Consider the following 228,451-nt stretch of genomic DNA (forward strand, 5'->3'; position numbering starts at 1 on the left):
GTTGGGTTGTCCCGACACCGGCCCCGCCTGCCTGCCCGACGCCGCGGGTGCGGGGAATCGTTTGAATCGGCAACACAGAAGTCCGGAGAACATGGCGCTCGATCAAGAGACCAAGAACAAGATCATGGGTGAGTACGCGACCAAGGAAGGCGACACCGGTTCGCCCGAGGTTCAGGTCGCGATGCTCACCAAGCGGATCGCCGACCTCACCGAGCACCTCAAGGTGCACAAGCACGACCACCACAGCCGTCGTGGTCTGCTGCTGCTGGTGGGCCAGCGGCGCCGCCTGCTGAACTACGTTCAGAAGAAGGACATCGCGCGCTACCGGACGCTCATCGAGCGTCTCGGCCTGCGCCGATAGCACTGCCCAGAGGGAGCGGCTGAGGTCGCTCCCTCTGGATTTCCACCCCACGGACCCGCGCGGATCACACCGTCAGCACCGGTCCTCGGTAGTGGTTCCCAGGCACAAGACTCCTGGGTACTTCGATCGAAGACCGGCCTTCTGAACCGCGCTGTAGACCGCCGGGTCCTAGACGAAGGAGTACCGCACTTCATGACAGAGCAGAACGCTCTCGGTAAAGAGTCTCGCACCGCCGTCATCGACAACGGATCGTTCGGCACCCGCGAGATCACGTTCTACACCGGCCGCCTCGCGCAGCAGGCCGCCGGTTCGGTGATCGTCCAGCTGGGCGACACCACCGTCCTCTCCGCGACGACCGCCAGCAAGCAGCCGAAGGACCACTTCGACTTCTTCCCGCTGACCGTCGACGTCGAGGAGCGGATGTACGCCGCCGGCCGCATCCCCGGCTCGTTCTTCCGGCGTGAGGGCCGTCCCAGCGAGGACGCCATCCTCACCTGCCGCCTGATCGACCGGCCGCTGCGCCCGTCGTTCACCAAGGGCCTGCGCAACGAGGTCCAGGTCGTCGAGACCGTTCTGGCCCTCGACCCGGCCCACCCGTACGACGTGGTCGCCATGAACGCGGCCTCGATGTCCACCAAGCTCTCCGGCCTGCCGTTCAGCGGCCCGGTCGGCTCGACCCGCGTCGCGCACGTCGAGGGCCAGTGGGTCGCGTTCCCGACCCTCGAGGAGCTCGAGCGGGCGACCTTCGACATGGTCGTCGCGGGCCGCACGCTGCCGGACGGCGACGTCGCGATCATGATGGTCGAGGCCGAGGCCACCCCGCACGCGATCAAGCTGATCTCGGCCGGTGCCGTCGCCCCGACCGAGGAGATCGTCGCCAGCGGCCTGGAGGCGGCCAAGCCCGCGATCCGCGAGCTGTGCCGCGCGCAGAGCGAGCTGGCCGCGGTCGCCGCGAAGCCGGTCGCCGAGTTCCCGGTCTTCCTGGACTACCAGGACGACGTCTACGCCGCGGTGGCCGACGCCGTTCGCGGTGAGACCGCCGAGGCGCTGAAGATCGCCGGCAAGCAGGAGCGCGAGGAAGCCCTCGACCTGGTCAAGGCGAAGGCGCACGAGCTGCTCGACGAGCGGTTCGAGGGCCGGGAGAAGGAGATCAGCGCGGCCTTCCGCTCGATCACCAAGTCCGAGGTCCGCCAGCGGGTCCTCAGAGAGCAGATCCGCATCGACGGCCGCGGCCCGCGCGACATCCGCCCGCTGACCGCGCAGGTCGGTGTGCTGCCGCGGGTGCACGGCTCCGCGCTGTTCGAGCGTGGCGAGACCCAGATCCTGGGCGTCACCACGCTGAACATGCTGCGCCTGGAGCAGTCGCTGGACACTCTCGCCCCCGAGAAGACCAAGCGCTACATGCACAACTACAACTTCCCGCCGTACTCGACCGGTGAGACCGGCCGGGTGGGCTCGCCGAAGCGGCGTGAGATCGGCCACGGTGCGCTGGCCGAGCGCGCGCTGGTTCCGGTGCTGCCGTCGCGCGAGGAGTTCCCGTACGCGATCCGTCAGGTCTCCGAGGCCCTCGGCTCGAACGGCTCGACGAGCATGGGCTCGGTCTGCGCCTCCACCCTCGCGCTGCTGAGCGCCGGTGTGCCGCTGAAGGCTCCGGTCGCCGGTATCGCGATGGGCCTGATCTCGGACGAGGTCGACGGCAAGACGCAGTACGTGGCGCTCACCGACATCCTCGGCGCCGAGGACGCGTTCGGCGACATGGACTTCAAGGTCGCCGGCACCAGCGAGTTCGTCACCGCCCTGCAGCTGGACACCAAGCTCGACGGCATCCCGTCGGACGTGCTGGCCGGCGCGCTGCAGCAGGCGCACGAGGCCCGCGCCACCATCCTGGGCGTGATGACCGCCGCCATCGAGGCTCCGGCCGCGATGAGCGAGCACGCCCCGCGCGTCACCACCGTCAAGATCCCGGTCGACAAGATCGGTATGGTCATCGGCCCCAAGGGCCAGACGATCAACGCGATCCAGGACGAGACCGGCGCCGACATCTCCATCGAGGACGACGGCACGATCTACGTCGGCGCGACCAACGGCCCGGCCGCCGAGGCCGCGGTCGAGCGGATCAACGCGATCGCCAACCCGACGCTGCCGAAGGTCGGCGACAAGTTCCTCGGCACCGTGGTGAAGACCGCCGCGTTCGGCGCCTTCATCTCGCTGCTGCCCGGCCGCGACGGCCTGCTGCACATCTCCAAGGTGGGCGACGGCAAGCGGGTCGACAAGGTCGAGGACTTCCTCAACGTCGGCGACAAGGTCGAGGTCTCCATCGCGGACATCGACCAGCGCGGCAAGATCTACCTGGACAAGGTCCGCCCCGAGGGCGAGGAGGCCCCGGCGGCCCCCGCGGCCTCCGAGGGTGGCGGCCGTCCCCCGCGTGAGGACCGTGGTGACCGCGGCCCCCGCGAGGGTGGCGGCGAGCCGCGCCGTCGCCGGTCCCGCACGGGCGGCGACCGTGGTGAGCGTCGCGACTAAGTGACAGCCAACAGCAACCGCGGGCCGGCCGAGAGGCCGGCCCGCGTTGTCACCCGGACCCTTCAGGACGGCGTAAGGAAGACCGTCCTGCCGAGCGGCCTGCGCATCATCACCGAGGCCATCCCGACCACCCGCAGCGCCTCGCTCGGGATCTGGGTTGGCATCGGTTCCCGGGACGAGACACCCGCCCTGCACGGCGCCTCGCACTTCCTGGAGCATCTGCTCTTCAAGGGCACGCACAAGCGCACCGCCCTGGAGATCTCCGCGGCCATCGAGGCCGTCGGCGGGGAGACCAACGCCTTCACCACGAAGGAATACACCTGCTACTACGCGCGGGTGCTCGACGCGGACCTGCCGCTCGCCGTCGACGTGCTGGTCGACGCGGTGGCCGACTCGATCCTCGACCCGGCGGACGTGGAGATCGAGCGCGGCGTCATCCTCGAAGAGATCGCCATGCACGAGGACGAGCCCGGTGACGAGGTGCACGACGTCTTCGCCGAGGCGATCTACGGCAACCACCCGCTCGGCCGGCTGATCTCCGGTACTCCCGACTCGATCACGCCGATGACCCGCAATCAGATCCACGGCTTCTACCGGCGGCGTTACGTCCCGCCGGAGATCGTGATCTCGGCGGCCGGCAACCTGGACCACGCCACGGTGGTCCGGCTGGTGCGCAAGGCGCTGGCCGGGACGCCGCTGGACACCGGCACGGCCGTGCCGGCCGAGACCCGGACGAGCACCAAAAAGGTACGCGTACAGAAGCCCCGCAACGTCGTGCTGCACCGCGACACCGAGCAGGCGCACCTCGTGCTCGGCGGCCCCGGGATGGGCCGGCACGACGAGCGCCGCTTCGCGCTCGGTGTGCTCAACAACGTGCTCGGCGGCGGCATGTCGAGCCGGCTGTTCCAGGAGATCCGGGAGAAGCGCGGTCTGGCGTACTCGGTCTACTCCTACGCCGGCCAGTACGCGGACTCCGGCCTGGTCGGTGTCTACGCCGGGTGCGCGCCCTCCAAGGCGGCCGAGGTGCTCGACCTGATCCGTGGCGAGCTGGACCGGGTGGCCCGCAACGGCATCACCCGCGACGAGCTGGTGCGCGGCAAAGGCATGGTGAAGGGCTCGTACGTGCTCGGTCTCGAGGACACCGGCTCGCGGATGAGCCGGCTGGCCAAGTCCGAACTGCTGCACGGCGACCTGATGGGGGTCGACGAACTGCTGGCCCGGGTGGACGCGGTGACCGTCGAGGAGGTCGACGCGGTCGCCGCCGACCTGCTGTCCGGTGAACGCTCGCTGGCCGTGGTGGGACCGTTCGACGAAGCGGAGTTGCCCTCCTATTTACCCTTGGACCCCGTGACGACCGTGGAGACCCCGCCCGAGACCCCCGCAAGCCCGCCACCGGAGCTCCGGAAGCGGCGGATCGCCGGGATGCTGATCTGGGCGGTGGTCTTCGCCGTCGGGGTCTATTTCGTGGGTGTGCCGACGAGCGACCCGCTGATCGCGTTCGGCTGGCTGTGGCTGGCGACGATCGCCTGGCGCAACCACGAGCCGTGGCAGACGCACCTGCGGTTCCTGCGGGACTGGCTGCCGATCTGCCTGCTGCTGGTCGTCTACAACGTGTCCCGCGGATACGCCGACCGCCTGTTCGACCCGCACGTCACCGAGCTGATCGCGTTCGACAAGTGGATGTTCGGCTGGTTCACCGGCGACCTCACCCCGACCCAGTGGCTGCAGGAGCATCTCTGGCAGCCGGGCGTCGTGCAGTGGTGGGAGGTGGTCGTCTCGATCGTCTACTTCTCGCACTTCCTGACCCTGCCGACCATCGCCGTTGTGCTGTGGATGCGTTCTCGCCGGCAGTGGGCCCGGTTCATGCGCCGCTGGTTCACGCTCTGCGCGCTCGGCCTGGTCACCTACTTCGTCTACCCGGCCGCGCCGCCGTGGTGGGCGGCCCTGCCCGAGCACGGCTCGCTGATCGACGCGACCCGGATCTCCACCAACGGCTGGGCCGCGCTCGGCCTGCACGGCGCCGGCAACACCCTCAACGCGCTGCAGGTGGAGGCGTCCAACCCGGTGGCCGCGATGCCGTCGCTGCACACCGCGTTCGCGTTCATGGCCGTCGTGTTCTTCCTGCCGATGGTGCGCCGCCGGTGGTGGCCGCTGCTGTTCGCGTACCCGCTGTCGATGACCTTCACGCTGGTCTACACGGCCGAGCACTGGGTGATCGACGTGCTGGTCGGATGGGCGTACGTGGGGGTCGTGTTCGTGCTCACCGGGCTCGCCGAGCGGTGGTGGGAGGCGCGGCGGCGTACGTTAAGTTGACGGTGTGACTGACGTGCGAGAACCCATTCGTGTCGGTGTCCTGGGTGCCCGTGGCCGCATGGGCCTCGAGGTGTGCAAGGCGGTCGACGCCGCGGGCGACCTCGAGCTGGTCGCCATGATCGATCAGGGTGACTGGCTGTTCAGCGCCTCCGACGCCCGCGCACAGGTGCTCGTCGACTTCACCAGCCCCGACGTCGTCATGGACAACCTGCGCTGGGCCATCGAGAAGGACATCCACGTGGTGGTCGGCACGTCCGGCTTCACCGAGCAGCGGCTCGACCAGGTGCGCGAGTGGCTGGCCGCCAAGCCCGGCGTCGGCGTCCTGATCGCGCCGAACTTCGGCATCGGCGCCGTGCTGATGATGCAGTTCGCCGCCCGCGCGGCCCGCTACTTCGAGTCCGCCGAGATCATCGAGCAGCACCACCCGCGCAAGCTGGACGCGCCGAGCGGCACGTCGATGCACACCGCCAAGGTGATCGCCGAGGCCCGCGCCGCGGCGAACTGCGCGCCGATGCCGGACGCCACCAAGGAGGAGCAGCTCGGCGCCCGCGGCACCGACATCGACGGGGTCCGGGTGCACTCGGTCCGCGCCGCCGGTCTCGTGGCGCACCAGGAGGTGCTGTTCGGCACCACCGGCGAGACGCTGACCATCCGGCACGACTCGCTGGACCGGTCGTCGTTCATGCCCGGCGTCCTGCTGGCGGTCCGCAACGTGATCGGCCGTCCGGGGCTGACCATCGGCCTGGACCCGTTGCTGGACTGACCCGGCTATCTTGTCGCGGATGAGTGAGCTGACCACACGCGGGCGCCGGGTCAGGGTCGTGGCCACGTTCGCCTGCCTCGCCCTGCTGGTCGCCGGGACCTTCTTCGGCGACGACGACCACTTCCCGTTCGGGCCCTTCCGGATGTATGCGTCGTCGCCCGACCCGGACGGCGACGCGAAGGACACCCGCGTGGAGGGCGTCGACGTCACCGGGAAGACGATCGTGATCACCGAGTCCAACAGCGGGATCCGGCGGGCCGAGATCGAGGGCCAGCAGGCGGCGTACGAGCGGGAGCCGGCCCGGATGGCGCGGATCGCCGAGGCGTACGCCGAGCACACTCCCGGTGCGCCCGCGCTGCGCGAGGTCCGCATCGTGGTCCGCTGGCACGGCATCCAGGACGCGCGGCCCACCGGCACCTGGACCGACGAGGTCGTCGCGGACTGGGTCCGCCCGTGATCACGCGCTGGCTCACCGAGCCCGTCCCCAGGAGCAGGGTCGCCTTCTTTCGTACGATCGTCTATGTCTTTGTCTTTCTTGATCTTGTGGTCTTCACCCCCTGGGTGCGAGCGCATGCCAACACACCCGGTGACCTCTACCAGCCGCTGATGATCGGCCGGTTGCTGCCGCTGCCGACGCCCACACCGCTGCTGGTCAACACGATCTTCTGGGCGCTGCTGGTGCTCTCGCTCGCCGCCGCCACCGGTCGTGCCCCGCGCCTGCTCGGCTGGGCGGTGTTCATCCTCTACTTCGAGTGGATGATCATCGCGATGAGCTACGGCAAGGTCGACCACGACCGGATCGGGTTCCTGGTGGCGCTCGCCGTGCTGCCGACCGTCGGCCGCACGCGCTTCCGGGACCAGTCGCTGACCGAGGCCGGTGGGTGGGCGTTACGGGTCACGCAGATCGCCGTCATCTGCACCTACTTCCTGGCCGCTCTCGCCAAGCTGCGCATCGGCGGCCTGGAGTGGGTCACCAGCGGCGTGCTCGCCCAGGCGATCATCCGCCGCGGCACCGAGCTGGCCGACATGATCGCGGTGGTGCCCGGCCTGCTGATCGTCTCCCAGTTCGGGATCATCGCGTTCGAGCTGCTGAGCCCGCTGATCTTCGTGGTGCCGCAACGCTGGCGGAACTGGGTGGTGGCGTTCTTCTACTCGTTCCACGTGGCCACGTTCGCGACGATCACGATCTCGTTCGCGCCGCACCTGATCGCGATGACCAGCTTCCTGCCGCTGGAGAGGATCGGGCGCCTCACGCGACGTCGGGCCGGGTCATCAGCGGCGACCGCAGATGTGACGCCAGACTAGGGCTGGTCAGCGGCACGATGTTCCAGGTCGCGGTGGCGGTTCCCGCGACGGCGTCGACCTCGAGCCGGATCCGGTGCGGCGTGGTGATGACGTAGAGATCGGCGACGAACGTGTCGCCCTGCCAGGCACCGGAGGCGACGACCGGGCGGCCGAGAGGTGAGCTCTCCCGCCAGTTGCCGTGGCCGGCTTCGACGGTGAACCCGAACCCCAGAAGCCATCCGCCGTCCACGGGATCGACTGTCACCGTCGTCCCGTCCTCCAGCGTGGCCACGGCGGAGCGTCCCGGAGCAGCCTCCCCGGAGACGGGTGCGAACGACAGGCGCCGCAGCCGGTCGGCGAGGATCTCGTCGTCCCGGGCGCTGTCCGGGTGGTCCACGCCGGGCAGCAGGCACTCCCAGATCGCGTCGAGTACCGCCTGCGCCCGGGTGTGGCCGCCGGTCACGGCGATGACGAGGTCGTGCGAGGGTACGACCACGCACTGCTGCCCGAACGAGCCGTCACCGTGGTAGCCGTGACGCGACACCCAGAACTGGTAGCCGTAACCGCGGAGGTAGTCGGCGTCGCCCGATCCGTCCTCCCACGGCAACGTGTCGATGTGCCGCCGGGTCGCCAGCTCCACCCACTCGCGCGGTACCAGCTGCCGGTCACCCCAGCGACCGTTCCGCAGCAGCAGCTCGCCGAAGGCGGCGACCGCCTCGGTGGTGAGGTGCAGTCCGTGGAACCCGAACGTGGCACCGCTCGCCACCCGGTCCCATTCGGCGTGGTCGACGCCCATCGGCCGGAAGAGCCGCTCGTCGAGCAGCTCCGGCAGGCCGCGGCCGGTGACCCGCTCCACCATGCGGGCCAGGACGAAGGTGGTCGGGTTGTCATAAGCGTGCCGGGTGCCCTCGGGCTCCGGAAAAGGCACGCCGAGGAAGCCCTTCACCAGGTCGCCCGGTTCGCGTTGCCAGGCCTCGGTGAGGCTGTCGGTGTCGTGCCCGGTGGTCATGGACAGCAGGTGGTGAACGGTGAGCCGGCGGCCCTGCTCCGGGATGCCGTCCGGAACATGGTCCGGCAGCACGTCCACGACCCGGTCGTCGAGCGCGAGCAGCCCGTCGGCGATCGCCAGCCCCACCGCGACGGCGGTGAACGACTTGGTCAGCGAGTAGAGGAGGTGCGGGCGCTGTGCCGAGTACGGCTCCCACCAGCCTTCGGCGACGACGTGACCGCGGTGCACGACCATCAGCGAGTGGCACTCGACCGACTGCGCCTCGAGCCGGTCCAGCAGCGCGGTGATCGCGCGCGACGACATGCCGCGGGCGGCGGGTGTCGCGCGCGGCAGTGAGGGCGTACTCAGGACGCGTGGTCCGGTGCGGCCGGACGGCGGTTCTGCGGCACCGCGCAGGCTGCCGTGCCGCCGGGCATGAGGTGGCGGTGGTCGGCGACCCACTGGTACGCCGGCCAGGCGAGCGCACGGGCCGGTCGCAGCGCGAGCGCGCCGCCCGCGAGTGACCAGAACCGGCCGGCGTCGCGCAGCAGCAGGGCGATGGCGTCCGGCCCGGCCGCGGTGCTCCCGTTCGGCGCGACCCACTGCACGGCGGCCTCGCACTGCTCGACGGTGAGGCCGAGTGCCTTCAGGTCGGCGAACTGCCAGGGGATCACGGTGGCACGGGTGGGGATGCGCCGCTCGATGAACTGGGCGCAGCTGGTGCAGAAGGAGCAGTCGCCGTCGTAGACGAACGTCGGCTGGTTATTCGTCACTGTCACATTCTCCGCTGCGGCCGGGTGGGCCCGTCCGGCAGGGTACGAGTGGCATCACGGGGATGGCCGATTCCATAATGAGTACCTGGTGCGAAATCACAATGGTGGTGGTTGATCTGCATCTGCAGGACCCGGTTCCGGACAGCTTCGCGACACACCTTTCCCCGAACACCTACCTGACTCTCGAATCAGCGGGCGTCCGGCGCCGGTATCTGGCCGGTACGCCGCTGTTCCACCAGGGTGACCTCACCCGGCACGTGTTCCTGATCGAGGACGGCTGGGTGAAGATCACCGCGACCTCGTCACGAGGGTGGTCCGCGCTGCTCGCACTGCGCGGGCCGGGCGACATCGTGGGGGAGATGTCCGCGCTGGACAGTCAGCCGCGCATGGCGACCGTCACCACTCTGACCCTGGTCAGCGGCGTGCTGGTACCCGGGGAGAGGCTCGACGTCTGCATCGCGAACGACCCGTCCGTGGCCCTGGCGATCTCGCGGCATCTGGCGAAGAGCCTGCGGGAGTCGGACAACCAGCGCATGCAGTTCGGCGCCAGCAACGGCGACGGCCGGCTGGTCAACGTGCTGATCGACCTCATGGACCGGGTCGGCAAACCGGGCGAGTACGGCGCGATCCGCATCGACCTCCCGCTGTCGCAACAGGACCTGGCGTCGTCGGTGGGCGTCTCCCGGGAGGTGGTGGCTCGGACCCTGCGGGTGCTGCGGTCCCGCAAGACGATCGAAACCGGTCGCCGCAGCATCGTGGTGCTCAAGCCGGACGTCCTGCGGGCGCTCGGCCGCTCTGTGTCGATGTCGACAGAACCTTCGTAACGCTTGACCGGATGCGCCGGGCGGCGAGACGGGACCCTCAAAGGCATGAATCAGCGAACTGTGGATGTGACGCCGCCCGAGGTGCAACTCACTCAGCGGCTGATCGCGGAGACCCGGGAGGAGAACCGGCGGGCGGACGCGAAGGCGGCTCAGTGGCTCTCGATGCTGGGCGGCGGCGTGATCGGCGTACTGGCTCTGTGGGGTGCGCCGCTGGAGTCGTCCTGGCCCGCGGGCGCCTCCGCGGCGTGGACGGTGGGCCTGGGTTTCTTCTGTGCGGGCGTGGCGGCGGTTGCCTTCGCGCTCGCGCTCTATCCGCGTACCAGGGCCGGTTCGGACCTGCGGGACATCGCCTATTTCGGTCACGTCCACCGGGCCGGTGACCCGGCGCTGGTGCGTCGTTACCTGGAGGAGGCCGCCGGCGACACCATGCCCGGCCTGGTCGGCCAGCTGTGCCGGCTCAGCCGGATAGCGGTGGTGAAGTACCGCTGCGTCCGCGTCGGCACGGTGTTCGGCATGCTCGCCGCGGTTCTGCTTCTCGCCGTCTTGTTCTGACCCGTACGTGCGGAACCGCGGCCGTCCGGTCCGCGGGCGATGACGCCTACCCGGAAGGAGTGCCCGTTGAACGAGAGCGAGTCATGGCCGCCGGAATCCTTCGTCGGCCGCCTCCCGGCACGGGAACGCAGCGACCTGTTCCGCGCCGGGCGGCAGGAGGCCTGGCGCAACGGCGGATACCTGGTCCGGCAGGGCGTACCGGGGCAGGACGTCTTCGTGGTCCTCTCCGGGCGGGTTCGGATCATGGTGTCCGGGCTGCGCGGGGACGAGTACCAGGTCGGCTCGTGCGGTCGCGGTGAGCTGATCGGCGAGGTGTCCTATCTGGATCAGCGGCCGCGGTCGGCCTCGGCGTACGCGTACCGGGGAACCACGCTCCTGCACCTCGCGGGGGAGGCCTTCGGCCGGTTCCTGGACGGCCACCCGCTCGCCTACCGTGCGCTGGCGCGGTCGCTGACCGAGCGGCTGCGCGCCTCCGAGAAGCGCTTCGTGACCGCCTCGGCGGACGTGGAGGGCCGGGTCGCGGCTACTCTGTGCTACTACCTCAACACGATGGAGCCGGGTGCTCAAGGTACCGGACGAGTGTGGTGCACGCAGGGCAGCCTCGCCGAGCAGATCGGGGCGTCCACGGCATCGGTCCATCGGATCCTGCGCAAGTTCGCAGGTCTCGGCTATCTGGAGACCGAGCATCGATCGATCTTGGTGAAGGACCTGGCCGCTCTCGCGGAAATCGCGGGCTCAAAGTCGATCTACATCAAGTGATGGAGATCAGTTGGCGCCGGTCGCCGCTGACTACTCACTGTTGAACACCTTCAAACCTAGCCAATGGAGTTCCGCGATGTATGAGGAGTTGCTCCCCCAGCAGTACACGGTTCTGTCATCGGACATAGTCAACTCCAGTGCCGGCGGTTACCGCGGCAGGAAGAACTGATCAAGACGGCGAAGGGCGTGCTCGCCTCCGTCATCGACGAATCGGAACGGCCCGGCGACTGGATCCGTGCCGACCGCGGTGACGGCGAGCAGAGCCTGGCGCCCGACGGCGTGGCTCCCGCCCGGCTGCTCGCCGACTTCCTGCCCAGGGTCAAGGACCGGCTGATCATTTACAACCGCAACAAGGACAGGGCACACAAGCTCCGGCTGCGCTTCGGCGTGGACTGCGGCGACGTCAAGGTCGACCGGGACGGGCTGCTCAGCGGGGATCCCATCGTGGTGGCGACCCGGCTCCAGGCCCATCCCGCGAACCGTGAGGCGATGAGCGCGCTGTCGGGGGCGGTGCTGACGGCTCTCGTGTCGGACACGGTCTATCAGCGGGTCGTGCCGTACAACGCGCGCGGGCTGGAGGAGTCCCAGTTCCGGCGGGTGGTCGTGGAGATCCAGGGGCGGAAGCAGAACGCCTGGCTCTACGTTCCCGGGCATCAGCCGCCGGTGGTGGAGGGCGTCCCGGCGGAGGAGCCGCCGGAGCGGGGCTCGGCGGGCGGGGAGACCTACCACGTCCGCATGGACAACGCGATCGGTACGCAGATCGGCCGGAACAACACACAGCACTTCCACGGCGGCCCGCGATGAGTGAGGAGCCACCGGAGAGCGCCGCGCCACAGCCGGAACCTCCGGAACCGGAAGCTCCGGAGGAGGACACGGCGGAGCGGAGCTCGGACCAGCCGAGCACCGAGGAACCCGCCAGGCCCGCTGGGCGCCAGTCTCCCAAGACCGCGGAGGGCGGCGGGCCGGAGGAGAAGAAGGACGAGAGCTGGACCAACAGGGCGGGTGACGCGGAGGGTGCCGGGCCGCAGGACACCTTCACCACCTCGATCCACTCCGGGAACGGGGTGATCGTCGGCGACAACGCCAACATGATCGTGATCAAGATGCCCGACGGGCGTCAGGTCGCGGTCCTGCGGTACCAACGCACCGCCGCCTGGCTCGCCGAGGCAGAACGAACGTTCGTGCAGGCGGAGGAGTTCGACGACTTTGTCGTGCGCCTCCGGCGGGAGCGGGTGATCTACCTGTGCGGCAGGCCGGGCACGGGACGCCGCTTTCTCGCCGAGCGGCTGGTCGCCAAGGCGGTGACCGCCGGGCGCGGTGTGCACGGGGTGCACGTGCCGGACAAGGGCGTGCCCCTCGCCGACCTGGCTCGCAAGGACGACCTGATCGTCCCGGACGCCGGCGTGGTGCTCGAGGTGGCCGAGAACGGACCGGTCACGCTGGGGGTGCTCGACGCCCTCGCCGCCATGGCCACCAGCGCGAGGTCCTATCTGGTCATCCTCGGTGAGGCCAGGGGTCCCGGCGGCGCCGCACTCGGCCACTACGAGATCCAGTCCGAGCCGCCGGACCCGGAGGCTGTCCTGGACCGGCATCTCACCTATCACCTGCGCCGGGGCTGTGTCGGCTCGTGTGCCGACTGCACCGGTTCCTGCCGCCGCGAGTTCGTCGAGCGCTGCCTGGCCCTGGAGGAGGTCAGGAACCAGCTCACGTCCGACGGGCGCCCCGCCACGGTGGCGGATCTCGCACGCGTGCTGGCGGCGTGGGACGGCGTCGACGGCACCCTGAAGATCAAGCTCAACTCGATGCGCGAACGAGTCCGTGCCGTCGCGTTCGAGCTGGTCAACGGCGGGGACAAGGCCGAACCTGACCCGGTGGCGGCGCCTCGGCGGCAGGCGGTGCAGATCGCCTACGCCGCCTTCGCGGGCTATCCGCTGGCCGATGTCTTCGAGGTCGCGGAGCTGCTGTTCCAGGTGCTGTGGGCCGCTCAGTACGGCGAGAAGGCACAGGACCGGACGATTTTCGACGGCGGGGTGGAGCAGATTCTGCGCGTACCCCATGGAATGGATCTCCTTCACGTCGATCCGGCCGAACATCCCCGCCGGGTCTGGTTCACCGACGCCCGTCTGCCGTTCGACGTCCTGGACGTGGCCTGGCACGACTTCGACCAGGTCCGAGGTCCGGTGCAGGACTGGCTCGACCACCTGGTCAAGAACGCGCGGCCGGGCATCCGCGGGCGGGCCGCGTCGGTCGCGGGATGGCTGGCGACCTACGACTTCGACGAGGTGTGGCGACGGCTGATCAGGCCGTGGGCAACCGCCGGATCCGGCACGCTCCGGGAGGCCGCGGCGCAGGCGCTGGACACCGCGGTCGAGGAGCCCGCGCTGGACGGGCTCACCCGCGACCCCCGGCTCGTCGGGCTCATCCGCAGCCGGGTCCGCGACTGGGCACGCAGCGCCAGCGCGCACATGCACGACACGGCGGCACGGGCGTACGGCACACGGCTCGGAACACTCGCCCTCCGCGAGGCACTCGACGACCTGTACCTGCTGGCCGGCCGGGACGACCTCAACGGCAGCGCCTCGATCGCCCGCAGCCTGCAGAGCCTCTACCTGGACAGCCCGGCGGAGATCCGCGCCGAGCTGCTGCGCTGGATGCGTGACGACAAGTACCGGATCCAGGTGCACGCGGCCCGCTCGCTCGTCCTGATCGCCGGGCTCGCCTCGCCGCCTCCCCGGCACAACTGGCCGCTGCTGCTCTCCGACCTGGAGCGGGCCGGCGAGGACCCGCAGCTGCTCAGCGAGCCCTGGCGTGCGGCTCTCGCCGGGCCGAGCACGAGCCTGCGCGCCTGGGCGACGTTGCACGTCTGGCTGCTCAGGGCGGACGCCGACCCCGAGGTCCAGGACCGGGTGCTCGCCCTCGGCCGGGAGATCGTCGCGGCGCCGCTGGACGGGCGCGCCCGGTTCGCCCTGCGCCAGTGGGCCCGCGAGTGCGACTCGGCCCGGCTGCTCCTCAAATCCCTCTGACTCTCTTCGACCCCTCGGAGCTTTGACATGGCCAAGAAATCACTGTGGCGGCGGTTCATCGAATGGTTCAAAGGCACCGAACCGGTGCCGGCTCCGCCACCCCCGCCCCTGCCCGTCATTCCCACACCGCCGCTGCCGGAGGTGAAGTTCCGTCCCGCCGAGCCCCGCGACACGATCGCCGTGCTCTCCCGGGGCGACGTCTACGAGCTGCGGATCCACGCCGACCTGGAGTGGTCCACGTCGGCGATGACATACGCCGAGCTGATGCGCCAGGCCGGCGAGTACACCGGCGCGGCGCACGACGAGCTGCGCCGGCGGGTCTGGCGGATCGGCCGCAACTACGGCCCGCACCAGGCCGCCCAGGCCGAGGCGGAGATGCGCCGGCAGGCCGGTGACTGGTGCTACGACACCGACAAGGGCCTGATCCGGTGCGTCGCCGACATCCGGGTGGTGCCCGACGAGCGGGTTCGCGAGCACCTCGTCCCGTACGCGCTGCGCGAGATCGACCTGGACGCCGAGGCCGTGCTCGGCCACCAGCGGGCCGATCTGCTGGAGAAGCTGGTCGCGCGGTGGCGCACGCTGCTCACCGCGTCGGGTGCGAGCCCGATCACCGTGGCGGCGGCCCAGCTCTCCGACCCGGCCTTCGCGGCGGTCCTGAACCTGCTCGCGGAGAAACGCCGGGCGCAGGGCCGGGAGCTGGTGGACGTGCTGGGTCAGGCCACCCGGGACCACGAGCAGCTGGGCCTGTTCGAGTTCGCGGAGATGTACGCGTCCGCGGCGGCGGCCTTCCTCAGCCAGCTCAACGAGGAGGACCAGAAGTTCGTCCGGGACATGGTCAACGCCGATCTGGGCGGGAGCCGGTCATGAGACGGCTGCTGATCCCGGTGCTGCTGATCCCGGCGCTGCTGGCGGCGGCTGCCGGGTGCGGGGGCCGGGACGAGGACCGGGCCTGCGAACGCATGGACGACCACGACCGCGAGCGGCCGGGCGGCGTCACGGTGCTGCTCGCCGACGTGAGCGCCTCGGTCCGCGGCGGTGCCGGCGGGCCGGACTACTCGGCGGCGCTGGTTCCTCAGGTCGAGGCCGCGGTGGAACGCGGTGACACGGTGTACGTCGGCTCGTTCGACGGCAGCTCGTCGACGGTGTCGTGGACCGCGGAGCGGAAGCTCACGCACTCGGACGCCAAGCGCGAGAAGCCGCAGCGGTACGACCGGGACGCCTTCAAACGGTGCCTCGGCGAGTCGGTCCGGGCGGCGGTCACCGCGAGCCCCGGCACCGGCGGCACCGATCTGCTCGGCGCCCTCGACACCGCGGCGCAGGCGGCCCGGCGCACCGGTGCCGAGCCGCGCACGGTCGTGCTGGCCACCGACGGCCTGAGCACCGCCGGTTGCTTCAACCTGACCGGCGGGGACGCGGGGAAGGACTCCTGGATCACCACGCTGGTGTCCGCGTGCTCGAAGCGCACCGGCTGGCCGCGTGATCTGGCCGGTGCCCGCATGCTCATGGTCGGCGTCGGTCAGGCCAGTGCCTCGCAGGCAACGCTGAGCAGCGGCAACGTCAGGTTCCTCAGAAGTCTGTGGCAGCGTGCCTGCGAGACGGCGAAGGCCACGGCCTGCGACGTCTCGGCGCTTCCGGTGGCCCGGACGGACGATGACGGCGAGGCGAACCTTCCGGAGGACCCGGATGTGGCGTTCGCGCCGGACGCCGGACCGCCGCCGCCCGACGTCTATCCGGTTTCCACCAGCCTGCTCTTCGAGACCGACTCGTCCGTCGTCCTACCGGCCGGCCGCCGGGAACTGACCACGCTGGCGGAGAAGATCGTCGACGGCGGGGCCGCGTCGGTGAAGGTCGTCGGCTACGCGGACATCCGTGACACCGAGGCTCACAACCAGCGCCTGTCGGAGAGGCGCGCGGCGGCCGTCGCGGAGGTTCTGGAGCAGGCCGGCGTGGCCGGCGTCGTCTCCGAGGGCAGGGGCGAGAAGGACGCGGGCTGCCCGACCGAGAGCTGCATGCACCGTGATCGCCGAGTGGAGATCGTCGTGACGAGGACGGAGGGCTGAGACGTGACCGACACCGCACCCAACGGCCGGCGGTACTCGCCGGTGCAGTGCTCCGGCCGGGCCGCCGAGCCGCTGCCCCTGCTGCCCCCGACCCCGCCACCACCGGGTCCGTACAAGCGGGACGAGCTCTCCTACGCCGAGGCCGCGGTCCTCACCAGGGCGGTGCGTACCGCGGGGGAGAGCCTGGACCAGGCGTCCGCCGCGATCCGGACCGCGTCCGCCGCGCTGGTGTCGGCCTGGCACGAGACCGGGGCAGCACTGGAACGGCTGGAGCTGTTCCAGGCCGGGCAGCGGCTGGGCCACGCGGGCGCCGAGCGCCGCGCGGTCGTCGAGGCACACCGCCACGACGGACCGGAGGATCGGCGTGCCCAGCCGTGGTGGCACCGCGAGCCGGTGGTCTGGACCATGATCCTGCTGGCCGCCGTCTACGACACCTACTTCTTCGCGACCACGTTCCAGGACGCGCTGGACACCGATCCCAACGGTCCGTGGTACGAGCAGGCCATCGCCTACATCCCCGGTGTCAGCATCGCGATCGCGCTGGTGCTGGCCGGCTACCTGCTCTCCGAGTCGCTGTCCCGGCACCGGTCGAGGGCGGAGCGCCGGCCGGTACGCGGGCGCCTGAACTGGCGGATCGTGTTCCGCCGCACGTTCGTCGAGTGGCGCCCGGAGGAACAGCGCCGGTCGCCGAACGACCTGCCCTGGCCGAGCTGGCCGCTGGCGATCGGGTTCACCCTCCTCGTCGTCGGCGTGCTGGGGCTCTGGGCCTGGCTCCGCGGTGCCGACCCGGACGTGCGGGACGTGACCGTCCAGTGGCCGATGGTGGCGCTCCTCGTGCTGCTGACGATGTCCGCGATCATGCTGAAGGCGGTCTCGAACAACTCGTTCGCGCGGCGTGACGCCCGGTCCCGCACGGAGCTCACCGCCGCACGGGTGGAGCGTGACGCCCTGGAGGTCGCCGCGCGGCAGAGGATCGCCGAGCTCACCGACGCCTGGTACAGGCTGCAGGCGGTTCTCGACGACGCCCTGGCCGTGGCGCGCCGGCAGTTCACCGACGCCTGGGCGCAGATCGCCGAGGAGCGGGAACGGCACCAGCGCACCGGCGCGATCGCCCCGGCGTTCACCTCCGGCGAGGGCTCGATCGGCGGAGAGGTCTATCAGGGCCTCACCGTTCCGGCGCTGCCGTTGCAGAGCCTGGAGAACGGCCGTGAGGCCCTCGACCGGTACGCGCCGAAGACCGCGGAGGACCGCCTCGACCGGATCCTCAAGCTCCTGATGGAGCAGCTCAGGAAGGCGATGGGGAGTTACTAGGCCTCATTGAGGGCGACGTGCAGGCGCAGCTGGGGTACGAGCATGTCGTCGACGTCGAGGGCGCGTCCCGCCCCGTCCGGCTCCCAGCCGGTCGAGCCGAGGAACTTGCGCATCACCTCGTCGGACTCGTACACCCACGCGACCGCCGTGCTGAAGCCGTCGTCGCGCCAGTTGTCGACGGCGGCGGCGAGCAGGCGGCTGCCGTGGCCGCGACGGCCCCAGCGCGGCTCGATGAGCAGGTCGGTGACGGCGGCCACGCCGTCCGGCAGCGGGGGCTCCTCGGGGGCGAGGGCCTGCTCGTCGGCGGGGCCGGAGGCGGCGAAGCCGACCACGGTGGTGGTGCTCTCGCTCTGCTCGACGGCGATCAGCACCCGGTGCCGCGGCGACGGCGCCGCGGTGATCGCCTCGGTCCAGCCGCGCGCGAGGTAGTCCTCGTCCAGATTGGCCAGCACGTGCGCCGGGAACATCCGGCGGTAGGCGGTGCGCCAGGTGGAGAGCTGGATGCGAGCGATCTCCGATGCGTCCTCGGGACGCGCGGGACGGACGAAGCCGAGAGCCATGGCGGCAACTTTGTCATACCCCTCAACTAGCCTGCGTTCACGATGGCCGTTCCCGACTCGATCTCCGTGTCCCAGGCCCGCCGGATCACCCTGGCGGCCCAGGGCTTCACCGACCCCAAGCCCGGTGGCGCCACCGACGTGCGCCACCTCCGGCGGGTGCTGCGGCGCCTTCACCTGATCCAGATGGACTCGGTGAACGTGTTGCAGCGCGCTCACTTCATGCCGCTCTACAGCCGCCTCGGCCCCTATCCACCCGGTCTGCTGGAGCGGGCGGCCTATCGCCGGCCGCGCGAGCTGTTCGAGTTCTGGGGCCACGAGGCCTCGCTGATCCGCGCCGATCTGCAGCCGCTGTTCCGCTGGCGCATGGCGCGGGCGCACGACCTGGCCTGGGGCAACATGCGCCGGATCGCCGTCGAGCAGCCCGAGCTGGTGTCGTGGGTGCTCGACGAGGTGATCGGGCGCGGCCCGATCACCGCCGCCGAGATCGAGCACGACGCACCCCGGTCGAAAGAGCACTGGGGGTGGAACTGGTCGGTCGTCAAGCAGGCGCTGGAGTGGCTGTTCTACACCGGTCAGGTGACCGCCGCCGAGCGGACCACCTCGTTCGCCCGGCGTTACGACCTGCCCGAGCGAGTCCTGCCCCGCGAGGTGCTCGACGCGCCCGATCCGGAGCCCGGCGCGGCCTTCCGCGCGCTGGTGGAGCTCTCCGCCCAGGCGCTCGGCGTGGCCGCCGAGGCAGAGCTGCGCGACTACTTCCGGCTGCCGCTGCTCGAGTGCCGCACAGCGATCGCCGAGCTGGTCGAGGCCGGGGTGCTGCGCCCGGTGTCGGTGGCCGGCTGGAAACCGGTGGCCTACCTGCACGCCGGCGCCGTCCTGCCGCGGCGGGTGCGCGCCGCGACGCTGGTGAGCCCGTTCGACCCGCTGATCTGGGAGCGGGCGCGCACCGAGCGACTGTTCGACATGGCCTACCGGATCGAGATCTACGTTCCGCAGCCCAAGCGCCTCTACGGTTACTACGTTCTGCCGTTCCTGCTCGGCGAGCGGTTCGCCGCCCGGGTCGACCTGAAAGCCGATCGCAAGTCCGGCGTGCTCCAGGTGCCGGCCGCCTGGCTCGAGCCCTCCGCCGACCAGGAGGAGACCGCCGACGCGCTGGCCGTGGAGCTGTTCCGGCTGGCCGGCTGGCTGGGCCTGGACACCGTGGCGGTGCCCGAGCGGGGCGATTTCGCCGGCCCGCTGGCCGCTGCCCTCAAGGGTGTACCGTGACGGCCATGACCGCCGCCCGGACCTGGGGAGAGTTGCCGCCCTGGCTCGCCGATCAGCCGGTCCAGGGTCCGGCCGTGCCGCCGGAGTGGCTGGTCCCTCCGGAGCAGGACCGCCTGACCAGGTTCGTCACCCGGGTCGCCGCGCGCACACCGTTCTGGTTCGCGCCGGTCGCGGTGCTCGCCTGCATGGGCGCTGCGGCGGGATACACGCTGGTCAGCAACCCGGTCGAGGCGGAGGCCGGCGCCGAGCCGAGCTGCATCGTGAAATACACGACGGGCTTCGTCTGCCCCGGCTGCGGCGGCACCCGAGCCGCTTGGTATCTGTTGCACGCCAACGTCCCGGCCGCCGCGCGGCACCACCTGATGTTCGTCTTCGCCGTGCCCTTCCTGCTCTACCTCTATGTGGCGTGGGCCGGGCGGACGCTGTTCCGGTGGCGGCTGCCGCAACTCTCGATCAGTCCGGCCGTCATGATCACATTCATGGCGGTGTGGGGCGTCTGGAGCATCCTGCGTAACCTGCCGTGGGCCCCGTTCACCGCTTTCTACGTGTGACACTGGCGTCCGATAGGTTGTCAGGTATGACGCACGACCCGCGGCCCTTCGGACGGCTGCTGACCGCCATGGTGACCCCGTTCACCGCCGACGGTTCCCTGGATCTCGACGGCGCGGCGCGGCTGGCCGCCCATCTCGTCGACGAGCAGCGCAACGACGCTCTCGTGATCAGCGGCACCACCGGAGAGTCCCCGACCACGACCGACGCGGAGAAGGACGCTCTCCTGCGCGTCGTGGTGGAGGCGGTCGGTGACCGGGCCAGGATCGTGGCCGGCGTCGGCACGAACAACACCGCGCACACCATCGAGCTGGCCCACGCCGCGGAGAAGGCGGGTGCGCACGGCCTGCTGGTCGTCACGCCGTATTACAACAAGCCCCCGCAGGCCGGCGTCGAGCGTCACTTCACGTCGGTGGCCGACTCGACCGGGCTGCCGATCATGGCTTACGACATCCCGCACCGGGCCGGCACGGCGATCGCCACCGAGACCCTGTGCCGGATCGCCGAGCACGAGCGGATCGTCGCGGTGAAGGACGCCAAGGGCGACCTGATCGCCAGCTCCTGGGTGCTGGCCCGGACCGACCTGGCCTACTACTCCGGCGACGACGCCGCCACGCTGCCGCTGCTGTCGATCGGCGGCGTCGGGCTGGTGGGCACGTCGACGCACTTCACCGGGTCCCTCGCCAAGGACATGATCGAGGCGTTCGAGCGTGGCGACACCGCCGCCGCCCTGGCGCTGCACCGCCGGGCGATGCCGCTGTTCACCGGAATCTTCCGGTCGCCGGGGACGATGCTGGTGAAGGCCGGGCTGAACGCCCTGGGCCTGCCCGCCGGACCGGTCCGATCGCCGCTGGTCGACGCGGGTGACGAGGAATTGAACCAACTGCGCCAGGACGCCGCCGCGGCCGGCCTCGTGCTCTGACAGGAAGAGGCGAATGAGTCAAGCTCACGTGGAGCTGGGTCCGCCACCACCGCTGCCGGAGGGCGCCCTGCGCGTCGTTCCGCTCGGTGGGCTCGGCGCCATCGGCCGGAACATGACGTATTTCGAGTTCGACGGGAAGATCCTGATCGTCGACTGCGGGGTGCTCTTCCCCGACGTCGAGCAGCCGGGTGTCGACCTGATCCTGCCCGACTTCGCGCCCGTGCTGGACCGGCTGGACGACGTCCAGGCGATCGTGCTGACGCACGGGCACGAGGACCACATCGGCGCGGTGCCCTACCTGCTGGCCCACAAGCCGGACATCCCGCTGGTCGGGTCGGAGTTCACGCTCGCGCTCGTCGAGGCGAAACTGGCCGAGCGGCGGCTCGACCCGTACACGCTGACCGTCCGCGAGGGTCAGGTGGAGCGGCTCGGGCCGTTCGAGTGCGAGTTCTTCGCGGTGAACCACTCGATCCCGGACGCGCTGGCGGTGGCCGTGCGGACTCCGGCGGGCCTGGTGCTGCACACCGGTGACTTCAAGATGGACCAGGTGCCGCTGGACGGGCGGATCACCGACCTGGCCGGTTTCGCCCGGCTCGGCGCCGAGGGCGTCGACCTGCTGCTCTCCGACTCCACGAACGCCGAGGTGCCCGGGTTCGTCACGCCGGAGCGCGACATCGGCCCGGTGCTCAGCTCGATCTTCGGCAAGGCGCGCGGCCGGATCATCGTGGCCAGCTTCGCCTCGCACGTGCACCGGGTGCAGCAGGTCATGGACGCCGCCTGGGAGTACGACCGGAAGGTCGCACTGATCGGCCGGTCCATGGTCAGGAACATGGGCATCGCCCGTGACCTGGGACTGCTGCGCATCCCGGACGGTCTTCTGGTCGGTCTCGACGAGGCCACCCACCTGCCACCCGACGAGATCGTCTTCATGTCCACCGGTTCGCAGGGCGAGCCGATGAGCGCCCTGGGCCGGATGTCCACCGGCGACCACCGGCACATCACGATCGCCTCCGGCGACACCGTGGTGCTGGCCAGCTCGCTGGTGCCGGGCAACGAGACCTCGGTCTACCGGGTGATCAACCAGCTGTCCCGGGCCGGCGCCACGGTCATCCACAAGGAGACCGCCAAGGTGCACGTCTCCGGGCACGCCCCGGCCGGCGAGCTGCTCTACCTGCTCAACGTGACCCGGCCCAGCAACCTGATGCCGGTGCACGGCGAGTGGCGGCACCTGCGCGCGCACGCCCAGCTCGGCATCGAGTCCGGTGTGGCGGCGGACCGGGTGGTCCTCTGCGAGGACGGCGATGTGGTCGACCTGGTCGAGGGCCACGCCCGCGTCGTCGGCCGGGTGAAGAGCCGGTATGTCTATGTGGACGGTCTGGCGGTCGGCGACGTCAGCGAGTCGCTGCTGACCGAGCGGCGGATCCTGGGCGACGGCGGTTTCATCGCGGCCACCGTGGTGATCGACTCGGTCACCGGCAAGGTGGTCGGCGAACCGGTCATCTCGGCGAAGGGCTTCTCCGAGGACCCCGAGGCGTTCAATCCGGTCGTGCCGTTGCTCACCGCCGCGCTGCACCGGTCCGCAGAGGACGGCATCACCGACACGCACCAGTTGCAGCAGGTGGTACGCCGTACCGTCGGCCGCTGGGTGAACGACGCGTACCGCCGACGGCCCATGATCGTCCCGACCGTCGTGGAAGTTTGACGGCTTTTTCAACCATCTGAGGTCCTGCTGCGTACTCCCAGGCACCGGTGCCGCCCCCACGGCACCCGTGGCGGAGGGAGTTCTCCAGATGCAGCGCAGACCGATCGCCGTAGCGGCGGCGGTGATGGCGGCGACCGGAGCGGCGGTGGCCTTCACCCTGCCGTCGCTCGCCGGCACCGAGCCGGACGGAGCGTCACCCGCGGCCGCAGGCAAGAGCGGGGACGTCTCCCCGCAGTTGCTCGCGGCGATGAAGCGCGACCTGGGCCTCGACGGCGACCAGGCACGCACCCGGCTCGCGAGGTCGGAGTGGGCCGGCGGCGTCGCGGCGACCCTGGCGGCGCAGACCGGCACCGACTTCGGTGGTGCCTGGCTCGCCGAGGACGGCACCACGCTGAAGGTGGCGGTGACCGACTCCGACGCGGCGGCCGAGGTCAAGGCCGCCGGTGCCGTGCCGGTGCTGGTCAAACGCAGCGAGGCTCAGCTGGACGAGGCCAAGACGGCACTGGACGAGGCGAGGACCAGCCCCGGCGCCGTCACCGGCTGGTACGTCGACGTCGCCACCAACAAGCTCGTGGTGGTCGCGAAGCCCGGCGCCAAGTCGGACGCGCTGGAGTGGGCGGAGAACCAGGGAGTCTCCTCCGGCGCGGTGACCGTGAAGATCAGCAAGGCGCAGCCGAAGCCGCTCTTCGACGTACGTGGCGCCGACCCGTACTTCATCGCCGTCGACGGTGGCCAGGCGCGCTGCTCGATCGGCTTCTCGGTGGAGGGCGGCTTCGTGACCGCCGGGCACTGCGGTGCGGAGGGCGCCACCACCACGGGCTTCAACAACGAGGCCCAGGGCACTGTGGAGTTCTCGGTCTTCCCCGGTGAGGCCGACATGGGCTTCGTCGCGGTGAACGGCGACTGGACGCCGCGAGCGGTGGTCAACGACTTCGAGGGCAACGAACTGCCGGTGGCCGGCAACACCGAGGCCCCGGTCGGCGCGGCGGTCTGCCGTTCCGGCTCCACGACCGGCACGTTCTGCGGCACGATCCTCGCCAAGAACCAGACGGTGCGGTACCCGGAGGGCACGGTCACCGGGCTCACGCGGACCGATGTGTGCGCCGAGGGCGGCGACTCCGGCGGGCCGTGGCTCTCCGGCGACCAGGCCCAGGGCATGACGTCGGGTGGTTCCGGCGACTGCACGGTCGGCGGCGAGACGTTCTTCCAGCCGATCAACGAGGTCCTCGCGGCGCAGAACCTGACGCTGGTGACGAGCGGGGGAGGCGAGGAGACCGCCCCGCCGCCTGCGGAGGAGGAGACCACACCTCCCGCGGAGGAGGCCTCGGCCTGCGACAGCCTGCCGGTGCAGCGTGACGGTGAGATCTCGCGGGCCCGCTCGGCGCAGGCCCAGCCGGACGGCGGCGCCTACCGCGCCCGTGCCGGCACGCACACGGCCTGCCTGGACGCGCCGGAGGGCGCGGATTTCGACCTGGCGCTGCAGCGGCTCAACAGCCGCGGCCAGTTCCGCACGGTCGCGCAGGCCGCCGGTGACGGCGACAAGACGCTGACCTTCACCGGCCGGTCCGGCACCTACCGCTACGTGGTGGTGGCATCCTCCGGCACCGGCGCGTACTCGCTCGGTTTCAACGTGTCCTAACGGTCTGGGGCGTCCGGGTGTGGAAGCCACCCGGGCGCTCGCTGCCGGGCGCGGAGAGCCTCAAGCCCGGCCAGGCTGGCCGGGCCCGGCATGAGAGGGGCCCTCGTGAGAGATCACGAGGGCCCTTTCTCCGATTTCAGCTCACCGAGCGCCTCGCCGAGCCGGCATCCGGTGGCGATGCCGCAGAGCAGCACCTGGTCCAGCTGTTCCGGCGTGACACCGTGTTCCCAGTCACTGGTGACCTCGCCCACGACCATCGCCGCGCCCTCGTCGGTGACGTGCACGTACGCCTTCGGCCAGAGTTGGTCCCGGTTCCAGGTGTTGCAGAACTCGTACAGCTTGCCGATGTCGTCGAGCGAGAAGACGTGCTGCATCATGCCGCGGACCTGGAGGATCTCCTGCCGCTCGCCGAGGCGGAAGAAGTAGATGAGGTTGCCCTGGAAGTTCCCGGCGACGTCGCCGTCGGCATCGACGAAGTACGCGAAGCCCCGCGCGTCCAGTGCAGCTTTGATCATGTCGTTGCTGAGAGGTTGCACTTCGTGATCTTAATGCCCGGAAAGCGAGAAGCTGTCACGGTGCGCCTTCTCGGCGGAATGGGCTCGTCCGGCTACGGTGACATCCATGGCGGGCCGTACTCCTCCGGCGAGCCGGGGCCGCAGCGCGTCCACGTCGCGCGGCGCCGCGGCCAACCGTGCCCGTCAACCGGCACGGAAACCGGCCGCGCGCAAGACACCGGCGCGCCGCACTCCCGTACGTAAGCGCAGCACCGCCGGCGCGACGCTCGCCTCCGGGCTGGGCCGCGGCGTCGGTGCCCTCTGGATGGGCCTGGCGCACAGCGTCGGCTGGGTCGCCCGCGGCGCCGGACGGCAGGCCGCCACCGCCCGCAACATCGGCCCGGAGCACCGCCGCGACGGTGCGGGCCTGCTCATGCTGGGTTTCGCCATCCTGATCGCGGTGGCCCTCTGGGGTCGTGGCGCGGGACCGGTCGGGCTCTGGCTGGCCGACACGATCCGGCTGTTCCTGGGCAGCCTCGCGGTGCTGTTGCCGCTGTTGCTCTTCTACGGCGCGATCCGGCTGATGCGTGAGCCGGCCGATCCCGAGCACGGCGGGCGCGGCCTGGTCGGCTGGTCGGCGATCATCCTGTCCACGGCGGCGCTGCTGCACGTCTCCGGGCAGCCGGTGAACGAGATCGCCATGGACGAGGCAGGCGGGCTGCTCGGCTACGGGATCGGCGGGATGCTCGAGCGCGCGGTGACCGCCTGGGTGGCCGTACCCTTGCTGGTCCTGCTCTTCGTCTTCGGCCTGCTGGTGATCACCGCGACGCCGATCGCCAAGATCCCGGAGCGGGTGCTCCTGCTGCTCGACCTGGTCAGCGGCAAGACGCCGGTCCGTAACGCCTCGCCCGCGCTGCCGGAGGAGGACGACGAGGACGGCGAGGCCGGCGAGGAGCCGACACCGAAACCGCGCCGCCCGGCCCGTCGCAGGCAGGCCGCGCTGGCGGAGGAGACGCCGCAGGACGACTTCGACGAGGAACTCGTCCTGCACGACACCGTCGCGATCCCGAAGATGCCGGCGGCCCGCAAGAAGCCGCCGGAGCACTCGGCGCCGCCCACCCGGGCCGAGCAGCTGGAGATCTCCGCGGTGGCCGGTGACTACCGTCTGCCGCCGCCGAACCTGCTGGGCACCGGAGCGCCGGCGAAGGCGCGCAGCCGCGCCAACGACGAGATCATGGCCGCGCTCACCGGGGTCTTCGATCAGTTCAACGTGGACGCCGTGGTCACCGGCTTCACCCGGGGCCCGACGGTCACCCGCTACGAGGTCGAGGTCGGGCCGGGCGTCAAGGTCGAGCGGATCACGCAGCTGTCGCGCAACATCGCGTACGCGGTGAAGTCGCCGGACGTGCGGATCCTGAGCCCGATCCCGGGCAAGAGCGCGGTCGGCGTGGAGATCCCGAACACCGACCCGGAGAACGTGTCGCTCGGCGACGTGCTGCGCTCCCGCGCGGCCACCGCCGACCACCACCCGATGGTGGTCGCGCTCGGCAAGGACATCGAGGGCGGGTTCGTGGTGGCGAACCTGGCCAAGATGCCGCACATCCTGATCGCCGGTGCCACCGGCGCGGGCAAGAGCTCCTGCCTCAACTCGCTGCTGGTGTCGCTGCTGACCCGGGCCACACCGGACGAGGTGCGGCTGCTGCTGGTCGACCCCAAGCGGGTGGAGATGACGGCGTACGAGGGGATCCCGCACCTCGTCACACCGATCGTCACGAACCCGAAGAAGGCCGCGGACGCCCTGGAGTGGGTCGTCGGCGAGATGGACATGCGCTACGACGACCTGGCCGCCAACGGGGTGCGCCACATCGACGACTTCAACCGCAAGGTCCGCAGTGGCGAGATCAAGGCGCCGCCGGGCAGCGAGCGGGAGATGAAGCCGTACCCGTACCTGCTGGTGATCGTGGACGAGCTGGCCGACCTGATGATGGTCGCGCCGCGCGACGTCGAGGACTCGGTCGTCCGGATCACCCAGCTGGCCCGGGCCGCCGGCATCCACCTGGTGCTGGCCACCCAGCGCCCCTCGGTCGACGTGGTGACCGGCCTGATCAAGGCGAACGTGCCGTCCCGGCTCGCGTTCGCCACCTCGTCGCTCGCCGACTCGCGGGTCATCCTCGACCAGCCGGGCGCGGAGAAGCTGCTCGGCCGCGGTGACGGCCTCTTCCTCCCGATGGGCGCGTCGAAGCCCACCCGGATCCAGGGCGCCTGGGTCGACGAGAAAGAGATCGCCGCGGTCGTCAAGTTCTGCCGGGACCAGCGGGAGCCGGAGTTCCGCGAGGGCGTCACCGACGCGCCGCCGAGCAAGAAGAAGGTCATCGACGAGGAGATCGGCGACGACCTGCAGCTGCTGGTGCAGGCGATCGAACTCGTGGTGACCAGTCAGTTCGGCTCGACGTCGATGCTGCAGCGCAAGCTGCGGGTGGGCTTCGCCAAGGCGGGCCGCCTGATGGACCTCATGGAGACCCGCGGGATCGTCGGCCCGTCCGAGGGCTCCAAGGCCCGTGACGTGCTGGTCAAGCCGGACGAGCTGGAAGAGGCTCTGGCCGCGCTGCGGGTGGACTGAACGGCTGCCGGAACGTGAAGGCCTCCGGGCTCGGCCCCATGCCCGCGAGCCGGCCGAGACGGGAGATGCCCTGCCGGAGCGTGGGGACGCGGCCGGCCGGGATCCACCACATCACCAGCGACACCTCGTGCTCGTGCGGCCGGAACCACTCGCGGCGCCGGCGCAGGTAGTCGAGGTGTTCGCTCTGATACGCATACGCCCGTAGGTGTTCGACGGACTCCCAGGCCGACATCGTGTAGATGGTCGACGGGTCGGCCGGCGCGGCGATGGTGCCGTCGCCCGCGTCGCCGATGAGCCGCCAGACGAAGCCGGGTGAGCGGTCGGCCAGCTCGTTCATCCTGGTGAGGCCCTCGACGAACTCGGCCATGGACGGGTCTTCCAGCGGGGCGCGCAGGCGGGCGCGATTGATCTGGGCCAGGTGGAAGTCGGTCATGCCCTCAGCTCACCAGGCGGCTTCTCTAAAGTCAATCGGTTTTATTTTTACAGAGCGAGACGCAGCAGCGGCCCGCCGCCGGGTCCATCCGGGCGGTCCAGTCCAGGCCCCCGCCCTCCAGCAGGCCGCTGATCATCGCCAGGTTCATCCCGCAGATCAGCGGCGGGAACTGCTCGGCGAGACGATGGAACGGGCAGTTGGCCAGCGTGATCCGGTCCGGCTCGTCCGGGTCGGCGACCGGTGCGTAGCCGTGCTCGGTGAGCAGGCCGGCGGGGTCGCCGTGGCCGGACCCGGCCTGCCGGCCGTGCTGCCGGGCAACCTTGTTGAGCGTCTCGTCGGCGCCGGTGCGTTCGAGGGCCTCGGCGAGCAGTTCGGCGGCCGCGCGATAGGCACGTGGCGGCACGCTCACCGCGTGCTCGGCGGCGGCCAGGTGGTAGAGCTTCGCGGGCCGGCCGGCGCCGGGGCCGGTCCGGCCGGAGCGACGCGCGTACGAGACCTCGAGCAGCCCGGCGTCGACGAGTTTGTCCAGGTGGAACGCGGCCAGTGTGCGGCCGATGCCGAGCGTCTCGGCCACCTCGTCCCGCCCGACCGGCGTGCCCCGGGTCGCGGCCACCGCCTCGTACGCCGCCCGCCGCACCCGGTCGGTGAGCGCGGCCACCGCGGCGAGATCGTCCAGGTTCTCCGTCACACGGCAATCGTATTGTCAACCGGTGTTGGCGCTAGAGAGCGGTGCCGCAGCAGCGCGGACGTCGTGGCGACCAGGGCGCCCAGCGTCAGCAGCGCCAGCACGCGCAGGTCGACGACGCTGACACCGGACTTGAACAGGTAGTTCGCGTACGCCAGGAACGTCGCGAACTGCACCAGGACCGGCACGAACCACATCCGCCGCGGCACCCAGAACGCCGCGATCACGGTGAGCACCTCGGCAAGCATGAAGTAACGCTCGTGCATCCCCGGCAGCAGGAACGGCACCAGCAACGCCGACGTCGCGGCCAGCAGCACGACACCCAGATCGTCGAGCCGGACCCGGCGGATCAGCACGAGGTACGCGAGCGCCAGCACAGCACCGATCGCGAGCAGCGACCCGGCCGTCTTCAGCGTCCCCATCAGCGCGGGCGCCACCTTGAAGAACGCGTACACGCTCGGCGCGTTGAGGGTCAGGGCGCCGTACTGACCGCTCTGGTTCGCGTAGATGAGCATCAGGTCGGCGAACGGGCGACCGGCGAACCAGGCCGGCACCGTGAGGACCACGTAGACCGCCGGGATGACCGCCAGTTGGTACCAGAGCAGTCGTCCGGCCAGCACCAGCACCATCAGGACCGGGAAGAGGAACACGGTCTGCAGCTTGAACGAGAACGCCACCCCGACGAGGATCATGGCGAGCCACGGCCGGTCGCGCAGCAGGTGATAGACGCCGGCCACGGTGAACGCGGCGTAGATGGCGTCGCACTGTGCCCAGTACGCGCCGTTGAGCACCACGGTCGGCAGCAGCAGCACCACGACACCGGCGAGCGCGGCGAGCCGCAGGTCCGCGCGCAGGGCCACGATCCGGGCGGTGTAGTACGCCAGCATCACGTCGAACGCCACCGACACCAGCTTGACCAGGAACAGCAGGCCGACCGGCAGGTGCGTGTCCAGCCAGACCATCCCGGTGAGCAGGTACAGGTACGGCATGCTGTAGTTCGCGAAGTCCTCGCTGAGCGCCTCGAACCCGCCGTTCGCGGCGATGAACTCGGCCCACGGCCGGATGAACACCGCGTAGTCCGGGCTGACGGTGGAGAATCCGACGAACCGCACCGCTGCGGCGACGGCGACGAGCGCCACGATCAGGAAGACTTCCGGGCGCGCGACCCGGCTGCGAAACACCGACACGAAGCGAGGAACCTACTCGGCTCCGATGGCCGCCGGCTCCGCCTCGGATGAACGCCGGGCGCCCGGCAGGTTGCCGGGCGGCGCCACCGGGGCCGCCCTCAGCAGCCGCGCGCCGGTGGCCACCAGCGCGACCAGCGCCAGCACCGCGGGCACCCGCAGGTCGACCAGGCCGCCGGGCACGTCCAGGAGGTAGGTCAGGTACGTCGCCAGTGCGGCGGCCTGGAGCAGGACCGGCACGAACCACAGCGTGCGGGGCAGCCAGAAGGCGGCGGCCACGGCCAGCACCTCGGCGAGCATGAAATAGCGCTCGTGCATGCTGGGCAGCAGGAACGGCGCCATGATCGCCGAGGTGGCCGCCAGGAGCAGGATCCGCCCGGTGTCCAGCGTCAGCCGCCGCGCGATGATCAGAACCGCCAGCGCCACGAAGGCGGCGCCGGTGACGACGACTCCGGCGGTGCGGATCAGACCGGTCAGGCCGGTCGGCGCGGATGCCAGGAACGCGTGGACGGATGGGGCGTTCATGGTGAGCGCGTCGAAATCCTGCGTCTGGTTCGCGTAGATCAGCAGCAGGTCCGCGAACGGCCGCCCGGCGATCCAGGCCGGCAGCGCGAGCAGCAGATAGACGCCGGGGATCGCGATCAGGCACCGCCACGGCAGGCGGCGGCCCAGCAGCAGGACCAGCAGGACCGGGAAGATGAAGATCGCCTGGAGCTTGAGCGCGAACGCCACACCCAGCAGCGTGGTGCCGGCCCACGGGTGGTCCCGGAGAAGGTGGTAGAGGCCGGCCACGGCGAACGCGGCGTAGATCGTGTCGCACTGTCCCCAGTACGCCCCGTTCAGCACGACCGACGGCAGCATCAGCACGGCGAACCCGGCGAGCAGCGGCACAAACCGGTGGGGGCCGCGCAGCGCGACGATCCGCGCGACGTAGTACGCCAGCACGACGTCGAAGACGACCGAGAAACCCTTGATCAGGGCGATCAGGGAGATGGGTGTGTGTGCTTCCAGCCAGGTGATCGCGGTCAGCGCGTACAGATAGGTGACGTTGTAGTTGGCGAAGTCGAACCGCAGCGCCGAGAACATGCCGTGTTCGGCGATGAACGCGCTCCACGGTTCGAGGTAGAGCCGGTAGTCGTCGGTCACCATGCCGAGGCCGGGGAATCGGACAGCCAGCACGACACCGAACAACCCGGCGGCAAGCAGGGCCTCCGGGAGAAATGGTCTGAGGCGGTTCACCCGCACCATTGTGCGAGGCGTGGCAACCCGTCCGAGCGGACGAAGGTGACTCCTCGGCCGCCCGGTAACCTTGTCGAGTGTCTGTAACGCCACCCACCCGCCGTGTCGCCCTCCTCACCCTCGGCTGCGCCCGTAACGAGGTCGACTCGGAAGAGCTCGCCGCCCGCCTCGACGCCGGTGGCTGGGAGGTGGGTACGGACGCCGAGAACGCCGACGTGGTCCTGGTCAACACGTGCGGCTTCGTCGAGAAGGCCAAGCAGGACTCGATCGACACCCTGCTCGCCGCGTCCGACACCGGTGCCAAGGTGGTCGCCGCAGGTTGCATGGCCGAGCGGTATGGCAAAGAGCTCGCCGAGAACCTGCCCGAGGCCAACGCGGTGCTCGGCTTCGACGACTACACCGACATCGCCACCCGGCTCGACAGTGTGCTGGCCGGCGAGACGCTCGACGCGCACACCCCGAGGGACCGCCGCGAGCTGCTCCCGATCACCCCGGTGCAGCGGCATACCGCCAAGGTGGTCGTCCCCGGGCACGCGACCGTCGACGAGCACACCCCGGCGCACCTGCGCACCGTGCTGCGTCGCCGCCTGGACACCGGCCCGGTGGCCTCGCTGAAACTCGCCAGCGGCTGCGACCGGCGCTGCGCGTTCTGCGCGATCCCGGCGTTCCGCGGCGCGTTCGTCTCCCGCGACCCGCAGGAGCTGCTCGCCGAGGCGGAGTGGCTGGCCAAGACCGGTGTCCGCGAGCTCGTGCTGGTCAGTGAGAACAGCACGTCGTACGGGAAGGACCTTGGCGACCCGCGCCTGCTGGAGAAGCTGCTGCCGCAGCTCGCCGCGGTCGACGGCATCGTGCGGGTGCGCGCCAGCTACCTCCAGCCCGCCGAGACCCGCCCCGGCCTGGTCGAGGCGATCGCCACCACTCCCGGCGTCGCGGCGTATTTCGACCTGTCGTTCCAGCACTCCAGCGAGCCGGTGCTGCGCCGGATGCGCCGTTTCGGCTCCACCGAGCGCTTCCTCGAGCTGCTGGACTCCGCCCGGAAACTGGCACCCGCGGCCGGCGCGCGCAGCAACTTCATCGTCGGCTTCCCCGGCGAGACCAAGCAGGACGTGGACGAACTGGTGCGGTTCCTGACCGAGGCCCGGCTCGACGCGATCGGCGTCTTCGACTACAGCGACGAGGACGGCACCGAGGCGGCCGGCCTGACCGGCAAGATCCGCCAGGACACCGTCAAGAGGCGGTACGACCGGGTCGTCGCCCTCGCCGAGGAGCTCTGCGCCCAGCGCGCCGAGGACCGGCTCGGCGAAATGGTCGAGGTGCTGGTCGACACGGTCGACGGCGCCGAGGTCGAGGGCCGCGCCGAGCACCAGGCACCCGAGGTGGACGGCTCCACCACCCTCGTCGCGGGGGACCAGGGTGTCGACCTGGCCGCGCTGCGCCCCGGCGATCTGGTCCGGGCGCGGGTCACCGGCACGGAGGGCGTCGACCTCGTCGCCGTACCGGTCGAGATGATCTCCGCAGCACCGGTGTCGCGGTGACGAACGAGCCCGCTCCGGTTCCCGCGCCGCGCGTGGTGTCGCTCTACAACGCGGCGAACGCGCTGACCGTGATCCGGATCGTGCTCGTACCGGTCTTTCTCGCGTTCGTGGTCATCTCGGGCATGACCGACCCCGACTGGCGGATCGCGGCCTGCCTGGCGTTCTGCGTGGCGTCGGCGACCGACTTCGTGGACGGCTGGATCGCCCGCCGCTGGTCGCTGGTCACCTCGTTCGGCAAGGTGGCCGACCCGATCGCGGACAAGGCGCTGACCGGCACGGCGCTCGTGCTGCTCTCGGCGTACGACCATCTGCCCTGGTGGGTCACGATCACCATCCTGATCCGCGAGTGGGGTGTGACGGCCCTGCGGTTCTGGGTGATCCGATACGGGGTCATCCCGGCCTCCCGTGGTGGCAAACTCAAGACCGGCCTGCAGACCGCCGCCATCGCGTGGTACCTGTGGCCGGTCCCGGAGCCGTTCCACCTGGTCGGTGTGTGGCTGATGGGCGCCGCGCTGCTGGTGACGGTGGTCACCGGAGTCGACTACGTGCTGCAGGCGCTCCGGCTACGACGTCAGGGAAGCAAGTAGGTAATCATGGATATGGCGGTGGCCGCCGCGGCGGCCGTGCACGTCCTGGTCGACCGGCACGAGACGCTCGCGACCGCGGAGTCGCTGACCGGCGGGCTGGTGGCGGCGACGATCGTCGATATTCCGGGCGTGAGCGCCGTCTATCGGGGCGGGCTGGTCGTCTATGCGACCGAGTTGAAGGCGAGCCTGGCCGGCGTACCGATGAAGTTGCTCGAAGAACGAGGCCCGGTGGACCGTGACGTGGCCGCCGCGCTGGCGTCCGGTGCCCGCGAACGCTGCGGCGCCGACTGGGGCCTGTCCACGACGGGCGTCGCGGGCCCGGAACCGCAGGACGGCAAGCCGGTCGGCCTCGTCTACGTGGCCGTGGCCGGTCCCACCGGGGTCGAAGTTCGTGAGTTACGCCTCACCGGCGGCCGGGCGGCGATCCGCACCGAAAGTGTGACGGCCGTCCTGCAGCTGCTGGCCGATGCGCTCCGAGCTGCACCTGCGCGGGTTTGAACTGGGAATACTTCCGGCGCTGCGCCGGTTGTCCCGTTGCACCGCCGCCCGGCGGCTTCGGGAATTCGGCGGGGCGGGATGTCGGTCTCGCTCGCGCCAGGTACGGTTGCGGGAAGCCTCCGGCGTATGCCGGTGGCCTCGCCCGCAGGAGGAGGTGCCATGGTCCTGCTACGCCGTGTTATCGGCGACGCACTTCGTGCGCGCCGGCAGGGGCAGCACCGCACGCTGCGCGAGGTGTCCACCGCCGCGAACGTGAGCCTGGGCTATCTGTCCGAGATCGAGCGAGGGCAGAAAGAGGCGTCCAGCGAGCTGCTGGCGGCCATCTGCGACGCTCTCGGCGCCCGGCTCTCCGAGTTGCTGAGTGAGGTCAGCAACACTCTGGCGATCGCGGAGAACATGGCGGGCGTGCTCGTCGGAGTGGACGAGGACGCCGGGAAGGCGACCGGCGGGAACGTGTCCGTCTCGGTCCGCCAGGATTCACCGCTGAAGGCAACGTTGCGCACGACCCGCAAACAGCAGCGGGACATCGTCTACGCCGCCTGATCATGCTCATACGACCGCGAGGCCGCTCCGTTCGGAGCGGCCTCGCGTGCTTGTCGCCGACGGGCTCAGGGGAGCGTAGCCTCGATGCCAGGGGAGACCCTGAGATCCCCCGTAGGACCCGTGACGCCGCTGGCGTCGGGCTGACACGATGGGTTTCGCGTCATCGCCGGGTAACCGTAAGCGGTGACGCGTCCGACGGAGCGACTTGAGGGGATACCGCGAGATGGCGAACCCGTTCGTCAAGGGCTGGCATTACATGATGGCGCTCTTCGGCGCGAAGATCGACGAGTACGCCGACCCGAAGGTGCAGATTCAGCAGGCCATCGAGGACGCCCAGCGGCAGCATCAGGCGCTCGTTCAGCAGGCCGCAGCCGTGATCGGCAACCAGCGGCAGCTCGAGATGAAGCTGTCCCGGCAGATGTCCGAGGTCGAGAAGCTGCAGGGGATGGCCCGGCAGGCGCTCGTGCTGGCCGACCGGGCCCGGGCCGGCGGCGACGAGGCCGAGGCGCAGAAGTACGAGTCGACCGCGCAGACCCTGGCCACCCAGCTGGTGTCCGGCGAGCAGTCGATGGAGGATCTGAAGACCCTGCACGACCAGGCGCTCGCCGCCGCCGGGCAGGCCCGCAAGGCGGTCGAGAACAACGCGATGGTGCTGCAGCAGCGCATCGCCGAGCGGTCCCGCCTGCTCAGCCAGCTCGAGCAGGCCAAGATGCAGGAGACCGTGGCGAAATCGCTGGAGTCGATGTCGCAGCTCGCCGCGCCGGGCAACACCCCGTCGCTGGACCAGGTGCGCGACAAGATCGAGCAGCGGTACGCGAATGCCATGGGCCGCGCCGAGCTGGCCTCCAACTCGGTCGAGGGCCGGATGCTCGAGGTGCAGAAGTCCAGCCTGGACCTGGCCGGTGCGTCCCGCCTGGAGCAGATCCGATCGAGCATGGCCGGCGAGAAGCTGGGTGGCACACCCGCGCAGCCGGCCGTCGAGCAGCCCGCCACCCCGGCCGCCGACCCGGCCGGCGTGGCCCGGCTCGACGAGATCCGCGCCAGCCTGAACCAGAAGCGCGGCGACACCACCGCCGCGGGCTGACCGGCGCACGACAGCGAGGGGGAGCGACGGTGGACGAGCGGACCAGGTACTTTCGGCAGCTCAAGCGGCTGCGCGGTTCGGCGCGCCGGTGGAGCGTGCTCGGCGGCGGCCTGACCGCCGCGGCCGCCGTCCTCACGCCGTACGCGGGTATCGGCATCGCCGACGCCGCCTGGGCGGCAGCCGCGGGTGGCTCGGCCGTGCTGGCCTGGTGGCGCTGGAGCGACCACCGGGAGCTGGCCGCGACCCCGGCACCGCCGCCGTCGCTTCCCGAGCCCGGCATCACCAAGGCGCTCGGCCGGAGCGTGCTGCACGAGGTGCGCCGCCAGAAGAACCGCTATGCGCTGCGGCACTCGATGATCGCCGACTCCTGGGACCGGCTGGACCGGGCGTCGCAGACCATGTCCGGCCTCGCCGGCCGGCTGACCGGCGAGGGCGAGACCGCGGTGCTGGAGGCGGCCACCGCCGAGGGCTGGCTGCGTGACCTCGGCCAGCGGGCGGCGAGCGTCGAGCGCGCCATCCCGCTCGGCCGGGAGAACCAGCGCGACGCGCTGGTCCGGTCGCACACCGTGCTCGCCGAGCAGTTCACCGAGGGTGTCCTGGCATATGAGACGTTGGTGGCGGCCGCGGCGAGCTACGTCGCCGAGGACGGGCACCCGGTGGCGGAGAGCCGCCATCCGGCGTACTTCAGCCTGATCGAGGCGGCGGACCGGTTGCGCGGCATCGCCGAGGGCCTGGCCGAGCTGCGCGACACCACGGCGAGGTTCAATCCGGCTTCGGCTGGCAGCGCGGACACCAGTAAGTAATCCGTTCCCCCTGGTCGGCCTTCTGGATCGCGGAACCGCAGCGGCGGCACGGCTGGGCGCGGCGACCGTACACATAGCTCGTCTCGCCCCGGCGCAGCGATCCGGTGGTCGTCTGCGTCCAGCGGCCCCTGTTCGAGGCGACCAGTTTCTGCGCCAGCTCCACAGTGGCCGTCACGTCCGGCACGTCGGCGACCGGCGTCCACGGCCAGAGCCCGCGCAGGAACAGTGTCTCGGCCTTGTAGAGGTTGCCCACCCCGGCCAGGTTCCGCTGATCGAGCAGGGCCTCGGCGATACTGGTCGCCGGGTGTGCGGAGATCCGGCGGGCCGCCTCGGCCGGGTCCCAGTCGCTCCCGAGCAGGTCCGGGCCGAGGTGCCCGACAAGACTCTCCTCGTCCGCCGTCGGCACCAGCGTGACCTCATGCAGGTGGTACCCGACCGCTACTGATCGCGCGGTGCGCAGCACGACCCGGATCAGGTGGGCCGGGCGCCCGGTCCAGCGCTCGCCCGGCTGATAGGTGCGCCACGCCCCTTCCATCCGCAGGTGGGAGTGGAGGGTGAGCGGTTGCTGCCCGTCCCTGGTGAGCCGCAGCAGCAGGTGCTTGCCACGGCTCGCGGACTCGGCCACGGTCCAGCCGGTGAGGTCGGTGGTGGCCAGCCGGGGCACGCGGAAGTCCGATCCGGTCAGCACCTCACCGGTGAGCGCGCGCTCCACCACCCGCGCGGTGTTCCAGACGGTGTCGCCTTCGGGCATGGGCTCATCATTCCCCGCCGGGCGCGAGCAAATCGATCATCTCGGGCAGGGTGAGGCGGCTGCCCGCTGCGCGGTCCGCATCAGGCAGTGCCCGCTCCAGCGCGGCGGTCAGGATCGGGCTTGCCAGATCAGGATCAACACCATGGCGTACGGCGTAAGCACGCACACCCGCCAGCAACCTCGTCCCCGCCTCCCGCCGCCCGGACAGCGCCAACGCGTAGGCGCCGGTGTGCAGGCAGATCAGGACGTCACCGAGGTCGTTCTCGCCCTGGAACAGCTCGATGCCCCGGCGCAGTGCCGCGAGAGCGGCCACCGGGTCCGGGTCGCCGCCCAGCAACGCCCTGCCCAGCGCCAGCTCGCCCAGACCCGCCATCCACCGGCTGTTCTGCGCCAGCGACTCCGCGATGGCCTCGGCGAGGGTCCGCCGTCCCTCCGCGATCTCGCCCAGCCCGGCCAGCGCGAATCCGAGGCAGACCTTGCCGGACGCGACCATCCAGTCCTCGCCGTAGACGCGGGCCGCCGCCATCGACTCCCGCGCCCTCGCGGCGGCCGTGACGAAGTCGCCGGTCGCCTCGTGCAGCAGCGAGTCGTAGTAGAGCGTCTGCACCTGGACCAGCCGGGTGTCCCGGTCGGCCGGTGTGCCGGCGGCCGCGTACGTCTCCTTGACCGACTCTGCCGCACCGGTCAGGTCACCCGCGATGAACCGCAGGATCACGCACGAGGACCAGGCCCGGGCCCGGTCCGCGACCGGCGCGTCCGGTGCGCCGTTCAGCGCCTGGGTCAGCAGCCGCAGCCCCTCGGTGACGTGCCCGCCGCGGAACCAGAACCAGCCCAGCAGCCCGGCCGTCCGCAGCGCCGCGACCGGGTCGGCGGTCAGGTCGTGCTCGACGCCGGCGCGCAGGTTCGGCAGTTCCCGGTTGAGCATCCGGATCGCGTGCGCGGACCGCTCACCGGTCAGCTCGGGGATCCAGCGCAGGACGAACGCGCGCACCCAGGCGGCGTGCGCGGCCCGGCTGCCGTCGGGGTCGGGATCGTGAGCCCGGCAGTAGGCCCGGATGATCTCCAGGAGCCGGTAGCGGGCCGGGGTGACTCCGGTGTCCGCGACCACCACCGAGCGGGCCACCAGGCTCGACAGCGCGGTCAGATCCGACCGCCCCCGCCCGCCCGGCTTTCCTCCGCCCGGCTTTCCTTCGCCCGGCCTTCCTCCGGCCGGTGGCTCGGGTGGGCCGACCGCGGTCAGGCTGAAGCCGCCCTCGAACGGCCAGAGTCGCAGCAGCAGTGCCCGGTCGGCGGGGGAGAGCAGGTCCACGCTCCAGGCGACCGCGGCCTCCAGGGTCTGGTGCGGGGCGAGGGCGCCGCGCGGCACCGGTCCCAGCTCCGGGAAACGGTCGCCCAGCAGGTCGCTCAGTTCGGCGAGGCTCAGCACCCGGGCGCGGGCGGCGGCCAGTTCCAGCGCGAGCGGGATGCCGTCCAGGGCGGTCGCGATGCGCTCCAGGTGGACGCTCTCCGCCGGATTGGGACGCCAGCCCGGGCGGATCGCCGAGATCCGGTCGGTGAGGAGCGCGATCGCGTCGGATGCGGGGAGCGGTGCGACGGGCAGCAGCCGTTCGCCGTCGACGCCCAGCGGCTCCCGGCCGGTGGCCAGGATCCGCAGGCCGGGGCAGTGCGCGAGCAGGTGCAGTACCAGCGTGGCGACCGGCTCCACCAGGTGCTCGCAGTTGTCCAGCAGCAGCAGTCCGCCGCGGTTGGCGAGGGCCGCGGTGACCGCCTCCACGGTCGAACCGCGCAGCCCGAGAGCGGCCGCCACCGCCAGCACCGGGTCGGTGGCGTCAGCGAGCCGGACGAACCAGGCCCGGTCGGCGGTCTGCTCGACGGCCGGCCGGGTCTCGCCGGCGCTGTGCCCGACGGTCGGCCGGGTCTTGCCGGCGGCGTGTTCGACGGCGAGGCGGGTCTTGCCGGCGCCGCCCGGGCCGACGAGCGTGACCAGGCGGTTCGTGCTCGTCAGCTGATTCAGGACGGCGAGCTCGGCGGTGCGGCCCAGGAACGTCGTGAGCGGGCGGACCGCCGCAGCCGGGCGGGAGGAGGGAAGGAGCAGTCGTGGATCCTGGGCCAGCAGGCGGCTCTCCAGCTCCTGCAGTGCCGGTCCGGGGTCGATGCCCAGCTCGTCGGCGAGCAGGGCGCGAACCCGGCGCAGGGAGGCGAGCGCGTCCGCCTGGCGGCCACTGCGGTACTGGGCGAGGATCAGCAGTTCCCAGCGGCGCTCACGATAGGGCTCTACGCGTACCCCTTCTTTTAGATCACCCACCGCGCCCGGCGCGTCGCCGGAACCGATCCGCGCAGCCTGCCGCTCCTCCGCCGCGACCGCTCGCAACTCCGCGAGACGCGCCCGCGAGGGCGCCGCGAAATCCGGCAGCCCGGCGAAAGCCTCACCCCGCCACATCGCCAGCGCCTCGTCGAAGACCCGCAGCGCCTCACCCGGCCGCTCGGAGGCCAGCAACGTCCGCCCGCGCTCCACCAGGTCCGCGAAGTGGGCCGAATCGGTCCGGTCCACCCGCAGCCGATAGCCGTCACCGGCACGTTCCAGCGCGTCCCGCTCACCGCCCAGCGCCCGCCGCAGCCGCGACACATAAGCCTGCAACGACACCGTGGGACTGGCCGGCGGATCACCCGCCCACAACGCCTCGGCCAGCGCGTCCTCGCTCACCGGCCGCCCCTCGGCCGCGAGCAGCGCGGCGACCATGCGGCGCGGCAGCGGACCGCCCAGATCGACACGGACCCCGCCCGCCTCGACCTCGGTCGGTCCCAGCACCCTGCCGATCAGCACCGGCCGATCATAGGGATGCATCCGGTTTGCAGGCAGTCTGCAAGCCGACCGGTTCATGGTGTGGGCATGACGACGAAATCTGTGACCGGACCGGTCGACACCTGGGAGATGGTGCTGGTGCACCGGGTCTTCCGGCGCGAGTTCCGGCTGCTGCCCGGCCTGGTCCGGGCGGTGACACCGGGCGACGTGGCGCGGGCCGAGGTGATCGGCTCGCACCTGGAGAACCTGGCGTCGGCGCTGCACCACCATCACACCGCCGAGGACGAGCTGCTGTGGCCGTTGCTGCTGTCGCGGGCCCGGATGCAGGCCGATCTGATCCACCGGATGGAGGCGCAGCACGCTCGTCTGCACGAGCCGCTCGACCGCATCTCGGTCCTGTTGCCGCGCTGGCGTTCCGCTGCGCCGGCGGCCGACCGCGACGAACTCGCCGACGTCATCGCGCAGGCGTCCGTGGCGCTGGACGAGCACCTGGCGGACGAGGAGGCGCTGATCCTCCCGCTCGTCTCCGAGCACCTGACCCACGACGAGTGGGACGCGCTGGGCAAACGCGGTCAGGAGATCATTCCGAAGAACCGGATGGCGCTGGTCTTCCTCGGCTCGCTCTTCGAGGAGGCGACCCCGGCGGAGAAGGCGCGGTTCCTGGCCCAGCTGCCGGCGCCGATCCGGCTGGTGTGGCGGCTGTTCGGCGACGGGGTCTACACGAATGCGCGTGACCGGGTGCGCGCCGGCTGACATATTTCTGGCATGGACCTGGACATCGCCCCGCTGAACGGCCGTCTCGAACTCCTCGGGGAGCTCGGCGGCTTCTGGCCTGTGTTCATGACGAAGGACCCGACGGCGGCTTTCTACTACCGCCACTTCGACACGCTCTGGCCGGAGTTCACGCTGCTGGCGCTGGACCGGGAGTCGGGGCGGCCGGTGGCCTACGCCCATTCGGTCCCGCTGTCCTTCTCCGGCGACATCTCCGCCGGGCTACCGGAGGGCGGCTGGGACTGGGCGGTCCGATCCGCGGTCCACGACCGCCTGACCGGCACGCCCCCGACAATCGTCTCAGCCCTGGAGATCATGATCCGCCCGGACCTCCGAGGCGGCGGGCTGTCCGGCCGCATGCTCACGGCAATGCGCGAAAACGCGGCCAGGCACGGCTTCACCGACCTGGTCGCGCCGGTCCGGCCGAGCGGTCAATTCTCTGAAACCATCGATGGGTACGCGTGGGAAGCCCGCGAAGACGGCCTCCCCGTGGATCCGTGGCTGCGGGTACACGTGCGGGCGGGCGGCCGGATCGTGAACGTGGCCCACTGCAGCATGACGATCGCGGGCACGCTGTCGCAGTGGCGGGAGTGGACAGGCCTGCCGTTCTCGGCGTCGGGCCAGGTGGAGGTGCCGGGAGCGCTGGCCTCGGTCCGCTGCGACGTCGAACAGGACTACGCCGTATACGTAGAACCCAACGTCTGGGTCCACCACCAGCTCTGACCCTCCTCCCACCAGGCCCCGCCGTCCCACCCTGCTCGGCGCCGTCCCGCCCCGTTCGGCGGCGCTTCGTCCCGCGCTCGGCGCCGCTTCACCCCGCGCTCGACGCCGCTCCGTCTCGCCGCGCGCAGCTCCGTCCCACTCTCCGCCGCGCGGACCCGCTCGTCGCCCTCGCCGCCGCCCTCTATTCGCGATCTCGGGCGCCCGCGCCGCCAATCACCGGTTTCGGCGCCCATGGTCGCGGAGTCGTCCGGGATCTTGGGCGCCCGCGCCGCCCATCGCCCACCGCCCATCGCCGGCTTTGGCGCCCAACGTCGCGGAGTGCCCTGGGATCTTGGGCGGGAGGGGCGGCGTTGACGACGACTGTGGCGCTGGATCGATGTCAGCGGGCGGCGATGCGGACCACGTCGCCCGGACGGACGGAGAGGACCACGACTGCGCGGCCGTTGTTGACGGCGATCGCCACCCGGTCGGCGGAGTCGGGGAAGACCAGCAGCTCGCCGGCGCCGACGTCCGCGAACGTGGCGCCGCGCCGGGCCCGGACGCTGCCGTTGACCAGGAGTTCCGGGCCGAGGCCGGTGAGCATCGCGCCATCGGCCGCCAGTTGGACGTTGCCGAACCGGTCGACGGTCAGGACTTCGGCCTCGATCCATCCGTCTCCGAGGGTGATGATCGGGTCGGGTAGGCGTACCAAAGTTGCCCTGTCCACCTCCGGACCCGCCTCCGCGGCAGCCGCGCCCGCCGCCAGCCGGGCCGCGGACGGCGCGAACACGTCCCGTCCGTGGAAGGTGCGGGACACGTCACCGAGCATCCAGTCCTTGTTGCTCAGCTCATGTGCGGACTCGACGCCGCCGAGTGCTTCCGCCGCCCAGATCAGCAGACCGTTGTCGGGGCCGACGAGGAGAGCGTTCGGCGTGGTCAGCACCACACCCCGCCGGGCCGTGCCGACGCCCGGGTCGACGACCGCGAGGTGCACCGACGCCGGCAGGTAGGGCGCGGTCTGCGCGAGCACCGCCGCACCCCGGGCCACATCGGCCGGCGGCACGTGATGAGTGACATCAATCACGCGTACGTCGGGGGCGACGCGCGCGATCGAGCCATGGCAGGCCGCGACGAAACCGTCGAACGTGCCGTAATCGGTGGTGAAACTGATCCATCCATAACCGGCCATGGTGGTCAACGTTACTGCCTGTTGACATCGAACGCGGTAAGGGCACGCCGCACCGCCGTGGCAGTGTTGATCCATGCGTCTCGTGATCTTCACCGAACCCCAGCAGGGCGCCGGACACGACGATCTCCTCCGGGTGGCCAAGGCTGCCGAGGACGGCGGATTCGACGGGTTCTTCCGGTCCGACCACTACGTCAAGATGGGCGATGTGTCCGGCCTGCCCGGCCCGTCCGACGCCTGGATCACCCTGGCCGCGCTGGCCGTGCAGACGTCCCGGATCCGGCTCGGCACGCTGGTCAGTTCGGCCACGTTCCGGCTGCCCGGCCCGCTGGCCATCGCGGTCGCCCAGGTCGACGCGATGAGCGGTGGACGCGTCGAGTTCGGTCTCGGCGGCGGCTGGTTCGAGACCGAGCACCAGGCGTACGGCATCCCGTTCGCACCGCTCGGCGAGCGCTTCGACCGCCTCGAGGAGCAGCTGGCCGTCATCACCGGCCTGTGGAACACCCCGGTCGGCGCCACCTTCGACTACGACGGCAAGTTTTACCAGCTCAGCGACTCCCCGGCGCTGCCCAAGCCGGCACAGACCCCGCCGCCGGTCATCATCGGCGGCCACGGCAAGAAGCGAACCCCAGCCCTCGCCGCCCGTTACGCCACCGAGTTCAACGTCCCCTTCTCCAAGATCGAGGACATCCCCGCCCAGTACGACCGCGTCCGCGCCGCGAGCACCGCCATCGGCCGCGCCGAGCCTCCCGCCTTCTCCGCCGCAGCCATCCTCTGCGTAGGCCGCAACGACACCGAACTCCACCGCCGCGCCGCCGCCATCGGCCGCGACGTGGACGAGATGCGCGAGAACGGCGGCATCGTCGGCACCCCCGCCGAGGCCCTCGAAACCATCAACCGCTACGCCGAGGCCGGTGCCTCCCGCCTCTTCCTGCAGGTCCTCGACCTCGCCGACACCGACCACATCGACCTGGTCGCCGCCGAGGTAGCCCCACACCTCTGACCAGCCCAACCCCCTCCCGCGACGCCGGCCGCCCACCCCGGCCGGCGCCGCCCTGCCCCGCGAACCCGCCCGCGACTCACGCCCGCAACCGCAACCCCCGCGGCGTAGCCCGGAACCCCGCAGCCGTGAGCGCCTCCCGCAAAACCGAAGCATGAACCGACTCCCCATCAGCCCGCTCCACCGACATGGGCCCGAGCGCCCCCGACCGCACCGCCCCCGCAAGCCCAGCGGCCGCCCTCGTCAACTCCTCCCCGTCGTCCGTGAACGACAGCAGCGTCCGCCCGCCACGCTCCACATAGAGCACCACCTCCCCCTCGACCAGCACGACCAGCGCACCCGCCTTCCGCCCGGCCCGGTGTCCCGCCTTGGCCACCGGCTCGCCGTCGCCGCTGTCCACGATCCGTTCCGGCCACGGAAGCGCCGCCCCGTAGGGATTCGCCGGGTCGGTGGCGGCCAGCACCACGGCGTTGCCCGCGCGTTTGTTGAGCTCGGCCGGTTCCGAGAGGGCCCGCAGGCGGTCCACCGCACCCGGAACAGCGAACTGCGCCGCCCCGAGGCCCTCCACGAAGTAGCCACGCCGGGCCGCGCCGCGTTCCTCCAGCGCCGCCAGCACCGGATAGACCGCGGCGAACCCGCCGGTCACCCCTTCAGCGATGGCCGCGCCGCGGGTCACCACGCCGTGCCGTTCGAGCAGGAGGTCGGCGACCGCCGCCGCTCGCCGGGTGGGGTCCAGGTCTCGTTCCGGGAGTTGCGACCAGCGGCCCGCCATGTTGAGCGGCCCGGTCCGCGACGGCATGTGCGGCCGTCCCGGACGCCGATAGCGGGCGCGTGCCGGCGCCGCTTTCGCCCGGTGCGCGCCGCTGCCGCCGAGCAGTGCACGGAGTGGCGCGAACGTGTCGTTGGTCAGGTGGCCGGCCCAGACCAGGTCCCAGACCGCGGCCGCGAGGTCGTTGTCGTCGGTTGAGCCGACCCGGTCGGAGAGCGACCGGAAGAACAGCGCCTGCCCGTCGGCGAGCGCGTCCAGGACCGCCTGGTGCAGGGGCGTGGACGCGAACTCCTCGTCCGGTGGCGGCAGCAGCAGGGGTGCGCTGTCCGCATAGGCGAGCGTCACCCACCCGTCGCCACCGGCGATCGACCCGGAGCCCGCCCACAGCACCTCGCCGGAACCGCAGAGTTCGTCGAGCAGGGGAGGGGCGTAGTCGGCCACCCGCGCGGTCAGGACCAGCCGCTCCCACGCCGACGCCGGAACCGCGACACCCTGGATCTGCTCGATCGCGGCGGCGACCGCGTCCACCCCGCGGCCGTTGCCGCCGACCTGCTGCCAGCGCGGCAGGAACGCGGCCAGCACCGCGGGCGGCACCGGCTCGATCTCCCGGCGTAGCGCCGCCAGCGACCGCCGCCGGAGCATGCGCAGCACCTCGGCGTCACACCACTCGGTGCCGGCGCCGCCCGGCGAGAACTCGCCGGAGCTGACCCGGCCGGTCGCGCTCAGCCGTTTCAGCGCCTGCTCGACCACGAACACGCCCAGCCCGAACCGGGCCGCGCAGGTCGCCGCCGCGAACGGCCCGTGCGTACGCGCGAACCGAGCCACCAGATCACCGAGCGGATCCGTGACAGTCTCCAGATACGCCTCCGGGATCCCGACCGGCAGCGCCACCCCGAGGGCGTCCCGGTAGCGCCCGGTGTCCTCGACCCCGATCCAGCGCTCCTCCCCGGCCACCCGGATCTGGACCGCCCGCCGCGCCGCCGCGAGGCTGAGCACCCACTCCTCGGGCACACCCCGCTCGGCCAGCTCGCCCGTCGAGAGGTCACCGAGCAGCCGGAGCAGTTCCGCGGTGTCCTCGGCGTCCCGCGGCCGGCGCTGCTCGGTCCGCCACTGCAGTTGCGCCTCGGTCTCCGTGACCACCTGCGGATCGAGCAGCTCCCGCAGGTCGACCCGTCCGAGCAGCTCACCCAGCAGTGTCGAGTCGAGCGCCAGCGCCGCCGCCCGCCGCTCGGCCAGCGGAGCGTCACCCTCGTAGAGGAACGCACCCACGTACCCGAAGAGCAGCGATCGCGCGAACGGCGACGGCCGCGCGGTCTCCGTCTCGACCAGCCGGATCTTGCGGCCGGCGACCTCGCGCATCAGGCCGACCAGGCCGGGCACGTCGAAGACGTCCTGCAGGCACTCCCGGGCGGCTTCGAGGGTCACCGGGAAGTCGGCGAACTCACGCGCCACGTCGAGCAGCTGCGCTGACCTCTGCCGTTGCTGCCACAACGGCTGGCGGCGCCGCGGGTCGCGCCGGGGCAGCAGCAACGACCGGGCCGCGCACTCCCGGAAGCGGGACGCGAACAGTGCCGACGTGCCGACCGACTCCTCGACCAGCTGAGCGATCTCCTCTGGGTCGAAGGAGACCAGATCGGCGCCTGGCGGCTCGTCGGCGGTGTCCGGCAGCCGGATCACGATGCCGTCGTCGGACGGCATGACCTGGCCGTCCACCCCGTACCGCTCGGAGAGCCGCCGCCCGATCGCCAGCGCCCAGGGCGCGTTGACCTTGGCGCCGAGCACGCAGTGCACGGTCATCCGCCAGTCGCCCAGCTCGTCACGGAACCGCTCCACCACGACGGTCCGGTCGTCCGGCAGGTGACGGGTCGCCTCCCGCTGCTCGCGCAGGTAGGCGATCAGGTTGCCGGCCGCCCACTCGTCGAGGCCGGCGTCGTGCAGGGCGGTGGTCGCCTTCTCGTCGCCGGCCCGGGTCAGAGCGCGTAGCCGGGCGCCGATGGCCCGGCCCAGCTCGATCGGGCGGCCGGGCGAGTCGCCCTTCCAGAACGGCATGCGCGCCGGTGCACCGGGTGCGGGGGAGACCAGCACCCGATCCGGGGTGATGTCCTCGATGCGCCAGGACGTCGACCCGAGGAGGAAGACATCGCCGACGCGAGACTCGTACACCATCTCCTCGTCCAGCTCGCCCACCCGCGAAGCCCGTTCCGAACCGGCCAGAAAGACCCCGAAGGTTCCTCGGTCCGGAATCGTGCCGCCGCTGGTCACGGCGAGGCGCTGCGCTCCGGGCCGCCCGGTCAGCTGGTCGGTGCCGCGGTCCCAGACCAGCCGGGGCCGCAGCTCGGCGAAGGCGGTCGACGGGTAGCGCCCGGACAGCATGTCCAGAACGGCGTGCAGCGCGGAGTCGGGCAATTCGGCGAAGGGCGCGGCCCGGCGGATCAGCGCGGACAACTCGTCGACCTGCCAGGCGTCCAGGGAGACCATCGCGACGATCTGCTGGGCCAGCACGTCGAGCGGGTTGCGCGGATAGCGCAGCTCCTCGATCGCGCCCTCACCCATCCGCTCCGCGACGACGGCGCAGGAGAGCAGGTCGCCGCGGTGTTTCGGGAAGACCACCCCGCGCGACACGGCACCCACCTGGTGACCGGCCCGGCCGATGCGCTGCAGGCCGGCGGCGACCGAGGGTGGCGCCTCGATCTGCACCACGAGGTCGACGGCGCCCATGTCGATGCCGAGCTCCAGGCTCGAGGTGGCGACCACCGCCGGGAGCAGGCCGGACTTGAGCGCCTCCTCGATCTGCTTGCGCTCCTCGCGGGAGACGCTGCCGTGATGTGCGCGGGCGACCACCGGCGGTGCGCCGCGAGTGCCGCCGGCCTGCGCCATGATCTCCGCGGGCAACCGGGTCGACGGCGGTGGCGGCTCCTGACCGGACCGTTCGGCGGCCAGCTCGTTGAGCCGCGCGCAGAGCCGCTCGGACCCGCGCCGCGAATTCGTGAAGACGATGGTCGACCGGTGCGCCTCGATCAGGTCGAGCACCCGCTCCTCGACGGCCGGCCAGATCGACGGCGTGTGCCGGCCGCCGTCCAGGTCGTCGGCGTCCTCCGGCACCTCGTCCAGGCGTGTCATGTCCTCCACCGGGACCTCGACCGAGACCTCGATCGTCTTCGCGCTCCTCGGCTGCACGATCTCGACCGCGTGCGCCCCGCCGAGAAAGCGCGCGGTCTCGTCGATCGGCCGCACCGTCGCGGACAGCCCGATCCGCTGCGCCGGGCGCTCCAGCAGCGCGTCCAGCCGCTCCAGCGAGAGTGCGAGATGTGCGCCGCGCTTGGTGGCCGCGACGGCGTGCACCTCGTCGACGATCACCGTCTCGACACCGCGCAGCGAGTCACGCGCCGCCGAGGTGAGCAGCAGGAACAGCGACTCGGGGGTGGTGATCAGGATGTCCGGCGGGGTGCGTGTGAAGAGCCTCCGCTCATCGGCGGGCGTATCACCCGTACGCATTCCGACCGTGATGTCCGGAGGCGGCACGCCCAGCCTGCCCGACGCCTGGCGGATGCCGGTCAGCGGCGCACGCAGATTGCGCTCGACGTCGACCGCCAGCGCCTTGAGCGGGCTCACGTAGAGCACCCGGCACCGCCGACGGGCCTCCTCCGGCACCGGTTCGTGAGCCAGGCGGTCGAGTGACCACAGGAATGCCGCCAGCGTCTTGCCGGAACCGGTAGGCGCCACCACCAGCGCGTTTCTCCCGGCGCCGACCGCCTGCCACGCACCCGCCTGTGCAGCGGTGGGCGCGGCGAAGGCGGCCGTGAACCACTCCCGTGTGGCCGGTCCGAACTTCTCGAGCACCTCTCGCATGGGAACCATCATTCACCGGGGGTCTGACAAAACTCGGCGGCTTGGTCGCGCCCCTGCCGGGTCGCCCTTCAAAGCTTTGGGCGTACGGGGGAAAAGCTCGCGCCAAGCGGTGAGAGGGTGATCGTCATTCCTTGGGCGGTCTGTGCTGATTATCCTGATACCCGACGTGATGGGTAGGTGCCGATGGCGGTCAGGCAGATGCTCGTCGCCGGCCGGTACCGTCTTCTGGAGCCGGTCGGCGCCGGTGGAATGGGGCGGGTGTGGCTCGCCCGCGACGAAATGCTCGACCGTGAGGTCGCGATCAAGGAGATCGTCCCTCCCGACTGGATGTCCGAGGCGGAGAAGGATCGCCTGCGCGACCGGACCCTGCGCGAGGCCCGCAGCGCGGCGAGACTGAACCATCCCCACGTGGTCCGGATCTACGACGTGGTACGCCACGACGGCCAGTCCTGGATCGTCATGGAGTACATCGCCTCCCGCTCACTCCACCAGGTCCTCCAGGAAGAAGGCCCCTACGACCCCGCGGGCGCCGCCCGAATCGGCCTGGCCGTGCTGGACGCACTCGACGCCGCACACCGCGCCGGCGTACTCCACCGCGACGTGAAGCCCCACAACGTCCTCATCGGCACCGACGGCCGGGTGGTCCTGACCGACTTCGGCCTGGCCACGTTCGTCGACGACGGCACCGTGACCGCTCCCGGCCTGATCGTGGGCTCCCCCCAGTACGTCTCCCCGGAACGCGCCCGCGACGGCGCCTCGACTGTGGAGTCCGACCTGTGGTCCCTGGGCGCCACCGTGTACGCCGCGGTGGAGGGCCGTTCCCCGTACGCCCGCGAAACCGCGATGGCCACCCTGGCCGCACTCGCCAGCGAACCACCGGACCCACCGTCCCGCGCCGGCCCCCTGATGTCTGTCCTCGAAGGACTCCTGCGGTTCGACCCCGGCGCGCGGTTGAGCGCGGCGGAGGTCGAACAACGACTGCGACTCATCGTCGCCGTCGACCACCGGGAGATCCCACTGGTCCCGGGTCAGCGGAGCCCGAGAACCCGCCCGGAGGAGACAAGAAAGCCTGCCGACGGCGCAGTCTTCGAGTTCAGCGCCGGCCTTGCCGAACCGGACACCGACGAAATCGTGGCGGAGCTCTACCCAAGCCCGGTCGCGGCAACGGCGTCCTATGCGGCCCGCGGAGAAGCCCCCATCCCAACAGCCTTCCGCGGCGAGGCGGCAGTCCCACCGGTGGTTGTTCCCCCACCTGCGCCCGTTGCCCCGCCTGCGCCCGTTGCCCCACCTGCGCCTCAGCCCGCGCCCACCTTCACGCCCGCGCCTACGTTCGTGACCGAGTCCCAGCCGGCGCCCAAACCCCCACCCACGCGCCGGCCCTCACCGCGGCCCACGCCAAAGCCCGCCTTCCCACCCATGGCGGCGCCCTCGTCCACCCAGCCGCAAGTCCCAGACGCGGCTCCCGTTCCTCCTTCTCCCACAGCCTTCCCACCAGCAGCACCGACAACCGATCCCGCCCCCACCTTCCCGTCAGCCGACCAAGACGCCGCGGAATCCCCAGTCATCCCCACCGACGACCGCGACCTCCCCGACCCGGCTGCTCCCGAGCCACCAGTCGACGTCGTAGCTCAATCAGAAAGCCACCCCAGCTCTGCACCCACCCCTCAAAACCCGATCGACCCCGACCCCGAGGCCGTGACAACACCCCTGCCCACCTCAAGCCACGCCCTGGTCCCCAAACCCCCAACCCCTCGAACCGTCCTGACCGGCCAAATCGTGGATCCCAGCCCGCCACCCGCCACACCGGCGCCCCGCCGATCCCGTACTCGCCGCAGCGTCATCACCGCGGCAGTCCTGGCCCTGCTGGCCGGCGGCATCTCCGCCGGATACCTGGCGCAGAACACCGCCCCTCACCCCGAAGTCGTACTCCCCCCAGCCTCCGTAACCGCCCAATCCCGCTCAGCGCCGAACACCGCACCCCCACCCAGCACCCCGTCCACCACGACCCCGGCTCCTACCGTCTCTGCCCAGCCCATACCCACGACGCCACTCGCCGGCCCCAACGGCTTCTCCCCGGTGGCCTGTGACTCCCCGGCCCCCGCAGGCGTCCGCCTCACCCCGAGAAAGGGAGCCGCCCGCGGCGTCAACGGTTGGACGCTGCTCGCCGGCTGGTCCTATTTCACCGACCGCACCGGCTTCCACATCGCGGTCCCCGACGGCTGGACATACCAGCGAATCGGCAGGACCTACTGCTTCCGCGACCCCCGAAGTTCGGTGGTCATGAGCCTCGACGTAGGCCGCGACCCGCAGACCGAACCCCTCAAGGCGTGCCAGGCCGAGGACCTCCGCCTCCAACGGGACGGCTCACCGGCCGGTTATCAACTGATCGGCATCACACCGGTCCCCCTCCTGCACAAGGCCGCCGACTGGGAGTTCCGCTACGACAGCCCGAACGGCAAGCGCCGCGTAGGCATCCGCTGGTTCACCGCGAACGGCAAGACATACGTCCTGAGCTGGGCCACCCCCGACAAGACCTGGTCCGACGACCTGACCAAAATCCAGATGGTCCGCAGCACCTTCTTCGCCGACCGCACCGCCCGCTCCCCATCCAGCGACGCCAACCGAGGCTGACCCGGCGCCCCCGGCGCCCCCGGCGCCCCCGGCGCCCCCGGCACCCGCCAACCCCGGCACCCCCGGCGCCCCGGCACCGCTCAACCGAGCTGCGCCCCGAAGTCCGCCTCCGCTGTTATCCCGCCGCCAGCCGATCGCGCAGTCGCCGCGCGGCAGCCGGCCACTCGTCCGCGGTCATCGCGAACAGAACCGTGTCGCGCCAAGACCCGTCAGGCCGCTGCCGCTGACGCCGGATGACCCCGTCCCGCGTCGCACCGAGACGCGCGATGGCCTGCTGGGACCGCTCGTTGCGAATGTCCGTGTACCAGAACACCCGCTCCGCCCCCAGCACGTCGAAAGCCCGCTCCAGCAGCATCAGCTTCGCCTCGGTGTTGACGCCGGTCCGCCACCACTTCCGCCCGACCATGGTGTGCCCGATGCCGAGCGACCGCTGGTCGGTGTCGATGTCGTGATAGGTCGTCATCCCGATCACCGCGCCGCTGACCGGGTCGATCTGAGCCCAGCCGGAACGCTTTCCGAGCCACTGCCCGCGCACCACCCCGGCGACGTCCTCGACGAGCTCCTCAGGCGTCCGCGGGCGCGGCGTAGGAATATGACGCCACACCTCCTCGTCGTCGAGCGCCTCGAACAGACCCGGGACGTGCGCCTGTGTCAGCGGCTCCAGCCGCACGTGCCGGCCCTCCAGCACCACCGGCGTCTGCCAGGCGGAGGGGTGCCCCGGCAGGTAACCCGGTGTGGGCACGGTCACGCCCTGATCGGCCTCCGGCGGCCCGGCCACGACTCGCAGCGGCAGCACGCCCGCCCAGTGCGGCAGGCTCAGATCCTCCGGCTCGTCCACCACCCCACCGGCGCGAACGCGAACCGACACCTCCACGAGCGGCAGCGCCAGGACAGTCGTCTGCGCCAGCTCCTGCCGGGTGGGCGGCCGGCTGTCCGCGGACCGGCCGTGACCGACCTTGTCCGCCAGAGCGTTCAGCACGCGTCTCTTCTCGCTGTCGTCGGTGACCGGGCGCGCGACGCCGTGGACGACCACGGAGCGATAGTTCGCGCTGTGGTGGAACTGTGATCGCCCATACACCAACCCGTCCACCAGGGTCACTGACACGCAGACCGGCACTCCGTCGCCTCGCGCCGAGAGGCCCAGCCGCCCACCGCTGGAGCCGTGCAGATAGAGGGTGTCGTCGACCCGCACATGCAGGTTCGGCAGGACTCGCGGCTGACCGTCGACGACGAAACCGACCGCGCAGTCCCACGCCTCGTCGAGAATGGCGTGTGCGGTGTCCCGCTCGTAGTGCATCCGGCTGCGAGTCCGGGTGGCCGTCGTGCGCTCGGTCGGGGAGTAGAGGACGGTCATCGAAACCTCCGAGGCCAATCAGGTTGCGGATGAGGCTGTACTAGTACAGAATCGCATCTGTGCCAGCACAGTATCAGGTCAGCGGAGAGACTGCCGCAGAGATTTCGGCGAGCATCGAATCCGGCGTCGTCCGGGGCGAGTGGGTCACCGGAGCCGCTCTGCCGTCGGTGCGGATCCTCGCCGGAGCTCTGCACGTCAGTCCGGCCACGGTCGCCAAGGCCTATCAGGACCTTCGACAGCGCGGCGTGATCGAGACCGAGGGGCGCCGGGGGACCAGGATTCGGGCGCGCCCGGCGGTCACTGTGCCCAGGTCAGCGTTGCTCTCGCCCGTCCCGGAGAGCCTCCGAGACCTCTCCACCGGCGAGCCGGAGATCAATCTGCTCCCTCCGCTGGGTGCGTCACTCGCGGCCATCGCCGCACAAACAGGACCACCACAGGGGTACGCGAGCGCGCTCGCCATGCCGGAACTCGTCGATGCGGCCCGCCCTCGCCTGCTCACCCAGGGCATTCCGGTCGCCGACTCGGCCATCACGGTGACCGCCGGTGCCCTCGACTCGATCGAGAGGGTGCTGAACGCACATCTGCGCCCGGGTGACGCGGTCGCCGTCGAGGACCCCTGCTGGGCCAACCTGATCGATCTGATCGCCGCCATGGGCCTGCGGTCCGTGCCGTTCGCCGTCGACGACCAGGGCCCCGATCCCGGCTCGCTCGACGAGGCCCTGCGTGCCGGCGCGCGAGCCGTCGTCGTCACCGTCCGCGCGCAGAACCCGACCGGAGCCGCGGTGAGCGAGGAGCGCGCCACACTCCTCCGTGACCTGCTGTCCGGCCGTCCCGAGACCGTCGTCATCGAGGACGACCACGCCGCCGAGTTGGCCGAGCAGCCACCGCACTGCATCGGCCCGGTCACCCGTTCCTGGGCCTTCGTCCGCTCCGCCTCCAAGCCCTTCGGCCCTGACCTGCGCATCGCGGTGCTGGCCGGCGACGAGACCACGATCGCCCGCGTCACCGGCCGGATGCGCATCGGGATGGGCTGGGTTTCCACCCTCCAGCAGCGACTCCTCCTTCACCTGTGGCGCGACCCCGACGTCACCGAGTGGGTGCGGACCGCCGCCGGCGTCTACTCAGCTCGCCGTCGTGGCCTCCTGGAAGCCCTTCGAGCTGCCGGCCTCCCCGCCTCCGGCGACAGCGGCATCAACGTCTGGATCCCGGTCCCCGACGAAACCCGCGCCGTCGCCGGCCTCCGTGACGCGGGCTACGCGGTGGCCCCCGGCGCCCTCTTCCGCCTCCGCTCCGCTCCCGGCATCCGGATAACCATCAGCTCCCTGACCGAACCCGAGATCCCAACCCTGGCCCGAGCAGTGGCAACCGCCACCGGCACCGCAGGCACAGGAGCGCCTATGAGGTGACACCAACCACTCCCACCACCCCGTGCCCACCCCCGATGCGGGCTCCCTGCCGGGCCGCCGACCCAGCATCAAGGATTTCTGCTCCGCCATCCTGCCGAGGCAGCGCCGTCGACCGGCTGCGCCTTGTGGGCGCCTACGCCGTCGTGGCTACACCGAGCCGGCACCTGCCGTAGCGGTGACGCTGCCGGGACCCGCCGCCGTGGCGACGTCGACCGGGATCTGCCGTGGCGGCGACGCTGCCGGGACCCGCCGTCGTGGCGGTGACGCGCTGCCGGGACTCGCCATGGCCACACCGGCCGGGACTTGCCGTGGCGGTGACGCTGCCGGGACCTGCCATAGCCACGCCGGCCGGGATTCGCCGTCGTGGCGACGTCGACCGGGATCTGCCGTGGCGGCGATGTCGGCCGACCATTCGACGCGGCGGTGTGGTGACGCCGGCTGGGGGACTGCTGTCCTCCGGGAGGGGCAGGGCGGTCGGCATGCCGGAGCCTCGTGCGGGTAGAACGGAGCAATGCCATCGACAGGGACGCCGGTCGGCGCGGAACGGTGGGTTCCGCCGCGGTCCGAGAGCATCGACGAGCTGAAGTCGGCTGCGGCCGGCTGTCAGGGCTGCGAGCTGTACCAGGACGCGACCCAGACCGTCTTCGGCCGGGGCGCTCCGCACGCGCGGATCGTCTTCGTCGGTGAGCAGCCGGGTGACGTCGAGGACCAGCGTGGCCTGCCGTTCGTCGGGCCGGCCGGCCGGCTGCTGCGTGAGGCTGTCGACGACGCCGGCATCGATCCGGCCGACCTCTACATCACGAACGCGGTGAAGCATTTCCGGTTCGAGCTGCGGGGCAGGCGGCGGATCCACCAGAACCCCGGTCCGGCGCACATCACCGCCTGCCGACCCTGGCTGGTGGCGGAGTTCTCGCTGCTCCAGCCGGAGTTGGTGGTCATTCTCGGCGCGACGGCGGGTAAGGCGCTGCTCGGCCCCTCGTTCCGGGTCACCAGGTCGCGCGGCCAGTTGATGCCGTGGCCCGCCTCGGCGCAGCACCCGGAGGACTTCCCGGTCGCCGAGATCAAGGCGCTGGCGACCATCCATCCTTCGGCGGTCCTGCGGGCGGACGATCGCGACTCGGCGTACCGAAGTCTGGTCGACGATTTGAGGGTGGCCGCCGCCGCGGTGGCCTGAAACAGCCGCCTGGGTAATCTCGAACGGTGCGGTTGACAGACTTTTGGGGACGTCTCGAGCAGACGTTCGGAGCGGCCTATGCCCGAAGTATCGCGGCGGATCACGCTTTCAGCGATCTCGGAGGGCGCACGATCGACCAGGCCATTGCTCAGGGTGTCGAGACCGCCACTATCTGGCGTGCTGTGGTGACGGCATATCCCGATCGAGTGCCGTCACGACTACGCTGAGCTGCTTTCGTACGTTTGTTCGGCGTGTCGTTCGATCGTCGTACAGGTGTTCGGCTATTGTCCACAGCGGCTCGGCTGTCCACAGGCCGACGGTGGGGTGGATGATTTTTGTCGTACCCACCGCATACCGTGTCGGCCGTGGTGAACAAGAGCTCTTCGACGAAGACCGCGAAGTCGAATACAGGGGTGGCGGCAATGGTGGCAGGACCGGATCGGGAAAAGGCGCTCGAGCTAGCGCTGGCACAGATCGACAAGCAGTTCGGCAAGGGCTCCGTGATGCGCCTCGGGGAGCGGCCGGTCGTGCAGACCGCCGTCATCCCGACCAGCTCCATCGCCCTCGACGTGGCGCTCGGCGTCGGTGGCCTGCCGCGGGGCCGCGTCATCGAGGTCTACGGGCCGGAGTCGAGCGGTAAGACGACGGTCGCGCTGCACGCCGTGGCCAACGCGCAGAAGGCCGGCGGCATCGCGGCGTTCATCGACGCCGAGCACGCGCTCGACCCGGAATATGCGAGGGCGCTGGGCGTCGACACCGACGCGCTGCTCGTCTCCCAGCCGGACACCGGTGAGCAGGCGCTCGAGATCGCGGACATGCTGATCCGCTCCGGCGCGCTCGACATCATCGTCATCGACTCGGTCGCCGCGCTCGTGCCCCGCGCCGAGATCGAGGGTGAGATGGGCGACAGTCACGTCGGCCTCCAGGCCCGGCTGATGAGCCAGGCACTCCGGAAGATCACCGGCATCCTGAACAACTCCGGCACGACCGCGATCTTCATCAACCAGCTCCGCGAGAAGATCGGCGTCATGTTCGGCTCGCCCGAGACGACGACCGGTGGCCGCGCGCTGAAGTTCTACGCCTCCGTGCGTCTCGACGTGCGCCGCATCGAGAGCCTGAAGGACGGCACCGACGTCGTCGGCAACCGCACCCGGGTCAAGGTCGTCAAGAACAAGGTGGCCGCGCCGTTCAAGCAGGCCGAGTTCGACATCATGTATGGCAAGGGCATCTCCCGCGAGGGTTCGCTCATCGATGTCGGTGTCGAGCAGAGCATCATCCGCAAGTCCGGCGCGTGGTACACGTATGACGGCGACCAACTCGGCCAGGGCAAGGAGAAGGCGCGGGAGTTTCTCAAGGAGAACCCCGACGTCGCCGCCGAGATCGAGAAGAAGATCCTGGAGAAGCTCGGCGTGGGACAGACCACCGGTGACGCCGCCGGCGGCCCCGAGCTGCCCCCGGTCGACTTCTGATCCGGTAAACGGCGATGGCCGGACGACGTGGTGCGAGGTCCGGGCGCGGATGGGATGCCATCCCGCCCCGGACCGAGTCCGACGACCCCGAGGGCGGCGGTGCGGGGGCCCAGCGCCGCACCACCCGACGAGGCCGCCGCCCGGCCGACACAACAGACCCGTGGGCCTCACCGGGCGACCGGGGTTGGGCGGACGCCCGGGGTTCGGCGGGCGGGCGGGATTCGGCGGCCGAGCGAGGCGAGTTGGGTTCGGTGGGCGGGCGGGATTCGGCGGGGGAGGCGGCGGGTCGTGAGCGCAGGCCGGCGAAACCGCAGCTGAGCGAGCCTGAGCTGGCGCGTGAGATCTGCCTTCGCCAGCTCGCCGTCCGGCCGCGCACTCGGGCCGAGCTGGCGAAGGTCCTGGCACGCAAGGAGATCTCCGAAGAGGTGATCGCTGAGGTGCTCGACCGCTATGACGAGGTCGGCATCATCGACGACGCCGCGTTCGCCCGTGCGTGGGTCACCAGCCGCCATCAGGGGCGCGGTCTGGCCCGCAGAGCTCTGGCCAACGAGTTGCGCCAGCGCGGTGTCGACGCCGAGACCGCAGGCGAGGCACTGGAGTCGCTCGACGACGAGTCGGAAGCGGCTACGGCGCGCGCCCTGGTCGACCGCAAACTACGCACCGCCCACGGCACGCCGGAGGCCGTCTTCCGCCGTCTGGTGGCCATGCTGGCTCGCAAGGGCTACGCCGCCGGCATCGCCATCCGAGCCGTCAAGGACGCCCTGGCCGCCCGCGACGCCGAAGCAGCCGAGTTCGCCGAGGGCATAGACGCCGACGCCCTCGCCGACCACGCCACCGACCCACCCACCTAACTTCCGCCCAGAACCACCCCACCCAAACCGCGCCGCGCCGGGCAGGCCGCGCCGGGCTCCGGGCTGGGCCGCGTCGGCCTGCGCCGCACCGCGCCGGGCCACGTCGTGCTGCGCCGCGCCGGGCCGCACCGCGCCGGCCACGCCGCGTCCGCCGCACCGCACCGCGCCGCGTCACGTCGTGCTGCGCCGGGCCGCACCGCGCCGGGCCACGCCGCGCCGGGCCACGCCGCGCCGCGCCGGGCCGCGCCGGGCCACGCCGCGCCGCGCCGCGCCGGGCTGGGTATTACCCGCCGGGCTTCGCCGAGCATCGGACTGGGCCGCGTCGACCTGCGCTGGGCCGCGCCGCGCCGCGCCGCACCGGGCCGTGTCACGTCGCGCCGGGCTGTGCCGCGCCGCACTGGGCTGTGTCACGTCGCGCTGGGCTGTGCCCGCGCGTGTGCGGGCCGGCCCGCAGAGTCGCCGGGGGGTGAGGTCGGCCTAGAGTGCGCAACCCTCCGCAGGCGGGAGGGGTGCCGGGACGCCGAGTGTGGGGAGGCCCAGGGAGACGCCCTTGAGCTTGGGGGTGCGGCCCGCCTCGGAAGCGTCGCCGGCCCGCGTGCGGCGGTGTGACAGCGGTTCGCCGTCGGCGTTGAGGTGGTGGGGGGCGGCGTATGTGACGACCGTCTCGATGATGTCGCCGGGGCGGGGGGCCAGATCGCCGGTGTTGAAGTGGACCAGGCGGCCGTCTCGGGCTCGGCCGCTCAGCCGGCCCGTGCGCTCGTCCTTGCGGCCCTCGCCGACCGCGACCAGGACCTCGACCTTCGACCCGACGAGTTTCTTGTTCTCGTCCCAGGTGATGTCCTCGAGAGTGGCGATCAGGCGGTTGTAGCGGTCCTGCACGACAGCCTTCGGGACCTGCTCCTCCATCGTCGCCGCGGGGGTGCCGGGACGCTTCGAGTACTGGAAGGTGAAGGCGCTGGAGAAGCGGGCGCGGCGGACGACCTCGAGGGTCTGCTCGAAGTCCTCCTCGGTCTCGCCCGGGAAGCCGACGATGATGTCCGTCGTGATGGCGGCGTCCGGCATGGCGGCGCGCACCTTCTCGATGATGCCGAGGTACTTCTCCTGGCGGTAGCTGCGGCGCATCGCCTTGAGCACACGGTCGGAGCCGGACTGCAGCGGCATGTGCAGCGAGTGGCAGACGTTGGGCGTCTCGGCCATCGCGGCGATCACGTCGTCGGTGAAGTCCTTCGGGTGGGGGCTGGTGAAGCGGACCCGCTCCAGGCCCTCGATCTCGCCGGTGGCGCGCAGGAGTTTGCCGAAGGCGAGCCGGTCGCCGAACTCGACGCCGTAGGAGTTCACGTTCTGGCCGAGCAGGGTGACCTCGAGGACGCCCTCGGCGACCAGCGCGCGCACCTCCGCGAGGATGTCGCCGGGACGGCGGTCCTTCTCCTTGCCGCGCAGGCTCGGGACGATGCAGAACGTGCAGGTGTTGTTGCAGCCGACCGAGATCGACACCCAGCCCGCGTACGTCGACTCGCGCTTGGTGGGCAGCGTCGACGGGAAGACCTCGAGCGACTCGAGGATCTCGACCTGCGCCTCCTCGTTGTGCCGGGCGCGTTCCAGCAGGGCCGGCAGGGAGCCGATGTTGTGTGTGCCGAAGACCACGTCGACCCAGGGCGCCTTCTTGACGATGTCGCCCTGATCCTTCTGCGCGAGGCAGCCGCCGACCGCGATCTGCATCCCGGGGTGCTTCAGCTTCGTCGGCCGCAGGTGGCCGAGGTTGCCGTAGAGGCGGTTGTCGGCGTTCTCCCGTACCGCGCAGGTGTTGAAGACGACGACGTCCGCCGCGTCCACGTCAGCGGCGCGGACGTAGCCGGCGTCCTCCATCAGGCCGGAGATCCGCTCGCTGTCGTGCACGTTCATCTGGCAGCCGTAGGTACGCACGTCGTACGTGCGAGGGGTGCCCTGCGTCTCGGTAGTCATGGCGTGACCAGGGTACTGCTTACGCCGCGGCGGGTCGCCCCGGCGTACACGCGGGCTCACATCCGTCACACGGGCGCAGCCCTCGGCGTTCCGTGCCGTCGTCGGTCTCCTCCTCGTCGACGTGCACCGGCCGCAGGGTGCCGTCCGGCTCGGCCAGGATGTACCGCGACGCGTCGAGCGAGTCGTCCGGAAGGAGGACCGCGGCGTGCAGCCGGACCGCGACCGCGCTGGCGATCGTCGCCTCCGTGACGTCGGACGGGGCGAGGAAGACGTCGACGACTGTCGGGAAGTCGCCACCGACGTGATAGACGTCGCAGAGCAGCTCGCCGGCGGGCACCATCTCGTGCACGGGACGCTCCAGCGCACCGGCCAGCGCGCCCCGGACCAGGTCGGGACCGACCCGCGCGGCCACACTCCAGTTCCACAGGCCGTCTGCCGCCATACCCATCATGGTGTCCACCCCAATTCCCACGCACCTGCTGTGTTACCGCTCCGTGACCATTCTCGACACGATCCGATACGGACCGCCCCATAGGGTGTGTCCATTCGAGTGAACCGACGACCGGAGCGGATGGAACGGGTGGCAGACGAGGCTCTCATCGTCCTTGAGAACGTCAACAAGTGGTTCGGGCCCTTGCACGTGCTGCAGGATGTGGACCTTTCTGTTGCGCGCGGTGAGGTCGTGGTCGTGATCGGACCGTCCGGGTCCGGCAAGTCCACGCTGTGCCGCGCCATCAACCGGCTGGAGCCGATCGACTCCGGCACGATCACGTTCGACGGACAGCCGCTGCCCGCCGAGGGGCGGGCGCTCGCCCGCCTGCGCAGCGAGGTCGGCATGGTCTTCCAGTCCTTCAACCTGTTCGCGCACAAGACCATCCTGCAGAACGTGATGATCGGCCCGGTCAAGGTCCGCAAGGAGAAGGCGGCCGTGGTTCGCGAGCGGGCCATGTCGCTGCTGGAGCGGGTCGGCATCGCCAACCAGGCGGACAAGTTCCCGGCGCAGCTCTCCGGCGGCCAGCAGCAGCGTGTGGCGATCGCCCGCGCGCTGGCCATGCAGCCCAAGGCCCTGCTCTTCGACGAGCCGACCAGCGCGCTCGACCCGGAGATGGTCGGCGAGGTGCTGGACGTGATGACGTCGCTGGCGGCCGAGGGCATGACGATGGTCGTCGTCACCCACGAGATGGGCTTCGCGCGGCACGCCGCCAACCGTGTCGTGTTTATGGCAGACGGACAACTAGTCGAACAGGCCTCGCCGGCCGAATTCTTCGCGAATCCGAAGACGGATCGGGCGAAGGATTTCCTTTCCAAGATCTTGACGCACTGACCGTTGCCCTTTCTGTCACTTACAAGAGGAGATTGAGCATGCGTATGAAGCGGGTAGCGATGGTCGCCACCGCGGCCTTCGCCTTCACCCTGGCCGCCTGTGGCGAGGAGGGCACGCCCACTCCCAGCGGCGCCGGCAGTGGCGCGGCTCCCGCCTCGGACACCTGCACGACGTCCGGCGCGACCTTCACCGCGGACTCGGCGGCGGCCGTCACCGGCAGCGCGACGTTCGACAAGATCAAGTCCGCGGGGGCGGTGAAGGTCGGCGTCAAGTTCGACCAGCCGAACCTGGGCTACAAGGACACCTCCGGCACGCGCTGCGGCTTCGACATCGAGGTCGCGCAGTACCTGGCGTCCAAGCTGGGCGTCGACCCGGCGAAGATCGAGTACAAGGAGATCCCGTCCGCCAACCGCGAGACGGCGATCAAGGGTGGCGAGATCGACTACTACGTCGGCACCTACTCGATCACCGACAAGCGCAAGGCCGACGTCTCGTTCGCCGGGCCGTACTTCATCGCCGGCCAGGACCTGCTGGTCCGCAAGGACGAGACCGCGATCACCAGCAAGGACACGCTCAAGGGCAAGAAGGTCTGCTCCGCGACCGGCTCCACGCCGATCCAGCGGGTCCGCGACGAGGCTCTGACCGAGCCGGAGAACATCGTCGAGTTCAAGACCTACTCCGAGTGCGTCTCGCAGCTGCTCGACAAGAAGGTCGACGCCGTCACCACCGACGACGCGATCCTCAAGGGCTACGCGGCGCAGAGCCCGGACGACCTGAAGGTCGTCGGCCAGCCGTTCAGCGAGGAGAAGTACGGCATCGGCCTGCCGCGTGACGACAAGGCGTTCCGCGACGCGGTCAACAACGCGCTGGAGGCCGCGTTCAAGGACGGCACCTGGCAGAAGATCTACGACGGCACGCTGGGCAAGTCCGGTTCGCCGGCCACCCCGCCGACCCTCGAGCGTTACTGATTCACGCCGCGCCGGCCGGCGTCGGGTGGTTCGCCACCCGGCGCCGGCCGGTGATTTGAAGGACGGGGTATGACTGAGTTCTTCCGGGTTCTGACCGACAACTGGGACCTGTATCTCGACGGCTTCACCAACACGGTCAAGCTGTTCCTGATCGCGGCGGTGGGCAGCCTGGTGCTGGGCACACTGCTCGGTGCTTTCCGGGTCTCGCCGATCCCGGCACTGCGCTGGTTCGGCGCCTCCTACGTCAACATCGTGCGCAACACGCCGCTGACGCTGGTCTTCGCGTTCCTGGTGTTCGCGGTACCGAAGCTGGACGTGAACCTGGAGTACGACACCGCCGCCTTCACAGCGCTGACGGTCTACACCGCGGCGTTCGTCTGTGAGGTCGTGCGGTCGGGCATCAACACGGTGAACCCGGGCCAGGCGGAGGCGGCACGCGCCATCGGCATGACGTTCGACCAGGTGCTCACGCAGATCGTGCTGCCGCAGGCGCTGCGGGCCATGGTGCCGCCGCTGATGAGCGTTCTGATCGCCATGCTGAAGAACACGACGATCGCCGCCGGGTTCTCCGTCCTGGAGGCGGGAGCGATCCCGTTCTACATGGCCGAGCGCGGTGAGCCGCAGTTCTACGTGCTGCTGTGGATCGTCATCGGCTTCCTCATTCTGATCGCACCGCTGATCCTGCTGCAGCGGACCCTGGAACGGCGGATGGCGGTGGCGCGATGAGCTCGGTGCTGTACGACCTGCCCGGCCCGCGCGGGCGGCGCCGCAACGCCGTCATCGGCGTGCTGGCCACGCTGGCCATCGCGGGGCTGATCGCCTTCGTGATCTACCGGTTCTGGAAGACCGGGCAGTTCGAGGCCCGCCGGTGGGAGCAGTTCAAGTTCAAGGCCGTTCAGATGGAGATCGTGAACGGCATCGTGGCCACCCTCCAGGCGGCCGGCATCGCGGCGGTGCTAGCCCTGCTCTTCGGCGCGGTCTTCGCGTCCGGGCGGCTCAGCGACCGCGCTCTGCTGCGCGCGCCGTCGACCTGGGTGGTCGAGCTGTTCCGGGCCATCCCGCTGCTCATCCTGATCTTCTTCGGCTACTACGTTCCGCTGCAGTACGGCTGGTCCATCGACAAGATGTGGGCGCTGGTCATCGGCCTGACGCTGTACAACGGGTCGGTGCTCGCGGAGATCTTCCGGGCCGGTATCAACGCGGTCGCCAAGGGCCAGTCGGAGGCGGCGTACGCCATCGGCATGCGCAAGAACCAGGTGATGCGGCTGATCCTGCTGCCGCAGGCGTTCCGGGCCATGCTCCCGGCCATCGTCAGCCAGCTGGTGGTGCTGCTCAAGGACACCGCGCTGGGCTTCATCATCACGTACCCGGAGTTGCTGACGGCAGGCAAGACGATCGGCGGGCGGCTGGCGTTCGGCCTGCCCTACGTCCCGGCGTACCTGGTGATCGGCGCGATCTACATCGCGATGTGCGGCGCCCTGTCGGCCTTCGCCTGGTGGCTGCAGCGGCGCCTGACCCGGGTGCCCAAGGCCACCGTGGCGGCCAAGCCGGTGCCCCTGCAGGACGTGACCCGGCAGGTCTGAGGCTTACCGGGCCAGCTCCGTCACACGGGACTCGCGGACGACCGTGACGCGGATCTGGCCCGGATAGGTCAGCTCCTCCTCGATCTGCTTGGCCACGTCGCGGGCCAGCACAGCGGCGCCGATGTCGTCGATGTCGTCCGGGCGGACCATCACCCGGATCTCGCGGCCCGCCTGCATGGCGAAGACCTTCTCGACGCCCGTTTTGCCGCCGGCGATCTCTTCGATTCGCTCAAGGCGTTTGACGTACGCTTCCAAGCTCTCCCGCCGGGCCCCCGGCCGGCCACCCGAGCAGGCGTCCGCGGCCTGGGTCAGCACAGCCTCGATGGTCTGTGGCTGCACCTCGTTGTGATGCGCTTCGATGGCGTGGACGACGTCCTCGTGCTCGCCGTACTTGCGGGCCAGGTCGGCACCGATCAGGGCGTGACTGCCCTCCACCTCGTGGGTCAGCGCCTTGCCGATGTCGTGCAGGAACGCGCTCCGCTTCATCGTCGGCACGTCCAGCCCCAGCTCGGCCGCCATGATGCCGGCGATGTGCGCGGTCTCCACGAGATGCTTCAGAACGTTCTGGCCGTAACTGGTCCGGTACCGCAGACGTCCCAGCAGCTTCACCAGCTCCGGGTGGATGTTCGTGATGCCGACGTCGACCAGCGCCTCCTCGGCGGCCCGGTCGCAGAGGCGCTCCACCTCGTTCTTGGCGCTGTCGAAGACCTCCTCGATCCGGTGCGGGTGGATCCGGCCGTCCAGCACCAGCTTCTCCAGGGTCAGGCGGCCAACTTCACGGCGTACGGGATCGAAGCACGACAGCAACACCGCCTCGGGAGTGTCGTCGATGATCAGGTTGACGCCGGTTGTCGACTCGAACGCCCGGATGTTGCGGCCCTCCCGGCCGATGATCCGGCCCTTCATCTCGTCGCTCGGCAGGTGCAGGACGCTGACCACACTCTCCGCGGTCTGCTCGCTGGCGATCCGCTGGATGGCGTCGACCACGATGTGCCGGGCCCGGGTGTCGGCGGTGCTCTTCGCCTCGGTCTCGATGTCGCGGATCAGGATCGCGGCCTCGCGCTTCGCCTGCCCCTCGATCACCTCGATCAGCTCGGCGCGGGCGGTGTCCGCGGTCAGGCCGGCGATCCGCTCCAGCTCACGGCGGCGCGTCTCCTCCGCCTTCGCCACCTCGGCCTCCCGCTTCGTCAGGATCGACTCGCGGGCGGACAGGTCGGACTCCAGGGCCGCCAGGCGGCGCTCGCGCTCCACCAGGCGCTCGACCTCCTCGCCGTGCAGCCGTTCCCGCTCGTCGATCCGGGCGGCGCGGCGCTCCACCTCCGCGGACTGCTCCTTCACGGTGGCGTTGAGCAGGGCGATCTCCCGCTCACCGGAGCGGCGGGCGGCGGCGCGGAGCTGCTCGGCATCCGCCTCGGCTTGCCGGTGAGCGTGTTCGAGGATCGTGTCGGCCTCGCCGTGCGCGGTCTCCAGGACACGTCGGGCCTCGGCGCGGGCGGCACCGGCCTCGGCTTTGGCGGCGGCGGTCTCGGCCCGTACCGAAGCTGCCTTTGCATTGGCGTCCTCGACCTTGGCCTGTGCGTCGCCGACCGCCTGCTCCTGCCGGACCGCGGCGTCCTGGCGGACCGCCTGCAGGTTACGCAGCGCGCGCATGCCGAAGACGATGGCCGTTGTCACGGACACGGCGAGCACTATGGTCGCAACCACGAGCACCCAGACCAGGGGGGTCATCTCGCCGCGTCTCCCTTCGCCACCGGCGCGGTGTTCACGCGCACGGCCCTGTGTGCGGGATGCCCGACCAAGGCAGATGACCACAATCGGCGGCTCACACGCTCCGCCGTCGGCTTCCCCCGAGCCTCCAGTCTCCGCCGTCCGGAGCCGGCGATTCCCCGGCTTCCGCGGCCCGGGGTGGTCCCCTCGGGTGCGGTCGTCGGCCGGCGCCCCGGGTGCCGGGCGCGTCCCGCTCCCTGGATCCAACTTTTCGGTTCTTAAGCCGATTTGTTGGGATCGCCGGAGACCGGGCTGGTCCGGTAAGTCGGGTACGCCGGGACTGTCTCCTGTCGCCCGGGGAACAGGAACCTGGCCCAGGGGCGACGGGAGACCGTCGGCTGTGGCCGCTGAATTCCCACCGGATCGGAAAGCGCTTCCCGCGACGAGACAGGACAGCCGTTTCGTGGCTGACCGGGCGCCGCCGGTCACGTCACCGATCGTGGATCAGCGGACCGCCGCCGACTGACGAGTCGGTCGATCGTTGCTCGGATCGGAGTGTGTGGAGTTGTGGGTTGACCGCCGATGTATGTCGCGCCACCTGCCGCGCGGTCGGCGGCCGGTGGAGGCCTTCGCGTGGGCGGCGAGCCGCCCAAGTGATGCCGTAATGTAATGCGATCTATGTTGTATCTGTTGCATGCGATGGTCGAGCAAACCTTGTGTAACGCGAGGCTAGGTCGCAAGCACCGGTTCGGTCAAGGACTCATGATTCGGCAGCGGATGGGACGTAGGGCACAGACGTGCTTACGCCCAGCTCACGACCCGTCGGGATATTTCCGACGTTCCGTACGATGACGCCAGGAGTCGTTGACGCTGTGCCAGCAGGCGGCGCCTCGCATCCATTATCTCCGGTCCCGCTGGCGGGGGATGTGGGGAACACGGAGCGTGAGGAAAGATCCTCACATCGGGACTATATCGGTGAGAGGGGCCCGGACCGTCACCAATGCCCCAGCCCGGAGATGGTCGAGCAGTGCGGCCGTGCCCGGCGGGTCGGGCGGTTCACCGAGCACCGCCACCGAGATCCGCCGCCCGGGGCCGGCCAGCGGCACCACCCGCACGCGTGGATCGCGGTGTGCGGCGAGCGCGAGGGCGGGCAGGGTCGTCGCGCCCATCCCGGCGGCGACCAGCGCCTGCACCGCCACGTAGTCGTCCGTCGTGAACCGGATGTCCGGTGTGAAGCCCTCCGCCGCGCACGCGCTCAGCAGCCGCGCCCGGCAGCGCTCGCACCCGCTGATCCACGGCCGGTCCCGATGGTCGGCGAGGCTGTCCCCGGCCCAGTCCGCCGGCACCACCAGGCTCGACGGCTCCTCGAACAGCGTCTCCAGCCGTGTCCCGGCGCTCTCCGGCACCGTTTCCGGGTGGTCGAACACGACCGCGGCCTCCACCTCGCCGTTGCGCAACAGCCGCAGGGCCTCGGGCGGTTCCGCCTGCACGAACCGCAGATCCACCGCCGGGTGGGCGGCCGCGAAACCGGCCGCCGCAACGGGTACGAAAGTGCCGAGCGCCGAGGGGAACGCCGCCAGCCGTACGCGTCCGCCGCGCAACCCGGTCAGCTCCGCGAGCTCCGCCTCGGCCGCTGTGAGCCGTCCCAGGATCTCCTCCGCCCGGTCCGCGAGCAGCCGCCCGGCCTCGGTGAGCCGCACGCCGCGCCCGACCCGCTGGAGCAGCCGGCTGCCGGTCTCCGCCTCAAGCCGGGCCAGGTGGTGGCTCACCGACGGCTGGGCGTAGTGCAGCGCCCGAGCAGCGGCGGTGACCGACCCGTGCCGGGCAACGGCTACCAGGACGGTGAGGCGGGTGACGTCGAGCATCCGGCCAACGTATCAATCGGATCTATGGATCACCGAGAACTTTGACATTGGACCTATGCTTCGTGGTGCTCGACGATCAAGGCATGGACCTGACCATCGATGCCGTCTACGCGGCTCGCGCGTTGCTCCGTGATCTCCTGCCGCCCACCCCGATGTGGTCTTATCCCCTGGTGGATCAAGTGGCAAGAACGTTCGTTCTTGTCAAACACGAGAACACGCAGCCCGTCGGTGCGTTCAAGGTGCGCGGGGGCCTGACCTTGCTCGCCGGGATGCCTCCGGAGGATCGCGCCCGGGGCATCGTCACCTGGTCCACGGGTAATCACGCGCAGTCGCTCGCCTACGCGGGACAGGTCTTCGGCGTGAAGTGCACCGTCGCCATGCCCGCCGGAACCCCGCAGTCCAAGGCCGACGCCGTCGAGGGCTGGGGTGCCCGTGCCGTGCGTACCGGCGACAGCCTTGAGGACGCCGAGCGATATGCCCGGCAGCACGCCGCTGAGACCGGCGCCCGGCTGATCAGTCCCGGTGACACGCCGGAACTGCTGGCCGGGGTCGGCACCCTCTATCTGGAGGTCCTGGAGGCCCGCCCGGACCTGGACGCGATCGTCGTGCCGGTCGGCAGCGGTACCGGCGCTGCCGCGGCCTGCCTGGTGGCATCTGCACTGGCTCCGCGCTGTTCGGTGATCGCGGTCCAGTCCGGCGCCTCACCCGCCGCCCATGACTCCTGGCGTGCCGGAACGCTCGTCGAGCGCCCCAACCGGACCACGGCCGCGGGTCTGGCCACCGGGCGCGGGTTCGCCCTGCCGCAGGCCGTCATGCGGGATCGTCTGGCGGACTTCCTGCTGGTCAGCGACGAGCAGATCACCGAGGCCCGGCGTCTGATGGCGGGCGCCGCGCACACGCTCGCCGAGGGCGCCGGGGCGGCTGCTCTGGCCGGCGTCCTCGCCAATCCCAGCCTCTTCTCCGGCCGCCGCGTCGCCGTCGTCTGCACCGGCGGCAACGCCGACCCCACGGAAACCGCGACCCTCAGCCAACCCTGAGCCGCGCCGACCCCGTGAAAAGGCGCTGAGCCGCGCCGACCGCGCGAAAACGCCCTGAGGTGCGCCGGGAGCCCGGCGTGGAGTCACGCCGGGCTTACCCCTGCCACCCACATGTCGCGTAAGGCGCGCTGCGGCCCTGAGCGGCAGGCAGGCCGCGAGTCACCCGCGGCAGAGCACGACTGCGCGTACCGTAAAAAAAGCCGAAAGATCAGCTCGCCTGCTCCGCCAGGGCGAGGAACTGCTTCTTCGAGTTGAGGGCCTGCTCGGCTTCCTTGATGCGGCGCTGGTCGCCGGCCGCCTGGGCCCGCGCGAGACGCTGCTCCGCCTCCGCCACCTGCTCGCGCATCTGGCGCAGCAGCGGGTTGTCCTGAGGGCTGGTCTTGCGCCACGCCGAGTCCATCGCGACGCGGATCCGCTCCTCCGCGGCACGCCAGCGGCGGTCCAGGGAGGCGGCCGACTCGCGCGGCACCCGGCCGGCGTCGTGCCATGCGGCCTGGGCGTCACGGAGCCTGTTCTGCGCGCCGCGCGGGTCCGAGTCGACGTCCAGGGACTCGATCTCGGTGAGGATGGCCTGCTTCTTCTCGAGGTTCCCCTGGTACTCCGCGTCGCGGGCGGAGAAGACCTCGCTGCGGCGGGTGAAGAAGGCGTCCTGCGCGGCCCGGAAGCGTTCCCAGAGACGCTGCTCGGCCTCCTTGGCGGCGCGCGGCGCCGCCTTCCACTCGGCCATCAGCTCCTTGAGCCGGTTGGCGGTGGTGGACCACTCGGTCGAGTCGGAAAGGCTCTCCGCCTCCTTGACCAGCTCCTCCTTCGCCGTCTGGGCCTGCTTGCGCTGCCCGTCCAGCGTGGCGAAGTGCGCGCCGCGGCGACGGGTGAAGCCGTCGCGGGCGGCGGCGAAACGCTTCCACAGCTCGCCGTCGGTCTTCTTGTCGACGCCGCGGATGGTCTTCCACTCGTCGAGGATCTCCTTGAGGCGGTCGCCGGCCGTCTTCCAGCCGGTGGCGTCGGCGGCGATCTTCTCCGCCTCCTCGACCAGCGCGGTCTTGCGGGCCAGGGCCTCGGTGCGGGCCACCTCGCGAGCGGCGCGGGCCTCACCGGCCTTCTCCTCGGCGAGACCGGCGAGGCGTTCCAGGCGGGCGGCGAGACCGTCGATGTCGCCGACCACGTGAGCCTCGTCGAGCTGGGTCCGCAGGCGCTTGACGCTGCTCAGCGAGTGAGCGGCGTCGGCCGCGCCGGACTTGAGGCGAGCCTCGACGAGGTCGACCTCGGTCACCAGGTCCTCGAAACGCCGGGCGAAGTGGGCGAGCCCCTCCTCCGGGGTGCCCGCCTGCCAGGAGCCGACCACCCGGTCGCCCTCGGCGGTCTTCACGTACACGGTGCCGTCGGCATCCACGCGCCCGAAGGCCGTCCAGTCGTTCATGAGCTCATCCTCGTTCTCCCGGCGTCGCCGGCTCGTCCGAGCCCGCGGCCACCGCCACAGCGCAGTCTGAATGCCAACCTTCTAACCGGCATTCTTTCTCGCGCATTGTCACAGGTCCAACCCGGTTAGGGGAAAGCTCCCACCGATGACCGTGACACAACGGTGTCCTACGGTTGGTCGGTGCGGTTCCGGACAAGTCCTCGCGTGCTCACCGTCGTCGGCCCGACGGCGGCCGGGAAGTCGGCCCTGAGCATCGCTCTCGCCCACGAACTCGGTGGTGAGGTGGTCAACGCCGACTCGATGCAGCTTTACCGGGGCATGGACATCGGCACCGCGAAGCTGACGGTGGCCGAGCGCGAGGGCGTGCCGCACCACCTGCTCGACATCTGGGACGTGCGTGTCGCCGCGGCGGTCGCGGAATATCAGCGGCTGGCCCGCGCCGCGATCGACGACATCCTGTCCCGGGGGCGGGTGCCGTTGCTGGTCGGCGGGTCGGGGTTGTACATCCGGGCCGTGCTGGAGGATTTCGACTTTCCCGGCACCGACGCGGCCATCCGGTCCCGCCTCGAATCCGAAATGTCGGAAACCGGCCTTGAATCGTTGTATTCCCGGTTGCAGGCGCTGGATCCGGCGGCTGCATCGAAGATCCTGCCTACCAACGGCCGCCGCGTCGTCCGGGCCCTCGAGGTGATCGAGCTGACCGGGCGGCCCTTCACGGCGTCGCTGCCCGACCCGAAGCCCGTCTACGACACGCTGCAGATCGGTGTCGACCGGGACACCGAGGCGCTCGACGAGCGGATCGGGCAGCGCGTCGACCTGATGTGGTCGGCCGGCCTGATCGACGAGGTGCGCGGCCTGGACGGCATCCGGGACGGGCTGACCGCGTCGCGCGCGCTCGGCTACCAGCAGGCGCTCGCGCAGATCGACGGGACGCTCAGCGAGGAGGAGGCAAAAGCCGATACCGTACGCGGCACCCGCCGTTTCGTCCGCCGCCAGCGGTCCTGGTTCCGCCGCGACCCCGCGGTCACCTGGCTGGACGGCGCCGCACCGACGCTCGTGGCGGATGCTCTGGCGCTTGCGGGATGATGGGCGGCGTGCGTTTTACCAAGGGCCACGGCACCGCCAACGACTTCGTCATCCTTCCCGACCCCGACGGCGAGCTGGATCTGACGCCCGCGCTCGTCGCGGCGCTCTGCGACCGGCGCCGCGGCATCGGCGGCGACGGCGTGCTCCGGGTGGTGCGCAGCGCCAAGCACCCCGAGGCGGCCGGTCTCGCGTCCGAGGCCGAGTGGTTCATGGACTATCACAACAGCGACGGCTCGATCGCCGAGATGTGCGGCAACGGCGTGCGCGTCTTCGTCCGCTATCTGGTCGAGCGCGGCCTGGCCACGCCAGACCCTTCCGGTCTGCCGGTGGCCACCCGGGCCGGGATCATGGTTGCGGTGGTCGGTCCGGAAACGGTCAGCGTCAGGATGAAAACCCCAAGGGTGTACGCGGGGAGCACCGCGACCGTCGGCGGCCTGACCATCCCCGGTGTTGCCGTCGACTGCGGCAACCCGCACCTGGTCTGCGGCCTGCACGACGGCGTGGCGCTGGACTCCCTCGACTTGACCCGCGAGCCCCTGCACGACGCCGGCGTCTTCCCCCAGGGTGTGAACGTCGAGTTCGTCGAGCGCGCCGCACCGGATCACGTGCGGATGCGCGTCTTCGAGCGGGGCTCCGGCGAAACCCTCTCCTGCGGCACCGGGGCCCTCGCGGTCGGCGCCGTCGCCCTCCGCGACGCGGGACTCGCCACCGGCTCGATCACGGTCGACGTGCCCGGCGGCCGACTGACCGTCACCCATGACCCCGACGGCGCCTGGTGGCTGGAGGGCCCGGCGGTCCTGGTCGCCGACGGCGAGGTCCTCTGATGCTGCACCGCGTCGCGCACCGGGGGTACTGCACGGTCGCGCCGGAGAACACGCTGCCCGCCTTCACCGCGGCGGTCGCGGCCGGCGCCACGTTCGTCGAGTTCGACGTCCGCACCACCCGTGACGGGGTACCCGTGGTCATCCACGACCGCACGGTGAACCGGACGACGTCGGGGTCCGGCCGGGTGTGGGACCTGACGTACGACGAGGTCGCCGCACTCGACGCGGGGTCCTGGTTCGGCGCGGGCTTCGCCGGTCTGCGGGTGCCCACACTCGCCGAAACCCTCGACCTGCTGGCGGCCACCTCTGCGGAGTTGCTCCTCGAGATCAAGCCGCCCGCCACGCTCGACGAGGTGAAGGCTGTCGTCGCTGAGCTCACCGAACGTGACCTGCTGGGTCGCACGGTGATTCAGAGCTTCGACACCGACGTCCTGCGCAAGGCCCGCGACGTCGCCCCCGAGGTCCGCCGCGGCCTGCTGCTGTTCCGCTACGACGCGGAGACGGTGGCGCTCTGCCGGGAACTCGGCGTCGTCTACTGCAACCCGGCGATCGAGGACGTCCTCGGCGGTGCGGAGACGACAGCCGCACTCGCCGCGGCCGGCGTCGGCGTGATGCCCTGGACGCCGAACGACATGGGTGAGTGGGGCCCGCTGGTGGACGCCGGGGCCGCCGGCCTGATCACCGACCATGTCGGGGAGTTGACGGGGTGGGCGGCCGCTCGCAGGCCCTGACCCCGACCGAGATCGTGGCGAACTGAGCCCGTATACGAGCCCCAACTCGCCACGATCTCTGACCGCCTCTAGAAGGTCCCCTCCGGCGCGCGGTCGAGCTCCGCGTCCGGCGCCGCCGCCGTGTTCGCCGGCGCCGGCACTCCCTTGACCACCGCGCGGATCGCCGCCGCCACAGCCGGCGTCACCCGCTGGTCGAACACACTCGGGATGATCACGGTCGGGTTGAGCTTGTCCTCGCCGACGACGTCCGCGATGGCCCGGGCCGCCGCGAGCGCCATCTCCTCTGTGAACTCCTGCGCGCTCACATCCAGCATCCCGCGGAACACGCCCGGGAACGCCAGCACGTTGTTGATCTGGTTCGGCTGGTCGGAGCGGCCGGTCGCGACCACCGCGGCGTGGCGGCGGGCCTCCCGCGGGTCGACCTCCGGGTCCGGGTTGGCGAGCGCGAACACGATCGACTTGTCCGCCATCCGGGCGATGTCGTCGCCGGTGAGCAGGTTGGGCGCGCTCACACCGATGAAGACGTCGGCGCCGGCGATCGCGCCGGGCAGGTCACCGGAGTAGTTGTCCCTGTTGGTGTGCTCAGCCAGCCACTGCCACGTTTCCGACATGTCAGACATGCCGCGATGGAGTGCGCCGCGTCGGTCGTACGCAATGATGTCGCCCACGCCCTGGCGCAGCAGCAGCTTCATGATCGCTGTGCCGGCCGCGCCGGCGCCGGAGACCACGACCCGTACGTCCTGCATCCGCTTGCCCACCACCCGCAGCGCGTTGGTGAGCGCCGCCAGCACGCAGATCGCGGTGCCGTGCTGGTCGTCGTGGAAGACCGGGATGTCCAGCATCTCCCGCAGCCGCGCCTCGATCTCGAAGCACCGTGGCGCCGCGATGTCCTCCAGGTTGATCCCGCCGTAGGCCGGAGCGATCGCCTTCACGATCGCGACGATCTCGTCGGTGTCCTGGGTGTCCAGCACGACCGGCCAGGCGTCGACGCCGCCGAACCGCTTGAACAGCGCCGCCTTGCCCTCCATGACCGGCATCGCCGCGGCCGGTCCGATGTTGCCCAGCCCGAGCACGGCCGAGCCGTCGCTGACCACGGCGACTGTGTTGCGCTTGATGGTGAGGCGGCGCGCGTCCGCCGGGTTCTCCGCGATCGCCATGCAGACCCGGGCAACACCGGGGGTGTACGCACGGGACAGCTCGTCGCGGTTGCGGAGCGCGACCTTCGACGACACCTCGATCTTGCCGCCCAGGTGCAGAAGGAACGTTCTGTCCGACACCTTGCGGACGTCAACGCCGTCCTGGTCCTCGAGCTGCTTGACGACCTGGTCGGCGTGCGCGGCGTCGGCGGTGTCACAGGTCAGGTCGACCAGGACGTGGGTGGGGTCGGAGTCCACCACGTCCAGCGCCGTCACGATCGCCCCGGCCTCACCGACGCAGGTGGTGAGGCGGCCGATGGACGAGGCGTCCGCGGTAACGGCGATACGAATCGTGATCGAGAATCCTGCGCTCGGCAGGCGGGTGGTCACCACGGTGGTCCCTCCGACGTTGGTGGGTGAGTCTCCGCATTGTCGCTCTTGCGGAATAGTCGATCCGACCGCGGTGGTTACCGGTGAGTCAGCCCGTTATGTAGATGCGCCGCCCGGCGGGACGTGCCACGCTTGGGCGGAGGAGGTCACTTTTGCGAAACACGTACCAGACACCCGTCCTTGACGAGCCGGATCTGACGACCGGCGAGCTCGAGCTCGAGGAGCGGCACTCGCTCAGGCGGGTGGCCGGTCTCTCCACCGAGCTGACCGACATCACCGAGGTCGAATACCGGCAGTTGCGACTCGAGAGGGTCGTGCTCGTCGGCGTCTGGACCGAGGGGAACGTCGACGACGCGGAGAACTCGCTGACCGAACTGGCCGCGCTCGCCGAGACCGCCGGCTCCCAGGTCCTGGAGGGCCTGATCCAGCGGCGTAAGCAGCCCGACGCGGCCACCTTCATCGGCCGGGGCAAGGTCGACGAGCTGCGCGACGTGGTTCTGTCGACCGGCGCGGACACCGTCATCTGCGACGGTGAGCTCTCCCCGTCCCAGCTGCGCAACCTGGAGCAGCAGACCAAGGTCAAGGTGGTCGACCGGACGGCTCTGATCCTCGACATCTTCGCCCAGCACGCGAAGAGCAAAGAGGGTAAGGCTCAGGTCGAGCTCGCCCAGTTGCAATACCTTCTGCCGCGACTGCGCGGCTGGGGTGAGACGCTGTCCCGCCAGAGCGGTGGTTCCGGTCGCGGAGGCGGTGCCGGCGGCGGCGTGGGCCTGCGTGGTCCCGGTGAGACGAAGCTGGAGACCGACCGCCGGCGGATCAACACCCGCATTGCGAAGCTGCGGCGTGAGATCAAAGCCATGAGAACGGTACGGGAGACCAAGCGCTCCCGTCGCATCGCCAACGGCGTCCCGGCCGTCGCCATCGCCGGCTACACCAACGCCGGCAAGTCCAGCCTGCTGAACCGTCTGACCCAGGCCGGTGTGCTGGTCGAGGACGCGCTGTTCGCCACGCTCGACCCGACCACCCGCCGGACCGCCGCGGAGGACGGGCGTGTCTTCACGCTCTCCGACACGGTCGGTTTCGTCCGTCACCTGCCGCACCAGATCGTGGAGGCGTTCCGCTCCACGCTCGAGGAGGTGGCACAGGCTGACCTGGTCGTGCACGTCCTCGACGGCGCCCACCCGGACCCGGAGGGTCAGGTCAGCGCGGTTCGTGAGGTGCTGGGCGAGGTCGGCGCCGACCGGATCCCCGAGCTCCTGGTGGTCAACAAGGTCGACGCCGCGGACGAGGAGACGATCCTGCGGCTCAAGCGGACCTGGCCGGACGCCGTGTTCGTCTCGGCGCGCTCCGGTACGGGCATCGCCGAGCTGCACAAGGCCATCGCCGACCGGCTGCCCCGCCCGGCGGTCGATCTGACCGTCCTGGTGCCGTACGACCGGGGTGACCTGGTGGCCCGGGTGCACCGGTCCGGTCAGGTGCTGCAGTCGCGCCATCTGGATGACGGGACAGAACTGCACGTACGGGTCAATGAGCAACTCGCCGCCGAACTGGCGGAATTCCGCCGGTGACGCGGAGTGCATTTCGGGAGCGCTCCACGCAGGGTTGATCCACACGTAATACCGGTACGGGACGCCGCATGCGACACTGTGCGGATGCGGCGTCTCGTGTTCCCGATCATCGTGGGTCTCGGCTTCGTGATGATCGGCTCCTCCAGCGCGTCCGCCGAGGATCCGACCCCCGCGCCCACGGTCAGCGCGAAGGCGACGCCCGGCAAGAAGCTCTGCAAGGTCACCGACCCGAAGCTCGACGAGATCTCCGGCCTGGTCGCGACGAAGAACGGATACGTCGTCATCGACGACGGCACCACCGACGAGTCGAAGAAGAAGATCTTCTTCCTGGACAGTCAGTGCGCCGTCGACAAGGTGCAGGAGTTCAGCGGCGACGGCCCGAAGGACCCGGAGGACCTCGTCCTCTCCGCCGACGGTGACACTCTGTGGATCGCCGACATCGGTGACGGCGGCATCCGCTCCGGTGACGAGCCCCGGCCGACGATCGCGCTGTGGAGCATGCCGGTCAGCGGGGCGAAGAAGCCGACGATCCACCGCCTCAGCTACCCGTCCGGCGACGCCCATGACGCCGAGGCGATGCTGCTCGACGGCGACGGCACCCCGCTCATCATCACCAAGGAGATCGGCGCGACGGCCGGCGTCTACAAGCCGACCGCGCCGCTCAAGGCGAAGAACGACACCGGCGTTCCGATGGAGCGCGTCGCCGACCTCCCGATCAACGCGACGGAGACGGCCGGCAACCCGGTCGCCCGGATCGGCAACAAGACCATCACCGGCGGCGCGGTCGCGCCCGGTGGCGGCAAGGTGGTTCTGCGCACGTACACCGACGCCCTGGAGTGGGACGTCGCGGGCGGTGACGTGGTGGCCGCGCTCAAGAAGGAGCCGCGCACCACGGGCCTGCCCAACGAGCCGTTCGGTGAGGCGATCACCTACAGCTCCGACGGCAGCACCTTCCTCACCGTCTCGGACATGAACGGTGACAAGGAGACCGCCAACAACATCCGGCAGTACACGCCGGCGACCACGGTGGCCAAGCTCTCCGAGAAGTCCGGCGATGACCAGGCCGGCGACCCGTGGTACCTGGATGTCGACAACCTCACCTACGCGGTGGCCGGTGTCGGCGGCTTCGGCCTGATCCTGGTGGCGATCGGCGTCTTCGGCATCGTCCGCTTCCGCAAGTCTCCCCAGGCCGTCTCCGCGAACGTGGACGACGCCCCCTCCGGCGGCCTGCGCCCCAACCCCGACAACGAACTCATCGGGGTCGGCGGCGCCCGCCCCGGCGGTCCGGTCTACGGCGGTGCCCGTTCCGGCAACGGCCCGGTCTACGGCGCCCAGTCCGGCCCGGCCGCGGGTTCAGCCCGTCCCGGCGGCGGCGGTCCGGTCTACGGAGGCGCACCTGGCGGCGCTCAGGGCGGTGCGCCCGGCGGCGGCCCGCAGTACGGCCGCCCCCAACAGCCGCGCGGTCCCCAGGGTCAGCCCGCCCGCGGTCCTCAGCAGGCACCGGCTCGCGGTCCTCAGGGTCAGCCCGCCCGCGGTCCTCAGCAGGCCCCCGGTCGTGGTCCCCAGGGCCAGCCTCCGCGCGGTCCGCAGGGCCAGCCGCCCCACGGCCCGCAGCAACAGCCCCCGCGCAATCCGCAGCAGCCGCCGCCCGGCCGTGGCGGCGTCTACGGCGGTGGCGGAGGCCAGCAGCAGCGCGGCCCGCAGCAGGGCCAGCGTCCTCCGGGCGTCTACGGCGGAGGCGGCCGCCCGCACCCCGAGGGCCACGACAACAACAACGGCTACCGCTGACCCAGTGACGCCGAAAGCCGGTCCGCTGACAACGGGCCGGCTTTTCGCGTACCCCCAAAGGCTCTGACCCTGAGCGAGACGGCCCGGACCGGCTCACGCACCGCAGCCGGCCCGTCGCAAACGGACGTCACACTCGGCGAAGAACCGCCACAACCCGACCCATGATCACCGCATCATCCCCAGGAATCGGGTCGAAAGCGGGGTTGGCCGGCATGAGCCAGACGTGACCGTCCCGCTGCCGGTAGCTCTTCACCGTCGCCTCTCCGTCGATCATCGCGGCCACGATGTCGCCCACCTCCGCGGTCGGCTGCTGGCGGACCACCACCCAGTCACCGTTGCAGATCGCGGCGTCGATCATCGAGTCGCCCTTGACCTCGAGCATGAAGACCTCGCCCTCGCCGACCAGCTCGCGCGGCAGCGGGAAGAAGTCCTCCACCGCCTGCTCGGCCAGGATGGGGCCGCCGGCGGCGATCCGGCCGACCAGCGGGACGTAGGCCGGCTGCGGGCGCGCCGCGCGCATGGCCTCGTCGTCGATCAGCTCGCCGGGCGCGCGCACGTCCACGGCACGCGGCCGATTCGGATCACGGCGCAGGTAGCCCTTGGTCTCCAGCGCCTTCAGCTGATAGGCCACGCTGGACGGTGAGACCAGCCCGACCGCCTCGCCGATCTCCCGGACGCTCGGCGGATAGCCGTAACGCTCCACCCAGTCGCGGATGAATTCGAGGATCCGGCGCTGCCGCGTGGTGAGGTCGGACGCGACGGCCTCGGGCAGGTGGCTGACCGGCGTGACCGATCGCAACTGCGGCGCGTCGGCACCGCGGGCGCGGCTCGGTGTACGGCGCCGCATGGCCGCTGAGGCATTCGCTGCCTCGGGCTTTCCGGCCTGGTGCTGCCGGCTGGTCCGGTCGTCGGTCGACACGTCTGCCCTCCCTGTCGGCCAGTGCCTGAGCGGCACGTGGTGCGTCGCGGAGCCGGGACGCGCGCCGTGGGGATGGCGTTTGTCCGGCTGACCCCTCTTGATGGGAAACCGTAATAGGGAGGTGCGACATATTCAAACATCTGTACGAGGTTTTCCCGGCGTGTCGCGCTCAAAGGCTCGACTTCCGTACCTGTGTTCTGATAGACCGTCGTACGGACGTTCTATCGAACGGGTGTCCGATAGTGAGGGGGCCGGAGATGGTGACCGATACACGACACGCCGAACCGCCGCTGCGGCTGACCCGGCGCGGCCGGGCGGTGCTGCTCGGGCTGTTCTTCGCGTTGTCCGTGCTCGCGAGCGTCGTCTTGTTCACCACGGCGTCACACGCCTGACCGAAAAACGCGCGTTGAGCCGCCACTCCCGGCCGCTCCGCGTGATCGTGACATCACCCCTGGTGGTGAGGTGCAAAATACGGCGCGTCGGCATGCCACTGAACTTGCGAACCCGTCCGCCGGGGCATAGCGTCTACCCCAACATCTAGTGGTTACAAAGATGTAAGTCATCCACAGGTTGGGTTTCCCTCTCCCCGGTTATCCACATGCAGTCCACAGCGACACCGCGGTTGTCACCTCGGCGAAGCTGCGCTTCCGCATGTCCGGATTCCATCGAGAGGGTGTCCGGAAGGGGTCGCGGTGCGTTGCCCGTACTGTCGTCACGCTGATTCGCGCGTGGTCGACTCGCGTGAGGCCGATGACGGTCAGCTGATCCGTCGCCGGCGGTCGTGCCCCGAGTGCGGTAAGCGTTTCACCACGGTCGAGGAGGCGGTCCTCGCCGTCGTCAAACGCAGTGGCGTCACCGAGCCCTTCAGCCGGACGAAGATCATGAGCGGTGTCCGGAAGGCCTGTCAGGGCCGTCCGGTCGACGAGGACTCGATCGCGCTGCTGGCGCAGCGTGTCGAGGAGGCCGTCCGGGCCCGCGGCGCCGCCGAGATCCCCAGCCACGAGGTGGGCCTGGCGATTCTCACGCCGCTGCGTGAGCTGGATCAGGTGGCATATCTCCGGTTCGCCAGTGTGTACAAGTCGTTCGACTCTCTCGACGAATTCGAGAAGGAGATCGCGGCACTGCGCGACGCGGCGGTGGTCAGGGAGCCCGGGACGCGACACGCCGTCGCGCCGCGGTCCGGCAACCGCGCACCAAAGCTCAACGGCTGACATTCCGCGGTACTACGAGGGGGAGCACGTTCATTATGGCCGGAGACGGCATCACAGCAGGTCGCCAGCGCAGCCGGAGCAACGGCGGCGGGAACGGCGCGGCGGCCGGGGGGCTGCGTGTGGAGCGGGTGTGGACGACCGAGGGCGTCCACCCGTACGACGAGGTGGAATGGGAACGCCGCGACGTCGTCATGACCAACTGGCGTGACGGCTCGATCAACTTCGAGCAGCGGGGCGTCGAGTTCCCGGCGTTCTGGAGTGTGAACGCGGCGAACATCGTCACCACCAAGTACTTCCGGGGTGCGGTCGGCACGCCCGAGCGGGAGTGGACGCTCAAGCAGCTCATCGACCGGGTCGTGCAGACGTACCGGAAGGCGGGCGAGGAGCACGGCTACTTCGCCACCGCCGCGGACGCCGAGCTGTTCGACCACGAGCTGACCTGGATGCTGCTGCACCAGGTGTTCAGCTTCAACTCGCCGGTCTGGTTCAACGTCGGCACCAAGTCGCCGCAGCAGGTCAGCGCGTGTTTCATCCTGTCGGTCGACGACTCGATGGACTCCATCCTCGACTGGTACAAAGAGGAGGGCCTGATCTTCAAGGGTGGCTCCGGCTCGGGTGTGAACCTGTCCCGGATCCGCTCGTCGAAGGAGCTGCTGTCGTCCGGGGGAACGGCGAGCGGCCCGGTCAGCTTCATGCGCGGCGCGGACGCGAGCGCCGGCACCATCAAGTCCGGCGGCGCCACCCGGCGTGCCGCGAAGATGGTCATCCTTGACGTCGACCACCCGGACATCGAGGAGTTCGTGCAGACCAAGGCGCGCGAGGAGGACAAGATCCGCGCGCTGCGGGACGCCGGCTTCGACATGGACCTGGGCGGCTCCGACATCGTGAGCGTGCAGTACCAGAACGCCAACAACTCGGTGCGGGTCAGCGACGAGTTCATGCACGCGTACGAGCAGGGCGGCCAGTTCGGTCTGCGCGGCCGGCTCAACGGCGAGGTCATCGAGACCATCGACGCCAAGAAGCTGTTCCGTGACATCGCCAAGGCGGCGTGGGAGTGCGCCGACCCGGGCCTGCAGTACGACGACACGATCAACGACTGGCACACCAACCCCGAGACCGGCCGGATCACCGCGTCCAACCCGTGCTCGGAGTACATGTCGCTGGACGACTCGTCCTGCAACCTGGCCTCGCTGAACCTGATGAAGTTCCTCAAGGCCGACGGTGGCTTCGAGGTGGAGAAGTTCGTCAAGAGCGTCGAGTTCATCATCACCGCGATGGACATCTCGATCTGCTTCGCCGACTTCCCGACCGAGAAGATCGGGATCACCACCCGGGCCTACCGGCAGCTGGGCATCGGGTACGCGAACATCGGCGCGCTGCTGATGGCGTCCGGCCTGCCGTACGACTCCGAGGGCGGCCGCAGCGTCGCCGCGGCGATCACCTCGCTGATGACCGGTACGGCGTACCGGCGTTCGGCCGAGCTCGCCGGTGTCGTCGGGGCGTACGAGGGTTACGCCCGCAACGCCGACGCGCACCAGCGGGTCATGCGCAAGCACGCCGCCGCGAACGACGCCATTCGCCCGCAGGGTGATGTCGCCACCGAGATCGTGCGTGAGGCCACCCGCCAGTGGCAGAACGGCAACAAGATCGGTGCCAAGAGCGGCTGGCGCAACGCGCAGGCGTCGGTGCTCGCCCCGACCGGCACCATCGGCCTGATGATGGACTGCGACACCACCGGCATCGAGCCCGACCTGGCGCTGGTCAAGTTCAAGAAGCTGGTCGGCGGCGGCTCCATGCAGATCGTCAACCAGACGGTTCCGCGCGCCCTGCGCAGCCTCGGCTACCTCGAGGAGCAGGTCGAGGCGATCGTCGAGCACATCTCCGACCACGGCAACGTGATCGACGCCCCCGGTCTCAAGCAGGAGCACTACGCGGTCTTCGACTGCGCGATGGGTGAGCGGGCCATCGCCCCGATCGGCCACGTGCGGATGATGGCGGCCGTCCAGCCGTTCATCTCCGGCGCCATCTCCAAGACGGTCAACATGCCGGAGACGGCGACCATCGAGGAGATCGAGGAGATCCACTACCAGGGCTGGAAGCTCGGCCTCAAGGCGCTCGCGATCTACCGCGACAACTGCAAAGTTGGTCAGCCCCTCTCGGCCGCGAAGAAGAAGGCCGAGCCCGCCGCCGAGGTGGAAAAGGTCGAGAAGGTCGTCGAGAAGGTCATCGAGTACCGCCCGGTCCGCAAGCGGCTGCCGAAGAAGCGCCCGTCGGAGACGGTGTCCTTCTCGGTCGGTGGCGCCGAGGGCTACCTCACCGCGTCGTCCTACCCCGACGACGGCCTCGGCGAGGTCTTCCTGAAGATGTCGAAGCAGGGCTCCACCCTGGCCGGCGTGATGGACGCCTTCTCGGTGGCCATCTCGATCGGCCTGCAGTACGGCGTCCCGCTGGAGACGTACGTCGCGAAGTTCACCAACATGCGCTTCGAGCCGGCCGGCATGACCGACGACCCGGACGTGCGCATGGCCTCCTCGGTGATGGACTACATCTTCCGTCGCCTGGCGCTGGACTTCCTGCCGTACGACACCCGCGCCGAACTCGGCATCTTCACCGCGAAGGAGCGCACCGCCCAGGCCCAGGCCGAAGCGGCCGCCGAAGCCGCAGCGGCTGCCGACCTGGCCGGCATGGCCGTCTCCGCGCCGATCTCCCCGGCGAGCGGCTCGATCGTCACGGTGGCCGAGGCGAAGGCGTCGACCACCCCGGAGAAGGAGACCCCGGTGACCGCCGGCTCCTCCACCGAACTCCTGGAGATCGTCACCGGCCACGCCGCCGACGCACCGCTCTGCTTCACCTGCGGCACCAAGATGCGCCGCGCGGGCAGCTGCTACGTCTGCGAGGGCTGCGGCTCCACCTCCGGCTGCAGCTGAGTGTCTCCGACGAGCCGCCCGGTCCTCTTCCAGAGGGCCGGGCGGCTCAGTTCTTCGGGGCGACGTCCCGCAGCCAGACGCCGAACTCCACCGCGGTCCGCACCCCGTGCTCCAGCACCGCCGTGTAGATCTCGAACCCGCTCACCTCGTCCGGGTACTCCGGCCGCTGGTGCCAGATGGTCTTGATCGCGAGAACGGCCTCGCGCTCCTCGTCGGTGATGCGCTTCGCCAGTTCCCGGTGCCACTCGGTGCCGTCCGCGTGATCGTGGTTCAGCCAGATCGACAGGTCGACGCGCCATTCCGCGAGGGTGAGCACCACGTGATATCGCTGGTCGCGCTCCGGTCCGCCCCGCTCGTCCGTGTACGAGAAACCCGTCACGCCGGGGATCTCGACCGCCTGCCCGAGCAGCTTGACGACATCGGCGGGTGAGAAGTCCGGCCCGCCGAGCAGCATCACGTCGAGGTCGCGCCAGACCATCAGACCGGAGACGAAGCTGCCGATGGGCAGCAGCGGTCCCAGGGGTTCCAGCAGCGCCAGCACCGTACGCGCCTCCGCCTGCAGTTCCTCCGGCCGGCCCATGTCGTTCTCCCTCCGGTTGCGATGCCCATTGTGGGATGTGCGGTCGTTCGGACTCCTGCGACCCCAAGGCTTTAACGTGTAAGTTCTGATGGTGGCCAGCCTCGACGTCGACCTCTCGCGCCTGAACTCCGCCAAGACCGCGGTCGGCGTCTCGTTCGCGATGAACGGTTTCGCCTACGCCGGCTGGCTCTCCCGCGCACCGGCCGCCCGCGAGGCCCTGGACATCTCCGCCGCCGGCTTCGGCCTCCTGCTGCTCTGCATGTCCGCGTCGGCCATCGCCGCCATTCCGCTGGCCGGCCCGGTCGTGCAGCGCTTCGGGCCGTCCCGGACCGTGATGATGAGCTGCCTGTCGCTGGTCTCCGGCCTGCTCATCCTGGCCACCGCCGTCTGGCTCGGCGAACCGCTGCTGGCCGGCGCGGGCCTGCTCTTCGCCGGCATGGCCACCAGTATGTGGGACGTCGCGATGAACGTCGAGGGCGCCGACGTGGAACGCCGCCTCGGCCGCACCCTCATGCCCCGCTTCCACGCGGGCTTCAGCCTCGGCACGGTCACTGGCGCGGCGTGCGGCGCCCTGGCTGCCGCCACCGGCCTGCCGCTCTCAGCGCAGATCTACCTTTCCGCGGTCGTCACGGCGGCCGTCATGGCCTTCGTGATCCGCCTTTACCTCCCGCACACCCCGCTCGAACCAGGCGAGCGCCCCGCCATGAGCGTCGGGCAGGCCTGGCGCGAACCCCGCACCCTCCTCATCGGCCTGATCATGCTCGGCTTCGGCTTCACCGAGGGCACCGCCAACGACTGGCTGGCCATCAGCCTCGTGGACGGATACGGCACGAGCGACACCATCGGCGCCATCGGATTCGGCGTCTTCGTCACCGCCATGACCCTGGCGCGCCTCTTCGGCGGCCACGCCATCGAACGCTGGGGCCGGGTACCCGTCCTCCGGGCCACCGCCCTGACCGCCGCCGCGGGCCTCCTGCTCGTCGTGGCGGGCGGCAGCGTCCCGGTCGCCCTCCTGGGCGCCCTCCTCTGGGGCATAGGCGCCTCCCTGGGCTTCCCCGTCGGCATGAGCGCCGCCGCTGACGATCCCGCCCGAGCCGCCATCCGCGTCTCCGTAGCCGGCTCCGTAGGCTACGGCGCCTTCCTCGCCGGCCCACCCCTGATCGGTTTCGCCGCCGAACACTTCGGCGTCCTCAAATCCATCCTCTGCGTCCTGGCAGCCCTCACCATCGGCCTGGCGGCCTCGCGGGCAGCCCGCCCGCTGCCGCTGCGCCCCGAGGCATCCGGGTAGTCGTCCTCCTGTCGCCGTGCCCTGGGGTATCCGGGTAGTCGTCCTCCTGCCGCCGCCCCTGAGGCGTCCGCGTAGTCGTCCTCAGCGATGCTCCGCCAGGAAATCGCCGATGATCGAGGCCAACAGCGCCGGCTGCTCGATGACCATGGCGTGTGAGGCGTCCGCCAAGGCGAGGTAGCGCAGGTGCGGCACAGCCCTCGCCTGCTCCACCAGGAACCGGCGGTGTGCCTCGTAGAGCTCCGCGAACGGCTCCTGCTCGGGCAGGCTCCGGGTGGGCAGCACGACCAGCTCGGGGCAGGTCGTCGCGGCGTAGACCGGGGTCAGGTCCAGTGAGTTCATCAAAGCGCGCAGCTGGGAGGTGGCGGCGGCCGACGGGCGGATGGAGGTCTCGCCGTTCTCGTGGCGCAGATTGCGGCGGAAGCCCTCGATCCACACCTTCTCGTTGGCGCCCATGTCGCGGGCTGCCATCTGTTGGCGCTCCACCAGGTCGGGAAGCTGCTCGGCGGGAATCACCTGCCCGGCGGCGGCCTCCATCGCGTCGAAGAGGGCGTGCAGGCGGGCGAGCTCGGCCTCGGCCTTCTCCGGGTCGAGGCCGGGCAGGTGGTCGGCCCGGGTGGGCGGCGGATTGCCGTCCAGGCTGACCACACCGGGCGCCTCCGGGTGGCGCTGGCCCCAGAGCGCGGCGAGCATGCCGCCCAGGGAGTGCCCGACCACTGCCGGGCGGTCCAGCTCCAGCTGCACGCAGACCGAGGCCAGATCACCCAGCGCGGCGTCCCAGGTCCACGGCCCGTCGCCGGAGCGACCGTGCCCGCGCAGGTCGATGGTGATGACCCGGTGCCGCGGCCGCAGCGCCCGAGCCAGCGTCGTCATGTGCGCGAGGTTGCTGCCGGCGCCGTGCAGGAGCAGCAGCGGTGGCTCATCCCCGCCGAAGTCACGAACCGCCAGCGGCAGGTCACCGGCGTCGACAAGTCGGTCGTTGATCATTCGGTTGCTCCTAGTTCGAGGGCCGGCCGAAAGCCGACCTCGGTGTTGTTCCCGCCGCCCGAGCTCATCGGATCGCCCACCTCGCCCACCTCGCCCACCTCGCCCACCCCGCCCACCCCGCCCACCTCGCCCAGCAGCCGCCGCCGCACCGCGGCGACCGGCACGCCGCCGTCCTCGTGGCGTGGCAGACGGCCGCGTTTGACCAGGTCGTGGACGCCCTGTCGGCTGATGCCCAGCATGGCCCCGGCCGTGGCGTAGGAGACCGAGTGCGCGAACGGATGGCCGACCAGACGGACCGTGGCCTGTCCGAGCGGCGCGCGCCACCAGTCGACCGACGGTGCGAAGGCGTGATCGTCCGGATAGAGCGTCGCGATGAGCCGTGCGAGCGCGCGGACGGCCGTGGAGTTGCTGCCGTGCTCGATCGTGTCGGCCCACTCGGCCGCACGCAGGCGGAGTTGCTCACGCAACCTCGTCACCTCCCTGTCGTCCTCCAGAAGAATCTCCAGGGGATCGAGGAGGCGGGAGTCGATCAGCCGAAGCAGTTGCTCCGCGAGTTCCATGCGGCCATCCTTCCGCTACTTGACACGCGGCGTCAAGTAGCGGAAGAGTGTGAGCATGAACCACCGCCCGCTGACCGAGCCGCACCCGGCCCGGCTCCCACCGGATCACCCCCGCCGTGCCGAGATCCTGTCGGCGCACGCCGCCGCGCTCGACGAGGGCAAAGCCGGCTACACCGATCCGGGCACCGGGCTCTTCGTCCTGACCGCAGGATTCCTCGCCGCCAGGGGAACATGCTGTGACAGGGGCTGCCGTCACTGCCCGTACATCAAGGAGGCATGATCGAGCTCTTCCGCTGAGCGCTCACTACCAGTACGGTGTGCCCGGTACCCGGGGAGGATCACGAGTGCGTACGCCTATCGTCGCGCTGGGCGCCGCCCTGCTGCTGACCGTCGCCGCATGCAGCAAGCCGGCCGCTTCCAGCACCACGACCCTGCCTCCGGTGAAGGTCGTCGTGCCACCGGCCGCATCGGCGGGTGGCGCCTGCATCCTGTGGGACTGGGGCTTCATCGAGCAGAAGATCGGCCTGCGCTTCTCCGTGGCCGCCTCGGATCAGGTCGACGACACCTCCACCTGCGTGGTGCAGAACGTGAACGAGCCGTGGCCCGACCTGTCACTGTCCGTGGTGGAGACTACGAAGGCGGACGCCGACCTGTTCCTCGATGAGCGGATGCCCGCCAAGGCGACGAAGCTCAAGGGTCTGGGCAAGGCCGCCTACCGGCTGAACGCCAAGGCCGCCGACGGGCACGGCCCGACCGTCGAGATCGGCTGGCTGAGCGAGGCGAAGCAGTTACAGACGCTACGGTTCCGGTTCGCTCAGGGCGCGAAGACCGACGACGTCAAGCAGATGAACACCAAGCTGCTGGACCTGGCAAAGGCGATGGACACCACCAACGGCTGAGCCAACCCGACCGGCGGCGGCCAGAACGCCGACCAGACCCGGCGGCGGCCGAAACGCCGGCCAAACCCCCGCGGCGGCCAAAACGCCGACCGCCGCCCGAACGGCGAACCCAACCCCTAGCGAGCCGCCACGAACACCCGGGAAGCCACCTCACGCGGCAGCCGGATCTTGTCTCCCGAGCGGTCTATCGTCACGCCGTCCCGCTCCTGGGCCACGGTCACCGTCGTGCCGGGGTCGATGCCGGCCGCGTGCAGCTGCCGCAGCACGTCCGCATTGGTCTGCACGCTCTCGCAGATCCGCCGCACCACGACATCACCCGACAAACCCGGGAACGCCAGATTGCGCTCGCCCGCGTTGAGGACCTCGGCGCTGTCATCCGGAGCCCCGAGTTGTTCCAGGCCCGGGATCGGGTTGCCGTAGGGGGAACGGGTCGGCTTGTTCAGCAGCTCGTAGACCCGCTTCTCCACCGAGTCGCTCATCACGTGCTCCCAGCGGCACGCCTCCTCGTGTGCCTCCTCATAGGGCATCCCGATGACGTTGACCAGGAGGAGTTCGGCGAGGCGGTGCTTGCGCATGACCGCGACCGCCGTGTTACGTCCCAGTTCGGTGAGCACGAGGTGGCGGTCGCCCTCGACGGTGAGGAGGCCGTCGCGCTCCATCCGCGCGACGGTCTGACTGACCGTGGGACCGCTCTGGTGCAGGCGCTCGGCGATCCGGGCGCGGAGGGCAGGAATGCCCTCTTCCTCGAGCTCGAGGATGGTCTTCAGATACATCTCGGTGGTATCGACGAGATCATTCACGATGCGGTCCTCCCAGCAGCGATAATACCGCGTGGCCGGGGGTTGACATCCGCCCCGAGCAAGTGCCAAGAGACCCTACCCGACGCCGCCACATCGTGGTGACGACACGGCGCGCCCGACCGGGCGACGCTTAGCATGTCGGCATGGCGGATGACACGACTGCGGTGGTCTGGGACAGCGCGCTGCTCGACTACGACATGGGTGACCATCCGCTGAACCCGGTCCGGGTCGAGCTGACCATGGCGCTCGCCCGTGAGCTCGGCATTCTCGACCGTCCGCACGTGCGGATGGTGACGCCGGAGCCGGCCAGTGATCTTGATCTCACGCGGGTGCACCGTCCCGACTATCTGGACGCCGTGCGGCTCGCGCCCATCGATCCCTTCTTCTCCGGTTGGGGCCTCAACACCGCCGACAACCCGGTCTTCGAGGGCATGCACGACTCCTCGGCCCGGATCTGCGGCGCCACTCTGGCGGCCGCGAAGGCGGTCTGGCACGGCACCGCCCGCCGGGCTGTCAACATCGCCGGCGGCCTGCACCACGCCATGCCCGCCCGCGCCGCCGGGTTCTGTGTCTACAACGACCCGGCCGTCGCCATCGCCTGGATGCTGGAGCAGGGCGCGCAGCGGGTCGCCTACATCGACATCGACGTGCACCACGGCGACGGGGTGCAGCACGCGTTCTACAACGACCCACGGGTGCTCACCGTCAGCCTGCACGAGACACCGCTCGCGCTGTTCCCCGGCACCGGGTTCGCCGACGAGATCGGCGGGCCCGACGCCGAGGGCACCGCGGTCAACATTCCCCTGCCACCGAGTACCGGGGACGCCGGCTGGCTGCGCGCCTTCAACGCCGTCGTGCCCTCGGTGGTGCGGGCGTTCGCACCGGAGATCATCGTCAGTCAGTGCGGCGCCGACGCCCACCAGCTTGATCCGCTCGCCGACCTGCAGTTGTCAGTGGACGGTCAGCGTGCGGCCTACATCGCGATCCGGGCGCTGGCCGACGAGCTCTGCGACGGCCGGTGGGTGGCCACCGGCGGGGGAGGGTACGCGCTCGTCGAGGTCGTCCCGAGGGCCTGGACCCACCTGCTGGCCGTGGTCACCGGTGAGCCCCTGGACCCGGCCACCCGGACACCGGCCGCCTGGCGCGCGCTCGCCGCGCAGCGCCGCCCGGGCACCAGCGTTCCGGCAACCATGACCGACGGCACCCCACCGGAGGTCCAGCAGTGGTCCCCGGGCAACACGGACGCGATCGACCGCGCTGTCATGGCGGCCCGGACAGCGGTGTTCCCGCTGCACGGCCTGGACCCGCACGACCCCAGGGACTAGCCGTGGAGCGCAGCGCAGACGTCCTGCTCGCCGACGGGTCCACCGCGCATCTTCGGCAGATCCGTCCCGAGGACGCGCCCGCCATCGTGGAGTTCCACTCGCGGATGAGCGACCGCACCCGCTACCTGAGGTACTTCTCGCCGTACCCGCGGATCCCCGAGCGCGACCTGCAGCGTTTCGTCAACGTGGACCACGTCGACCGGGAGGCCTTCGTCACCGTCACCGACGACAAGATCACGTCGGTGGGCCGGTACGAGCGGCTCGGCCCGGACTCCCCGGAGGCCGAGGTCGCCTTCGTGGTCGAGGACGCGCTGCAGGGCCGGGGTATCGGCTCGGTGCTGCTGGAGCATCTCGCCGACGCTGCCCGCGAGCACGGCATCACCCGGTTCGTCGCCGAGGTGCTGCCGCAGAACAGCGGCATGTTGCGCGTCTTCGCCGACACCGGCTATCAGGTGCAGCGGCAGTACGCCGACGGCGTCGTCCACCTCAGCTTCCCGATCGCGCCGACCGAGAAGTCCCGGGAGGTGCAGGAGTCCCGCGAACACCTCACCGAGGCGCGGTCGATCGCCCGGCTGCTCGCACCGCGAAGCATCGCCATCTACGGCGCCAGCGCGACCGGTCACGGCATCGGCGCGGCGATGCTGGGCAACCTGCGAGACGGCGGCTACACCGGCGCCATCGTGCCGGTCCACCCCACGGCGGAGCGGGTGGCCGGTCTCCAGGCATACCGGACCGCAACAGAAGCCCCAACCCCCATCGACCTCGCGCTGATCGCGGTGCCGGCGGAAACCGTGGCCGAGGCCGGCGCGGACGCGGCAAGGGCGGGCGCCGGCGGCCTGGTCGTCATATCAGCAAATTTCGATAAAAATAAGACAAAAGTGCTGGTCGAACGCACCCGCGCAGCCGGCCTGAGAGTCATCGGCCCCAGCAGCTTCGGCATCGCGAACACCGACGCCGAAGTACGCCTCAACGCCACGATGTCCCCCCGCCTCCCGACAGCGGGCCGCGTCGGCTTCTTCAGCCAGAGCGGAGCACTCGGCGTCGCCCTGCTGGCCGAGGCCGACCGCCGCGGCCTGGGCCTGTCCAGCTTCGTCTCGGCAGGCAGCCGCGCCGACGTCTCCGGCAACGACCTGCTGCAGTACTGGCAGGACGACCCCGGCACCGACGTCGTCCTGCTCTATCTGGAGACGTTCGGCAACCCGCGCAAGTTCGCCCGGCTGGCCCGCCGGATGAGCCGGATCAAGCCGGTGGTCGCGGTCGCCTCGGCCGCCCGCCAGCTCAGTGAAGAGGGTGAAGCCGGCGACCTGCCCGGCCCGGACGCGCACGCGGTGACCGCCCTGTTCGCCCGCTCCGGCGTGATCCGGGTGGACACCGTCCAGGAGCTCTTCGACGTCGGCATGCTGCTCGCGCACCAGCCGCTGCCGTCCGGTCGCCGGGTCGCCGTGGTGGGCAACTCGTCGGCGCTGGCCGAGCTGGCGGTGGTGGCCTGCCGCGCCAACGGCCTGACGCTGGCCGAGGGCTATCCGCACGACGCCGGCCCGGACGCGACCGCGCACACGCTGGCTGACGCGCTGGCCGACGCGGCCGTCGACGAACGGGTGGACGCGCTGGTCGCGGTCTGCGCGCCGCCGGTGCCGGGCCAGCTCTCCGACGAGGACGCCGACTTCGCCACGGCGCTGGCCAGTGTCGCTCTGGCGGGCGAGAAGCCGACGGTGGCGACGTTGGTCTTCGGCAAGGCGCCGCCGCGCGTACCGGTCTATCCGTCGGTCGAGGAGTCGGTGCGCGCGCTGGCCAAGGTGATCAATTACGCGGAGTGGCTGCGCCGGCCGCCGGGTGTGCTGCCCGAGCTGACCGGCGTCGACGTGGCAGCCGCGGAGGCGGCGGAGACTGCGGAGGATCTGCTCGCCGCTTATGGGATCTCGGTGGCGCCGTCCACGCTCGCGACCTCCGAGCAGGAGGCGGTGGCGGCGGCGAAAGACCTGGGATATCCGGTCGCGCTCAAGGCGGCAGGTGGTGGGTTGCGCCATCGGATCGACCTCGGCGCCGTGCGCCTCGCGCTTTCCGACAAGCATGGGGTACGCGACGCGTACCGCGATCTGAGCGCCTCGTTCGGCCCGGACGTCCTGGTGCAGACCATGGTCCCGCCCGGTGTGGCCTGCGTCGTCGAGCTGGTCGAGGACCCCGCGTTCGGCCCGGTCATCGGCTTCGGCCTGGGCGGCGTGGCCAGCGAACTGCTCGGCGACCTGGCCTGGCGCGCCGCGCCGCTGACCGACCGGGCCGCCGAGGCCCTGGTCGACGAGCCGCGTGCGGCGCCGCTGCTGCACGGTTACCGAGGGTCCACCCCGGTGGACCGGGCCGCGCTGATCGATCTGCTGCTGCGCGTCGGCCGCCTGGCGGACGAGCACCCGCGGGTCCGGTCGCTGACACTCAACCCGGTGCTGGCCCGCCCGGACGGCTTCTCGGTGCTGCACGCCGCCGTCGAGTTCGGCGATGCCGGTGTCCGCCCGGACACCGGCCCCCGAAGACTGCGCAGTGCCTAGACTGCGTTGTTCTTAGACGGCGTAGGCCTCGAGGCGGGAGGCCCGCTCCGGGTCACGCAGCTTCAGCATCGTGACCTTCTCGATCTGGCGGATGCGCTCGCGGCTGAGGCCGAACTCGCGGCCCACCTCGTCGAGAGTGCGCTGCCGGCCGTCGTCCAGGCCGAAGCGCAGCCGGATCACGGCCGACTCCCGCTCGGAGAGGGTGGCCAGCACGATCTCCACCTCGCTGCGCAGCTCGCCCTGCGCGACGCCCTCACCGGGCTGGTTCGGGTCGACAGCGGCGACGAAGTCACCGAGGGCGCTCTCGCCGTCCTCGCCGACCGCCTGGTCCAGGCTGACCGGCTCCCGATCGTACGAAATCAGCTCGATGACCTGGAACTCCGGAACGTCCATGGCCTTGGCGATCTCGGCGATGCTGGGCTCCCGGCCGAGTGACGCGGCCAGGTCGCGCCGGCAGCGGACCATGCGGTTGACCTGCTCGACCATGTGCACCGGGATGCGGATGGTGCGGGCCTGGTCGGCCATGGCGCGGGTGATGGCCTGGCGGATCCACCAGGTCGCGTACGTCGAGAACTTGTAGCCCTTGGTGTAGTCGAACTTCTCGACCGCGCGGATCAGGCCGAGGTTGCCCTCCTGGATCAGGTCCAGGAACGCCATGCCGCGGCCGGTGTAGCGCTTCGCGATGCTCACCACGAGACGAAGGTTCGCCTCCAACAGGTGATTCTTCGCGGACCTGCCCTCGGCGACGATGATGTGGAGCAGAGGCGCCAGCTCGGCGGGGGCGCCGGCGAGCTTCTCCTCGGCGTAAAGGCCGGCCTCGATCCGCTTGGAGAGGGTCACCTCCTCGACCGCCGTGAGCAGGCGAGTGCGGCCGATGCCGTTGAGGTAGGCGCGGACCAGGTCGGCGGAGACGCCCCGCTCGTCGGTCGCGTCCAGGTCGGTCAGCGTCTCGACTTCGTCGGTCATGATGTCCTCGACGACCTTGGACTCCGACGCCTTCATCTCCAGGACCACTTTGAGTCCCCTCCCCGCGATAACGTCTCGTGCGTACCAGCCCGCATTCGTGCCGGTGAGAAGTAGCTTGGTCCGCGGCGCGTTAAGCGGAGGTGAGGCCAGCGTCCAGGTGGCATGAATCGGGGAGAACCCTGACGTCGTCAAGCCGACAACCTTGGCGTTCACTCACCCTGAGTACTTGTGACGACTCGATAATGTGCATGCCCTAGGAAGGGGATGGCTGTGGTCTTCAAACGCATGATGCAGGCGCTCGGTGTGGGTGGTCCGTCGGTGGACACCGTCCTGGCGAACCCGAACACGTACCCCGGCGGGTTTCTGGAGGGCCAGGTGCACATCGTCGGCGGCGACCACGCCGTCGACGTGGAATACCTCGCCGTCGGCCTGCTGACCCGGGTCGAGGTCGAGAGCGGCGACAATGAGTACCAGACGAACCAGGAGTTCCACCGGCAGCGCCTGACCGGTTCGTTCCGGCTGGAAGCCGGTGTGCGCCACGACGTCCCGTTCCGGTTCGAGGTGCCCTGGCAGACGCCGATCACCGAGCTGTACGGGCAGCGCCTGCACGGCATGACGATGGGCCTGGCCACCGAGCTCGAGGTCGCCCGCGCCGTCGACAAGTCCGACCTGGACCCGGTGATGGTGCACCCGCTGCCGGCCCAGGAGCGGATCCTGGAGGCGTTGCTGCGCCTCGGATTCCGGTTCAGCAAGGCGGACGTGGAGAAGGGCCGTGTCTACGGTGTGGAGCAGCACCTCCCGTTCTACCAGGAGATCGAGTTCTACCCGCCGGGGGCGTACGCGAGCGGCATCAACCAGCTCGAGCTGACCTTCCTGCCGACGCCGCAGAAGCTGCAGGTCGTGCTGGAGCTGGACAAGCGCGGCGGCCTGTTCACCGAGGGCCACGACGCGTTCGGCAGCTTCGACGTCGACTACGCCACCGTCGACCAGGTGGACTGGACCGCTCGCCTGGACCAGTGGCTGCGCCAGTCCGCCCAGCGCCGCGGTCTCTTCTAAAGCTCCAGCAGGACCGTCTGCGGTCCGACGTTCACGCTTTCCACCAGCATGTGGGCCCGGAAGCGACCCGTCTCCACGGTCGCTCCCCGGGCCCGCAACGCGTTCACGAACTCATCGATCAGCGGTTCGGCGACCTCGGCCGGCGCGGCCGCGCTCCAGGTGGGACGGCGGCCCTTGCGCGCGTCGCCGTACAGGGTGAACTGGCTGACCACCAGCACCGGAGCGCCCACGTCCGAGGCCGACCGCTCGCCGTCCAGGATGCGCATCTCCCACGCCTTGCGGGCCAGTTCGGCGGCTTTCGCCGGGGTGTCGTCGTGCGTCACGCCGACCAGCACCAGCAGACCGTCCTCGATCTTGCCGACGATCTCGTCGCCGACGGTCACGCTCGCCCGCCCGACGGTCTGGACCAGTGCGCGCATCGTGCTCCCGTCACCGGCCGCGCGGGTCGCGGCCCCGATCAGCGACGGTATCCGAGCTCGATCAGACACTTCCCGGCAGGCCGGTGTTCGCTTTGCGGCTGATCGAACTGTCCCTATATCGGCTTTTCGCGGTGGATGCCGGTGCCAGGATTTGCCTGGTCGAAGGGGGCCGCCGGCCACTGAGCTCCGGCGCCGGCCAGCAGGTCGTGCTCCCGCTCGCGGCGACCTGAATCCGCACCCCACGTGCGCCGGATCAACCGGACTCAGATGGGAGACCACCCATGCCCCTCACCAGCACCAGCACTGTGCGTACGACCGAGACCAAGACCAGCCGTCCGGCCGCCGCGCCCGTCTCGGCGCGTCCCGCCGCCAAGGGAGGCGACTCGGACGCGACGAGACGCCAGGCGCGGTCGGTGGCCAAGCAGCAGCAGGCGGCCGAACGGATCGCCACGGCCACCGCGGAGATCTCCGCGCAGAACGCCCAGGCCGCCGAGGCCTCCCGCCAGCTCTCCGACTCGATGCAGCAGATCGCGGCGGGCGCGGAGCAGGCCTCCGGCGCCACGCAGACGAGCCTGGCCTCGATGAACGAGGTCGAGGAGCGCGTCGGCCGCCAGGGGCAGGCCACCCGTCAGGTGGCGGACCTCAGCCAGGCCCTGCAGGGCCTGCTCATCGAGACCCGGACCGGGATCAGCAACCTGCTTGCCAATGTCGACAGCGCCTCCACCCGCCAGACCGCCTCGGTCGCCACCATCACCGAGCTGGAGAAGCAGGCTGACGAGATCGGCGAGATCGTCAAGACGGTCGCGCACATCGCCGACCAGACCAACCTGCTGGCGCTGAACGCCGCGATCGAGGCGGCCCGGGCCCGGCAGCACGGCAAGGGCTTCGCCGTGGTCGCCGACGAGGTACGCACCCTCGCCGAGACCAGTGAGCGCAGCGCGCGGCAGATCCGCGACCTGATCGACGAGGTGCGCAGCAGCGTCACCGAGATCGCCGGCGCGGTGCAGAACTCGGCGGAGACGGCCCGGGGCGAGGTGGAGAAGGGCAAGTCGATCACCTCGCAGTTGGAGACGATCCGGGCCGACATGGGCACGATCATGGCGGGTGCCACCGAGATGGCCGCCGCCGCCGAGCAGGCCAAGAAGGCGGCGGCCAGCGCCAAGCAGCGGTCCGAGGAGATCGCGGCGGCGGCCGAGCAGCAGTCCGCGGCGTGCGAGGAGTCGCTGCAGACGGTCGGCCAGCAGACCCAGGCTCTGCGCCAGAGCGACCAGGCCGCGGAGTCGCTGGCCGAGGTGGCCGAGACGCTGCGCAGCAGCACCGACATCGCCAAGAGCGCCGAAGAGGTGGCCTCCGCGGCCGAGGAGCTCTCCGCCGCGGTGGAGGAGATCAACCGTGCGGCGAGCCAGATCAACGTGGCGATCAACGAGATCAACAGCGGTGCGCGGACCGCGGCCGAGAAGAGCCAGCAGACGGCCGAGGCGGTCAATCAGATCGAGAAGGGCGCCCAGCTGTCGGCGGAGCGCGGTGGCAGCGCGGTGGAGCGCGCCGACGTGATCCTGGAGCTGCTGGGCACGAACAAGCAGGCGGTCGACTCGATGATCGGGGCGATCGGCGCGGCGGCCCGGGAGGGCATCGACAACGTCCGCAAGGTCACCGAGCTGGAGCAGATCTCGCGGCGGATCGACAAGATCGTCGACGCCATCGCGAACGTCTCGATCCAGACCAACATGCTCGCGGTCAACGGCTCGGTCGAGTCGGCGCGGGCCGGCGAGTTCGGCAAGGGCTTCGCCGTGGTCTCCACCGACATCCGCAACCTGGCCCGGGACTCGGCCGACAACGCCGATCGGATCAAGGACCTGGTGAAGTCGGTGCAGGACCGGATCGTCGAGGTCCGTGCGGACCTGGAGGAGACCAGCCGGCTCTCGCTCGCCGAGGTCGAGTCCGCCAAGGCCACCACGCAGCGGCTCGAGGAGATCGAGCGCGACATGCAGCAGGTCCGCGGGGGCAATGAGGAGGTCCGCGAGTCCGCCCAGCAGATCGTGAGCGTGCTCGGTTCGGTCAAGACCGGCTTGGACCAGATCTCCTCGGCCGCCAATCAGGCCGAGCAACTGGCCGGTCAGGCCTCCACCGCGGCCAAAGAACAGTCGCAGGGCGCCGAGGAACTCGCCGCCGCGGTCGAGGAGATCGCCGCGCTCGCGGACGAGCTCCAGAACGCCGCCTGACGCCGGCTCGAGGGGAGGTGACACCCATGGACGTCGACCAGATGGCGGACACCGAGGAGTTCGACGAGGACACCGCCGACTACGTCACGTTCGACATGGCGGGGGAGCGGTACGCGTTCCCGATGCGCCAGGTTCAGGAGATCATCCGGATGCCGGCCGTGGTGAAGGTCCCGCTCGGCCCGCCCTCGCTGGAGGGCCTGGCGAACCTGCGCGGCCGGGTACTGCCGGTGGTCAGCCTGCGCCGGTGCTGTGCGATGGACCAGACCGGGCACGACGAGACCACCCGGGTGATCGTGGTCGACGGCGGTGTTCCGCTCGGCTTCGTGGTGGACCGGGTGTCGAGCGTGATCAGCATCGACCCGTCGAAGGTGGAGTCGGCCGACGCCGTGCAGTCGACGGTCCGCTCCGACGTCCTGGTCGGGGTGATCAAGTCGGACGGCGGCGGGATGACCACGGTGCTCGACGTGGACCGGCTGATCGGCAGCCAGTTCGCCCGCCTCTCCGAGCCACGGACCGGCCGGGACGGCGCCACCGCGACCCGGATGGCCTCCGGCGACGGCGACGGCGAGCTGGACGACACCCTGGAGCTGGTCAGCTTCGCGGTGGAGGGCCAGGAGTACGCGCTGCCGATCGACCAGGTGCAGGAGATCGTGCAGGCACCCGAGTCGGTGAGCCACGTGCCGAACGCCGGAAGCCGGGTGCTCGGCGTGATCGACCTGCGCGGCCGGCTCCTGCCGGTGGTGAGCATGCGCCGGGTCTTCGGGCTGCCGGTGACACCGCTGGAGCCGCAGAACCGGATCGTGGTCGTCTCCATCGACGGCGGCGTGGTGGGCGTGGTCATGGACACCGTCCGTGAGGTGCTCCGGGTGCCGCACCAGCTGGTCGCGCCGCTGCCGAGCGTGGTCGCCGGCGAGGGGCGCAAGACCGAGGTGGAGTCGGTCTGCCGGCTGGAGGACGGCAAACGCCTGGTCTCGGTGCTGAGCGTGAACCGGATGTTCGACTCCCCTGAGGTGCGCAACGAGATCGCCGAGTACCGGGAGGACGACCAGGAGATGGCCGAGGAGCAGGCGGGCACCGCCGACGACGGGCGCGGCGACGAGGAGCTCTTCGTCGTGTTCCGGCTCGACGAGGAGGAGTACGCCGTCGACGTCGACGCGGTGCAGGAGATCATCCGGGTTCCGGAGGCGCTGATCCGGGTGCCGAAGTCGTTCGACTTCGTGGAGGGCCTGGTCAACCTGCGCGGCACCGTGCTGCCGGTGGTGGACCTGCGCATCCGGCTGGGCCTGGGGCGTACCGAGCGGGACGAGCGGCAGCGGATCGTGGTGCTGATCATCGGCGGGGTGCGCACCGGCTTCATCGTGGACTCGGTGGCCGAGGTGGCCCGGGTCGGGCGCAACGTGCTGGAACCCGCGCCCGAGTTGTCGGCCGAGCAGGCCCGGGTGGTGTCGCGGGTCGCGAACCTGCCGGACCAGCAGCGGATGCTGCTGCTCGTGCAGGTCGACCAGCTGCTCGCCGCCGGCCAGGCAGCGGAGGCGGCGGAACTCTGCGAGACCGCCGTCGAAGAGGCCCTGGCCGCCGTCTGATCGGAGTCGCCGGTGCCCCCCACCTCTGTCCTGGTAGTCGACGACTCGGCGCTGATGCGCCGCGCGCTCAAGGGCATCCTCGCCGACGCGGGCGACTTCGAGGTGCACACCGCCCGCAACGGCGTGGACGCGCTGGAGCAGCTCGTCCGGCTGCACCCGGACGTGGTGACCCTCGACATCAACATGCCCGAGATGGACGGTCTCACCTGCCTCGCCAAGATCATGGAGGAGCAGCCGACGCCGGTGGTGATGGTCTCCTCGCTGACCGAGCACAACGCGCTGGTCACGCTGGAGGCGCTGGAGCTGGGTGCGGTGGACTACGTGCCCAAGCCCGGCGGCACGGTCTCGCTCAACATCGAGGAGGTCTCCGGCGACCTGGTGGCCAAGGTGCGCGCGGCGGCGTCGGTGCGGCTGCGGAAGGCCGGCGGGCTGACCGCGCGGCTCAAGGCACAGACCCGGCGGACCCGTGCGGCGGCACCGCCGCAGCGGGAGATCGGCGAGGTCGGCTCCGTCGACCTGGTCCTGATCGGATCCTCGACCGGCGGGCCGGCGCTGCTGTCCGAGATGCTGCCCGGCCTGCCGGCGAGCCTGGGCGCGCCGGTGGTGCTGGCCCAGCACATCCCGGCCTCGTTCACCGCGGCGCTGGCCCGGCGGCTCGACGAGGCGTGCGCGCTGCGGGTGCACGAGGTCGACCGGATCATGAACCTCCAGCGGGGCAACATCTACATCGGCCGGGGCAACGCGGACGTGGTCGTCGCGCGGCGTACCGACGGCCTGATCGTCAAGAGCGTGCCGGCCGCCGCCGAGTACCGCTGGCATCCCAGTGTGGACCGGCTGGTCAGCTCTACCCGGCGTTACGTCGACCCCGCGCGGCTGGTCTGCGTGCTGCTGACCGGGATGGGCGACGACGGCGCCACCGAGATGGCGGCGGTCAAGGAGGACGGCGGCCGCACCATCGCCGAGTCTGAGGAGACCGCCGTGGTCTGGGGCATGCCCGGCGAGCTGTCCCGGCGCGGCGGGGCCACGGTGGTGCTTCCGGCATACGAGATCGCGGCCCGGCTGGCTGACTGGGTTCGGTGACTAGTCGAGAAAGGGTGGTCCTGTAATGGGACTGGTGCGCAAGCAGGCCCCGCAGCAACCCGAGGAGGTGCTGCCGCCGGAGTCGCCCTCGACCGAGACGCTGCTGGGGCAGATCGGCGACGCGGATGCGAACGTGCGCCGGGAGGCGGCACTGGGTCTGTCCGGTGCGGCCGAGGCGGTGCCCGAGCTGCTCGCCCGCGTCGCGGTGGAGACCGAGACGAACGTACGCGACGCCGTGCTCACCACACTGGCGGCCCACGACACCGAGCCCGTGGCCGGCGCCCTCGCCGTGCACCTGGCCAGCGACGACGCGGCCCTGCGTACGGCCGTCGCCGAGGCACTGGCGAGCATGCCCGCGTCGATGCCGTCGCTGATACCGGACCTGCTGGCGGCGCCCGACCACGACGTACGCGTGATGACCGCGATGGTCCTCGCCGACCTGGCCCATCCCGAGGCGCAGGTCTGGCTGACCCGGATGATCGCCGAGGACCCGCATCCGAACGTGGTCACCGCGGCCATCGACGCCCTGCTGCCGGCCGCCGGCGCGGAGCACGCTCCGGTGCTGGAGGCGGCCGTGGCGCGCTTCCCGGACGACCCGTTCCTGCGGTTCACGGTCCAGGCGGCACTGCCGCGCCTGACCGGGAAGCAGTGATGGTGAGCACGACCGCCGCCGGGACAGGGCTCTCGGACGCGGATTTCACACGGTTCGTCGAGTACTTCTACAAGCGCACCGGTATCCACTTCAACGCGGGCAAGCGCTACTTCGTCGACAAGCGCATCGACACGTGCGTCCGCAACTCGCCGTACGACACGTTCACCAGCTGGTTCGCCGCGCTGCGGATGAGCGACAAGTCCGCCATGCTGCAGGACCTGATCAACCAGCTGACCGTCAACGAGACGTACTTCCTGCGCGAGGACTACCAGTTCGACGCGATGCTCAGCACGGTGCTGCCGAACGTGCTGCGCGACCGCGGCGGGATCGGCCGGATCACCGGGCCGGTGAAGATCCTCTCGCTGCCGTGCTCGACCGGCGAGGAGCCGTACTCGATCGCACTGCGCCTGCTGGAGGAATGGGACCAGATCGACAACGTCGACGTGGAGATCCACGGCGCCGACATCGACAGTGAGGTCCTGGACAAGGCGGCACACGCCAGTTACGGCGAGCGGTCGCTGCAGCGGGTGCCCAAGTCCTGGCTGAACAAGTACTTCACCTCGGTCGGCGCCGGCCGGTACCAGGTCGACGAGGGGATCCGCAGCGCCGTGACGCTGCACCGGGTGAACGTCTGCGACACCGCCGCGATGCGTGCCTTCCGCGACTACGACGTCATCTACTGCCGCAACGTGCTCATCTACTTCGACGAGCTGTCCAGCCGCCGGGCCGCCGAGAACCTGTTCGGCGCGCTGCGCCCCGGCGGGTACCTCTTCCTCGGTCACTCCGAGTCGATGAGCCGGATCTCGCCGATCTTCACGCCGACCCGCCTGCCGGAGGGCATCGTCTACCAGCGACCGACCGGAGCCAACTGATGACCTCGGATACCGCCAGCAAACCCCGGGTGCTCGTCGTCGACGACGCCGCCACCGTGCGGCTCTACCACACCAGCCTGCTGTCCGACGCCGGCTTCGAGGTGGCCGAGGCGGCGAACGGCCTGGAGGCCGTGGAGGCCGCCATGACCACCTCGTTCGACCTGTTCGTGGTGGACGTCAACATGCCGAAGATGAACGGCTACACGTGCGTGGAGACGTTGCGCTCGGAGACGGTCGGCACCGCGGCGCCGGTCCTGATGATCAGCACCGAGGACCGGCCGGGTGACGCCGACCGCGCCTACCAGGCTGGGGCCAACCTCTATCTCGTCAAGCCGGTGACCGGGGAGCGCCTGGTCCGGATCGCCACCATGCTGACCACGGGTGGGCAGGCATGAACCCACTGCTCGCCCAGTTCCTCGCCGAGGCCAACGACCTGCTCGCCCAGGTCGACGAGGGCCTGCTCCAGTTGGAGCGCGAACCCGGCGACCCCGAGCTGGTCAACGAGGTGTTCCGCGCGGCGCACACCTTCAAGGGCTCGTCCGGGCTCTTCGACTTCCCGGAGCTGACCCGGCTCACCCACGCGGCCGAGGACCTGCTGGACGCGGTCCGCGCCGGCCGGCTCGGCCTCGACTCGTCGATGACCGACGACCTGCTCGCCGCGTTCGACCTGATCCGGGGCTGGCTGGCGCACGTCACCACGCACGAGCGGCTCCCGGCGAGCGCCGGCAACGACGCGGCCGGGCTGATCACCAAGCTGCGCGCCCCGCTCGGCGGCGAGGCGGTCACCACCACACAGACCGCGTCCGGACCGGTGCAGACGGTCGACGTCGCACCCGAGTGGCTCGCCTGGTTCGACGCCGAGTGGCTGACCGAGACCGCCTCCTGGCTGTCAACCACGTCCTCGACCATGCGCTTCGTGCGCTACGTGCCGGACAGCGACTGCTTCTTCCGCGCCGAGGACCCGCTGCATCTGATCCGCCAGGTGCCGGGCCTGGACAAACTCGGTGTGGTGCAGCCCGAGCAGTGGCCGCCCGCCGAGGAGTACGACGAATACGTCTGCCTGCTCTCCTTCGTGCTCGCCACCCGGGCCGCGGTCGGCGAGCTGGAGTATCTCTTCCGATACGTCCCGGACCAGATCCAGATCGTCGAGCTGGACGCCGACGCGATCACCCGGCACCTCAGCGGCGAGCCTCCGTTGCGCACCGAGGAACCGATCACGGTCGCGGTGACCGAGGTGATCGACTCGGACCTGGCGGCCGACGCGCGGGCGATGCTCGCCGCCGCGCACCGGTCGCTGGACATCGCCGAGCGGGACGGGATCCAGCTGCGGGCGATCGCGCACACCGCGGTCTCGGCGGCGCACGCACTCGGCGTACCCCTGGATCTGACCGGCGCGGACCGCGCGACCGTGCAGGCGGCGGTGGAGCGCCTGCTCACCCGGGCCGCGCCGGAGCCGGCGGGCCCGATCGCCACGCCGGCCACCGCCGGTTTCACGGCGGCTCCCGCACCGGTGCCGGTGCCCGCGACCGCGCCGGCCGACATGGCGGGCCGCGCCGAGGACCCGGGCGGGCAGGTCGGCACCCGGGTGCTCAAGGTCGACCAGGAGAAGGTGGACCGGCTCATGGAGCTGGTCGGCGAGCTCAACGTGGCGAAGAACGGCCTCACGTTCCTGGCCGACGCCGCCGAGGAGGAGTTCGGCAGCCGGGTGCTCAGCCGCCGGATCAAGGATCAGTACGCCGGCCTGCACCGCATCGCCGAGGAACTGCAGGCCGCGGTGATGGACGTCCGGATGCTCCCGCTCTCGGTGGCGTTCGGGCGCTTCCCACGCCTGGTCCGCGACCTCAGCCGGCGGCTCGGCAAGAACATCGAGCTGGTCACCGAGGGCGAGGACACGATGGCCGACAAGGACGTCATCGAGGCGCTCGGCGACCCGCTGGTCCACCTCGTGCGCAACAGCCTGGACCACGGCGTCGAAACGGCCGGCGAGCGGGCCGCGGCCGGCAAGTCCGGCACGGCGAGGCTCACCCTGACGGCCGTGGCCGACGGCGACGCGGTGATCGTCGAGGTCGCCGACGACGGGCGCGGCGTGGACCCGGAGCGGGTCAAGCGCAAGGCGTACGAGAAGGGGCTGATCAACGAGGAGGAGCTGGAGTCGCTCTCCGACAGCGACGCCGTCGACCTGGTGTTCCGGCCCGGGTTCTCCACGGCCGACGAGGTTTCGGATCTGTCCGGGCGGGGAGTCGGCATGGACGCGGTCCGGGCCAGCGTGGAGAAGCTCGGTGGCACGGTCACCATGCGCTCCAAGCTCGGCCAGGGCACGTCGACCCGGCTACGGCTCCCGCTGTCGATGGCGGTCACCCAGGTGATGGTCGTCAGCGTCGCCGGTCAGCGGTTCGGCATTCCGGTCGACCTGGTGGTGGAGACCGTACGCGTACCCGCCGCCGAGATGGGCCACGTGCTGCACCAGGAGGTGGTCGTGATGCGCGGCGAGGTGGTCCCCGTGATCGACCTGGCTCGTGCGCTCGACATGCCGTGGGAGCCGGACCCGGTGGCCGACCGGGCGATCCTCGTGGTGAACGTGAACAACCAGCGGGTCGGCCTGCTGGTCTCGGCGTTCCACCGGGAGGTCGACGTGATCCTCAAGCCGATGGAGGGCCTGCTCGCGTACGCCGACGAGTTCTCCGGCACAGCGCTGCTCGGCGACGGCCTGGTGCTGCTGGTGCTCAACATGAAGGAGGTGCTCGGTCTTGCCGCTCGAGTTGCATGACGACAGCGCCACGCTGGTCGGCGTGGTGACCGTGGACGAGGTCGAGCAGCTGGCCGGCTGGCTGCGGGCCGCGCGCAAGCCGAAGGTGAGCCTGCGCCGATGCAACCATCTGCACACCGGTGCGCTCCAGGCCCTGCTGCTTTTCCGCCCGAAGATTTCCTCGGCACCGAATGACGCCTTCCTGGCGGCACAGGTGCTGCCGCTGCTCAACGGGAGCAGTGGCCTCGCCAGCCGACCGGGAAGCGATCCTCCATGACCACTGTGATGCTCGTCGACGACTCCGCGACCATGCTCATGAGCCTCAAGTCGATTCTCACCAAGGCCGGGTACGCGGTGGAGACCGCCGGCCACGGCAAGGAGGCGCTCGACAAGCTCGGCAAGGGAGTCAAGCCGAACCTGATCATCAGCGACGTCAACATGCCGCAGATGGACGGGATCACGTTCGCCCGCGAGGCGCGCAAGGCCCCCGGTATGCGGTTCACCCCGATCCTCATGCTGACCACCGAGTCGGAGCAGACCAAGCGCACCGAGGCGAAGAACGCGGGCGCCACCGGCTGGCTCGTCAAGCCGGTCGGACCGGACCAGCTGCTCGGCGTCATCAAGCAGGTTCTGCCCGGGGCCTGACCGGCTCGCTCCCGATATCGGAGGTATCGCATGCCAAGCCTTCTCCGCAAGCTGTCGCTGAACCCGGCCGAGCCGGACGAGCAGCGTACGCGCGGGGACGTCGTGGCCGAGGCGCTGGACCCGATCACCCCGTTCTGTGACCTGATCGACGCACACGTGCGTGACGTCATCGATCAGACCGGTGACGCCGCGCACGCGATCGTGCAGCAGCTCGTCAAGGTCGACTCACTTGCGGAGGTGATGGCCGGCGACGTGTCACAGCTCGCCGGCACCCTCAGCCGCACGGAGACCGAACTCAGCCAGGTCAGCTCCTCCAACGACCAGCTCGTCGGACGGCTGATCTCGTACTTCCTCCACCGCGACCACCAGATCCGCGCGCTCGTCGACCAGATGCGTGAGCTCGACCAGCACGTCAAGCAGATCGAGGAGGTCAGCCGGGCCACCAACATCCTCGCGCTCAACGCGATGATCGAGGCGGTCCGGGCGGGCGACGCGGGCGAGGGCTTCTCGGTGGTGGCCGACGAGGTACGCAAACTCGCGCACCGCTCGTCGGAGGCGGCGCACGGCATCGGCAGCAACATCGCCGACCTGACCGCCAAGCTCGACTCGGTGCTCTCCGACGACACCCAGTTCGACTCCAGCGCCGAGCTCCCGGAGACCTCCGAGGAGACCGCGATGACCCGGCGGCTGAGCGGCATCGCCGGCGCCCAGCGGGAGATGTCGGAGATGGTCGCCCACATCCTCAAGGACACCGTCAGCGCCGCCGAGCAGGTGCAGCGCAGCTCCGGAGCGCTCACCGTGGAGACCACCGGCGCCGTCGGGCACGTGCAGTTCCAGGACATCAGCCGGCAGATGCTGGAACATGTCCTCGACGCGGTATCCGACGTACGCGGCCAGGCCGAACAGATCGCGGTCTACGCCCGTGGCGGCATCGGTGAGGACGATCTCAGAGCGGGTTCCATCAAGGTCGAGGATCTGCGGTCGAAGCATGTCATGTCCCGGCAGCGGTCCACCCACGCCGAACAGACCGGCACCGAGGCCAAGGCAGACACCGAACCGCTCATCGAGCTGTTCTGACAGGGAAGAGGCACGATGGCGCGGAGCGACGAGTACGGCCACGACGTGCCGACCGAGCAGGACGCCGTGAAGGCCCTGGCGGACCTGATCGGACCACAACTGGCCGAGGGCCTGTGGACCCTCGCGGTACAGGCCCTCGGCATGCGCCGCCCGGTGACCACACCCGCCGACCTACGCCGGGTCGCCGAGCACATCATGGAGGTCGGCGAACTCAGCCGCGTCGCCGGCCGCTCACTGAAGGTCCGGATCATCACCTACGAAGCCCTGGCCCGCACCACGATCCAGGCGTGAGACCGGGCACCCCGTCGTGCGACGATGCACGTATGGGCTTCCAGATCGCCAATGAGCCGGCCGCAGACAAGGTGCTCGACGAGTACCCGTTCGCTGTTGTCATCGGCATGATGCTCGACCAGCAGTACGGGATGGAGCATGCCTTCCGCGGCGGCTGGAAGGTGCTCGGCCGGTTCGGCACGCTGGAGCCGGCTGCGATCGCCGCGGCTGACCCCGAGTCGTTCAAGCAGTTGTGCAGTGAGCCGCCGGCGATCCACCGGTTCCCCGGTTCGATGGCCGGGCGTCTGCAGGAGCTCGCCACGCTCGTCGAGACCCGTTACGACGGTGACGTCACCCGGCTGTGGTCCGAGCCGACCACCGGCAAGGAGCTGTTCAAGCGGGTCCAGGAGCTGCCCGGCTTCGGCAAGCAGAAGGCGCAGATCTTCGTGGCGCTGCTGGCCAAGCAGCTCGGGGTGCGGCCGGAGGGCTGGGAGGCGGTCGCCGGTGACTACGCGCTGGACGGCTACCGGTCGGTGGCCGACGTCGTGGACGCCGCCTCGCTGACCAAGGTCCGTGAGTTCAAGCAGCAGAAGAAGGCGGCGGCGAAAGCGGCCGGTTAGCCCCACCGGTTGGGCACCGCGGCCCTGGCGGTGGGAGGATGACGAGGTCGATCGGAGACCTCGCGTGAAGAAGCACCAGGAGCGCCCGGTGTTGATCACCGACGCTGCCACCAGCCAGGATGCTCAGCTTCGCAGCCGGCAGATCCGCTACGTCACGATGATGAGCGTCCGCGCGGGCTGCCTGATCCTGGGTGGTGTCCTGATCAGTGCCAAGGTCCCGCTGCTGCCCGTCTGGCTGGTCCTCTGCGCCCTCGGCATGGTCTTCCTGCCGTGGGCGGCCGTGCTGATCGCCAACGACCGCCCGCCGAAGAGCAAGGCCGAGCGGGCCGCCGACGCGGCCGCCCGCGAGGACGTGCGGCTGGCGCTGGAGCCGCACCGCGTCGAGGAGCCCGAGCACATCACCATCGACTCCGAGATCGTCGACGAGGCCCGGCGCCGGGGGCTCTAGGCCGGCCGGGCACCCACGCGGCCCACGGCGGCCGCGCCCATCGCGATGCCGGCGGCGAGGGCCGCCTCCGGGCCGTTTCCGGAACACCATGCGGAGAGCAGGCCCGCTGCGAAGGCGTCACCGGCACCGGTCGGATCCTTCATGGGTACGCGTTCCGCGCTCGCCGTCCACGAGCCGCCGTCCCTCGACGCCCACACCGCACCGTCCGGCCCGCGTTTGACCACGGCGTTACGCACGTGGGCCGTGAGCCGCGCCGCCTGCTCTGCCGCGCTGCCCGGACCGGCGAGCACGTCCGCCTCGTCCGCGTTGCACAGGAGCACGTCGGCGTCGCGTACCCAATCAAGGAAAGCGCTCGCACCCACGGCCCGCAACGGGGCCGCCGACGCCGCGTCGACGCTCACCGTGATCCTTCTCTCCGCCGCCGCCGAAAGGGCCGCCAGGCCCGCCGGACGGGAACCCGCGTGCAGCAGGGGATAGCCGGAGAGGTGCAGGTGGCCACCGGCCGGCGACGCCGTGATCACCGACCGGACGTGGCCCGCGTCGATAAGTACCGCGGCGCCCCGATCCGTGATCATCGTCCGCTCGGACGGGCCGGTCAGGACCACCACGCTGCCGGTGACCACGCCCGGGTGGACGCGCACCGCGCAGTGCACGCCCGCCCACTCCAGCTCGGCCACCCGCTCCCGCCCGGCCACGTCGTCGCCGACCGCCGCGATCAGCGTGACCGGCTGCCCGGTGTGCGCCAGCCAGGCCGCCGTGTTCGCGGCCTGGCCGCCGCCGCCCACCCGGATCGCCGCGTCCGTGTCCGACCCCGGCTGGATCGGCCCGGTCTGCTCGACCAGGACGTCGGTGACCAGGTCCCCGACGACGATCACGCGGGTACGGCGAATCCGACCGGGGACGCCGACCCGGTGCTCGTGGCGGCGGCGATGCGCGCGGCCAGCGCCGCGTTGCGCAGGATGATCCGGATGTTGACCTCGAGGCTCCGGCCGTCGGTGCTGGAGTGGAAGTGGCTCAGCAGGAACGGGGTGACCGCCTTGCCGGTGATGTTCTGCTCGGCGAGCAGGTTGAGCCCGGCCGCGAGGGTCCGGTCGTGCAGCGCCGGGTCGAGCTGCTCGTCGGTGGGCAGCGGGTTCGCCAGCACCAGCGCGCCCTCGCTGACGCCCTGGTCGGTGCGGGCCCGGATGAAGTCCGCCACCTGCTCCGGCGAGTCAAGCTCCCAGTCGACGTCGAAGCCGCCGTCGGTGATGAAGAAGCCGGGGAAGCGCCGCGTGCGGTAACCGGCCACCGAGACGCCCAGGGTCTCCAGGCGTTCCAGGGTGGCGCCCACGTCGAGGATCGATTTCACACCGGCGCAGACCACCACGATCGGCGTGCGGGCCAGGGCGGTCAGGTCGGCCGACTCGTCGTATGTGATGTTGGCCTCGCGATGCACCCCGCCCAGCCCGCCGGTTGCGAACACCCCGATGCCCGCGGCGGCGGCGATCGCGCTGGTGGCGGCGACGGTGGTGGCGCCGTCGGCGCGGCGGGCGGCGGCGATCGCGAGGTCGCGGACGGACAGCTTGGCCACGTCCCGTGCCAGCGCCAGGTGCTCGACCTGCCGGTCGTCGAGGCCGACTACGATCTCGCCGCCGATCATGCCGATGGTCGCCGGCACGGCACCGTTGTCCCGGACGGTCTGCTCGATCTCCCGGGCCACCCGCAGGTTGTCGGGGTGCGGCAGCCCGTGCGAGATGATCGTGCTCTCCAGGGCCACCACCGGACGGCCGTCGCGGCGGGCACGGGTCACGTGCTCGCCGTAGTGAATAGCGAAGTCAGTCACGTGCCAACCGTACGGCTCCCACGAGCTGCGTTGTCGTTGGACCGACCAGGCGTGAGGTGCAAGACTTGACGGCCGAAGCTTCGCTGATTTCTCGAAGGGCAGATAACCGTGAGCACCCAGATCCTGGAGCGTCCGGAACTCAAGGACGCCGACACCGGTCCGGAGACGTTCCACTACGTGCGCAAGGAGAAGATCGCCGAGAGCGCGGTCATGGGCACGTACGTCATCGCTCTCTGCGGCGAGACCTTCCCGGTGACCAAGGCGCCCAAGCCCGGCTCACCCGTCTGCCCGCAGTGCAAGGAGATCTACGAAGCCATGAAGGCCTGATCGGCGCGTGACGGGCGGATATGGACTGCTCGTCGCGGATCTGATCGGTGTGGCGGTGTTCGCCGCCTCGGGCGCCTCGGCCGGCGTCGTGAAGCGCCTCGACCTGTTCGGGGTCGCGTTCGTCGGCTTCGCTGCCGCGCTCGGTGGCGGCATTCTGCGTGACCTGGCCATTGGAGCCGTGCCACCGCTGGCGTTCGCCGACTGGCGTTACCCGGTGACCGCCGTGGTGGCCTCGGTCGCCGTGTTCTGGCTGCACCCGACGCTGAACCGGGTCCGGCGGACCGTGTTGCTCCTGGACGCGGCCGGGCTGGGCCTGTTCACCGCGACCGGCACGCTGAAGGCGCTCGATGCCGGTGTCCCGCCGGTCGGTGCCTGCCTGCTCGGCATGCTCACCGCGATCGGCGGCGGCCTGGCGCGCGACCTGCTGGTCGGTGAGATCCCGGTGGTGCTGCGGCGCGATCTCTACGCGGTGGTCGCCCTGGGCGGGGCGATTCTGATCACCATCCTGCACGGGCTCGGCCACACCGGTCTGGTCACGCTGGTCAGTGCGGCGGCCTTGATCTTCGGGGTACGGGTGATCGCGCTCCACCGCCACTGGTCGGCTCCGATCGCGGCGCCGTGACCCGCCCGAGCAGCCCTCCGCGGCTATGCTGGAGCCCGCCTCCGCGCCCCTGACCGCGGAGGTTTTTCCATGAAGAAGGGATCGTCGCAGCTTGAGTCCGCCCCTGCCGAAACTGGAGACCTTCCCGCCGCTGCGAGACTGGCAGCGCAAGGCGATGGTGACGTACCTGCGCCGCCGCTCCGAGGACTTCATGGCCGTGGCGACGCCCGGCGCAGGCAAGACCACGTTCGCGCTGCGGATCGCCGCCGAGATGCTCAACGACGGCACCTGCGACGCCGTCACCGTTGTCTGCCCGACCGAGCACCTGAAGACCCAGTGGGCGCTGGCCGCGGCCCGGGTCGGCATCGAACTCGACCCGAGGTTCCGCAACTCGGACGTCCACTCGTCCCGGGACTTCCACGGTGCCGTCCTGACGTACGCGCAGGTCGGCATGGCCCCCGCGGTGCACAAGCGGCGCACGCTGACGCGGCGGACGTTCGTGATCCTCGACGAGATCCACCACGCCGGTGACTCGCGGACCTGGGGTGACGGGGTCAAGGACGCCTTCCAGCCCGCCGTACGCCGCCTGCTGCTGACCGGCACGCCGTTCCGGTCCGACGAGAACCCGATCCCGTTCGTGACCTACGAGCGGGGCCAGGACGGCATCCAGCGGTCACACTCCGACTCGGTGTACGGCTACGCCGACGCGCTGCGCGACGGCGTCGTCCGGCCGGTGCTCTTCATGGCGTACTCGGGGGAGACCCGGTGGCGCACCAACGCCGGTGACGAGCTGGCGGCCCGCCTCGGCGAGCCGATGACCAAGGACCTGATCGCGCAGGCGTGGCGGACCGCCCTGGACCACCGGGGCGAGTGGATGCCGCAGGTCATGCGCGCCGCCGACGCCCGCCTCTCCAAGATCCGCGAGCACGGCATGCCGGACGCGGGCGGGCTGGTGATCGCGAGCGACCAGACGGCCGCACGGGCGTACGCGAAACTGCTCCGCGACATCACCGGCGAGCCGGCCACCGTGGTCCTCTCCGACGACGAGGGCGCCTCCGGCCGGATCGCCGAGTTCGCCGACTCCGACAAGCGCTGGATGGTCGCCGTCCGCATGGTGTCCGAGGGCGTCGACATCCCCCGCCTGGCCGTCGGCGTGTACGCGACCAGCGCCTCCACCCCGCTCTACTTCGCGCAGGCGATCGGCCGGTTCGTCCGGGCCCGCCGCGAGGGCGAGACGGCCACCGTCTTCCTGCCCAGCGTCCCGCACCTGCTCGGGCTGGCCAGCGAGATGGAGGCGCAGCGCAACCACGTGCTCGGCGCGCCCAAGGACAAGGACGGGCTCGACGACGACGTCCTGGAACGCGCGCAGAAGACCGAGGACGCCCTCGGCGAGCTGGACAAGATGTTCGAGGCGCTCTCCGCGACCGCCGAGCTGGACCAGGTCATCTACGACGGGACCTCGTTCGGCATGGCGGCCCGGACCGGCACGCCCGAGGAGGCCGACTACCTGGGCCTGCCCGGTCTGCTCACCCCGGACCAGGTGACCACCCTGCTGAACAAGCGGCAGGCCGATCAGATGGCGGCGCAGAAGCGCCAGCAGCAGGACGAGTCCCGCAACGCCGTGCCCGAGCAGCGGGAGCCGGTCGTGCGGCTCAGCGCCGGTGAGCGGCGGGCCACCCTGCGGCGCCAGCTGAACACCCTGGTGGCAGCGCACCACCACCGAACCAACCTGCCACACGGCAAGATCCACGCGGAGCTGCGGCGGATCTGCGGGGGCCCACCGAGCGCGCAGGCCACGATCGAGCAGCTGGAAGAGCGGATCGCCACGATTCAAACGTTCTGAACCCTCCGATCTTTTGCCCAGGAGCCGATTGGGCCCGCCGGGAGGAACCGAATGCGGGAGATGACGCGAGAGGCGGCGCGACTGCTGGAGCGGGCGCAGACCGGCGAGGCCGCGGCCGCGCTGGCACGGGCGGAGGAAGCGCTGCGCTCGGTCAACGGCGACCTCGCCGACGGCCCCGCCTGCATGCACTTCGTGCGGGTGGTCGTGCGCATCGCCCAGGCGGACCCGCACGGCGCCATCGCGGCCGCGGACGTGATGCTGCTGGCGGCCGAGCGGGAGGGCAGCAGCGGCTGGCAGGCCTGCGCGCTGGCCAGCCGGGCGTGGCAGCGGCTCCGGCTCGGCGAGGTCGACCCCGCGCAGTACGACGTCGGCAGCGTCCTGCGTGACCTCGTGGCCGCCGAGTCGCTCGCGTCGGACGAGGACGAACCGGTCGCCGCGGTCAACTCCCGGGTCGCGGTCGCCATCGGCTACTACGAGCTGCGCCTGTACGAGCTGGTGGAGCCGCAGTTCCGTACCGCGTACGAGATGGCGCTGGCCGACGACGAGCAGAACGGCAACCGGGCCATGTGGCTCATCAACCTGGCCGAGCTGCACCTGCGGTGGGCCCTGGAGCTCTACCAGATCTCCCAGGTCGACGACGCCGAGGCGCACACCGCCGAGGCGGAGCGGTACGCCGTACAGGCCGCCGAGGAGGTCTTCGGCGACGACGCGGCGGTCTGGCGGGACAACGCGCTGCTCTACGCCGCCTGCGCGCGGGCGGACCGGCACGACCCTGGTGGCGCCGCGGTCGACATCGAGAGCTGCACCAGACGGCTCGAGGCGCGCGGATTCACCCCGGCCGCCCTGGCCACCAGCAAACCGTTCTACGCGGTCGCGTTGAGGCGCTCAGGGCATCCCGAGGCGGCACTGGAGGTGATGGCCGCAGCCGCGCGTGACCTCCCGCCGGACGCCGACTGGCTGGTGGTGGCGAGCACCCACCGGACGCGGGCCGTGCTGATGGCCGCGCAGGGCTCGCGGGACGCCGAGGCGACGCTGGCGTACGGCGACTCGCTGGCCGCCGCGCTGTGGCGCCAGCGGCTCAGCACCCTGCACGCGGCCCGGAGCCTGCACGACCTGGAGACGCTGCGCCTGCAGCACGAGCAGATGGCCCGCGCCGCCGAACTCGATCCGCTGACCGGCATCCCGAACCGCCGGGCGTTCGACCGCGCCATGGAGCTGGCCGGTACCGCGCCGGACGCCGCCCACCGCCGGGTGGCCGTCCTGCTGATCGACACGGACAAGTTCAAGGCGATCAACGACACCCGGGGGCACGCCGCCGGTGACGCCGCGCTGCGGGCCATCGCGGACGCCCTGACCGCGCAGACCGGCCCCGGTGACCTGGTCGCCCGCCTGGGTGGCGACGAGTTCGCGGCGCTGCTCGAGGACCGCGACGAGGCCGCTGCCGCCGACGTGGCCCGCCGGATGGTCCGGGCCGTACGCGACATCCCCGACTGCCCGGCCACGGTCAGCATCGGCGTCGCCGTGGCGTCCGCCGAGGCGCTGCCGGCCGCCGTCGACCGCGCCGACGAGGCGATGTACCAGATCAAGCGCGGCGGCGGCGACGGCGTACGGGTGTACCCGCCGGAGAGCACCGCGCTCGCCGCCTGAAAAAGTCAAAGCGTCTTTACGTTAAGAGGACTTGACGTCAAGTCGCCTTAACATCAGAATAGAGCCATGACCACGACGTTCATGGATCGTTTCGTTCGCTGGAACCTCGACTTCGACGGCGACCTCTACGGCCGCGACGAGCGCGAGCGCCTGAGGTGGTATGAGGGTCTCACCACCTCCTCGCAGCTCCAGGCGATCGCCGTGCCGTGGGCCGCGGCAGTGCTGGTGTGGGCGCTCGGCAAGCCGGCCGTGGTGCCGCTGGCGGTCGTCCTGGCCGCGTTCCTGATCCCGCTGGGGTTCGCGGCGGTCTACGTGCAGTTCCGCCGGGTCGACACGATGCCGCGCGAGTGGAGCCGCAAACGGCTCCTGGTCGGCGCCCTGATGGGCCTGCCCTACGCGCTCTTCGTGATCGGCGCCAGTTACCACCTCGGTGGCCCCGAGTCCGGCTCGTGGAAGTCGACGACCGTCGGCGCGCTGATCGGCCTGGCCGGCGGCGCGGTGGTCCAGCACTTCCAGACCCGCAAGCGCCGCCGCCTGGACGCCGCTCTCGTCGGGGACGAGGACTGATGGCCCCGCCGTCCGGCCCGGTCCGCGCTCCGGAGGCCGACGGTGCGGTCGGTGCCCGGATCAAGGCGGCCCGCCGGGAGGCCGGGTTCACCCAGCAGACCCTGGCCGCCGAGGTCGAGGTGAGCCGGCAGACCATCATCGCGATGGAGACGGGAGATTACGCCCCGTCGGTCTACCTCGCGATCAAGGTGGCCCGGGCGCTCGCCACCTCGGTCGAGGCCCTCTGGGGCTGATGAGGGTACGCAGAAGGGCGCTCCGTCGAGGAGCGCCCTTCTTACGCGTCAGTCGGGGGGACCGCTGCTTTTCAGTTGGTGGAGTTCGACATCATGCCCGCACCGCGCCAGGTGAAGTCGGGGTCGGCGGAGAACTGCACCGCGATCTTCACCAGGTCCTCGGCGTAACGGTTGGCGTGGTGGCCACAGAAGACCAGCTCGCCACCGCCTGCCAGGGTCAAACGGAGCTTCCCGGCTGCATTGCAGCGGTCGCACCGTTCATCGGCTGCTAGACCGGCCAGGCTTCCCGCCGGCGGCGTGAGGGTCGGGGTCATCGCCTTCCTCCTCTGTTCGTCACCGATGAACATGTTCCTCGGCTACTGCTCACACATCGTGCAACACCCTGCACCGTTGCAGCCTTCCCAGAGTGCCCCGGGGGGACCGAGGTCACACGTTGGTTCTGGCTAGTGTGCCGTGATCCAAGGGTGCCACGTCAACGATCACTTCTGCACAACGGTCTGATCACCACCCGTTGATGTACGGGTGGTGACCAAATGGACACGTAATGTTGACTACTCGGCCCTAGTCCAGGTAGTCGCGCAAGACCTGCGACCGGGACGGGTGTCGCAACTTCGACATCGTCTTGGACTCGATCTGCCGGATCCGCTCGCGGGTCACGCCGTACACCTGGCCGATCTCGTCCAGCGTGCGCGGCTGGCCGTCGGTCAGGCCGAACCGGAGCCGGACCACGCCCGCCTCCCGCTCGGAGAGCGTCTGCAGCACCTGCTGGAGCTGGTCCTGCAGCAGCGAGAAGGAGACCGCGTCGACCGCGACGACCGCCTCGGAGTCCTCGATGAAGTCGCCGAGCTGGCTGTCGCCCTCGTCACCGATCGTCTGGTCCAGCGAGATGGGCTCACGCGCGTACTGCTGGATCTCCAGCACCTTCTCCGGCGTGATGTCCATCTCCTTGGCCAGCTCCTCCGGGGTGGGCTCGCGGCCCAGGTCCTGGAGCAGCTCGCGCTGGATGCGGCCGAGCTTGTTGATGACCTCGACCATGTGCACCGGGATGCGGATGGTGCGGGCCTGGTCGGCCATGGCGCGGGTGATGGCCTGGCGGATCCACCACGTCGCGTACGTCGAGAACTTGTAGCCCTTGGTGTAGTCGAACTTCTCGACGGCGCGGATGAGGCCGAGGTTGCCCTCCTGGATCAGGTCCAGGAACGCCATGCCGCGACCGGTGTAGCGCTTGGCCAGCGAGACCACGAGTCGAAGGTTCGCCTCGAGCAGGTGGTTCTTGGCCCGCTCGCCGTCCCGGTTGATCCACTTGAGGTCGCGCTCGAAGTTGCGCTCGAGCGACTCCTCGCCCTCGTCGGCGGCGCGCAGCCGCTCGGCGGCGTAGAGGCCGGCCTCGATCCGCTTGGCGAGCTCGACCTCCTGCTCCGCGTTGAGCAGCGGGACCTTGCCGATCTGCTTGAGGTAGGCGCGGACCGAGTCGGCGGAGGCGGTCAGCTCCGCGTCGCGGCGGGCCTGCTTGAGCGCCTCGGACTCCTCGTCGTCCCACTCGAAGTCGCCGTCGGTCGCCGAGCTGGCCGCGTCGGTGGCGGCCGCCTCGACCATGGCGGCCGGCTCCTCGACCACCACGTCCTCGATCTCGGCGGCGAGCTCCTCGGGATCGATCTCGCCCTCGGGGCCGCCCTCGCCGGGCTGTGCGGCCTTCGCCGGTGCGGCCTTGGTCGCCGCGGCGGTGGTGGCCTTGCGGGCCGGTGTGGCCTTGGCGGCGGCCGCGGTCCTGCGGACCGGAGCCGCCTTCTTCGCCGGTGCCGGCGCGTCGCCCTCGGGCGCCGGTGCGGCCTGCTTCGGCGCGGGCGCCGCCTTCTTGACCGGTGCGGTCTTGGCGGTGGTGGCCTTGGAGGCGGGCGTGGCGGCGCGGGCCGCGGCGACCTTGCGGCGGGTGCTCGCCGAGCCGTCGACGACGACCGTGATCCCGGCGTCCACCAGCGCGCGCAGGATCTTCTTGGCCTGCGCCGGGTTGACCGCGGCGGATTCGAGCGTGTGCGCGACCTGGGCCGAAGTGAGCTGCCCGCCCGCACCCTGGGCATGGGTGATCAAGGCCTCGGTGAGAGAGCGAACGTCGGCACCGTTCTGGTGGGCTTCTGTCACGAATGACCTTCCGGAGGCGATGTGGTTGGGCACGGCCAGGATCCAGCGCAGCACGCGGGGGCGAGGCTCGCCGGGATCGGTTTGGGAGCCCTCGGGACACGGACCGTCCCGCAGGTGAGTGTCCGTGAAGCGTGGGCAGGGGTGAATTGTAGCGCCGCCGACCGAGATCCTCCGCCTCCAGCACGCCGCCAGGGCCCGACGACCTCGTCAGAAGCGCTCGACGCGACAATGCTAACGGTGGAAAGGACCCATACGTGAACGAGATTTCGGCGATATCGACGCCAGACGAGTTGTTGGCGGTGGCGATTCGCGTGGCCCGTGAGGCCGCTGCGACCGCACGACAGATGCGGGCCGAGGCGATCGGCGACGTGCAGACCAAGAGCACCGACACCGACGTGGTCACCGCGGCCGACAAGGCGGTCGAGCGGCAGGTGGTCGACGCGCTCCTGACCGAGCGGCCCGGCGACGGCGTGCTCGGCGAGGAGTACGGCGACTCGGTCACCGTCGACCCGGGCGCCGTGCGGTGGATCCTGGACCCGATCGACGGCACCGTGAACTACCTCTACGGCCTGCCCCAGTACGCGGTCTCCCTCGCGGCCGAGCGCGACGGCGTGGTGGTGGCCGGCGTGGTCGTCAACGCGGCCACCGGCGACGAGTGGACCGCGACCCTGGGCGGTGGTGCGTGGCGTGCCGGGCGCCGCCTCACCGGCTCGTCACGCAGGACGCTGGACCAGACCCTGGTCGGCACCGGGTTCGGCTACGACGCCCGCCGCAGGGCCCATCAGGGCGCCGTGCTGGCCCGTCTGATCACCCGTGTGCGTGACATCCGCAGACTCGGCGCGGCGGCCCTCGACCTCTGCCTGGTCGCCGAGGGCACGCTGGACGCCTACTTCGAGAAGGGCCTGAACCTGTGGGACCACGCTGCCGGAGGCCTGATCGCGTCGGAGGCCGGCCTCACCGTGAGCGGTCTCGCCGGAGCGCCGGCGGGCCGGTCGATGCTCGTGGCGGCGCCCCCGGCGATCTTCCCGGCGCTGCACGACGTCCTGGTCGAACTGGACGCCGCCGGTGGCCCGTGAGGGCCGACTTCTCAGCCGACCTTGGCCTCGGCGACCGGCTTGACGCACGCGCCCGGCGGCAGATCGGGGTTGCCGATCTCGACCAGCGACTGGTTGACCTCGGTGGTCGTGGCCAGCTGCTGGAACTCCTTGCCGATCACGATCTCGACCGTCGCGCCCTTGCGCTTGGGGTTGTAGACCATCTCGGACTGGGCCAGGAAATACGCCCTGAGCAGCTGCGCCTTGCCGACCGCCTCCGGGCCGAAGCGGATCTCCGCGACGCCGTTGAACTTGGTCTTGCTCTTGCCGGCCTGCTCGACCGTGAACCGCCGGTTCTTGAACTCGTCGGTCACCTGTTCGGCCAGGCCGGCGCGGTTGGTGCCGTTGAGGACCTTGACCTTGACCTCGGCGGGGTCGTCCGGCAGGCGCACGTCAGCGAGCGGGGCGTCGGCCGGGCAGTCGCCGCCGTTCACCAGGTCGCGCTGGGTGTCGCGGACGAGCGCCACGACGACGAAGACCACCGCGGCGACGGCGAGCACGCCGACGACGACGAGGGCTCGGACGCGCGCAAAGCTCATGTGGCTGGCTCCCGGATTCCTGCGGCGGACCCGGGTGACGTCGCCGGGCTTGTCGAGAGGTTAACGTCTGTCCGCCAGGCGCGCGGAAACAGGGAATGCTTCCGGCGCGCCGACAATGATCCAGAGCTCCCTGCCCCTACTTTGATGTCGCCTCAATCACATCGGGAACAATGTGCCGCCGGAACGCGTACAAGCCTGCCGCAGCAGCGGTAAGGTTCCGCGCTCGCCGGAGCCGTTTCCGGGTGTCAGAAATCGTCCAGCGGAACCGGGAACCGAAACCTTGTCACCGGCGTTACAAACGCCAAGTGACACATCGATACAGGAGAGTGAAGACCGATGGCCACCGACTACGACGCCCCGCGTCGCGATGAGGTCGACCTCGGCGAGGACAGCCTTGAGGAGCTCAAGTCCCGTCGCGCCGACTCCCAGTCGGGCGCTGTGGACGTCGACGAGGTCGAGGTGGCGGAAAGCTTCGAGCTTCCCGGCGCCGACCTGGCCGACGAGGAGCTGACCGTCAAGGTGCTGCCGATGCAGACCGACGAGTTCCGTTGCGCCCGCTGTTTCCTGGTGCATCACCGCAGCCAGCTGGCGGCGGAGCGTAACGGGGAGCTGATCTGCCGCGAGTGCGCCTGAGCGCACTCGCGCGCAGCGCGCCCTCACCCGATCGCGGCTGACGCGGTCGGGCGCGGGGCGTTCGCCACGGGGGTTGCAAAGAAGTTTGACCCTGGGTTGAGACCGGGAACTGGGACCGGGACAGCCGATGGGGAGGACGAGCATGAGCCACGCGGAACGCGCGACCGAACCCGGTGCCGAGCCCGGTGCCGTGGAGCGGGTCGAGCCTGCCCAGGAGCCGGGCACCGACGTGGAACTGGGCCGCACCGTCGCGGCCCTCACCTCGGACGAGATCGAACCGGCCGGCCGGCGACGCCTGCTGGGACGACTCGTCGACGATGTCCGGGCCCGTGGGGTCGGCCGGCTGTTCCGCCCCCGTGGGGCGCTGCGCTGGATGGCCGACGCGGTCGCGGATGTGGCTCCGCACGTCCCGGTTCGGGACCTGGAGACGCTGCGCAGGCACTTCCCCGACATGGACGACGAGGAGCTGGCCGAGCGCCTGATCCGCAACGCCGCCCGGTCCACGGCCGGGGTGGGCGCCGCCGGTGGCGGGATCGCCTCGGTGGAGTGGGTCGCGACGCCGACCCTGCTCTCCGCGCCGGTGCTGCTGGCCGCGGAGACGGTCGCCGTGGTGGCGGTCGAGATCAAGCTGATCGGCGAGCTGCACCAGGTCTACGGCCAGCCGATCGAGGGCGGCGTGCCCGAGCGGGCGATGAAGCTGGTCGAGGCCTGGTCGGGCCAGCGCGGGGTGAACCCGCTGATCCCGGGCGTGGGCGTGGCCACGGTGCTGGGCACGGCGGGCCGCAAGGAGCTCCAGAAGACGCTGCTCAAGCGCTTCGGGCGCAACCTCACGACGTTCGGGCCGATGCTGACCGGCGCGGCGGTAGCGAGTTACCTCAACCGGCGGGCCACCCGGGCGCTCGGCGACAAGCTGCGTGAGGAGCTCCGCAAGCAGCGGCCCCGGAAGGTCATTTCGACGATTGACCGGCGCGAGCTCGGCGACTGACCTCGAGCAGGGCGGTGGCGAGCTCGACCGGCCGTCGCGTGCTGATCACCCAGTAGGGTGTCGGATCCGCGGGATCGTCGAGCAGGACCTGCACGGCGGGGCCGATCCAGGGGCGCTGGACGACGAACGCGTACGGGTGGGCGCCGACACCCAGCGCCTCACGTTTGCCGGCGGCGTCGAGTGCCACCACGTCGGAGATGACGGCGACCGGGAGGCGGGCGTCGTCGACCTGGAACTCGTCCCCGGTGACCGAGACACGCAGCCGGCCGGCCGGGATCAGCAACAGGACGCTCAGCGGGAGGACCACCGCGTACGGCAACCAGGCGGGCAGGTCGGGGAGTCCCAGGGTCAGCTCGGTGGCGATGATCGCACCGGCCGCGAGCGCGGACGGCCAGGCCCACCACGGGAGACTCAGCCGTTCTCGGTGGGCCGCTTCCGTGCGCGCCGGGGACTCGGGTGTCACCCTCGAAGGGTACGGCGCGCCTCCGTTGCGCGGCGCGGCAGGATGGCAGGGTAAGTGCCGCCCGCATGCCGTCCCAGTGAGGAAGCCTCCGTGACAGACGTTGTGATCCTCCTCCGGCGACTCGACCCGGATCTGCCCCTCCCGGCGTACGCCCACCCCGGTGACGCCGGCGCTGATCTGTTCGCCGCGGAGGAGGTCGAGATCGCGCCGGGCAAACGTGCCAAGGTGCGCACCGGGCTCGCGATCGCACTGCCCGAGGGGTATGTGGGGCTCGTGCATCCGCGTTCCGGTCTGGCCGCTCGCCTGGGCGTGACGGTCCTCAACGCGCCCGGTACGGTCGACGCTGGTTACCGAGGCGAGATTCTGGTGAACCTGATCAATCACGATCGGGAGAACACCGCCAAGATCTCGCGGGGCGACCGGATCGCCCAGCTCGTGGTCCAGCGGGTGGAGCGGGCGGTGTTCCACGTGGTGGACACCCTCGACGACACCGCGCGGGGAGCGGGCGGGCACGGTTCGACCGGTGGCCACGCAGAGTCCGACAGGAAAGGTTGGCAGTGATGTTCTCCCGTAAGCGCGAGCCGAAGCACGTCCGGGCGGCCGACGCGCCGCCCTCGAAGGCGCTCGCCGACAGCCTCGCCGCGGACGGCGAGGGGCCGGCGCCGGAGTTCGGCCCGTGGGACGCCAGGTACGCGCCGGACGGGGTGCAGCGGCTCGACCTGGGCAGCCTGCAGATCCCGGCGGTCGAGGGCGTCGAGGTGCGGGTGCAGGCCAACCCGGACGGCGGTGTCGAGCAGATCGTGCTGGTGGACGGCGAGAGCGCCCTGCAGCTGGGTGTCTTCGCCGCGCCGCGCACCGAGGGCATCTGGGACGAGGTGCGCGCCGAGATCGCCGAGGCGATGGCGAGCGACGGGGTGACCCCGCGCGAGATCACCGGCAGGTACGGCACCGAGCTGGCGGCCCGGGTCAACACCCCGGACGGTCCGGCCGACGTCCGGTTCGTCGGCGTGGACGGCCCGCGCTGGATGGTCCGCGCGCTCTTCCAGGGTGCCGCCGCCTCCGGCCCGGCCCGTGAGGGCGTGCTCGGCGAGGTGCTCGGCGGGCTGGTCGTGGTCCGCGACAACGAGCCCCGGCCGGTGCGTGAGCCGCTGCCGCTGCGGCTGCCGAAGGAGATGGCCGAGCAGGCGCAGGGCCAGGGGGCCTAGCTCCGGATCCAGTGATCCATGTCACCGATGCGCTTCGGGCGTACCGTGGGATCGAGGCACACGCGCACACTGTGCCGTCCGAGACCCGCCTGGCGTCGAGGAAGGTGACTGCGGAGTCATGACCATCGAGGAACGCACCGGCCTGCGTCGGTTTCTGAGCCGCTTGACGGCGACCGAGGCGGAGCTGGACGCGGAGGAGTTGCAACGGGACAGCGCCAAGTGCGGCGCCGTCCCGGCGGGGGAGTGCCGGCGGGGACAGGTCGTTTCGGTGTCCGGACGGCTGCGCACGGTGGCGTACACTCCTCGCACCAACCTGCCGACACTGGAGGCCGACCTCTACGACGGCAGCGACGTGGTCACGCTGGTCTTCCTCGGGCGCCGGTCGATACCCGGCATCGAGCCCGGGCGCCAGCTCACCGCGCGCGGCCGGATCGCGATCCGGGACGACCGTAAGGTGATCTACAACCCGTACTACGAGCTGGAGGCGCCCCGGTGACTGGAAGCGAGCCGCGCCACGCCGCGCACGAGTCGGTCGAGGAGCGGATCGCCGAGGAGATCGTCGAGGAGCTCGACCTCCACCCGATCGTGGACGAGAGCGTCGAGGGCAAGAAGGGCGCCGACGACGAGGAGGAGCCCTTCCCGTCGATGAGCGAGCAGATCGCCGAACAGTTGGGCGGCGTGCGCGGCCTCATCGAGTCGAGCCTGCCGGTCCTCGCGTTCGTGATGCTCAACGTGCTGCTCGGCGAATCGGTGCTCGGCCTGGAGAAGCGCCAGGCGCTGCTCTGGGCGATCATCGGTTCGGTCGGCTCGGCGCTGGTCATCGGCGCGGTGCGGCTGGCCGCCCGCAAACCGGTCCGGCACGCGGTCAACGGGCTGTTCGGCATCGCGATCGGCGCCTGGCTGGCCTGGCGCACCGGTGACGCCAAGAACTTCTACCTGCCCGGCATCCTGCTCACCTTCGGCCAGGCCGGGGTGCTGCTGATCTCGGTGGTCGTGCGCAAGCCGCTGATCGGGTACGCCTGGGGAATCATGGCCAACAAGGGGCACCAGGACTGGTTCGGCAACACCCAGTTGTTCCGCACGTTCCAGTGGCTGACGCTGGTCTGGGTCGGTTCCCTGAGCCTGCGGGCCGGGATCCAGTACTACCTGTACCTGGCCGACGAGGCGAACGCGATCGGCATCGTCCGGATCCTGGTGAGCTGGCCGATCTACGCCGCCACGTTCGCGTTCACCGCCTGGGCCATCCACCGGGTGACCTCGGCGCAGCGCCGCGAGGCCGAAGCGGCACCGGCTTAGGGTCTGAGCCTAGGCCGCGTCGCCGACCACCACGGCGCGGATCTGGTCCTCCACCTCGCTGGTGCAGACGAAGATCAGCTCGTCGCCGGCCTCGAGCGGGTCGTCCGGGGTCGGCACCAGGACCCGCTTGCCGCGCAGGATGGCCACCAGGGCGGCGTCGCGGGGCATCGGCACCGCGCGGACCGGCTGACCCTCGTACGGCGCGTTGTGCGGGAGGGTGATCTCGACCAGGTTGGCCTCGCCCTGCCGGAAGGTCATCAGCCGGACCAGGTCGCCGACTGTCACCGCCTCCTCGACCAGGGCGGCCATCAGGCGGGGCTTGCTGACCGCGACGTCGACGCCCCACTGCTCGGTGAAGAGCCACTCGTTCTCGGCGCGGTTGACCCGGGCCACCACCCGCGCCACCGCGAACTCGGTCTTGGCCAGCAGCGACACCACCAGGTTGGCCTTGTCGTCGCCGGTGGCGGCCACCACGACGTCGCAGGCCGCCAGGTCGGCCTCCTCCAGGCTGGTCAGCTCGCAGGCGTCGGCGAGGATCCACCGGGCCTGCGGCACCCGCTCCGGGCAGAGCTGGCGCGGCTGCCGCTCGATGAGCATCACGTCGTGGCCGTTGCCGATCAGCTCCTGGGCGATGGACCGGCCCACGTTCCCGGCTCCCGCGATGGCGATGCGCATGGTCAGTGACCTTCCTTGTCCGCGCCCTCGGCGATGCCCAGGACCTTGTCCACGGTCTCGTCGGTCACCAGCAGGTAGACCTGGTCACCGTCCTGCAGCACGGAGGAGGGCTGGGCGAGCAGGCCCATCCCGAAACGGGTCAGGTACGCGACGCGGGCACCACTGCGGTCCTCCAGGGACTTCACGGTCTGCCCGACCCAGTCCCGGTGCAGGGACGCCTCCACGATGCTGACCACGCTGGTCGGATCCCGGAAGACCTCGACCCGGCCCTCGGGCACCAGGAACCGGAACATCCGGTCGGCGGCCCACCGGATCGTCGCGATCGTCGGGATGCCCAGCCGCTCGTAGACCTGCGCCCGGCGCGAGTCGTAGATCCGGGCCACCACCCGGCTCACGCCGAAGGTCTCCCGGGCCAGCCGGGCCGAGATGATGTTCGAGTTGTCGCCGCTGGAGACCGCCGCGAAGGCGTCCGCCCGCTCGATGCCGGCGGCGCGCAGCACGTCCCGGTCGAAGCCGATCCCGTTGACCGTGACGCCGCCGAAGTTGTCGCCGAGACGCCGGAACGCCTCGGCGTCGCGGTCGATCACCGCCACTTGATGGCCTTGCGCGTCCAGCTTCTGGGCCAGCGTCGAACCGAGCCGGCCACACCCCATGATCACCACGTGCACGGTTCGTGCCCTCCCGAATCACTACGGATCAGTGTGAGCCTCCCATGCGGCTTCCACTGCCCGTGTCCGGGGCGCCCAGCGGGCCGTGCGACCCGCCCGTACTCTTGGCACTCGTGGCCAGTCCCACCTCTCTTGCCAAGCGGCTGCTCCTCGGCCGGCCGTTCCGTTCGGACAAGCTGCAGCACACGCTGCTGCCGAAGCGGATCGCGCTGCCGGTGTTCGCCAGCGACGCGCTCTCCAGCGTGGCGTACGCACCCGACGAGATCCTGCTGACCCTCTCCATCGCCGGTGCCGCCGCCTACGCCTATTCCCCCTGGGTGACGCTCGCGGTCGCGGTGGTGATGGTGACGGTGGTCGCCAGCTATCGGCAGAACGTGCACGCCTACCCGTCCGGCGGCGGCGACTACGAGGTGGCCACGGTCAACCTCGGCCCCAAAGCGGGCCTCGGTGTCGCCAGCGCGCTGCTGGTCGACTACATCCTCACGGTCGCCGTCTCGGTCTCCTCCGGCGTCAGCAACCTGGGCTCGGTCGTGCCCTGGGTGGAGGAGAACAAGGTCGGTGTCGCGATCGCCGCGGTGATCGTGCTCAGCGCCCTGAACCTGCGGGGTCTGCGCGAGTCCGGCACGGCGTTCGCGGTACCCACGTACCTGTTCATCATCGTCATCGTCGGCATGATCGTGACCGGGTTGATCCGGGTCTTCGTGCTCGGCCAGGATCTGCAGGCGCCCAGCGCCGACCTGGTGATCGCCGCCGAGGAGGATCATCTGTCGCAGATGGCCTTCGTCTTCCTGCTGTTGCGGACGTTCTCGTCCGGCTGCGCGGCGCTCACCGGTGTGGAGGCCATCTCCAACGGCGTGCCCGCGTTCAAGAAGCCGAAGAGCAAGAACGCGGCCACCACGCTCATGCTTCTCGGCGGCATCGCGATCGTGATGCTGTTCGGCATCATCACGCTGGCCCGCGCCACCCACCTGCAGTTCGTGGAGGATCCGACGATCCAGATCGTCTCCGGGCCGGTCAACTACGTGCAGAAGACGGTCACCACCCAGTTGGCCGAGACAGTCTTCGGCTCCGGATCGATCATGCTCTTCGTGGTCGGCGGCGTGACCGCGATGATCCTGTTCCTGGCCGCCAACACCGCCTTCAACGGCTTCCCGGTGCTCGGCTCGATCCTGGCCCAGGACCGGTACCTGCCACGCCAGCTGCACACCCGCGGCGACCGGCTGGCCTTCAGCAACGGCATCCTGTTCCTCGCGGTCGCCGCGATGGTGCTGATCGTCGCGTTCCACGCCGAGGTCACCAAGCTGATCCAGCTCTACATCGTGGGCGTGTTCGTCTCGTTCACGCTGTCGCAGGCGGGCATGATCCGGCACTGGAACCGGCTGCTGCAGACCCAGCGGGACCCGGAACGCCGCCGCCGGATGATCCGCTCCCGGGCGATCAACGCGTTCGGCATGTGCCTCACCGGCGCCGTCCTGATCGTCGTCCTGATCACCAAGTTCCTGCTCGGCGCGTGGATCGCGATCGCCGCCATGGTGGTCATCTACGCGCTCATGGTCGCCATCCACCGGCACTACACGCGGGTGGCCGAGGAGTTGAAGCCGACCGAGGAGCGGCCGGTGCTGCCCTCGCGCAACCACGCGGTCGTCCTGGTCAGCAAGGTGCACATGCCGACGCTGCGGGCGCTGGCGTACGCGCAGGCGACCCGGCCGGACACGCTGACCGCGGTCACCGTGAACGTCGACGACAAGGACACCCGCGCCATTCAGGCGGAGTGGGAGCGGCGGCAGCTCCCGGTGCCGCTGACCGTTGTCGACTCGCCATACCGCGAGATCACCCGGCCGATCATCGACTTCGTGAAGAACGTGCGCCGGTCCTCGCCCCGCGACGTGGTCACGGTCTTCGTGCCGGAGTACGTGGTCGGCCGCTGGTGGGAGAATCTGCTGCACAACCAGAGCGCGCTGCGGATCAAGGGGCGGCTGCTCTTCGAGCCCGGCGTGATGGTCGTCAGCGTGCCCTGGCAGCTGCGCTCCAGCCAGGAACGCGACCTGGACCGGCTGGACCGCGGCCTGAGCCTGGCGCCGGCCCGGGGGCCGCGTCAACGCGCCGACGAGACCCCGCCCGAGCCGGCCGAGGGGACCGAGACCAAGTGACCGTTCCGGCAGAGACCGCAGACCTGATCCAGGGGGACCGGGTCGAGCTGACGGTGGGTGCTCCGGCGCACGGCGGGCACTGTGTGGCCCGGATCGGTGGCCCGCACGGCCGGGTGGTCTTCGTCCGGCACGCGCTGCCGGGCGAGCGGGTCACCGCCGAGATCACCGAGCTGCACCGGGGCTACCTTCGTGCCGACGCGGTCGAGATCCACGAGGCCTCGCCGGACCGGGTCGAGCCGCCGTGTCCGCATGCCCGTCCGGGTGCGTGCGGCGGCTGCGACCTGCAGCACGTCGCGGGCGACGCGCAGCTGCGGTGGAAGGGCTCGGTGGTCCGGGAACAGCTGGAGCGGATGGCTGGGCTCTTTTTGGACGTACGGGTGGAAGCGTTACCGCCGGCGTCCGGAGACACGCTCCTCGGCTGGCGCAGCCGGATCCGCTATGCGGTGGACGCCGCGGGACGCCCCGGGCTGCTCCAGCACCGCTCGCACCAGGTGGTGCCGATCGACCGGTGCCGGATCGCGCACCCGGCCATTCAGGAGCTCGACCTGCTGACGCACGAGTGGCCGGACGCCGACGCGGTGCAGGCGGTCGCCACCACGGGCGGGGACGTGGCGGTGCTCGCGAGGCCGGCCGGCAGCCGGGCGCCGGAGTCCGGGGACGACCTGGGCGAGCCGATGTCCGGGGGACTGGTCCGGCTGTCAGGGCCGGGAGAGGTGGTCGAGAACGCGGGTGGGCGTGCTTTTCACGTACCCCCGGAAGGTTTTTGGCAGGTGCACCCAGCCGCAGCCGAAACGCTGACCGATGCCGTGCTGGAGATGTTGCGGCCCGCACCGGGTGAGGCGTCGTGGGATCTCTACGGTGGAGCCGGCCTGTTCGCGGCTGCCCTGGCGGAGCGGACCGGTGCGCGGACCACTGTGGTCGAGTCCTCGCCGCTCGGGGTGGCCGCCGCGCGCCGCAACCTGGCCGATCTGCCGCATGTGGAGGTGGTCGCGGCGAAGGTGGATGTGGCGCTGAGCCGGCGGCGGATCGCCGGGCCGGTGGATCTCGTCGTGCTGGACCCACCGCGTGCCGGTGCCGGTGCTCGGGTCGTCCGTGCGGTGGCGGCGGCACGGCCGCGCGCGATCGCCTACGTCGCGTGTGACCCGGCGGCGCTGGCCCGCGACATCAAGACGTTCGCGTCGGTGGGGTGGCGGGCTGATCGGATTCGGGCGTTCGACTGCTTCCCGATGACTCAGCACGTGGAGTGTGTGGCGCTGCTGCTCCCGGAGGACTGACCGGCCCTCGCGCGGCGGGCCAGTTCGATCAGGGCGTCCAGGGAGTCGCGGGTGCTGATCAGGTCGTTGATGTGGCTGGAGAGCCGGTCGCGCTCCTGGGACAGGCGCTCCAGGGCGGCGTCGGAGTGTTCCAGGCTCGGTGTGTCGACGCACGGCAGCAGCTCGGCGATGGTGCGGCTGGAGAGGCCGGCCGTGTAGAGCCGCTGGAGAAAACGGACACGCTCGACCTCGGCGGTGCCGTAGAGCCGCTGGCCGCTCGGGCTGCGAACGCTGGTCAGCAGGCCCTGCTCCTCGTAATAGCGGACCGACCGGACGCTGACGCCGGCCTGTGCCGCGAGATCGCCGATGCGCATGCCGGCCTCCGATGCACCTTGCCTCTGACGTCAGTGTCAGGTTACCCCGCCCCGCCCCCGCCGCGTGTTGAGTTCGGGTCGCTATGAGGGCCGAACTCCACACGCGGCGGGTGTGTGGAGTTCGGGTCGCTATGAGGGCCGAACTCCACACGCGGCGGGTGTGTGGGTGTGTGGGTGTGTGGGTGTGTGTGGAGTTCGGGTTGCTATGAGGGCCGAACTCCACACGGGGCGGGGGTTTCGTGTTACGGGGTGGCGCGTTCGGCTGCTGTTACGGCGTTGCGGAAGAGCATGGCGACTGTGGTGGGGCCGACGCCGCCGACTCGGGGGGTGATCGCGCCGGCGACCTCGGCGCATGACTCGTCGACGTCGGGGAGCAGGCGGCGGCCCTCGTAGCGGACGCCCGCGCCGACCACGACCGCGCCCGCGCGTACGTGTTCGGGCTGGATGATGCCGGGGACGCCGGCCGCGGCGATCAGGATGTCGGCCCGCTGGGTGTAGCGCTGCCAGTCCGGAACGCCGGTGTGCACGACGGTGACCGCGGCGTTGGCGGTGGGGCGCTTCTGGGCGAGCAGCATGGCGAGGGGGCGGCCCAGGGTGGCGCCGCGGCCCAGGATGACCACCTCGCGGCCGGAGACCGGGATCTCGTGGAAGGCGAGCAGCGCCTCGATGCCGGCCGGGGTGCAGGGCAGCGGGCCGGGCAGCCCGACGGCGAGCCGGCCCATGTTGAGCGGGTGCATGCCGTCGACGTCTTTGTCGGGGTCGAGGGTCTGCAGAGCCGCGTCGTAGTCCAGGTGGGCCGGGATCGGGTACTGGATGAGGACGCCGTGTACGTCCTTGTCGTCGTTGAACTCGGCGATCACCTTCAGCAGGTCGGCCTGGGTGACGTCGCCGGACAGGTGCCGGTGCGGCGAGGCGAAACCGAGCTCACCGGCCTGCTTCTGCTTGATCCGGATGTAGCCGGCGCTGGCGTCGTCGTCGCCGACCAGGATGGTGGCGAGGCTCGGCTGGACGCCGCGCTCGCGAAGGCGGGCGACGCGCTCCCGGACGTCGGCGAGAACGGACTCGGCGACGGGGGCGCCGGGGAGAAGGCGTGCTGTGGACATGCGACTCCTCAACCGGGGAGCCCAGGCGGTCGACTCCTCCTGACCAGCTCCCCGATGGTTCGACCATCCCCATGCCGCCAGTCGCTGTGTGACTCCAGGATGCCAGGTCAGGTTGGGGTGCCCGGTCGGGGGCTGACAAGGCACCCGGCGGTGGGTCGCCTGGCCGCCGCCCAAGTCTGTCCGGGGAGGCGGGATGTAAAGGTTGTGTGGAGGGAAGGTCACCAACCGTTCGCTCCAGTCGCGCTGGGGCGCGGCACGGATAGACTCGGGCCTCATGAGCGACTCCCCCTCGACCCCGGCCGGCCTGCTGACCAGCATCACCGCCCCCGGTGACCTGAAGCGACTGACCTCGGAGCAGTTGACCCTGCTCGCGGCCGAGATTCGTGACTTCCTGGTGGCCAAGGTTTCGCGCACCGGCGGGCACCTCGGTCCGAACCTGGGTGTGGTCGAGATGACCCTCGCGCTGCACCGGGTCTTCGATTCGCCCCGTGACAAGGTTCTCTTCGACACGGGCCACCAGGCGTACGTGCACAAGATCGTCACGGGCCGGCAGGACGGCTTCGACCTGCTCCGCCAGCGGGGTGGCCTCACCGGCTACCCGAGCCAGGCGGAGAGCGAGCACGACCTGATCGAGAACTCGCACGCCTCCACCGCCCTGTCGTATGCGGACGGGCTCGCCAAGGCGTTCGCGCTGCGCGGCGAGGACCGGCACGTGGTGGCCGTGGTGGGTGACGGTGCTCTCACCGGCGGCATGTGCTGGGAGGCGCTCAACAACATCGCCGCCACCCGCAACCGGCTCGTCATCGTGGTCAACGACAACGGCCGGTCGTACGCGCCCACCATCGGCGGCCTCGCCGACCACCTCTCCACGCTGCGCCTCAACCCGGGCTACGAGAAGGTTCTCGACCTGGTGAAGGACGCGCTCGGCTCGACGCCCGTGGTGGGCAAGCCGGTCTTCGAGGTGCTGCACGCGGTCAAGAAGGGCATCAAGGACGCGGTCAGCCCGCAGCCGATGTTCGAGGACCTCGGCCTGAAATACATCGGGCCGGTGGACGGGCACGACCAGCAGGCGATGGAGTCCGCGCTGCGCCGGGCCAAGGGCTTCAACGCCCCGGTCATCGTGCACGCGGTCACCCGCAAGGGCTACGGATACCGTCCGGCCGAGCAGGACGAGGCGGACTGCCTGCACGGCCCGAGCAGCGCGTTCGACGTGGAGACCGGCAAGCTGCTGGCCGCGCCGACCCTCAAGTGGACGAAGGTGTTCGCCGAGGAGCTGGTGGAGATCGCCGACGAGCGCCCGGACGTGGTCGGCATCACCGCCGCGATGGCCGAGCCGACCGGCATCGCCGCGCTGGCGAAGAAGTATCCGGAGCGCACCTACGACGTCGGCATCGCCGAGCAGCACGCGGCCACCAGTGCGGCCGGCCTGGCGATGGGTGGCCTGCACCCGGTCGTGGCCGTCTACGCGACGTTCCTGAACCGGGCGTTCGACCAGGTCCTGCTGGACGTGGCGATGCATCGGCTGCCGGTGACGTTCGTGCTGGACCGGGCCGGCATCACCGGTCCGGACGGGCCGAGCCACTACGGCATGTGGGACATGAGCGTCTTCGGTGTGGTGCCGGGCCTGCGGATCGCCGCTCCCCGGGACGCCGCCACGCTGCGCGAGGAGCTGCGCGAGGCGGTCGCGGTCGACGACGGCCCGACCATCGTGCGGTTCCCGACCGGCGCGGTCGCGCCGGACACCCCGGCGCTGCGCCGGGTCGGCCAGGTGGACGTGCTCCGCGAGGACGTGCGCAAGGATGTTCTGCTGGTCGCGGTGGGCTCGTTCGCGGGCCTGGGCCTGGACGCCGCGGAGCGGCTCGCCGAGCAGGGGTACGGGGTGACCGTCGTCGACCCGCGCTGGGTCCGCCCGGTGCCGATCGAGCTGACCGGTCTCGCCGCACAGTACCGCTACGTGATCACGGTCGAGGACGGTGTGCGCGCCGGCGGTGTCGGCGACGCGGTGGCGAGTGCCCTGCGCGACGCCGGTGTGACAGTGCCGCTGCGCGACTTCGGTGTGCCGGTCGGGTTCCACCCGCACGGCAGCCGGGCGGAGATCCTCGGCAGCCTCGGGCTGACCGCTCAGGACATCGCCCGGGATGTGACCGAGTGGGTTTCGGGGCTCGAGGAGAGCGACCGGGTCGACGCTATTTGATCTTCGTAGCCGTCTCGACGGGCGGATTCGTTACGCAACCGTTACCTTAGAGGGATGGGTGCGGACACCTTCAGCGACGAAGCCGTCATCGACCTCGGCCTGGAACGCGGAGAGCCGGAGACATACCACCGGCCGGGGCGGCGCACCGTGCCGCTCTGGTTCGGGCCGGCCCTGGTCGCCGTTCTGATGCTCCTTACCGTCGGGACGTCGGCGCCGGCACCCCCGCCGCCGATGTCCGAGGTGCTGCGGGTGCCGATCGGGCCCGGTGACCCGTACACCATCAACGACGGGCGGTTGCTCGTGCAGTCGGCGGGGGTGCTCAGCTCCTACCGGCTGAGCGACGGGTCGCGGGACTGGCGGGTGACGCAGCCGGAGCCGGTCTACCGGTTGCGTACCGCGCACGGGCTCCTGCTACTGCGGCCGTGGACGGTTCGCGGCGCCGAGCACGGCACGACCGGGATCTCCCTGGCCGACGGCGCCCGGCAGTGGCATCACGACCTCAACGTGGTCGCGTTCGCCGGATCGCCGCTGTTCTTCGGGGTCGAGGGCGTGCGCAGTTCGTCGAACAGCGGGCGCCGTGTGCAGAACACGGTCGAGGTGGTCGAGCCGGCGATCGGCCTGGCCCGCTGGCGGGTGGCCGTGCCGAACACCGCGGTGCTGCTCAGCGTGCCGGGCGAGGACGGGCCGGCGCGGGTGATGCTCGTGCGGGACGACCAGGTCGCCGATCTGTACGACGTGTCGACCGGCGCGCACCTGGCGAGCAGGAAGCTGCCGATGGCCGACTACGACCCGGAGAACCCGGTGGCGATCGGGGACACGATTCTGCTGCGGCATCCCGGGGCGGACGGGAACGAGGTCTCGGCGTACGACGCGGCGACGCTGCGGCCGCTGTGGACCGTTCCGGCGGCGGGCACCCAGCGGATCCGGTCCTGCGGTGAGCTGGCCTGCCTGGCCGGGCGCGACGGGATCCGGGCCGTCGAGACGGCTACCGGCGAGCAGCGGTGGCGGCAGCCGTGGTGGCGTTCGATCGAGAAGTACGGGACGAGTTTCATTGCGTACGCGGCCACCTCCACCGGGACGGACCAGCCGGTGGCTGTGGCGGACCCGTCGACCGGCCAGGTGATGGCGGACCTGACCGGGTGGCACCCGGTGCCGGGCTCGTCCGAGGACGGAGAACTGCTGGTCACCCGGGAGATCGATCCAGGCCCGCGTACCATGGTCGCGGTCGTCACGCCGGGCCTGGAACGGCCGCGCCTGTTCGCCGAGCTGCCGGAGGGCACGGGGGACTGCCAGGCCACCGCCGACCGTCTGGTCTGCCGGTCGATGTATGACGAGCTGATCGTCCGGGAGTACCGGGCTCGGAACGGCGCAGTTTGACGCGTACGAAATTGGGGTGAAAATGCTGATCGAGCTGGACCGCGACGCCCCGCTCGACCAGGCACCCGGCCGGCGCCCCCCGCCGCGGCTCTATCGCCCGGCCGGTCTGTTGCTGGCGGCGACCCTGCTCGTCACGCTCGCGGGCGCGGCGCCGTTCGCCTCGACGTTCTGGCGCGACCTCGGCACGATCGCGGCCGCGGGTGACGCCGAGACCCCGATCCAACTCGCCGGTGGCCGGATCTACACAGCCGGGACCGCCGGACGGGACCGCGAGGTGACCGCGTGGTCGCTGGACCGGCCGATGCGCCGGCTGTGGGCCACCCGCGTGCCGATCGGCATGAGCTACAACCCGGTGAGCGGGCTGTTCGGCTCGTTCACCATCCGGCAGGCCGGCGACGTCGTGCTGCTCTCCGAGGGCTTCGCCACCACCGCCCTGGACGGCCGCACCGGACAGGTCCGCTGGCGCTCCCCGGTCGCGGTCACCCTGCTCGGCACCGGCGGGATCGGCGTGGCGGTGGAACGCGTCTTCCGGCCGGGCACCGTCTACGACCAGGCGTCCGGTGATCCGGGGCCGCTCTACTTCTCGGCGAGCGGCGAGCCGCACACCGAGCCGCCGGTCCGCACCGAGGTCCGCGGCCTGGACATCGCGACCGGCCGGGTGGTGTGGACCTCGGCGCCGGGCGGCTCGGTCACCGTCGACCCGGTGCACGGCGACGGTCCGGCCGTCCTGATCACCTCGTCCGACCGGCTCACCCTGCACGCCGCCGGGACCGGTGAGGTGCTGGCCGAGGCCGCGCTGCCGAAGCTCAACGGATCGGGACCGGTCACCGCGACGGTGGCCGGTGACGTGGCGCTGGTCGGATACCGAGCTCCGGGACAGGAGGTGGCGTACGACGTGCGGACCCTGCGCCGGCTCTGGGCCTGGAAGCTGCCGGACTTCGAGGGCGACACACCGGACTGCCGTGACGTGATCTGCTCCGGGCCGCGCGACGACCTCTGGGTGCTCGACCCGGCGACCGGCCGGCGGGCCTGGCAGGCGAACGGCGACGTGGACCTGACCGTACGGGCCGGCATGGTGCTGGAGACCAAGGTGCGGACCGGGCGGCCGGATCGACTGGCCGACCCGCTCACCGGCCGGAACCGGGTGATCCTGACCGGCTGGGACGAGGTGCTGCCCGGCGAGCCGAACGGGACGGTGGTGGTCCGGCGCGACACCGACAGCGGGCAGACTTTCGGTGCGGTGCTGCCGGGCCGCGCCGAGCTGCGGGTGCTGGGCACGGTCGACGTGGACTCCGGCGAGTGCTCCGCCGACGAGCATCACCTGGTGTGCCGCGACGGTACGGGACTGCGCGTCTGGGCGTACCGGATCTGACGTTCCGGACGGCACAATGAGCTGACATCCCCAGCGCAGGGGAGGCCGTCGTGAGTGATGCTCTGATCGATCTCGGCGAGGTGCGGCTGAGGGACGAACAGGTCCCGGCGCCACCCGTGCCGTACCGTCTGCTGCTCACCGCCCTGTCGGTGCTGCTGGTCGTCGCGCTCGGCGGCGGTTCCGCCCAGGCCGAGCCGGCGCCGCCGGTGATCGTGCCGGCCGGGCTCGGCGACGCCATCCGGGTGGCCGGTGACCGGCTCTTCGTGATCAGCCAGCAGTATCGGAGCATCCGCGCTTACGCCCTGCCGGACGCCACGCTGGTCGCCGAGCACAGCGTTAACGTGCACGGCGACGTGCTCAACGTCGACGTGGCCGGTGACCTGCTGCTGGTCACCGTGCAGGACGAGGAGACCGTCACGTTCGGCACGATCACCCTGCTCCGGGGCCGTGAGGAGCCGCTCTGGCAGCGCCCGGCCCTCCTGCAGGGCGTCTCCGAGGCCGACGGGCTGGCCCTGGTCCGGGAGGAGACCGAGCTGTTCGGCGAAGCCGCCTGGCACGGAGTCGACCTGCACACCGGTGCCGTGCGCTGGACCCTGCACCAGGGCGAACGCGACGACGTGGCGGCCTCCAGCTACGGCGACGGCTATCCGAAGTGGCTGTACGTGCTGACCGCCGACGGGCGGCTGGAGGCGTGGGACACCCGGACCGGCGAGCTGGCGGCCTCGGTGCACGTACCCGAGGGACGGAACCGCACCGCCACCCTCTGGACCGCCGGTGACCTGGTGCTGGTCGGTGCGGGCGGGTCCGGCACGACGGGGTACGACATGGGCAACCGGCTGCAGCCGCGCTGGCACAGCGGGATGAACCTGAGCTGGTACCGGGGGCCGTCGACGTGCGGGCAGTTCATCTGCGCCTACCTGCCGCAGCGCGGGATCCTGGTGATCGACCCGGTCACGGGGCGGGAACGCTGGTCGTCGGACCGCTGGGACTACGCCGAGCGGGTCGGCAGCTACCTGATGACCGGGATGCCGGAGACCGCGTACCCGCGGCTCTACGTGCTCGACCCGGAGACCGGGGACGTACTCGGCGACGCCGGCCTCTGGCGCAGCGCCGGGCCCGGCCCGTCACCGGAGACGGCGTACGTGCAGCGAGCCGTCTCCGGCGCGGACCGCATGTGGTACGGCGTGCTCGACCTGACCCGGATCCGGGTCCGCGTGCTCGGCGTGGCCGAACGGGTCGCCGGCGACTGCCACTTCGCCGCAGGTGCCCTGGTGTGCCGCCGGATCGACGCGTCGGTCGGAGTGTGGCGGGTTCGGTAGCCTTGTCTCCGGGTTCACGTTTGCGGAGATCGAGGTTGCGGTGCGAGTGCTGGTGGTGGAGGACGAGCGGAACCTGGCTGACGCGATCGCACGCGGGCTGCGCCGCAAGGGCATGGCCGTCGATGTGGCGTACGACGGGCTCGAAGGGCACGAGATGGCGTACGTGACCCGGTACGACGTGGTGGTCCTCGACCGCGACCTGCCCGGCATGCACGGCGACGACATCTGCGCCGATCTCGTGGCCCGGGGCGCGCTGACCCGGGTGCTGATGCTGACCGCCAGCAGCACGGTCGCCGACCGGGTCGAAGGGCTCGAGCTGGGCGCCGACGACTACCTGGCGAAGCCGTTCGCGTTCGAGGAGCTGGTGGCCCGCGTGCAGGCCCTCGGACGGCGGGCCACCCCGGCCGCTCCGCCGGTGCTCACGGTGGGCAACATGGTGCTCGACCAGACCCGCAGGGTGGTGACCCGCGGCGGTGCGCCGATCGAGCTCACCAACAAGGAGTTCGGTGTGCTGGAGGAGCTGCTCAAGGCCAAGGGCGGCGTGGTGTCCACCGAGGAGCTGCTCGAACGGGTCTGGGACGCCAATACGGACCCGTTCACGACGACCGTGCGCGTCACGATAAACACTCTGCGTAAGAAGATCGGCGACCCGCCATTGATCGAGACCGTCGTCGGCGCGGGATACCGGGTTCCCGAACCGGTCGTGGCCTCGTGACCGTCTACCTCGGGCGGACCCGGCCGTTGCGGTTCCAGCCGCGGAACACCCTGCGCCTGAGGCTCACCCTGCTCAACGGCATCCTGCTGGTCGGCGCCGGGGTGGCCCTCGTGCTGCTCGCCTGGCTGCTGGTCAGCGAATCACTGCACCCGGTGGACGAGCTGCGCGCGGGCTCCACGGTGACGCTCGCCGACGGCAGCACGCGGGAGGCGCTGTCGTGGCAGACCGACATGGTCGAGCAGGCGTCCCAGGAGCTGCTGTTCAAGGGGCTCAGCGCGCTGGTGGCGATCGGCATCATCGGGATCGCCGGGGCCTATGTCGTGGCCGGGCGGGCGTTGCGGCCCCTGCACCGGGTCACCCAGACCGCGCAGAGGCTCGGCGAGGAAACCCTGGACCAGCGGATACGGTACGCGGGGGCGGACGACGAGGTGGCCGAACTCGCCCGCACGTTCGACGCCATGCTGGACCGGCTCGCGGCTGCGTTCGACTCGCAGAAACGGTTCGTGGCGAACGCGTCGCACGAGCTGCGGACCCCGCTCGCCGTGATGCGCACCGAGATCGACGTGACGCTCAGCGACGACGAGGCGGACGTGGCGGAGTATCGGCGGATGGCGAAAGTCGTCCGCAACGCCTCGGAGCGGGCGAACGGGCTGGTCGACGCCCTCCTCGTGCTGGCCCGCTCGGAAGCGCAGTCCGGCCGCCGGCTGGTCCGCAAGATGCCGGCCGACCTGGCGACGAGCGTTTCCAACGCGCTGTCCGCGGTGAAGGTCGAGGCCGAGCGGATGAAGCTCGACGTGACCACCGAACTGGAACCGGCGCCGGTGGTCGGCGACCCGAGTCTCCTGGACCGCCTGGCCGGCAACCTGATCGAGAACGCGATCCGCTACAACCATCTCCTCGGGCGCCTGTGGCTGCGCACCTCCTCGATCGACGGTCAGGCGGTGCTGGTGGTCGGCAACACCGGTTACGAGGTGGAACCGGCGGACGTCCCGGGCCTGTTCGAGCCGTTCCAGCGCGGCGGCTGGGAACGAACCGGCTCCCGAGGCTCGGGTCTGGGCCTGTCGATCGTGCGCGCGGTCTGCGACGCCCACGGCGGCACGGTGTCCGCGGTGGCCCAGGAGGGCGGCGGCCTCGAGGTCACCGTCTCCCTGCCCGCCGCCGACACGACACCGGTGGTCGCCGCGAGCGCCAGCGTCCCCCGAGCCCGCTTCTGACCCGCACGCCCTCTTTTCCCGTCCTGGCGGGCGCGGGGTTCCGCCATCCCGCCGGGCGGCCGCTGCCGCCCGACGTCGCGCGGCTCCGGGTCGCCGGGTTCGCGCCGGCTGTCGGCCGCCGGTCCTGCCGGCCGCCGACCCTGTCGGCCGCCGGGCCATCGCCGCGGGACGTGGGTGGGCGCCAGGCGTCGCTGCGGCTCCCGGTGTCGCCGGGCCTCGCGGCCGGTTTGCCCGGCCCTGTGCTGCGGGGTTTGTGGTGGTTTGGGGCTGGTTACTCGGTCTTCGTCTCGATTTCGGCGCGGAGTTTGGGGAAGTCGGCCTTCACGTCGGCGGCGGTTTTGAAGAACCACATGATCATGCCGACGCTGCCCTCGTCGGCCCAGCCGCAGATGGCCAGGTCGACGCCGGAGTTGGAGCTGGTGCCGCACTTGGCGACGCCGCCGAGGTCGCCGGTGGAGACGTCGGCCAGGTCGCGGACCTCGGAGGTCTTGCCGAACGTGTCGAAGGAGGCGTCCAGTTCCTTCTGCGGGTCGACGATCAGTGCCTTGGTGGCCAGGGCGGCGACCATGTTCTGCTTCTCGGGTGCGCCGTAGATCGCGCCGAACGAGCTCGAGGCGCCCGGGTAGGCGGCCAGGCTGCTCTCCATCTCGGCGGTCATCGCGGCGAACGACGGGTCGTCGATCTTGGGCAGGCCGCCGAGCGTGTCGGGTTCGGTGATGGCGACCTTGGAGGCCTCGTCGCCGGCGTCCTCGATGGCGTTCTTGCCGGCCAGGAGGACTGCGGCGGCGCCGCCGACGCAGAGCACCAGCACGATCGCCGCCGAGATCAGGGCGATGGGGAGCGCCTTCGACTTCTTCGGCGGCGGGCCGGCCGGGAAGCCGGGCGGGGCCGGCGGATATCCACCCGGGGGCGGCGGGTAACCGGCGTCGGGCGGCGGCGGGTAACCGGGCTGCCCACCCGGATAACCGGGCTGAGCCGAGTAACCGGGCTGGGCGCCCGGGTAACCGGGGTCGGCGGGCGGCGGATAGCCGGGCTGAGCTCCGGGGTAACCGGGGTCGGCGGGCGGCGGGTAACCGGGCTGAGCTCCGGGGTAGCCGGGGTCGGCGGGCGGCGGATAACCAGGCTGGGCGCCCGGGTAACCCGGGTCGGCGGGCGGCGGGTAGCCGGGCTGGGCGCCCGGGTAGCCCGGCTGGGCCGGCGGGTAGCCCGGCTGCGCGGGCGGGTAACCGGGGTTGGGCTCACCGGGATGGGGAGGGTAGGTCATCGACGCTCCAGAGCTCGTGCAGGTCGCTGGATAGTAGCGACGGGCACCGACAACAAATGCCCCCGCACTCCGAGCGCGGGGGCATTTGCAGGGATATATACCGATCAGGCGCGGACGTTCGCCAGGCCGTTCGGCAGGAACCGCTTGCCTGTCACCCGTTCGGCGGTGCCGCTGCGGTCCAGGTACGGCGTGACGCCACCGAGGTGGAAGGGGTATCCGGCGCCGAGGATCATGCACAGGTCGATGTCCTGTGCCTCGGCGACCACGCCCTCGTCGAGCATGATCCGGATCTCCTCGGCCAGGGCGTCCAGTGCTTTCTGGCGTACCTCATCGGCGGTCAACGGCGCCGAGCCGGTCTCCAGAAGCTTGACCACCTCGGGGTTGATCTCGTCGTCGACCATGACCGGGAGGCCGGCGTCGACGATCTTCTTGAGGTTCGGCGAGTCCTTGAACCGGTCCGGGAACGCCGCGTGCAGCGTCTCGCCCACGTGGTACGCCACCGCCGGGCCGACCAGCTGGAGCAGCGCGATCGGGCGCATCGGCAGGCCCAGCGGGTCCATCGCCACGTTGACCACGTCCAGCGGGGTGCCCGCGTCGATGGCCTGGAAGATCTCGCTGGTGACGCGGGTCAGCAGACGGTTGACCACGAACGCGGGGGCGTCCTTGACCAGCACCGACGACTTCCGCAGCTGCTTGCCGACCTCGAACGCCGTGGCCAGCGTGGGGTCGTCGGTCCGCTCGCCCTTGATGATCTCCAGAAGCGGGAGTACGGCGACCGGGTTGAAGAAGTGGAAGCCGACGACCCGTTCCGGGTGCTCCAGGTCGGCCGCCATGTCGGTGATCGACAGCGAGCTGGTGTTGGTCGCCAGGATCGCCTCGGCGGAGACGATCTTCTCCAGCTCGGCCCAGATCTGCTTCTTCAGGTCCAGGTTCTCGAAGACCGCCTCGATCACGAAGTCGGCGTCGGCGAAGACCGACTTGTCGACCGAGCCGCTGATCAGACCGCGCAGCTTGGCCGCGGTGCCCTCGTCCATCCGGCGCTTGGCGACCAGCTTGTCGATCTGGCCGGTGACGTAGCCGACGCCCTTGTCCACACGGGTCTGGTCGAGGTCGGTGAGCACGACCGGCACCTGGAGGCGGCGCAGGAAGAGCAGGGCCAGCTGCGAGGCCATCAGGCCGGCGCCGATGATGCCGACCTTGGTGACCTTGCGGGCGAGGGACTTGTCCGGCACACCCACCGGCCGCTTCGCCCGGCGCTGGACCAGGTCGAACGCGTACAGGCTGGCGCGGGACTCGTCGCCCAGGATCAGGTCGGCGAGGGCCTCGGTCTCGGCGGCGGTGCCGTCGGAGAACGACGCCTCCTTGGCGAGCGCGAGCAGCTCCAGGGCCTTGTTGGCGGACGGGACCGCGCCGTGCAGCTTCTCGTCGAGCTGGTTCTTGGCGAACCAGAGCACGCCGTCCCACATGTCCCTGTCGATCTCGGGACGCTCGACCGTGACCTCGCCCTTGACGACGCCGGCGGCCCAGGCGAGCGAGCTCTCCAGGAAGTCGGCCGCCTCGAAGAGCGCGTCGGCGACGCCGAGTTCCCTGGCGTCCTTCGGCTTGAGCACCTTCTGGGTCAGCGGGTTCTGCAGGATGACCTGGGCCGCGCCGGGTACGCCGATCAGGTTCGGCAGGAGCTGGCTGCCGCCCCAGCCGGGCACCAGGCCGATCGCGACCTCGGGCAGGCCGAGCGCCGCCGCGCCGGTGGAGACCGTGCGGTAGTGGCAGTGCAGAGCGACCTCGAGGCCGCCGCCGAGGGCCGCGCCGTTGACGAACGCGAAGGTCGGGATGTCGCTGTTCTTCAGCCGCGCGAAGACCCGGTGGCCCAGCTCGCCGAGCGCGACCGCCTGCTCGCGCGAGGTGATGAGCGGCATGCCGGTGATATCCGCACCTACGCAGAAGATGTAGGGCTTACCGGTGACAGCGATGAATGCCGGATCTGCGGCCGAAGCCGAAGTGATCGCGGCGTCGAGGGAGGCAAGCCCACCAGGACCGAAACTGTTCGGCTTCTTGTGGTCGAAGCCGTTGTCCAGGGTGATCAGCGCGGCCTTCTTGTCGAGACCCGGCACCTGAACAAGGCGGACGATCGCCTTGGTGACGACTTCGTTCGGGTTCTCGATCACTTCGAAGCGCCTTCCCAGTTCGCGTTCTCCCAGATGACCGTGCCGCCCATGCCGATGCCGATGCACATGGCGGTGAGGCCGTAACGGACCTCGGGGTGCTCGGCGAAGTGCCGGGCGAGCTGCGTCATCAGGCGCACACCGGAGGACGCGAGCGGGTGACCGATGGCGATCGCGCCGCCCCACGGGTTCACCCGGGGGTCGTCGTCGGCGATGCCGTAGTGGTCGAGGAAGGCGAGCACCTGGACCGCGAAGGCCTCGTTGAGCTCGAACAGGCCGATGTCGTCGATGGTGAGACCGGCCTTCTTGAGGGCCTTCTCGGTCGACGGGATCGGGCCGTACCCCATGATCTCGGGCTCGACGCCGACGAAGCCGAACGACACCAGCCGCATGGCGACCGGCAGGCCCAGCTCGCGGGCGGTCGCCTCGTCGGCGAGCAGGGCCGCGGTGGCGCCGTCGTTGAGGCCGGCCGCGTTGCCCGCGGTGACCCGGCCGTGCGGGCGGAACGGGGTCTTCAGCGTGGCGAGCTTCTCCATCGAGGTCTCGCGCGGCGCCTCGTCCACGGTGGCCAGGCCCCAGCCCAGCTCGGAGCTGCGTACGGCGACCGGCACCATGTCCGGCTGGAGCTTGCCGTTCGCATACGCCTTGGCGGTCTTCTCCTGCGAGCGCAGGCCGTAGGCGTCCACCCGCTTCTTGGTGATCTGCGGGAGCCGGTCGTGCAGGTTCTCCGCGGTGGAGCCCATCACCAGGGCGGACGGGTCGACCAGCTTCTCGGTCAGGATCCGCGGGTTCGGGTCGACGCCCTCACCCATCGGGTGCCGGCCCATGTGCTCGACGCCGCCGGCGATGGCCACGTCGTACGCCCCCATGGCGATGCCGCCGGCGACGTTGGTCACCGCGGTCATGGCGCCGGCGCACATCCGGTCGATCGCGTAGCCCGGGACGGTCTTGGGCAGGCCGGCCAGCAGGGCCGCGGTCCGGCCGATGGTCAGGCCCTGGTCGCCGGTCTGTGTGGTGGCCGCGATCGCGACCTCGTCCACGCGCTCCGGCGGGAGCTGGGGGTTCCGCTTCATCAGCTCTCGGATGCAGCGGATCACCAGGTCGTCGGCGCGGGTCTCGGCATACATGCCGCCCGCCTTGCCGAACGGGGTGCGGACGCCGTCGACGAAGACGACCTCGCGTACTTCACGGGGCACAGCAAGCCTCCTTGCGGGCGTGAACCCTGAATGTGTCGGCAATGCTACTCGCCGGTAACTAGAGGCTGCCAGGGCATCCGCGAATTGGTCACACCCCGGTCAGGAAGGCTCGGGAAGCACCTCCGCGAGCTGCTCGGCGAGGAGGCCGACCTGCCAGTTGCGGGCACCGAAGCCGAGCAGGGTGTCGCCCACCGTGCGATCGGTGACCTCGTCCGGCGGTGACCAGGCCAGGCGCCGTACGAAATCCGGGCTGATCAGGTTCTCCGGAGGCAGGTTGTGCTTCTCGGCGGTGCCGACCACGATCTGCCGGCACCGTGCCAGCCGGGCCGCGGCGATCGGGTCGCGCTCGGCCCAGCGGTGTGGCGGCGGGGGACCGTCCACCGGCTGGTTCACCGGCAGCGCGTCGTCGGGCAGCGACCGGGCCTGGTCCAGGGCGTCCAGCCAGATCCGGGCCAGGCGGCGCACCGAGCGGCCGCCGAAACCGGGGATGCCGAGCAGGGTCCGCTCGTCCTTCGGATCCGCCTCGGCCGCCGCCACGATGGCCGAGTCGGGCAGCACCCGGCCGGGCGCGGAGTCGCGCCGGGCGGCGACGGTGTCGCGCGCGAACCAGAGAGCGCGCACCCGGGACTGGGCGCGGGCGCCGCGGACGCGGTGGATGCCGGAGGTGCGGCGCCACGGGTCGGGGCGTACCCGGGGCGGCCGGTCGGCGCTGGCCACCAGCGCGGCGAACTCCTCGGCCGCCCAGGCGGTCTTGCCCTGCTGGTCCAGCTCCGCGGCGAGCACGTCACGCAGGTCGGTGAGCAGCTCCACGTCGAGCGCGGCATAGGTGAGCCAGGACTCCGGCAGCGGCCGCGTCGACCAGTCCGCTGCCGAGTGGTGTTTCTCCAGGGAGAAGCCGAGCAACTGCTCGGTGAGCGCGGCCAGGCCGACCCGCTCGAACCCGGCCAGGCGCGCGGCCAGCTCGGTGTCGAACAGCCGGCGCGGCCGGAATCCGAGCTCGGCCAGGCACGGCAGGTCCTGACTGGCGGCGTGCAGCACCCACTCGGTGTCGGCCAGCGCGGCGTCCAGGGTGCGCAGATCCTCGAGGGGCAGCGGGTCGAGCAGCACCGTGCCGGCTCCGGCGCGGCGGAGTTGCACCAGGTAGGCGCGCTGCGTGTAGCGGTATCCGGAGGCGCGCTCGGCATCGACGGCGACCGGTCCGGTGCCCGCCGACATCCGGGAGATCACGTCGGCCAGCTCGGCCTCGGTCTCCACCGGTCGCGGGGTGCCGTCGCGGGGTGCGGTGAGTGGTGTTGCCTCGGGACCGCCAGGACTCGGGTCGGGCGGCACTGCGTGCGGTCCGTCCCCTGCTGTGTCCGGCGAGTCCCGACGGCGCAGGGGTGCTTCGTCGGTCACTCCGTAACCGTACGGGGGTGTCACCCTTGCCGTGCGCAGCCGGGGTCCGGCGCGTCATTTCTCGATCTTTTCCCGGCGTTCATCCGGAGGGGGCCCGGATGCGTATCACCTGTCGCAGCGCCGATACCCCGGGAGGCCGCGCCGGATGTCCTACGAGCCATTCACCCCTGCGAACAGCTCCGTGCGGCGGAGGTCTTCCTGGGACGACGAGCCCGCCTGGAACCAGCAGCAGCAGTGGCCGCAGCAGGACCCGTGGCCGCAGCAGCAGTACCAGTATCAGGAGCCGCAGTACCAACAGCAGTATCAGCAGCAGTACCAGCAGTGGTCGGCCCCGGAGCCGCCGCGTACTACGAAAAATCAGGAAAAGTCCAAGAAAGGGCGGCCGCTGATCATCGGGCTGGTCGCCGCGCTCCTGCTCGTCTCCGGCTGGCAGGCGTTCCGCGTGGAAAGCATGATCAAGGCCAGCACGGACCTGGCCTCGGCGGTCACCGCGGAGCAGGGCAAGACCCAGGACCTGGAGAAGCAGCTGGCCACGGTCTTCGACCCGGAGGGCATCTCCTCGGCGGTCATTCCCAGCGTCTTCCGCGTCCGGGCCGGCGACTTCACCGGCACCGCCTTCGCGATCGGGCAGGCCGACGACGGCCGGACCCACCTGTTCACCAACTACCACGTGGTCGAGGGGATCTTCACCGACGGCGACAAGCAGGTCTCGCTGGAGCGCGGCAACACCCGCATCCAGGCCCGGATCATCAAGGTCAACGAGGAGAAGGACCTGGCGCTGCTGCGCGCCGAGAAGGAGATCAAGGCCCTGGCCCCGGCTCCCGGTGACGTGAAGCCCGGCCAGCAGGTGGTGGTCGTCGGCGCGCCGCTCGGCCTGGACGACACGGTGACCACGGGCGTGATCAGCGCGTACCGGCCGGACGACGCGGCCGGCCCGACGATTCAGTTCGACGCGCCGATCAACCCCGGCAACTCGGGCGGCCCGGTGGTCAACGCCAGCAGGCAGGTGGTCGGCATCGCGACGGCCAAGGCCCGTGACGCCGAGGGGATCGGCCTGGCCATCCCGATCGAGACGGCCTGCGACGAGCTCGACGTCTGCGGCAAGAACTAGATCTCTAGCCCGCCGGGGCGCGGTGGCGGTCCGAGAGAGAGGCGACCCCGGGCGGCGGCAGGCCCGCGGTGGAGGAGAGCATCGCGCACCAGCCGCGCAGGTGCGCGGCGAAGTCGCCGGAGGTCGGCGTCCAGGAGGCGCGGACCTCCAGGTCGGCGGTGGGCACCGGGCCGGCCAGCTCGCCGAACCGGGTCGAGGCCGTCTGCGTGACCGTGCCGCCGATCGCGGTGTACGCGGCAGCGTGCTGATCCAGCCCGTCGGTGAGCCAGGTCCAGGCGACCGCGGGCAGCAGCGGGTCGGTGGCCAGATCCGCCTCCAGCTCCGCGGTGACCAGCGTGACCAGGCGCAGGTCGCCGCGCCACGCCTCGTGACCGGCGGGCTCGTGCAGCAGGATCAGCCGGCCGCTCGCCACCTCGTCGCCGCCGCGCAGGACGGTGGCACTGAGCGCGAACGCATACGGCGCGAGCCGCTGGGGCGGGGTGATCTCCTCGAGGAGGATCTCCGGCCGCGGCGAGTCCGCGCGTAACCCGGCGACGGCGCGGGTGAACGCCTCGGGGGCAGCGGAGGGGGACGCCATGGTGGAAGCGTATGCCGATCTACCGACTGCGAAGGGTCGGCGCGCCGCCGGGGCCGTTCACTCACGTGTCACCATGGCTCGGTGACCGTTCTCGAGGAATCCCCCTTTGTCCGGGCGTGTCGTGGCCTGTCCGTGCCGCACACGCCGGTCTGGTTCATGCGGCAGGCAGGCCGTTCGCTGCCGGAGTACCGCAAGATCCGTGAGGGGATCGGCATGCTGGACTCGTGCCGGCGGCCCGATCTGGTCACCGAGATCACACTGCAGCCCGTGCGCCGGCACGGTGTGGACGCCGCGATCCTGTTCAGCGACATCGTGGTGCCGATCGCGGCGGCCGGCATCGATCTGGACATCGTTGCGGGCACCGGGCCGGTGGTGGCCGAGCCGGTGCGGGCGGAGAGCGACCTGGAGCGGCTGCGGCCGATCACTCCGGCCGATGTGGACTTCGTCGCCGAGGCGGTGAAGCTGCTGGTGGGCGAGCTCGGCGACACACCGCTGATCGGGTTCGCGGGCGCGCCGTTCACGCTGGCCAGCTATCTGATCGAGGGCGGTCCGTCCCGGACCTATCTCAAGACCAAGGCCATGATGTACGGGTCACCCGAGCTCTGGCACGCCCTGTTGTCCCGCCTCGCCGACATCACGCTGACGTTCTTGCGTACGCAGGTGGACGCCGGTGTGAGCGCGGTGCAGCTGTTCGACTCGTGGGCCGGCGCGCTGTCCGAGGCGGACTACCGGACCTATGTGATGCCGCACTCGGCCACGGTTCTGCGGGGGCTCAGCGGCGCCGGGGTGCCGCGGATCCACTTCGGTGTCGGGACGGCCGTCCTGCTGGAGGCCATGGGTGAGGCGGGCGCGGATGTGGTGGGCGTCGACTGGCGTACCCCGCTGGACATCGCCACCCGGCGGATCGGGCCGGACCGCGCGGTGCAGGGCAACCTGGACCCGGCCATCCTCTTCGCCGGCTGGGACGTGGTGGAGCGTGAGGCCCGCCGGGTCCTGGAGCAGGGCCGGAGCGCGCCGGGTCACGTCTTCAACCTCGGGCACGGCGTGATGCCCGAGACCGACCCGGACATCCTGACCCGCCTGGTAGCGCTGGTGCACGAGGTGAGCGCGCGCTGATCCGGCGCGGATCACAGTGCACGACCCCGGTGGATGAGGGCGGGGGAGACCTGGGAGTGTGAGGGGCGTGCGGAAGCGGATCGCGGTCATCGGCGGTGGCATCGCCGGGCTGGCGGCTGCCGTGCGGCTGCGGGACCGCGCCCCCGCGGACACCGACATCATCGTGTACGAGCAGGGCGGCGCTCTCGGCGGCAAGCTGCGCACCGGCGAGCTGGCCGGCCTGCCGGTCGAGCAGGGCGCCGAGTCGTTCCTGTTCGGTGCCCCGGACGGCGGCGAGTCCGCGGCGGTGACGCTGGCCCGGCGGCTCGGTCTCGGCGACACGCTGGTGCATCCGGCGGCCCGGCCGGCCGCGCTGGCGATCGGCGGCGAGCTTCGCAGGATCCCGGCCGGGACCCTGGTCGGCGTGCCCGGCGATCTGTCCTCGCTGGACGGCGTGGCGCTGCCGGAGTCCGGCGCGGACCGCGACGAGGGCCGCCCGCTGCTGGCACCGGGCGAGGACGTCGCGGTCGGCGAGCTGGTCCGCTCCCGGTACGGCGATCAGGTGGTGGACCGTCTGGTCGACCCGATGCTCGGCGGTGTCTACGCGGGCCGCGCCGACCAGCTGTCCCTGCGGGTCACGATGCCGCAACTGGCGCGCACGGCGGAGACCGAGCACACCCTGCGGGACGCGGTCCGTGCGGCTCAGGCCCGGTCGCGGCGCACTCCCGGGCAGCCCGTCTTCGCGGCGGTCGGCGGCGGGATGAGCCGTCTGGTGGCGGCCGCCGCGTCGGCGAGCGGCGCCCGGATCAGCCTGGGACTGCCGGTGCGTGAGCTTTCGCGTACCCCGCATGGTTGGCATTTGACCCTCGGCCCGGCGCCGATGCCGCAGACCGATGATGTGGACGCCGTGATCCTGGCGGTTCCGGCGAAGCCGGCCGCAAGGCTGTTGTCCGACGTGGCGCCGGAGGCGGCGCAGGCGGTGGCCGCGCTGGATTACGCGAGTGTGGCGCTGGCAGCGATGGCCCTGCCCCCGGGCACCGCGTTGCCCGACCTCTCCGGTTTCCTGGTCCCACCCGGCGAGGGCACCCTGGTCAAGGCCGCGACGTTCTTCACCGTCAAGTGGCCGCACCTGACCGGCCCGAACGACCCGGTGATCGTCCGCGCCTCGCTCGGCCGGGCCGGTGAGCAGGAGCGTCTGCAGCTCAGTGACCCGGCGCTGCTCGCCCGCGCGCACGCCGAGCTGAGCGATCTCGCTGGGGTGAAGCTGCCGGAGCCGGACGCGTTCTGGATCCAGCGGTGGGGTGGTGGCCTGCCGCAGTACGCGCCGGGTCACGCCGACCGGATGGTGACGGCACGGGCCGCTCTGCCGCCGGGGCTGGCGCTGGCCGGTGCGGCGGTCGACGGTGTCGGCATCCCGGTGTGCGTGGCCAGTGGGGAACGGGCGGCGGATGATGTCTGCGAGTACCTGGAGGAAGCATGAGCGAGCAGTCCAACGCGGCGCGGATCAACGAGCTGAACGCGACGATCCGGTACACGATGTGGTCGGTGTTCCGGCTCTCGACGCCGCTGCCGGCGCTGCGTGACGAGCTGGCCGGTGAGGTCGACGCGCTCTTCGAGCAGCTCGCCGGTAAGGACGTGACGATCCGTGGCACGTACGACGTGTCCGGGCTGCGCGCGGACGCCGACGTGATGATCTGGTGGCACTCGGCGTCGCCGGACGCGCTGCAGGACGCGTACGGTCTCTTCCGCCGCACCGGTCTGGGCCGGCACCTGGAGCCGGTCTGGTCGCAGATGGCGCTGCACCGGCCGGCCGAGTTCAACCGCAGCCACCTGCCGGCGTTCCTGGCCGGTGAGGACCCCCGGGCCTACATCTGCGTCTACCCGTTCGTCCGCTCCTACGAGTGGTACCTGCTGCCCGACGCCGAGCGCCGCCAGCTGCTGGCCGAGCACGGGCAGATGGCCCGGCCGTACCCGGACGTGCGGGCCAACACGGTCGCCTCGTTCGCGCTCGGCGATTACGAGTGGATGCTGGCCTTCGAGGCCGACGAGCTGCACCGCATCGTCGACCTGATGCGTGACCTGCGTGCCTCGGGCGCGCGGCGGCACGTACGCGAGGAGGTCCCCTTCTACACCGGCCGCCGCCGGTCGATCACCGAGATCGTGGCGAACCTTCCTTAGGGCCGGCTCATCGGCACGTGGGGGATGCCGTCCTCCAGGTACTCCGGCCCGGTCTGTTCGAAGCCGAAGCGCGCGTAGTAGTCCTTGAGGTGCGCCTGGGCGTGGAGCACGCTGGGCCGGTTGCCGATGACGGTCAGCGCCTCGGTGATCAGCTTCCCGGCCAGGCCGTTGCCGCGGGCGTCCTTCTCCGTGACGACGCGGCCGATCCGTTCGGTCCCGTTTTCGTTGATTACGCGGAGATATGCCCGGACTGATCCGTCTCGTTCGAACCAGATGTGCCGGGTTCCGGGCTCCAGGTCCCGTCCGTCCATGTCCGGGTAGACACAGTCCTGCTCGACCACGAAGACGTCGGAACGCAGCTTGAGGATGCCGTAGAGCGTTGTCGTGTCGAGGTCGCGGAACGAGGCGACTCGCAGCTCGTCGTGCGGTTCCGGGTGCATCGACACAAGATACGCGGCGTGTCCTCACCTCTGCGCCGGTCCTGCCGTTATAGGGATTGAGGGCCAGCATCCGTGGAGGACGCATGATCAAGCGAAGCAAGCTGTTCGGTAGCAAGACCCGGGTGACGTTCAGCCTGCCGGCCGACGTGCCGGCCGGCGCCGTGAGCGTGGTCGGCGACTTCAACGGCTGGGAGCCGGGGAAGCACGAGCTGCAGCCGCGCAAGAACGGCACGCGGACCGTGAGCGTCCCGCTGGAGCCGGGTCACTACGCCTTCCGGTACCTGGCGACCGACGGCGTCTGGTTCGACGACGACGAGGCCGACGCGGTCGGCCCGCGAGGCAGTGAACTCCGCCTATAAGCGTTTCATGAGCTTCTTTCAGGAGATTTGCTTGATCCACCAGCAGATCTCCGGGGAGGCATCGTGGCGGACGTCAAGCTCTCGATCATCTATTACTCGTCGACCGGGACCGTGCACGGCATGGCGGAACGGCTGCGGGAAGCGGGGGAGAAGGCCGGAGCAGAGGTACGCCTCCGTCAGGTCGCCGAGCTCGCTCCCGCCGAGGCGATCGCGTCGAACGCGGCGTGGAGCCAGCATTTCGACCGCACCAAGAACGAGCCCCGCGCGACCGCCGACGACGTGGTCTGGGCCGATGCCGTGCTGTTCGGCACGCCCACCCGGTACGGCAACGTGACGAGCCAGCTCAAGCAGTTCCTCGACACGCTCGGACCGCAGTGGGCGCAGGGCCAGCTGGCCAACAAGGCGTACGCCGGGTTCACCGCGTCGATGACCGAGCACGGCGGCCAGGAGTCGACGTTGCTCGCGCTCTACAACACGATCTACCACTTCGGTGGCGTCGTGGTGGCTCCCGGGTACACCGATCCGCTGAAGTTCGCCGACGGCAACCCGTACGGGGTGTCGCACGTCACCGGTGGCAGCAACGACGGTCCGCTGACCGAGGTGCAGTTCGCGGCGCTCGACCACCTGGCCCGCCGGATCGTCTCGATCGCCGGGCGGCTGCGCGCCTGAGCCCCGACTGGGCGCTAACGTTTCGGCCATGGCCGTCGACACCCAGTACGAAGACCTGCTCCGGCGGGTCCTTTCCAGCGGCACGCCGAAGAGCGACCGCACCGGGACCGGCACGCGGTCGCTCTTCGGGGAGCGCCTGCGCTACGACCTGTCCCAAGGGTTTCCGCTGATCACCACGAAGCGGGTGCACTTCAAGTCCCTTGCGGTCGAGCTGCTGTGGTTCCTGCGTGGCGACACGAATGTCTCCTGGCTCCGGGAGCAGGGTGTGACCATCTGGGACGAGTGGGCGTCGCCCACCGGTGAGCTGGGTCCGGTCTACGGCCACCAGTGGCGGTCGTGGCCCACGGATCGAGGTCCGGTCGACCAGATCTCCGAGGTGCTGGAGACGCTGCGGCGTGATCCCGACTCGCGCCGGATGATCGTGTCGGCCTGGAATGTCTCAGACATTCCGGACATGGCGCTGGCGCCGTGCCACGCGCTGTTCCAGTTCTACGTTGCCGACGGGCGGCTCTCCTGCCAGCTCTATCAGCGCAGCGCGGATCTGTTCCTCGGGGTGCCGTTCAACATCGCCAGCTACGCGCTGCTGACCCGGTTGGTGGCGGCGCAGGTCGGGCTCGCGCCGGGTGACTTCATCTGGGTGGGCGGGGACTGCCACATCTACAACAACCACGTCGAGCAGGTCACCGAGCAGATCGGGCGGGAGGCGTACGAGTTCTGTGAACTGGAGATCGCGCCCCGGCGGAGCCTGTTCGAATACGAGTACGGCGACTTCACCGTGGTGAACTACCGGCACCATCCGGCGCTGAAGGCGCCCGTCGCGGTATGAGTGTGCACATGATCTGGGCGCAGGCCCGGAACGGGGTGATCGGCGCGGGCAACACGATTCCCTGGCACGTTCCGGGTGAACAGCGCCTGTTCAAGGAACGCACCATGGGTGCCACGGTGGTGATGGGCCGGGCCACGTGGGACTCGTTGCCGGAGCGGTTCCGGCCGCTTCCCGGGCGGCGCAACGTGGTGCTCACCCGGGACCCGGAGTGGCGATCAGCCGGAGCGGTGGTTGCGCACTCCCCCGAAGAGGTCGACGAAGACGACTTCTGGGTGATGGGTGGTAGTGCCGTTTACCAGGCATTCTTGCCTCGTGCGGCACACCTGGTCCGGACGACCATAGACTTCGATGTGGAGGGTGATAGACATGCACCGGACCTCGGTCCGGAGTGGGTCGTGTCGGCCTCCACCGGGTGGCTCACCGTGGCGGACGGGCGGCGCTATGTGGTCGAGGATCTGGTGCGGCGTATTGCACAGGGAGGCGCAACCCAGTATTAGCGGGCGGTCTGTATCCTTCACGACCATTGGGCCGGCGAAGAACGTTCGCATTTACGTGGGGTGCCCAATTCAGGCCTTCTACTGGGGGACAGGAACATGCGGCGTGACTTCGCGCTGAGCGCTCTGACCTTGTCAGTTGTGACACCCATGTACAACGAGCGTGAAGCCGTGGACCACTTCGTGGCTCGTCTCCGCCCGGTCCTGGACGGGCTCGGCGTCAGTTACGAGGTCGTGGCGGTCGACGACGGCAGCAGGGACGAGACCGTCGCCCGCGTGCTCGAGCTGCGCAAGGACTGGCCGCAGCTGCGCCTCGTGAAGCTGCGCCGCAACGTCGGTCACCAGTCCGCGCTCGCCGCCGGCCTCCGCTCGGCCCGCGGCGACTACGTGGTCAGCATCGACGCCGACCTGCAGGACCCGCCCGAGGTCATCGGCGAGATGCTGGCCAAGGCCCGCGACGAGGACCTCGACGTGGTGTACGGCGTACGCAACGACCGCACCACCGACACCGCATTCAAGCGCAGCACCGCGGGCGCCTACTACTGGCTGATGCGTAAGCTGGTCGGCCCCTGGGTCAGCGGCCAGGCCGGGGACTTCCGCCTGATGAGCCGCCCCGTGGTGGACACGCTCAACGACCTGCCCGAGCAGCAGCCGGTCTACCGCCTCGTGGTGCCGTCGCTCGGCTTCCCCAGCGGCGAGGTCGGCTACGTGCGCGCCGAGCGGGTCGCCGGCGAGACCAAGTACCCGCTCACCAAGATGATCAAGCTGAGCGTGGACAGCGTCACCGGCTTCTCGGCGGCGCCCCTCAAGGTCGCCACCTGGCTCGGCCTGATCACCTTCATGGTCTGCCTCGGCCTGATCGTCAGCGGCATCGGCGCCTGGGCGTTCGGCGTGACCGTGCCCGGCTGGACCTCGCTTTACATCGCCGTGCTGCTGCTCGGCGCGGTGCAGCTGATCTGCCTGGGCCTGCTCGGTGAGTACGTGGGACGCATCTACGCGGCGACCCAGCGCCGGCCAAGGTTCCTGATCGCGTTCGACACCGACCAGGAGGAGCCAGTGATCAACCGGAACGGCTCCGAGACCGTGCCGACCGAATTGGTCACCCACGGCTGATGGTGACCGACCTGGCCGAGCACACTCAAGTCGAGAACGAGACCACCACCCCGAGCGGCCGGCGGCGCCCGCCGTCCGCCGGCTGGCTCGCACTGATCTTCACGCTCGCCGTCATCTACGTGGTGATGCGCTACTACGGCGTCTCCGACCGCGACCAGGCCATGTTCGCGGTGTACTCGCTCGGCTGCGTGACCCTGCCCGGCACCCTGATCTGGCGCGCCCTGCAGAGGCAGGCCGGCTACCTGCCGTTCGACGTGGCCTTCGGGACGACCGCCGGCTTCGTCATCGAGCTGCCGGTCTACCTGGTCGCGCGGGCGGCGGGTGTGCCGCTCGCGGTGCTGGCCTGGCCGATCGCCACGATCGTCGCCTTTACCGCGGTGCCGGCCCTGCGCCGGTTCTGGCGCGGCAGCGGCGAACGGCTGCCGCTCGGCACGTCATGGACGGCCGCGCTCGGCATCTCCTTCACGATGTGGACCGCCGGGTTCGCGATCTTCCGCTACAACTCGCTGGACGAGCCGAACTCGGCCACCATGCACATGGACTTCCCGTTCCAGTTCGCCCTGGTCGGAGTCTTCAAGCACGACGTGCCGGTGAACACGCCCTGGCTGTACGGAACGGAACTGCTCTACCACTGGTACGCGTACGCGCACGGCGCAGCGGCCAGCTGGATCACCGGCATCGAACCGCAGGTCATGATCATGCGGCTCATGCCGGTGCCGATCTTCGCCGCGTTCCTGGTGCTCGTCCTGGCGCTGGTGCACCGGATCACCGGACGCTGGTGGCCGGGCAACCTGGCGGTGCCGCTGATGCTGTTCGGCACCGTGACACTGCCGTTCGTGTGGACCGGCCGGCCGATGGACCCGCTGTACTTCCTGGACAACCTGTGGGTCAGCGCCTCACAGACGTTCGCCGCCCTGTTCTGCGTCGCGGTCGTCTATCTGCTGTGCGACTTGTTCCGCGCCTCCCCGGGCGAGTTGCGGCGTCCCGTACCCTGGCTGGTTCTGATCGCCCTGGTGGGCGCACTCGCCGGCGCCAAGGCCACCTTCCTGCCCATGCTCATCTGCGGCCTCGGCCTGGTGATGGCCGTCCGGGTGGTGCTGCGCCGCAAGCGTCCCGGCCGTGAGGTCTTCGCGCTGCTGATCTGCCTGGCCTGGATGGCCTTCGCGCAGGTCGTGCTCTTCGGGTCCGGCTCGCAGGGCACCGAGGTCAACCCGTTCCAGACGGTCAAGTACACGGTGCTCGGCAAGGCCGTGATGGGTCCGCAGACGGCAGCCAACCCGTGGAAGCCGATCCTGGTGCTGACCGGTGTCGCCGTGATCGCCGTGCTGCTCGGCTGGGCCGGCATGGTCGGCCTGCTGCGCCGGAGGTTCCGCAACGACCCGATCGTGCAGCTGATGTTCGGCTTCGCCCTGTCCGGGCTGGGCGCGCTCTACGCCCTGGCCCACCCGGGGCTGAGCCAGTCCTACTTCGGGCGCTCGGCGGCGCCGTACTTCGGCATTCTCGCCGCGGTCGGCATGTCCGCCCTGCTGCCGCCCGGCAAACGACCGCCGCGCAGGTTCTTCGTGCTCAGCGGCGCCGGGATCGTGGCGAGCGCGGTGCTGCTGGTCGTGGTGCGGCAGACACTGGGCAAGAAACCGCCGGCCGACCCGCTGGACAGCTGGACCCTGGCGCACGCGATCAAGCCGTACGTCGTGCTGTTCGCGGCGCTGGCCGCCCTCACGCTGGTGGTCGCGCTGGCGGGACGGTTCCTGCGGCTGGGCCGGCTGCAGATCCTCGCCGCCATGGCGCTCACCGTGGCGACCATCGCGGTCGCCAGCGGCGTGGCGAACTGCAGGCCGCTCTGGGACCGGCTCGTCTCCGGCGAGTCCCAGCGCGACATCGTGCTGCCGGGCAACGTGTTCGCGATGCCGCCCGGTGCGATCGCCGCCTCCCGGTGGCTGCGCGATCACTCGGATCCGCGCGACCTGGTGGCCACGAACAGCCACTGCCGTACCGGTTACGGATTCTGTGACAGCCGGGACTTCTGGCTCGCCGCGTTCTCGGAGCGGCAGGTGATCATCGAGGGCTGGAGTTACACCGAGCCGTCCCTCGCCGGCGGTGGCCTCTGGGACCGCACGCTTTACCGCAGCAAGTTCTGGGACCCGGCGCTGCTGACCGCCAACGATCAGGTCTTCACCGACCCGACGGCGGAGCGGGTCACCGCGTTCACCCGCGAGCACAACGTCCGGTGGCTCGTGGCGGTCAGCCCGACGCCCATTCCCGACCCGCTCCGCGGGGGTGCGACCTCGGCCAGCCCGGAGCTGGCCCGATATGCCACCGAGCGGTTCAAGGCCGGGAACGTGACGGTTTACGAGGTTCCCGCTACTTAGGGTCGAGCCTGATCGACAGGCTGTTCACACAGTGCCGCGTGTTCTTCGGGGTGAAACCCTCGCCCCGGAACACGTGGCCCAGGTGCGAGTCGCAGCGCGCGCACCTGATCTCGGTGCGGACCATCCCGTGGCCGCGGTCCTCGATCTCCTTGACCGCACCCGGGATCGCGTCGTCGAACGACGGCCAGCCGCAGTGCGAGTCGAACTTGGTGTCACTGGGGTAGAGCTGGGCGCCGCAGGCGCGGCAGTTGTACATGCCCTCGGTCTTGGTGTCCACGTACTCCCCGCTGAACGGGGCCTCGGTGCCCGCCTCCCGGAGCACCCGGAACTCGGCCGGGCTCAGGCGGATCCGCCACTCGTCCTCGGTGGTGGGGATAGGTCCAGTGGGCAGGGTCGACTCATCGGTTGCCATGCCTCAACGGTACGTCGCACGCCCGGTGCGCCGGAGCCGGTGGCCGGCCCGTTGGACCATCCATGGAAGGTGCATCCCCGGCGACGTTCCGGCCCACCTGGCAGCAGGTGCTCGGCCACGGTCTGTACCTCGGCGCGCTGAGCGCCGTGGCGAGTGTCACGGCGGGGGTGATCGTGGAGCTCGCCTGGCCGCGGGCGGGCGGCCCGCCGGAGTGGATGTGGCCGCTGCTGATGATGGCGCCGCTGCTGCTGGGCGCGGCGCTGGGCCTGGTGGCCGGGCGGCGGACCGGGATCGTGGTGGAGGCGGACGGCATCCGTACCCCTTCGGGTGTCACCGATTGGGACAGCGTTGTCGACCTGCGGGCGGAGCGCCGGGGTCGCCGGAACGTGGTCTCCGTCTACCTCGATTCGGGCGCCAGTGTGCAACTGCACGCTCCGTACAGCGGGGGACTCTTCGCAGCTGACCCGCAGTTCGAGCGCAAAGTGTTCGCTCTGTCTCATTTGTGGCGGAGTCACCGTTTTGGTGGTCTTCCGAGTTGAAGACCCGCCGGGGGATGTTTTCGGGTAAATCGGGCAATTACCGTTAAGCTCCCGTGCGACCATGGAACCGTACCTTCAGCAACAGAACGGATACTCCTCATGAGCTTCTCGCGTCGGTTGGCCGCTGGACTGCCCGCGGCCGGCGTCACTGTCTTCGCTGCTCTGGCCTTCGGATCACCCGCCACGGCAGCTTTCGCCGGCTCGCCCGCCACGGCAGCGTTCGCCGGCTCGCCCGTCACGGCAGCTGAGCCGGTCGTCGCGGCCGGGCACCCGGCGGTCATGACCAGCCCGGCACCGACCGGGGATGTTCGTGGCGACGCCGGTTACACCGGTGACGTGGCCGAGGTGCCGGCCACGACTCCCGCGGACACGACCCCGACTCGCGGCCGTCCCGGTTACGGCGAGACGACCCCGCCCACCACCAGCCCCACCACCACGCCTCCGGGCACCACGCCGGCGACCACCAGCCCGACGCCGTCCGGCCCGGTCGGTGTGGCATCCGCGTCGGTGACGCCGGGCGTCGCCACGACCACCCAGCCGGCCGGCGTGTCCGGCGGTGCACTGCCGCTCACCGGTGCGCCGCTCACCGGCACCCTGGTCGCCGGTGGCCTGATGATCGCCGCCGGCACCGCCGCGGTGGTCTACACCCGCCGCCGTCGCAACGCCTGATCGTTTTCGTCCGTGGGAAGGCCGTCCGGATCTCCGGGCGGCCTTCGGCCGTTCCGGGGCCTATGGTCGTTGTCATGCCGAAAGCCGCAGCGGAAGAATTCGAGATCGCCGGCCACACCGTGCGCCTGTCCAGCCCCGACAAGATCATGTTTCCGGCCAAGGGCTACACCAAGCGGGACGTCTTCGAGTACTACCGGTCGGTCGGCGACGGCATCCTCCGCGCGCTGCGCGACCGGCCCACCACGCTGCAGCGCTTCCCGGACGGGATCGAGGGCGAGGCCTTCTTCCAGAAACGCATTCCCACCCGCGGCGTGCCCGATTGGATCAAAACCGCAAAGATCAAATTCCCGAGCATGCGTACGGCGGACGAGCTGTGCCCCGCCGACCTGGCGCACGTCGCCTGGGCCGCGCAGATGGGCACCGTGGTCTTCCACCCCTGGCCGGTACGCGGAGACGCCCCCGACAACCCGGACGAGCTGCGCATCGACCTCGACCCGCAACCCGGCACGGACTTCGGCGACGTGGTGTCCACAGCCGGCGTGGTCAACGAGGTGCTCGCCGACCTGGGCTGGACCGGCTATCCCAAGACGTCCGGCGGGCGCGGCGTGCACGTCTACGTGCGGATCGCGCCGAACTGGTCGTTCATCGAGGTGCGCCGGGCCGCCATCGCGCTCGCCCGCGAGGTGGAACGCCGCAACCCGGACGGCATCACGACCTCCTGGTGGAAGGAGGAGCGCGGCGAGCGGGTGTTCCTCGACTACAACCAGATGGCCCGGGACCGGACGATCACGTGTGCGTACTCGTTGCGCGCCAACGCCCGCGCGACCGTCTCCACGCCGGTGACCTGGGACGAGCTGACCCGGGTGGAGCCGGACGACTTCGATCTGCGTACGGTCCCGTCGCGGTTCGCCTCGGTGGGCGACCCGCACGCCACCATCGACGACGTGGCGCACGACATCACCCCGCTGCTCGAGTGGGTGGAGCGTGACGAGAAAGCCGGACTGGGCGACCTGCCGTACCCGCCGGACCACCCCAAGATGCCCGGCGAGCCACCCCGCGTCCAGCCCAGCCGCAAAAACGCCGCGAACTGGGAAAACAGCGAATGAGCGGCGCTACGTCAAGTCACAGCGCTAGCTTCATGCCCTCGTGGGAGGCCTGGAAGCCGAGTGCGGCGTAAAAGCGCTGTGCCTCGGTGCGGCGCTTGTCGGTGGTCAGCTGGACCACCCGGCAGCCGCGCTCGCGGGCCCGCTCGATCGTCCACCGGATCAGGTCGCCACCGCGACCGCCGCCGCGCTTGTCGGAGCGGATCCGGACCGCCTCGATGAGCAGGCGCTCGGCGCCGCCGCGGCTCAGGCCCGGGATGAACGTGAGCTGGCAGGTCCCGATCACCTCGCCGTCCTCGACCGCGACGACCAGCTCGTTGCGGTCGTCGCTGTCGATCGCCTCGAACGCGCTCTCGATCGCCGCGGGCACCACGACGTGTCCGCGCAGGCGCGAAATGTCGTCGTCCTCCAGGAGAGTGAGGATCGCGGGTACGTCGGAACGGGTCGCGGTGCGGATCTGCATGATCGAAAGCTTGTCACGGCCTGTCGCGCGTTGGTCACCTCGGGCACCATGACCACATGGAAGCGCTGCTCCTGCCGTTCCGGCTCGTCTACCGGGCGGTGTTCTGGCTGGCGAACTCGCCCAAGACGTTGCTCATCGCGTACTCGTTGCTGATCGTGGTGTGCGGGACCCTCTACGACCGATTCGAGCCGGACACCACGTTCGGTGACTCGATCTGGTGGGCCGTCGTCACCGCCTCCACCGTCGGGTACGGCGACATCTCACCCGAGACCTGGCAGGCCCGGCTGATGGCCGGTCTCCTCATCTCGATCATGGTGCTGCTGGTGATTCCGCTGATCACCGCGCATTTCGCCAGCAAGCTGATCGTGGACACCGACGCGTTCCGGCACGAGGAGCAGGAGGAGCTCAAGCTCAATCTGCGCCACGTCCGGGCGCTGCTGGACGAGATGGCCGCCCGTCAGGGCATCAGCGCGCCGGACAGCGCAGGCCCTCCCGAGGCACCTTCAGATCGATGAGGTAGCCGTCCACCGCGTCCCGGATGCAGTCGGTCGTCGGGTACGCGGTGTGTCCCTCGCCCTCCCACGTCAGGACCCGGCCGACACCCAGCATCTTCGCCAGGTCGGCGGTGTTCTCGTACGGCGTGGCGGGGTCGCCGGTCGTGCCGACCACCAGGATGTCCGGCGCGCCGGTCGCCGGGCCGGCCGGGTACGGGTCGCGCTTGCCGGTCCAGTACGAGCAGGGCAGCATGCCGACCGCCAGCGCGGCGCCGAACAGCGGGTACTTCTTGCGCCACTCGCCCTGCAGCCGGCGGATCTCCTCGATGCTCGGCGCGCCCTCGGTGTCCGCGCAGTTCACCGCGAGGTTCGCGTCGAACAGGTTGGTGTAGTCGCCGTTCGGCTTGCGTTCCGTGTATTGATCGGCGAGGTCGAGGATGCCCTTCGCTTCGCCGTTCTGCAGGCCGTCGATCGCCTCGGCCAGGCTGGTCCAGCCGGACTCGGTGTAGAGGGAGGAGATCAGTCCGATGAAGATCCAGCCGGGCGTGGCCTCCCGGCCGTCGTCGCCGCGGACCGGGGAGTTCTCCGCCTTGGCGAGCGCGTCGGTGACGGCGCCGCGGGCGTCCGGCGCGATCGGGCACTTGCCGGGAGTCTCGCCGCACCACTCGGTGAAGTTGGTGAAGGCGCGCTCGAAGCCCTTGGCCTGCGCCTCGGAACCCTGGATGTAGCCCTCGGTGGGGTCAACCGCGCCGTCCAGGACGAGCGCCCGGATGTTCTGCGGGAAGAGCTGGGCGTATGTGGCGCCGAGCAGTGTCCCGTACGAATAACCGAGGTAGGTGAGCTTCGGGTCGCCGACGGCGGCGCGCAGGGCGTCCAGGTCGCGGGCCGCCTGCTCGGTGGAGAAGAACGGGAGCTGGTCGCCGTACTTCGCGGCGCACCCGTCGGCGATCCGCTTCTGCAGGGCGGCGAACTGGTCGAAGTCGGCCTGGCTCACCGGATCCGGGTCGGCGCCGAAGTTCGCGTCCTGGTCCTTGTCGCTGATGCACTTCACCGGGCTGGACCGGCTCACGCCTCGCGGGTCGAACCCGACGATGTCGAACCGGTCGGTGATCTCGGTGGGCAGGCCGCCGAGCGCCTGACCGAACGAGAGATACACCGCGACGTCGACACCGGACCCGCCCGGCCCGCCCGGGTTGAGCAGCAGCGACCCGATCCGGTTCTTCTGCCGCTCGGACCGGATCCGGATCATCTCGATCTCATAGGTCTTGCCGTTGTCCGGCGTGGCCCAGTCCTGCGGCACGGCCACTGTCGCGCACTCGTACGTCATACCGCCGGCGGCCTGTCCGACCAGCTCGCGGGGCACGTCGGGGCACGGTGTCCACTGCGCGGGCGTGCCCACGGCCGAGGCGCTGTCCGACTCGCCGCGCGGCCTGGCCGGCTCGGCGGCGCCGTTCGGCGCGAACGCCGGCAGCGTGCACCCGGCGAGGGTCAGCGTCATCACGGTGAGGAGTCCGGCGACCAGACGGGAGCGACGATCCACCAGAAGACCCTATCCGGTCATCCTGGAAACACCCGTCAGCGGCTGGTGAGCACCTCGGCCAGGTCGAACCGCACCGGACGTTCCAGCTGCTCGTACGTGCAGGTCCGCGGCTCGCGGTCGGGGCGCCAGCGCTCGAACTGGGCGGTGTGCCGGAACCGGATTCCCTCCATGTAGTCGTAACGGACCTCGACGACGCGCTCCGGCCGCAGCGGGGTGAACGACAGGTCCTTGCCGTTGTTCCAGCGGCTGACCTCGTTCTTGCGCGGGGTGCGCTCGCCCTGCATGTGTGCCGCCCAGTCCCACGGGTGACCCTCGAACTCGGTGACCAGCGGCTGCAGCTCCTCGAAGAGCTCCTCGCGCACCTTGATCGGGAAGGAGCCGATCACGCCGACCGAGACCAGCACGTCCCGCTCGTCGTAGAGGCCCAGCAGCAACGATCCGATCCGGTTCTCGGCGGACTTGTGCACGCGGTAGCCGGCCACCACACAGTCGGCGGTCCGCTTGTGCTTGATCTTCGACATCACCCGCTTGTCGGGCTGATACGTCAGGTCGGTGGACTTCGCGATGAGCCCGTCGAGGCCCGCGCCCTCGAACTCCTGGAACCACCGGCGGGCGGTCTCCAGATCGTCGGTCGCGGGTGTCACGTACACCGGAGGTTTTGCGTTCTTGAGAACGTCGACCAGGCGGTCCCGTCGCTCGCTGAAGGGCCGCTCGGTGAGGTCCTCGTCGCCGATGGCCAGCAGATCGAAGGCGACAAAACTCGCCGGGGTCTGCTCGGAGAGCAGCTTGACACGGCTGGCGGCGGGATGGATGCGCTGCTGGAGCGCCTCGAAGTCGAGGGTGTTGCGCTCGGTGTCGGCGACGATCACCTCGCCGTCGATCACCGCCCGCTCCGGGAAGTTCGCCAGGACGGCCTCGACGACCTCGGGAAAGTAGCGGGTCATCGGCTTCTCGTTGCGGCTCCCGATCTCCACCTCGTCCCCGTCGCGGAAGACGATCGACCGGAACCCGTCCCACTTGGGTTCGTAGACCTGGCCGGGCGGGATGTCCGCGATCGGCTTGGCGAGCATCGGCTTGACCGGAGGGTTGAGCGGCAGCTGCATCCGCTCAGTGTGCCCCGAAACTTGATTCACGGAAGCCCTTTACCCGGCCCTTGGGGGAGACTCCATCATCGATCCCATGACATCGCGGGGGATCGAGTCGATGACGATCGGGGAGTTCGGGCGCAGGTCCGGGCTCTCGATCAAGGCGTTGCGGCTCTATGACGTGTCCGGCCTGCTGCCACCGGCCGAGGTGGACGCGGCCAGCAACTACCGGCGCTACACCTCGGACCAACTGGAGCGGGCCGGGCGGATCAGCCTGCTCCGCCGGCTCGGCATGCCGCTCGCCGTCATCACCGAGGTGCTGGCACTGCCCGATGCCGAGGCGGTGCGCCGGCTGGACCGCTGGTGGGCCACCGAGGAGGCGGCGGCCTCGGCCCGGCGCGAGAGCTACACCTGGTTGCGGACCCGGCTGGCGCACGGCGACGAGCCACCCCGGGTCTACGAGGTGGGGATCATGCTGCGGCCGGCCCGAAAGGTGGCGTGCATCCAGGCCGAGGTCGACCAGCAGGCTCTCGTCCCGGTGATGAGCGCGGCCGAGTGGGAGATCCGCCGGCATCTCGAGGAGCAGGGCGCGTCCACCACGGCCGAGCACTGGGTGCTCTATCCGAGTCCGGTCACACCGGACAACGAGGGATCCATCGAGGTCTGCGTGCCCTACGAGGGCTCGGTGGAGCCGGTCGAGCGGCTGACGCTGCGGATGGAGCCGGAGTGCCTGGTTGCCTACACGACGGTGGTCCGCGACGACTGCTTCTATCCGCGCATCACACAGGCCTACCAGGCCGTGTGGGAGCACGTGAGCGCGGCCGGCCAGTTCGTCACCGGCCCGCCCCGTGAGATCTATCTGGACTGGTGGGACCGCCTGCGCGGGACCGACCCGTTCGTCCATGTCGCCATACCAGTCGAAGGGTGAGACCGATGGATTACACACGACAGACCGCCTTCTCCGACCCGCGCCACCACCTGGCCCGGCTCCGGGAGCTGCCGGACGACGTGGCCGGGATCGCGGCGGTCACGCGCAACCTGGTGAGTCACTACAGGGCGTCGGGCATCGACTTCCCGCCGGCCCGGCTCGCCGAGATCGACAGCCGCTGGGTGGACCGGATGCTGGACGCGGACGCCGCCCGCTTCACCGTGCCGCTCGACGCCCCTCGGGCGCCCGAGCAGCGGATCGTCGGCTGCTGCCGCGACTTCACGCTGCTCACCGTCGCCGCGCTGCGGGCGAAAGGTGTCCCGGCGCGCAGCCGGGTCGGATTCGCCGACTACTTCGCTGAGGACTTCCATGTCGATCACGTCGTCGTGGAGCACCACGACGGGAGCCGCTGGATCGCCATGGACTCCCAGCTGGACCCGGCCGGCGACCACGCGGTCGACGTCACCGACGTGACGCTCGGCCCCGGCGGCCTGCGCACCGCGGCGCAGTCCTGGGTCGCCGTCCGCCGCGGCGACGAGGACCCGGGAACGTTCGGCGTCGGGCCGGGCCACCCGATCGGCGGCTCCCGGATGATCGCTGAATACGTCGTGGTGGAGCTGGCCCACCGCATGGGCGACGAGCTGCTCCTCTGGGACCTCTGGGGAGTCTCCGCGGAAACGGTCGCCCACCTCGGCGGGCGCCAGGTCGACGAGGCCTGGGACGACCTGCCGCCGCTGCAGCCGGAGGAGCTGGCCCTCATCGACGAGATCGCCGATCTGCTCCTGTCGGCCGACGCGGGGGACCGGGCCGCCGAGACCAAACTTGCCGAGCGCTATGCCGAGGATCCGCGCCTGCACCCCGGCGACGTCGTCACCTGTCTCTCGCCGCGAGGCGTCGGTTTCCAGGTGGACCTGCGCCGGCGCACCTCGACGATGGGCTGAGTCGTGTCAGCGCACCAGCAGGCCGACCAGTCGGTCCAGCTCGGCGTCGGGGTCCGCGGCCAGGCCCATGTGGACCGGGCCGGCTCGCAGCACCGTGCTTCGCGGGGCCACCAGCCAGCGGAATCGTTCGCCCAGCTTCATGCCCTCGGAGGCGCCGCCGCCCGTGCAGGTCCGGTCCCAGGAGTCCAGGGCGGTCCGGATCGCCTCGACGTCGGCGGCCGGGTCCAGAGCCCGTAAGCGGTCCTCGTCGAGGTGCGTGCGGGCGGAGAGGAAGTCGTGCCGCTGGCAATACAGCAGCACGCCCACGTTGATCAGCTCGCCGCGCTCGATCCGGGGGACGGCCTGGATGATGGCGTACTCGTAAGGGACCATCACGGCAACCACGCTTCCGGCCGGGCCGCGCGCTGCGACAGGTGATCCAGGTATGCGTCCCGGTCACCCTCGTCGAGCCACTCGTCGGGGACGAGTGCGAGCACCTCAGCGAGCAGATCGGGGGTGATCCGCTCCGCAAGGGCGGGGCCTTCCGTGGAGAGCGCCGTGGCGTAGGGCTTCAACACGTGATCGTCCCAGCGGTATGCGCGATGCACGACGTTCGCGGCACGGGCCCAGTTGTGGTGGAAGTACAGGGTCGCGCCGTGATCGATCAGCCAGAGGCCGCCGTGCCACATGAGCAGGTTCGGGTTGCGCCAGCTGCGGTCGACGTTCTCGACGAACGCGTCGAACGCCACGACGCGGCTGGCCAGCTTCGCGTCGACCGGGTGGGCGTTCGGGTCGTACCCGAGCGCCCCCGGCAGAAAGTCCATGCCCAGGTTGCCGCCGGCGCTGGCCTTGATCAGCTCCTGAACCTCCTCGTCCGGCTCGGCCCGCGCCACCACCGGGTCGAGCTCCACACGCGTCAGTTCCGGCACCGGCAACGCAAGCCGCCTGGCCAGCTCCCCGGCGATCACCTCGGCGACGAGAGCGCGGGTCCCCTGCCCGGCGCCGCGAAACTTCACCACATAGGTGCCGAGGTCATCCGCCTCCACAACACCCGGCAGCGACCCACCTTCCCGAAGCGGCGTGACATACCGAATAGCCGTGACCTGACGAAGCACGCCGCCCACCCTACGACCGCCCAGCGCACCGGCCTCGCCCACCCCGCGCACCCGCCCCGCGCACCCGCCCCGCGCACCCGCCCCGCGCACCCGCCCCGCGCGCCTGCCCCGCGCGCCCGCCCCGCGCACCCACCCCGTGCGCCCACCCCGTGCGCCCACCCCGTGCACCCACCCCGTGCACCCACCCCGCGCACCCACCCGGCTTGCGCTCCCGGCTTGTGCCCTATGCCGCCCACCCCGCTGTGCCTTGCGCTCCTGCCCCGCGCATTGCCCTGTGCCGTCCCTCTGCGCCCGCTCAGCGCTCACCACTCCTCGCCTGTCCCGTTTCCGGCTCGCCAGGCACGACGGGTGCGGGCACGCCGCCGCCATGCCGCCACGCCGCCGTCTTCGCGCCGTGCCACTCACCCGCGCCGTGCCACTCGCTCGCGCCGTGCCACTCGCTCGCGCCGTGCCACTCGCTCGCGCCGTGCCGGCCACTCGCTCGCGCCGTGCCGGCCGCTCGCGCCGTGCCGTGCCGGCCACTCGCGCCGCGCCGTGCCGGACGCCCGCGCCGCGCCGTGCCGGCCGCCCGCGCCGTGTCGATTGCCTGCGCCGCGCCGTGCCGGTCGGCTGTGCCGCGCCCTGCCGGTCGGCTGTGCAGGCCGCCGTGGCCGCGCCGATTGCCTGCGCCGCGCTGTTCGCCCGCGACGTCCGCAGCGCATCGCGCTGCGTTGCCCGCACGCTGCGCTGTCCGGGGGAGTTCGCTTGTGGTGAACGGGTGTGGCGGGTGGGGCGCAACGGTGTAAGTATGTAAGCACGTAATTTGGCGGGAGGTTGGTATGCGGATTCGAGTTGGGGCGCCTGGGGGAAGGGCTGAGCCGCCTAGTGCTGAGGATGCTCAGGCCTGGGTTACGGGGGCTGTGCCTGATGGGTGGTTTGTTGAGCCGCCGGAGGTTGTGGTTGATCGGGACGAGATCATTGTTTGGGGGCGGTTGGCTCGGCCTGAGTTGGCGGCGGAGGCCAGTGAGGCGGACAACGCGGCTGGGCAGGCGGGGCGGATCGCGCAGTTTCGGGAGGACACTCGGGATGCTCGGATCCGGGTAGCGCGGTCGGTTGAGCATCGTTATCAGCGCAAGGTTGCGTGGGGGATTCGGTGTGGGGACACGTCGGAGCTGTTCACGCATCTGTCGGCGCCGGTGATGACTCGGTTGCGCCAGCCGGAGCGGCAGGTGCTCGACACGTTGGTGGACGCGGGAGTGGCGCGGTCGCGGTCTGAGGCGCTTGCCTGGTGCGTCAAGCTGGTCGGCAGCCACACCGAGGACTGGTTGGGCGAGCTGCGCAGTGCCATGACGCGGGTTGACGAGCTGCGCCGGCAAGGGCCCAACGCCTGACGGGCTGCGCAGTCAGGGTGGCGCTGCGGTGGTGGGAGCGCCTGACGGGCTGCACGGTCAGGGGTGGCTCCCGCAGTGGTGGTGGCGCGCCTGGCGGCTGCACGGTCAGGCGTGGCTCCCGCAGTGGTGGTGGCGCGCCTGACGGGCTGCGCGGTCAGGGGTGGCTCACGCGGTGGTGGGGGCGCCTGACGGGCTGCACGGTCAGGGGTGGCTCCCGCAGTGGTGGTGGCGCGCCTGACGGGCTGCGCGGTCAGGGGTGGCTCACGCGGTGCTGGGCGGGCTGCGGGGTTGCGGTTGGGGGAGTGCTTTTTTCGTACGCTAATAGGGGTTTCCTGTTCCTGGGAGGTGGCCTCGCAGCAGGCCGCCTAAGCGTCCCGGCATCGCGGAATTGTCGGACATGGGTGGGCTTGTGGTGTGTGCGCGGGCGGCCAGGCCTGCGACCAGCTCGCGTAGGGCGGAGACGGCGTCTGTTCGCGGGTGCCAGCCCAGTTCGGAGGCGGCTCGGTCGCAGCTCATCAGGGGGGCCTTCAGGGCCAGGCGGACCCAGCCGCGGTCTACCGGTTGGAGGCGTAGGAGCCAGGTCAGGGCGGCGGCGCCCTCCAGGGCGAATCCTGGGACCGGGAGTGGCAGGCCGCGGAAGGTGTGGGACAGGGTGTGGGGGTCGAGTACCGGGGTGGCGGCGAGGTTGAAGGCGCCTCGGACGTCGGCGCGGAGGGTGCGGAGGTAGGCGTCGGCTACGTCGTCGGCGTGGACCGCCTGCAGGCGCAGGCCGGGGTGGGACGGCAGCAGCGGGATCCAGCCGAAGCGGAGCAGGCGGGCGGGTAGCAGGGGGCCGGCGAAGTAGCGGCCGATCTCGGTGCCGGCGTCGCGCTGGAGGATCAGGCCGGGGCGGACGCGGACCACTCGCAGGGTGGGGTGGTCGGCCTCGATCTCGTCGAGCATGCGTTCGACCAGGGCTTTGTGGCGGCTGTAGGAGGACTCGGGTATGCCGGTGCGCAGCCATGTCTCCTTGACGAACGCCCACTTCGGGCCGGGGGCGTAGACGCCTACCGAGGAGGCGTGTACGAGGGTGGGCACCCCGGCGCGCAGGGCGGCGCGGAAGACGGCTCGGCTGCCGAGGACGTTGGTCCGGTAGAGCCGGCGGGTGTCGTGGCTGGGCTGGATCTGCCAGGCCAGGTTGACTACGGCGCCGGCGCCTGTGCAGATGCGGGTGAGCTGCTCGGCGGCGTCGTCGGCGCCGATGTCGAGCGAGTGCCACTCCATGTCGGCGTAGGGGTCGCTCGGGTCGGCGTGAGGGGCGCTCGGGTCGGGGTGGCGGCGGGAGATGCCGACGGGTTCGATGTCGGGTTCGGTGCGTAGCCGGCGCAGCAGAGCGGTGCCCGCGTTGCCGCCTGCTCCGACGATCACTAGGCGCATGGTTGTTCGCTACCCGGGGGCGGGCGGTTGAATCGTTTGGCGGGGTGGTTTCTGCGGGGCCCTTTCGGCTGGTGGCCGGGCGTTCGCATTCCGCACGAGTTGAAACGGTGCTTTCGGCTTTTGGAGGGGCGTGCCTTCGGGGCGTCGGGACGGCCGCGTCCCGTCTTTTCCTTCGCGGGGGTGGCTGGCAAATCCGGGTGCTGTGGATTTTCGGGTCGCTCGGCGTTTTCAGGGGCGCTGGTTGCCGGGTGTGCGGGGGTGGTCCGGCCGATCCCGCCGTTCCTTCTTCCTGGGCGCGAACTGGGCGTGGAGTGGGGCGCGAACCGGCGTGGAGTGGGGCGCGAACTGGGCTCGAACTCGGGCGCGGAGTGGGGCGGAGTGGGCCCGGAGTGGGGCGATGCGGACTGGGCGTGAACCGGTGCTCGAACTGGACGCGAAACGGCGCCGCCGGGTGATCCCGGCAGCGCCGTCACAGTGCGGTCGTCACAGCGTGCTCGGCACAGCGTGCTCGTCACGGTGTGCGCGTTCACCTATCGCTTGGCGTGGTACGCCTCCACGACGTGGCTCGGGATGCGGCCCCGCTCGGAGACGTTGTGCCCGTTCTTGTTGGCCCACTCGCGGATCGCCTGGTTCTGGTCGCGGCTCGACCGGCTCGTGGCGGCCGGAGCGGTGCGCCGGGCGGGAGTGGGCACGCTGCCGTTGCGGCCCAGCCGGGTGGCGGCGGAGAGGAACGGTTCCAGGGCCTTGCGCAGCTTGCCGGCGTTCTTCTCGGACAGATCGATGGTGTAGTTGACGCCGTCAAGCCCGAATTCGACGGTGCGGTCGGCTTCGCCGCCATCGAGGTCGTCGGTGAGAAGGGTAATTATCTGCTTGGCCATGTGTGTCGCTCCTACAGCGATGTCATTCGGGCGTCAGTTGCCCCGTGCGGATTCTCGGCCGCGAATGGTCGTAGTCACATTCATTCTGTCGCGCCCGTGGTATCCAGTGCAAATTGCCGCTTCTGGCATGTCGCAATTACTGAGCGCCATCGTGGCCCTCACCAGGAAGCCGGTGCAGACCTTTTCGGGCTCGTGAATGTGCGGTAACGTCGCGTTGGGGGAGCGCTCCCAATCCTCGGGGGAGGGTCGTTGAGACGCGCCATCAGCACTCTTGTCCTGGCCGCGCTGGTCGCATTCGCTGTCGCTACGGCGATCGTGGCCGCCCGGCCCACGTCGGCTGACTGGGGGACGGATCCGTCGTCCACCCGTCACACGTGAGTCAGACGGCCACCGGGTGGGCGCCGCGCATCCAGGCGAGAACCTCCGTGGGGCCCAGCGGACTGGAGAACAGGAACCCCTGACCCAGCGGGCACCCCATCTGGACGAGCAGCTCCCGGTGCGTCGTACTCTCGATGCCTTCCGCAACGACCGTCAAACCCAGCGACTGCGCCAGGCTCACGATCCCGCTGACCAGGGCCAACGGCTGCTGACTGGTCGTCATGTCGTCGATGAACGTCTTGTCGATCTTCACGACGTCGATCGGGCGCTGGCGTAGGTAGCCGAGCGACGAGTACCCCGTACCGAAGTCGTCGATCGCTATGCGGATGCCCATGTCGCGCAGGGTGGCCAGGTCGGCCCAGATGCGTTCGTCGTCCTTGACCAGCATGGTTTCGGTGATCTCCAGCATCAGGGACCGAGGTGGGACGCCGGCGTGCTGGAGGGCGGCGCGTACCTGGTCGACGAAGCCGGCCTCGCGGACCTGGCGTACGGAGACGTTGACGCTCATGTAGGGCGCCTGGGACGGCGTGAGGATGCGGCGCCACTCGGCGACCGTGCGCAGGGCCTCCTCGAGGACCCACCGGCCCATCGGGACGATCAGGCCGCTCTCCTCGGCTACCTCGATGAACTGGTCCGGCGTGATGATGCCCTGGCGCGGGTGGTGCCAGCGGACCAGCGCCTCGAAGCCGACCGCCGCGCCGGCCGCCATGTCCATGATCGGCTGGTAGTGGAGCAGGAAGTGGCCCTCGTTGACGGCGTGGTCGAGGGCGGAGCGCAGTTCCAGGCGGGCGACCATCGAGTCGTGCAGGTGCTTCTGGTAGCGGCGCCACTGGTTCTTGCCGGCGCCCTTGGCGACGTACAGGGCCAGGTCGGCCTGGCGGAGCAGCTCGTCGGCGTCGTTGGCCTCGGGGGTCGTGGTGATGCCGATGCTAGCCGCGGCGTACAGGGGTTTGGCGTCGGTGTGGATGGGTGCGGCGAGGGCGGCGAAGATGCGGTTGGCGGTCTCCTCGACGGCGCCGGGGTCGTTGACGTTCTCCACCAGGGCGGCGAACTCGTCGCCGCCGAGACGGGCGGCGGTGTCGTCGGCCCGTAGCGCGCCGGCGATCCGCTCAGCGACCGCGATCAGCAGCTGGTCGCCGATGGCGTGGCCGAGGGTGTCGTTGACGATCTTGAAGTCGTCGAGGTCGATGAAGAGCACGCCGACCACAGAGCCGTCGCGGGCACTGCGAGCGAGGGCGTGCCGGAGGCGGTCGTTGAACAGGACGCGGTTGGCCAGGCCGGTCATCGAGTCGTGGAACGCCTGGTGGATCAGCTCGCGTTCGAGGCGGCGCGGTTCGGTCACGTCGCGCATGGTGATGACCAGGCCGGCCACTGTCGGTTCGTGGCGCAGGTCGCTGCAGTGGAGTTCGAGGAGCACCTCGTTGCGCCCGTTGCCCTGTGCCCGGAAGTCGAGCTGCTGCTGCAACTGTTCGCCGCCGCGTACGGCGATGAGCACCTCGGCCAGCCGGGTCCGCTCGTCGGGGTGGATCACCTCGGGCAGCAGGGCGCCGGTCGGGTCGCCGCCGAGGACGCCGAGTGCGGACGGGCTCGCGTACCGGATCCGGTCGGCGTCGTCGATGATCAGGATGACGTCGGCGGTGTTCTGGATGAGCGTGCGGAAGTAGGTCTCGCTGTTGCGCCGGGCCACCTCGTGACCGAGGGCGATCCGTTCCAGGGCCAGCGCGACCTGGCCGGCCAGTACCTCCACCGAGCGCTGCAGCTCCAGCAGGGCCCAGGTGGGTGCGCCGACGTGCAGGACGCCGACCAGGGGGTCGCCGGCCGGGCGGTCCTTGAGGACCATCGGGCAGCGCAGTGTCCTGGTGAACTGGGTGAGGCGTACGGCGACAGCCCAGTCCACATCCCGGGTGGTGACCAGCCGAGCGGCGGTGCCGGTCGCCCGGTCGACGGCGGCCTGCGCGGCGGCCTCGGGCGACTGCGGCTCGACCTGTGCGATGGCGATCGCCAGCACCACCCCGTGCGGCACGTCGCCGGGGAGAAGTTGGGCCACCGCGGTACGGACAGCGAGCCCAACACCCTCGGTGTCGACGGCCGAGACCAGTGCGGCCGAGGCCTCCCGGAGCGCCTTCTCCCGCGCCATCGCCTGCCGGTGACTCGTCATGATCCCGGCCATCCGGGCCAGGACCAGCAGCAGCATGAGGATGCTCAGCGCGGCCACCGTGGTCAGGCCGGCGACCTGGCCGTCCCGGAACATCTTCGCCACGAGTACGGTCGGCGCGACCAGGGCGGCCACGCCGAGCAGCGCGAGCCGTCCACGGCTGGTGTCGGCGGGCGGCACCTCGGACGGGCGGGTCAGCTCGGCCATCGAGGGGATCAGGGCGGCGAGTCCGGCGGCGGTGTAGAACGCCAGGTGACCAAGAACAGCGACATCGGGCCCGGTCACGTCGGCGACCAGCATCGCGAAGACACCGGCGCCCAGCCAGTGTCCGGGTGCGACGAGCCGGCCGGGCATCGTGGCGAGCCGGATCAGCAGGCCGAGGCAGAGCAGGTCGGCGAGCGGCATGGCGAGGCCCGTCCAGCCGTCGCCCGCCGAGCCGTCCATCCGCGGCCCGATCACGAACGTCCAGATCAGCAGCGCGACACCGGTGGTGACGACCAGCGCGTCGAAGAGGCCGGCCCAGTCGCGTACCGAGTTGGTGCGGCGGCGCACGAAACCGGCCAGCGCGACGGCCAGGACCGGGTAGGCGAGCAGCAGCAGCGCGGTGCCGGTCGGCTCCACCCAGGTCAGCCAGTTCGTGATCCAGGAGGGTGCGTCCGCGCCGGCGCCACCGATCGCGGACAGGGCGACGGCGGCGGTGAGCAGCCACCAGGGGCGTACGTCGTCGGGCCGGCTGCGCCGGATGCCGACGGCCATGACGACCACGGTCGAGGCGCCGGCCAGCAGCCGTAGCGGGATCTCGAGGTCGGGCTCCCAGGCCACGACCACGGCGAGCACCGCGATCCAGGCGCCGAAGAGGGCGGCGGGCCACCGAGTCGGCATCCTGCTCCTGCTCCCTCCCGAGGTACCCCGATGTCGGCCTGATCGGCCCGGGAGCCGTTGATCTGAGCGAAAGCGGCACAATCGGGTGGTGCCAATAGACTTCGTCCGCGCCCACACCACCCTCGCGCCGGTGCCGTTCGTCCCGGAGATCCTGCTGAGCCAGGCCGAGGAGCCGATCGCGCTGTGGGAGGCGACGGAGGCGCTCGGAGTACCGGGTTTTGGGAAGACACAGCCGCCGCCTTTCTGGGCGTTCGCGTGGGCCGGCGGGCAGGCTCTGGCCCGTCATCTTCTCGACGATCCCGACCTGGTGTCCGGGCGCAGCGTGCTCGATCTGGCCACCGGCTCCGGTCTGGTGGCGATCGCTGCGGCAAAGGCGGGTGCGGCACCGGTCATCGCCAACGACATCGACCCTTACTCGCTTGCCGCGGCCCAGGCCAATGCAAAAGCAAATAGGGTACGCGTGGACGCGCTCGAGGCTGACCTTCTCGAGTCCGACGACAAATACGGAGTCGTCCTCGCCGGCGACGTCTTCTACAGCCGTGAGATGGCGGCACGCGTCCTGCCGTTCCTGCGGCGCGCGGCCGGCCGGGGCTCACTGGTGCTGGTCGGCGACCCGGGGCGGGCCTACGCGCCGGAGGGCCTGATCGAGCGGGCCGTCTACGAGGTGCCGGTCAACGAGGAGCTGGAGGGCGTCCCGGTCCGGCGCACCACGGTCTGGCAGGTCACGGCCGGCCGCTGAGCAGATCGCGCAGAGCGTGACCGTCTCGTACGGTGAAGTCGGGCTCCGGCCAGTCGGCCGCATCCTCCGTCTTGTCGCGGCCGGACGGCATCAGGATCGCGGTGCCGATGTCCGCCCGGCGGGCGCAGAGGATGTCGCGGCGGCGGCTGTCACCGACGAACCAGCAGTTCGCGGGGGACACGCCGAGAGCGTCCGTGGCCGACCAGATCATCTGCGGGTTGGGTTTGCGCACGCCGGCCTCGTCGCTGTAGATCTGCGCGGCGAAGAGGCGACCGATGCCGGCCTTGGACAGGAAGTCACGATGGGCGGCGCCGCAGAGGGTGTTGCTGACGATCGCGAGGCGGATGCCGGCCCCGGTGAACGCGGTCAGGGCGTCGGCGATGCCGGGAGTCAGCGCCCAGCCGTCCCGCCACGCCCAGTCGTAGCTGAGGCGGGGGATCGCCCCGCGCACCCGGACCTGGGCCAGCGCGGGCCAGTCGGCGATCACGAAGCGCTCCCAGACGTCGGCCTGGGGCAGCTCGTCCGGCCAGTCCTCGTCCCGCCAGCGGGCGTAGGCGGCGGCACCCTCGATCAGTGAACGCTGGATCCGGCCGGGGGTGAGCGCGCCCTGGACCAGGTTGTAGAGGCGCAGGACAAGCTCGGGAGGATCGGCCCGGAACGGCGCGTCGGCGAGCACGCCGCCGAAATCCAGGAGGACGGCGTCGGGCTCCGACTTCTGTTCAGCGCTCTTCTGTTCGGTGTTCAACGCTGCCCCAGGGTCCACGCGCGCACGCCGCCGACGATGCCCGCGGTGTTCGGTACGACGACGACGTCGTCGCCCATCCGGGCCAGCTGTGCCGGAGTGATCAGCCGGGAGTTGCCGCCGCCCAGGTAGACGCGGTCCCAGAGGAAGACCGGGCGCAACCCCTCGATGACGTTGCGGACCCGGCGCGACCAGAGAGCGTCGCCGAGGCGGCGGCGTTCGTGCTCGCCGATGTACGTGTCGTAGGACATGCCCCAGCGGACCGGCGCCTGCGACATCTCCAGGTGCGGTGCGAGTTCACCGCCGTCGAAGAGCGCGCAGCCCAGACCGGTGCCGAGGGTCAGGACCAGTTCGCAGCCGGTGCCGGCGACGACTCCCGCGCCGTGCACCTCGGCGTCGTTGAGGACCAGAGTGGGCAGGCCGAACGCCTCGGCCAGCGCGGTCCGGGCGTCGAAGCCGTGCCATGCCTCGACCAGCTCGGGGTCGATCTTGGTGCGGGGGCCGCTGCGAGTGACGTAGTGCGGGGTGGCCACGACGACGCCGTGGCGGATCATCCCGGGCATGCCGACGGTGACGCGATCGGCGTTCGGCAACTGTTCACCGAGGTTCACCAGAGTCTTGACGAACAGGTCGGGTGGAAGCGGATACGGTGTCGGCACCCGGATCGGGTGCGCTCGCATGGTGCCGGCCTCATCGAGCACGGAGCCCTTGATGCCTCCGCCGCCGCAGTCGATCGTCAGGGTGAAAGCCACGCCGCCAGTCTGCATGTGGACCACCTCCCGGCACAGTAATTGTGCCGGGTGTCCCGTCATCGCGCGTTGGCGAGTCAGCCGGCTTCTTCCGCCCACACCCGCCAGTTGTCGAGAACTCCGTGCAGCGCGGGTGTCAGCCAACCGGGGGCGGAGCGGCGGAAAACGCCCGGATCCATCGAGCCGGCACCGGCGGGCAGGGCGCCGACCAGGTGCGGGACGAGCTCGCTGAGGTTGGCCCAGTGGACCAGCTCGGGCTCGGCGGGCCAGGCACCGAGGATGACCCGGGCCGGCACGCCACGCCGGTGCAGCGCCTCCAGGGTCAGCGCGGTGTGGTTGAGCGTGCCGAGGCCCGCGCGCGCGACCACGATCATGTTGGCGCCGAGGGTGGTGGCCAGGTCGGCGAAGGTCCACGCCTCGCCGGAGGGCCGTACGCCCATCGGGACGAGCAGACCGCCGGCACCCTCGACCAGGACCAGATCGTGCTTCTCGGCCTCCGCGCGGATGGCGTCGACGACCTCGAACAGGTCGAGCGGGGGCAGGTCGGCGACCTTGGCGGCGGCCAGGGGCGCGAGCGGCTCGGGGTACTCCGCGAGGGTTCGCACGGTCGCCGGGCCGGCCAGCCGGGTGATCACCTCGGCGTCGGTGGGCGCGCCGGTGGAGGTGCCGGTCTGGCCGGGTTTGATCACGGCGACGCGCAGACCGGCGGCCTGGGCGGAGGCGGCCATCGCGGCGGTGGCGATGGTCTTGCCGACCTCGGTGTCGGTGCCGGTCACCAGGACGATGCCGTGCCACTCGTGCGGGTCGGGCCGGGAGGGCGCCGGCTGCGTCGCGGCCTGCGCGGCGAGCTCGGTGTCGATCTCAGCAGCGAGGGCGTCCCCGTCGATGTCCGCGGGGGCGATCGGCGCCGCGGTGGGCTCGACCGGCTTCTCCAGCGGAGGCTCGGCGCCGGGCTCGGTGGGAGGCGCCGTGGCCTCAGCCCCGGCGCCGGCCACGGGCTCGGCGGCGGCTTGCGTCCCGGCAGGGGCCTGCGGCCCGGTGGCGGGCTGGCCCTCGGCGGCGCCGGGGGCGCTGGAGGGCTCGGCGGCGGTCTCCGGATCGCTGGAGGGCTCGGCGGCGGTCTCCGGATCGCTGGTGGGCGATGCGGTGGCGTCCGGATCGCTGGTGGGCGACGCGGTGGTCTCCGGATCGCTGGTGGGCGACGCGGTGGGAGCGCTGCCGCTTCCGCGGCCGAGCAGCGGGTCGGTGCCCGCGGCGGGGCGTGGGGGTGGGCCCAGGGGCAATCCGTGTCCTCGGCCACCGCCCTTCCTCGGGGGCGGAACCATCGAGATCCCGGCGTAGTAGGACACCTCAGGGGGGTCGGCGGTCATGGTGCGCACTCCACAATCACGTTCAAAGCTCTGGCGAAGTCCTCTTCCGGCACGCCCGCGTTCAGCGTCAGCCTCAGGCGCGAGCTGCCGTCCGGTGTCGACGGCGGGCGGAAGCAGCCGACCGCGACGCCGTGGTCGCGGCAGTCGGCGGCCCACGCCACGGCGGCCTCGGGGCCGGGCGCCGGGACGGAGAGCACGCCGGCGGCCGGGCGGCGGACCGGGAAGCCGGCCTCGCCGAGCCGGTCGGTCAGCGTGGTGCCTCGGCGGAACAGCAGGTCGCGCCGGTCGTCGGCGGCGCGGGCCACGTCGACGGCTGCGAGCACGCCGGCGACCACGGCGGGTGGCGGGGCGGTGTCGTAGATGAAGGTGCGGCCGGTGTCGACCAGGTGCGCCAGGAACGGCGCCGGGCCGGCGACCACGCCGCCCGCGCCGCCGAGCGACTTGGAGAGCGTGGCGGTGACGATCACATCGGGTCGGCCGCTCAGCCCGGCCGCGGCCACGCCGCCGGCGCCGGACGGCCCGAGCAGGCCGAGCGCGTGGGCGTCGTCGACGATCAGGAGCGCACCGTGTGCCGAGGTGACCCGGTGGAGAGCGGCGAGCGGGGCGAGGTCCCCGTCGACGGAGAAGACCGACTCGGTCACCACGGCGGCGCGGCCGGGGTGGGCGGCGAGGAGCGCTTCGACGGCGGCGGGGTCGTTGTGCGGGGCGACGGTCACCGGCAGCCCGGACATCTTGCAGCCGTCGATCAGCGAGGCGTGGTTGTAGGCGTCCGAGACGACCAGGTCGCAGACGGCGGCGACGCCGCGGAGAACGGCCAGGTTCGCCAGGTAGCCCGAGGAGAAGACCAGCGTGCCGGCGGTGCCGAGCCAGGCGGCCAGGGCGTCCTCGAGAGCGGCGTGCGCACCCGTGGATCCGCGGACCAGGCGGGAACCGGTGGCGCCCAACCCGTACCCCTCAAGCGCCTGGCGCGCCGCGGCAACCACCCGGGGATGACCGGCGAGGCCGAGGTAGTCGTTGCCGGCGAGATCGATGACGGTGTCGCCGGCCGCTCGCGGCCGCAACTGACGGGTGAGCCCCGCCTTGGCCCGGTCGCGGGCCAGGCGATCGAGCGCCTCCAACCAGTCCGTCAAGACACCCCCATAGATCACGAGAAAGGGAAACTATCACCCACCACTGACAGTCCGGCGCTGCCAGCGAGACGTGCAATGAATACCAGCAACGAATACCAGCAAGGAAACTCTGTAGGGTACGGGGATGCCGAAGATCCTCGACCGTGCCCGCACCCGGGTTCTCGACGAGGGAGCCGGACTGGACGAGGCCGACATCCTCGAGGTCCTGCGCCTGCCCGACGACGCCCTGCCGGAATTGTTGCAGCTCGCCCACGATGTGCGGATGAAGTGGTGCGGACCGGAGGTCGAGGTCGAGGGCATCGTCTCCCTCAAGACCGGTGGATGTCCCGAGGACTGCCACTTCTGCTCCCAATCAGGGTTGTTCGCCTCACCGGTGCGTGCCGTCTGGCTGGACATTCCCTCTCTGGTGGAGGCGGCCAGGCAGACCGCGGCCACCGGCGCGACCGAGTTCTGCATCGTGGCGGCGGTGCGCGGGCCGGACGCGCGGCTCATGGACCAGATGCGCGAGGGCGTCAAGGCGATCAGGGAAGCGGTCGACATCCAGGTCGCCGCGAGCCTCGGCATGCTCACCCAGGGCCAGGTCGACGAGCTGGTCGAGATGGGTGTGCACCGCTACAACCACAACCTGGAGACCTGCCGGTCGTATTTTCCGAACGTGGTGACCACGCACTCCTGGGAGGAGCGCTGGACCACGCTGAGGATGGTGCGCGAGTCGGGCATGGAGGTCTGCTGCGGCGGCATTCTGGGCCTGGGCGAGACCGTGGAGCAGCGCGCCGAGTTCGCCGCTCAGCTCGCCGAGCTGGATCCGCACGAGGTTCCGCTGAACTTCCTGAACCCGCGGCCGGGCACCCCGCTGGGCGACCGCCCGGTGGTGGAGGGCCGGGACGCATTGCGGGCCATCGCCGCCTTCCGGCTGGCGATGCCGAGGACCATCCTGAGGTACGCGGGGGGCCGCGAGATCACGCTGGGCGACCTGGGTACGCGTGACGGCCTCCTCGGCGGCATCAACGCGGTGATCGTCGGGAACTACCTGACGACGCTGGGCCGCCCGGCGACCGCCGACCTGGAGCTGCTCGCCGACCTGAAGATGCCGGTCAAGTCGCTCTCACAAACCTTCTGAGGTTCTGCTGATGTTCTGCGATCGGTGCGGCGACGAGACCGTGGGGCCCCATGAGGCCTGCGCGCGAGCGCGGGAGCTGGAGCCGCCACGGTTCTGCCCGCACTGCCGCCGGCGGATGAAGGTGCAGGTGGTCCCCACCGGCTGGAAAGCCGTGTGTGTGGAGCATGGGGAGACCCTGGGATGACGGCGGTGGTCACTGCCCCGAAGTCGCGGGCGTCTCGGCTGCCGTAGCCAGGGTCACGCTGACCTGCGCGCCGTCCCGTTCGAAACGGTCCGCCCCGAGCCGGCGCAGGGTCCGCAGCATCGCCACGTTGTCGGCGGCGACGTGCACGGTGAGCGCGGCGAGCCCGGAGCCCTCGGCATGCGCGTGCAGCCGCCGCATGAGCGCGGTGCCGAGGCCGCGCCGCTGCCAGCCGTCCTCGACCAGCACGGTCGCCTCGCCGAGGTCGCCCTCGACGAGCAGCGTCGCCATCGCGACCACGCGGGAGCCGGGTGCCACCGCCAGCAGGGTCACGCCGTTGGACGGCTCCAGCAGCCGGCGCAGCCGGGCCTCATCGGCCACCGCGCCTTCTCGGCGGGTGACTCCCCGGAAGCGGTGGCGCAGCGTCGCCGGCGAGCAGTCCTCGATCATCTCGCGGACCGCCGGGACGTCGTCCTGCACGGCGGGGCGCAGCACCAGCTCGGTGCCGTCCGGCAGCAGCATGCCGATCTGTTCCCGGTGCTGGCGCCGCGCCCGGTCCTGTCGCTGCAGCGTGGCGGCGACCTCGACCAGTGCCTGCGCCCTCGCATACTCCGCGGGGGTGAAGGCGGGTAGCGCCCGGAGCACCTCGTAGGAGCCGCCGGCCGGATCGGCCAGGACCATCCGGCCGCCGTGGAAGCCGGGGAGGTCGGTGGTGGCCTCCGGGCGCCAGCGCACGTCGGTGGCGTCGAGTAGTGCCGCCAGGGTTTCGGGCAGCACGGTCTCGGCCAGTGCGTCCGGCTCGTGCACGAGACGGCCGGCCAGCGCGAGCGCCCGGGTCGGCTGATCCACGAGCCCCTCGGCCTCGGCCCGGGCCACGAACGCGTCGCGGCCCCGGCCCTTGACGACCGCGGCCATCAGGTCGGCCTCGGTCATCGTGTCCGGCGCGTCGACGAGGAAGTCGTCGACCGCGCCCTCCTCGGTGGTGTGCACCTGGACGGCGAGGATGTTCACCGAACGCAGAGCCAGGCTCGCGGTCAGCACGGAAAGGTAACCGGGCCGGTCGTCGACCGTTGCCCTGACCCGCCACAACGCCATCTCGGGCACTCCCTTCTGTCCACCTCAAGAGTGACCCGCTGTTGTTAACCGGGCGTTGCTTTACCTGGGGTTTGTCGGCGACGACACAAGGTCATCTAGATCACACGGGCAGATCACACGGGCTGGGTGACCACGTCCAGGCGGTCGCCCAGGATCACCGCGGCGGCGCGGACCAGCTGCGCGACCCGGTCGACCTCGGTGACGTGGAAGGCGGCCGCGGGCAGCTCGTCCTCGTCCGTGCGGGCGATCAGCAGCACGAGACCGGCCCGGCCGAACGGGGCGACCGCGTACCGCGCGCCTCCCGGCTCGGTGAGCGGGCGGGCCCGCAGCGGGGTCACCTCGGGCAGGTGCAGCGGGGAGGGCGCGCGCCAGCTCGCGTACACGATCTGGGGTTCACCGCCGGAACGGGAGGCCCAGTCGGAGGGCACCACCGCGGCGGCGGCCCAGTCCGCGGCCAGCAGGCCGGGCATCGCGTCGACGAGCGTGGCCAGCCCGTCCACCGGGTTCGCCGCGACCTGGGCGAGCAGCTCGGCGTCGTGGCCGCCGTTGACCGGGGCTCCTATCGCCTTCCACACGCCGTCCACCTGGACGCCGGGTATGGCGGCGAGCCCGGCCAGGAGCCGTTCCACGCGGGACGCGCCCGGCCAGACGACGGTGAAGTCGTCGACAGCCCGGCCGCCGAGCCGTTCCAGCACCACTACCTGGACGATGTCGGCGCCGGCCACCCCGAGGGTCCGCGCGACCTGCCCGAGGGCGCCCGGACGGTCCGGCAGGGTGACTCGTACCCGCAGCAACATGTGACTCCTCCCGTCGCGGAATGCTGGCAACACCATGCCTGAACGGGATTTCGGACCCGTTGCACGGTCGTGTCCCGGCCATCAAGCTGGTGCCATATGCCCGAAATCACAAACCGAGCGTAGACGCGGCGAATCACGGCCTCGTCGGACACGGTGTGCTCAAGAGAGTCGTGCTCGATAGGGTTTGGACATGATTTGTGAGGCGTGCCGGGATCGGCGGCACGACGACTGCCGTGGCGGCTCGTGGTGCGACTGCCAGCACCGGGAGAGCAAGCCCACCCCGCCGGTGACCGGGCCGCCGGGGCCGTGACCGTTCTCGACAACGCGGCGTCTGCCGGTGGGTGGCCCGCCTCGCTTACCGACCTTTATCCGCGCAATCCGGAGCCGACCCTTCGGGCGAACTTCATCGCGAGTGCGGACGGCGCGGTCACCGTGGACGGGCTCTCCGCCGGCCTTCAGGGACCCGGCGACAAGGAGATCTTCGACTCGCTGCGGATGGTGTGCGACGCGTTGATCGTCGGGGCCGGGACGGTGCGCGCGGAGCGCTATGACGCGCTTCGGCTGACCGAAACGGGCCGGGCGTGGCGTGTGGCGCACGGTCTTCCGGAGTTCCCGCTCATGGTGATCGTCTCGGGTTCGCTCGACCTCGATCCCGGGCAGCTGATCTTCTCGGACGCGCCGGTCCGCCCGATCGTGATCACACACGGGCCGCCCCGATCGAGGGATTTCGCTGAGATCGTCTCCTGCGGCCAGGATCGCGTTGACCTTGCCGAGGCGGTGCGGTTTCTGCACTCGCGCGGCGCGACTCAGCTGCTCTGCGAGGGCGGGCCGAGCCTGCTGGGCGCGCTGATCGCCGAGGACCTGATCGACGAGCTGTGTCTGACGGTCGCACCACTGCTGGTGGGCGGGCACGCTGGGCGAATCTCAAAAGGGCCGCCTTCTTTGCCGCGCGAGATGTCTCTGCGGCACGCGCTCATGCGCGAGGACATGCTTTTTCTTCGGTACGGGAGAAGCACGCCAGCTTCGAGCCCAGCCGGGCGCGCCTCCTCGATGTGATCAAGATCTTGTGCATAACTCTGTGGATGGACCCCACAGGTTGTGGACAGCCGTTCAGAGGAGCAATTTGTCGTACCTCTGAGGCAACATGATCGGCGTGTCTGACGAAACTTCCCCCGTCGGGCGGGTGCTCGGAACAGCGGACGCGACCCCGTTGCAGTTCTGGACGGCCGTGACCCCGGGCAGCTACCTGCAACTCGATGACGTCGTGGTGACCCAGCGGGAGCTGCCGGATCGCGAGCCGGTGACGATCGCCGGGGTGGTGACCCAGGTGCGCGCGAGGCACGAGGGCGCCCAGTTCGACTCCGACGTCTTCGCGATCGCCGAGGGCACCCTGCCCGCGATGGTCCAGGAGGCCGCCGAGATCACCACCACACGCGTCGACCCGGAGCTCTACGTTCCGCCCTCACCCGGCGCCGTCGTGCACCGGGCCTCCGGTGACGCCCGCGACGCGGCGCTGCACTTCGACCGGATGGAGCGGCGTGTCCCGATGGGCACCGGCCGCGACGGCGTCCCGGTCTTCCTGAACGCGGACTTTCTGGACGGCACCCGCGGCGCGCACGTCTCGATCTCCGGCATCTCCGGCGTGGCCACCAAGACCAGCTTCGCGACGTTCCTGCTCTACTCGGTGTTCCGGTCCGGTCAACTGGGTGCGGACGGCGCCAACGCCCGCGCGCTGATCTTCAACGTCAAGGGCGAGGACCTGCTCTTCCTCGACCACCCGAACACGAAACTGGACGACAACACCCGCGCGGCGTACGCATTGCTGGGTCTCCCCGCCGCACCGTTCCCGGACGTCCGGGTCTACGCGCCCCCGCGCCCCGGCGACTCCTCCGGCGCGCCCGACGTGAGCAGCCGCCTCACCGGGGTCGACTCGTTCTACTGGACGCTCGCCGAGTTCTGCGAGCTGAAACTGCTGCCCTACGTGTTCGCCGACGCCGACGACGAGCGCCAGCAGTACACGATGATCGTCCACTCGGTCACCGCCCATCTCAACCGGCACGCGGTGCCCGCCGAGGGCGGCATCAGCATCGACGGCCGCCGCATCGGGTCGTACCAGGATCTCGTCGACCACGTCGTCGACCAGCTCACCGACGACGAGACCCGGTCCACCTGGGCCGGCAGCGCGGTCAACATGGGCACGGTCAACGCGTTCGCCCGGCGGATGATCGCCAGCAAGCGCGACCTGTCCCGGCTGATCCGCGGTGACCTGGCCCAGCGCCGCCCGCACCAGATCAAGACCGCGAACAGCGCTCAGGTCACCGTCGTCGACCTGCACAACCTGCCGGACCGCGCGCAGCGGTTCGTGGTCGGCGTGACGCTCAAGAGCGAGTTCGAGGAGAAGGAGAAGTCCGGCACCGGCCGCCCGCTGCTCTTCGTCGTCCTCGACGAGCTCAACAAATACGCCCCACGTGAAGGCTCCTCGCCGATCAAGGAGGTGCTGCTCGACATCGCCGAGCGGGGCCGCTCACTCGGCGTGATCCTGATCGGTGCCCAGCAGACGGCCAGCGAGGTGGAGCGCCGGATCGTCACCAACTCGGCGATCCGGGTGGTCGGGCGTCTCGACCCGGCCGAGGCCTCCCGCCCGGAGTACGGATTCCTGCCACCGGCGATGCGGCAGCGCGCGCTGCTGGCCCGCCCCGGCACGATGTTCGTCAACCAGCCCGACATCCCGGTCCCGCTCTGCGTCGAGTTCCCGTTCCCGGCATGGGCCACCCGCAAATCGGAGTCCGGGCCGCCACCGGCGGAGACGCTGCGCTCGATAGTCCAGGGCGCCGACCCCTTCGCGGTGGTGGGCAGTGGCCGTGGCAGTGGTGGTGGCGGCGCCGATGACGACATCCCGTTCTAAGGTTCTGCGATGCGCATCCTGCACACGTCCGACTGGCACGTCGGCAAGGTTCTCAAGGGCCGCAACCGGCACGACGAGCACATCAAGGTGCTCGCCCAGGTGGTCGAGATCGCCCGCGCCGAGCGCCCGGACCTGGTCATCGTGGCCGGCGACCTCTACGACACGGCGGCGCCCACCGCCGAGGCGACCCGGCTAGTCACCCGTGCGCTCTCGGCGCTGCGGCAGACCGGCGCCCGGGTGGTGGCGATCGGCGGCAACCACGACAACGGGGCGGCCCTGGACGCGCTGCGGCCGTGGGCCGACGCGGCCGGCATCGAGCTGCGCGGCTCCTTCAAGGAGAACCTGAACGACCTGCTGGTCGAGGGCACCACCGAAGAGGGTGAACGCTGGCGACTGGTCTGTCTGCCGTTCCTCTCCCAGCGCTACGCGATCCGCGCCGCCGAGATGTACGACCTGACCGCCGCCGAGGCCAACCAGACCTACGCGGACCTGGTGGCCCGGCTCGTCGCCAAGCTGAGCGAGTCGTTCAGCGAGTCGTCCGGTGAGGGCGGTGTGATCAACCTCGTCACCGCCCACCTGACCATCGTCGGCGCCACCACCGGCGGCGGCGAGCGCGAGGCGCACACCATCATGGGGTACGCGGTGCCCGCCACCGTCTTCCCGCAGAACGCCCACTACGTGGCGCTCGGTCACCTGCACCGCTCCCAGCAGGTGATCTCGCCCTGCCCCACCCGGTACAGCGGCAGTCCTCTCGCCGTCGACTTCGGTGAGGAGGAGAACGTCAGCTCCGTCGCGATCGTCGACGTCGCCGCGGACCGGGCCGCCAAGGTCCGCGACGTGCCGGTGACCTCGGCGCTCACCCTGCGTACCGTCCGGGGATCTCTCGAACAGCTCGCCACGGTGAACCTTCCGGACGCCCTGTTGCGTGTCCTGGTCCGTGAGGCACCCCGGCCGGGCCTCCGCGAGGACGTGCAGGAGCTGCTGCCGAACGCCCTGGAGGTGCGCATCGACCCGGACATGCTGCCGGACAAGACGGGAGCGGGCAGTGCGCAGCGGGCCGGCCGTTCCCCGCGCGAGCTCTTCGGTGACTACCTGGACAGTCGCGGTAACGCCGAGGAGGGCGTCCGCGAGCTCTTCGACGAGCTGTACGACGAGGTGAGCAGCAACTAATGCGACCACTGAGGCTCGACATGGCCGGATTCACGGTGTTCCGCGAGCCGACCACCGTGGACTTCACCGACGCCGACTACTTCGCCCTGGTCGGCCCGACCGGATCCGGCAAGTCGACGGTGCTGGACGCCATCTGCTTCGCTCTCTACGGCACGGTTCCCCGCTGGGGTGGCGCGCGGGGCATCGGCAACGCGCTCGCCCCCTCGGCCGCCGAGGCGCGGGTGCGGCTCTGCTTCGAGTCGGCCGGCGACCGGTACGTCGCGACCCGGGTGGTCCGCCGCGACGGCCGGGGCAACGTCAAGACGGCCGGCGCCGGGCTGCAGCTCATGCCGGCCGGCTTCGACGTCTCGAAACTCGACACCGGCATGGATCTGGCCGACCTCGGCGAGGCCCTCGCGGGCACCCCGGCCGAGATGGACCGGGCCGTGCTGGACGCGGTCGGGCTGCCGTACGAGCAGTTCACCAGCTGCGTGGTGCTGCCGCAGGGCCAGTTCGCCGACTTCCTGCACGCCAAGCCGGCCACCCGGCAGCAGATCCTGGTCAACCTGCTCGGGCTGCACGTCTACGAGGAGGTGCAGTTCAAGGCGTCCGAGCGCGGCAAGACCGCGGAGGCCAAGCTGGGCGTCATCGAGCAGCAGCTCGGCACGCTGGACGACGCCACCGAGGAGGCGGTTGCCGAGGCCGAGGGACGGCTCGAGCGGATGCGCGAGCTCACCCGGGACGTCGAGCAGGCGATGCCGGGCCTGCGTACAGCGCGTGCCGCGGAGACGGCTGCCCTGGGCGCGCGCGACACGGTGGATGCCGAGTTGACTTTGCTGTCGTCCGTCCGTACCCCCGCTGGTCTGGACGAAGCGACCGGCGCGGTCGCCGCAGCTAGAACGACCGCCGACCAGGTGGCGGACGAGGTCCATGCGGCGGAGGAGGCAGAGGAGAAGGTACGCGGGGAGCTGGCCGCCGCCGGCGACGCCGGATCGCTGCGCGTGATGCTGGACCGGCACACCGAGCTGGCCCGCCTCGCCGAGCAGGAGGAGTGGTTCGCCGGCAAGGTCTCGGTCGCCGAGGTGGAGTTCCGGGACGCGCAGAACGCCGCCGAACTCGCCCAGGGTGAGCACACCGGCGCCCAGCAGCTGCTGGAGCAGGCTCGCCAGGACTACCGGGACGCCCAGCAGCGGGACCGTGCCACCGCCCTGCGCGGGCACCTGGTCGCCGGGCACGCCTGCCCGGTCTGCGAACAACCCGTCACGGTCGTCCCGGAGGTGCCGCGCGAGTCGGCGGTCCGGCTGGCCGAGGCGGCGGGCAACGCGGCCAAGGAGGCGGCGGAGAGGGCGACCGCCCGCTGGCGGGAGCGCGACGCGGTGGCCCGCAACCTGGAGAGCGACCTGGAGCGCAAGCGCGGGCAGTACGAACACCACCTGACCCGGATCACCGAGGTGCGCACCGCGGTGGGCACCCTGCCGCCGGTGGAGGCGGTGAAGGCCCGGCTCGCGGACCTCGGCGAGCTTCAGCGCGGGCTGGAGAGCGCGACCGCGGCCGTCCGCGCCGCCCGGGAGGCCCAGCGCCGCGCGCAGGCCGCGGTGCGCACGGCCGAGGAGCAGCAGCGGACGGCGTGGCGCAAGTTCGACGCGGTCCGTGACGGGCTGGCCCGCTTCGAGCCGCCGCCGGCTGACCGGGACGACCTCGCCGCCGCGTGGCAGACGCTGGTGGCGTGGGCGCACGGCCGGCACGCGGACCGGCTCGCCTCCCGCGCCGAGGCGGAAGCTGCGGTGCTGTCGACGCACGACGCGACGGTCCGCGCGCACACCGCGATCCTGGACCTGTTTGTCTCCGCCGATCTGGAACCGCCACGCCTTGCGGCGGCCGACGCCGAGTCCGGGCTGATTCGCGCCGCGGCCGTGGCGGCGGAACGGGCCGAGGCAGCCTGGCAGCGTCTGGTGGAGCGGCGCCAGCAGGCCCTCGAAGCGGCCGAGCAGCGCGACGTCCTGCTGCGCGAGAGCCGGGTGGCGAAGTCGCTCGCCGGGCACCTGCGCGCCAACAACTTCGAGCGCTGGCTGCTCGAGGAGGCGCTCGACCTGCTCGTCGACGGCGCGTCGCGGATCCTGCGGGAGCTCACCGGCGGGCAGTACGAGCTGATCCACACCAAGGGCGAGTTCTTCGTCGTGGACCACCACGACGCGGGGCTCCAGCGCGGTGTGCGGACGCTTTCCGGCGGCGAGACGTTCCAGGCGTCGCTCGCGCTGGCGCTGGCCCTCTCGGAGCAGTTGGCCGGCATGAGCACCACGGCGGCGAGCCTGGAGTCGATCGTGCTGGACGAGGGCTTCGGCACCCTGGACGCGGCGACGCTGGACGTGGTCGCGGCGACCCTGGAGAACCTGGCGGCCCGCGGTGACCGGATGGTCGGGCTGGTCACGCACGTCCAGGCGCTGGCCGAGCGGGTGCCGGTCCGGTTCGAGGTGCACAAGGACGCGCGTACGGCGTACGTCGAAAGGTCGGGCCTATGACTCGGATGTTCGTTGACGCCTGGGACCCGTCTTATGGCGCCTCCTTCGAGGGGGACTCCGGGGACGGGCCGGCGTCGTCCAGCAGCGCCCAGGTGGACGTCGACGTCGAGGTGCCGGCCGCCGAGTGGGCGCCGATCGACGTCTCCCGGACGGCTCGTGTGCCCGACGTGGTGTTCCTGGTCGACGGGGTGCGGCGTAACGACGCCGGGCTCTGGACCGCGGAGGAGGACGGCACGTCGTACGCCGGGCTGGCCGCCTCGTACGCCGCCGGTGTGGTCCGCTGTGACCTGGCCCGTGGTGTGGCCGAACTGGCCGGGGCGCGGGTGGCCCGCGGCCTGTTCACGGCCAGTCCGACGGCGACCGATGTCCAGGCGGGCTCGGTGCGGTACGAGGTGCACCGGATCAGCGGGAGCGGTGAGGCCAGCAAGCTGCCTGCGGCTGTGCAGGGTCCGCTGACCGCTCTGGAGATCGAGATCTCGGCGGTCGCCCGTGATCACGGGTCGGACGGCGCCGACCTGCTGATCGTGGACGGTCCGTTGCGCAACCGGCGGCAGTTGCCGCGCACGATCGGCTTCGTGAAGACCCAGCAGAAGCACTATCTGCCAGCCGCGCAGGAGGCGATAGTGCCCCGGTTGCGGCCGGGCCAGCGGACGCCGGTCTTCCACCTGGGAACGGTCTGGGGCGGCTGGTCCTGGTATTTGCGGCTGCCCGGCTCGTCGGGCGCGCCGTGGTCGGGGATCGTGCGGCTGGAATGCTCGCCGGAGCTCACCCCGGATCAGGCGATCGAACTGGCCGAGGTGTCCGGGGTGACGCTGCCGAGGTTCGCGTCGTCGGCCTACAAGGATCCGCGGGCGCCGCAGAACCTGGTGCCGATCGCCGGGCTGGAGCGCCGTCTGCGCGGGATGCTGGGGGACTCCCGGGTGCTGCACCGGGCGCTGGCACTGGCTACCGCGCGGTCACGCTGAGCATCGGTCCGCAGGTCTCACATGTTGGGTCGCCATCCCACGAGTTGATCTTCAGGCTCGGCTCGTGGGAAGTCTTTCGGATAGTGCGGATTACGCGTCCGAGTGGCCCCGAAAGCCGACCAGTCCGGTCCGTGCCTGGTTCACGCCGTGCTGGGGAGCCCGCTTACTGAAACGATCCTTAAGCCCGCTAGCTGGGTAATCGGGAATGGGAGCGCTCCCGGACGGGTGACGCCCGAAAGGGTCCGACTGGCATCGCGGCATCACCCGAACGGTTCACCGGACCCGCTATTCACCACTTAATACACAGCGTGGACAACGCTGCGGAATCATTCCTTCACGCTCCGAGATCACGCTCTCCCGCGTACGGGAGAATTATTCTCAGGGACATGTCTAGGGCCGGTTGTCACTGAGTATCATTCCGGCTTACCCGGCGTCCGAATCGGCGTAGATCAATACGGAGGGTGATCCGCCAGCGGCGCGCCTGCAGTCCCCGACACAGCCCCAACACAGCCCCCCATCACCATCACGATCGCAGCGGAGGACCGTTGAGACCGAGTGCCCCGGAAAATCTCGGGCCGGCTTTGATCCCGGCCGACCTTCCCAGCCGTACTACAGGCGACGGGGAAAGGTCCGGGCGGAGGTATCGATGCATGCGGTGGCCGAGTATCGGCTCGCGCCGGAGAGGGTGCGTGTGATGGCGCGGCAGCACTCCGGTGGCAGGTGGCAGGCTCTCGACGGTGGCAATCACCGGGACGAGGGTGCGGTGATCCCGCGGCAGGCGCCGCGGCATGAGGCCGCTCACAGCAGCCCGGGTCAGGGTCCCAGTCACGAGGACACGCTGGTCAAGCTGCTCTACGAAGAGCACGCGGGACCGCTGCTGATGTTCGTGCTGCGGCTGACCGGTGGAGACCGGCAGCGCGCCGAGGACATCGTGCAGGAGACCCTGCTGCGAGCCTGGCGCAACGCGCACCGGCTCGGCGCGCAGGGTCAGCAGTCGCTGCGCCCGTGGCTGGTCACCGTCGCCCGCCGGATCGCCATCGACGAGCACCGGAGCGCCAACGCGCGGCCCGCCGAGACGTACGATCGGGAGCTGGAGAGCTTCCCGACCACGTCCGACGAGACCGACAAGGTGCTCCAGTCGATGACGGTGTCGGACGCACTCCGCCAGTTGAGCCACTCGCACCGGGAGATCCTGATCGAGACGTACTTCCGAGGTCGCACCGTTCCCGAAGCGGCGGAGGCGCTGAACCTGCCGCTGGGCACGGCGAAGTCCCGGGTGTACTACGCCCTGCGTGCGCTGCGTACCGCGCTCCAGCAGCGGGGGGTGACCGAATGACACAGGAACAGCACTTCGACGTCGCGTCGTACGCACTCGGCGTGCTGGACGACCACGACGCGTCGAGGTTCGAGGACCACCTCATCGAGTGCCCGCAGTGCGCGTACGAGTTGGAGTCCTTCGTCCAGGTGGCGGACGTTCTCGCGACCGTGGACGCGGAGGCGCTGATCGCCGCCGAGCAGTCCGAGAACGACGGCGTCGTGCTGAACAAGATGCTCCGTGAGGTTCGCGTCGAGCGGCACCGCGCCAACAGCCGCCGGCTCTACTCATTGGCCGCCGCGGTGGTCGTCTTCGCGATGCTGGCCATCGGCGCGTTCTTCGCCGGCGGGCAGTGGCTCGGCTCCGGTGCGGGCCAGACCGAGACCGGTGCGCAGGGCAGCCAGCTCGACTCGCTGCCGAACAGCGACGGCCTCGGGCTCGGTGGCACCAAGTTGCCCGGCAAGACGTTCGACGGCACCGACTCGCGTACGGGTGTGGCCATGGCGGTCGGCCTGGAGGAGAAGGTCTGGGGCACCCAGGTCTCCTTCGGCGTCGGCAACATCACCGGGCCGAAGAAGTGCGCGCTCGTCGTGGTCCGCACCGACGGCACCTCGGAGCAGATCGCCAGCTGGGAGGTCGGCGAGAAGGGCTGGGGCACCGCGGAGAACGAGAGCCCGCTGCTGCTGCAGGCGGTCACCGGCACGCCGCGCGACCAGATCGCCCACGTGCAGGTTCAGGAGGTCACGGCGAACGGCGTCGGCGACACCCTGGTTCGCGTTCCGTAATCACGTTCTGCAGTAGCTTCCCGCAGTAGCTTTCTGTAGTCGGACGAACACTAAAAGGCCCGATCGCTTCGGCGACCGGGCCTTTTTGCATGCGCGGACCGTGTCTTACGTACGAGCCGACCGGATGGTTCAAAAGAAAATTCTCCAAACTGATCGACCCGAATGTTCAACCGTCTTCGAGCGGTCTCCGTACTACTGCCCGGAAATGGCTAAGCGCAAAGACAGCCGAGCCATAGACAGAGCTTCACAGACGGAAGCTTGATTCAGCTGGAGGGCCAGTGGTACCGGAGAAGCGCAAGTTGATGGCCGTCGGCGCCGCGCTGGCGGCGGTGGTCACACTGTCCGCCTGTGCCCCGGCCGGATACGAACCGGCCGACTACGGCAACGCCGCTGAGCCGGCATCCAACGATGTGGCCGCCAGCCCCGGCGCTGAGCCGGCCGAGGGCGCCACCGCCGAGCCGACGGCTCCGGCGGACCCCGCGGACGCCGAGGCCAACACGCCGGAGATCAGCGACGAGCTGGCCACCACCTCGCTGACCGCCTCCAAGGTCGCCCGGATGGGCAAGACCGTCGAGGACCAGGACGGCTTCGTGCTCTACCGGTTCGACGACGACAAGGACGACCCGTCGAAGTCCAACTGCAACGGCGAGTGCGCCGAGATCTGGCCGGCGGCGCTCACCAACGACAGTGAGCCGACGCTCAAGGGCATCGACGCGGACCTGGTCGGCACCGTGACCCGGGCGGACGGCACCAAGCAGCTCACCCTCAAGGGCTGGCCGCTCTACAAGTACATCGGCGACAAGAAGCCGGGTCAGTGGAAGGGCCAGAACGTCGGTGGCAAGTGGTTCGTCATCAACCCGGACGGCACCAAGAACCTGACCTGCCTCCCGGCCATCTCGAAGCCGGTTGCGCCCCCCTCAGACGCCGAGGCCGAGGGCGGAGAGGCCGGCGCCGACGACACCGGCGGCGACTACAGCTACTGATCTTTCTCGGTTTCCTACGGCTGTTCCCGATCTCCTACGGCTTTGGAGGACAAGATGATGGCCCGCCGCGTTCCCCGATGGCTGGTCGGCACCCTCGCCCTGACCTTCGCGTTTCTGGTGACCCCCGCCGGGGCGGCCTACGCGGAGGAGGTTCCGATCCCTCCGAACACGGGGCTGACGGACAGGGGCACCGGGACGCTGACCGCGGCGGACCGTGACTTCGTCATCAAGGTCCGGCTCGCCGGCCTCTGGGAGGTTCCGGCCGGCAACATCGTCGCCGAGAAGTCGGAGAACCCGGCGGTCGTCAAGATCGGTCAGGAGATCGCCAAGCAGCACGTCGAGCTCGACAGCCTGACCCGGAAGGCCGCCAAGAGGCTGAACATCAGCCTGCCGAACCAGCCGAACGGCGACCAGCAGTTCTGGCTGAGCGAGATGCGCAACGCGGCCACGCCGCAGCAACTCGACCAGATCTTCATCGACCGGCTGCGCTCCGCGCACGGCAAGATCTTCCCGGCGATCGGCACCATTCGCGCCGGCACCCGCAGCGACACGGTTCGTCTGCTCGCGCAGCAGGCCAACCAGTTCGTCATGACCCACATGACGCTGTTGGAGAGCAGCGGCATCGTCGACTACGCCGGGCTTCCCACGCTGGCGCCGCCAGCGGCCGCTCCGGGCCAGGGCCCGGTTCCGGTCGACAACCAGATGCTCGTCGCGGCCACCGAAGGCGGCAGCGTACCGGGCCTCAGCAACACGGTAATCCTCATCGTCCTCGCCGCCGCCCTGGTGGTCGGGGTCGCCACGACCATGCGCATCTTCCGCGCGCGGTAGGACTCACATCGCCCACGGCGACCAAGAAAGGTGTCACCCATGCGAAGGTCAAAGTACCGGCGCGCCAGTTCCCCGACGTGGTTCAGCGGTCGGCGCCGCATCATCGCCGTCGCGGCCACGGTGGTGGCGTTCGGCGGCATCGTGACCGTGACCCAGGTCTCGAACGCCAGCACCGACCGCACGACGAAAAGGGCCTTGGCCGCCTGTGACGACCTGGCCGCCCCGAACCAGACCAGGCTCTCCACGGAGACCCGGCGGGGCACCTGGACCACGAACAACGGCCGCGTAACACAGCACGCGGACGACGGTGCCGGCGATGTCGCCACCGCCGCCGAGGTGCGTGCCCGCTGCCGTCAGTGGGTGATGAACAACGTCGCCAACGAAGAGGCCACCGAGGCGACCACCAACCGTCGCCGCGGCAATGGTGGAAACAACGGCGGAAACAACGGCGGGAACAACGGCGGCAACAACGGTGGCGGCGCTGCTTCCCCGTCCGCGCCGGCTGACCCGGCTGCTGACCCGAGCGCTTCCGCCCCGGCCGAAGAGGGCCAGGGTGGCGAGCAGGGCGGGGACCAGGGTGGCGAGCAGGGCGGCGACCAGAACCAGGGCGGCGACAACCAGGGTGGTGGCGACCAGAACCAGGGTGGCGACAACCAGGGTGGCGACAACCAGGGCGGCGACCAGGGTGGTGACAACCAGGGCGGTGACCAGGGCGGTGACCAGGGCCAGGGTGGCGACCAGGGTGGCGACCAGGACCAGCCCGACCCGGGTCAGACCACTCCGCCTCCCGGTGCCGGCCTCGGCATCCTGACCAACAGCTGCGACACCTCGAACCTGGAGGCGCACGACGGCTTCCAGCGCGGTAACCGCTGCGTCTCCACCGAGTTCGGTGAGGTCGGCGCCGCCGCGAACAACCCGACGCTGCTGATCACCAACGCGCCGCGGAACGTGCGGGTCAACCAGCCGTTCACCATCCAGGTCAGCACCCGGAACCTGATCCGTGACCGCTTCCTCGCGGCCGGTCAGGGCGGTTACTACGTGGAGAGCAGCGTTCTGCAGAACGGCCTGGTCCGCGGTCACTTCCACAGTGCCTGCCGGATCCTGGACAGCCAGAACGCGGCGCCCGCCCCGGAGCCGGTCCCGGCGTTCTTCGTCGCGACCGAGGACAGCCGCGGTGGCGCTCAGCCGGACACCGTCGCCATCCAGGTGCCGGGTCTGCCGCAGGCCGGTAACTTCCAGTGCTCCTCGTGGGCCGGTGACGGTTCGCACCGTATCCCGATGATGGAGCGCGCCAACCAGACGCCGGCCTTCGACTCAGTCCGGGTCCGCGTCCGCTAACAGGTAAGAGCACCACAGAACCAGAGCACCACAGAACCAAAGCACCACAAGCGGAGCACTGCCGCTTCGTCGGTACCGGACCGGGCCGAGTGCGCGAGCGCTCGGCCCGGGACCCCCCTTCGGTACCGCCGGCCGTCCCTCCCCCTGCCGGACGGTTACGCGACAGGCAGCCCGGCCACCACCGGGCAACCGCTCCGTCCCGGGTGATCGGACCTTTCTCGGGTGTCCGCTCACCAACCGATGGCCCTGACCCCGGAGCACGGTCAGGGCCATCGGCCTGCCCGTCGCACCCTCCACCTCGCAGCTGTTCTCTCGCAGCTGTTCTCTCGCGGGGCGCCGGTGGCATAGTTGCCCGGTGACCTCCCCGGTGGTCCGGCGTCTGACACCGCCGGAGCGGTATCAGTTCGGCGCCTCGGTGCGGCCGCTCCTGGTGCCCAAGCACGACCCGTGCGGCGTGCTGCGGGACGGCGAGTTCTGGTTCGCGTCGCGTACCCCTGAAGGTCCTGCCGCATTGCACCTGGCCCGCGCCGGCGGGGATCTGACCGCAACCGGCCACGGACCTGGCGCGCGGTGGATCGCCGACCATGCGGACGCGGTCGCCGGCCTCCGCGACGATCTGGGTGACTTCCTCACCCTTTCCGGGCGGCATCCGCTGGTCGGGCGTCTGGCCAAAACCTTTTCCGGGGTACGGTTGCCCGCCACCGGCCGCCTCTTCCCGCGCCTTCTGCGAGCTGTCCTGGAGCAGAAGGTCACCGGAAAGGAGGCGCATCGGGCGTACCGTGCGATCTGCCGCCACTTCGGTGAGCCGGCGCCGGTCCCGCCCGGTGGACCCGCGCTGGTGCTCCCGCCCGACGCGGCCGCGGTGGCCGCCACCCCCTACTGGGTCTTCCACCCGTTCGGTGTCGAGCAGCGCCGCACGCAGGCCCTGCTGCGTGCCGCCCATGTGGCCGACCGGCTGGAGCGGTGCGCGGATTCGACCGAGGCGACCGCGCGGATGACCGCCCTGCCCGGCATCGGACCGTGGACCGCGGCCGAAACCGTTCGCTACACCTACGGCGACCCGGACGCGGTCAGCGTCGGCGACTTCCACATCCCGAACACGGTGGCCTGGGCGCTGGCGGGCGAGGCCCGTGGCACCGACGAGCGCATGCTGGAACTGCTGGCGCCGTTCGCGGGACATCGTGGCCGGGTGTGCGAGCTGTTGGCCCTCGGCGGTCTCGGCGCGCCGAGGTTCGGTCCCAGGATGCCGGTGCGCTCCTTCTCCCGCTTCTGACCGCTGTTCTTTACCGGTCCTGCTTCTTACCGGTCCTGTTCCATATCGGTGTTGCTTTTTATCGGTGCTGCTCCTTCCGGTGCTGCGGCGCGCGTGCTTCCTCCCTGATCGCTAACGTTGTCCGGCATGATCGATTCGTCCGGAGGGCGCGCGAATGGATGGCATCATCGGTCCGATCCTTCTCGTACTGGTGCTGACCCTGCTCAACGCGGTCTTCACCGGCAGCGAGATGGCGGTGATCTCGCTCCGGGACAGCCAGGTGCAGCGCCTGGAGCGTGAGTCCCGCAGCGGCCGGGTGCTGGCCGGGCTGACCCGCGACTCGAACCGCTTCCTCGCCACCATCCAGATCGGCATCACGCTGGCCGGGTTCCTGGCCTCCGCGGTCGTCGCCAAGTCGTTCTCCGAGCAGTTGGAGGAGCACCTGAGCGTGCTCGGCAAGGCCGCGCAGCCGGTCTCCACGGTGCTGCTCACGATGGTGCTGACGTTCGTCACCCTGGTCCTCGGCGAACTCGCCCCGAAGCGGATCGCCATGCAGCGCGCCGAGGCCTGGGCGCTGCTGATGGCCCGGCCGCTCGACCTGCTGGCGGCGTTCTCCCGGCCCGCGGTCTGGCTCCTCGGCAAGGTCACCGACGGCGTCGTACGGCTCGCCGGCGTCGACCCGACCGCCCAGCGCGAGGAGGTGACCGCCGAGGAGATCCGCGACATGGTGGCGGCGCAGCAGGAGTTCTCGGCCGAGCAACGCTCGATCATCTCCGGCGCCTTCGAGATCGCCGACCGGATCCTGCGGGAGATCCTGGTACCGCGCCGCGACGTGCTCAGCCTGGCCAGCGGCATGCCGGCGCCGGACGCGCTGCGCATGCTGATCGACGGCGGGCACTCCCGCGCACCCGTGGTCGGCCCGGCCGGGCTGGACGACGTGATCGGCGTGGTGCACCTGCGCGACCTGGTCGGCGCCGACGGGCCGGTCGACGATGTGGCCCGGCCCGGGTTGTTCCTGCCCGAAACGCTGCGTGTGTCCGACGCCCTCAAACAGCTGCGCACCGAACGCCAGCCGCTCGCCCTGATCGTCGACGAACGTGGCGCGATCGACGGCATCGTGACGGTGGAGGACCTGGTCGAGGAGATCGTGGGGGAGATCTACGACGAGACGGACCGGGACGTGGCGGCGACCGTACGCGAACCGGACGGCGCCTTACTGATGCCCGGCTCGTTCCCCATTCACGACCTGCCGGACGTCGGCTTCCACGGCCATCCGCCGGAGGAGGGCGACTACACGACGATCGCCGGGATGGTGCTGGCGGCGCTTGGGCACATCCCGACCGAACCGGGTGAGTCGGTGACTCTGCCCGAGTTCACCGCCGAGGTCGTGGAGGTGACCGGGCGGGCGATCACGCGGGTTCGGGTGCGTGCGCTGCCGGCCCCCGACTGACTGGCCCGTGACTGACAGCTTGTGCGATTCGTGCTCCTCGGACACTCGAGGGACACGGTTTCCCCTGATGGAACGGTTGCATGTGGACTGTTAGCCCATAGGCTCGCATCCATGACAGTGTCGTCGAACGCTTACGAATATCTGGACAACGTAGGACCGCAGGAGCAGGCACGGCTCGAGGCGGTGCGCCGATACCGGCTGGTCGATCAGCCGGTCGAGGACGCGTACGACCGGATCGCCTTCGTGGCCGGCGCCATCTTCGAGACTCCGATCGCGACGGTGTCGCTGGTCGAGCAGGATCGGGTCTGGTTGGCGGCGTGTCAGGGGCTGTCCGGCGTACGGGAGGTCGGCAAGGAACCCGGGCTGTGTGCGTCAGTGATCGCCCAGGACGACGTCTACGTGATCAACAACGCGGCCGTCGACCCCCGTACGCTCGAACATCCGCTCGTCCGCGGCGATCTGGGCCTGCGCTTCTACGCCGCCGCGCCGATCCGCACCCACGACGGGTACCGGCTCGGCACGGTCAACGTGATCGACAGCCGGCCCCGGGAGGCCAACCAGCGTCAGCTCAAGGCGCTGGAACACCTGGCCTCGATCGTGTCGGACGAGCTGGAGCTGCGGCTCATGGTGATCCGCAGTGCCGCGGCCGAACAGCGCATGAGAGACACGGTCAATTAGAACCGGTCATCTATGGGTACTTGAGTACTCATGATCTGGAACTTGGCACGCAAGATGATCCTGACGGCCGTTCTCGTCCCGCTCGGCGCTGCCGGTGCGCGCAAGCTCAGCGAGCGCATCGAACGCAAGCGCGGGGCGAACCGGCTCACCCGCATGCTGCGCCAGGGTGCGGACACGGCGCAGACGGTGTTCGGCCGCAAGAAGCGCAGCCGGTTCGGCTTCCGCTGATCCGATCACTGTTGTCTGATCACTGTTGTCTGATCAGTGCTGACGGTTGGAAACTTTCGCTACCGGGTAACGGCGGCCTCATGCGTACCCCTCGCACGATCGCCGTCGTTGCCCACCAGCGGAAGCACCTCGGTGGCGGCCTGGACGAACTGCGCCGCCGGATCACCGGCCAGGGCGTCGAGGACCTGCTCTGGTTCGAGGTCCCGAAGAGCCGCAAGGCGCCCAAGCAGGTCCGCAAGGCTGTGAAGGCCGGCGTTGACCTGCTCGTCGTCTGGGGCGGTGACGGCATGGTCCAGCGCACCCTGGACGTGCTCGCCCACGAGAAGGGCGGCCGGAAGATCCCGGTGGCGATCATGCCGGCCGGCGCCGGCAACCTGCTCGCCGGCAACCTGGGCATCCCCACCGACATGGAACGCGCCGTGGAGATCGCGTTCCACGGCGAGCGCCGCCACTACGACCTCGGGCGGCTCGCCGGAGAGCACTTCGCGGTGATGGCCGGCGTCGGCTTCGACGGCGCGATGATCAAAGACGCGGACGGCGCTCTGAAGGACAGGCTGGGCAAGCTGGCGTACGTCTGGACCGGTATTCGGCACGTCAACGGCGAAGCCCCGCGTGCCAAGATCAAGGTGGACGGCCAGCCGTGGTTCGACGACGAGGCCAGCTGCGTGCTGATCGGCAACGTCGGAAAGATCACCGGCGGGATCCGCGCCTTCGACGACGCCGCGCCGGACGACGGCTGGCTGGACGTGGGCGTCGCGACCGCCCAGGGAGCCCTGCAGTGGGCGCGTGCGCTCGGCACGATGGCGGTGGGGCGGTCGGACAGCTCACCCTTCGTCCGCACGACCCGGGCCCGGCGCGTGGACGTCAGGCTGGAGTCGAAGCTCGAGTACGAGCTCGACGGGGGCGCCCGCGCCCGGACCAGGAAGTTCTCCGCCGAGGTGGTGCCCGCCGCGGTCCAGATCTGCGTCCCGCGCGAGCCGATTAGTGCCTATTAGTGCAGATTAATGCCGATCAGTCCAACCATTCCGATGACTGAAAGGCCACATTCGCGTCCGTGAATCCTCCGGATCGGGGAGCGCGCCCACCCCGAAACTGGCTGTCACCATTCGAAGTTTCGACTCCAGGGGGTTCCTGTGACGCGACACCTGAACGGCTACGTCGGTGCGCTGCTGGCCACCGGCGGCGCACTCGTCGCCTACCGCGCGGGGCGAACTCACGCGGCCTGGCGTGAGGTCCGCTCCGCCCGCTACTCGGCCCGCCCGGGCCGAAAGCTGGCCTGGTCCCACTCGGCCCGATTAGCCGCCGGCGTGGCCGTCATCATCGCCGGCCTGCTGATGGCCGGCTTCGAGATGTCCCGCTGACCCGTCCGAGAATGGCGCTTCGCGGGGGTCTGCGCTTCGCGGGGCCACTGCCTCGCGGGAGCTCTCGCTTCGTGGGCCAAGCCCTTCGCGGGGGCTTTCGCTTCGCGGCGGCAAAGCCGTTCGCGGCGGGAGCCTTCGCTTCGTGGGGGCCATGCCCTTCGCAAGGGCTTTCGCCTCGTGGCGGCCAAGCCCTTCGCGCGGGCTTGTGCTTTGCGGGAGCCCAGCCCTTGCGTGGTCGCCCCCCGGAGGAGGCCCTGCGGGGCGGCCCTCGGTTGAGGATGGCTCTCGCATGGCGGCTTCCGCAGGGCTGCCCCCCGCGCGGCGGCCCCCGGTCAGGCTGCCTCCGGTCAGGCTGCCTCCGGTCAGGCTGCCTCCCCCGTGACGGCCCAGCTCGGTGCTGGCTGCTCCGGCTGGGCCGAACGGCCGATGCCGCGCTGCCGTCGACTGCGATTTTCTGACGCTCACGTGTGACGGGAGGGTTGATGCCGCGGTTCGTCATGACCGCCGGGGAGGTGGCCGATCTGCTCGGCGCGCTCGACGCTCCGCGTGTCGACGTCTGCGTCGGTGGTGGCTGGGCCGTGGACGCGCTGCTGGAGGAGCAGACCCGGGAGCACTCCGACCTGGATCTCTGGCTGCCCGCCGCGCACCTCGAGTGGCTCTTCCGCGCTCTCGCTGCCCGCGGCATCGACCGGGTCTTCCCGTGGCCGGGTGACCGGCCGTGGAACTTCGTACTCCACGACGGCGCCCGGACCCGGATCGACCTGCACCTTTACGAGCGGTTGCCGGACGGCCGGCTGCACTACGGCTCGGTGCTGGACGGCGAGACGTTCCCCGCCTCGGCGCTGGAGGGGCGCGGGGTCATCGCCGGCCGCCCGGTGCGCTGCGAGGCGGCGGAGTGGGCGGTGCGCTGGCACACCGGTTACCCACCCCGAGCCGCCGACCGCCACGACGTCCCGCTGCTCTGCCACAAGTTCAACCTCGAACTGCCCGAGGCCTTCGCATAGAGCCAACGCCTTCGCATGACCCGACGCCTTCGCATAGGGCCGAGGCCTTCGCATAGAGCCGACTGAGCTGGACGCTCCGCCGAGGCTCGACGATCTGGTGGGCTCGACGATTGCTGGGCTGGACGATTGCTGGGCTAGACGATTGCTGGGCTAGACGATTTGCTGCCACCAGCCGTCGACCGCCGGGGGGTTGTCCACGTCGACGCGTTCGCCGGGGCGGGGGATCGCCAGGCGTACGTCTCTGGCTTTTGCCTCTCGCCAGGTCCGGTCGGCCGGCTCTGCCCAGTCGTGCAGAGCCAGGTTGAACGTCGCCCAGTGGACGGGAATCATCAGGCCGCCCTGGACGTCGACGTGCACCGCGACACCGTCCTCCGGGAACATGTGGATGTCCGGCCAGGCCTCGCCGTATGCGCCCACCTGCACCAGCGTGACGTCGAACGGACCGTGCTTCGCGCCGATCTCGGCGAAGCCGGGGAAGTAGCCGGTGTCGCCCGAGTAGAACGCCTTGCGGGTCGGTCCGTTGATCACCCAGCTGGCCCAGAGGGTCTCGTCGCGGCTCAGACCGCGGCCGGAGAAGTGGCGCGCGGGAGTGGCGATGAACTCGACGCCGTTGACCTTGGCGGTCTCGTTCCAGTCCAGCTCGATGATGCGGGTCTCGGGTACGCCCCAGCGCTCCAGGTGCGCTCCCACACCCAGCGGCACCAGGAACGGCGCGGCCTGCAGGTCCACCAGGTTCTGGATGGTGACCATGTCAAGGTGGTCGTAGTGGTCGTGTGAGATCAGCACGGCGTCGATCGGCGGCAGCTCGCGCAGGGGCAGCGGCGGTTCGTGCAGACGGCGAGGGCCGGCGAGGCGGGACGGGGAGCAGCGGTCGCTCCACACCGGGTCGAGCAGGATGCGCCGTCCCTCGATCTCGACCAGGGCGGACGAGTGCCCGTACCAGGTCACGTGCAGGCCCTGCGCGTCCGCGCCGGGCGCGGGGGCGACCACGGGGACCGGCTGGTGCGGGCGGCGGGCATCGCGGCCGGTGGCCGCGGCGGCGGCCAGGCGCGGCACGGAGGCGGCGGTGACCTCGCTGGCCGGGACGGTGTTGCGGAATTTGCCGCCGGCGAACTGCGGCGAGGCCTCGATCCGGGCGCGACGGGCGCCGCGAGCCCGTGCGCCGAGCTGGGCGGGCACGTCGCGGGCGGCCCAGACCGCCGCAGCGGCGCCAAGTGCCAGAGCCAAGACTGTACGGGTACGTGCGCGCTTCGCCATGAACCAAGTCTGACCGGATGAGGGCCGTTGTTGCCAGCGCGCCCCTCAGCCTCCCCTCAGCAAGTGACGGGTATGACATTCGCGCTGTCGCTCCCGCCCTCCCGACCTGGCCTCCCGACCCGCCCTCCCGACCCGCCCTCCCGACCCGCCCTCCCGACCCGCCCTCCCGACCCGCCCTCCCGACCTGGCCTCCCGCGCTGACAGTCCCCGACTATCTCCGCGATAGCCTCCGGGGATGGACGATCCACGTGCCCAGCGCCTTTTCGGCGACAGTCTGGTGGCGCCCGGTGACCTCGCGGCCAGCCCGTTTCGGGTGGATCGGGACCGGATCGTCAGTTCGCCGTTTCTGGCTCGGCTGGCGGGCGTCACCCAGGTGATCAGCCCCGGCGGTGCGGGTCTGCTGGTGCACAACCGGCTCACGCACAGTCTGAAGGTTGCGCAGGTGGGGCGGGCTATCGCCGAGCGGCTCCAGCGGGATCAGCCGGACCTGGCGGAGAAGCTGGGCGGCTGTGACCCGGACGTGGTGGAGGCGGCGGCGCTCGCTCACGATCTGGGGCACCCGCCGTTCGGGCACCTCGGTGAGCGGGTGCTGGACCGGCTGGCGCGCAGCCGGCTCGGGCTGCGGGACGGGTTCGAGGGGAACGCGCAGTCGTACCGGATCGTCACCAGTACGGAGATTCGAGGTCAGGCGACGACGGGTCTGGCGCTGATCGGGCTCAACCTGACCAATGCCACGCGCGCGGCGATCCTGAAGTACCCGTGGACGCGGCGCAACCATCCGGACCCGCACCCGCGGTTCATGGATCCGCCACCCCGAGGTGCGGCGGCTGTACCCGACGATCCGGACGGTGGTTCGCTCAAGTTCGGCGCGTACTCCACGGAGGTGGGGGACATGCGTGCGGCCCGGGCACCGTTCGCCGGGCGGGTCGCGGACTGGCAGCAGACCGTCGAGGCTTCGGTGATGGATACGGCGGACGATATCGCGTACGCAATCCATGATCTTGAAGATGTGCACCGGGTCGGTGTGTTGCAGCAGGGTGCGGTGGCCGCGGAGTTGATGGCCTGGCAGCGCTGGCGCTCGGAGACGGACCTGAACCGGGCGGGTGGCGCCATCGAGTCACTGCGGAGGCAGCTACGCCGCAAGGACGGTTGGATCGCGGACGACGAGGCGTTTGCGGACGCTGTCGAACTGGTCCGGGCGGAACTGGTGGACGGGCTGCTGGCGCGTCCGTTCGACGGGTCGCTGGAGGCGGAGGCCCGGGTGGCGGCGTTCTCGGCGAACTGGACGCGGCGCCTGGTCGAGTCGATCGACATGGTGGGCCAGCCGGCCATCCGGAGCGGGCATGCACAGCTGTCCCGGGCGCAGTGGCACGAGGTGCAGATCCTCAAGTTCGTGCAGAACCGGTTCGTGCTGGAGCGCCCGGACCTGGCGCTCCACCAGCGTGGCCAGGCGCGGCTGCTGGCTTCGCTGGTGGAGGCGCTGCTGGCCTGGATAACGGACCCGGACGAGGCCCTGCGCCTGCCGCGCCGCCTGCGGGACCTGGTGGAGTTGGCGGAGGCGGAGCTGCCCACGGATACGCCGGACCGGATTACTCGCGCTCGCGGGCGGGCGGTGGTGGACTTCGTGGCAGGGTTGACGGACAGCCAGGCGGTGGGGCTCATGGAGGCGTTGTCCGGCCGGTCCCGGCAGTTGTGGACTGACGCGTTCGTCCTCTGAGCGGGGCTTCTCTGAGCGGGCTTCGGCGGGCGGGGCTTCGCTGGGCGGGGCTTCGCTGGGCAGGGCTTCTCTAAGCGTGGCTTCTCTGAGTGTTGGATCTCCGAGCATTGGTTGGCGGCTAGACGAGGAGGCCGCCGGTCGCGCGCAGGTTCTGGCCTGTGATCCAGCGGGAGTCCGGGCCGGCGAGGAAGGCGACCACGGCGGCGACGTCTTCCGGCTGCCCGAGTCGCTGGAGGGCGGTGAGGGCGGCTGACCGTTCGAGTGCCTCGGGCGGGTTGGCACCGCGCAGCATGTCGGTGTCGGTGGCGCCGGGGGAGACCGTGTTGACGGTGATGCCGCGGGCGCCCAGTTCGCGTGCGGCGACCTTCGTGAACTGTTCCAGGGCAGCCTTGCTCGCGCAGTAGAGGGCGAGACCCGGCGCGGGTACGACGGTGTTCAGGGTGGAGATGTTGATGATCCGGCCGCCGTCGCGGAGCAATGGGATCGCCTCGCGGATGGCGAGCAGCGGGAACTTGGCATTGATCGTCATCGTCCGGTCGAAGTCCTCGGCGGTCAGCTCGGCGATCGGCGACGAGGCGGCCACGGCGGCGTTGTTGACGAGGATGTCGAGGCCGTCGCGGACCGGTTCGAAGATCGCCGGGAGGGTGCTCGGGTCGGCCTGGTCGCATTGGACGGCTGTGACGTGGGGGAGTTCGCCCGCGAGTTGCTCGGCGGCGGCCTTGCTGTCGTGGTAGGTGAAGACCACTCTTGCACCGTCGGCGGCGAGTCGCCGGACGATGGAGCGGCCGATGCCACGGGAGCCGCCGGTGACGAGTGCGGTCTTGCCGGTAAGCGTCATGGGGACGACGCTAGGACCCCCGTCCCAGGGCGTCTTGAAGGTTTGCGCGGAGGGCGGACGGGGTGAGGCCGGACATCGTGTGCACATCCCTGGTGAAGTGCGGCTGGTCGGCGTACCCCGAATCAAACGCTGCCTGCGGAAGCGCCGCACCCAGCGCAATCATGCTGACGGCTCGCTGGAAGCGCGCGATGCGCGCGACCGTGCCCGGCGGGAGGCCGATCTGACGCTGGAAGCCGGTCTCCAGACGGCGTCGGCTGATGCCCAGTGATGCGGCGACCGAAGCGACGCGTGGGGCGTTCGGGCGCTGCAGCCGGAACCATGCCTCGGTGATCAGCGGATCCTCGGTGTCTGGACTCTTGGCGCATGGTTTCTGGACGCATCGTTTCTGGGCGCATGGTTTCTGGACGCATGGCCTGGAGCACGGCGGGAGTTGGTTCTCCAGCCACTCCTCGAGAAGGGCGAAGCGTGCGGGCCAGTCCGGGATCACGGCGAGGCGCTCGGCCAGTTCGGCGGTAAATGCAGGCATGGGTACGGTCTGACCGATGAGCTCACGCATCGGCATGCCTAGCAGCGCGGAGACTCCGGCAGGTGTGAGGCCGACTGTCATGCCGTGTCCCCAGAAGGCGTCTCGTTCGATCGTGGGGATCGCGGAGGCGCCGGTGGCGACTCGGGCTGCGCCGGTGATGTCGATGATCAGTACCGGGATGTTGCAGGGGAGGATCCGATGCGCGATCGGTGCGTTGGTGCGGAAGCCGCTGAGCGACAGGACGTGACCGCGTAGCCGGTGGTGTGGGCGCCGGGAGATCGTCTCGCACGGATCCCGGATCGGCGGCGCTTGGTTCGGCAGCGCTTGGTTCGGCAGCGCTTGGTTCGGCGGCGCTTGGTTCGGCGGCGCTTGGTTCGGTATCGCTTCCAAGTGTGAGATCAGGGGCGTTTTGGTAAGCGCCGCGGACCTGGGCGCCGCCGGCATTGAGTGGATCACAGGCGTAGTGCGGCAGGTGCGTGCGCCGGCACCGCCGGGGTGCGCGGCGCGATCGGAGCCACCCGCTGATAGGCGTTTCCGAGCGGTGGCCGCTGGTCCTCGTCGCCCTTGTTGGGCCAGAGTGACATCGCACGCTCGGCCATCGCCGTGATGGTCAGTGACGGGTTGACGCCGAGGTTCGCTGGGACCGCCGAGCCGTCCACGACGTGCAGGCCGGGGTAGCGGAAAACCCGGTGGTACGGGTCCACCACACCCTCGGAAGCGGTCGCGCCGATCGTGGCGCCGCCCAGGATGTGCGCGGTCATCGGGATGTCGAATACGTCGCCGACCGTGCCGCCCGCGTAACCGCCGATACGGTCGGCGATGCGGCGTACCGCCTCGTGCCCGACCGGGATCCAGGTCGGGTTCGGCTTGCCGTGCCCGAGCGAGGTCGTGAGCCGTCCCCGGCGGGTACGCCGAACCGTAAGCGAATTGTCCGCGGTCTGCATGACCAGCGCGATGATCGTCCGCTCGCTCCACCGTCGCACCGACAACGAGTGCGCCAGCACCACGGGGTGCCGCAGCGCCTGCCCGATGAAGCGCAGCGGCCGGGGGATCCGCCCGCCGCCGTCGACCAGCAGGGTCGTGAGCAGGCCCATCGAGTTGCTGCCGGGGCCGTACCGGACGGGCTCGATGTGCGTCTGCGGATCCGGGTGGAACGACGAGGTGATCGCGATGCCGTTCGAGAAGGGCTGCTCGGGTACGTCCTTGGTGGCGGCGCCGACGAGGGCTTCGGAGTTCGTCCGGGTCAGGCGGCCGAGCCGGTCGGAGAGCCGGGGGAGTACGCCGGTGTCCTTCATGGTGTGCAGCAGTCGCTGGGTGCCGAGGGCCCCGGCCGACAGGATCACCTGGTCGGCGGTGAAGACGCCGTTTGTGGTTTCTATCCGCCAGCCGCTCCCGGCCGGGGGACGCCCTGTGGTTGCGGGGTCGGCGTCGGTGTCGGCAGGGCTCAGAGCCGTCGGGTGCAGAGCCGTCGGGTGCAGATTTGTCGGGCTCAGAGCCGTCGGGTGCAGATCCGTCGGGCTCAGATCTGTCGGGTGCAGCGACGTCACCTCGGTGTTCGGGTGCACCACCGCGCCGGCCCGCTCCGCCAGGTACAGGTAGTTGACGTCGAGACGGTTCTTGGCGCCGACCCTGCAGCCGATCATGCAGTTGCCGCATTCGATGCAGCCGGTCCGGTCCGGGCCCGCGCCGCCGAAGTACGGGTCGGGCACCGTCTTGCCCGGCTCACCGAAGAACACCCCGACCGGGGTACGCCGGAACGTGTGCCCCACTCCCATGTCCTCGGCGACCTGCTTGAAGACGACGTCGGGCGGGGTCATCGACGGCTGTTCGGTGACGCCGAGCATCCGGGACGCCTGGTCGTAGGCGGCGGACAGTTCGGACGCCCAGTCGGTGATACCCGACCAGTGCGGGTCCTCGAAGAAGGGCGCGGGCGGGACGTAGAGCGTGTTCGCGTACACCAGTGAGCCGCCGCCGACGCCGGCCGCGGAAAGCACCATGATGTCCTTGAGCAGCGTGATCCGCTGGATGCCGCGTAGGCCCAGCTTCGGCGCCCAGAGGAAGTTGCGCAGATCCCAGGAGGTCTTGGGCAGGGTGTCGGGGGTGAAACGACGGCCGGCCTCGAGTACGCCGACCCGGTAGCCCTTCTCGGCCAGTCGAAGGGCGCTGACGCTGCCACCGAAGCCACTGCCCACGATCACGACGTCGTAGTGAGTCCCGTTGCGCTGAGCCTCGTTGAGCTGTGCCTCGTTGAGCTGGTTCCCGTTGCGCCGGCTCCCGTTGCGCTGGCTTCCGTTGCGCTGGCTTCCGTTGCGCCGGCTTCCGTTGCGCCTGCTCCCGTTGCGCCGGCCTTCGCTGCGATGACCTCTATCGTCATGCGTCATCGCATTACCTAAGCATTACTGGCGAGTAACCGGAAGAGGTTCACGCCGGTAGATGGAGATGGAGTATCCGACCTGATCGATGCGTACGCTCGTGTCCAGGAGCCGCCTGAGCCGCGGCCCGGCCAGCACGGCCCGGGAGTCCGAGACCACGAGCAGACCGCGGACTTCGTCGTCGCGAACGGCGTACGGATTCTCGGCCTTGATCCCGTAGTAGCCCGGCACGCCGGCGCCCTTGTAGACCAGCCAGATCCGCTCGCCGGGGTACCTGGTCTTCAGCACCTGGCCCAGCCGCGCCAGGTCCTGTCCCCAGTCGACGTTCGCGTCGTGCAGGTTCGTGTAGGTCTTCGAGGTCCCGCCGAACGCGATGTTCGAATAGGGCAGGTAATAGGGGAAAGTGAGCATTGACCCGGCCGCCACGGTGAGCACCAGCGCCCCCGCTGCGATCCGCGAGTAGACGATCTGCGAGTAGACGATCCGCGAGTAGACGATCCGCGAGTAGCGGAACCTGATCAGCGCGACCGTTCCGGCGGCTACCGCGAGGAAAAGCGGCAGGAAGATGACGTACCGGGTGCCGAAGTTGCGGCTGCCGGTCATCGCCATGAGCAGCAGCACCACCGAGATCGGCAGCAGATAAACCGCGGCCGCCCGCAGCCGAGGCAGCACCAGCATCGTGATCACGCCGGCCGCCCAGAGCGCGAGCATCCCCAGCGGCGTCTTGATCAGCAACGCGACGGGCAAGTAGTACCAGGGTGACCCACGGTAGGCCTCACCCAGCAGGAACCCGTTGTAGAGCTTCGCCTCGAACTTGAACTGGACCAGCATCCCGTCCCGATAGGCCTGCGGGAACGGCATCAGGTCCACCGCCAGCCCGCGCAGCCCGTCGACCTCCGGGAGCCCGGGCGGCGTGGTCCAGCGCAGCCACGGATCCACAGCCAGGTAGGAAATCCAGACCACAGCCACAGCGATCAGACCGACCCCGATCGCGGCTGCACCACTACGCAACAGCGCAGGCAGCGCCCCAACCGGCCTAGGCGATTCGGTCTCGCTGGGTGATTCGGTCCCGCTGGCTGATTCGGTCCCGCTGGGTGATTCGGTCCCGCTTTGCGGTTCGCCTTCGCTCACCGACGCGGCTGGTTGCGCTGGGCGGGCACGTTGCGCATGCCACATGGACCAGGCTGCAAGAAGAACCAGCAACGGTACGGCGGGAAGCACACTCATCCTCGTCGCCAGCGCGGCACCCAGAGCCAGCCCGGCGAGCGGCAGATACAGCAGCGGCCGTTTGCGGGCGCGCCACGTGAGCCAGGCAGCGGTCAGCAGCATCCCGGCGGCCGGGACGTCCAGGGTTGCCAGCGATCCGTGTGCGATGACGTCGGGTGAGAAGGCGTACAGGGCAAGCGCGATCAGCCCGCCCGCCGCGCCTGCCAGGTCCCGGGCGAAGGCGAGCACCACCAGCCCGAAGAGCAGCGTGAGCAGGATGATCGGCAACCGGGCCAGGAACATCAGCTGGAACGGGTTGTTGCCGCTCTCGTAGAGCAGGTGCCGGCCCAGGCGAGTCTGGTTGCCGGGATAGGCGGGATCCAGCTCGGCGCCGGCGAAGGCTGTGCCGGCGGCCATGATGAGCTTGCCGAGCGGCGGGTGCTCGGGGTTGTAGCGCAGGCTGTGCTGTTGCCGGTACACCTCGGCGGTGGCCACGTAGACCGGCTCGTCGATCGTCGGCGACTGCTGCATCGCGGTGGTCACCATCGCGAACGCCATCTGGCCCAACATCGCTACGACGGCGAGCAGGTACAGCAGACGGCGTCGTGGCATCGGCCAAATTTAGCCGGTGCTCCCGGCGATGATCTTCGGGGCTCGGGCGGGGGCGGAGGTAGGGCTCAGGCGCGGGCTGCTCAGGCGTTGGTTGCTCAGGTGTGGGTTGCTCAGGTGTGGGTTGCTCAGGCGCAGAGCTCAGACGGTGACCGTGCGTATTGCGACCATGCCGCGGCGGGCGTCCCCCGTCACCGAGGCGAACTCCAGGGCTCCGGGGCAGGCTGCAACGGCTGGGATTCGCCCGACTGTGGGTTGCCCGACTGTGGGTTGCCCAGCTGCGGGTCGTGCGGCTGTGGGTCGTCCGGTTGGGTGACGTCCGTGTGCCTTGGCGCAGGCGTCACCGGGAAGGACGAGCTGAGCGGCGTGAACGCGGACGGCGCCGCGGTGGACCTCGAAGTGCAGGTGTGGCCACTCGTGCGTACCAGCGGCGGGGAAGGTGCTCGCGAAGCACACCCAGCCGGCCGGGTCGGTGACCTCGTGGGCGGTGGGGCCGTCGCAGTGGAAGAGTGTTGTCGCGTACCCCGGAAGCGCCTGGCCGGAGGAGGCACTCAGCAGGCGCAGGCGGACGGTGAGTGGGGTGCCGTGCCCGGTGAGGCGCAAGCGTTCGGGGGAGCGCTCCAGGGTGAGTGTGCGGTCGGACATGGCGCCTCCTGACGATCTCCGTTGTCGTCTGTTCGGCAGGCTCACGCGTCCGCGGATCGAAATCGGGTTTCTAAACGGGAGCACCCCCGACGGATCCGCCGGGGGTGCTCAGTGACAACCCGTCCCGTCAGACAGCGTGGCTCAGGTCGGCAGCGCTCGCCTGGTCCGGGCCTGCCTGGTCTGGGCCTGCCTGGTCTGGGCCTGCCTGGTCTGGGCCTGCCTGGACTGGACCTGCCTGGGCAGCCTCGGCCTGGTAGGCGGCGAACTCCTTCTCCGCGGTGGCCAGCTTGGCCGGGAATGCCCGAGTCGCCTGGTACAGCTTGTAGATCAGGAACGCCTCGAAGAGCAGCAGCGCCGCGCCGGACACGATCGTGACCGGGAAGAGCAGGCCGGTCAGCGGGCCCACGATGAAGACGAACATCTCGTACTCGATGCCGCTGAACAGGTGGGTGCGGATCCGGCGCTCGCGCAGGAAGGTTCCGACACGGCGCTTCAGAGAAGCGTTCGCGCCCGACTGAGTGCCCGACTGAGCGCCCGGCTGGTCGTCCATCTCGTCCGAGGGCTCACCGGAGTCGGCGGCCGACTCCGGCTGCACCGGCGCGGGCGGGCGCAGCGCCAGCAGCTGGTCGCGCATGCCGCGCCGGACCTTCGTCATCTGGCTGCTGTTGAGGTAACGGAACAGGTCCAGGAAGACGGCGACCGCCATCAGCCAGAGATACGCGACCTCGCCGGTCTGCACGTACTGCCCGCCGAACAGCGCCAGGCCGATGAAGAAGACCCGAACCCGGTCCAGGACGAAGTCGAGCCACTGCCCGAAGATCGTGCCGGTTCCGTTCAGCCGGGCGATCTTGCCGTCCATGCAGTCCACGACGAAGCTCAGGTGGAACAGGATCGCGCCGGCGATCAGATACGCCCGATCGCCAAAGGCGAAGCAGACCGCCGCCCCCGTCCCGAATATCGTCGCGACAAGGGTCAGAACGTTAGGAGTGATCCACCGGTAGGGCGCAACCAGACGCACCAGCCGGGCCGCCAGCGGGTCGACCAGAAGCACGGTCCACCACGCGTCCACCGGCTTGTAAGTCCGCTCCCGGATCTCCTGCAAGGTCACCTTCACGCGCGGCACTCTAGACCTTAATCCTCGGAAAACGCCAAATACCTCGCCGGTTCACTTTTGCGACTACCTGCAGTGACTTTGCTCGTGCGCAGAGCTTTTGTAGCGCAGAGTTTCGGTCGCGTGGCAGCCAGGTGCCGGCTCTGTTGTCCGCGCGAATCGCCGTCGCCGTCGACCCGCCGGAAGGACGCAGCCCACCCCCGAACGGGGCGCCCGTGGCTTGCTGTTGAGTGGGGACTCTAACCCGCCGGGGCGCCGCCTGGTTCGCTGGAGTACCGGAATTAGCCAATTTGTTCCTTTGTTGCGGTGGCTGGCAGGCGCGGATCGCGTTGCCGGCGCGCTCCGGGGTGGGCGCCGAGCGCCGGGGCGCCAGGGTGCCGAGCGCGCCGGGGTGTCGGGGACGCGGGCGTCGGGGTGCCGGGACGCTGGGTGCCGCGAGGCTGGGTGCCGCGACGTCGGCACGCACAACGGCGTCGGTGCGCCGGGCGACCGGGAGGTTGGACGTCGGAAGGCTAGGGCGTCCAGGTCGCATGGGCGCAGGGCGTTGGGAGGCAAGGACGCAGGGAGCCAGGACGTTGGGCGCCAGGACGTTGGGAGGTCAGGACGTTGGGAGGTCAGGACGTTGCGAGGCCAGGACGTTGAGTGTCGGGACCCTTGGAGTGATTTGGGGTGTTTGGGCTACGTTCGTCGGTGGTAGGGGTTGGTGCGGGGGGCTCGCTGTGGGTCCAGCCAGGCTGGTGGGAGGAACTCGGGGCGTTGATCGGGGCCGAGGCGGACCGTCCAGCCTTTGCGGTTGTCGTGGATGAGGCGGTGGTGGTGCTCGCAGAGCAGGGCGAGGTTGCCCAGCGCGGTGGGGCCGCCCTTGGACCAGCTGATGATGTGATGTGCGTCGCACCAGCGGGCTGGTCGGTCGCAGCCTGGGAACGTGCAGCCGCGGTCGCGGACCACGAGTGCCCGCCGTAATGAGCCGGTGACCAGTCTGCGGGTGCGGCCGGCGTCGAGGATCTGGCTTTCGCCGTCGAGGATCAGTGGCAGGATGCGGGCGTCGCAGGCCATTCGGCGCACTGTTTCCGCTGAGACTGTCTCGCCCGTGTCGAGGGTTCCGCTGGCGAGTTCCTGGCGCAGCACGTCGTAGTCGACCGTGACGGCTATCTGGGGTCGGTCGCCGCCCTGCTCGGGTAGGCGCCCACCGGCTAGCGTGAGGCGGCAGATCTCGACCAGCGCGTCGACTCGGCGCTGCGCAGGCGTTCGGGTTTCGCCGGTCTCGGCGAGTTCGGCGGCGGTCCGGCTGTAGGTCTGGGGATAGGTGCTGTCGAGCCCTGATCCGATCGGCATTGGTTCGACGTGTGCTGACCCGTCTGGTGCTGGCGCGGGTCGGGCTGACGTTGATCCATCTGGTGCCGGAGCGGCGGGCATCGGACCGGTTGGCTCGGACGAGTGCAGGGTCGACTCGCCCTGCGCTGATCCGTCCTGCGCTGATCCGTCCTGTGCTGATCCGTCCTGTGCTGATCCGTCCTGTGCTGATCCGTCCTGTGCTGATCCGGTCGGGGGTAGGTCACTCTGCGTGGGCATGGGTGGCGCTGTGTTTGCTGGGTGGGGTTCGTTCGGGCGTGGGGTGTTGGGCGTTGCTGTGTAGCGGGTGGCTGTGTAGTGGGTGGCTGTGTGGCCGGGGCGGCACAGGGGGTCGAGGGCGGCGCTGATGGTGGCGGCGCTTTCGGCGTCGAGGATGCCTCGTAGGCGGACTCGGCCGTCGCCGAGTGGGCTCAGGGTGAAGAAGCGTTGCTCTCGTGCTCGTTGTTCGGCTCGGCGGAGGCGGGCTTCCTCGGTGGCCTCGGCCACCTCGGGGGCGATGTGGTCGAGGATTCGCTGGCCGGATATGCGTAAACCGTTCGGGTCGAGGCGTGGGGCCCAGTCGGTCAGGAGTGTTGTGGCCTGCTCGCGGGTTGTCGGGTCCAGGTCTTTCGGTAGGTCGCCCAGTGCGGCGGCGATCGCGGTCAGTTGCTCATTGTTGACGCGGCCTCGGCTGATCCCGCGGTCGAGGATCGGGTCGTTGTCGAGCAGGCGGGCCTGGGTGACCATGCGTGCGGCGGTGCCGGGGCTGATCCGGAGGCGGTTGCGCAGCCAGACGGTGGTCGAGGTCGCCGCGTGCTCCGTGGGGATGGCGCGTCCGTCGATCTCGCGGACCACGTGCAGGAGCGCCGCGTGCAGCATCTGCTGCGCGGCGTGGATGCCGTCCAATGCGTCGAGCAGGTCGGGCTCGGACAGGGGCCACACCGGCACCGCGGCGCACGACGCGGCGATGTCGGTGAGCTCCTGCACGGTCCCTTTCATGCCCGCCATTTTCGTACAGGCGTACGACACTTTTGGGTTTAGGCTGGTCAGGGGTGTCAGGTGGTGACGTTGAGCCAGCCGCCGTCCACGTAGTAGGTGGAGCCGACGGCGTAGGAGGCTCGGGCGGAGCAGAGGAAGACGAAGAAGTCGGCGATCTCCTCGGGAGAGGCGAAACGGCCGATCGGGGCGTTCTCCTCGGCGATGCCCCGGAGGTGGGCCTCCCAGTCGTCGCCGGCGAGGGAGCGGGCGGTCTTCACCCAGTCGCCGGTCATCACGAGGCCGGGGTTGACCGCGTTCACCCGGATGCCGTCGCCGATCAGCTCGTTCGCCAGGCACTTGGAGAACATGACGAGTGCGGCCTTGGTGACGTTGTAGATCGGTTCGTAGCCGAGCGGCTGGGTGGCGCAGATCGAGGCGTTGTGCAGGATGACGCCGCCGCCGCGGGATTTCATGCCGGGGGCAAAGGCACGGGCCAAGCGTACGGCGGACATCACGTGCAGGTCCCAGTAGTGCTGCCAGCGCGAGTCGGGCGCGGTGAGGATGGTCTCCTCGCTTCCGGTGCCGGCGTTGTTGATGAGGATGTCGGCGCCGCCGTGTTCGTCCGCCACGGCGGCGGCCAGGGCTGCGGGGGACTCCGGGTCGGTCAGATCGATGGCGAGCGCGTTTGCGCGTACGCTGAAATCGGTTTTGATCTTGTCAACCGCGATGCGGAGGCGCGTCTCGTCGCGTGCGCACAACGTGACGTGCGTGCCCTCGGCCGCAAGGCCGCGAGCGATCGCCAGGCCGATGCCGGCACTGCCTCCGGTGATCACCGCGACCTTGCCGCTGAGACCTAGATCCATGTTCTGCTCCGTTGGGTGAGTGCGTGGGTGGCTGCGAGCGTGAGCCCCCTTGCACACTCTCAGGAACTCACCTCAGGTCGGCGCCGACCTCGTGGAGATGGCGCAGCGCCTGCCGGTAGGAGTCCGCGAGGCTGGTCATCTCGTAGGGGACGCCGATCTCGGCGCAGTAGCGCTGCACCACCGGCTGGGCCTTGCGCAGGTTCGGGGTCGGCATGGCGGGGAACAGGTGGTGCTCGATCTGGTAGTTCAGGCCGCCCAGCGCGGCGTCGACGAACCGCCCACCGCGGACGTTGCGTGAGGTCAGCACCTGCTTGCGGAAGAAGTCCTCGGTGCCGTCGGGGTGGGGCATCCCCTTGTGGTTCGGCGCGAACGTCATGCCTAGGTAGAGGCCGAACAGCGCCTGGTGCACGACGAAGAACGCGAGTGCCTGCAACGGGGTCAGGACGATCAGCAGTGCGGCGGCGTACGCGATGAAGTGGGCGCCCAGCAGCGCTGCCTCGAGCCCGCGTCGCTTCACGGTGCCGGTCGAGGCGCTCGTCGCAGTGCCGGCGCGCAGCGCGCGGACGCTGTCCCGCTTCAGGGAGAGGCCCAGCAGGGTGAGGAGAGGGAAGAAGAGGTACGCCTGATACTTCGCCATCCAGGACGCGATTCCGCCCTTCCGCGCGGCGGCGCCGGCCGCTTCCGGGGACCAGACGAGTACGCCGGGGCCGACGTCCGGGTCGAGGTCGTCGTGGTTCGGGTTGGCGTGATGCTTGGTGTGCTTGTCCATCCAGTAGCCGTAGGACATGCCAATCGCCAGGTTGCCGGCGATCAGGCCGGCGCGCGAGCTGTGCTTGTTGGTGCGGAAGACCTGCCGGTGCGCGAGGTCGTGCGCCACGAGTGCGACCTGGGCGAAGACCACGGCGAGGAAGACGGCTACGGCGAGGGTCCACCAGGAGGCGCCGATCAGGAAGAAGGTGTACCAGCCGCCGAGCAGTGCGACGGTTACCAGGCTCAGGCGCAGTGCGTAGTAGGCGGGGCGTCGCCGCAGGAGGCCGGCGGTGTTGATGCGGCGGTTGAGTTCGGCGAAGTCGCTCCCGGCGGATCGTGTTCCTGTGGCGGCTTTCTGGCCGGCTGATGTCCGTCTGGCTGAGTTCTTGGCTGCGGTCTGTTCTGATGCTGTCTGTTCTGCTGCAGTCTGATCCGTCGCAGTCTGTTCTGCCGCAGTCTGTTCTGCCGCTGTCTGTTCTGCCGCTGTCTGTTCTGCCGCTGTCTGTTCTGCCGCAGCCTGTTCCGTCGTCATTTGTTCCGTCGTCATGTATTCAGGCAACAGGTTGTCGGGCGAGTAGTCAGGAGTGCTGGGTCCCCCACGGGGGAGTAGGGCTGGCACTACCGACAAGGTGGTGTGGGCCGGACAGGATGAGGGCATGGACTCGCGTGACTGGATCCGCGACGGCAGCCGAGCTGTGGCCCACGGGGCACTGGCCATCGCCCTCGCGTTGACGAACTTTCTGCTGTTCGTCTTCTTCGTGGTGTCGCTGGTGCTGACGCCCGTGCTGGGGATCGGTGTGGTGCTGCTGCCGCTGGTGACCGCGCTGATCCGCATGCGTGCGCAGCTGGCCCGACGACTCGGTGCGATGTACGGGGTCTCGGTCGCCCGGCCGTACCGGCCCCGGCCCGCGTCTCGGGGGCCGCTCACCACGTACCGCTGGATCGTCAGCGACCCGGCTACCTGGCGCGACTTCGCGTGGCTGGTCCCCGGCGCGCTCGCCGGGCTGGTGCTGGGTGTGCTGTCGCTGGCCGTGCCGCTCTACGGCATCCAGGGCATCGTTCTGCTGCCGCTCTGGATCTGGCTCGGCACCGGCAACTACGGGTACGGCATGATCTGGCCGATCGAGACCCTCGGCGAGGGCTTCCTGTCGCTGCCGCAGGGCGCGCTGATCCTCGCCATCGGTGTCGCGGCGGCGCCGTACCTGCGACGGGCGGACGCGTACTTCGGGCGGCTCTTCCTGGGTCCGACCCGCAACGCGGAGCTGCTCCTGCGAGTCAGCCAGCTGACGGTCACCCGGGCGGACACGATCGACACGCAGGCGGCGGAGCTGCGGCGGATCGAGCGGGACCTGCACGACGGCGCGCAGGCGCGGCTGGTCTCGCTGGGCATGACGATCGGGCTGGCCGAGGAGATGGTGGACGCCGACCCGGCGAAGGCTCGCAAACTGCTGGCGGAGGCGCGGGAGACGAGTTCGGCGGCGCTGGTCGAGCTGCGGAGTCTGGTTCGGGGGATCCATCCGCCGGTGCTGGCTGAGCGAGGGCTGGAGGGCGCGGTGCGTGCGCTGGCGATGGCTCTGCCGATTCCGACCACTGTGGAGGCTTCGATCGGACCCGGGAGTGAGGCAGGGGACGGGGCGGGCTCGGGGTCGGGCTCGGGGTCGGGCACAGGCCCGGGCTCAGTGTCGGGCGCGGGCTCAGTGTCGGGCGCGGGCTCAGTGTCGGGCGCGGGCTCAGTGTCTGGCGCGGGCTCGGGGGCGGGCTCGGTGCGGTTGGAGACTCCGGTCGAGTCGGCGGCGTACTTCGTGGTGGCTGAGGTGCTTGCCAACGCGACACGCCACAGCTTCGCGCGGTCGGCGCGGGTGGAGCTCTGGCACACCGGGGACTCGCTGGTCATGCGGGTCAGCGACGACGGTCTGGGTGGGGCGGATCCGTCCGCCGGTACCGGGCTGCGGGGCATTGAACGCCGTCTCGCCGCCTTCGATGGCACGATGAGCCTGTCCAGCCCGCCGGGTGGGCCGACTGTCGTGACCATGGAGTTGCCGTGCGCGTTGTCATCGCCGAAGACCTCGCCCTCCTCCGGGACGGCCTGACGCGGCTGTTGGAGGCGTACGACTTCAAGGTGGTGGCGGCGGTCGACAACGGTCCGGCGCTCCTGCCGGCGCTGGTGGAGCATCGGCCGGACGTCGCGGTGGTGGATGTTCGGCTGCCGCCGACGTTCACGGATGAGGGACTCCAGGCGGCGATCGCGGCCCGGGCTGCGGTGCCGGGGCTGCCGGTGCTCGTTCTGTCGCAGCACGTCGAGGCGCTCTATGCCAGGGAGTTGCTGACCGATCGCAAGGGTGGCGTCGGGTATCTGCTCAAGGACCGGGTGTCGCACGTGGCGCAATTCGTGGACGCGGTGCGGCGGGTGGCCGGTGGCGGCACGGCCATGGACCCGGAGGTGGTGTCGCAGCTGCTGGCCCGGCACCAGCCGCCACTGGCCGCGCTGACCGCCCGTGAACGGGACGTCATCGGGTTGATGGCGGAGGGCCGGTCCAACGGTGCGATCGCCGCGAAGCTGTTCATCGGGGAGAAGGCGGTCAGCAAGCACATCAACAACATCTTCACGAAGCTGGGTCTGCCGCCCTCGGACGATGACAACCGCCGGGTCCTGGCCGTGCTGGCCTACCTCAATGGTTGATCGAATCTCGGTGTTGTCGGGCCCCGTGTTTGCGGAGCTCTGTGTTTGCTGAGCTCGGTGTTTGCTGAGCTCGGTGTTTGTTGGGCCTCAGCGCTTTGTTGGGGATCAGCGCTTGTTAGGGATCAGCGCTTGCTGGGATCAGTGCTTGAAGCGGGCGATTCGACCCTTTTCGCCTGATGCCCAGCAGGAGCCGTCGTCCGCGCAGGCCACCGCGTCGAAGCTGCCGGTGTCGAAGCGCCTCCAGGTGGTTCCGCCGTCGTAGGAGATGTCGCTGCCGGTGGGGCCGACGGCCAGGGCGGTGTGGTGCCCGCGCCAGGTGACCCCGGAGCGGTATTCGCCGGGCACGGTTCGCGAGACGGTCCAGTGGCGGCCGCCGTCGCGGGTCACCGCTGAGCCGTCCGGTGCCGTCTCCGGGACCTCGTAGTCGCCGCCGACCGCGAGGCCGTGCCGGGAGTCGCGGAAGGCCAGCGAGTAGATGCCGGCGGTGGGTCCGCTGGGCAGTGGCGAGTCGGTCACCGACCACGTGCGGCCGCCGTCGCGGGAGTGGAAGACCCGCGCCGTGGCGTCTCCTCCCGTGGCGAACCAAGCGTTCCGGCCGTGCGAGACCAGGCAGGTCCCGCTTGCGGCGAAGGCGAACTCGCCGGGCAGGGCGTCGGGCATGCCGGCGGTGGGCCGGAGTTTCCAGGAGCGGCCGCCGTCGTCGGTCGCGAGGATCTGGAACTTGCCGCCGACCGGGTCGCCGAGGGCCAGGCCGTGCCGGCGGTCGGAGAACGTCAGACAGTCGTAGAAGGCGGCCGGGTCGTCGCCGCGGAAGGCTTCGATCCAGGAGCGCCCGCCGTCGGAGGTCGTGTAGATCCGGGAGTCGGCGCCGTACCCGATGGTGAGCGCGACCGCGTGCCGCGCGTCGGTGGCCTCGATGTCGCGGAACTGAAGCGCCGTGGCGCCCGGCGGTGCTGCCTCGGGCGGGCCGACGGATGCCCAGGTGCGGCCGCCGTCGACGGTGCGCAGCACGGTGCCGGCGGAGCCGCCGGCCCAGGCGACCTTCGCGTTGACCGGGGCGAGCCCGCGGAATCGTACGGTCGCGGTGGCTGGCCCGGAGGTTCCGGTGTCGGTGAGTTGCCAGGCCGGCGCGACGGAGCCGTGGCCCGGGGTGAATCCGGTGCCGGCGACCATGACGAGAGCGAGTGCTGAGATAGACAACTTTCGTTGCAGCGTCATGGTCAGGGAACTTACCGGGGATGGGCTGCGTCGGGGGAGAGCTGTGTGCTCCAGCACTGAGTCTTGGAGCTGAAACAAGCACTTACCACAATGTGAGACATGCACACCCTTTCGCAACTGCCTGTCACCGTGGCGATCACGCGGCGCGCCGATCCGGAGCGTGCCGCTGAGATGACCGCCTGGGTGCGGGCCGGTGCGTCACTCGCCGAGGACTTCCCCGGTTTCCTCGGGACCGGCTGGGTGCGCCCCGAGCCCGGCTCCGCGGAGTGGCACATGCTCTACCGCTTCGCCGACGCGGAGTCCCTGCGCGATTGGGAGGAGTCCCCGCAGCGGCAGTGGTGGCTCTCGTCGGCGGAGGGATTCGTCGAGCACACGCGGGAGGAGCGCCGTACCGGGATCGAGGGCTGGTTCGACCCGCCGCGGGCGGAGGGTCGGGACCGTATGGGCGATTCTCTGGAGCAGCCGGCTTCACCGGCGGTGGTTCCGGCCCCGCCGCGCTGGAAGCAGGCGGTGACGATCTGGCTGGGGTTCTTTCCGGTCAGTCTGGTCGCGGCGGTGCTGCTCATGCCATATCTCGACGGGATGAACGTGGTGGTGCGGACGCTGATCAGCACGCTCTGCCTCACGCCGGTGATGACGTACCTGGTGCTGCCGCGGATCACCCGCGCGCTGCAGCCCTGGCTGCGGAGGTAGGCACCCGGCACTGTTTACCGGCTCTGTTTGCCGGCTCTGTTGCTGGTTCTGTGGGTGGCGCTGGCTCTGTGGGTGGTGCCGTCACCCGGTCAGGTTCCACCGATTACCCGGCTATCAGGCTTTATCCGGCGATACAGGATTGAAGCCTGACTTCGGGGAGGAGTGGTCGATGGGTGACGGCGATCGGATCGGCCGCTATCAGTTGTGGGAGGAGATCGGCCGAGGCCCCAGCACCGTCGTACGCCGAGCAACCGCTCCCGGAGCTCCACCGATCGCCGCCAAGCTCCTACGTCCCGACCTGGCCCGCAGCCCTCGCGTCCGGGACCTGCTCACCCGAATCGGCGGCACCCTCCACCACCTCCCGCATCCCGGCATCGCCCGTATGCACGACCTCGTCGTGGAGTCGGACCGGCTGGCGCTGATCGTGGACTTCGTCGATGGGCCGAGTCTGCGCGACTACCTGGCCGGTGAGGGTGGAACGTTGCCCCTCGGCGACTCGGCTGTGGTCGTTGCGCAGGTCGCCGACGCGCTGGCGGCCGTACACGCCCGTGGCCTCATGCACCTCGACCTGAAGCCGGAGAACGTGTTGCTGGTCGGTGGTGCGTACCCGTTGCGGGTCAAGGTCTCCGACTTCGGCATGGCGGCATTGCCGGATGTTTTTTGTGCCGGTGTCTACGCGGCTCCGGAACTCAGCGCGGGTGGCCCGCCGACGGTTGCGGCGGATGTCTTCTCGCTCGGGGTTCTGCTCGCCGAGATGACCGCGGACTCTGAGTCGGGGCAGGTGCGTGATCTCGTCCGCGACTGCCTGGCGGTTCATCCCTGGGAGAGGCCGTCCGCGGCTGAGTTCGCCGATCGGGTCCGGGTGCTCGTGCCGGCGGAGGAAGCGCTGGCGGGCACCGGCTGGGTGCGATCGGGGTTCATGAGAAGCGGTTTGGTCAGGACTGGGTTGGCCAGGACTGGGTTGGTCGGGACCGGGTTGGCCAGGACTGGGTTGGTCGGGACTGGGTTGGCCGGGACTGGGTTGGTCAGAGCTGGGACGGCTCGTCGGCGGAGTGGCTGGGCGGCCGGGCTGGCCGGTGCGATGGCGGTGGCCGTCACCGTCGGGGTGCTTGCGCGGCTGGACTACGGCGGCCCACAGGATCAGCAGGCCGCCGAGCCGCCGTCGGTCACCGCGGGATTCGGCCCGAGGCCGTCACTGAACCCGGAGTCCGGCAGATCGGTGGAGAGATCGGTGGAGCGGGAGAACCTGGCCGGCGCCGCGCCGTCTCGCGGGACTTACGCCGCTCACCTCGCCGGCGGCAACGGAACCCTCTCGCTGGCCGTGCGCGACGGCCGCGCGGTCGGCTATCTCTGCGACGGCGCCCAGATGGAGGCCTGGCTGAAGGGTACGGTGACCGGCGCCCAGGTCTCGCTCTCCGGCCGGGACGGCGCGGCGATCACCGGCACTCTCGAACGGCGAACCGTCACCGGAACGGTCACCCACGGCACCCGGGCTGTCGAGTTCGCGCTGCCGCTGGTCAGCGCACCGTCCGGTCTCTACCGTGCCGCCGCGCGCCTGCGGGACGCGGAGGTCAAGGGCGGCTGGATCGTGCTGCCGGACGGCTCCCAGGTCGGCGTGCTCACCACCGACGGCGTCCCCGGGCCGGCGCCGAGCCTTGACACCGGCGCCCGCTCAGCCGTGCTCGGCGCCGACACGGTCCCCGCGGTCCCGGTGGACACCGCCACCGGGACCGGCTTCTGAGCCCTGCCTCTGAACCCTGCCTCTGAACCCAGCCTCTGACCCCCGGCTACTGAGAAGCACGCGGGATCAGGCGTCCAACAGAGCGCGCAACCGGGCGGTGTCACCCGCGGTCCACCCCGGCGGTGGAGCGATCGCCGCCCACCCGTCCACGGTCTCCGATTTGTAGACGTGCCCGTGCCCGGTCGGCACCTTGTTGGCGAAGACCAGGTCGCACATGGTCTGCCAGAACGTGATACCCGGGTACCAGTGCATGTCCGGTGTGACGTCCGGCCCACGCTCGCCGATCAGCCAGGACGGTTTCTTCCAGAGCAGATCCCAGCTCCACCACACGATCGGGTCGGTCGCGTTCTGCAGGTAGACCGCTTTCGGCCGGGGGCCGGTCAGGTCGCGCAGCGAGGCCGCGTTCTCGGCGAACTCCACGGGCAGACTGGGATAGACCGGATCCCAGACCGGGCTGCCCTCGGCGCGGGCTTCGGTGAGCTCGCGGTGGATCGGATTGGCGAAGGTGGGCCCGAGCATCAGGACACCATCGGTCTCGGACACCATCCGGTCGGCGGTGCCGAAGACCTTCTCCAATCCGTACGTGCCGAGGCTCTCGCCGAACAGCAGGAGCTTGGGACGTGACTGGACGGGCATCGCGGCCCAGCGTTCGCGTACCGCGGTGATCAGCGCGTCGGCCGCGTCGACCACCTCGGACCGGTCGCCGAGGAACGCCGCCCAACTGGGCAGGTACGAGTACTGCATGGAGATCAGGGCGGTGTCGCCGGCGTACATGTACTCCAGCGAGCGGGTCACCTTGGCGTCCACCCAGCCGGTGCCGGTCGGGGTGATCACGGCGATCACCGCGCGGTCGAACGCGCCCGTCCGGTCCATCTCGCGCACCACCAGGTTCGCCCGTTCCTTGAGCGTGTACGCGGAGGTGAGGCCGGCGTACAGGCGGATCGGCTCGGTGGCGGGGCGGCCGGCGAAGGCGCTCAGCTCGTCCAGGTTCGGTGCGCCGGCCACGAAGGAGCGACCCTGCCGGCCCAGCGAGTCCCAGGCGACCAGAGACTGCGGGCCCCCGGAGCGCAGTGCTGACGTGGGGACGGTCACACCGCTGCCGGTCCCGTTGTTGATCACTGCTGCGGACCGGTCGGCCATCGTGAAGACCTGCGTCACGAGGAGCCCGTCGAAGGCGCTGTAGCTGAGCAGGGCCACCACGACGGTCCCCGCGCAGTACGCCGCCCGGTCCGGGACGACTCTTCGGAACAGCCAGGCGCAGGCGTACGTGGCGAGCAGCAGCGTACGGGCGATCAGCAGCAGCAGCCCGAAGGTGAGCAGACTGGCGCCGACGGTGCGGGCGACGTCGTACTCCTGCGCGGGTTCCATGCTGAGACGTACGCGCAGTTCCCGTTGCCATCGGCTGCCCAGCCAGAGGAAGGCCAGCACGAGCAGGGGAACGACGCGCAGCAGCACCTGCCAGGCGATCCTCGTGGTCCGCGGCCGGAGCGGGTGCCACAGTCCGATCAGCGCACCGACCGCGGTGCCGAACGCGTAACCCATCGCGGCGGTGATGCCGGCGACGACGCCCTGCAGGAGCCAGACGCGTGGCAGCAGCGAAGGGGTGAACGAGAGGCAGTAGAGGACAGCCGCGAACGCCACCCCGGTGAGGCTCAACCCGGAACGGATGATTCGCGGGCGGCCGACGTCGCCGACACGAGTCGGCGAAGAAGCCGGCGAAGAAGCCGGCGAGGAAGCGGGATTCGGCGAGGAATCGGGATTTGAAGGGCCGAGGGGCGGAGGGGTCTCGGGGAGGGGAGTCTGCTCAGGAGATCGCCGGGGGATGGGTATCCGGCTGCGGAGCGGCGCGATCCATCCCGATGGCGGCGCCACCACCTGTCTGCGCATGCGGTGCTCCGTTCATCGACGTCGACCCGCTGGCCTTCTCCATCATCAGGTCTCGATGGCGTCGAGCGCCGCCCCCTTTTCCCCTGGTTTTACTCAGCCCAACCCTGAGCTCACCCCCGCTCGACCCCGCGCCCAACCCCGAACCGGCCCGGCGCTGTCCCCTAGGTGCTCTGATTTCACCCGTTTTGTAGAGGTGTTTCATTCAGCCCGCCATTCGCCTGCCGATGACTTGCGGTGAGGAGGATGCGATGCGGCTGCGCAACTGGATCGCCGTGGTGGTCAGCGTGCTGCTGCTTGCCGCGGTCGGTGTCATTGGTTTCCTGGTCAACCGGTCGGCACTGCGTGCCGCCGATGCGGTGCACCGAGCGGACAGCAGTGCGCTCGGGACCAACAACGGCACCCTGACGGGTCAGCTTCAGCTGAACTCGGCTGCCGAGCTCTCCGAGATCCTCGGTGAGCACGTGCTGCACCTCGCCGCCGGTTCCGCGGCGGACCAGGCGACGCTGCAGGCGGTCGCGAAGAAGAGCGCCACATTCCAGTACGGGATGCTGACCGCCGACCTCGAGGGCAACATCCTCACCGCGAGCCGTGCGGACGGTCTCCCGCGGCCCGACGACGTCGCCTGGAAGCCGCTGCGGACACTGCTTGCCGCGGGTAAACCCGGCTTCTCAGACGTGATGGTCGTGGACGGCGTGGCGCTGACCGCGGTCGCCGTACCGGTGATGGTGAGCGGGTCGCCGGCCGGTTTCCTGATCGGTCTCAACGAGGTCGCCACCACGTCGCTGCAGACGTATCTGGCCCGGCTCTCCTCGGAGGCGCACCGGACGACCGTCGTGGACAGTGTCGGCCGGGTCGGCGCGGCCAGCGACGGCGGTCTGATCAGCACCACCATCGACCCGGCGGTCCGGCCGTACCTGAACAAGGCGGGCGTGCAGTTCGTCGAGTACGAGGCCGGCGAGACGCCGATGATCGCCATCGTGGTCGGTGGACTGCCGAGCGGCTGGTCGTACGTGCGGACGCAGACCAAGTCGTCGTTCGACGGTGTGGTGCACAGCCGCAGCCAGACCCTGAACCTGACGCTGCTTGCGATGCTGCTGATCGGCGTGGCCGGCATCTCGGTGCTCGGCTACCGCACCCAGGTCACCCGGCGCCGTGCCGACGAGCGCTTCCAGGCGCTGTTCCAGCACGCCCCCGACCTGGTGTCGGTGCTCGACGGGCACGGGCGGATCATCTTCAGCAGCCCGAGCGCGCACAACATCCTCGGGTTCAAGACCGGCGCGCTCAGCGGGCACAGCGTCTTCGACGTGGTGCATCCGGACGACCAGGTGGAGATGAAGACCCGGCTCAGTGCCCTGCTCTCCGACCCGTCCGGGGTGATCCGGTTGCAGTGCCGTGTCCGCTCGGCGGAGGGCGAATACCGGTGGTTCGACTTCACCGCCTCCAACCAGATGCACAACCCGGCCCTGGCCGGCGTCGTGATCAACGCGCGGGACGTCTCGGAGAACCGGGCGTTCCAGGAGCGGCTGGCCCACGAGGCGCAGCACGACCCGTTGACCGGGCTGCCGAACCGGCGCCGGATGCAGGACGCGCTCGGCACGACGCTGGGCAACGCGCCGGTGGCGGTGCTCTTCGTCGACCTGGACGGGTTCAAGCCGGTCAACGACGCGTTCGGTCACGAGGTCGGTGACGAGTTGCTCCGGCAGGTGGCCGACCGGCTCAGCGCCTGCGTCCGCTCAGGTGACGTGCTGTCCCGGGTCGGCGGCGACGAGTTCGTGATGCTGATGCCCGGTGTCACGCCCGACGACGCGGACGCCATGAGCGCGCGCCTGCGGTACGTTCTGGAGTTGCCGTTCCGGATCGCCGGCCAGGAGATCCTGATCGGCGCGAGCATCGGCGTGCACGTGGCTCCGGCGGCCGAGGACCCGGACGCCGCCCTGCGGGCTGCCGACCACGCGATGTACGCCATCAAGCACGCCGGCGGCAGTCGTGGCAGTGGTGGCAGCGGCCAGGCGGCCTGGGTGGGACGGCACCGCGCGGAGGATTAGACTTCGTGCACACTGGGTGCAAGAAGTTGGGTCCTGACGAACGGTGGTGCTGCGATGTCAAAGACGCCGATGTCCAAGGTGCTGGTGTCCAAGGTGCTGTCTCGGCGTGATCTCGCGTTCCTGCTCTACGAATGGCTCGACGTCGAGGCGCTGACCGCGCGTGAGCGGTTCGCCGACCACTCCCGGGAGACGTTCGACGCGTTCCTGGACCTGTCTCAGCAGATCGCCGAACGCGACTTCGCCCCGCACAACCGCAAGAACGACCTGAACGAGCCGACCTTCGACGGCGAGCGCGTGGAGATCATCCCGGAGGTGTCCCGGGCGCTGCGGGTGTTCGCCGAGTCCGGGCTGCTCGCCGCCACTCTCGACGAGAAGTACGGCGGATCGCAGCTCCCTCTGGTCGTGGGCCGCGCCTGTTTCCTCTGGTTCCAGGCCGCCAACACGGCCACCTCGGCGTACGCGATGCTCACCTCCGGCAACGCGCACCTGCTGATGGCGCACGGCACCGACGAGCAGATCAAGACGTACGTCGAGCCGATGATCGAGGGCCGCTTCACCGGCACGATGTGCCTGTCCGAACCGCAGGCCGGTTCCGCCCTGAGTGACGTGCTCACCAAAGCCACTCCGCAAGGTGATGGCACGTACCGGGTGACCGGCGGCAAGATGTGGATCTCCGGTGGTGACCACGAGCTGAGCGAGAACATCATTCACCTGGTCCTGGCCCGGGTCGCGGGCGCGCCCGCCGGGGTCAAGGGCCTGTCGCTGTTCATCGTGCCGAAGCGCCACGTGAACCCGGACGGCACGGTCGGTGAGCGCAACGGCGTCACGCTCGCCGGGCTCAACCACAAGATGGGCTACCGCGGCACCACCAACACGGTGCTGGCCTTCGACGACGCGACCGGTTACCTGGTCGGCGAGGAGGGCCGCGGCCTGCAGTACATGTTCCACATGATGAACGAGGCGCGAATCGGTGTCGGCGCCGGCGCGGTCGCCCTCGGCTACACCGGTTACCTGCACGCTCTCGACTACGCCCGGGAGCGCGAGCAGGGCCGCCCGATCGGCGACAAGGACCCCGCGGCTCCGCCGGTCAAAATCGTCAAACATCCGGATGTACGCCGCATGCTGCTCGCGTCTAAGACGTACGTCGAGGGTGGTCTCGCCCTGGTCCTGTACACGGCGAAGCTCCTGGACGAGCCCTCGGAGGAGAATGCCCTCCTGCTGGACGTGCTCACCCCGATCGTGAAGGCGTGGCCGGCGCAGTGGTGCCGCCTCGCCGACGACCACGCCATCCAGATCCACGGCGGGTACGGCTACACCCGCGAGTACCCGGTCGAGCAGTTCTACCGCGACAACCGGCTGAACTCGATCCACGAGGGCACCGACGGCATCCAGGCCCTCGACCTGCTCGGCCGCAAGGTCACCATGCAGGGTGGGGCTGGTCTGGCCGTTCTCGCCAAGCGCATCCGCGCCACCGCCGCGCGGGCGTCGAAGGATCTGGGTGAAAAGGACCTGGGCGAACCGGTCGCCGACGCCTGCGAACGGCTGCTCCGGACGACCGCGAAGCTCTGGGCGTCCGGCGACCCGGAGTCCGCGCTGGTCAACGCGACGGCGTACCTCGACGCCGCGGGTCACCTGGTGATCGCCTGGCTCTGGCTTGAGCAGTTCCTGGCGACGAAGGAGCAAGCGGGCGACTTCTACGAGGGCAAACGCCTCGCCGCCCGCTACTTCGTGACCCACGAACTTCCCCGGATCGGCCCGATGCTGGACCTTCTCGACTCAGGCGACACGCTGCTTCGGGACATGGACGACGCGGTATTGGGCTAGCTTTACGACCATGGCCGGCAAAGCCACCAGTAAAGCGACCGTCATCGAGGTCGGTGACTACGACGTCCGGGTCTCCAACCCGGACCGGATCTACTTCCCGGAGCTCGGTGCCACCAAGCTCGACCTGGTCGAGTACTACCTGGCGGTGAGCGACGGGATCGTCCGGGCGCTGCGCGAGCGCCCCTGCATGCTGCACCGCTTCCCCGACGGGCTGGCCGGGGAGAAGGTGCACCAGAAGCGGGTGCCCAACGGCGCGCCGCCCTGGCTGGAGACGGTCCGGGTGAAGTTCCCGCGCTACAACCGGCACGCCGACGAGCTCTGCGTGACCAAGCCGGCCGACGTGATCTGGGCGGTCCAGATGTCCACCGTGGAGTTCCATCCGTGGAACTCGCGGCGGGCCGACACCGAGAAGCCGGACGAGTGGCGCATCGACCTGGACCCGATGCCGGACTGCGGGTTCGACACCGTGCGGAAGGTCGCCGCGGTCGCCCATGAGGTTCTCGACGAGCTCGGCATCGTCGGCTTTCCGAAGACCTCCGGTGGCAAGGGCTTGCACGTCTACGTGCGCATCGAGCCGAGGTGGGGCTTTTCAGATGTACGGCGAGCCGCGCTCGCTTTCGCCCGTGAGGTGGAACGGCGCGCGCCGGACGACGTCACCACCGCCTGGTGGCGCCGTGACCGCGACCCGCGCGCACTGTTCATCGACTACAACCAGAACGCCCGCGACCACACGATCGCCAGTGCGTACTCGGTGCGCGGCGTGCCCACGGCTACGGTCTCGACGCCGGTGAACTGGGACGAGATCCCGGACGTGGATCCGCGTGACTTCACGATCCGTACGGTGCCGGCCCGCTTCGCCGAGCTGGGTGACCTGCACGCGACGATCGACGATCGGGCGTTCTCGCTGGAGACCCTGCTGGGATGGGCGGAGCGCGACGAGAAGGCGGGTTTGGACCAAAATATGCCAGAAGAGTAAAGATGCCGGAAGTGAAGATGCCGGAAGAGTAAACCTGCCTTACCATCGGGGCTTATCGATCACCTGAATCGATTTAAACGTCCCCCGATGGCAGGAGGCCGCAGTGGCCTTGCTCTCCGCTCTCGATCGAGAACACACCATCGCGCCGCCCGGCTACAGCCGATGGCTCATCCCGCCCGCCGCGCTCGCCGTCCACCTGTGCATCGGCCAGGCGTACGCCACCAGCGTCTACAAGAACTCCCTGGTCCAGCACTTCGACACCAGTCAGACCGCGATCGGCGTCGTCTTCAGCATCGCGATCGTGATGCTCGGTCTCTCCGCCGCGGTCGGCGGCACCTGGGTCGAGTCGAACGGGCCGCGCAAGGCCATGTTCGTCTCCGCCTCGTTCTGGGCGTCCGGCTTCCTCGTCGGCGCTCTCGGCATCGCCACCAGTCAGCTCTGGCTGCTCTACCTCGGCTACGGCGTACTCGGCGGCATCGGCCTGGGTATCGGCTACATCTCGCCGGTGTCCACGCTGATCAAATGGTTCCCGGACCGGCCCGGCCTGGCCACCGGCCTGGCGATCATGGGGTTCGGTGGCGGTGCGCTGATCGCCGGCCCGCTGTCGCGGCAGCTGATGTCGTTCTACGACAGCGACTACGACCCGAACGTCGCGACCTCGGTGGCCGACGGCGACGCGCTGACCGCTCTGTTCGTGACGCTCGGCGTCGGCTACTTCATCATCATGATGTTCGGAGTGTTCAACATCCGCGTGCCGCGCGAGGGCTGGCGGCCGGAGGGCTGGGATCCGGCCTCGGTCAAGGAGAAGCCGCTCGTCACCACCGCGAACGTCGCCGCGTCCAACGCTGTCCGCACCCGATCGTTCTGGCTGCTCTGGATCGTGTTGTTCTGCAACGTCACCGCCGGCATCGGCATCCTCGAACAGGCCAGCCCGATGATCCAGGACTTCTTCCGCGACTCGAACGGCGTCTCCACCGTCGCCGTCTCAACTGTTTCCGTCAGTACAGCGGCCGGGTTCGTCGGCGTGCTCTCGCTGTTCAACATGGCCGGCCGGTTCGTCTGGTCGTCGACCTCCGACCTGATCGGCCGCAAACCGATCTACATGCTCTACCTCGGCGGCGGCATGATTCTGTACGCCTCGCTGGCACTCTTCGGCCACCTCGCCACCGCACTGTTCGTCCTGCTCGCAGGCGTGATCCTGTCGTTCTACGGCGGCGGGTTCGCGACCGTTCCGGCGTACCTGCGTGACCTCTTCGGCACCTATCAGGTCGGCGCGATCCACGGGCGGCTGCTCACCGCCTGGTCAGCCGCGGGTGTCGCCGGGCCACTGATCATCAACGGCTTCCTGGACGCGCAGGGCAAGCCGGGCACGCTCACCGCGGAGGCGTACCGCCCGGCGCTGTTCACGATGGTCGCCGTCCTCGCCGTCGGCTTCACCGCGAACCTGCTGATCAGAGCCGTCCCGTCCCGCTACCACGAGGCGGCCGAAAAGGCTGAGGAGGTGGCAGCATGAGATTGGTGCTGTCTTGGGCCCTGGTGACCGTTCTACTCGGTTACGGCATCATCCAGACGATCATCACAGCGGCGAAGTTGTTCCAATAAGGGAGTTGTTCCAATAAGGGCGTTGTTCCAATAAGGGCATGGAGAACTGGAACCCGCCGCCGTCGCGGCACTGGTGGTGGGTGGTTATGGCGGGACTGCTCGTCGCGGTCGGCGGTGTGTTCATCCGGATCACGCTGGACGACCGCGTCGAGCAGCGCATCGCCGACGGCACCCCGGTTGCCGCCGAGGTGACCCGGGTCGGCAAGCTGCCCTGGTCGACGACCCGCACGCGGTCCGGCCAGCGGATCACCGTGGCGTACTCCTGGGACGGCGTCGCCCGGACCGCCGACCTGACGCCCGCGGAGGCCAAGACGGGCTATACGACCGGCGACCGGATCACCGTCCTGGTCGATCCACGCGATCCCGGCCGGGTCGCCACGGCCGACGGGTTCGCCAGCGAGGATCTGATGATGCGGGCGCCGCTGCTCGTCGCCGGGTGGAGCTTCCTGCTGGCGCTGACCGGCGCGTTCCGGCACGTGCGCTGGTGGTGGCGAAACGAGCGGGGAGCTTCGTCACACGTACCCTCGCTTGCTCTGACCTGGACCAACGACGCTGATCACCGTGCTCTCCCCTGGCTGTGGCAACGTCAGCTGGAGGCTCTTTCGGCTGCGGTGCCGAAGGCAGCCGGCGAGACCGGAAGTCTCAGATTGCGGCTGTGGCTTCAGCTCGGCCGAGGGGGAGATCCGGAAATTTCCTGGTATTCCCGGCGGCGGCAGCAGCTCATGATTGTCGTGCCGGTCGAGGTTCCGCACGATGCGCTCGACCGGGATCCCCGGCCTGCCCTGCGCGCGGCGATCGCGAGAGCGCTGGACGCAGCGGCTACAAGAGGCGAAGACCTTTCCAGGGTACGGGCGATCGCGCGCGATCTTGACAATGTGTCAGCTGAGGAACTCCTGGATCATGATGAGCTCTGAGCTGCTCGGCCCGCTGTGCTCTCCCGGACGATCAGGCGGTGCGGGGCTCGCACCTCCAGGCCGGGCGGAGGGGTCGAGCTGCTGATCCGCAGCACCAGGCGCTCCACCGCGGTCGTCGCGATCATCTCCTTGTCCGGGGAGATCGTGGTGACCGTCGGGTTGGAGAAGCGGCCGTCCTCGATGTCGTCGTAACCGATCACCGCGACGTCCTCGGGCACCCGCAGGCCGCGCGAGACGATCGTGTGGATGGCGCCGAGCGCGACCAGGTCGCTGTAGCAGAACACCGCGTCGGGCGGTTCCTCGAGATCAAGCAGGTGTGCCATGGCCTGCGCGCCGTCGATGCGGTTGAAGCGTGGCGTACCGATGATGAGGTCGTCCCGGACCGCCCGGCCGTGCGCCTGATGTGCCTCGCGGAAGCCGCGGGTGCGCCGTTGCGCCGCCTCGCCGGTGGCGTAGGGCTGGTCGCCGATCGCGGCCACCCGTTGCCGGCCCAGGCCGAGCAGGTGCTCGGTGGCCTCGCGGGAGGCGGCCACGTCGTCGATGCCGATGTGGTCGAAGGTGCCGTCGCTGATCCGCTCGCCGAGGATGACCAGCGGCAGTGAGGTGTCGCGGTCGACGAGCGCCTGCTGGTCGAGGCCGAGCGGGCTGAAGATGACGCCGTCGAAGAGCAGCCGGCGGGAACCGTGTGCGATGAAGGCGCGCTCGTGCTCCGGGTCGCCGTCGGTCTGGTCGATCAGAACGTTGTATCCGCTGACGCGGGCCGCCCGGATGACGCTCTGCAACAGCTCCGAGAAGTACGGCGTGTCCAGGTACGGCACGACGAGCGCGATCTGACCGGACCGGCCCTGCGCCAGGTTCCGCGCCAGCACGTTGGGCCGGTAACCCAGTTCCTCGACCGCGCGCTGGACCCGGACCCGGGTTCGCTCGGTGACGTTGGCGTAGCCGTTGACGACGTTGGAGACGGTTCGGCTGGAGACCCCAGCAAGCTCCGCCACGTCACGCAGAGTGACTTCCCGACGCAAAGTTCCCCCTTTTGCGGCTTACCGTGCAGCCGCCCAGCGCGCCAAGTTTCCGGCAGGTTACCCCTTGCCGTCGATTGGACGTCCGTGCATGCTGTCTTTGCAGCGCTGCAAAATCGTAGCAACACTCGTCAGCGTGCGGCCATACACGCAGGTGGGCGAGATTTTTGAAGCGTGATGGTTTTTGGAGCGTGATGGCCGGCCCTTGGTGTGCCAGCACCGCAGGCCGGCTCTTACCGACGTGTCAACCGAGCACTCAGAAGCGCTAACCCCTGTGAGGACCCAGTGAACCTTCGGAACTTTAGTGTAAGGCGACGCCTGCGGCGATCAGTCGTGACGGCCGTCGCTGCTTTCACCGCCATAACCATGGTGGCCTGCAGCAGCGACTCCGGCGACGAGCCCGCCGAGAAGCCCACCGGCCCGGTCACCATCAAGGTCTGGGCCTGGTACCCCGAGTTCCAGGGTGTCGTCGACCTGTTCAACAAGACGCACACCGACATCAAGATCGAGTGGACCAACGCCGGCGCCGGCCAGGACCAGTACACGAAGCTGCAGACCGCGCTCAAGGCCGGGAAGGGCGCGCCCGACGTGGCGATGCTCGAGTTCCAGGAGATCCCCACCTTCCAGCTCACCAAGCACCTGGTCGACATCGGCAAGTACGGCGCCAACGACGTCAAGGGCGACTACGTCGACTGGGCGTGGAAGCAGGTCAGCTCCGGTGACTCGGTCTACGCCATCCCGGTCGACGCCGGGCCCATGGCGATGCTCTACCGCGAGGACATCTTCAAGCAGTACGGGCTCACCGTGCCGAAGACCTGGGACGAGTACAAGCAGCAGGCCGAGAAGCTGAAGACCGCGTCCGGTGGCAAGAACTTCATCACCGACTTCGGCGCCAACGACGGCGGGTTCATGACCGGCCTCATGTGGCAGGCGGGCGCGAAGCCGTACACGTACGACGTGGGTGACCCGGCCAACGTGAAGGTGAACGTCAACAGCCCTGAGGCCAAGCAGGTCATGACCTACTGGGAGGGCATGGTCAACTCGGGCCTCGCCGACACCAAGGCGTACGGGACGACCGACTTCTACAACGGTCTCGGCTCCGGCAAGTACGCGACCTACCTGGCCGCCGGCTGGGGTCCCGGCTACCTGCAGAGCATCGCGAAGACGACGGCTGGCAAGTGGAAGGCCGCGCCGCTGCCGCAGTGGACCGCGGGTGGCAACGCGCAGGGCGACTGGGGCGGCTCCACGTTCGCGGTGACCGACCAGGCCAAGTACCCGGACATCGCGGCCAAGGTCGCCATGGAGATCTTCGGCGCGAAGAACACCGACGCCTGGAAGATCGGCATCGACAAGGCGTACCTGTTCCCGACCGCGACACCGGTCCTCGAGTCGGACGCGTTCAAGAACAAGGAGTACGAGTTCTTCGGCGGCCAGAAGGTCAACGAGGTGTTCATCCCGGCCTACAACGGGATCACCGAGTTCGACTGGAGCCCGTTCAACAACTACAACTTCAACCAGCTGACCACGGTTCTCGGTCAGGCGGTGGAGAAGAAGACGTCCTGGACGGCGGCGCTGGACACGATGCAGCAGAACATCAGCACGTACGCCACGCAGCAGGGCTTCAAGGTTCAGTAATGACCGAGGTACAGAAATGACTGAGGTGCGTTCTGGGGCCGCGGCCGCCGCTGAGGCGGCCGCGGGTTCCCCGCCCAGCAAGAGCCCGGGCGGAGTGGTCTCCGGCGGCCGGCGGATGGCGCACGCCCGGCAGGCGGCGATCGGATGGCTGTTCGTCCTGCCGTTCGTGATCCTGCTGATCGCGTTCCTGCTGCTGCCGCTGGCGTACTCGCTCAAGCTCAGCCTCTACCGCTCCACCCTCATCGAGGGTGAGGTCTTCGCCTTCCTGGACAACTACAAGCAGGCGTTCAACGACCCGCTGTTCCGCGAGGGCGTGGTCCGGGTGCTGGTGTTCGGGCTGGTCCAGACGCCGGTGATGATCGGTATCGCGCTGCTGGCGGCGCTGCTGATCGACCACGCGACGTCCCGCTTCTCCCGCGTCTTCCGGCTCGCCGCCTTCGTCCCGTACGCCGTTCCGGTGGTCATCGGCACGCTGATGTGGGGCTTCCTCTACAGCCAGAACACCGGGCCGTTCCGCGGTCTGGGAGTCGACTTCCTCTCCAGCGACATGGTGCTGACCTCGCTCGGCAACATCGTCACCTGGCAGTGGGCCGGCTACAACATGATCGTGCTGTACGCGGCCCTGCAGGGTGTGCCGCGCGAGATCTACGAGTCCGCGAAGATGGACGGCGCCGGCGCGGTGCAGATCGCGCTCCGGATCAAGACTCCGATGATCGCCTCGGCTCTCGTGCTGGCGACGTTGTTCACCATCATGGGCACGCTGCAGTTCTTCACCGAGCCACTGATCCTGCAGCCGCTCAACCCGGGAGCGATCACCGCGCACTACACGCCGAACGTGTACGCGTACAACCAGGCGTTCGCGTTCCAGCAGTACAACTACTCGGCGGCGATCTCGTTCCTCCTGGGTGCGGTTGTCTTCGTGGGGTCGTACATCTTCCTGTTCGCCACCCGGAAACGGAGCGCGCTGCGATGAGTGAAAAGAAGGGTTCAGTCGCGGCGCACCTGCTGATGGGCGTCATGGCGATCTACTTCCTCTTGCCGTTCTGGTGGCTGCTGGTGGCGGCGACCAAGGACAACGACGGCCTGTTCGGCTCGTCCCCGCTCTGGTTCGCCGACTTCCACCTGATCGACAACCTGAAGCTGGTGTTCAGCCAGGAGGACGGCATCTACCTGACCTGGCTGCGCAACTCGGCGCTGTACGCGGTGGTCAGCGGTGTCGGCGCGACGCTCGTGTCGGCCCTCGCCGGTTATGCGTTCGCCAA

208 protein-coding genes, 1 pseudogene and 1 riboswitch (1 of these 210 cut by a window edge) are annotated in these 228,451 nt (G+C 70.3%); of the genes and pseudogenes, 139 read left to right on the plus strand and 70 right to left on the minus strand.

Annotated features, from left to right (window positions below):
- Nucleotides 1-91 precede the first annotated feature (91 nt).
- The 7 genes and pseudogenes from rpsO to AB0M02_RS04875 all read left to right on the plus strand — a co-directional run bounded on the left by rpsO (nt 92) and on the right by AB0M02_RS04875 (nt 7,265).
- The gene (rpsO, locus tag AB0M02_RS04845; protein ID WP_111651421.1) at nt 92-361 is read left to right on the plus strand and encodes a 30S ribosomal protein S15; all 270 of its coding nucleotides are present in this window, start codon (nt 92-94) and stop codon (nt 359-361) included.
- 192 nt (nt 362-553) lie between these two features.
- Complete coding sequence (locus tag AB0M02_RS04850; protein ID WP_364221472.1) at nt 554-2,884, plus strand: polyribonucleotide nucleotidyltransferase; 2,331 nt, start codon at nt 554-556, stop codon at nt 2,882-2,884.
- 87 nt (nt 2,885-2,971) lie between these two features.
- Nucleotides 2,972-4,213: pseudogene (locus tag AB0M02_RS04855) on the plus strand (pitrilysin family protein); the annotation flags it as partial.
- Between the two features lie 93 nt (nt 4,214-4,306).
- A complete protein-coding gene (locus AB0M02_RS04860; protein ID WP_364222569.1) occupies nt 4,307-5,197 on the plus strand; it encodes a phosphatase PAP2 family protein in 891 nt (296 codons plus the stop codon).
- A gap of 4 nt (nt 5,198-5,201) precedes the next feature.
- Entirely contained in the window at nt 5,202-5,960 is a 759-nt protein-coding gene (gene dapB, locus AB0M02_RS04865) for a 4-hydroxy-tetrahydrodipicolinate reductase (protein WP_364221475.1), read from the plus strand.
- A 19-nt stretch (nt 5,961-5,979) separates the two neighbouring features.
- Nucleotides 5,980-6,417: a hypothetical protein gene (locus AB0M02_RS04870; protein ID WP_364221478.1), complete on the plus strand. Its 438-nt coding sequence runs from the start codon at nt 5,980-5,982 to the stop codon at nt 6,415-6,417.
- Nucleotides 6,417-7,265 carry an MFS transporter permease gene (locus tag AB0M02_RS04875; protein ID WP_364222572.1) on the plus strand — a complete coding sequence of 283 codons (849 nt, stop codon included), beginning with the start codon at nt 6,417-6,419 and terminating at the stop codon, nt 7,263-7,265. The genes AB0M02_RS04870 and AB0M02_RS04875 overlap by 1 nt, the downstream gene beginning before the upstream one ends.
- On the opposite strand, the gene AB0M02_RS04880 is transcribed toward AB0M02_RS04875, so the two are convergent.
- On the minus strand, nt 7,210-8,556 hold the full coding sequence (locus AB0M02_RS04880; RefSeq protein ID WP_364221481.1) for a serine hydrolase domain-containing protein: 1,347 nt from the start codon (nt 8,554-8,556) through the stop codon (nt 7,210-7,212). The genes AB0M02_RS04875 and AB0M02_RS04880 overlap by 56 nt on opposite strands.
- 41 nt (nt 8,557-8,597) lie before the next feature.
- Nucleotides 8,598-9,005 (minus strand): DCC1-like thiol-disulfide oxidoreductase family protein, encoded by a 408-nt coding sequence (locus AB0M02_RS04885; protein WP_364221484.1) that lies wholly within the window; start codon nt 9,003-9,005, stop codon nt 8,598-8,600.
- A gap of 101 nt (nt 9,006-9,106) precedes the next feature.
- Here AB0M02_RS04885 and AB0M02_RS04890 point away from each other — a divergent pair, with 101 nt between their 5' ends.
- The 8 genes from AB0M02_RS04890 to AB0M02_RS04925 all read left to right on the plus strand — a co-directional run bounded on the left by AB0M02_RS04890 (nt 9,107) and on the right by AB0M02_RS04925 (nt 17,534).
- A complete protein-coding gene (locus AB0M02_RS04890) occupies nt 9,107-9,829 on the plus strand; it encodes a Crp/Fnr family transcriptional regulator (RefSeq protein WP_364221486.1) in 723 nt (240 codons plus the stop codon).
- Between the two features lie 45 nt (nt 9,830-9,874).
- Nucleotides 9,875-10,381: a Pycsar system effector family protein gene (locus AB0M02_RS04895; protein WP_364221489.1), complete on the plus strand. Its 507-nt coding sequence runs from the start codon at nt 9,875-9,877 to the stop codon at nt 10,379-10,381.
- Nucleotides 10,382-10,447: 66 nt separating this feature from the next.
- Nucleotides 10,448-11,140 (plus strand): Crp/Fnr family transcriptional regulator, encoded by a 693-nt coding sequence (locus AB0M02_RS04900; RefSeq protein ID WP_364221492.1) that lies wholly within the window; start codon nt 10,448-10,450, stop codon nt 11,138-11,140.
- A gap of 186 nt (nt 11,141-11,326) precedes the next feature.
- On the plus strand, nt 11,327-11,944 hold the full coding sequence (locus tag AB0M02_RS04905) for a hypothetical protein (RefSeq protein ID WP_364221495.1): 618 nt from the start codon (nt 11,327-11,329) through the stop codon (nt 11,942-11,944).
- Nucleotides 11,941-14,163, plus strand: coding sequence for a hypothetical protein (locus AB0M02_RS04910; RefSeq protein ID WP_364221498.1), 2,223 nt, complete (start codon nt 11,941-11,943; stop codon nt 14,161-14,163). The genes AB0M02_RS04905 and AB0M02_RS04910 overlap by 4 nt, the downstream gene beginning before the upstream one ends.
- Before the next feature lie 27 nt (nt 14,164-14,190).
- Nucleotides 14,191-15,030, plus strand: coding sequence for a hypothetical protein (locus tag AB0M02_RS04915; protein ID WP_364221501.1), 840 nt, complete (start codon nt 14,191-14,193; stop codon nt 15,028-15,030).
- Nucleotides 15,027-16,223, plus strand: a complete 1,197-nt coding sequence (locus AB0M02_RS04920) for an OmpA family protein (protein WP_364221504.1) — start codon at nt 15,027-15,029, stop codon at nt 16,221-16,223. Before AB0M02_RS04915 ends, AB0M02_RS04920 begins: the two co-directional genes overlap by 4 nt.
- 3 nt (nt 16,224-16,226) lie before the next feature.
- Nucleotides 16,227-17,534, plus strand: a complete 1,308-nt coding sequence (locus tag AB0M02_RS04925) for a hypothetical protein (protein ID WP_364221507.1) — start codon at nt 16,227-16,229, stop codon at nt 17,532-17,534.
- Here the strand turns inward: AB0M02_RS04925 and AB0M02_RS04930 are convergent.
- Nucleotides 17,531-18,094, minus strand: a complete 564-nt coding sequence (locus AB0M02_RS04930) for a GNAT family N-acetyltransferase (RefSeq protein ID WP_364221510.1) — start codon at nt 18,092-18,094, stop codon at nt 17,531-17,533. The two genes, AB0M02_RS04925 and AB0M02_RS04930, sit on opposite strands and share 4 nt — an antisense overlap.
- A 42-nt stretch (nt 18,095-18,136) precedes the next feature.
- Between AB0M02_RS04930 and AB0M02_RS04935 the strand changes: the two genes are divergently transcribed.
- From AB0M02_RS04935 to AB0M02_RS04955, 5 genes are all read left to right on the plus strand, one after another.
- Nucleotides 18,137-19,357 (plus strand): crosslink repair DNA glycosylase YcaQ family protein, encoded by a 1,221-nt coding sequence (locus AB0M02_RS04935; protein WP_364221513.1) that lies wholly within the window; start codon nt 18,137-18,139, stop codon nt 19,355-19,357.
- A gap of 5 nt (nt 19,358-19,362) precedes the next feature.
- Entirely contained in the window at nt 19,363-19,908 is a 546-nt protein-coding gene (locus tag AB0M02_RS04940) for a DUF2752 domain-containing protein (RefSeq protein WP_364221516.1), read from the plus strand.
- A 26-nt stretch (nt 19,909-19,934) separates the two neighbouring features.
- The gene (dapA, locus tag AB0M02_RS04945) at nt 19,935-20,828 is read left to right on the plus strand and encodes a 4-hydroxy-tetrahydrodipicolinate synthase (protein ID WP_364221519.1); all 894 of its coding nucleotides are present in this window, start codon (nt 19,935-19,937) and stop codon (nt 20,826-20,828) included.
- 13 nt (nt 20,829-20,841) lie between these two features.
- Entirely contained in the window at nt 20,842-22,530 is a 1,689-nt protein-coding gene (locus AB0M02_RS04950; protein ID WP_364221522.1) for a ribonuclease J, read from the plus strand.
- Nucleotides 22,531-22,618: 88 nt separating this feature from the next.
- Nucleotides 22,619-24,169 (plus strand): S1 family peptidase, encoded by a 1,551-nt coding sequence (locus AB0M02_RS04955; RefSeq protein ID WP_364221525.1) that lies wholly within the window; start codon nt 22,619-22,621, stop codon nt 24,167-24,169.
- A gap of 113 nt (nt 24,170-24,282) precedes the next feature.
- On the opposite strand, the gene AB0M02_RS04960 is transcribed toward AB0M02_RS04955, so the two are convergent.
- Nucleotides 24,283-24,705: a YbjN domain-containing protein gene (locus tag AB0M02_RS04960; protein WP_364221528.1), complete on the minus strand. Its 423-nt coding sequence runs from the start codon at nt 24,703-24,705 to the stop codon at nt 24,283-24,285.
- 85 nt (nt 24,706-24,790) lie between these two features.
- Between AB0M02_RS04960 and AB0M02_RS04965 the strand changes: the two genes are divergently transcribed.
- Complete coding sequence (locus AB0M02_RS04965; protein ID WP_364221530.1) at nt 24,791-27,283, plus strand: DNA translocase FtsK; 2,493 nt, start codon at nt 24,791-24,793, stop codon at nt 27,281-27,283.
- Here AB0M02_RS04965 and AB0M02_RS04970 read toward each other — a convergent pair.
- The 4 genes from AB0M02_RS04970 to AB0M02_RS04985 are packed head-to-tail and all read right to left on the minus strand — an operon-like array spanning nt 27,234 to nt 30,824.
- Nucleotides 27,234-27,716 (minus strand): DUF3291 domain-containing protein, encoded by a 483-nt coding sequence (locus tag AB0M02_RS04970; protein ID WP_364221533.1) that lies wholly within the window; start codon nt 27,714-27,716, stop codon nt 27,234-27,236. The two genes, AB0M02_RS04965 and AB0M02_RS04970, sit on opposite strands and share 50 nt — an antisense overlap.
- A 31-nt stretch (nt 27,717-27,747) precedes the next feature.
- Nucleotides 27,748-28,404, minus strand: a complete 657-nt coding sequence (locus tag AB0M02_RS04975; RefSeq protein WP_364221536.1) for a transcriptional regulator — start codon at nt 28,402-28,404, stop codon at nt 27,748-27,750.
- The gene (locus tag AB0M02_RS04980) at nt 28,401-29,588 is read right to left on the minus strand and encodes a hypothetical protein (RefSeq protein ID WP_364221539.1); all 1,188 of its coding nucleotides are present in this window, start codon (nt 29,586-29,588) and stop codon (nt 28,401-28,403) included. The genes AB0M02_RS04975 and AB0M02_RS04980 overlap by 4 nt, the downstream gene beginning before the upstream one ends.
- Nucleotides 29,589-29,600: 12 nt before the next feature.
- The gene (locus AB0M02_RS04985) at nt 29,601-30,824 is read right to left on the minus strand and encodes a glycosyltransferase 87 family protein (RefSeq protein ID WP_364221542.1); all 1,224 of its coding nucleotides are present in this window, start codon (nt 30,822-30,824) and stop codon (nt 29,601-29,603) included.
- A gap of 77 nt (nt 30,825-30,901) precedes the next feature.
- Here AB0M02_RS04985 and rimO point away from each other — a divergent pair, with 77 nt between their 5' ends.
- The 6 genes from rimO to AB0M02_RS05015 all read left to right on the plus strand — a co-directional run bounded on the left by rimO (nt 30,902) and on the right by AB0M02_RS05015 (nt 35,874).
- Nucleotides 30,902-32,359 (plus strand): 30S ribosomal protein S12 methylthiotransferase RimO, encoded by a 1,458-nt coding sequence (gene rimO, locus AB0M02_RS04990; protein WP_364221545.1) that lies wholly within the window; start codon nt 30,902-30,904, stop codon nt 32,357-32,359.
- Nucleotides 32,356-32,946 carry a CDP-diacylglycerol--glycerol-3-phosphate 3-phosphatidyltransferase gene (gene pgsA / locus AB0M02_RS04995; protein ID WP_364221548.1) on the plus strand — a complete coding sequence of 197 codons (591 nt, stop codon included), beginning with the start codon at nt 32,356-32,358 and terminating at the stop codon, nt 32,944-32,946. The genes rimO and pgsA overlap by 4 nt, the downstream gene beginning before the upstream one ends.
- Nucleotides 32,947-32,952: 6 nt before the next feature.
- Nucleotides 32,953-33,444 carry a CinA family protein gene (locus AB0M02_RS05000; protein ID WP_364221550.1) on the plus strand — a complete coding sequence of 164 codons (492 nt, stop codon included), beginning with the start codon at nt 32,953-32,955 and terminating at the stop codon, nt 33,442-33,444.
- Nucleotides 33,445-33,603: 159 nt separating this feature from the next.
- A complete protein-coding gene (locus tag AB0M02_RS05005; RefSeq protein ID WP_364221553.1) occupies nt 33,604-33,987 on the plus strand; it encodes a helix-turn-helix transcriptional regulator in 384 nt (127 codons plus the stop codon).
- Nucleotides 33,988-34,210: 223 nt separating this feature from the next.
- The gene (locus AB0M02_RS05010; RefSeq protein ID WP_364221556.1) at nt 34,211-35,071 is read left to right on the plus strand and encodes a PspA/IM30 family protein; all 861 of its coding nucleotides are present in this window, start codon (nt 34,211-34,213) and stop codon (nt 35,069-35,071) included.
- Between the two features lie 29 nt (nt 35,072-35,100).
- Complete coding sequence (locus tag AB0M02_RS05015) at nt 35,101-35,874, plus strand: hypothetical protein (RefSeq protein ID WP_364221559.1); 774 nt, start codon at nt 35,101-35,103, stop codon at nt 35,872-35,874.
- Here the strand turns inward: AB0M02_RS05015 and AB0M02_RS05020 are convergent.
- Together AB0M02_RS05020 and AB0M02_RS05025 are read right to left on the minus strand one after the other, a co-directional pair.
- Nucleotides 35,834-36,625, minus strand: coding sequence for a DNA-formamidopyrimidine glycosylase family protein (locus AB0M02_RS05020; RefSeq protein ID WP_364221560.1), 792 nt, complete (start codon nt 36,623-36,625; stop codon nt 35,834-35,836). The genes AB0M02_RS05015 and AB0M02_RS05020 overlap by 41 nt on opposite strands.
- Before the next feature lie 7 nt (nt 36,626-36,632).
- Nucleotides 36,633-39,449 (minus strand): BTAD domain-containing putative transcriptional regulator, encoded by a 2,817-nt coding sequence (locus AB0M02_RS05025; RefSeq protein WP_364221563.1) that lies wholly within the window; start codon nt 39,447-39,449, stop codon nt 36,633-36,635.
- Between the two features lie 66 nt (nt 39,450-39,515).
- On the opposite strand from AB0M02_RS05025, the gene AB0M02_RS05030 reads away from it, so the two are divergent.
- The gene (locus tag AB0M02_RS05030) at nt 39,516-40,181 is read left to right on the plus strand and encodes a hemerythrin domain-containing protein (protein WP_364221566.1); all 666 of its coding nucleotides are present in this window, start codon (nt 39,516-39,518) and stop codon (nt 40,179-40,181) included.
- Between the two features lie 12 nt (nt 40,182-40,193).
- On the plus strand, nt 40,194-40,922 hold the full coding sequence (locus AB0M02_RS05035; protein WP_364221569.1) for an N-acetyltransferase: 729 nt from the start codon (nt 40,194-40,196) through the stop codon (nt 40,920-40,922).
- 379 nt (nt 40,923-41,301) lie between these two features.
- Here AB0M02_RS05035 and AB0M02_RS05040 read toward each other — a convergent pair whose 3' ends face one another.
- A complete protein-coding gene (locus tag AB0M02_RS05040) occupies nt 41,302-42,090 on the minus strand; it encodes an SAM-dependent chlorinase/fluorinase (protein WP_364221572.1) in 789 nt (262 codons plus the stop codon).
- A gap of 73 nt (nt 42,091-42,163) precedes the next feature.
- On the opposite strand from AB0M02_RS05040, the gene AB0M02_RS05045 reads away from it, so the two are divergent.
- Entirely contained in the window at nt 42,164-43,090 is a 927-nt protein-coding gene (locus tag AB0M02_RS05045) for an LLM class F420-dependent oxidoreductase (protein ID WP_364221575.1), read from the plus strand.
- A gap of 76 nt (nt 43,091-43,166) precedes the next feature.
- On the opposite strand, the gene AB0M02_RS05050 is transcribed toward AB0M02_RS05045, so the two are convergent.
- On the minus strand, nt 43,167-47,705 hold the full coding sequence (locus AB0M02_RS05050; protein WP_364221578.1) for an ATP-dependent helicase: 4,539 nt from the start codon (nt 47,703-47,705) through the stop codon (nt 43,167-43,169).
- Between the two features lie 183 nt (nt 47,706-47,888).
- Here AB0M02_RS05050 and AB0M02_RS05055 point away from each other — a divergent pair, with 183 nt between their 5' ends.
- Nucleotides 47,889-50,336 carry a protein kinase gene (locus AB0M02_RS05055; RefSeq protein WP_364221581.1) on the plus strand — a complete coding sequence of 816 codons (2,448 nt, stop codon included), beginning with the start codon at nt 47,889-47,891 and terminating at the stop codon, nt 50,334-50,336.
- A 115-nt stretch (nt 50,337-50,451) separates the two neighbouring features.
- Here AB0M02_RS05055 and AB0M02_RS05060 read toward each other — a convergent pair whose 3' ends face one another.
- The gene (locus tag AB0M02_RS05060) at nt 50,452-51,690 is read right to left on the minus strand and encodes a bifunctional pyridoxamine 5'-phosphate oxidase family protein/GNAT family N-acetyltransferase (protein ID WP_364221584.1); all 1,239 of its coding nucleotides are present in this window, start codon (nt 51,688-51,690) and stop codon (nt 50,452-50,454) included.
- A 59-nt stretch (nt 51,691-51,749) separates the two neighbouring features.
- Between AB0M02_RS05060 and AB0M02_RS05065 the strand changes: the two genes are divergently transcribed.
- The 5 genes from AB0M02_RS05065 (at nt 51,750) to AB0M02_RS05085 (ending at nt 56,590) form a co-directional block, all read left to right on the plus strand.
- Nucleotides 51,750-53,096, plus strand: coding sequence for an aminotransferase class I/II-fold pyridoxal phosphate-dependent enzyme (locus AB0M02_RS05065; protein ID WP_364221587.1), 1,347 nt, complete (start codon nt 51,750-51,752; stop codon nt 53,094-53,096).
- Nucleotides 53,097-53,607: 511 nt separating this feature from the next.
- Nucleotides 53,608-54,270 (plus strand): UdgX family uracil-DNA binding protein, encoded by a 663-nt coding sequence (locus AB0M02_RS05070; protein WP_364221590.1) that lies wholly within the window; start codon nt 53,608-53,610, stop codon nt 54,268-54,270.
- A 26-nt stretch (nt 54,271-54,296) separates the two neighbouring features.
- Complete coding sequence (locus AB0M02_RS05075; protein WP_364221593.1) at nt 54,297-54,497, plus strand: DUF3046 domain-containing protein; 201 nt, start codon at nt 54,297-54,299, stop codon at nt 54,495-54,497.
- Between the two features lie 195 nt (nt 54,498-54,692).
- Nucleotides 54,693-55,739, plus strand: coding sequence for a recombinase RecA (recA, locus tag AB0M02_RS05080; protein ID WP_360195253.1), 1,047 nt, complete (start codon nt 54,693-54,695; stop codon nt 55,737-55,739).
- Between the two features lie 14 nt (nt 55,740-55,753).
- Complete coding sequence (locus AB0M02_RS05085) at nt 55,754-56,590, plus strand: regulatory protein RecX (protein WP_364221596.1); 837 nt, start codon at nt 55,754-55,756, stop codon at nt 56,588-56,590.
- Between the two features lie 477 nt (nt 56,591-57,067).
- Here AB0M02_RS05085 and miaB read toward each other — a convergent pair whose 3' ends face one another.
- Nucleotides 57,068-58,552, minus strand: a complete 1,485-nt coding sequence (gene miaB, locus AB0M02_RS05090) for a tRNA (N6-isopentenyl adenosine(37)-C2)-methylthiotransferase MiaB (RefSeq protein WP_364221599.1) — start codon at nt 58,550-58,552, stop codon at nt 57,068-57,070.
- Nucleotides 58,553-58,571: 19 nt separating this feature from the next.
- On the minus strand, nt 58,572-58,994 hold the full coding sequence (locus AB0M02_RS05095; protein ID WP_364221602.1) for a hypothetical protein: 423 nt from the start codon (nt 58,992-58,994) through the stop codon (nt 58,572-58,574).
- 129 nt (nt 58,995-59,123) lie between these two features.
- Here AB0M02_RS05095 and AB0M02_RS05100 point away from each other — a divergent pair, with 129 nt between their 5' ends.
- From AB0M02_RS05100 to AB0M02_RS05115, 4 genes are all read left to right on the plus strand, one after another.
- Nucleotides 59,124-59,876, plus strand: coding sequence for an amino acid ABC transporter ATP-binding protein (locus AB0M02_RS05100; RefSeq protein WP_364222575.1), 753 nt, complete (start codon nt 59,124-59,126; stop codon nt 59,874-59,876).
- 38 nt (nt 59,877-59,914) lie between these two features.
- Nucleotides 59,915-60,844 carry a glutamate ABC transporter substrate-binding protein gene (locus AB0M02_RS05105; protein ID WP_364221605.1) on the plus strand — a complete coding sequence of 310 codons (930 nt, stop codon included), beginning with the start codon at nt 59,915-59,917 and terminating at the stop codon, nt 60,842-60,844.
- Between the two features lie 69 nt (nt 60,845-60,913).
- Nucleotides 60,914-61,570, plus strand: coding sequence for an amino acid ABC transporter permease (locus tag AB0M02_RS05110; protein ID WP_364221608.1), 657 nt, complete (start codon nt 60,914-60,916; stop codon nt 61,568-61,570).
- Complete coding sequence (locus tag AB0M02_RS05115; RefSeq protein ID WP_364221611.1) at nt 61,567-62,427, plus strand: amino acid ABC transporter permease; 861 nt, start codon at nt 61,567-61,569, stop codon at nt 62,425-62,427. The genes AB0M02_RS05110 and AB0M02_RS05115 overlap by 4 nt, the downstream gene beginning before the upstream one ends.
- Nucleotides 62,428-62,430: 3 nt before the next feature.
- On the opposite strand, the gene rny is transcribed toward AB0M02_RS05115, so the two are convergent.
- Complete coding sequence (rny, locus tag AB0M02_RS05120) at nt 62,431-64,155, minus strand: ribonuclease Y (protein WP_364221614.1); 1,725 nt, start codon at nt 64,153-64,155, stop codon at nt 62,431-62,433.
- 935 nt (nt 64,156-65,090) lie between these two features.
- Nucleotides 65,091-65,999 (minus strand): LysR family transcriptional regulator, encoded by a 909-nt coding sequence (locus AB0M02_RS05125; RefSeq protein WP_364221617.1) that lies wholly within the window; start codon nt 65,997-65,999, stop codon nt 65,091-65,093.
- Between the two features lie 83 nt (nt 66,000-66,082).
- Here AB0M02_RS05125 and AB0M02_RS05130 point away from each other — a divergent pair, with 83 nt between their 5' ends.
- Nucleotides 66,083-67,036: a pyridoxal-phosphate dependent enzyme gene (locus tag AB0M02_RS05130; RefSeq protein ID WP_364221620.1), complete on the plus strand. Its 954-nt coding sequence runs from the start codon at nt 66,083-66,085 to the stop codon at nt 67,034-67,036.
- Nucleotides 67,037-67,244: 208 nt separating this feature from the next.
- On the opposite strand, the gene AB0M02_RS05135 is transcribed toward AB0M02_RS05130, so the two are convergent.
- Entirely contained in the window at nt 67,245-68,453 is a 1,209-nt protein-coding gene (locus tag AB0M02_RS05135; RefSeq protein ID WP_364221623.1) for a DUF349 domain-containing protein, read from the minus strand.
- A 180-nt stretch (nt 68,454-68,633) separates the two neighbouring features.
- On the opposite strand from AB0M02_RS05135, the gene miaA reads away from it, so the two are divergent.
- Genes miaA through AB0M02_RS05150 form a run of 3 tightly spaced genes read left to right on the plus strand, consistent with a single transcriptional unit; the run spans nt 68,634 to nt 71,094 of the window.
- A complete protein-coding gene (miaA, locus tag AB0M02_RS05140; RefSeq protein WP_364221626.1) occupies nt 68,634-69,539 on the plus strand; it encodes a tRNA (adenosine(37)-N6)-dimethylallyltransferase MiaA in 906 nt (301 codons plus the stop codon).
- An 8-nt stretch (nt 69,540-69,547) separates the two neighbouring features.
- Nucleotides 69,548-70,363 (plus strand): diaminopimelate epimerase, encoded by an 816-nt coding sequence (gene dapF / locus AB0M02_RS05145; protein ID WP_364221629.1) that lies wholly within the window; start codon nt 69,548-69,550, stop codon nt 70,361-70,363.
- Nucleotides 70,363-71,094, plus strand: a complete 732-nt coding sequence (locus tag AB0M02_RS05150; RefSeq protein WP_364221632.1) for a glycerophosphodiester phosphodiesterase family protein — start codon at nt 70,363-70,365, stop codon at nt 71,092-71,094. The genes dapF and AB0M02_RS05150 overlap by 1 nt, the downstream gene beginning before the upstream one ends.
- A gap of 68 nt (nt 71,095-71,162) precedes the next feature.
- On the opposite strand, the gene AB0M02_RS05155 is transcribed toward AB0M02_RS05150, so the two are convergent.
- On the minus strand, nt 71,163-72,623 hold the full coding sequence (locus tag AB0M02_RS05155; protein WP_364221635.1) for an NAD-dependent malic enzyme: 1,461 nt from the start codon (nt 72,621-72,623) through the stop codon (nt 71,163-71,165).
- Nucleotides 72,624-72,724: 101 nt separating this feature from the next.
- On the opposite strand from AB0M02_RS05155, the gene hflX reads away from it, so the two are divergent.
- On the plus strand, nt 72,725-74,188 hold the full coding sequence (gene hflX, locus AB0M02_RS05160) for a GTPase HflX (RefSeq protein WP_364221638.1): 1,464 nt from the start codon (nt 72,725-72,727) through the stop codon (nt 74,186-74,188).
- 84 nt (nt 74,189-74,272) lie between these two features.
- A complete protein-coding gene (locus AB0M02_RS05165; RefSeq protein WP_364221641.1) occupies nt 74,273-75,976 on the plus strand; it encodes a hypothetical protein in 1,704 nt (567 codons plus the stop codon).
- A 127-nt stretch (nt 75,977-76,103) separates the two neighbouring features.
- Here the strand turns inward: AB0M02_RS05165 and lexA are convergent, their stop codons facing one another.
- Complete coding sequence (gene lexA / locus AB0M02_RS05170) at nt 76,104-76,823, minus strand: transcriptional repressor LexA (protein WP_364222578.1); 720 nt, start codon at nt 76,821-76,823, stop codon at nt 76,104-76,106.
- A gap of 332 nt (nt 76,824-77,155) precedes the next feature.
- On the opposite strand from lexA, the gene AB0M02_RS05175 reads away from it, so the two are divergent.
- The 3 genes from AB0M02_RS05175 to AB0M02_RS05185 all read left to right on the plus strand — a co-directional run bounded on the left by AB0M02_RS05175 (nt 77,156) and on the right by AB0M02_RS05185 (nt 81,033).
- Entirely contained in the window at nt 77,156-77,287 is a 132-nt protein-coding gene (locus AB0M02_RS05175; RefSeq protein WP_364221643.1) for a hypothetical protein, read from the plus strand.
- Between the two features lie 300 nt (nt 77,288-77,587).
- Nucleotides 77,588-78,106 (plus strand): transcriptional regulator NrdR, encoded by a 519-nt coding sequence (nrdR, locus tag AB0M02_RS05180; protein WP_364221646.1) that lies wholly within the window; start codon nt 77,588-77,590, stop codon nt 78,104-78,106.
- 35 nt (nt 78,107-78,141) lie between these two features.
- A complete protein-coding gene (locus AB0M02_RS05185) occupies nt 78,142-81,033 on the plus strand; it encodes a vitamin B12-dependent ribonucleotide reductase (RefSeq protein WP_364221649.1) in 2,892 nt (963 codons plus the stop codon).
- Between the two features lie 46 nt (nt 81,034-81,079).
- Here the strand turns inward: AB0M02_RS05185 and AB0M02_RS05190 are convergent, their stop codons facing one another.
- Nucleotides 81,080-81,613, minus strand: a complete 534-nt coding sequence (locus AB0M02_RS05190; RefSeq protein WP_364221652.1) for a hypothetical protein — start codon at nt 81,611-81,613, stop codon at nt 81,080-81,082.
- Nucleotides 81,614-81,704: 91 nt separating this feature from the next.
- On the opposite strand from AB0M02_RS05190, the gene AB0M02_RS05195 reads away from it, so the two are divergent.
- Nucleotides 81,705-82,901: an MFS transporter gene (locus tag AB0M02_RS05195; RefSeq protein WP_364221655.1), complete on the plus strand. Its 1,197-nt coding sequence runs from the start codon at nt 81,705-81,707 to the stop codon at nt 82,899-82,901.
- Between the two features lie 81 nt (nt 82,902-82,982).
- Here AB0M02_RS05195 and AB0M02_RS05200 read toward each other — a convergent pair whose 3' ends face one another.
- Nucleotides 82,983-83,885, minus strand: coding sequence for an alpha/beta hydrolase (locus AB0M02_RS05200; protein WP_364221658.1), 903 nt, complete (start codon nt 83,883-83,885; stop codon nt 82,983-82,985).
- Complete coding sequence (locus tag AB0M02_RS05205; protein ID WP_364221661.1) at nt 83,882-84,445, minus strand: hypothetical protein; 564 nt, start codon at nt 84,443-84,445, stop codon at nt 83,882-83,884. The genes AB0M02_RS05200 and AB0M02_RS05205 overlap by 4 nt, the downstream gene beginning before the upstream one ends.
- Nucleotides 84,446-84,500: 55 nt before the next feature.
- Between AB0M02_RS05205 and AB0M02_RS05210 the strand changes: the two genes are divergently transcribed.
- Nucleotides 84,501-84,725 (plus strand): DUF5522 domain-containing protein, encoded by a 225-nt coding sequence (locus AB0M02_RS05210; RefSeq protein ID WP_364221664.1) that lies wholly within the window; start codon nt 84,501-84,503, stop codon nt 84,723-84,725.
- Nucleotides 84,726-84,789: 64 nt separating this feature from the next.
- Nucleotides 84,790-85,344 (plus strand): hypothetical protein, encoded by a 555-nt coding sequence (locus AB0M02_RS05215; protein ID WP_364221667.1) that lies wholly within the window; start codon nt 84,790-84,792, stop codon nt 85,342-85,344.
- A 116-nt stretch (nt 85,345-85,460) separates the two neighbouring features.
- Here the strand turns inward: AB0M02_RS05215 and AB0M02_RS05220 are convergent, their stop codons facing one another.
- The gene (locus AB0M02_RS05220) at nt 85,461-86,147 is read right to left on the minus strand and encodes a metal-dependent transcriptional regulator (protein ID WP_364222581.1); all 687 of its coding nucleotides are present in this window, start codon (nt 86,145-86,147) and stop codon (nt 85,461-85,463) included.
- A 140-nt stretch (nt 86,148-86,287) separates the two neighbouring features.
- On the opposite strand from AB0M02_RS05220, the gene AB0M02_RS05225 reads away from it, so the two are divergent.
- Nucleotides 86,288-87,469 (plus strand): acetoin utilization protein AcuC, encoded by a 1,182-nt coding sequence (locus tag AB0M02_RS05225; protein WP_364221670.1) that lies wholly within the window; start codon nt 86,288-86,290, stop codon nt 87,467-87,469.
- 2 nt (nt 87,470-87,471) lie between these two features.
- A complete protein-coding gene (locus AB0M02_RS05230) occupies nt 87,472-90,009 on the plus strand; it encodes a GNAT family N-acetyltransferase (RefSeq protein ID WP_364221673.1) in 2,538 nt (845 codons plus the stop codon).
- A 12-nt stretch (nt 90,010-90,021) separates the two neighbouring features.
- On the opposite strand, the gene sigB is transcribed toward AB0M02_RS05230, so the two are convergent.
- On the minus strand, nt 90,022-90,975 hold the full coding sequence (gene sigB, locus AB0M02_RS05235; protein WP_364222584.1) for an RNA polymerase sigma factor SigB: 954 nt from the start codon (nt 90,973-90,975) through the stop codon (nt 90,022-90,024).
- 270 nt (nt 90,976-91,245) lie between these two features.
- Here sigB and AB0M02_RS05240 point away from each other — a divergent pair, with 270 nt between their 5' ends.
- Nucleotides 91,246-92,031: a sporulation protein gene (locus AB0M02_RS05240; RefSeq protein ID WP_364221676.1), complete on the plus strand. Its 786-nt coding sequence runs from the start codon at nt 91,246-91,248 to the stop codon at nt 92,029-92,031.
- Here the strand turns inward: AB0M02_RS05240 and dtd are convergent.
- Nucleotides 92,028-92,450, minus strand: a complete 423-nt coding sequence (dtd, locus tag AB0M02_RS05245; RefSeq protein WP_364222587.1) for a D-aminoacyl-tRNA deacylase — start codon at nt 92,448-92,450, stop codon at nt 92,028-92,030. The genes AB0M02_RS05240 and dtd overlap by 4 nt on opposite strands.
- A gap of 281 nt (nt 92,451-92,731) precedes the next feature.
- Between dtd and AB0M02_RS05250 the strand changes: the two genes are divergently transcribed.
- The 13 genes from AB0M02_RS05250 to AB0M02_RS05310 all read left to right on the plus strand — a co-directional run bounded on the left by AB0M02_RS05250 (nt 92,732) and on the right by AB0M02_RS05310 (nt 104,665).
- Nucleotides 92,732-94,672: a methyl-accepting chemotaxis protein gene (locus AB0M02_RS05250; protein WP_364221679.1), complete on the plus strand. Its 1,941-nt coding sequence runs from the start codon at nt 92,732-92,734 to the stop codon at nt 94,670-94,672.
- 26 nt (nt 94,673-94,698) lie between these two features.
- The gene (locus tag AB0M02_RS05255) at nt 94,699-96,255 is read left to right on the plus strand and encodes a chemotaxis protein CheW (protein WP_364221682.1); all 1,557 of its coding nucleotides are present in this window, start codon (nt 94,699-94,701) and stop codon (nt 96,253-96,255) included.
- A gap of 12 nt (nt 96,256-96,267) precedes the next feature.
- Nucleotides 96,268-97,335, plus strand: a complete 1,068-nt coding sequence (gene cheB, locus AB0M02_RS05260) for a chemotaxis-specific protein-glutamate methyltransferase CheB (protein ID WP_364221684.1) — start codon at nt 96,268-96,270, stop codon at nt 97,333-97,335.
- 25 nt (nt 97,336-97,360) lie between these two features.
- Nucleotides 97,361-97,987 (plus strand): HEAT repeat domain-containing protein, encoded by a 627-nt coding sequence (locus tag AB0M02_RS05265; RefSeq protein ID WP_364221687.1) that lies wholly within the window; start codon nt 97,361-97,363, stop codon nt 97,985-97,987.
- Nucleotides 97,987-98,859 (plus strand): protein-glutamate O-methyltransferase CheR, encoded by an 873-nt coding sequence (locus AB0M02_RS05270; RefSeq protein WP_364221690.1) that lies wholly within the window; start codon nt 97,987-97,989, stop codon nt 98,857-98,859. Before AB0M02_RS05265 ends, AB0M02_RS05270 begins: the two co-directional genes overlap by 1 nt.
- Nucleotides 98,859-99,254: a response regulator gene (locus AB0M02_RS05275; protein ID WP_364221693.1), complete on the plus strand. Its 396-nt coding sequence runs from the start codon at nt 98,859-98,861 to the stop codon at nt 99,252-99,254. Before AB0M02_RS05270 ends, AB0M02_RS05275 begins: the two co-directional genes overlap by 1 nt.
- Nucleotides 99,251-101,626, plus strand: coding sequence for a chemotaxis protein CheA (locus AB0M02_RS05280; RefSeq protein ID WP_364221696.1), 2,376 nt, complete (start codon nt 99,251-99,253; stop codon nt 101,624-101,626). The genes AB0M02_RS05275 and AB0M02_RS05280 overlap by 4 nt, the downstream gene beginning before the upstream one ends.
- Nucleotides 101,607-101,882 carry a hypothetical protein gene (locus AB0M02_RS05285; protein ID WP_364221699.1) on the plus strand — a complete coding sequence of 92 codons (276 nt, stop codon included), beginning with the start codon at nt 101,607-101,609 and terminating at the stop codon, nt 101,880-101,882. The genes AB0M02_RS05280 and AB0M02_RS05285 overlap by 20 nt, the downstream gene beginning before the upstream one ends.
- Entirely contained in the window at nt 101,879-102,250 is a 372-nt protein-coding gene (locus AB0M02_RS05290; RefSeq protein WP_364221702.1) for a response regulator, read from the plus strand. Before AB0M02_RS05285 ends, AB0M02_RS05290 begins: the two co-directional genes overlap by 4 nt.
- 30 nt (nt 102,251-102,280) lie before the next feature.
- A complete protein-coding gene (locus AB0M02_RS05295; RefSeq protein WP_364221704.1) occupies nt 102,281-103,327 on the plus strand; it encodes a methyl-accepting chemotaxis protein in 1,047 nt (348 codons plus the stop codon).
- Between the two features lie 15 nt (nt 103,328-103,342).
- Entirely contained in the window at nt 103,343-103,618 is a 276-nt protein-coding gene (locus tag AB0M02_RS05300; RefSeq protein WP_364221707.1) for a hypothetical protein, read from the plus strand.
- A gap of 32 nt (nt 103,619-103,650) precedes the next feature.
- A complete protein-coding gene (locus AB0M02_RS05305) occupies nt 103,651-104,217 on the plus strand; it encodes an HhH-GPD-type base excision DNA repair protein (protein ID WP_364221710.1) in 567 nt (188 codons plus the stop codon).
- Nucleotides 104,218-104,281: 64 nt separating this feature from the next.
- On the plus strand, nt 104,282-104,665 hold the full coding sequence (locus AB0M02_RS05310; protein WP_364221713.1) for a DUF3099 domain-containing protein: 384 nt from the start codon (nt 104,282-104,284) through the stop codon (nt 104,663-104,665).
- Here the strand turns inward: AB0M02_RS05310 and AB0M02_RS05315 are convergent.
- Entirely contained in the window at nt 104,662-105,555 is an 894-nt protein-coding gene (locus tag AB0M02_RS05315) for a PfkB family carbohydrate kinase (RefSeq protein WP_364222590.1), read from the minus strand. The genes AB0M02_RS05310 and AB0M02_RS05315 overlap by 4 nt on opposite strands.
- Nucleotides 105,537-106,487 carry a pseudouridine-5'-phosphate glycosidase gene (locus AB0M02_RS05320; protein WP_364221716.1) on the minus strand — a complete coding sequence of 317 codons (951 nt, stop codon included), beginning with the start codon at nt 106,485-106,487 and terminating at the stop codon, nt 105,537-105,539. Before AB0M02_RS05320 ends, AB0M02_RS05315 begins: the two co-directional genes overlap by 19 nt.
- 102 nt (nt 106,488-106,589) lie before the next feature.
- Here AB0M02_RS05320 and AB0M02_RS05325 point away from each other — a divergent pair, with 102 nt between their 5' ends.
- The 6 genes from AB0M02_RS05325 to AB0M02_RS05350 all read left to right on the plus strand — a co-directional run bounded on the left by AB0M02_RS05325 (nt 106,590) and on the right by AB0M02_RS05350 (nt 111,705).
- Nucleotides 106,590-106,814 (plus strand): DUF3039 domain-containing protein, encoded by a 225-nt coding sequence (locus AB0M02_RS05325; protein ID WP_364222592.1) that lies wholly within the window; start codon nt 106,590-106,592, stop codon nt 106,812-106,814.
- A 7-nt stretch (nt 106,815-106,821) separates the two neighbouring features.
- Nucleotides 106,822-107,436: a TRIC cation channel family protein gene (locus AB0M02_RS05330; RefSeq protein WP_364221719.1), complete on the plus strand. Its 615-nt coding sequence runs from the start codon at nt 106,822-106,824 to the stop codon at nt 107,434-107,436.
- 91 nt (nt 107,437-107,527) lie between these two features.
- Entirely contained in the window at nt 107,528-109,258 is a 1,731-nt protein-coding gene (locus tag AB0M02_RS05335; protein ID WP_364221722.1) for a DEAD/DEAH box helicase, read from the plus strand.
- 51 nt (nt 109,259-109,309) lie between these two features.
- Nucleotides 109,310-110,905, plus strand: coding sequence for a GGDEF domain-containing protein (locus AB0M02_RS05340; RefSeq protein WP_364221725.1), 1,596 nt, complete (start codon nt 109,310-109,312; stop codon nt 110,903-110,905).
- 66 nt (nt 110,906-110,971) lie between these two features.
- On the plus strand, nt 110,972-111,472 hold the full coding sequence (locus tag AB0M02_RS05345; RefSeq protein WP_364221728.1) for a hypothetical protein: 501 nt from the start codon (nt 110,972-110,974) through the stop codon (nt 111,470-111,472).
- A complete protein-coding gene (locus tag AB0M02_RS05350) occupies nt 111,472-111,705 on the plus strand; it encodes a helix-turn-helix transcriptional regulator (RefSeq protein WP_364221731.1) in 234 nt (77 codons plus the stop codon). The genes AB0M02_RS05345 and AB0M02_RS05350 overlap by 1 nt, the downstream gene beginning before the upstream one ends.
- Nucleotides 111,706-111,776: 71 nt before the next feature.
- Here the strand turns inward: AB0M02_RS05350 and AB0M02_RS05355 are convergent, their stop codons facing one another.
- Together AB0M02_RS05355 and AB0M02_RS05360 are read right to left on the minus strand one after the other, a co-directional pair.
- Nucleotides 111,777-112,019: a hypothetical protein gene (locus AB0M02_RS05355; RefSeq protein ID WP_364221734.1), complete on the minus strand. Its 243-nt coding sequence runs from the start codon at nt 112,017-112,019 to the stop codon at nt 111,777-111,779.
- A gap of 247 nt (nt 112,020-112,266) precedes the next feature.
- Nucleotides 112,267-113,844, minus strand: a complete 1,578-nt coding sequence (locus AB0M02_RS05360; RefSeq protein ID WP_364221737.1) for an RNA polymerase sigma factor — start codon at nt 113,842-113,844, stop codon at nt 112,267-112,269.
- A 263-nt stretch (nt 113,845-114,107) separates the two neighbouring features.
- Between AB0M02_RS05360 and AB0M02_RS05365 the strand changes: the two genes are divergently transcribed.
- Nucleotides 114,108-114,920: an inositol monophosphatase family protein gene (locus tag AB0M02_RS05365; protein WP_364222595.1), complete on the plus strand. Its 813-nt coding sequence runs from the start codon at nt 114,108-114,110 to the stop codon at nt 114,918-114,920.
- Between the two features lie 11 nt (nt 114,921-114,931).
- On the opposite strand, the gene AB0M02_RS05370 is transcribed toward AB0M02_RS05365, so the two are convergent.
- The gene (locus AB0M02_RS05370; RefSeq protein WP_364221740.1) at nt 114,932-115,477 is read right to left on the minus strand and encodes a LytR C-terminal domain-containing protein; all 546 of its coding nucleotides are present in this window, start codon (nt 115,475-115,477) and stop codon (nt 114,932-114,934) included.
- 336 nt (nt 115,478-115,813) lie between these two features.
- Between AB0M02_RS05370 and AB0M02_RS05375 the strand changes: the two genes are divergently transcribed.
- Nucleotides 115,814-116,110, plus strand: a complete 297-nt coding sequence (locus AB0M02_RS05375) for a DUF4193 domain-containing protein (RefSeq protein ID WP_364221743.1) — start codon at nt 115,814-115,816, stop codon at nt 116,108-116,110.
- Between the two features lie 142 nt (nt 116,111-116,252).
- The gene (locus AB0M02_RS05380; RefSeq protein WP_364221746.1) at nt 116,253-117,095 is read left to right on the plus strand and encodes a hypothetical protein; all 843 of its coding nucleotides are present in this window, start codon (nt 116,253-116,255) and stop codon (nt 117,093-117,095) included.
- On the opposite strand, the gene AB0M02_RS05385 is transcribed toward AB0M02_RS05380, so the two are convergent.
- Nucleotides 117,058-117,558 (minus strand): DUF3093 domain-containing protein, encoded by a 501-nt coding sequence (locus tag AB0M02_RS05385; RefSeq protein ID WP_364221748.1) that lies wholly within the window; start codon nt 117,556-117,558, stop codon nt 117,058-117,060. The two genes, AB0M02_RS05380 and AB0M02_RS05385, sit on opposite strands and share 38 nt — an antisense overlap.
- Before the next feature lie 90 nt (nt 117,559-117,648).
- Between AB0M02_RS05385 and dut the strand changes: the two genes are divergently transcribed.
- From dut to AB0M02_RS05405, 4 genes are all read left to right on the plus strand, one after another.
- Nucleotides 117,649-118,119, plus strand: coding sequence for a dUTP diphosphatase (gene dut / locus AB0M02_RS05390; protein ID WP_364221751.1), 471 nt, complete (start codon nt 117,649-117,651; stop codon nt 118,117-118,119).
- Nucleotides 118,119-118,763 carry a DUF3710 domain-containing protein gene (locus AB0M02_RS05395; RefSeq protein ID WP_364221754.1) on the plus strand — a complete coding sequence of 215 codons (645 nt, stop codon included), beginning with the start codon at nt 118,119-118,121 and terminating at the stop codon, nt 118,761-118,763. Before dut ends, AB0M02_RS05395 begins: the two co-directional genes overlap by 1 nt.
- Nucleotides 118,764-118,881: 118 nt before the next feature.
- Complete coding sequence (locus tag AB0M02_RS05400; RefSeq protein ID WP_364221757.1) at nt 118,882-119,259, plus strand: OB-fold nucleic acid binding domain-containing protein; 378 nt, start codon at nt 118,882-118,884, stop codon at nt 119,257-119,259.
- Nucleotides 119,256-120,059 (plus strand): DUF3159 domain-containing protein, encoded by an 804-nt coding sequence (locus AB0M02_RS05405; protein ID WP_364221760.1) that lies wholly within the window; start codon nt 119,256-119,258, stop codon nt 120,057-120,059. The genes AB0M02_RS05400 and AB0M02_RS05405 overlap by 4 nt, the downstream gene beginning before the upstream one ends.
- 9 nt (nt 120,060-120,068) lie before the next feature.
- On the opposite strand, the gene AB0M02_RS05410 is transcribed toward AB0M02_RS05405, so the two are convergent.
- Together AB0M02_RS05410 and AB0M02_RS05415 are read right to left on the minus strand one after the other, a co-directional pair.
- The gene (locus tag AB0M02_RS05410) at nt 120,069-120,740 is read right to left on the minus strand and encodes a TrkA family potassium uptake protein (protein WP_364222598.1); all 672 of its coding nucleotides are present in this window, start codon (nt 120,738-120,740) and stop codon (nt 120,069-120,071) included.
- Nucleotides 120,737-121,402 (minus strand): TrkA family potassium uptake protein, encoded by a 666-nt coding sequence (locus AB0M02_RS05415; RefSeq protein WP_364221763.1) that lies wholly within the window; start codon nt 121,400-121,402, stop codon nt 120,737-120,739. The genes AB0M02_RS05410 and AB0M02_RS05415 overlap by 4 nt, the downstream gene beginning before the upstream one ends.
- 113 nt (nt 121,403-121,515) lie before the next feature.
- Here AB0M02_RS05415 and AB0M02_RS05420 point away from each other — a divergent pair, with 113 nt between their 5' ends.
- Both AB0M02_RS05420 and AB0M02_RS05425 read left to right on the plus strand, forming a co-directional pair.
- Nucleotides 121,516-123,552 carry an APC family permease gene (locus AB0M02_RS05420; RefSeq protein ID WP_364221765.1) on the plus strand — a complete coding sequence of 679 codons (2,037 nt, stop codon included), beginning with the start codon at nt 121,516-121,518 and terminating at the stop codon, nt 123,550-123,552.
- On the plus strand, nt 123,549-124,826 hold the full coding sequence (locus AB0M02_RS05425) for a TRAM domain-containing protein (RefSeq protein ID WP_364221768.1): 1,278 nt from the start codon (nt 123,549-123,551) through the stop codon (nt 124,824-124,826). Before AB0M02_RS05420 ends, AB0M02_RS05425 begins: the two co-directional genes overlap by 4 nt.
- Here AB0M02_RS05425 and AB0M02_RS05430 read toward each other — a convergent pair.
- Nucleotides 124,784-125,179 carry a MerR family transcriptional regulator gene (locus AB0M02_RS05430; RefSeq protein ID WP_364221771.1) on the minus strand — a complete coding sequence of 132 codons (396 nt, stop codon included), beginning with the start codon at nt 125,177-125,179 and terminating at the stop codon, nt 124,784-124,786. The genes AB0M02_RS05425 and AB0M02_RS05430 overlap by 43 nt on opposite strands.
- Nucleotides 125,180-125,421: 242 nt before the next feature.
- Nucleotides 125,422-126,282: a tetrahydrofolate dehydrogenase/cyclohydrolase catalytic domain-containing protein gene (locus AB0M02_RS05435; RefSeq protein WP_364221774.1), complete on the minus strand. Its 861-nt coding sequence runs from the start codon at nt 126,280-126,282 to the stop codon at nt 125,422-125,424.
- A 12-nt stretch (nt 126,283-126,294) separates the two neighbouring features.
- Nucleotides 126,295-126,377: riboswitch (ZMP/ZTP riboswitch) on the minus strand.
- Nucleotides 126,378-126,556: 179 nt separating this feature from the next.
- Between AB0M02_RS05435 and dxs the strand changes: the two genes are divergently transcribed.
- From dxs to AB0M02_RS05465, 6 genes are read left to right on the plus strand one after another with little or no spacing between them, the layout of a single operon-like run.
- Nucleotides 126,557-128,476, plus strand: a complete 1,920-nt coding sequence (gene dxs, locus AB0M02_RS05440) for a 1-deoxy-D-xylulose-5-phosphate synthase (RefSeq protein ID WP_364221777.1) — start codon at nt 126,557-126,559, stop codon at nt 128,474-128,476.
- 54 nt (nt 128,477-128,530) lie between these two features.
- Nucleotides 128,531-129,853, plus strand: a complete 1,323-nt coding sequence (locus AB0M02_RS05445; protein ID WP_364221780.1) for a hypothetical protein — start codon at nt 128,531-128,533, stop codon at nt 129,851-129,853.
- A gap of 22 nt (nt 129,854-129,875) precedes the next feature.
- On the plus strand, nt 129,876-131,225 hold the full coding sequence (locus AB0M02_RS05450) for a PQQ-binding-like beta-propeller repeat protein (RefSeq protein ID WP_364222601.1): 1,350 nt from the start codon (nt 129,876-129,878) through the stop codon (nt 131,223-131,225).
- A 50-nt stretch (nt 131,226-131,275) separates the two neighbouring features.
- Complete coding sequence (locus AB0M02_RS05455) at nt 131,276-132,544, plus strand: hypothetical protein (protein WP_364221782.1); 1,269 nt, start codon at nt 131,276-131,278, stop codon at nt 132,542-132,544.
- A gap of 40 nt (nt 132,545-132,584) precedes the next feature.
- A complete protein-coding gene (locus AB0M02_RS05460) occupies nt 132,585-133,259 on the plus strand; it encodes a response regulator transcription factor (protein WP_364221784.1) in 675 nt (224 codons plus the stop codon).
- Nucleotides 133,256-134,473 (plus strand): HAMP domain-containing sensor histidine kinase, encoded by a 1,218-nt coding sequence (locus AB0M02_RS05465; protein ID WP_364221787.1) that lies wholly within the window; start codon nt 133,256-133,258, stop codon nt 134,471-134,473. The genes AB0M02_RS05460 and AB0M02_RS05465 overlap by 4 nt, the downstream gene beginning before the upstream one ends.
- Before the next feature lie 271 nt (nt 134,474-134,744).
- Here the strand turns inward: AB0M02_RS05465 and AB0M02_RS05470 are convergent, their stop codons facing one another.
- The 4 genes from AB0M02_RS05470 to AB0M02_RS05485 form a co-directional block, all read right to left on the minus strand.
- Nucleotides 134,745-135,737: a hypothetical protein gene (locus tag AB0M02_RS05470; protein WP_364221790.1), complete on the minus strand. Its 993-nt coding sequence runs from the start codon at nt 135,735-135,737 to the stop codon at nt 134,745-134,747.
- Between the two features lie 104 nt (nt 135,738-135,841).
- Nucleotides 135,842-137,902, minus strand: a complete 2,061-nt coding sequence (locus AB0M02_RS05475) for a 3-hydroxyacyl-CoA dehydrogenase NAD-binding domain-containing protein (protein ID WP_364221793.1) — start codon at nt 137,900-137,902, stop codon at nt 135,842-135,844.
- Entirely contained in the window at nt 137,899-139,095 is a 1,197-nt protein-coding gene (locus AB0M02_RS05480) for a thiolase family protein (protein ID WP_364221796.1), read from the minus strand. The genes AB0M02_RS05475 and AB0M02_RS05480 overlap by 4 nt, the downstream gene beginning before the upstream one ends.
- A 99-nt stretch (nt 139,096-139,194) precedes the next feature.
- Nucleotides 139,195-140,490, minus strand: coding sequence for a ribonuclease D (locus tag AB0M02_RS05485; RefSeq protein ID WP_364221799.1), 1,296 nt, complete (start codon nt 140,488-140,490; stop codon nt 139,195-139,197).
- 145 nt (nt 140,491-140,635) lie between these two features.
- Here AB0M02_RS05485 and AB0M02_RS05490 point away from each other — a divergent pair, with 145 nt between their 5' ends.
- Entirely contained in the window at nt 140,636-141,601 is a 966-nt protein-coding gene (locus AB0M02_RS05490) for a trypsin-like peptidase domain-containing protein (RefSeq protein ID WP_364221802.1), read from the plus strand.
- Nucleotides 141,602-141,605: 4 nt separating this feature from the next.
- Here AB0M02_RS05490 and AB0M02_RS05495 read toward each other — a convergent pair whose 3' ends face one another.
- Entirely contained in the window at nt 141,606-142,178 is a 573-nt protein-coding gene (locus AB0M02_RS05495; protein WP_364221805.1) for a DUF3000 domain-containing protein, read from the minus strand.
- A gap of 81 nt (nt 142,179-142,259) precedes the next feature.
- Here AB0M02_RS05495 and hemE point away from each other — a divergent pair, with 81 nt between their 5' ends.
- From hemE to hemQ, 3 genes are all read left to right on the plus strand, one after another.
- Nucleotides 142,260-143,294 carry a uroporphyrinogen decarboxylase gene (gene hemE / locus AB0M02_RS05500; protein WP_364221808.1) on the plus strand — a complete coding sequence of 345 codons (1,035 nt, stop codon included), beginning with the start codon at nt 142,260-142,262 and terminating at the stop codon, nt 143,292-143,294.
- A 67-nt stretch (nt 143,295-143,361) separates the two neighbouring features.
- Nucleotides 143,362-144,753: a protoporphyrinogen oxidase gene (gene hemG, locus AB0M02_RS05505; RefSeq protein WP_364221811.1), complete on the plus strand. Its 1,392-nt coding sequence runs from the start codon at nt 143,362-143,364 to the stop codon at nt 144,751-144,753.
- Nucleotides 144,750-145,451: a hydrogen peroxide-dependent heme synthase gene (gene hemQ, locus AB0M02_RS05510; RefSeq protein WP_364221814.1), complete on the plus strand. Its 702-nt coding sequence runs from the start codon at nt 144,750-144,752 to the stop codon at nt 145,449-145,451. The genes hemG and hemQ overlap by 4 nt, the downstream gene beginning before the upstream one ends.
- On the opposite strand, the gene AB0M02_RS05515 is transcribed toward hemQ, so the two are convergent.
- Nucleotides 145,448-145,891: a GNAT family N-acetyltransferase gene (locus AB0M02_RS05515; RefSeq protein ID WP_364221817.1), complete on the minus strand. Its 444-nt coding sequence runs from the start codon at nt 145,889-145,891 to the stop codon at nt 145,448-145,450. The genes hemQ and AB0M02_RS05515 overlap by 4 nt on opposite strands.
- Before the next feature lie 83 nt (nt 145,892-145,974).
- Between AB0M02_RS05515 and AB0M02_RS05520 the strand changes: the two genes are divergently transcribed.
- From AB0M02_RS05520 to AB0M02_RS05545, 6 genes are all read left to right on the plus strand, one after another.
- Entirely contained in the window at nt 145,975-146,250 is a 276-nt protein-coding gene (locus tag AB0M02_RS05520; protein WP_364221821.1) for an isoamylase early set domain-containing protein, read from the plus strand.
- Between the two features lie 63 nt (nt 146,251-146,313).
- Nucleotides 146,314-146,919, plus strand: coding sequence for an NAD(P)H:quinone oxidoreductase (wrbA, locus tag AB0M02_RS05525; protein WP_364221824.1), 606 nt, complete (start codon nt 146,314-146,316; stop codon nt 146,917-146,919).
- A gap of 28 nt (nt 146,920-146,947) precedes the next feature.
- Nucleotides 146,948-147,745, plus strand: a complete 798-nt coding sequence (locus tag AB0M02_RS05530) for a thymidylate synthase (RefSeq protein ID WP_364221827.1) — start codon at nt 146,948-146,950, stop codon at nt 147,743-147,745.
- Between the two features lie 8 nt (nt 147,746-147,753).
- Nucleotides 147,754-148,242: a dihydrofolate reductase gene (locus tag AB0M02_RS05535; RefSeq protein WP_364221830.1), complete on the plus strand. Its 489-nt coding sequence runs from the start codon at nt 147,754-147,756 to the stop codon at nt 148,240-148,242.
- A gap of 96 nt (nt 148,243-148,338) precedes the next feature.
- Entirely contained in the window at nt 148,339-149,352 is a 1,014-nt protein-coding gene (locus tag AB0M02_RS05540) for a glycosyltransferase family 2 protein (protein ID WP_364221833.1), read from the plus strand.
- A complete protein-coding gene (locus AB0M02_RS05545) occupies nt 149,352-151,721 on the plus strand; it encodes a hypothetical protein (protein ID WP_364221836.1) in 2,370 nt (789 codons plus the stop codon). Before AB0M02_RS05540 ends, AB0M02_RS05545 begins: the two co-directional genes overlap by 1 nt.
- Here the strand turns inward: AB0M02_RS05545 and msrB are convergent.
- Nucleotides 151,714-152,133, minus strand: coding sequence for a peptide-methionine (R)-S-oxide reductase MsrB (gene msrB, locus AB0M02_RS05550; protein WP_364221839.1), 420 nt, complete (start codon nt 152,131-152,133; stop codon nt 151,714-151,716). The two genes, AB0M02_RS05545 and msrB, sit on opposite strands and share 8 nt — an antisense overlap.
- Before the next feature lie 62 nt (nt 152,134-152,195).
- On the opposite strand from msrB, the gene AB0M02_RS05555 reads away from it, so the two are divergent.
- The 3 genes from AB0M02_RS05555 to ligD (AB0M02_RS05565) all read left to right on the plus strand — a co-directional run bounded on the left by AB0M02_RS05555 (nt 152,196) and on the right by ligD (AB0M02_RS05565) (nt 154,447).
- Nucleotides 152,196-152,672 (plus strand): hypothetical protein, encoded by a 477-nt coding sequence (locus AB0M02_RS05555; protein ID WP_364221842.1) that lies wholly within the window; start codon nt 152,196-152,198, stop codon nt 152,670-152,672.
- Nucleotides 152,673-152,771: 99 nt separating this feature from the next.
- On the plus strand, nt 152,772-153,341 hold the full coding sequence (locus AB0M02_RS05560; RefSeq protein ID WP_364221845.1) for an LPXTG cell wall anchor domain-containing protein: 570 nt from the start codon (nt 152,772-152,774) through the stop codon (nt 153,339-153,341).
- Nucleotides 153,342-153,403: 62 nt separating this feature from the next.
- Nucleotides 153,404-154,447 (plus strand): non-homologous end-joining DNA ligase, encoded by a 1,044-nt coding sequence (ligD, locus tag AB0M02_RS05565; RefSeq protein ID WP_364221848.1) that lies wholly within the window; start codon nt 153,404-153,406, stop codon nt 154,445-154,447.
- 16 nt (nt 154,448-154,463) lie between these two features.
- Here the strand turns inward: ligD (AB0M02_RS05565) and AB0M02_RS05570 are convergent, their stop codons facing one another.
- A complete protein-coding gene (locus AB0M02_RS05570; RefSeq protein WP_364221851.1) occupies nt 154,464-154,907 on the minus strand; it encodes a GNAT family N-acetyltransferase in 444 nt (147 codons plus the stop codon).
- A 56-nt stretch (nt 154,908-154,963) separates the two neighbouring features.
- On the opposite strand from AB0M02_RS05570, the gene AB0M02_RS05575 reads away from it, so the two are divergent.
- Nucleotides 154,964-155,422 (plus strand): potassium channel family protein, encoded by a 459-nt coding sequence (locus AB0M02_RS05575; RefSeq protein WP_364221854.1) that lies wholly within the window; start codon nt 154,964-154,966, stop codon nt 155,420-155,422.
- Here the strand turns inward: AB0M02_RS05575 and AB0M02_RS05580 are convergent.
- Nucleotides 155,373-156,899 carry an alpha/beta hydrolase gene (locus AB0M02_RS05580; RefSeq protein ID WP_364222604.1) on the minus strand — a complete coding sequence of 509 codons (1,527 nt, stop codon included), beginning with the start codon at nt 156,897-156,899 and terminating at the stop codon, nt 155,373-155,375. The genes AB0M02_RS05575 and AB0M02_RS05580 overlap by 50 nt on opposite strands.
- A 77-nt stretch (nt 156,900-156,976) precedes the next feature.
- Nucleotides 156,977-158,044, minus strand: a complete 1,068-nt coding sequence (locus tag AB0M02_RS05585) for an ATP-dependent DNA ligase (RefSeq protein ID WP_364221857.1) — start codon at nt 158,042-158,044, stop codon at nt 156,977-156,979.
- 76 nt (nt 158,045-158,120) lie between these two features.
- Here AB0M02_RS05585 and AB0M02_RS05590 point away from each other — a divergent pair, with 76 nt between their 5' ends.
- Complete coding sequence (locus AB0M02_RS05590) at nt 158,121-158,954, plus strand: MerR family transcriptional regulator (RefSeq protein WP_364221860.1); 834 nt, start codon at nt 158,121-158,123, stop codon at nt 158,952-158,954.
- A gap of 5 nt (nt 158,955-158,959) precedes the next feature.
- Nucleotides 158,960-159,895: a transglutaminase domain-containing protein gene (locus tag AB0M02_RS05595; protein WP_364221863.1), complete on the plus strand. Its 936-nt coding sequence runs from the start codon at nt 158,960-158,962 to the stop codon at nt 159,893-159,895.
- Between the two features lie 6 nt (nt 159,896-159,901).
- Here the strand turns inward: AB0M02_RS05595 and AB0M02_RS05600 are convergent, their stop codons facing one another.
- Together AB0M02_RS05600 and AB0M02_RS05605 are read right to left on the minus strand one after the other, a co-directional pair.
- Nucleotides 159,902-160,267, minus strand: a complete 366-nt coding sequence (locus AB0M02_RS05600) for a DUF3037 domain-containing protein (protein ID WP_364221866.1) — start codon at nt 160,265-160,267, stop codon at nt 159,902-159,904.
- On the minus strand, nt 160,267-160,989 hold the full coding sequence (locus AB0M02_RS05605; RefSeq protein ID WP_364221869.1) for a HipA family kinase: 723 nt from the start codon (nt 160,987-160,989) through the stop codon (nt 160,267-160,269). The genes AB0M02_RS05600 and AB0M02_RS05605 overlap by 1 nt, the downstream gene beginning before the upstream one ends.
- A gap of 1,178 nt (nt 160,990-162,167) precedes the next feature.
- Here AB0M02_RS05605 and AB0M02_RS05610 point away from each other — a divergent pair.
- Entirely contained in the window at nt 162,168-162,359 is a 192-nt protein-coding gene (locus AB0M02_RS05610; protein ID WP_364221872.1) for a hypothetical protein, read from the plus strand.
- Nucleotides 162,360-162,677: 318 nt separating this feature from the next.
- Here the strand turns inward: AB0M02_RS05610 and AB0M02_RS05615 are convergent, their stop codons facing one another.
- Nucleotides 162,678-163,775 carry an NAD-dependent epimerase/dehydratase family protein gene (locus AB0M02_RS05615; protein ID WP_364221875.1) on the minus strand — a complete coding sequence of 366 codons (1,098 nt, stop codon included), beginning with the start codon at nt 163,773-163,775 and terminating at the stop codon, nt 162,678-162,680.
- A 530-nt stretch (nt 163,776-164,305) separates the two neighbouring features.
- Nucleotides 164,306-164,653: an Lsr2 family protein gene (locus tag AB0M02_RS05620; protein ID WP_364221878.1), complete on the minus strand. Its 348-nt coding sequence runs from the start codon at nt 164,651-164,653 to the stop codon at nt 164,306-164,308.
- Between the two features lie 249 nt (nt 164,654-164,902).
- Here AB0M02_RS05620 and AB0M02_RS05625 point away from each other — a divergent pair, with 249 nt between their 5' ends.
- Nucleotides 164,903-165,031 (plus strand): hypothetical protein, encoded by a 129-nt coding sequence (locus tag AB0M02_RS05625; RefSeq protein ID WP_364221881.1) that lies wholly within the window; start codon nt 164,903-164,905, stop codon nt 165,029-165,031.
- Nucleotide 165,032: 1 nt separating this feature from the next.
- On the opposite strand, the gene AB0M02_RS05630 is transcribed toward AB0M02_RS05625, so the two are convergent.
- Nucleotides 165,033-168,068 carry an EAL domain-containing protein gene (locus AB0M02_RS05630; protein WP_364221884.1) on the minus strand — a complete coding sequence of 1,012 codons (3,036 nt, stop codon included), beginning with the start codon at nt 168,066-168,068 and terminating at the stop codon, nt 165,033-165,035.
- An 88-nt stretch (nt 168,069-168,156) separates the two neighbouring features.
- Between AB0M02_RS05630 and AB0M02_RS05635 the strand changes: the two genes are divergently transcribed.
- Nucleotides 168,157-168,807, plus strand: coding sequence for a 50S ribosomal protein L11 methyltransferase (locus AB0M02_RS05635; RefSeq protein WP_364221887.1), 651 nt, complete (start codon nt 168,157-168,159; stop codon nt 168,805-168,807).
- Here the strand turns inward: AB0M02_RS05635 and AB0M02_RS05640 are convergent.
- From AB0M02_RS05640 to AB0M02_RS05655, 4 genes are all read right to left on the minus strand, one after another.
- Nucleotides 168,791-169,552: an HAD family hydrolase gene (locus AB0M02_RS05640; RefSeq protein WP_364221890.1), complete on the minus strand. Its 762-nt coding sequence runs from the start codon at nt 169,550-169,552 to the stop codon at nt 168,791-168,793. The two genes, AB0M02_RS05635 and AB0M02_RS05640, sit on opposite strands and share 17 nt — an antisense overlap.
- Nucleotides 169,549-170,301, minus strand: a complete 753-nt coding sequence (locus tag AB0M02_RS05645; RefSeq protein WP_364221893.1) for an ROK family protein — start codon at nt 170,299-170,301, stop codon at nt 169,549-169,551. Before AB0M02_RS05645 ends, AB0M02_RS05640 begins: the two co-directional genes overlap by 4 nt.
- A 74-nt stretch (nt 170,302-170,375) precedes the next feature.
- Nucleotides 170,376-171,083 carry a dethiobiotin synthase gene (bioD, locus tag AB0M02_RS05650; protein ID WP_364222607.1) on the minus strand — a complete coding sequence of 236 codons (708 nt, stop codon included), beginning with the start codon at nt 171,081-171,083 and terminating at the stop codon, nt 170,376-170,378.
- A gap of 581 nt (nt 171,084-171,664) precedes the next feature.
- Nucleotides 171,665-172,798, minus strand: coding sequence for an 8-amino-7-oxononanoate synthase (locus AB0M02_RS05655; RefSeq protein WP_364221896.1), 1,134 nt, complete (start codon nt 172,796-172,798; stop codon nt 171,665-171,667).
- A gap of 124 nt (nt 172,799-172,922) precedes the next feature.
- Between AB0M02_RS05655 and bioB the strand changes: the two genes are divergently transcribed.
- Nucleotides 172,923-173,918 (plus strand): biotin synthase BioB, encoded by a 996-nt coding sequence (gene bioB, locus AB0M02_RS05660; protein ID WP_364221899.1) that lies wholly within the window; start codon nt 172,923-172,925, stop codon nt 173,916-173,918.
- 193 nt (nt 173,919-174,111) lie between these two features.
- Here bioB and AB0M02_RS05665 read toward each other — a convergent pair whose 3' ends face one another.
- Entirely contained in the window at nt 174,112-175,194 is a 1,083-nt protein-coding gene (locus tag AB0M02_RS05665; RefSeq protein WP_364221902.1) for a GNAT family N-acetyltransferase, read from the minus strand.
- 113 nt (nt 175,195-175,307) lie between these two features.
- The gene (locus tag AB0M02_RS05670; protein WP_364221905.1) at nt 175,308-175,991 is read right to left on the minus strand and encodes an amino acid-binding protein; all 684 of its coding nucleotides are present in this window, start codon (nt 175,989-175,991) and stop codon (nt 175,308-175,310) included.
- Between the two features lie 306 nt (nt 175,992-176,297).
- On the opposite strand from AB0M02_RS05670, the gene AB0M02_RS05675 reads away from it, so the two are divergent.
- The 17 genes from AB0M02_RS05675 (at nt 176,298) to AB0M02_RS05755 (ending at nt 194,751) form a co-directional block, all read left to right on the plus strand.
- Nucleotides 176,298-177,047 (plus strand): pyrimidine reductase family protein, encoded by a 750-nt coding sequence (locus AB0M02_RS05675; protein WP_364222610.1) that lies wholly within the window; start codon nt 176,298-176,300, stop codon nt 177,045-177,047.
- Nucleotides 177,048-177,135: 88 nt separating this feature from the next.
- Entirely contained in the window at nt 177,136-178,896 is a 1,761-nt protein-coding gene (locus AB0M02_RS05680) for an ATP-binding protein (RefSeq protein WP_364221908.1), read from the plus strand.
- Between the two features lie 9 nt (nt 178,897-178,905).
- Complete coding sequence (locus AB0M02_RS05685; protein ID WP_364221911.1) at nt 178,906-180,066, plus strand: exonuclease SbcCD subunit D; 1,161 nt, start codon at nt 178,906-178,908, stop codon at nt 180,064-180,066.
- Nucleotides 180,066-182,564 carry an SMC family ATPase gene (locus tag AB0M02_RS05690; RefSeq protein WP_364221914.1) on the plus strand — a complete coding sequence of 833 codons (2,499 nt, stop codon included), beginning with the start codon at nt 180,066-180,068 and terminating at the stop codon, nt 182,562-182,564. Before AB0M02_RS05685 ends, AB0M02_RS05690 begins: the two co-directional genes overlap by 1 nt.
- Complete coding sequence (locus AB0M02_RS05695; protein ID WP_364221917.1) at nt 182,561-183,529, plus strand: hypothetical protein; 969 nt, start codon at nt 182,561-182,563, stop codon at nt 183,527-183,529. Before AB0M02_RS05690 ends, AB0M02_RS05695 begins: the two co-directional genes overlap by 4 nt.
- 646 nt (nt 183,530-184,175) lie before the next feature.
- Nucleotides 184,176-184,865 carry a sigma-70 family RNA polymerase sigma factor gene (locus tag AB0M02_RS05700; protein ID WP_364221920.1) on the plus strand — a complete coding sequence of 230 codons (690 nt, stop codon included), beginning with the start codon at nt 184,176-184,178 and terminating at the stop codon, nt 184,863-184,865.
- A complete protein-coding gene (locus tag AB0M02_RS05705; protein ID WP_364221923.1) occupies nt 184,862-185,629 on the plus strand; it encodes a hypothetical protein in 768 nt (255 codons plus the stop codon). The genes AB0M02_RS05700 and AB0M02_RS05705 overlap by 4 nt, the downstream gene beginning before the upstream one ends.
- A gap of 302 nt (nt 185,630-185,931) precedes the next feature.
- A complete protein-coding gene (locus AB0M02_RS05710; RefSeq protein WP_364221926.1) occupies nt 185,932-186,612 on the plus strand; it encodes a hypothetical protein in 681 nt (226 codons plus the stop codon).
- Between the two features lie 42 nt (nt 186,613-186,654).
- The gene (locus tag AB0M02_RS05715) at nt 186,655-187,440 is read left to right on the plus strand and encodes a DUF4142 domain-containing protein (protein WP_364221929.1); all 786 of its coding nucleotides are present in this window, start codon (nt 186,655-186,657) and stop codon (nt 187,438-187,440) included.
- A gap of 39 nt (nt 187,441-187,479) precedes the next feature.
- Nucleotides 187,480-188,778 carry a Pecanex-like protein 1 gene (locus AB0M02_RS05720; RefSeq protein ID WP_364221932.1) on the plus strand — a complete coding sequence of 433 codons (1,299 nt, stop codon included), beginning with the start codon at nt 187,480-187,482 and terminating at the stop codon, nt 188,776-188,778.
- 355 nt (nt 188,779-189,133) lie between these two features.
- Entirely contained in the window at nt 189,134-190,051 is a 918-nt protein-coding gene (locus AB0M02_RS05725) for a DNA-3-methyladenine glycosylase 2 family protein (protein WP_364221935.1), read from the plus strand.
- 154 nt (nt 190,052-190,205) lie between these two features.
- Nucleotides 190,206-191,480 (plus strand): hemolysin family protein, encoded by a 1,275-nt coding sequence (locus AB0M02_RS05730; protein WP_364221938.1) that lies wholly within the window; start codon nt 190,206-190,208, stop codon nt 191,478-191,480.
- Nucleotides 191,481-191,591: 111 nt separating this feature from the next.
- Nucleotides 191,592-192,158, plus strand: coding sequence for a GAF domain-containing protein (locus AB0M02_RS05735; RefSeq protein ID WP_364221941.1), 567 nt, complete (start codon nt 191,592-191,594; stop codon nt 192,156-192,158).
- Between the two features lie 42 nt (nt 192,159-192,200).
- A complete protein-coding gene (locus AB0M02_RS05740; protein WP_364221944.1) occupies nt 192,201-192,386 on the plus strand; it encodes a hypothetical protein in 186 nt (61 codons plus the stop codon).
- A gap of 80 nt (nt 192,387-192,466) precedes the next feature.
- Nucleotides 192,467-193,381 carry a diacylglycerol kinase family protein gene (locus AB0M02_RS05745; protein WP_364221947.1) on the plus strand — a complete coding sequence of 305 codons (915 nt, stop codon included), beginning with the start codon at nt 192,467-192,469 and terminating at the stop codon, nt 193,379-193,381.
- A gap of 138 nt (nt 193,382-193,519) precedes the next feature.
- Complete coding sequence (locus AB0M02_RS05750) at nt 193,520-193,747, plus strand: hypothetical protein (RefSeq protein WP_364221950.1); 228 nt, start codon at nt 193,520-193,522, stop codon at nt 193,745-193,747.
- Between the two features lie 482 nt (nt 193,748-194,229).
- A complete protein-coding gene (locus AB0M02_RS05755; RefSeq protein ID WP_364221953.1) occupies nt 194,230-194,751 on the plus strand; it encodes an aminoglycoside nucleotidyltransferase in 522 nt (173 codons plus the stop codon).
- A gap of 150 nt (nt 194,752-194,901) precedes the next feature.
- On the opposite strand, the gene AB0M02_RS05760 is transcribed toward AB0M02_RS05755, so the two are convergent.
- On the minus strand, nt 194,902-196,008 hold the full coding sequence (locus AB0M02_RS05760) for an MBL fold metallo-hydrolase (RefSeq protein ID WP_364221956.1): 1,107 nt from the start codon (nt 196,006-196,008) through the stop codon (nt 194,902-194,904).
- A 235-nt stretch (nt 196,009-196,243) separates the two neighbouring features.
- On the opposite strand from AB0M02_RS05760, the gene dgt reads away from it, so the two are divergent.
- Nucleotides 196,244-197,725 carry a dGTP triphosphohydrolase gene (gene dgt / locus AB0M02_RS05765; RefSeq protein ID WP_364221959.1) on the plus strand — a complete coding sequence of 494 codons (1,482 nt, stop codon included), beginning with the start codon at nt 196,244-196,246 and terminating at the stop codon, nt 197,723-197,725.
- A gap of 118 nt (nt 197,726-197,843) precedes the next feature.
- Here dgt and AB0M02_RS05770 read toward each other — a convergent pair whose 3' ends face one another.
- The 9 genes from AB0M02_RS05770 to AB0M02_RS05810 all read right to left on the minus strand — a co-directional run bounded on the left by AB0M02_RS05770 (nt 197,844) and on the right by AB0M02_RS05810 (nt 209,502).
- A complete protein-coding gene (locus AB0M02_RS05770; protein ID WP_364221961.1) occupies nt 197,844-198,563 on the minus strand; it encodes an SDR family oxidoreductase in 720 nt (239 codons plus the stop codon).
- A 10-nt stretch (nt 198,564-198,573) separates the two neighbouring features.
- A complete protein-coding gene (locus AB0M02_RS05775) occupies nt 198,574-199,479 on the minus strand; it encodes a helix-turn-helix domain-containing protein (RefSeq protein WP_364221964.1) in 906 nt (301 codons plus the stop codon).
- 62 nt (nt 199,480-199,541) lie between these two features.
- Nucleotides 199,542-201,470, minus strand: a complete 1,929-nt coding sequence (locus tag AB0M02_RS05780) for a GMC family oxidoreductase (RefSeq protein ID WP_364221967.1) — start codon at nt 201,468-201,470, stop codon at nt 199,542-199,544.
- A 15-nt stretch (nt 201,471-201,485) separates the two neighbouring features.
- Nucleotides 201,486-203,279, minus strand: a complete 1,794-nt coding sequence (locus AB0M02_RS05785) for a phospholipid carrier-dependent glycosyltransferase (RefSeq protein WP_364221970.1) — start codon at nt 203,277-203,279, stop codon at nt 201,486-201,488.
- Between the two features lie 138 nt (nt 203,280-203,417).
- Complete coding sequence (locus AB0M02_RS05790; RefSeq protein WP_364221973.1) at nt 203,418-203,921, minus strand: hypothetical protein; 504 nt, start codon at nt 203,919-203,921, stop codon at nt 203,418-203,420.
- Between the two features lie 127 nt (nt 203,922-204,048).
- A complete protein-coding gene (locus tag AB0M02_RS05795) occupies nt 204,049-205,035 on the minus strand; it encodes a CDP-alcohol phosphatidyltransferase family protein (protein WP_364221976.1) in 987 nt (328 codons plus the stop codon).
- 675 nt (nt 205,036-205,710) lie between these two features.
- Nucleotides 205,711-207,363 (minus strand): DUF222 domain-containing protein, encoded by a 1,653-nt coding sequence (locus tag AB0M02_RS05800; RefSeq protein ID WP_364221979.1) that lies wholly within the window; start codon nt 207,361-207,363, stop codon nt 205,711-205,713.
- Between the two features lie 56 nt (nt 207,364-207,419).
- On the minus strand, nt 207,420-208,205 hold the full coding sequence (locus AB0M02_RS05805) for an SDR family oxidoreductase (RefSeq protein WP_364221982.1): 786 nt from the start codon (nt 208,203-208,205) through the stop codon (nt 207,420-207,422).
- 67 nt (nt 208,206-208,272) lie between these two features.
- Complete coding sequence (locus AB0M02_RS05810) at nt 208,273-209,502, minus strand: acyl-CoA desaturase (protein ID WP_364221985.1); 1,230 nt, start codon at nt 209,500-209,502, stop codon at nt 208,273-208,275.
- Nucleotides 209,503-209,611: 109 nt separating this feature from the next.
- Here AB0M02_RS05810 and AB0M02_RS05815 point away from each other — a divergent pair, with 109 nt between their 5' ends.
- Both AB0M02_RS05815 and AB0M02_RS05820 read left to right on the plus strand, forming a co-directional pair.
- Complete coding sequence (locus tag AB0M02_RS05815; protein ID WP_364221987.1) at nt 209,612-211,045, plus strand: sensor domain-containing protein; 1,434 nt, start codon at nt 209,612-209,614, stop codon at nt 211,043-211,045.
- Nucleotides 210,997-211,635: a response regulator transcription factor gene (locus AB0M02_RS05820; RefSeq protein WP_364221990.1), complete on the plus strand. Its 639-nt coding sequence runs from the start codon at nt 210,997-210,999 to the stop codon at nt 211,633-211,635. Before AB0M02_RS05815 ends, AB0M02_RS05820 begins: the two co-directional genes overlap by 49 nt.
- Before the next feature lie 138 nt (nt 211,636-211,773).
- Here the strand turns inward: AB0M02_RS05820 and AB0M02_RS05825 are convergent, their stop codons facing one another.
- Nucleotides 211,774-212,853: an oxidoreductase gene (locus AB0M02_RS05825; protein WP_364221992.1), complete on the minus strand. Its 1,080-nt coding sequence runs from the start codon at nt 212,851-212,853 to the stop codon at nt 211,774-211,776.
- Nucleotides 212,854-212,952: 99 nt separating this feature from the next.
- On the opposite strand from AB0M02_RS05825, the gene AB0M02_RS05830 reads away from it, so the two are divergent.
- Entirely contained in the window at nt 212,953-213,546 is a 594-nt protein-coding gene (locus AB0M02_RS05830; RefSeq protein WP_364221995.1) for an antibiotic biosynthesis monooxygenase, read from the plus strand.
- Nucleotides 213,547-213,715: 169 nt separating this feature from the next.
- A complete protein-coding gene (locus AB0M02_RS05835) occupies nt 213,716-215,287 on the plus strand; it encodes a protein kinase (RefSeq protein WP_364221998.1) in 1,572 nt (523 codons plus the stop codon).
- A 66-nt stretch (nt 215,288-215,353) separates the two neighbouring features.
- On the opposite strand, the gene AB0M02_RS05840 is transcribed toward AB0M02_RS05835, so the two are convergent.
- Nucleotides 215,354-216,928, minus strand: coding sequence for an alpha/beta-hydrolase family protein (locus AB0M02_RS05840; RefSeq protein WP_364222001.1), 1,575 nt, complete (start codon nt 216,926-216,928; stop codon nt 215,354-215,356).
- Nucleotides 216,929-217,422: 494 nt separating this feature from the next.
- Here AB0M02_RS05840 and AB0M02_RS05845 point away from each other — a divergent pair, with 494 nt between their 5' ends.
- From AB0M02_RS05845 to AB0M02_RS05865, 5 genes are all read left to right on the plus strand, one after another.
- Nucleotides 217,423-219,219 (plus strand): diguanylate cyclase, encoded by a 1,797-nt coding sequence (locus tag AB0M02_RS05845; protein WP_364222004.1) that lies wholly within the window; start codon nt 217,423-217,425, stop codon nt 219,217-219,219.
- A gap of 54 nt (nt 219,220-219,273) precedes the next feature.
- Nucleotides 219,274-221,043 (plus strand): acyl-CoA dehydrogenase, encoded by a 1,770-nt coding sequence (locus tag AB0M02_RS05850; RefSeq protein WP_364222007.1) that lies wholly within the window; start codon nt 219,274-219,276, stop codon nt 221,041-221,043.
- 10 nt (nt 221,044-221,053) lie between these two features.
- A complete protein-coding gene (ligD, locus tag AB0M02_RS05855) occupies nt 221,054-222,019 on the plus strand; it encodes a non-homologous end-joining DNA ligase (protein WP_364222010.1) in 966 nt (321 codons plus the stop codon).
- A 109-nt stretch (nt 222,020-222,128) separates the two neighbouring features.
- Nucleotides 222,129-223,532 (plus strand): OFA family MFS transporter, encoded by a 1,404-nt coding sequence (locus AB0M02_RS05860; RefSeq protein ID WP_364222613.1) that lies wholly within the window; start codon nt 222,129-222,131, stop codon nt 223,530-223,532.
- Between the two features lie 127 nt (nt 223,533-223,659).
- The gene (locus AB0M02_RS05865) at nt 223,660-224,535 is read left to right on the plus strand and encodes a DUF3592 domain-containing protein (protein ID WP_364222013.1); all 876 of its coding nucleotides are present in this window, start codon (nt 223,660-223,662) and stop codon (nt 224,533-224,535) included.
- Here the strand turns inward: AB0M02_RS05865 and AB0M02_RS05870 are convergent.
- A complete protein-coding gene (locus AB0M02_RS05870) occupies nt 224,520-225,557 on the minus strand; it encodes a LacI family DNA-binding transcriptional regulator (RefSeq protein WP_364222016.1) in 1,038 nt (345 codons plus the stop codon). The genes AB0M02_RS05865 and AB0M02_RS05870 overlap by 16 nt on opposite strands.
- Before the next feature lie 330 nt (nt 225,558-225,887).
- On the opposite strand from AB0M02_RS05870, the gene AB0M02_RS05875 reads away from it, so the two are divergent.
- The 3 genes in view from AB0M02_RS05875 to AB0M02_RS05885 are tightly spaced (at most 16 nt apart) and all read left to right on the plus strand, a layout consistent with a single transcriptional unit that may run on beyond the window.
- Nucleotides 225,888-227,189 carry a sugar ABC transporter substrate-binding protein gene (locus AB0M02_RS05875; protein WP_364222018.1) on the plus strand — a complete coding sequence of 434 codons (1,302 nt, stop codon included), beginning with the start codon at nt 225,888-225,890 and terminating at the stop codon, nt 227,187-227,189.
- A gap of 16 nt (nt 227,190-227,205) precedes the next feature.
- On the plus strand, nt 227,206-228,162 hold the full coding sequence (locus tag AB0M02_RS05880) for a sugar ABC transporter permease (protein ID WP_364222021.1): 957 nt from the start codon (nt 227,206-227,208) through the stop codon (nt 228,160-228,162).
- Nucleotides 228,159-228,451 carry the 5' end (the start) of a carbohydrate ABC transporter permease gene (locus tag AB0M02_RS05885; RefSeq protein WP_364222024.1) on the plus strand. It continues 553 nt past the right edge of the window, so only the first 293 of its 846 coding nucleotides appear in the window; the start codon lies at nt 228,159-228,161; its stop codon lies off the right edge, out of view. Before AB0M02_RS05880 ends, AB0M02_RS05885 begins: the two co-directional genes overlap by 4 nt.

Origin of the sequence: Actinoplanes sp. NPDC051861, from assembly GCF_040681145.1 — a bacterium.
Lineage (GTDB): Bacteria > Actinomycetota > Actinomycetes > Mycobacteriales > Micromonosporaceae > Actinoplanes.

Bases quoted from the DNA above. Each gene is read 5' to 3' on its own strand.
- rpsO (WP_111651421.1), top strand. From the start codon at position 92: ATGGCGCTCGATCAAGAGACCAAGAACAAGATCATGGGTGAGTACGCG.
- AB0M02_RS04850 (WP_364221472.1), top strand. From the start codon at position 554: ATGACAGAGCAGAACGCTCTCGGTAAAGAGTCTCGCACCGCCGTCATC.
- AB0M02_RS04860 (WP_364222569.1), top strand. From the start codon at position 4,307: ATGCTGATCTGGGCGGTGGTCTTCGCCGTCGGGGTCTATTTCGTGGGT.
- AB0M02_RS04870 (WP_364221478.1), top strand. From the start codon at position 5,980: ATGAGTGAGCTGACCACACGCGGGCGCCGGGTCAGGGTCGTGGCCACG.
- AB0M02_RS04880 (WP_364221481.1), bottom strand. From the start codon at position 8,556: ATGTCGTCGCGCGCGATCACCGCGCTGCTGGACCGGCTCGAGGCGCAG.
- AB0M02_RS04890 (WP_364221486.1), top strand. From the start codon at position 9,107: ATGGTGGTGGTTGATCTGCATCTGCAGGACCCGGTTCCGGACAGCTTC.
- AB0M02_RS04895 (WP_364221489.1), top strand. From the start codon at position 9,875: ATGAATCAGCGAACTGTGGATGTGACGCCGCCCGAGGTGCAACTCACT.
- AB0M02_RS04910 (WP_364221498.1), top strand. From the start codon at position 11,941: ATGAGTGAGGAGCCACCGGAGAGCGCCGCGCCACAGCCGGAACCTCCG.
- AB0M02_RS04915 (WP_364221501.1), top strand. From the start codon at position 14,191: ATGGCCAAGAAATCACTGTGGCGGCGGTTCATCGAATGGTTCAAAGGC.
- AB0M02_RS04920 (WP_364221504.1), top strand. From the start codon at position 15,027: ATGAGACGGCTGCTGATCCCGGTGCTGCTGATCCCGGCGCTGCTGGCG.
- AB0M02_RS04930 (WP_364221510.1), bottom strand. From the start codon at position 18,094: ATGGCTCTCGGCTTCGTCCGTCCCGCGCGTCCCGAGGACGCATCGGAG.
- AB0M02_RS04935 (WP_364221513.1), top strand. From the start codon at position 18,137: ATGGCCGTTCCCGACTCGATCTCCGTGTCCCAGGCCCGCCGGATCACC.
- AB0M02_RS04940 (WP_364221516.1), top strand. From the start codon at position 19,363: ATGACCGCCGCCCGGACCTGGGGAGAGTTGCCGCCCTGGCTCGCCGAT.
- dapA (WP_364221519.1), top strand. From the start codon at position 19,935: ATGACGCACGACCCGCGGCCCTTCGGACGGCTGCTGACCGCCATGGTG.
- AB0M02_RS04950 (WP_364221522.1), top strand. From the start codon at position 20,842: ATGAGTCAAGCTCACGTGGAGCTGGGTCCGCCACCACCGCTGCCGGAG.
- AB0M02_RS04955 (WP_364221525.1), top strand. From the start codon at position 22,619: ATGCAGCGCAGACCGATCGCCGTAGCGGCGGCGGTGATGGCGGCGACC.
- AB0M02_RS04965 (WP_364221530.1), top strand. From the start codon at position 24,791: ATGGCGGGCCGTACTCCTCCGGCGAGCCGGGGCCGCAGCGCGTCCACG.
- AB0M02_RS04970 (WP_364221533.1), bottom strand. From the start codon at position 27,716: ATGACCGACTTCCACCTGGCCCAGATCAATCGCGCCCGCCTGCGCGCC.
- AB0M02_RS05000 (WP_364221550.1), top strand. From the start codon at position 32,953: ATGGATATGGCGGTGGCCGCCGCGGCGGCCGTGCACGTCCTGGTCGAC.
- AB0M02_RS05005 (WP_364221553.1), top strand. From the start codon at position 33,604: ATGGTCCTGCTACGCCGTGTTATCGGCGACGCACTTCGTGCGCGCCGG.
- AB0M02_RS05010 (WP_364221556.1), top strand. From the start codon at position 34,211: ATGGCGAACCCGTTCGTCAAGGGCTGGCATTACATGATGGCGCTCTTC.
- AB0M02_RS05020 (WP_364221560.1), bottom strand. From the start codon at position 36,625: ATGCCCGAAGGCGACACCGTCTGGAACACCGCGCGGGTGGTGGAGCGC.
- AB0M02_RS05030 (WP_364221566.1), top strand. From the start codon at position 39,516: ATGACGACGAAATCTGTGACCGGACCGGTCGACACCTGGGAGATGGTG.
- AB0M02_RS05035 (WP_364221569.1), top strand. From the start codon at position 40,194: ATGGACCTGGACATCGCCCCGCTGAACGGCCGTCTCGAACTCCTCGGG.
- AB0M02_RS05040 (WP_364221572.1), bottom strand. From the start codon at position 42,090: ATGGCCGGTTATGGATGGATCAGTTTCACCACCGATTACGGCACGTTC.
- AB0M02_RS05045 (WP_364221575.1), top strand. From the start codon at position 42,164: ATGCGTCTCGTGATCTTCACCGAACCCCAGCAGGGCGCCGGACACGAC.
- AB0M02_RS05050 (WP_364221578.1), bottom strand. From the start codon at position 47,705: ATGCGAGAGGTGCTCGAGAAGTTCGGACCGGCCACACGGGAGTGGTTC.
- AB0M02_RS05055 (WP_364221581.1), top strand. From the start codon at position 47,889: ATGGCGGTCAGGCAGATGCTCGTCGCCGGCCGGTACCGTCTTCTGGAG.
- AB0M02_RS05060 (WP_364221584.1), bottom strand. From the start codon at position 51,690: ATGACCGTCCTCTACTCCCCGACCGAGCGCACGACGGCCACCCGGACT.
- AB0M02_RS05070 (WP_364221590.1), top strand. From the start codon at position 53,608: ATGCCATCGACAGGGACGCCGGTCGGCGCGGAACGGTGGGTTCCGCCG.
- recA (WP_360195253.1), top strand. From the start codon at position 54,693: ATGGTGGCAGGACCGGATCGGGAAAAGGCGCTCGAGCTAGCGCTGGCA.
- AB0M02_RS05085 (WP_364221596.1), top strand. From the start codon at position 55,754: ATGGCCGGACGACGTGGTGCGAGGTCCGGGCGCGGATGGGATGCCATC.
- miaB (WP_364221599.1), bottom strand. From the start codon at position 58,552: ATGACTACCGAGACGCAGGGCACCCCTCGCACGTACGACGTGCGTACC.
- AB0M02_RS05095 (WP_364221602.1), bottom strand. From the start codon at position 58,994: ATGGCGGCAGACGGCCTGTGGAACTGGAGTGTGGCCGCGCGGGTCGGT.
- AB0M02_RS05100 (WP_364222575.1), top strand. From the start codon at position 59,124: ATGGAACGGGTGGCAGACGAGGCTCTCATCGTCCTTGAGAACGTCAAC.
- AB0M02_RS05105 (WP_364221605.1), top strand. From the start codon at position 59,915: ATGCGTATGAAGCGGGTAGCGATGGTCGCCACCGCGGCCTTCGCCTTC.
- AB0M02_RS05110 (WP_364221608.1), top strand. From the start codon at position 60,914: ATGACTGAGTTCTTCCGGGTTCTGACCGACAACTGGGACCTGTATCTC.
- AB0M02_RS05115 (WP_364221611.1), top strand. From the start codon at position 61,567: ATGAGCTCGGTGCTGTACGACCTGCCCGGCCCGCGCGGGCGGCGCCGC.
- rny (WP_364221614.1), bottom strand. From the start codon at position 64,155: ATGACCCCCCTGGTCTGGGTGCTCGTGGTTGCGACCATAGTGCTCGCC.
- AB0M02_RS05125 (WP_364221617.1), bottom strand. From the start codon at position 65,999: ATGCTCGACGTCACCCGCCTCACCGTCCTGGTAGCCGTTGCCCGGCAC.
- AB0M02_RS05130 (WP_364221620.1), top strand. From the start codon at position 66,083: ATGGACCTGACCATCGATGCCGTCTACGCGGCTCGCGCGTTGCTCCGT.
- AB0M02_RS05135 (WP_364221623.1), bottom strand. From the start codon at position 68,453: ATGAACGACTGGACGGCCTTCGGGCGCGTGGATGCCGACGGCACCGTG.
- AB0M02_RS05150 (WP_364221632.1), top strand. From the start codon at position 70,363: ATGCTGCACCGCGTCGCGCACCGGGGGTACTGCACGGTCGCGCCGGAG.
- hflX (WP_364221638.1), top strand. From the start codon at position 72,725: ATGCGCCGCCCGGCGGGACGTGCCACGCTTGGGCGGAGGAGGTCACTT.
- AB0M02_RS05165 (WP_364221641.1), top strand. From the start codon at position 74,273: ATGCGGCGTCTCGTGTTCCCGATCATCGTGGGTCTCGGCTTCGTGATG.
- lexA (WP_364222578.1), bottom strand. From the start codon at position 76,823: ATGCGGCGCCGTACACCGAGCCGCGCCCGCGGTGCCGACGCGCCGCAG.
- AB0M02_RS05185 (WP_364221649.1), top strand. From the start codon at position 78,142: ATGGCCGGAGACGGCATCACAGCAGGTCGCCAGCGCAGCCGGAGCAAC.
- AB0M02_RS05190 (WP_364221652.1), bottom strand. From the start codon at position 81,613: ATGGGCCGGCCGGAGGAACTGCAGGCGGAGGCGCGTACGGTGCTGGCG.
- AB0M02_RS05200 (WP_364221658.1), bottom strand. From the start codon at position 83,885: ATGATCAACGACCGACTTGTCGACGCCGGTGACCTGCCGCTGGCGGTT.
- AB0M02_RS05205 (WP_364221661.1), bottom strand. From the start codon at position 84,445: ATGGAACTCGCGGAGCAACTGCTTCGGCTGATCGACTCCCGCCTCCTC.
- AB0M02_RS05210 (WP_364221664.1), top strand. From the start codon at position 84,501: ATGAACCACCGCCCGCTGACCGAGCCGCACCCGGCCCGGCTCCCACCG.
- AB0M02_RS05225 (WP_364221670.1), top strand. From the start codon at position 86,288: ATGGCGGATGACACGACTGCGGTGGTCTGGGACAGCGCGCTGCTCGAC.
- sigB (WP_364222584.1), bottom strand. From the start codon at position 90,975: ATGACCGACGAAGTCGAGACGCTGACCGACCTGGACGCGACCGACGAG.
- dtd (WP_364222587.1), bottom strand. From the start codon at position 92,450: ATGCGCGCACTGGTCCAGACCGTCGGGCGGGCGAGCGTGACCGTCGGC.
- AB0M02_RS05250 (WP_364221679.1), top strand. From the start codon at position 92,732: ATGCCCCTCACCAGCACCAGCACTGTGCGTACGACCGAGACCAAGACC.
- AB0M02_RS05255 (WP_364221682.1), top strand. From the start codon at position 94,699: ATGGACGTCGACCAGATGGCGGACACCGAGGAGTTCGACGAGGACACC.
- AB0M02_RS05265 (WP_364221687.1), top strand. From the start codon at position 97,361: ATGGGACTGGTGCGCAAGCAGGCCCCGCAGCAACCCGAGGAGGTGCTG.
- AB0M02_RS05270 (WP_364221690.1), top strand. From the start codon at position 97,987: ATGGTGAGCACGACCGCCGCCGGGACAGGGCTCTCGGACGCGGATTTC.
- AB0M02_RS05275 (WP_364221693.1), top strand. From the start codon at position 98,859: ATGACCTCGGATACCGCCAGCAAACCCCGGGTGCTCGTCGTCGACGAC.
- AB0M02_RS05280 (WP_364221696.1), top strand. From the start codon at position 99,251: ATGAACCCACTGCTCGCCCAGTTCCTCGCCGAGGCCAACGACCTGCTC.
- AB0M02_RS05290 (WP_364221702.1), top strand. From the start codon at position 101,879: ATGACCACTGTGATGCTCGTCGACGACTCCGCGACCATGCTCATGAGC.
- AB0M02_RS05295 (WP_364221704.1), top strand. From the start codon at position 102,281: ATGCCAAGCCTTCTCCGCAAGCTGTCGCTGAACCCGGCCGAGCCGGAC.
- AB0M02_RS05300 (WP_364221707.1), top strand. From the start codon at position 103,343: ATGGCGCGGAGCGACGAGTACGGCCACGACGTGCCGACCGAGCAGGAC.
- AB0M02_RS05305 (WP_364221710.1), top strand. From the start codon at position 103,651: ATGGGCTTCCAGATCGCCAATGAGCCGGCCGCAGACAAGGTGCTCGAC.
- AB0M02_RS05340 (WP_364221725.1), top strand. From the start codon at position 109,310: ATGCGGGAGATGACGCGAGAGGCGGCGCGACTGCTGGAGCGGGCGCAG.
- AB0M02_RS05345 (WP_364221728.1), top strand. From the start codon at position 110,972: ATGACCACGACGTTCATGGATCGTTTCGTTCGCTGGAACCTCGACTTC.
- AB0M02_RS05350 (WP_364221731.1), top strand. From the start codon at position 111,472: ATGGCCCCGCCGTCCGGCCCGGTCCGCGCTCCGGAGGCCGACGGTGCG.
- AB0M02_RS05355 (WP_364221734.1), bottom strand. From the start codon at position 112,019: ATGACCCCGACCCTCACGCCGCCGGCGGGAAGCCTGGCCGGTCTAGCA.
- AB0M02_RS05370 (WP_364221740.1), bottom strand. From the start codon at position 115,477: ATGAGCTTTGCGCGCGTCCGAGCCCTCGTCGTCGTCGGCGTGCTCGCC.
- AB0M02_RS05375 (WP_364221743.1), top strand. From the start codon at position 115,814: ATGGCCACCGACTACGACGCCCCGCGTCGCGATGAGGTCGACCTCGGC.
- AB0M02_RS05380 (WP_364221746.1), top strand. From the start codon at position 116,253: ATGAGCCACGCGGAACGCGCGACCGAACCCGGTGCCGAGCCCGGTGCC.
- AB0M02_RS05395 (WP_364221754.1), top strand. From the start codon at position 118,119: ATGTTCTCCCGTAAGCGCGAGCCGAAGCACGTCCGGGCGGCCGACGCG.
- AB0M02_RS05400 (WP_364221757.1), top strand. From the start codon at position 118,882: ATGACCATCGAGGAACGCACCGGCCTGCGTCGGTTTCTGAGCCGCTTG.
- AB0M02_RS05430 (WP_364221771.1), bottom strand. From the start codon at position 125,179: ATGCGCATCGGCGATCTCGCGGCACAGGCCGGCGTCAGCGTCCGGTCG.
- AB0M02_RS05435 (WP_364221774.1), bottom strand. From the start codon at position 126,282: ATGTCCACAGCACGCCTTCTCCCCGGCGCCCCCGTCGCCGAGTCCGTT.
- dxs (WP_364221777.1), top strand. From the start codon at position 126,557: ATGAGCGACTCCCCCTCGACCCCGGCCGGCCTGCTGACCAGCATCACC.
- AB0M02_RS05445 (WP_364221780.1), top strand. From the start codon at position 128,531: ATGGGTGCGGACACCTTCAGCGACGAAGCCGTCATCGACCTCGGCCTG.
- AB0M02_RS05450 (WP_364222601.1), top strand. From the start codon at position 129,876: ATGCTGATCGAGCTGGACCGCGACGCCCCGCTCGACCAGGCACCCGGC.
- AB0M02_RS05470 (WP_364221790.1), bottom strand. From the start codon at position 135,737: ATGACCTACCCTCCCCATCCCGGTGAGCCCAACCCCGGTTACCCGCCC.
- AB0M02_RS05490 (WP_364221802.1), top strand. From the start codon at position 140,636: ATGTCCTACGAGCCATTCACCCCTGCGAACAGCTCCGTGCGGCGGAGG.
- AB0M02_RS05495 (WP_364221805.1), bottom strand. From the start codon at position 142,178: ATGGCGTCCCCCTCCGCTGCCCCCGAGGCGTTCACCCGCGCCGTCGCC.
- hemQ (WP_364221814.1), top strand. From the start codon at position 144,750: ATGAGCGAGCAGTCCAACGCGGCGCGGATCAACGAGCTGAACGCGACG.
- AB0M02_RS05515 (WP_364221817.1), bottom strand. From the start codon at position 145,891: ATGCACCCGGAACCGCACGACGAGCTGCGAGTCGCCTCGTTCCGCGAC.
- AB0M02_RS05520 (WP_364221821.1), top strand. From the start codon at position 145,975: ATGATCAAGCGAAGCAAGCTGTTCGGTAGCAAGACCCGGGTGACGTTC.
- AB0M02_RS05530 (WP_364221827.1), top strand. From the start codon at position 146,948: ATGGCCGTCGACACCCAGTACGAAGACCTGCTCCGGCGGGTCCTTTCC.
- AB0M02_RS05535 (WP_364221830.1), top strand. From the start codon at position 147,754: ATGATCTGGGCGCAGGCCCGGAACGGGGTGATCGGCGCGGGCAACACG.
- AB0M02_RS05540 (WP_364221833.1), top strand. From the start codon at position 148,339: ATGCGGCGTGACTTCGCGCTGAGCGCTCTGACCTTGTCAGTTGTGACA.
- AB0M02_RS05545 (WP_364221836.1), top strand. From the start codon at position 149,352: ATGGTGACCGACCTGGCCGAGCACACTCAAGTCGAGAACGAGACCACC.
- msrB (WP_364221839.1), bottom strand. From the start codon at position 152,133: ATGGCAACCGATGAGTCGACCCTGCCCACTGGACCTATCCCCACCACC.
- AB0M02_RS05555 (WP_364221842.1), top strand. From the start codon at position 152,196: ATGGAAGGTGCATCCCCGGCGACGTTCCGGCCCACCTGGCAGCAGGTG.
- AB0M02_RS05560 (WP_364221845.1), top strand. From the start codon at position 152,772: ATGAGCTTCTCGCGTCGGTTGGCCGCTGGACTGCCCGCGGCCGGCGTC.
- ligD (WP_364221848.1), top strand. From the start codon at position 153,404: ATGGTCGTTGTCATGCCGAAAGCCGCAGCGGAAGAATTCGAGATCGCC.
- AB0M02_RS05570 (WP_364221851.1), bottom strand. From the start codon at position 154,907: ATGCAGATCCGCACCGCGACCCGTTCCGACGTACCCGCGATCCTCACT.
- AB0M02_RS05575 (WP_364221854.1), top strand. From the start codon at position 154,964: ATGGAAGCGCTGCTCCTGCCGTTCCGGCTCGTCTACCGGGCGGTGTTC.
- AB0M02_RS05580 (WP_364222604.1), bottom strand. From the start codon at position 156,899: ATGACGCTGACCCTCGCCGGGTGCACGCTGCCGGCGTTCGCGCCGAAC.
- AB0M02_RS05585 (WP_364221857.1), bottom strand. From the start codon at position 158,044: ATGCAGCTGCCGCTCAACCCTCCGGTCAAGCCGATGCTCGCCAAGCCG.
- AB0M02_RS05590 (WP_364221860.1), top strand. From the start codon at position 158,121: ATGACATCGCGGGGGATCGAGTCGATGACGATCGGGGAGTTCGGGCGC.
- AB0M02_RS05595 (WP_364221863.1), top strand. From the start codon at position 158,960: ATGGATTACACACGACAGACCGCCTTCTCCGACCCGCGCCACCACCTG.
- AB0M02_RS05600 (WP_364221866.1), bottom strand. From the start codon at position 160,267: ATGGTCCCTTACGAGTACGCCATCATCCAGGCCGTCCCCCGGATCGAG.
- AB0M02_RS05610 (WP_364221872.1), top strand. From the start codon at position 162,168: ATGACTCGGTTGCGCCAGCCGGAGCGGCAGGTGCTCGACACGTTGGTG.
- AB0M02_RS05615 (WP_364221875.1), bottom strand. From the start codon at position 163,775: ATGCGCCTAGTGATCGTCGGAGCAGGCGGCAACGCGGGCACCGCTCTG.
- AB0M02_RS05620 (WP_364221878.1), bottom strand. From the start codon at position 164,653: ATGGCCAAGCAGATAATTACCCTTCTCACCGACGACCTCGATGGCGGC.
- AB0M02_RS05630 (WP_364221884.1), bottom strand. From the start codon at position 168,068: ATGCCGACTCGGTGGCCCGCCGCCCTCTTCGGCGCCTGGATCGCGGTG.
- bioB (WP_364221899.1), top strand. From the start codon at position 172,923: ATGCCGAAGATCCTCGACCGTGCCCGCACCCGGGTTCTCGACGAGGGA.
- AB0M02_RS05665 (WP_364221902.1), bottom strand. From the start codon at position 175,194: ATGGCGTTGTGGCGGGTCAGGGCAACGGTCGACGACCGGCCCGGTTAC.
- AB0M02_RS05670 (WP_364221905.1), bottom strand. From the start codon at position 175,991: ATGTTGCTGCGGGTACGAGTCACCCTGCCGGACCGTCCGGGCGCCCTC.
- AB0M02_RS05680 (WP_364221908.1), top strand. From the start codon at position 177,136: ATGATCGGCGTGTCTGACGAAACTTCCCCCGTCGGGCGGGTGCTCGGA.
- AB0M02_RS05685 (WP_364221911.1), top strand. From the start codon at position 178,906: ATGCGCATCCTGCACACGTCCGACTGGCACGTCGGCAAGGTTCTCAAG.
- AB0M02_RS05690 (WP_364221914.1), top strand. From the start codon at position 180,066: ATGCGACCACTGAGGCTCGACATGGCCGGATTCACGGTGTTCCGCGAG.
- AB0M02_RS05695 (WP_364221917.1), top strand. From the start codon at position 182,561: ATGACTCGGATGTTCGTTGACGCCTGGGACCCGTCTTATGGCGCCTCC.
- AB0M02_RS05700 (WP_364221920.1), top strand. From the start codon at position 184,176: ATGCATGCGGTGGCCGAGTATCGGCTCGCGCCGGAGAGGGTGCGTGTG.
- AB0M02_RS05705 (WP_364221923.1), top strand. From the start codon at position 184,862: ATGACACAGGAACAGCACTTCGACGTCGCGTCGTACGCACTCGGCGTG.
- AB0M02_RS05710 (WP_364221926.1), top strand. From the start codon at position 185,932: ATGGCCGTCGGCGCCGCGCTGGCGGCGGTGGTCACACTGTCCGCCTGT.
- AB0M02_RS05720 (WP_364221932.1), top strand. From the start codon at position 187,480: ATGCGAAGGTCAAAGTACCGGCGCGCCAGTTCCCCGACGTGGTTCAGC.
- AB0M02_RS05730 (WP_364221938.1), top strand. From the start codon at position 190,206: ATGGATGGCATCATCGGTCCGATCCTTCTCGTACTGGTGCTGACCCTG.
- AB0M02_RS05735 (WP_364221941.1), top strand. From the start codon at position 191,592: ATGACAGTGTCGTCGAACGCTTACGAATATCTGGACAACGTAGGACCG.
- AB0M02_RS05745 (WP_364221947.1), top strand. From the start codon at position 192,467: ATGCGTACCCCTCGCACGATCGCCGTCGTTGCCCACCAGCGGAAGCAC.
- AB0M02_RS05755 (WP_364221953.1), top strand. From the start codon at position 194,230: ATGCCGCGGTTCGTCATGACCGCCGGGGAGGTGGCCGATCTGCTCGGC.
- AB0M02_RS05760 (WP_364221956.1), bottom strand. From the start codon at position 196,008: ATGGCGAAGCGCGCACGTACCCGTACAGTCTTGGCTCTGGCACTTGGC.
- dgt (WP_364221959.1), top strand. From the start codon at position 196,244: ATGGACGATCCACGTGCCCAGCGCCTTTTCGGCGACAGTCTGGTGGCG.
- AB0M02_RS05770 (WP_364221961.1), bottom strand. From the start codon at position 198,563: ATGACGCTTACCGGCAAGACCGCACTCGTCACCGGCGGCTCCCGTGGC.
- AB0M02_RS05780 (WP_364221967.1), bottom strand. From the start codon at position 201,470: ATGACGCATGACGATAGAGGTCATCGCAGCGAAGGCCGGCGCAACGGG.
- AB0M02_RS05785 (WP_364221970.1), bottom strand. From the start codon at position 203,279: ATGCCACGACGCCGTCTGCTGTACCTGCTCGCCGTCGTAGCGATGTTG.
- AB0M02_RS05790 (WP_364221973.1), bottom strand. From the start codon at position 203,921: ATGTCCGACCGCACACTCACCCTGGAGCGCTCCCCCGAACGCTTGCGC.
- AB0M02_RS05800 (WP_364221979.1), bottom strand. From the start codon at position 207,363: ATGAAAGGGACCGTGCAGGAGCTCACCGACATCGCCGCGTCGTGCGCC.
- AB0M02_RS05805 (WP_364221982.1), bottom strand. From the start codon at position 208,205: ATGGATCTAGGTCTCAGCGGCAAGGTCGCGGTGATCACCGGAGGCAGT.
- AB0M02_RS05810 (WP_364221985.1), bottom strand. From the start codon at position 209,502: ATGACGACGGAACAAATGACGACGGAACAGGCTGCGGCAGAACAGACA.
- AB0M02_RS05815 (WP_364221987.1), top strand. From the start codon at position 209,612: ATGGACTCGCGTGACTGGATCCGCGACGGCAGCCGAGCTGTGGCCCAC.
- AB0M02_RS05825 (WP_364221992.1), bottom strand. From the start codon at position 212,853: ATGACGCTGCAACGAAAGTTGTCTATCTCAGCACTCGCTCTCGTCATG.
- AB0M02_RS05830 (WP_364221995.1), top strand. From the start codon at position 212,953: ATGCACACCCTTTCGCAACTGCCTGTCACCGTGGCGATCACGCGGCGC.
- AB0M02_RS05835 (WP_364221998.1), top strand. From the start codon at position 213,716: ATGGGTGACGGCGATCGGATCGGCCGCTATCAGTTGTGGGAGGAGATC.
- AB0M02_RS05845 (WP_364222004.1), top strand. From the start codon at position 217,423: ATGCGGCTGCGCAACTGGATCGCCGTGGTGGTCAGCGTGCTGCTGCTT.
- AB0M02_RS05850 (WP_364222007.1), top strand. From the start codon at position 219,274: ATGTCAAAGACGCCGATGTCCAAGGTGCTGGTGTCCAAGGTGCTGTCT.
- ligD (WP_364222010.1), top strand. From the start codon at position 221,054: ATGGCCGGCAAAGCCACCAGTAAAGCGACCGTCATCGAGGTCGGTGAC.
- AB0M02_RS05865 (WP_364222013.1), top strand. From the start codon at position 223,660: ATGGAGAACTGGAACCCGCCGCCGTCGCGGCACTGGTGGTGGGTGGTT.
- AB0M02_RS05880 (WP_364222021.1), top strand. From the start codon at position 227,206: ATGACTGAGGTGCGTTCTGGGGCCGCGGCCGCCGCTGAGGCGGCCGCG.